The organism is Rhodococcus sp. p52 (assembly GCF_000763325.2).
Lineage (GTDB): Bacteria > Actinomycetota > Actinomycetes > Mycobacteriales > Mycobacteriaceae > Rhodococcus > Rhodococcus pyridinivorans.
Genome location: NZ_CP016819.1, coordinates 2,059,867 through 2,285,020, shown reverse-complemented (window position 1 = coordinate 2,285,020; position 225,154 = coordinate 2,059,867). Strand labels below are relative to the sequence as shown.

General features: G+C 68.3%; 225 protein-coding genes, 5 tRNA genes, 4 pseudogenes and 1 riboswitch (2 of these 235 running past the window's edge). Of the genes and pseudogenes, 110 read left to right on the top strand and 124 right to left on the bottom strand.

All coding sequences use genetic code 11. The features are described 5' to 3' along the window. The 7 genes from IM25_RS10660 to IM25_RS10630 form a co-directional block, all read right to left on the bottom strand. Positions 1-830: the start of a sodium/solute symporter gene (locus IM25_RS10660; RefSeq protein WP_019289890.1), read on the bottom strand. 967 nt of this gene lie to the left of the window's left edge; the window shows 830 of its 1,797 coding nt (coding positions 1-830); its start codon is at positions 828-830; its stop codon lies beyond the left edge, outside the window. A 7-nt stretch (positions 831-837) separates the two neighbouring features. Next, positions 838-1,212: a hypothetical protein gene (locus IM25_RS10655; RefSeq protein ID WP_033096946.1), complete on the bottom strand. Its 375-nt coding sequence runs from the start codon at positions 1,210-1,212 to the stop codon at positions 838-840. Further along, positions 1,209-1,991, bottom strand: a complete 783-nt coding sequence (locus tag IM25_RS10650; protein ID WP_006551612.1) for a LytR/AlgR family response regulator transcription factor — start codon at positions 1,989-1,991, stop codon at positions 1,209-1,211. Before IM25_RS10650 ends, IM25_RS10655 begins: the two co-directional genes overlap by 4 nt. Before the next feature lie 31 nt (positions 1,992-2,022). Then, on the bottom strand, positions 2,023-3,237 hold the full coding sequence (locus IM25_RS10645; RefSeq protein WP_006551613.1) for a sensor histidine kinase: 1,215 nt from the start codon (positions 3,235-3,237) through the stop codon (positions 2,023-2,025). Between the two features lie 74 nt (positions 3,238-3,311). Further along, positions 3,312-4,826 carry a SulP family inorganic anion transporter gene (locus IM25_RS10640; RefSeq protein WP_052039991.1) on the bottom strand — a complete coding sequence of 505 codons (1,515 nt, stop codon included), beginning with the start codon at positions 4,824-4,826 and terminating at the stop codon, positions 3,312-3,314. Positions 4,827-4,900: 74 nt separating this feature from the next. Next, the gene (locus IM25_RS10635; protein ID WP_033096762.1) at positions 4,901-6,547 is read right to left on the bottom strand and encodes a Na+/H+ antiporter; all 1,647 of its coding nucleotides are present in this window, start codon (positions 6,545-6,547) and stop codon (positions 4,901-4,903) included. Positions 6,548-6,644: 97 nt separating this feature from the next. Further along, on the bottom strand, positions 6,645-7,559 hold the full coding sequence (locus IM25_RS10630; protein WP_033096763.1) for an alpha/beta hydrolase: 915 nt from the start codon (positions 7,557-7,559) through the stop codon (positions 6,645-6,647). Positions 7,560-7,873: 314 nt separating this feature from the next. Here IM25_RS10630 and IM25_RS27595 point away from each other — a divergent pair, with 314 nt between their 5' ends. Further along, positions 7,874-9,517, top strand: a complete 1,644-nt coding sequence (locus IM25_RS27595) for a TIGR03885 family FMN-dependent LLM class oxidoreductase (RefSeq protein ID WP_442971915.1) — start codon at positions 7,874-7,876, stop codon at positions 9,515-9,517. Between the two features lie 24 nt (positions 9,518-9,541). Here the strand turns inward: IM25_RS27595 and IM25_RS10620 are convergent, their stop codons facing one another. The 4 genes from IM25_RS10620 to IM25_RS10605 form a co-directional block, all read right to left on the bottom strand. Beyond that, entirely contained in the window at positions 9,542-9,826 is a 285-nt protein-coding gene (locus tag IM25_RS10620; protein ID WP_019289896.1) for an antitoxin, read from the bottom strand. Positions 9,827-9,889: 63 nt separating this feature from the next. Beyond that, the gene (locus IM25_RS10615) at positions 9,890-12,367 is read right to left on the bottom strand and encodes an HAD-IC family P-type ATPase (RefSeq protein WP_024103116.1); all 2,478 of its coding nucleotides are present in this window, start codon (positions 12,365-12,367) and stop codon (positions 9,890-9,892) included. 52 nt (positions 12,368-12,419) lie between these two features. Further along, entirely contained in the window at positions 12,420-13,553 is a 1,134-nt protein-coding gene (locus IM25_RS10610) for an MBL fold metallo-hydrolase (protein WP_033096764.1), read from the bottom strand. Further along, positions 13,550-14,281 carry an enoyl-CoA hydratase gene (locus IM25_RS10605; RefSeq protein ID WP_033096765.1) on the bottom strand — a complete coding sequence of 244 codons (732 nt, stop codon included), beginning with the start codon at positions 14,279-14,281 and terminating at the stop codon, positions 13,550-13,552. Before IM25_RS10605 ends, IM25_RS10610 begins: the two co-directional genes overlap by 4 nt. 150 nt (positions 14,282-14,431) lie before the next feature. On the opposite strand from IM25_RS10605, the gene IM25_RS26795 reads away from it, so the two are divergent. Continuing rightward, complete coding sequence (locus tag IM25_RS26795) at positions 14,432-14,608, top strand: TetR/AcrR family transcriptional regulator (RefSeq protein WP_232333440.1); 177 nt, start codon at positions 14,432-14,434, stop codon at positions 14,606-14,608. A 67-nt stretch (positions 14,609-14,675) separates the two neighbouring features. Further along, positions 14,676-14,981 carry a TetR/AcrR family transcriptional regulator C-terminal ligand-binding domain-containing protein gene (locus IM25_RS26790; protein WP_232333439.1) on the top strand — a complete coding sequence of 102 codons (306 nt, stop codon included), beginning with the start codon at positions 14,676-14,678 and terminating at the stop codon, positions 14,979-14,981. Positions 14,982-15,046: 65 nt separating this feature from the next. Here IM25_RS26790 and IM25_RS10595 read toward each other — a convergent pair whose 3' ends face one another. Genes IM25_RS10595 through IM25_RS10585 form a run of 3 tightly spaced genes read right to left on the bottom strand, consistent with a single transcriptional unit; the run spans position 15,047 to position 16,849 of the window. Then, positions 15,047-15,730, bottom strand: coding sequence for a DUF2332 family protein (locus IM25_RS10595; RefSeq protein ID WP_019289900.1), 684 nt, complete (start codon positions 15,728-15,730; stop codon positions 15,047-15,049). Between the two features lie 6 nt (positions 15,731-15,736). Next, positions 15,737-15,946: a hypothetical protein gene (locus tag IM25_RS10590; protein ID WP_006551624.1), complete on the bottom strand. Its 210-nt coding sequence runs from the start codon at positions 15,944-15,946 to the stop codon at positions 15,737-15,739. A gap of 12 nt (positions 15,947-15,958) precedes the next feature. Next, positions 15,959-16,849, bottom strand: coding sequence for an SPFH domain-containing protein (locus IM25_RS10585; RefSeq protein ID WP_065996025.1), 891 nt, complete (start codon positions 16,847-16,849; stop codon positions 15,959-15,961). Between the two features lie 131 nt (positions 16,850-16,980). On the opposite strand from IM25_RS10585, the gene IM25_RS10580 reads away from it, so the two are divergent. The 10 genes and pseudogenes from IM25_RS10580 (at position 16,981) to IM25_RS10535 (ending at position 26,179) form a co-directional block, all read left to right on the top strand. Next, on the top strand, positions 16,981-18,111 hold the full coding sequence (locus IM25_RS10580) for an NAD(P)-binding domain-containing protein (protein ID WP_006551626.1): 1,131 nt from the start codon (positions 16,981-16,983) through the stop codon (positions 18,109-18,111). Continuing rightward, on the top strand, positions 18,108-19,181 hold the full coding sequence (locus IM25_RS10575; RefSeq protein ID WP_065996024.1) for a S1C family serine protease: 1,074 nt from the start codon (positions 18,108-18,110) through the stop codon (positions 19,179-19,181). The genes IM25_RS10580 and IM25_RS10575 overlap by 4 nt, the downstream gene beginning before the upstream one ends. A 42-nt stretch (positions 19,182-19,223) precedes the next feature. Further along, a pseudogene (locus IM25_RS10570) lies at positions 19,224-19,514 on the top strand (MFS transporter); the annotation flags it as partial. Between the two features lie 68 nt (positions 19,515-19,582). Then, a complete protein-coding gene (locus IM25_RS10565) occupies positions 19,583-21,220 on the top strand; it encodes an ABC-F family ATP-binding cassette domain-containing protein (RefSeq protein WP_019289905.1) in 1,638 nt (545 codons plus the stop codon). Continuing rightward, positions 21,221-21,598 carry an RNA-binding S4 domain-containing protein gene (locus IM25_RS10560; RefSeq protein ID WP_006551630.1) on the top strand — a complete coding sequence of 126 codons (378 nt, stop codon included), beginning with the start codon at positions 21,221-21,223 and terminating at the stop codon, positions 21,596-21,598. It abuts the gene before it with no gap. 69 nt (positions 21,599-21,667) lie between these two features. After that, positions 21,668-21,940 (top strand): helix-turn-helix transcriptional regulator, encoded by a 273-nt coding sequence (locus IM25_RS10555; RefSeq protein WP_033096769.1) that lies wholly within the window; start codon positions 21,668-21,670, stop codon positions 21,938-21,940. A gap of 1 nt (position 21,941) precedes the next feature. Next, positions 21,942-22,478, top strand: a complete 537-nt coding sequence (locus IM25_RS10550; RefSeq protein ID WP_065996023.1) for a hypothetical protein — start codon at positions 21,942-21,944, stop codon at positions 22,476-22,478. Continuing rightward, a complete protein-coding gene (locus tag IM25_RS10545) occupies positions 22,475-23,365 on the top strand; it encodes an ABC transporter ATP-binding protein (RefSeq protein ID WP_065996022.1) in 891 nt (296 codons plus the stop codon). The genes IM25_RS10550 and IM25_RS10545 overlap by 4 nt, the downstream gene beginning before the upstream one ends. After that, positions 23,362-24,555 (top strand): ABC transporter permease, encoded by a 1,194-nt coding sequence (locus IM25_RS10540; RefSeq protein ID WP_033096772.1) that lies wholly within the window; start codon positions 23,362-23,364, stop codon positions 24,553-24,555. Before IM25_RS10545 ends, IM25_RS10540 begins: the two co-directional genes overlap by 4 nt. A 118-nt stretch (positions 24,556-24,673) precedes the next feature. After that, positions 24,674-26,179 carry a carboxyl transferase domain-containing protein gene (locus IM25_RS10535; RefSeq protein WP_033096773.1) on the top strand — a complete coding sequence of 502 codons (1,506 nt, stop codon included), beginning with the start codon at positions 24,674-24,676 and terminating at the stop codon, positions 26,177-26,179. Positions 26,180-26,195: 16 nt separating this feature from the next. Here IM25_RS10535 and IM25_RS10530 read toward each other — a convergent pair whose 3' ends face one another. Beyond that, positions 26,196-26,870, bottom strand: a complete 675-nt coding sequence (locus IM25_RS10530) for a GOLPH3/VPS74 family protein (RefSeq protein WP_033096774.1) — start codon at positions 26,868-26,870, stop codon at positions 26,196-26,198. A gap of 130 nt (positions 26,871-27,000) precedes the next feature. Here IM25_RS10530 and IM25_RS10525 point away from each other — a divergent pair, with 130 nt between their 5' ends. After that, positions 27,001-28,893, top strand: coding sequence for a propionyl-CoA synthetase (locus IM25_RS10525; protein ID WP_065996021.1), 1,893 nt, complete (start codon positions 27,001-27,003; stop codon positions 28,891-28,893). A gap of 85 nt (positions 28,894-28,978) precedes the next feature. Here the strand turns inward: IM25_RS10525 and IM25_RS10520 are convergent, their stop codons facing one another. The 3 genes from IM25_RS10520 to IM25_RS10510 are packed head-to-tail and all read right to left on the bottom strand — an operon-like array spanning position 28,979 to position 30,758. Then, positions 28,979-29,221, bottom strand: coding sequence for a DUF3618 domain-containing protein (locus IM25_RS10520; protein ID WP_019289912.1), 243 nt, complete (start codon positions 29,219-29,221; stop codon positions 28,979-28,981). Next, on the bottom strand, positions 29,218-29,640 hold the full coding sequence (locus IM25_RS10515; RefSeq protein WP_006551639.1) for a phage holin family protein: 423 nt from the start codon (positions 29,638-29,640) through the stop codon (positions 29,218-29,220). Before IM25_RS10515 ends, IM25_RS10520 begins: the two co-directional genes overlap by 4 nt. After that, positions 29,637-30,758, bottom strand: a complete 1,122-nt coding sequence (locus tag IM25_RS10510; protein ID WP_024103103.1) for a YihY/virulence factor BrkB family protein — start codon at positions 30,756-30,758, stop codon at positions 29,637-29,639. The genes IM25_RS10515 and IM25_RS10510 overlap by 4 nt, the downstream gene beginning before the upstream one ends. Positions 30,759-30,856: 98 nt before the next feature. Here IM25_RS10510 and IM25_RS10505 point away from each other — a divergent pair, with 98 nt between their 5' ends. Genes IM25_RS10505 through IM25_RS10490 form a run of 4 tightly spaced genes read left to right on the top strand, consistent with a single transcriptional unit; the run spans position 30,857 to position 33,218 of the window. Next, the gene (locus IM25_RS10505; protein ID WP_006551641.1) at positions 30,857-31,366 is read left to right on the top strand and encodes a flavin reductase family protein; all 510 of its coding nucleotides are present in this window, start codon (positions 30,857-30,859) and stop codon (positions 31,364-31,366) included. Between the two features lie 37 nt (positions 31,367-31,403). Then, positions 31,404-32,180 carry a pyrimidine reductase family protein gene (locus tag IM25_RS10500; RefSeq protein ID WP_198162576.1) on the top strand — a complete coding sequence of 259 codons (777 nt, stop codon included), beginning with the start codon at positions 31,404-31,406 and terminating at the stop codon, positions 32,178-32,180. After that, complete coding sequence (locus IM25_RS10495) at positions 32,170-32,661, top strand: CinA family protein (RefSeq protein ID WP_006551643.1); 492 nt, start codon at positions 32,170-32,172, stop codon at positions 32,659-32,661. Before IM25_RS10500 ends, IM25_RS10495 begins: the two co-directional genes overlap by 11 nt. A gap of 44 nt (positions 32,662-32,705) precedes the next feature. Beyond that, positions 32,706-33,218 carry a hypothetical protein gene (locus tag IM25_RS10490; RefSeq protein ID WP_033096951.1) on the top strand — a complete coding sequence of 171 codons (513 nt, stop codon included), beginning with the start codon at positions 32,706-32,708 and terminating at the stop codon, positions 33,216-33,218. Here IM25_RS10490 and IM25_RS10485 read toward each other — a convergent pair. Next, the gene (locus IM25_RS10485; RefSeq protein ID WP_033096776.1) at positions 33,201-35,000 is read right to left on the bottom strand and encodes an acyl-CoA dehydrogenase; all 1,800 of its coding nucleotides are present in this window, start codon (positions 34,998-35,000) and stop codon (positions 33,201-33,203) included. The genes IM25_RS10490 and IM25_RS10485 overlap by 18 nt on opposite strands. 104 nt (positions 35,001-35,104) lie before the next feature. Here IM25_RS10485 and IM25_RS10480 point away from each other — a divergent pair, with 104 nt between their 5' ends. After that, a complete protein-coding gene (locus tag IM25_RS10480) occupies positions 35,105-35,785 on the top strand; it encodes a TetR/AcrR family transcriptional regulator (protein ID WP_052039992.1) in 681 nt (226 codons plus the stop codon). A 70-nt stretch (positions 35,786-35,855) separates the two neighbouring features. On the opposite strand, the gene IM25_RS26785 is transcribed toward IM25_RS10480, so the two are convergent. The 4 genes and pseudogenes from IM25_RS26785 to bla form a co-directional block, all read right to left on the bottom strand. Next, entirely contained in the window at positions 35,856-36,221 is a 366-nt protein-coding gene (locus IM25_RS26785; RefSeq protein ID WP_039958015.1) for an FKBP-type peptidyl-prolyl cis-trans isomerase, read from the bottom strand. 6 nt (positions 36,222-36,227) lie between these two features. Then, positions 36,228-36,578, bottom strand: a pseudogene (locus IM25_RS26780) (FKBP-type peptidyl-prolyl cis-trans isomerase); the annotation flags it as partial. Between the two features lie 50 nt (positions 36,579-36,628). Then, positions 36,629-37,927, bottom strand: a complete 1,299-nt coding sequence (locus IM25_RS10470) for a citrate synthase (RefSeq protein WP_006551650.1) — start codon at positions 37,925-37,927, stop codon at positions 36,629-36,631. A 271-nt stretch (positions 37,928-38,198) separates the two neighbouring features. Beyond that, positions 38,199-39,176 carry a class A beta-lactamase gene (gene bla / locus IM25_RS10465; RefSeq protein ID WP_232333438.1) on the bottom strand — a complete coding sequence of 326 codons (978 nt, stop codon included), beginning with the start codon at positions 39,174-39,176 and terminating at the stop codon, positions 38,199-38,201. 167 nt (positions 39,177-39,343) lie between these two features. On the opposite strand from bla, the gene IM25_RS10460 reads away from it, so the two are divergent. From IM25_RS10460 to IM25_RS10450, 3 genes are all read left to right on the top strand, one after another. After that, the gene (locus IM25_RS10460; protein WP_006551653.1) at positions 39,344-40,219 is read left to right on the top strand and encodes a LysR family transcriptional regulator; all 876 of its coding nucleotides are present in this window, start codon (positions 39,344-39,346) and stop codon (positions 40,217-40,219) included. Further along, on the top strand, positions 40,216-41,157 hold the full coding sequence (locus tag IM25_RS10455) for a serine hydrolase (RefSeq protein WP_033096777.1): 942 nt from the start codon (positions 40,216-40,218) through the stop codon (positions 41,155-41,157). Before IM25_RS10460 ends, IM25_RS10455 begins: the two co-directional genes overlap by 4 nt. Positions 41,158-41,240: 83 nt before the next feature. Then, on the top strand, positions 41,241-42,335 hold the full coding sequence (locus IM25_RS10450; RefSeq protein WP_033096778.1) for an Rv2629 family ribosome hibernation factor: 1,095 nt from the start codon (positions 41,241-41,243) through the stop codon (positions 42,333-42,335). Between the two features lie 18 nt (positions 42,336-42,353). On the opposite strand, the gene IM25_RS10445 is transcribed toward IM25_RS10450, so the two are convergent. Both IM25_RS10445 and pdxH read right to left on the bottom strand, forming a co-directional pair. Continuing rightward, on the bottom strand, positions 42,354-43,622 hold the full coding sequence (locus tag IM25_RS10445) for an MFS transporter (RefSeq protein ID WP_033096779.1): 1,269 nt from the start codon (positions 43,620-43,622) through the stop codon (positions 42,354-42,356). Next, positions 43,619-44,305, bottom strand: coding sequence for a pyridoxamine 5'-phosphate oxidase (gene pdxH / locus IM25_RS10440; RefSeq protein ID WP_198162575.1), 687 nt, complete (start codon positions 44,303-44,305; stop codon positions 43,619-43,621). The genes IM25_RS10445 and pdxH overlap by 4 nt, the downstream gene beginning before the upstream one ends. Positions 44,306-44,489: 184 nt before the next feature. On the opposite strand from pdxH, the gene IM25_RS10435 reads away from it, so the two are divergent. From IM25_RS10435 to IM25_RS10420, 4 genes are all read left to right on the top strand, one after another. Further along, the gene (locus IM25_RS10435; protein WP_065996019.1) at positions 44,490-45,617 is read left to right on the top strand and encodes a citrate synthase 2; all 1,128 of its coding nucleotides are present in this window, start codon (positions 44,490-44,492) and stop codon (positions 45,615-45,617) included. 104 nt (positions 45,618-45,721) lie between these two features. Continuing rightward, positions 45,722-46,843, top strand: a complete 1,122-nt coding sequence (gene serC / locus IM25_RS10430) for a phosphoserine transaminase (RefSeq protein WP_006551659.1) — start codon at positions 45,722-45,724, stop codon at positions 46,841-46,843. 220 nt (positions 46,844-47,063) lie between these two features. Next, the gene (sepH, locus tag IM25_RS10425) at positions 47,064-47,933 is read left to right on the top strand and encodes a septation protein SepH (protein ID WP_197483268.1); all 870 of its coding nucleotides are present in this window, start codon (positions 47,064-47,066) and stop codon (positions 47,931-47,933) included. 14 nt (positions 47,934-47,947) lie between these two features. Beyond that, a complete protein-coding gene (locus IM25_RS10420) occupies positions 47,948-48,649 on the top strand; it encodes a DUF6928 family protein (RefSeq protein ID WP_006551661.1) in 702 nt (233 codons plus the stop codon). A 33-nt stretch (positions 48,650-48,682) separates the two neighbouring features. Here IM25_RS10420 and IM25_RS10415 read toward each other — a convergent pair whose 3' ends face one another. The 8 genes from IM25_RS10415 to IM25_RS10380 all read right to left on the bottom strand — a co-directional run bounded on the left by IM25_RS10415 (position 48,683) and on the right by IM25_RS10380 (position 55,422). Next, positions 48,683-50,266: an alpha/beta hydrolase gene (locus tag IM25_RS10415; protein WP_033096954.1), complete on the bottom strand. Its 1,584-nt coding sequence runs from the start codon at positions 50,264-50,266 to the stop codon at positions 48,683-48,685. Between the two features lie 127 nt (positions 50,267-50,393). Further along, on the bottom strand, positions 50,394-50,819 hold the full coding sequence (locus IM25_RS10410; RefSeq protein WP_019289924.1) for a DUF7144 family membrane protein: 426 nt from the start codon (positions 50,817-50,819) through the stop codon (positions 50,394-50,396). A 210-nt stretch (positions 50,820-51,029) separates the two neighbouring features. After that, entirely contained in the window at positions 51,030-51,446 is a 417-nt protein-coding gene (locus IM25_RS10405) for an SHOCT domain-containing protein (protein WP_019289925.1), read from the bottom strand. A gap of 313 nt (positions 51,447-51,759) precedes the next feature. Beyond that, a complete protein-coding gene (locus tag IM25_RS10400; protein WP_065996018.1) occupies positions 51,760-52,185 on the bottom strand; it encodes a DUF7144 family membrane protein in 426 nt (141 codons plus the stop codon). A gap of 100 nt (positions 52,186-52,285) precedes the next feature. After that, a complete protein-coding gene (locus IM25_RS10395; RefSeq protein ID WP_019289927.1) occupies positions 52,286-52,558 on the bottom strand; it encodes a DUF2537 domain-containing protein in 273 nt (90 codons plus the stop codon). Then, positions 52,555-53,361 (bottom strand): TrmH family RNA methyltransferase, encoded by an 807-nt coding sequence (locus tag IM25_RS10390; RefSeq protein WP_024103089.1) that lies wholly within the window; start codon positions 53,359-53,361, stop codon positions 52,555-52,557. Before IM25_RS10390 ends, IM25_RS10395 begins: the two co-directional genes overlap by 4 nt. A gap of 115 nt (positions 53,362-53,476) precedes the next feature. Next, on the bottom strand, positions 53,477-53,908 hold the full coding sequence (locus IM25_RS10385; protein WP_006551668.1) for a MarR family winged helix-turn-helix transcriptional regulator: 432 nt from the start codon (positions 53,906-53,908) through the stop codon (positions 53,477-53,479). A gap of 44 nt (positions 53,909-53,952) precedes the next feature. After that, the gene (locus IM25_RS10380) at positions 53,953-55,422 is read right to left on the bottom strand and encodes an NCS2 family permease (RefSeq protein WP_065996017.1); all 1,470 of its coding nucleotides are present in this window, start codon (positions 55,420-55,422) and stop codon (positions 53,953-53,955) included. An 80-nt stretch (positions 55,423-55,502) separates the two neighbouring features. On the opposite strand from IM25_RS10380, the gene IM25_RS10375 reads away from it, so the two are divergent. Beyond that, on the top strand, positions 55,503-55,754 hold the full coding sequence (locus IM25_RS10375; protein ID WP_006551670.1) for a DUF2530 domain-containing protein: 252 nt from the start codon (positions 55,503-55,505) through the stop codon (positions 55,752-55,754). A 39-nt stretch (positions 55,755-55,793) separates the two neighbouring features. On the opposite strand, the gene IM25_RS10370 is transcribed toward IM25_RS10375, so the two are convergent. Genes IM25_RS10370 through IM25_RS10360 form a run of 3 tightly spaced genes read right to left on the bottom strand, consistent with a single transcriptional unit; the run spans position 55,794 to position 60,044 of the window. Then, complete coding sequence (locus IM25_RS10370) at positions 55,794-56,333, bottom strand: phosphatase PAP2 family protein (RefSeq protein ID WP_019289931.1); 540 nt, start codon at positions 56,331-56,333, stop codon at positions 55,794-55,796. Next, positions 56,330-59,140, bottom strand: coding sequence for a sacsin N-terminal ATP-binding-like domain-containing protein (locus IM25_RS10365; protein WP_065996016.1), 2,811 nt, complete (start codon positions 59,138-59,140; stop codon positions 56,330-56,332). The genes IM25_RS10370 and IM25_RS10365 overlap by 4 nt, the downstream gene beginning before the upstream one ends. 1 nt (position 59,141) lies before the next feature. Then, positions 59,142-60,044 carry a DUF3027 domain-containing protein gene (locus IM25_RS10360; RefSeq protein ID WP_033096783.1) on the bottom strand — a complete coding sequence of 301 codons (903 nt, stop codon included), beginning with the start codon at positions 60,042-60,044 and terminating at the stop codon, positions 59,142-59,144. Positions 60,045-60,179: 135 nt separating this feature from the next. On the opposite strand from IM25_RS10360, the gene IM25_RS10355 reads away from it, so the two are divergent. The 3 genes from IM25_RS10355 (at position 60,180) to IM25_RS10345 (ending at position 63,253) form a co-directional block, all read left to right on the top strand. Beyond that, positions 60,180-60,995 carry a glutaminyl-peptide cyclotransferase gene (locus IM25_RS10355; RefSeq protein WP_006551674.1) on the top strand — a complete coding sequence of 272 codons (816 nt, stop codon included), beginning with the start codon at positions 60,180-60,182 and terminating at the stop codon, positions 60,993-60,995. Between the two features lie 91 nt (positions 60,996-61,086). Then, positions 61,087-62,763, top strand: a complete 1,677-nt coding sequence (locus tag IM25_RS10350; protein ID WP_006551675.1) for an MFS transporter — start codon at positions 61,087-61,089, stop codon at positions 62,761-62,763. 1 nt (position 62,764) lies between these two features. Next, the gene (locus tag IM25_RS10345) at positions 62,765-63,253 is read left to right on the top strand and encodes a DUF2771 domain-containing protein (protein WP_033096784.1); all 489 of its coding nucleotides are present in this window, start codon (positions 62,765-62,767) and stop codon (positions 63,251-63,253) included. A 68-nt stretch (positions 63,254-63,321) separates the two neighbouring features. Here IM25_RS10345 and IM25_RS10340 read toward each other — a convergent pair whose 3' ends face one another. Then, positions 63,322-63,729 carry a cold-shock protein gene (locus IM25_RS10340; RefSeq protein ID WP_006551677.1) on the bottom strand — a complete coding sequence of 136 codons (408 nt, stop codon included), beginning with the start codon at positions 63,727-63,729 and terminating at the stop codon, positions 63,322-63,324. Positions 63,730-63,923: 194 nt separating this feature from the next. On the opposite strand from IM25_RS10340, the gene IM25_RS10335 reads away from it, so the two are divergent. The 3 genes from IM25_RS10335 to IM25_RS10325 all read left to right on the top strand — a co-directional run bounded on the left by IM25_RS10335 (position 63,924) and on the right by IM25_RS10325 (position 65,609). Beyond that, positions 63,924-64,166 carry a hypothetical protein gene (locus tag IM25_RS10335; RefSeq protein ID WP_024103084.1) on the top strand — a complete coding sequence of 81 codons (243 nt, stop codon included), beginning with the start codon at positions 63,924-63,926 and terminating at the stop codon, positions 64,164-64,166. After that, the gene (locus IM25_RS10330; RefSeq protein WP_006551679.1) at positions 64,163-64,555 is read left to right on the top strand and encodes a YccF domain-containing protein; all 393 of its coding nucleotides are present in this window, start codon (positions 64,163-64,165) and stop codon (positions 64,553-64,555) included. Before IM25_RS10335 ends, IM25_RS10330 begins: the two co-directional genes overlap by 4 nt. A 321-nt stretch (positions 64,556-64,876) precedes the next feature. Beyond that, positions 64,877-65,017, top strand: a riboswitch (cyclic di-AMP (ydaO/yuaA leader). Positions 65,018-65,027: 10 nt separating this feature from the next. Beyond that, positions 65,028-65,609, top strand: a complete 582-nt coding sequence (locus IM25_RS10325; RefSeq protein WP_006551680.1) for a transglycosylase family protein — start codon at positions 65,028-65,030, stop codon at positions 65,607-65,609. A gap of 159 nt (positions 65,610-65,768) precedes the next feature. Here the strand turns inward: IM25_RS10325 and IM25_RS10320 are convergent, their stop codons facing one another. Then, positions 65,769-65,957 (bottom strand): hypothetical protein, encoded by a 189-nt coding sequence (locus tag IM25_RS10320; protein ID WP_006551681.1) that lies wholly within the window; start codon positions 65,955-65,957, stop codon positions 65,769-65,771. 59 nt (positions 65,958-66,016) lie between these two features. On the opposite strand from IM25_RS10320, the gene IM25_RS10315 reads away from it, so the two are divergent. Continuing rightward, positions 66,017-68,296 carry a helicase-associated domain-containing protein gene (locus IM25_RS10315; RefSeq protein WP_006551682.1) on the top strand — a complete coding sequence of 760 codons (2,280 nt, stop codon included), beginning with the start codon at positions 66,017-66,019 and terminating at the stop codon, positions 68,294-68,296. Between the two features lie 70 nt (positions 68,297-68,366). Here IM25_RS10315 and IM25_RS10310 read toward each other — a convergent pair whose 3' ends face one another. Genes IM25_RS10310 through IM25_RS10295 form a run of 4 tightly spaced genes read right to left on the bottom strand, consistent with a single transcriptional unit; the run spans position 68,367 to position 72,376 of the window. After that, positions 68,367-69,722, bottom strand: coding sequence for an LLM class flavin-dependent oxidoreductase (locus IM25_RS10310; RefSeq protein ID WP_033096785.1), 1,356 nt, complete (start codon positions 69,720-69,722; stop codon positions 68,367-68,369). Positions 69,723-69,750: 28 nt separating this feature from the next. Further along, on the bottom strand, positions 69,751-70,476 hold the full coding sequence (locus IM25_RS10305; protein ID WP_033096955.1) for an ABC transporter ATP-binding protein: 726 nt from the start codon (positions 70,474-70,476) through the stop codon (positions 69,751-69,753). After that, positions 70,452-71,315 carry an ABC transporter permease gene (locus IM25_RS10300; RefSeq protein WP_033096786.1) on the bottom strand — a complete coding sequence of 288 codons (864 nt, stop codon included), beginning with the start codon at positions 71,313-71,315 and terminating at the stop codon, positions 70,452-70,454. The genes IM25_RS10305 and IM25_RS10300 overlap by 25 nt, the downstream gene beginning before the upstream one ends. Next, positions 71,312-72,376: an ABC transporter substrate-binding protein gene (locus IM25_RS10295; RefSeq protein WP_033096787.1), complete on the bottom strand. Its 1,065-nt coding sequence runs from the start codon at positions 72,374-72,376 to the stop codon at positions 71,312-71,314. The genes IM25_RS10300 and IM25_RS10295 overlap by 4 nt, the downstream gene beginning before the upstream one ends. Before the next feature lie 188 nt (positions 72,377-72,564). Between IM25_RS10295 and IM25_RS26055 the strand changes: the two genes are divergently transcribed. From IM25_RS26055 to IM25_RS10290, 4 genes are all read left to right on the top strand, one after another. After that, positions 72,565-73,002 carry a hypothetical protein gene (locus IM25_RS26055; RefSeq protein WP_144376970.1) on the top strand — a complete coding sequence of 146 codons (438 nt, stop codon included), beginning with the start codon at positions 72,565-72,567 and terminating at the stop codon, positions 73,000-73,002. A gap of 15 nt (positions 73,003-73,017) precedes the next feature. After that, entirely contained in the window at positions 73,018-73,185 is a 168-nt protein-coding gene (locus IM25_RS26415) for a hypothetical protein (protein WP_019289942.1), read from the top strand. A gap of 23 nt (positions 73,186-73,208) precedes the next feature. Continuing rightward, complete coding sequence (locus tag IM25_RS26410; RefSeq protein ID WP_019289943.1) at positions 73,209-73,367, top strand: hypothetical protein; 159 nt, start codon at positions 73,209-73,211, stop codon at positions 73,365-73,367. Positions 73,368-73,499: 132 nt separating this feature from the next. Continuing rightward, positions 73,500-75,158: a DNA repair helicase XPB gene (locus IM25_RS10290; RefSeq protein ID WP_006551687.1), complete on the top strand. Its 1,659-nt coding sequence runs from the start codon at positions 73,500-73,502 to the stop codon at positions 75,156-75,158. A gap of 40 nt (positions 75,159-75,198) precedes the next feature. On the opposite strand, the gene IM25_RS10285 is transcribed toward IM25_RS10290, so the two are convergent. From IM25_RS10285 to IM25_RS10275, 3 genes are read right to left on the bottom strand one after another with little or no spacing between them, the layout of a single operon-like run. Next, entirely contained in the window at positions 75,199-75,861 is a 663-nt protein-coding gene (locus tag IM25_RS10285) for a response regulator (protein WP_006551688.1), read from the bottom strand. Beyond that, a complete protein-coding gene (locus IM25_RS10280) occupies positions 75,843-77,513 on the bottom strand; it encodes an ATP-binding protein (RefSeq protein ID WP_006551689.1) in 1,671 nt (556 codons plus the stop codon). The genes IM25_RS10285 and IM25_RS10280 overlap by 19 nt, the downstream gene beginning before the upstream one ends. A 49-nt stretch (positions 77,514-77,562) precedes the next feature. Beyond that, a complete protein-coding gene (locus tag IM25_RS10275; protein WP_024103076.1) occupies positions 77,563-78,933 on the bottom strand; it encodes a CitMHS family transporter in 1,371 nt (456 codons plus the stop codon). A gap of 272 nt (positions 78,934-79,205) precedes the next feature. Between IM25_RS10275 and IM25_RS10270 the strand changes: the two genes are divergently transcribed. Next, on the top strand, positions 79,206-79,874 hold the full coding sequence (locus IM25_RS10270) for a DUF3239 domain-containing protein (protein WP_033096788.1): 669 nt from the start codon (positions 79,206-79,208) through the stop codon (positions 79,872-79,874). A 101-nt stretch (positions 79,875-79,975) separates the two neighbouring features. Here IM25_RS10270 and IM25_RS10265 read toward each other — a convergent pair whose 3' ends face one another. The 7 genes from IM25_RS10265 to IM25_RS10235 form a co-directional block, all read right to left on the bottom strand. Then, positions 79,976-80,962: an LLM class F420-dependent oxidoreductase gene (locus IM25_RS10265; protein ID WP_065996015.1), complete on the bottom strand. Its 987-nt coding sequence runs from the start codon at positions 80,960-80,962 to the stop codon at positions 79,976-79,978. Further along, positions 80,884-82,209, bottom strand: a complete 1,326-nt coding sequence (locus IM25_RS10260) for an MFS transporter (RefSeq protein ID WP_084294991.1) — start codon at positions 82,207-82,209, stop codon at positions 80,884-80,886. Before IM25_RS10260 ends, IM25_RS10265 begins: the two co-directional genes overlap by 79 nt. A gap of 37 nt (positions 82,210-82,246) precedes the next feature. Further along, complete coding sequence (locus IM25_RS10255; protein WP_024103072.1) at positions 82,247-83,110, bottom strand: ABC transporter permease; 864 nt, start codon at positions 83,108-83,110, stop codon at positions 82,247-82,249. Further along, a complete protein-coding gene (locus IM25_RS10250) occupies positions 83,097-83,924 on the bottom strand; it encodes an ABC transporter ATP-binding protein (RefSeq protein WP_024103071.1) in 828 nt (275 codons plus the stop codon). The genes IM25_RS10255 and IM25_RS10250 overlap by 14 nt, the downstream gene beginning before the upstream one ends. Beyond that, complete coding sequence (locus tag IM25_RS10245) at positions 83,921-85,006, bottom strand: ABC transporter substrate-binding protein (RefSeq protein ID WP_065996014.1); 1,086 nt, start codon at positions 85,004-85,006, stop codon at positions 83,921-83,923. Before IM25_RS10245 ends, IM25_RS10250 begins: the two co-directional genes overlap by 4 nt. A 630-nt stretch (positions 85,007-85,636) precedes the next feature. Beyond that, positions 85,637-86,011: a thioredoxin gene (gene trxA, locus IM25_RS10240; protein ID WP_006551696.1), complete on the bottom strand. Its 375-nt coding sequence runs from the start codon at positions 86,009-86,011 to the stop codon at positions 85,637-85,639. Between the two features lie 31 nt (positions 86,012-86,042). Beyond that, positions 86,043-87,422 carry an MBL fold metallo-hydrolase gene (locus IM25_RS10235; RefSeq protein ID WP_006551697.1) on the bottom strand — a complete coding sequence of 460 codons (1,380 nt, stop codon included), beginning with the start codon at positions 87,420-87,422 and terminating at the stop codon, positions 86,043-86,045. A gap of 235 nt (positions 87,423-87,657) precedes the next feature. On the opposite strand from IM25_RS10235, the gene IM25_RS10230 reads away from it, so the two are divergent. From IM25_RS10230 to IM25_RS10210, 5 genes are all read left to right on the top strand, one after another. Next, positions 87,658-88,272, top strand: a complete 615-nt coding sequence (locus tag IM25_RS10230; protein WP_065996013.1) for a rhodanese-like domain-containing protein — start codon at positions 87,658-87,660, stop codon at positions 88,270-88,272. Further along, the gene (locus IM25_RS10225) at positions 88,260-89,138 is read left to right on the top strand and encodes a sulfite exporter TauE/SafE family protein (RefSeq protein ID WP_033096792.1); all 879 of its coding nucleotides are present in this window, start codon (positions 88,260-88,262) and stop codon (positions 89,136-89,138) included. The genes IM25_RS10230 and IM25_RS10225 overlap by 13 nt, the downstream gene beginning before the upstream one ends. 57 nt (positions 89,139-89,195) lie before the next feature. Continuing rightward, positions 89,196-89,510 (top strand): rhodanese-like domain-containing protein, encoded by a 315-nt coding sequence (locus tag IM25_RS10220; protein ID WP_006551700.1) that lies wholly within the window; start codon positions 89,196-89,198, stop codon positions 89,508-89,510. A 127-nt stretch (positions 89,511-89,637) separates the two neighbouring features. Beyond that, positions 89,638-90,015: a BlaI/MecI/CopY family transcriptional regulator gene (locus IM25_RS10215; RefSeq protein WP_081263359.1), complete on the top strand. Its 378-nt coding sequence runs from the start codon at positions 89,638-89,640 to the stop codon at positions 90,013-90,015. Further along, entirely contained in the window at positions 90,012-90,968 is a 957-nt protein-coding gene (locus IM25_RS10210; protein ID WP_033096794.1) for a M56 family metallopeptidase, read from the top strand. The genes IM25_RS10215 and IM25_RS10210 overlap by 4 nt, the downstream gene beginning before the upstream one ends. Here IM25_RS10210 and IM25_RS10205 read toward each other — a convergent pair. Further along, positions 90,958-91,449: a hypothetical protein gene (locus tag IM25_RS10205; RefSeq protein ID WP_232333437.1), complete on the bottom strand. Its 492-nt coding sequence runs from the start codon at positions 91,447-91,449 to the stop codon at positions 90,958-90,960. The two genes, IM25_RS10210 and IM25_RS10205, sit on opposite strands and share 11 nt — an antisense overlap. A 123-nt stretch (positions 91,450-91,572) precedes the next feature. On the opposite strand from IM25_RS10205, the gene IM25_RS10200 reads away from it, so the two are divergent. The 4 genes from IM25_RS10200 (at position 91,573) to IM25_RS10185 (ending at position 93,937) form a co-directional block, all read left to right on the top strand. After that, on the top strand, positions 91,573-92,283 hold the full coding sequence (locus tag IM25_RS10200) for a DsbA family protein (protein WP_033096796.1): 711 nt from the start codon (positions 91,573-91,575) through the stop codon (positions 92,281-92,283). Further along, complete coding sequence (locus IM25_RS10195) at positions 92,280-93,104, top strand: cytochrome c biogenesis CcdA family protein (RefSeq protein ID WP_033096797.1); 825 nt, start codon at positions 92,280-92,282, stop codon at positions 93,102-93,104. Before IM25_RS10200 ends, IM25_RS10195 begins: the two co-directional genes overlap by 4 nt. Before the next feature lie 116 nt (positions 93,105-93,220). Further along, positions 93,221-93,490: a metal-sensitive transcriptional regulator gene (locus IM25_RS10190; protein ID WP_006551708.1), complete on the top strand. Its 270-nt coding sequence runs from the start codon at positions 93,221-93,223 to the stop codon at positions 93,488-93,490. A gap of 33 nt (positions 93,491-93,523) precedes the next feature. Beyond that, the gene (locus IM25_RS10185) at positions 93,524-93,937 is read left to right on the top strand and encodes a DUF302 domain-containing protein (protein ID WP_006551709.1); all 414 of its coding nucleotides are present in this window, start codon (positions 93,524-93,526) and stop codon (positions 93,935-93,937) included. Between the two features lie 197 nt (positions 93,938-94,134). On the opposite strand, the gene IM25_RS10180 is transcribed toward IM25_RS10185, so the two are convergent. Continuing rightward, positions 94,135-94,626, bottom strand: coding sequence for an NUDIX domain-containing protein (locus IM25_RS10180; RefSeq protein ID WP_033096798.1), 492 nt, complete (start codon positions 94,624-94,626; stop codon positions 94,135-94,137). Further along, on the bottom strand, positions 94,626-95,267 hold the full coding sequence (locus IM25_RS10175; RefSeq protein WP_033096799.1) for a GyrI-like domain-containing protein: 642 nt from the start codon (positions 95,265-95,267) through the stop codon (positions 94,626-94,628). Before IM25_RS10175 ends, IM25_RS10180 begins: the two co-directional genes overlap by 1 nt. Before the next feature lie 102 nt (positions 95,268-95,369). On the opposite strand from IM25_RS10175, the gene IM25_RS10170 reads away from it, so the two are divergent. After that, positions 95,370-96,296: a sigma-70 family RNA polymerase sigma factor gene (locus tag IM25_RS10170; RefSeq protein ID WP_033096800.1), complete on the top strand. Its 927-nt coding sequence runs from the start codon at positions 95,370-95,372 to the stop codon at positions 96,294-96,296. A gap of 3 nt (positions 96,297-96,299) precedes the next feature. Here the strand turns inward: IM25_RS10170 and IM25_RS10165 are convergent, their stop codons facing one another. Further along, positions 96,300-96,884, bottom strand: coding sequence for a carboxymuconolactone decarboxylase family protein (locus tag IM25_RS10165; protein WP_006551714.1), 585 nt, complete (start codon positions 96,882-96,884; stop codon positions 96,300-96,302). A gap of 112 nt (positions 96,885-96,996) precedes the next feature. Here IM25_RS10165 and IM25_RS10160 point away from each other — a divergent pair, with 112 nt between their 5' ends. The 3 genes from IM25_RS10160 (at position 96,997) to thpD (ending at position 100,279) form a co-directional block, all read left to right on the top strand. After that, a complete protein-coding gene (locus IM25_RS10160; protein ID WP_033096801.1) occupies positions 96,997-98,190 on the top strand; it encodes a pyridoxal phosphate-dependent aminotransferase in 1,194 nt (397 codons plus the stop codon). After that, positions 98,191-99,195: an AraC family transcriptional regulator gene (locus IM25_RS10155; protein WP_006551717.1), complete on the top strand. Its 1,005-nt coding sequence runs from the start codon at positions 98,191-98,193 to the stop codon at positions 99,193-99,195. A 193-nt stretch (positions 99,196-99,388) separates the two neighbouring features. Next, positions 99,389-100,279 carry an ectoine hydroxylase gene (gene thpD / locus IM25_RS10150; RefSeq protein WP_006551718.1) on the top strand — a complete coding sequence of 297 codons (891 nt, stop codon included), beginning with the start codon at positions 99,389-99,391 and terminating at the stop codon, positions 100,277-100,279. 64 nt (positions 100,280-100,343) lie between these two features. On the opposite strand, the gene IM25_RS10145 is transcribed toward thpD, so the two are convergent. The 3 genes from IM25_RS10145 to IM25_RS27590 all read right to left on the bottom strand — a co-directional run bounded on the left by IM25_RS10145 (position 100,344) and on the right by IM25_RS27590 (position 102,859). Further along, the gene (locus IM25_RS10145) at positions 100,344-101,228 is read right to left on the bottom strand and encodes a glycosyltransferase family 2 protein (RefSeq protein ID WP_033096802.1); all 885 of its coding nucleotides are present in this window, start codon (positions 101,226-101,228) and stop codon (positions 100,344-100,346) included. An 81-nt stretch (positions 101,229-101,309) separates the two neighbouring features. Further along, entirely contained in the window at positions 101,310-102,407 is a 1,098-nt protein-coding gene (locus IM25_RS10140) for a 3-deoxy-7-phosphoheptulonate synthase (RefSeq protein WP_006551720.1), read from the bottom strand. A 233-nt stretch (positions 102,408-102,640) separates the two neighbouring features. Then, complete coding sequence (locus IM25_RS27590) at positions 102,641-102,859, bottom strand: GPR1/FUN34/YaaH family transporter (protein WP_084295080.1); 219 nt, start codon at positions 102,857-102,859, stop codon at positions 102,641-102,643. 99 nt (positions 102,860-102,958) lie between these two features. On the opposite strand from IM25_RS27590, the gene IM25_RS10135 reads away from it, so the two are divergent. Both IM25_RS10135 and IM25_RS10130 read left to right on the top strand, forming a co-directional pair. Beyond that, positions 102,959-103,363, top strand: a complete 405-nt coding sequence (locus IM25_RS10135; protein ID WP_024103059.1) for an SRPBCC family protein — start codon at positions 102,959-102,961, stop codon at positions 103,361-103,363. 23 nt (positions 103,364-103,386) lie between these two features. Further along, positions 103,387-103,848 carry a PPOX class F420-dependent oxidoreductase gene (locus IM25_RS10130; protein WP_006551722.1) on the top strand — a complete coding sequence of 154 codons (462 nt, stop codon included), beginning with the start codon at positions 103,387-103,389 and terminating at the stop codon, positions 103,846-103,848. Here IM25_RS10130 and IM25_RS26775 read toward each other — a convergent pair. Together IM25_RS26775 and IM25_RS10125 are read right to left on the bottom strand one after the other, a co-directional pair. Beyond that, positions 103,790-103,969, bottom strand: coding sequence for an ANTAR domain-containing protein (locus IM25_RS26775; RefSeq protein ID WP_228044897.1), 180 nt, complete (start codon positions 103,967-103,969; stop codon positions 103,790-103,792). The genes IM25_RS10130 and IM25_RS26775 overlap by 59 nt on opposite strands. 148 nt (positions 103,970-104,117) lie before the next feature. Then, the gene (locus IM25_RS10125; RefSeq protein ID WP_198162552.1) at positions 104,118-105,302 is read right to left on the bottom strand and encodes an acyl-CoA dehydrogenase family protein; all 1,185 of its coding nucleotides are present in this window, start codon (positions 105,300-105,302) and stop codon (positions 104,118-104,120) included. Positions 105,303-105,427: 125 nt separating this feature from the next. Between IM25_RS10125 and treS the strand changes: the two genes are divergently transcribed. Then, positions 105,428-107,251 carry a maltose alpha-D-glucosyltransferase gene (gene treS, locus IM25_RS10120; RefSeq protein ID WP_065996012.1) on the top strand — a complete coding sequence of 608 codons (1,824 nt, stop codon included), beginning with the start codon at positions 105,428-105,430 and terminating at the stop codon, positions 107,249-107,251. 56 nt (positions 107,252-107,307) lie between these two features. Further along, a complete protein-coding gene (locus tag IM25_RS10115) occupies positions 107,308-108,642 on the top strand; it encodes a maltokinase N-terminal cap-like domain-containing protein (protein ID WP_228045099.1) in 1,335 nt (444 codons plus the stop codon). Positions 108,643-108,706: 64 nt separating this feature from the next. Here the strand turns inward: IM25_RS10115 and IM25_RS10110 are convergent, their stop codons facing one another. Further along, a complete protein-coding gene (locus tag IM25_RS10110) occupies positions 108,707-111,136 on the bottom strand; it encodes an ATP-dependent Clp protease ATP-binding subunit (RefSeq protein ID WP_065996011.1) in 2,430 nt (809 codons plus the stop codon). Between the two features lie 150 nt (positions 111,137-111,286). On the opposite strand from IM25_RS10110, the gene IM25_RS10105 reads away from it, so the two are divergent. From IM25_RS10105 to IM25_RS10095, 3 genes are read left to right on the top strand one after another with little or no spacing between them, the layout of a single operon-like run. Then, entirely contained in the window at positions 111,287-111,751 is a 465-nt protein-coding gene (locus IM25_RS10105; RefSeq protein ID WP_065996010.1) for a MarR family winged helix-turn-helix transcriptional regulator, read from the top strand. Then, positions 111,748-112,170 carry an organic hydroperoxide resistance protein gene (locus tag IM25_RS10100; protein WP_006551727.1) on the top strand — a complete coding sequence of 141 codons (423 nt, stop codon included), beginning with the start codon at positions 111,748-111,750 and terminating at the stop codon, positions 112,168-112,170. The genes IM25_RS10105 and IM25_RS10100 overlap by 4 nt, the downstream gene beginning before the upstream one ends. A 48-nt stretch (positions 112,171-112,218) precedes the next feature. After that, positions 112,219-114,519 carry a DEAD/DEAH box helicase gene (locus tag IM25_RS10095; RefSeq protein ID WP_033096807.1) on the top strand — a complete coding sequence of 767 codons (2,301 nt, stop codon included), beginning with the start codon at positions 112,219-112,221 and terminating at the stop codon, positions 114,517-114,519. A 29-nt stretch (positions 114,520-114,548) separates the two neighbouring features. Here IM25_RS10095 and IM25_RS10090 read toward each other — a convergent pair whose 3' ends face one another. Beyond that, a complete protein-coding gene (locus IM25_RS10090; RefSeq protein ID WP_024103050.1) occupies positions 114,549-115,436 on the bottom strand; it encodes an oxidoreductase in 888 nt (295 codons plus the stop codon). Between the two features lie 166 nt (positions 115,437-115,602). On the opposite strand from IM25_RS10090, the gene IM25_RS10085 reads away from it, so the two are divergent. The 5 genes and pseudogenes from IM25_RS10085 to IM25_RS10065 all read left to right on the top strand — a co-directional run bounded on the left by IM25_RS10085 (position 115,603) and on the right by IM25_RS10065 (position 120,060). Beyond that, positions 115,603-116,778, top strand: coding sequence for an RNA polymerase sigma factor (locus IM25_RS10085; RefSeq protein WP_065996009.1), 1,176 nt, complete (start codon positions 115,603-115,605; stop codon positions 116,776-116,778). A 105-nt stretch (positions 116,779-116,883) separates the two neighbouring features. Then, positions 116,884-117,462: a GntR family transcriptional regulator gene (locus IM25_RS10080; protein WP_232333436.1), complete on the top strand. Its 579-nt coding sequence runs from the start codon at positions 116,884-116,886 to the stop codon at positions 117,460-117,462. Further along, positions 117,459-118,808, top strand: a pseudogene (locus IM25_RS10075) (NCS1 family nucleobase:cation symporter-1). Before IM25_RS10080 ends, IM25_RS10075 begins: the two are co-directional and overlap by 4 nt. Before the next feature lie 6 nt (positions 118,809-118,814). Further along, positions 118,815-119,486, top strand: coding sequence for an aspartate/glutamate racemase family protein (locus IM25_RS10070; protein WP_033096808.1), 672 nt, complete (start codon positions 118,815-118,817; stop codon positions 119,484-119,486). A gap of 139 nt (positions 119,487-119,625) precedes the next feature. After that, the gene (locus tag IM25_RS10065; protein ID WP_033096958.1) at positions 119,626-120,060 is read left to right on the top strand and encodes a GNAT family N-acetyltransferase; all 435 of its coding nucleotides are present in this window, start codon (positions 119,626-119,628) and stop codon (positions 120,058-120,060) included. Between the two features lie 50 nt (positions 120,061-120,110). On the opposite strand, the gene IM25_RS10060 is transcribed toward IM25_RS10065, so the two are convergent. Together IM25_RS10060 and IM25_RS10055 are read right to left on the bottom strand one after the other, a co-directional pair. Next, the gene (locus tag IM25_RS10060; protein WP_033096809.1) at positions 120,111-120,977 is read right to left on the bottom strand and encodes an oxidoreductase; all 867 of its coding nucleotides are present in this window, start codon (positions 120,975-120,977) and stop codon (positions 120,111-120,113) included. Then, positions 120,967-121,956, bottom strand: coding sequence for an alpha/beta hydrolase (locus IM25_RS10055; protein ID WP_051121583.1), 990 nt, complete (start codon positions 121,954-121,956; stop codon positions 120,967-120,969). The genes IM25_RS10060 and IM25_RS10055 overlap by 11 nt, the downstream gene beginning before the upstream one ends. Before the next feature lie 174 nt (positions 121,957-122,130). Between IM25_RS10055 and IM25_RS10050 the strand changes: the two genes are divergently transcribed. Together IM25_RS10050 and IM25_RS10045 are read left to right on the top strand one after the other, a co-directional pair. Next, positions 122,131-123,051, top strand: coding sequence for a pseudouridine synthase (locus tag IM25_RS10050; RefSeq protein ID WP_024103044.1), 921 nt, complete (start codon positions 122,131-122,133; stop codon positions 123,049-123,051). 28 nt (positions 123,052-123,079) lie between these two features. Further along, positions 123,080-123,586 carry an SRPBCC family protein gene (locus tag IM25_RS10045; RefSeq protein ID WP_006551738.1) on the top strand — a complete coding sequence of 169 codons (507 nt, stop codon included), beginning with the start codon at positions 123,080-123,082 and terminating at the stop codon, positions 123,584-123,586. A gap of 46 nt (positions 123,587-123,632) precedes the next feature. Here IM25_RS10045 and IM25_RS10040 read toward each other — a convergent pair whose 3' ends face one another. Then, positions 123,633-124,178 carry a flavodoxin domain-containing protein gene (locus IM25_RS10040; protein ID WP_033096810.1) on the bottom strand — a complete coding sequence of 182 codons (546 nt, stop codon included), beginning with the start codon at positions 124,176-124,178 and terminating at the stop codon, positions 123,633-123,635. Positions 124,179-124,341: 163 nt separating this feature from the next. Here IM25_RS10040 and IM25_RS10035 point away from each other — a divergent pair, with 163 nt between their 5' ends. Both IM25_RS10035 and IM25_RS10030 read left to right on the top strand, forming a co-directional pair. Beyond that, positions 124,342-125,874, top strand: a complete 1,533-nt coding sequence (locus IM25_RS10035) for a CYTH and CHAD domain-containing protein (protein ID WP_006551740.1) — start codon at positions 124,342-124,344, stop codon at positions 125,872-125,874. Between the two features lie 148 nt (positions 125,875-126,022). Beyond that, positions 126,023-126,916 carry a universal stress protein gene (locus tag IM25_RS10030; RefSeq protein ID WP_006551741.1) on the top strand — a complete coding sequence of 298 codons (894 nt, stop codon included), beginning with the start codon at positions 126,023-126,025 and terminating at the stop codon, positions 126,914-126,916. Between the two features lie 70 nt (positions 126,917-126,986). Here IM25_RS10030 and IM25_RS10025 read toward each other — a convergent pair whose 3' ends face one another. Next, positions 126,987-128,498 carry a bifunctional aminoglycoside phosphotransferase/ATP-binding protein gene (locus IM25_RS10025; RefSeq protein ID WP_033096811.1) on the bottom strand — a complete coding sequence of 504 codons (1,512 nt, stop codon included), beginning with the start codon at positions 128,496-128,498 and terminating at the stop codon, positions 126,987-126,989. A 162-nt stretch (positions 128,499-128,660) separates the two neighbouring features. On the opposite strand from IM25_RS10025, the gene IM25_RS10020 reads away from it, so the two are divergent. From IM25_RS10020 to IM25_RS10000, 6 genes are all read left to right on the top strand, one after another. Next, positions 128,661-131,063 carry a glycerol-3-phosphate 1-O-acyltransferase gene (locus IM25_RS10020; protein ID WP_050993517.1) on the top strand — a complete coding sequence of 801 codons (2,403 nt, stop codon included), beginning with the start codon at positions 128,661-128,663 and terminating at the stop codon, positions 131,061-131,063. Continuing rightward, complete coding sequence (locus IM25_RS10015; protein ID WP_065996008.1) at positions 131,060-132,490, top strand: HAD-IB family hydrolase; 1,431 nt, start codon at positions 131,060-131,062, stop codon at positions 132,488-132,490. Before IM25_RS10020 ends, IM25_RS10015 begins: the two co-directional genes overlap by 4 nt. Continuing rightward, complete coding sequence (locus IM25_RS10010) at positions 132,491-133,609, top strand: lysylphosphatidylglycerol synthase transmembrane domain-containing protein (protein WP_006551745.1); 1,119 nt, start codon at positions 132,491-132,493, stop codon at positions 133,607-133,609. Between the two features lie 84 nt (positions 133,610-133,693). Beyond that, positions 133,694-135,298, top strand: coding sequence for a sodium-dependent transporter (locus IM25_RS10005; RefSeq protein WP_065996007.1), 1,605 nt, complete (start codon positions 133,694-133,696; stop codon positions 135,296-135,298). Next, on the top strand, positions 135,295-135,402 hold the full coding sequence (locus IM25_RS25415; RefSeq protein ID WP_006551747.1) for a methionine/alanine import family NSS transporter small subunit: 108 nt from the start codon (positions 135,295-135,297) through the stop codon (positions 135,400-135,402). The genes IM25_RS10005 and IM25_RS25415 overlap by 4 nt, the downstream gene beginning before the upstream one ends. Positions 135,403-135,571: 169 nt before the next feature. After that, entirely contained in the window at positions 135,572-136,399 is an 828-nt protein-coding gene (locus IM25_RS10000; RefSeq protein WP_033096813.1) for a hypothetical protein, read from the top strand. Positions 136,400-136,446: 47 nt separating this feature from the next. Here the strand turns inward: IM25_RS10000 and IM25_RS09995 are convergent, their stop codons facing one another. Then, positions 136,447-137,130, bottom strand: a complete 684-nt coding sequence (locus IM25_RS09995) for a TetR family transcriptional regulator (RefSeq protein ID WP_006551749.1) — start codon at positions 137,128-137,130, stop codon at positions 136,447-136,449. Between the two features lie 163 nt (positions 137,131-137,293). Here IM25_RS09995 and IM25_RS09990 point away from each other — a divergent pair, with 163 nt between their 5' ends. Further along, entirely contained in the window at positions 137,294-138,139 is an 846-nt protein-coding gene (locus IM25_RS09990) for an LLM class F420-dependent oxidoreductase (protein WP_024103036.1), read from the top strand. 23 nt (positions 138,140-138,162) lie between these two features. Further along, on the top strand, positions 138,163-139,626 hold the full coding sequence (locus tag IM25_RS09985) for an FAD-dependent oxidoreductase (RefSeq protein ID WP_065996006.1): 1,464 nt from the start codon (positions 138,163-138,165) through the stop codon (positions 139,624-139,626). Between the two features lie 49 nt (positions 139,627-139,675). Here the strand turns inward: IM25_RS09985 and IM25_RS09980 are convergent, their stop codons facing one another. The 9 genes from IM25_RS09980 to IM25_RS09940 form a co-directional block, all read right to left on the bottom strand. Continuing rightward, on the bottom strand, positions 139,676-141,253 hold the full coding sequence (locus IM25_RS09980) for a GMC oxidoreductase (RefSeq protein ID WP_065996005.1): 1,578 nt from the start codon (positions 141,251-141,253) through the stop codon (positions 139,676-139,678). Between the two features lie 22 nt (positions 141,254-141,275). Next, positions 141,276-142,535 carry a hypothetical protein gene (locus tag IM25_RS09975; protein WP_006551753.1) on the bottom strand — a complete coding sequence of 420 codons (1,260 nt, stop codon included), beginning with the start codon at positions 142,533-142,535 and terminating at the stop codon, positions 141,276-141,278. Continuing rightward, positions 142,529-143,080, bottom strand: coding sequence for a nuclear transport factor 2 family protein (locus tag IM25_RS09970; RefSeq protein ID WP_006551754.1), 552 nt, complete (start codon positions 143,078-143,080; stop codon positions 142,529-142,531). The genes IM25_RS09975 and IM25_RS09970 overlap by 7 nt, the downstream gene beginning before the upstream one ends. A 15-nt stretch (positions 143,081-143,095) precedes the next feature. Then, entirely contained in the window at positions 143,096-143,290 is a 195-nt protein-coding gene (locus IM25_RS09965) for a ferredoxin (protein ID WP_006551755.1), read from the bottom strand. 7 nt (positions 143,291-143,297) lie between these two features. After that, complete coding sequence (locus IM25_RS09960; RefSeq protein WP_065996004.1) at positions 143,298-144,686, bottom strand: cytochrome P450; 1,389 nt, start codon at positions 144,684-144,686, stop codon at positions 143,298-143,300. Beyond that, the gene (locus tag IM25_RS09955; RefSeq protein ID WP_006551757.1) at positions 144,683-145,468 is read right to left on the bottom strand and encodes an SDR family oxidoreductase; all 786 of its coding nucleotides are present in this window, start codon (positions 145,466-145,468) and stop codon (positions 144,683-144,685) included. The genes IM25_RS09960 and IM25_RS09955 overlap by 4 nt, the downstream gene beginning before the upstream one ends. Continuing rightward, entirely contained in the window at positions 145,461-146,648 is a 1,188-nt protein-coding gene (locus IM25_RS09950; RefSeq protein WP_006551758.1) for a cytochrome P450, read from the bottom strand. Before IM25_RS09950 ends, IM25_RS09955 begins: the two co-directional genes overlap by 8 nt. A 75-nt stretch (positions 146,649-146,723) precedes the next feature. Next, entirely contained in the window at positions 146,724-147,284 is a 561-nt protein-coding gene (locus IM25_RS09945) for a TetR/AcrR family transcriptional regulator (RefSeq protein WP_033096815.1), read from the bottom strand. Positions 147,285-147,360: 76 nt separating this feature from the next. Continuing rightward, on the bottom strand, positions 147,361-148,587 hold the full coding sequence (locus IM25_RS09940; protein ID WP_033096816.1) for a cytochrome P450: 1,227 nt from the start codon (positions 148,585-148,587) through the stop codon (positions 147,361-147,363). An 87-nt stretch (positions 148,588-148,674) separates the two neighbouring features. Between IM25_RS09940 and IM25_RS09935 the strand changes: the two genes are divergently transcribed. The 7 genes and pseudogenes from IM25_RS09935 to IM25_RS09905 all read left to right on the top strand — a co-directional run. Beyond that, positions 148,675-149,271, top strand: coding sequence for a TetR/AcrR family transcriptional regulator (locus IM25_RS09935; RefSeq protein WP_019290002.1), 597 nt, complete (start codon positions 148,675-148,677; stop codon positions 149,269-149,271). 46 nt (positions 149,272-149,317) lie between these two features. Further along, positions 149,318-150,148 carry an oxygenase MpaB family protein gene (locus IM25_RS09930; protein ID WP_033096817.1) on the top strand — a complete coding sequence of 277 codons (831 nt, stop codon included), beginning with the start codon at positions 149,318-149,320 and terminating at the stop codon, positions 150,146-150,148. Between the two features lie 160 nt (positions 150,149-150,308). Further along, on the top strand, positions 150,309-151,778 hold the full coding sequence (locus IM25_RS09925; RefSeq protein ID WP_006551763.1) for an aldehyde dehydrogenase: 1,470 nt from the start codon (positions 150,309-150,311) through the stop codon (positions 151,776-151,778). 26 nt (positions 151,779-151,804) lie between these two features. Beyond that, the gene (locus IM25_RS09920; RefSeq protein WP_065996003.1) at positions 151,805-152,554 is read left to right on the top strand and encodes an SDR family oxidoreductase; all 750 of its coding nucleotides are present in this window, start codon (positions 151,805-151,807) and stop codon (positions 152,552-152,554) included. Then, the gene (locus IM25_RS09915; protein WP_006551765.1) at positions 152,551-153,450 is read left to right on the top strand and encodes an NAD(P)-dependent oxidoreductase; all 900 of its coding nucleotides are present in this window, start codon (positions 152,551-152,553) and stop codon (positions 153,448-153,450) included. The genes IM25_RS09920 and IM25_RS09915 overlap by 4 nt, the downstream gene beginning before the upstream one ends. Beyond that, entirely contained in the window at positions 153,447-153,815 is a 369-nt protein-coding gene (locus IM25_RS09910) for a carboxymuconolactone decarboxylase family protein (protein WP_006551766.1), read from the top strand. The genes IM25_RS09915 and IM25_RS09910 overlap by 4 nt, the downstream gene beginning before the upstream one ends. Next, positions 153,725-154,384: pseudogene (locus IM25_RS09905) on the top strand (LLM class flavin-dependent oxidoreductase); the annotation flags it as partial. The gene IM25_RS09910 and the pseudogene IM25_RS09905, both read left to right, overlap by 91 nt. Before the next feature lie 118 nt (positions 154,385-154,502). Here IM25_RS09905 and IM25_RS25410 read toward each other — a convergent pair. After that, the gene (locus tag IM25_RS25410) at positions 154,503-154,862 is read right to left on the bottom strand and encodes an Rv2640c family ArsR-like transcriptional regulator (protein WP_006551768.1); all 360 of its coding nucleotides are present in this window, start codon (positions 154,860-154,862) and stop codon (positions 154,503-154,505) included. A 97-nt stretch (positions 154,863-154,959) separates the two neighbouring features. On the opposite strand from IM25_RS25410, the gene IM25_RS09895 reads away from it, so the two are divergent. After that, positions 154,960-155,451, top strand: a complete 492-nt coding sequence (locus tag IM25_RS09895) for an ArsI/CadI family heavy metal resistance metalloenzyme (RefSeq protein WP_033096961.1) — start codon at positions 154,960-154,962, stop codon at positions 155,449-155,451. A gap of 52 nt (positions 155,452-155,503) precedes the next feature. Here IM25_RS09895 and IM25_RS09890 read toward each other — a convergent pair whose 3' ends face one another. The 5 genes from IM25_RS09890 to IM25_RS09870 are packed head-to-tail and all read right to left on the bottom strand — an operon-like array spanning position 155,504 to position 158,907. After that, entirely contained in the window at positions 155,504-155,911 is a 408-nt protein-coding gene (locus IM25_RS09890; RefSeq protein ID WP_033096819.1) for an arsenate-mycothiol transferase ArsC, read from the bottom strand. 13 nt (positions 155,912-155,924) lie between these two features. Then, positions 155,925-156,983, bottom strand: coding sequence for an ArsO family NAD(P)H-dependent flavin-containing monooxygenase (locus IM25_RS09885; protein ID WP_019290008.1), 1,059 nt, complete (start codon positions 156,981-156,983; stop codon positions 155,925-155,927). Positions 156,984-156,997: 14 nt separating this feature from the next. After that, a complete protein-coding gene (locus IM25_RS09880) occupies positions 156,998-157,357 on the bottom strand; it encodes an arsenate reductase ArsC (protein ID WP_050993518.1) in 360 nt (119 codons plus the stop codon). 57 nt (positions 157,358-157,414) lie between these two features. Continuing rightward, a complete protein-coding gene (gene arsB / locus IM25_RS09875; RefSeq protein ID WP_019290010.1) occupies positions 157,415-158,512 on the bottom strand; it encodes an ACR3 family arsenite efflux transporter in 1,098 nt (365 codons plus the stop codon). Then, positions 158,509-158,907: an ArsR/SmtB family transcription factor gene (locus IM25_RS09870; RefSeq protein ID WP_033096821.1), complete on the bottom strand. Its 399-nt coding sequence runs from the start codon at positions 158,905-158,907 to the stop codon at positions 158,509-158,511. The genes arsB and IM25_RS09870 overlap by 4 nt, the downstream gene beginning before the upstream one ends. A 792-nt stretch (positions 158,908-159,699) precedes the next feature. On the opposite strand from IM25_RS09870, the gene IM25_RS09860 reads away from it, so the two are divergent. Continuing rightward, complete coding sequence (locus IM25_RS09860; RefSeq protein ID WP_006551777.1) at positions 159,700-159,933, top strand: hypothetical protein; 234 nt, start codon at positions 159,700-159,702, stop codon at positions 159,931-159,933. Continuing rightward, the gene (locus tag IM25_RS09855; protein ID WP_065996002.1) at positions 159,908-160,570 is read left to right on the top strand and encodes a class I SAM-dependent methyltransferase; all 663 of its coding nucleotides are present in this window, start codon (positions 159,908-159,910) and stop codon (positions 160,568-160,570) included. Before IM25_RS09860 ends, IM25_RS09855 begins: the two co-directional genes overlap by 26 nt. Position 160,571: 1 nt before the next feature. Here IM25_RS09855 and IM25_RS09850 read toward each other — a convergent pair whose 3' ends face one another. From IM25_RS09850 to IM25_RS09815, 8 genes are all read right to left on the bottom strand, one after another. After that, the gene (locus tag IM25_RS09850) at positions 160,572-161,663 is read right to left on the bottom strand and encodes a prenyltransferase (protein WP_033096822.1); all 1,092 of its coding nucleotides are present in this window, start codon (positions 161,661-161,663) and stop codon (positions 160,572-160,574) included. Beyond that, positions 161,650-162,381, bottom strand: coding sequence for a class I SAM-dependent methyltransferase (locus IM25_RS09845; RefSeq protein WP_024103028.1), 732 nt, complete (start codon positions 162,379-162,381; stop codon positions 161,650-161,652). Before IM25_RS09845 ends, IM25_RS09850 begins: the two co-directional genes overlap by 14 nt. After that, positions 162,375-163,613, bottom strand: a complete 1,239-nt coding sequence (locus IM25_RS09840; protein ID WP_024103027.1) for a glycosyltransferase family 4 protein — start codon at positions 163,611-163,613, stop codon at positions 162,375-162,377. The genes IM25_RS09845 and IM25_RS09840 overlap by 7 nt, the downstream gene beginning before the upstream one ends. A gap of 224 nt (positions 163,614-163,837) precedes the next feature. Then, positions 163,838-163,911 (bottom strand) — tRNA-Asp (locus IM25_RS09835). 85 nt (positions 163,912-163,996) lie between these two features. Further along, positions 163,997-164,073, bottom strand: a tRNA-Phe gene (locus tag IM25_RS09830). 39 nt (positions 164,074-164,112) lie between these two features. Further along, positions 164,113-164,186, bottom strand: a tRNA-Asp gene (locus tag IM25_RS09825). Between the two features lie 54 nt (positions 164,187-164,240). Then, positions 164,241-164,313 (bottom strand) — tRNA-Glu (locus tag IM25_RS09820). Positions 164,314-164,413: 100 nt separating this feature from the next. Next, on the bottom strand, positions 164,414-165,073 hold the full coding sequence (locus tag IM25_RS09815) for a TetR/AcrR family transcriptional regulator (protein WP_006551782.1): 660 nt from the start codon (positions 165,071-165,073) through the stop codon (positions 164,414-164,416). Between the two features lie 333 nt (positions 165,074-165,406). Between IM25_RS09815 and IM25_RS09810 the strand changes: the two genes are divergently transcribed. Then, positions 165,407-165,479, top strand: a tRNA-Lys gene (locus tag IM25_RS09810). Between the two features lie 84 nt (positions 165,480-165,563). On the opposite strand, the gene IM25_RS09805 is transcribed toward IM25_RS09810, so the two are convergent. Continuing rightward, positions 165,564-166,202 (bottom strand): hypothetical protein, encoded by a 639-nt coding sequence (locus tag IM25_RS09805; RefSeq protein ID WP_024103026.1) that lies wholly within the window; start codon positions 166,200-166,202, stop codon positions 165,564-165,566. A 187-nt stretch (positions 166,203-166,389) separates the two neighbouring features. On the opposite strand from IM25_RS09805, the gene IM25_RS09800 reads away from it, so the two are divergent. From IM25_RS09800 to phoU, 6 genes are all read left to right on the top strand, one after another. Further along, positions 166,390-166,851 (top strand): hypothetical protein, encoded by a 462-nt coding sequence (locus tag IM25_RS09800; protein ID WP_006551784.1) that lies wholly within the window; start codon positions 166,390-166,392, stop codon positions 166,849-166,851. Positions 166,852-166,937: 86 nt separating this feature from the next. Continuing rightward, positions 166,938-167,540, top strand: coding sequence for a DUF937 domain-containing protein (locus IM25_RS09795; RefSeq protein WP_019290016.1), 603 nt, complete (start codon positions 166,938-166,940; stop codon positions 167,538-167,540). A gap of 205 nt (positions 167,541-167,745) precedes the next feature. Next, on the top strand, positions 167,746-168,699 hold the full coding sequence (locus tag IM25_RS09790) for an acyl-ACP desaturase (protein ID WP_065996001.1): 954 nt from the start codon (positions 167,746-167,748) through the stop codon (positions 168,697-168,699). A 168-nt stretch (positions 168,700-168,867) separates the two neighbouring features. Then, positions 168,868-170,010 carry a tRNA dihydrouridine synthase DusB gene (gene dusB, locus IM25_RS09785; protein ID WP_033096823.1) on the top strand — a complete coding sequence of 381 codons (1,143 nt, stop codon included), beginning with the start codon at positions 168,868-168,870 and terminating at the stop codon, positions 170,008-170,010. Positions 170,011-170,849: 839 nt separating this feature from the next. After that, positions 170,850-172,667, top strand: coding sequence for an LCP family protein (locus IM25_RS09780; RefSeq protein WP_065996511.1), 1,818 nt, complete (start codon positions 170,850-170,852; stop codon positions 172,665-172,667). Between the two features lie 85 nt (positions 172,668-172,752). Continuing rightward, on the top strand, positions 172,753-173,475 hold the full coding sequence (gene phoU / locus IM25_RS09775) for a phosphate signaling complex protein PhoU (protein ID WP_019290020.1): 723 nt from the start codon (positions 172,753-172,755) through the stop codon (positions 173,473-173,475). A gap of 88 nt (positions 173,476-173,563) precedes the next feature. Here the strand turns inward: phoU and pstB are convergent, their stop codons facing one another. The 6 genes from pstB to IM25_RS09745 form a co-directional block, all read right to left on the bottom strand. Next, complete coding sequence (gene pstB, locus IM25_RS09770) at positions 173,564-174,340, bottom strand: phosphate ABC transporter ATP-binding protein PstB (RefSeq protein ID WP_006551791.1); 777 nt, start codon at positions 174,338-174,340, stop codon at positions 173,564-173,566. Positions 174,341-174,385: 45 nt separating this feature from the next. Then, positions 174,386-175,309: a phosphate ABC transporter permease PstA gene (gene pstA, locus IM25_RS09765; RefSeq protein ID WP_033096824.1), complete on the bottom strand. Its 924-nt coding sequence runs from the start codon at positions 175,307-175,309 to the stop codon at positions 174,386-174,388. A 3-nt stretch (positions 175,310-175,312) separates the two neighbouring features. Next, positions 175,313-176,368, bottom strand: a complete 1,056-nt coding sequence (gene pstC / locus IM25_RS09760) for a phosphate ABC transporter permease subunit PstC (protein ID WP_033096963.1) — start codon at positions 176,366-176,368, stop codon at positions 175,313-175,315. A 64-nt stretch (positions 176,369-176,432) separates the two neighbouring features. Next, positions 176,433-177,581 (bottom strand): phosphate ABC transporter substrate-binding protein PstS, encoded by a 1,149-nt coding sequence (gene pstS, locus IM25_RS09755; RefSeq protein WP_065996000.1) that lies wholly within the window; start codon positions 177,579-177,581, stop codon positions 176,433-176,435. A gap of 276 nt (positions 177,582-177,857) precedes the next feature. After that, positions 177,858-178,769 carry a mycothiol synthase gene (gene mshD, locus IM25_RS09750; RefSeq protein WP_033096825.1) on the bottom strand — a complete coding sequence of 304 codons (912 nt, stop codon included), beginning with the start codon at positions 178,767-178,769 and terminating at the stop codon, positions 177,858-177,860. Next, the gene (locus IM25_RS09745) at positions 178,766-179,575 is read right to left on the bottom strand and encodes a winged helix-turn-helix transcriptional regulator (protein ID WP_033096826.1); all 810 of its coding nucleotides are present in this window, start codon (positions 179,573-179,575) and stop codon (positions 178,766-178,768) included. The genes mshD and IM25_RS09745 overlap by 4 nt, the downstream gene beginning before the upstream one ends. Positions 179,576-179,740: 165 nt before the next feature. On the opposite strand from IM25_RS09745, the gene IM25_RS09740 reads away from it, so the two are divergent. The 7 genes from IM25_RS09740 (at position 179,741) to IM25_RS09715 (ending at position 183,754) form a co-directional block, all read left to right on the top strand. Further along, positions 179,741-180,523, top strand: a complete 783-nt coding sequence (locus tag IM25_RS09740) for an LmeA family phospholipid-binding protein (RefSeq protein ID WP_084295078.1) — start codon at positions 179,741-179,743, stop codon at positions 180,521-180,523. After that, on the top strand, positions 180,520-180,945 hold the full coding sequence (locus IM25_RS09735; protein ID WP_033096827.1) for a thioredoxin family protein: 426 nt from the start codon (positions 180,520-180,522) through the stop codon (positions 180,943-180,945). The genes IM25_RS09740 and IM25_RS09735 overlap by 4 nt, the downstream gene beginning before the upstream one ends. 45 nt (positions 180,946-180,990) lie before the next feature. Next, entirely contained in the window at positions 180,991-181,074 is an 84-nt protein-coding gene (locus IM25_RS27585; protein ID WP_363887211.1) for a putative leader peptide, read from the top strand. A gap of 118 nt (positions 181,075-181,192) precedes the next feature. Beyond that, positions 181,193-181,657, top strand: a complete 465-nt coding sequence (locus IM25_RS09730) for a DUF4395 domain-containing protein (protein ID WP_006551799.1) — start codon at positions 181,193-181,195, stop codon at positions 181,655-181,657. 105 nt (positions 181,658-181,762) lie between these two features. After that, complete coding sequence (locus IM25_RS09725) at positions 181,763-182,599, top strand: sulfurtransferase (protein ID WP_006551800.1); 837 nt, start codon at positions 181,763-181,765, stop codon at positions 182,597-182,599. Positions 182,600-182,601: 2 nt separating this feature from the next. After that, a complete protein-coding gene (locus IM25_RS09720; RefSeq protein WP_006551801.1) occupies positions 182,602-182,907 on the top strand; it encodes a DUF1416 domain-containing protein in 306 nt (101 codons plus the stop codon). 184 nt (positions 182,908-183,091) lie between these two features. Then, positions 183,092-183,754, top strand: a complete 663-nt coding sequence (locus tag IM25_RS09715) for an FABP family protein (protein WP_006551803.1) — start codon at positions 183,092-183,094, stop codon at positions 183,752-183,754. Positions 183,755-183,829: 75 nt separating this feature from the next. Here IM25_RS09715 and IM25_RS09710 read toward each other — a convergent pair whose 3' ends face one another. The 6 genes from IM25_RS09710 to IM25_RS09685 all read right to left on the bottom strand — a co-directional run bounded on the left by IM25_RS09710 (position 183,830) and on the right by IM25_RS09685 (position 192,961). Continuing rightward, positions 183,830-185,626, bottom strand: a complete 1,797-nt coding sequence (locus tag IM25_RS09710) for a BCCT family transporter (protein WP_442971920.1) — start codon at positions 185,624-185,626, stop codon at positions 183,830-183,832. A 295-nt stretch (positions 185,627-185,921) separates the two neighbouring features. Next, positions 185,922-187,568, bottom strand: a complete 1,647-nt coding sequence (cydC, locus tag IM25_RS09705; protein WP_198162574.1) for a thiol reductant ABC exporter subunit CydC — start codon at positions 187,566-187,568, stop codon at positions 185,922-185,924. Between the two features lie 17 nt (positions 187,569-187,585). Continuing rightward, the gene (cydD, locus tag IM25_RS09700) at positions 187,586-189,313 is read right to left on the bottom strand and encodes a thiol reductant ABC exporter subunit CydD (RefSeq protein WP_033096830.1); all 1,728 of its coding nucleotides are present in this window, start codon (positions 189,311-189,313) and stop codon (positions 187,586-187,588) included. Between the two features lie 2 nt (positions 189,314-189,315). Next, on the bottom strand, positions 189,316-190,353 hold the full coding sequence (gene cydB, locus IM25_RS09695) for a cytochrome d ubiquinol oxidase subunit II (RefSeq protein WP_006551807.1): 1,038 nt from the start codon (positions 190,351-190,353) through the stop codon (positions 189,316-189,318). A gap of 12 nt (positions 190,354-190,365) precedes the next feature. Continuing rightward, on the bottom strand, positions 190,366-191,865 hold the full coding sequence (locus IM25_RS09690) for a cytochrome ubiquinol oxidase subunit I (RefSeq protein WP_006551808.1): 1,500 nt from the start codon (positions 191,863-191,865) through the stop codon (positions 190,366-190,368). 241 nt (positions 191,866-192,106) lie between these two features. After that, positions 192,107-192,961: an aminodeoxychorismate lyase gene (locus IM25_RS09685; RefSeq protein WP_006551809.1), complete on the bottom strand. Its 855-nt coding sequence runs from the start codon at positions 192,959-192,961 to the stop codon at positions 192,107-192,109. 56 nt (positions 192,962-193,017) lie between these two features. On the opposite strand from IM25_RS09685, the gene ygfZ reads away from it, so the two are divergent. The 4 genes from ygfZ (at position 193,018) to IM25_RS09665 (ending at position 196,212) form a co-directional block, all read left to right on the top strand. Further along, positions 193,018-194,148 carry a CAF17-like 4Fe-4S cluster assembly/insertion protein YgfZ gene (gene ygfZ / locus IM25_RS09680; RefSeq protein ID WP_033096831.1) on the top strand — a complete coding sequence of 377 codons (1,131 nt, stop codon included), beginning with the start codon at positions 193,018-193,020 and terminating at the stop codon, positions 194,146-194,148. Continuing rightward, positions 194,145-194,849 (top strand): MOSC domain-containing protein, encoded by a 705-nt coding sequence (locus tag IM25_RS09675; RefSeq protein ID WP_065995998.1) that lies wholly within the window; start codon positions 194,145-194,147, stop codon positions 194,847-194,849. The genes ygfZ and IM25_RS09675 overlap by 4 nt, the downstream gene beginning before the upstream one ends. Beyond that, positions 194,846-195,826 (top strand): asparaginase, encoded by a 981-nt coding sequence (locus IM25_RS09670; protein WP_065995997.1) that lies wholly within the window; start codon positions 194,846-194,848, stop codon positions 195,824-195,826. The genes IM25_RS09675 and IM25_RS09670 overlap by 4 nt, the downstream gene beginning before the upstream one ends. A 194-nt stretch (positions 195,827-196,020) precedes the next feature. After that, positions 196,021-196,212 (top strand): DUF3073 domain-containing protein, encoded by a 192-nt coding sequence (locus IM25_RS09665; RefSeq protein ID WP_006551813.1) that lies wholly within the window; start codon positions 196,021-196,023, stop codon positions 196,210-196,212. Positions 196,213-196,437: 225 nt separating this feature from the next. Here IM25_RS09665 and purM read toward each other — a convergent pair whose 3' ends face one another. The 12 genes from purM to IM25_RS09605 all read right to left on the bottom strand — a co-directional run bounded on the left by purM (position 196,438) and on the right by IM25_RS09605 (position 208,716). Then, complete coding sequence (gene purM, locus IM25_RS09660; RefSeq protein ID WP_006551814.1) at positions 196,438-197,511, bottom strand: phosphoribosylformylglycinamidine cyclo-ligase; 1,074 nt, start codon at positions 197,509-197,511, stop codon at positions 196,438-196,440. A gap of 137 nt (positions 197,512-197,648) precedes the next feature. Then, a complete protein-coding gene (gene purF / locus IM25_RS09655; RefSeq protein WP_006551815.1) occupies positions 197,649-199,232 on the bottom strand; it encodes an amidophosphoribosyltransferase in 1,584 nt (527 codons plus the stop codon). Between the two features lie 98 nt (positions 199,233-199,330). After that, complete coding sequence (locus IM25_RS09650; protein WP_024103011.1) at positions 199,331-199,717, bottom strand: sterol carrier family protein; 387 nt, start codon at positions 199,715-199,717, stop codon at positions 199,331-199,333. 11 nt (positions 199,718-199,728) lie between these two features. Further along, a complete protein-coding gene (locus IM25_RS09645) occupies positions 199,729-200,415 on the bottom strand; it encodes a CPBP family intramembrane glutamic endopeptidase (protein ID WP_081263449.1) in 687 nt (228 codons plus the stop codon). Beyond that, entirely contained in the window at positions 200,412-202,187 is a 1,776-nt protein-coding gene (locus tag IM25_RS09640; RefSeq protein WP_033096834.1) for an alpha/beta hydrolase, read from the bottom strand. Before IM25_RS09640 ends, IM25_RS09645 begins: the two co-directional genes overlap by 4 nt. A 2-nt stretch (positions 202,188-202,189) precedes the next feature. Beyond that, positions 202,190-204,469, bottom strand: coding sequence for a phosphoribosylformylglycinamidine synthase subunit PurL (gene purL / locus IM25_RS09635; RefSeq protein ID WP_024103009.1), 2,280 nt, complete (start codon positions 204,467-204,469; stop codon positions 202,190-202,192). Between the two features lie 67 nt (positions 204,470-204,536). Then, complete coding sequence (locus tag IM25_RS09630; RefSeq protein WP_006551820.1) at positions 204,537-205,127, bottom strand: Uma2 family endonuclease; 591 nt, start codon at positions 205,125-205,127, stop codon at positions 204,537-204,539. An 80-nt stretch (positions 205,128-205,207) separates the two neighbouring features. After that, on the bottom strand, positions 205,208-206,503 hold the full coding sequence (locus tag IM25_RS09625; protein WP_065995996.1) for a M18 family aminopeptidase: 1,296 nt from the start codon (positions 206,501-206,503) through the stop codon (positions 205,208-205,210). Positions 206,504-206,575: 72 nt separating this feature from the next. Then, positions 206,576-206,926 (bottom strand): VOC family protein, encoded by a 351-nt coding sequence (locus IM25_RS09620; protein WP_033096835.1) that lies wholly within the window; start codon positions 206,924-206,926, stop codon positions 206,576-206,578. Between the two features lie 348 nt (positions 206,927-207,274). Next, positions 207,275-207,952 carry a phosphoribosylformylglycinamidine synthase subunit PurQ gene (purQ, locus tag IM25_RS09615; protein ID WP_006551823.1) on the bottom strand — a complete coding sequence of 226 codons (678 nt, stop codon included), beginning with the start codon at positions 207,950-207,952 and terminating at the stop codon, positions 207,275-207,277. Next, entirely contained in the window at positions 207,949-208,194 is a 246-nt protein-coding gene (gene purS, locus IM25_RS09610) for a phosphoribosylformylglycinamidine synthase subunit PurS (RefSeq protein ID WP_006551824.1), read from the bottom strand. Before purS ends, purQ begins: the two co-directional genes overlap by 4 nt. A gap of 126 nt (positions 208,195-208,320) precedes the next feature. Beyond that, positions 208,321-208,716, bottom strand: a complete 396-nt coding sequence (locus IM25_RS09605; protein WP_065995995.1) for an LLM class flavin-dependent oxidoreductase — start codon at positions 208,714-208,716, stop codon at positions 208,321-208,323. A gap of 188 nt (positions 208,717-208,904) precedes the next feature. On the opposite strand from IM25_RS09605, the gene IM25_RS09600 reads away from it, so the two are divergent. Then, complete coding sequence (locus IM25_RS09600) at positions 208,905-209,549, top strand: MBL fold metallo-hydrolase (RefSeq protein ID WP_006551826.1); 645 nt, start codon at positions 208,905-208,907, stop codon at positions 209,547-209,549. A gap of 94 nt (positions 209,550-209,643) precedes the next feature. Here the strand turns inward: IM25_RS09600 and IM25_RS09595 are convergent, their stop codons facing one another. Further along, positions 209,644-211,287, bottom strand: coding sequence for an FAD-binding dehydrogenase (locus IM25_RS09595; protein WP_065995994.1), 1,644 nt, complete (start codon positions 211,285-211,287; stop codon positions 209,644-209,646). Positions 211,288-211,345: 58 nt separating this feature from the next. Continuing rightward, on the bottom strand, positions 211,346-212,050 hold the full coding sequence (locus tag IM25_RS09590) for a DUF2334 domain-containing protein (RefSeq protein ID WP_024103003.1): 705 nt from the start codon (positions 212,048-212,050) through the stop codon (positions 211,346-211,348). A 138-nt stretch (positions 212,051-212,188) separates the two neighbouring features. Here IM25_RS09590 and IM25_RS09585 point away from each other — a divergent pair, with 138 nt between their 5' ends. Next, entirely contained in the window at positions 212,189-214,315 is a 2,127-nt protein-coding gene (locus IM25_RS09585) for an oxidoreductase (protein ID WP_065995993.1), read from the top strand. Positions 214,316-214,397: 82 nt separating this feature from the next. Here IM25_RS09585 and bluB read toward each other — a convergent pair whose 3' ends face one another. The 3 genes from bluB to IM25_RS09570 form a co-directional block, all read right to left on the bottom strand. Continuing rightward, positions 214,398-215,057: a 5,6-dimethylbenzimidazole synthase gene (gene bluB / locus IM25_RS09580; RefSeq protein WP_019290034.1), complete on the bottom strand. Its 660-nt coding sequence runs from the start codon at positions 215,055-215,057 to the stop codon at positions 214,398-214,400. Between the two features lies 1 nt (position 215,058). Next, positions 215,059-215,553: a glutathione peroxidase gene (locus IM25_RS09575; RefSeq protein WP_019290035.1), complete on the bottom strand. Its 495-nt coding sequence runs from the start codon at positions 215,551-215,553 to the stop codon at positions 215,059-215,061. A 228-nt stretch (positions 215,554-215,781) separates the two neighbouring features. Next, positions 215,782-217,146 carry a cation:dicarboxylate symporter family transporter gene (locus IM25_RS09570; protein WP_033096838.1) on the bottom strand — a complete coding sequence of 455 codons (1,365 nt, stop codon included), beginning with the start codon at positions 217,144-217,146 and terminating at the stop codon, positions 215,782-215,784. 262 nt (positions 217,147-217,408) lie between these two features. Between IM25_RS09570 and IM25_RS09565 the strand changes: the two genes are divergently transcribed. Both IM25_RS09565 and IM25_RS09560 read left to right on the top strand, forming a co-directional pair. After that, a complete protein-coding gene (locus tag IM25_RS09565) occupies positions 217,409-218,962 on the top strand; it encodes a sensor histidine kinase (protein WP_006551833.1) in 1,554 nt (517 codons plus the stop codon). After that, on the top strand, positions 218,959-219,651 hold the full coding sequence (locus IM25_RS09560; protein ID WP_006551834.1) for a response regulator: 693 nt from the start codon (positions 218,959-218,961) through the stop codon (positions 219,649-219,651). Before IM25_RS09565 ends, IM25_RS09560 begins: the two co-directional genes overlap by 4 nt. An 83-nt stretch (positions 219,652-219,734) precedes the next feature. Here the strand turns inward: IM25_RS09560 and IM25_RS09555 are convergent, their stop codons facing one another. Together IM25_RS09555 and IM25_RS09550 are read right to left on the bottom strand one after the other, a co-directional pair. Beyond that, on the bottom strand, positions 219,735-221,882 hold the full coding sequence (locus tag IM25_RS09555) for a S9 family peptidase (protein ID WP_033096839.1): 2,148 nt from the start codon (positions 221,880-221,882) through the stop codon (positions 219,735-219,737). 6 nt (positions 221,883-221,888) lie between these two features. Then, on the bottom strand, positions 221,889-222,776 hold the full coding sequence (locus IM25_RS09550; RefSeq protein ID WP_006551836.1) for a phosphoribosylaminoimidazolesuccinocarboxamide synthase: 888 nt from the start codon (positions 222,774-222,776) through the stop codon (positions 221,889-221,891). Positions 222,777-222,884: 108 nt separating this feature from the next. Here IM25_RS09550 and IM25_RS09545 point away from each other — a divergent pair, with 108 nt between their 5' ends. Continuing rightward, on the top strand, positions 222,885-224,318 hold the full coding sequence (locus IM25_RS09545) for an MDR family MFS transporter (protein WP_033096840.1): 1,434 nt from the start codon (positions 222,885-222,887) through the stop codon (positions 224,316-224,318). A gap of 74 nt (positions 224,319-224,392) precedes the next feature. Further along, positions 224,393-224,791 (top strand): hypothetical protein, encoded by a 399-nt coding sequence (locus IM25_RS09540; protein ID WP_033096841.1) that lies wholly within the window; start codon positions 224,393-224,395, stop codon positions 224,789-224,791. Between the two features lie 68 nt (positions 224,792-224,859). On the opposite strand, the gene entS is transcribed toward IM25_RS09540, so the two are convergent. Beyond that, positions 224,860-225,154, bottom strand: the final stretch of a protein-coding gene (entS, locus tag IM25_RS09535) for an enterobactin transporter EntS (protein ID WP_033096967.1). The gene runs 956 nt beyond the window's last position; only the last 295 of its 1,251 coding nucleotides appear in the window; its start codon lies off the right edge, out of view — the gene reads right to left on this strand; the stop codon is at positions 224,860-224,862.

The following is a 225,154-nucleotide window of genomic DNA, read 5'->3' as shown; positions in this document are numbered from 1 at the left end:
GAACCGGCATCGAGGACGAGTTCGGTGCCTGCCCCGAGGACGTGCTCTCCCGGCTCGAGTTCGAAGTCACCTGCGACCGATCGGCCGTCGATCTCCCCGGTCACCACGACCGGCAACGGCTCGGCGACCTGCACGACCACGTCGATCGTCACGTCGACGGTCGTGATCTCCGCGACGGTGGGCGGCACGGGTTCGTCAACGGCCCGGTGGTCGCCGACGAAGTGCAACGTGAGGACCAGTGCGGGCAGGGCGACCGCGGTGAGCTTGAGCCAGTACTGGAAGGCCTGCACGAACGTGATCGAGCGCATCCCACCGCCGACCACGTTGGCCACGACGATCACCCCGACCACGGCGACGCCCACCCAGTCGGGCACTCCCAGAAGGATGTTGAGCGTGAGTCCCGCGCCCTGGAACTGCGGCACCAGGTACAGGATGCAGATGATCGCCACGACCATCATCGACAGCGTGCGCAGCCACTTCTCCCCCAGCCGGAACTCCGCGAAGTCCGGGACGGTGTAGGCACCCGAACGTCGCAGCGGCGCAGCGACGAACAGCAGCAGACCCAGATAGCCGGCCGTGAAACCGACGGGATACCACAGGGCATCGGCACCGAACTTCGCGACGAGCCCGGCCACCCCGAGAAAGGATGCCGCCGAGAGGTATTCACCGGAGATGGCTGCGGCGTTCCAGCGTGGCCCGACGCTGCGGGAGGCGACGAGGAAGTCCGAGGTGGTGCGCGCCATCCGCACGCCGTACACACCGATCGCGACGGTGGCGATCGCCGCGGCGACGAGACCGACGACGGTGACGACGGGAATCGATCCGCTCACGGGGTCGTCAATCGTCGGTGAGGTCGGTGAAATCCTGCTCGTTGCGTTCGGCGAGGCGCAGATACACCCACGCGATACCGAGCAGGATCGGATAACCGACCACACCGAGCAACACCCACGGCAGGCGGATCCCGAGGACCGTCACCACGGCGAGACCGGGAGCGACATGGAACAGCACCGGAATGCTGCCCAGCAGGCACACGGTGAACAGCGCGACCCGCAGGGCGAGCCCGAGCTGTGCCCGGACCAGCCCGCGGACCATCGCGTCGCCCACCTCGGTCTGTTGCTGCACCTCGACCCGGGTGCGGACCATGCGCGCCCCGCGCCGTTCGGCGAGGACAACACGCTGCCGCTGCGGGGGCGATCCGCCGGTGGTGCTCATCGCGACGTCCACGACTGCATCGGACCGCGGATGAGCCGGTCCTTGAGTTCCCGCGTGTGCCGGCGGCTGACCGGCAGTTCGACGGGCGGGGAGTTGCTGTCGCTGCGCAGGCACACGACGAGACCCGAACCCACACTGCGGATACCGGTGACGAGCGGCAGCGCCACGAGAAAGGAGCGGTGCACGCGCAGGAAGCCGGCATCGGCCCAGCGGCTCTCGAGCGTCGATATCGGGATCCGCACCAGGTGCGAACCGGTCGCGGTGTGCAGTCGCGCGTAGTCGCCCTCGGCTTCGACCCAGTGGACCGACGAGCGCGGCACGAGCGTGGTGACACCGCCGAGCTCGACCGGGATCACGTCGTCGCTCTGGCCGGTGTCGGATGCGGCCTGCGCCGCGGGTCGGCTGCGTTCGGCGATCCGCCGGACCGCTTCGGCGAGTCGTTCCTCCCGCAGCGGCTTGAGGACGTAATCGACGGCGCCGAGGTCGAACGCCGAGACCGCGCGATCGTCGTGCGCGGTCACGAACACCACGGCCGGGGACACCGCGAAATTGCGCAGGATGCCTGCGAGTTCCAGCCCGTCGAGTCCGGGCATGTTGATGTCGAGGAAAACCGCGTCGATGCCTCCGTCGCGCAGCACGCGCAGAGCGGTCGTCGCGTCTCCCGCGGTGTGGACGACGCCGATCTCCTCCTGCGCGCGCAGCAGGTAGGCCAGCTCGTCGAGGGCGGGCGGTTCGTCGTCGACCGCCAGCACGGTCAGGTTGTCTGTGATCTCGTTCACGGCGAATCCATCGTGCCATGCCCGGTGTTCCTCACGGCCGGATACCCGCCCTGAACTTCGGCACGCGCATGCTCACCCGGGTGCCGGCCCCCGGCGCGGTCTCGACGACGAGGCCGTAGTCGTTACCGAAGGCCGCACGCAGCCGGTCGTCGACGTTGGCGAGACCCACGTGCGCGGACTCGCGGACACCGCTGCCGTGCTCGCTCTCGGCGATCGCGTCGAGCGTGCCCGATCGCAGCAGGTCCGGGTCCATGCCGATCCCGTCGTCCTCGACGCTGATGACGCAGTCGGTGCCCTCGTCCGCCGCGGTGATGGTGATCGTGCCCGTGCGAGTTTCCTTGCCCGCGATCCCGTGCCGCACGGCGTTCTCGACGAGCGGCTGCAGAGCGAGGAAGGGCAGCGTCACGTTGAGCACCTCGGGCGCGATCTGCAGGCGCACCTCGAGGGCGTTGCCGAAGCGGGCACGTTCGAGCGTCAGGTACCGGTCGATGTTGCGCAGTTCGTCGGCGAGCAGGGTGTACTCACCGGCCGCGCGGAACGAGTAGCGGGTGAAGTCGGCGAAATCCAGCAGCAGTTCGCGGGCCCGGTCCGGGTCGGTCCGGACGAACGACGCCACCGTGTTGAGCGCGTTGTAGATGAAGTGCGGACTGATCTGGGCGCGCAGCGCGCGGACCTCCGCGCGGTCGAGCCGGGCGCGGGAGGCATCGAGTTCGGCCAGCTCGATCTGACTGCACGCGTACCGCGCCACCTCGGTGATCGCGCCGAGCAGCGCCGGGCCGGGTTCGACGGTCGTCACGACGCCGAGCACCCCCGCCACACCCATGTCCTCCACGACGAGCGGCTGGGCGATCAGTGCGCGGGCCGCGAGGTCGCCGTGGTCTCGTCGCAGGTCGTGGTGCCCGACGAGCACGCGACGCTTGTCGGCGACGGCACGGCCCGCGGCGGTGATCATCGCGTCCGTCAGTTCCTCGAACGGGCCGTCCCAGGCGAGCAGGGCGCCGTTCTCGTCCAGCAGCGCCACCGCGCGCGCTTCGGCCAGCAGCATCCGCAGGTGCGGAGCGGCCTCCTTCGCGGACGACGCGTCGAGCCCGGCGCGCAGGGGGCGCGCCGCGAGGGACGCCGTGTGCAGGGTCGCGTGGACCGCGCGTTCGGCGGGTGTGGTGACCACCCGCCGGGTCCACAGCACCACCGAGACCACGACCAGCACCAGGAGCAGTACCACCGCGGCGAGCTCGATCGCGATCATGCGCTCACGTTACGTCGAATCGATCGCCGTCGAGTTGCGCCTCGACAACGGCAGCCTGCTCCCGGGAGGCGCAGTCAGTTCTCCCCACCGAGTCGGCCGGACAACCGGCGGAGGCGTTCTAGGCTCGCGCCGTCCAGTCCGACCATGGTGACCGTCTTGCCTTTGGCCGCGTACTTCTGCTGGATCGCATCGAAGGTCGCGACGGTGGACGCGTCCCAGATGTCGGCGGCGGTGAGGTCGACGACGACGTTCTCCGGGTCGCCGATGTAGTCGAACTGGAAGACGAGATCGTTGCTCGACGCCCAGAACAGTTCCCCCGTGACCCGGTAGGTGCACGTGTCGTCGCTCGTGAGGGTCCTCTCGACCGTGGTCATGTGCGCGACCCGGCGGGCGAACAGCACCATCGCGGTGAGCACTCCGAGCGACACCCCGATCGCGAGGTTGCCGGTGCTCACCGTGGCCACGACGGTGACGACCATGACGACGGTCTCGCTGAGCGGCATCAACCGCAGCGTCCGCGGGTGGACGCTGTGCCAGTCGACCGTCGCGATCGACACCATGATCATCACGGCGACGAGGGCGGCCATCGGAACCAGACCGACGATGTCGCCGAGCGCGACCACGAGGATCAGCAGGAACACGCCGGCCGCCAGGGTGGACAGACGGGTCCGTGCCCCGGAGACCTTGACGTTCATCATGGTTTGGCCGACGACGGCGCAGCCGCCCATGCCACCGAAGAATCCGGTCACGATGTTGGCGACGCCCTGGCCCCAGCCCTCGCGGGTCTTGTCCGACCGGGTGTCGGTGATGTCGTCGACGAGCTTGGCCGTCATCAGCGATTCCATCAGGCCGACGAGGGCCATCGCGAGCGCATACGGCGCGAGGATCCGGAGGGTCTCGAAGGTCAGCGGCACGTCCGGGAAGAAGAGGGTGGGCAGGCTCTCGGGAAGTTCACCCTGGTCCGCGACGTCCGGCACGTTCAGCGAGAAGGCCACGGTCACGGCGGTGAGGAGCACGATCGTGACGAGCGGAGCCGGCACGGCCTCGGTGATCTTCGGGAGGAACACCAGCACCAGCAGACCTGCCGCCACCAGCGGGTAGACCATCCACGGCACGTCCACGAGGTGCGGGATCTGGGCGACGAAGACGAGGATCGCGAGCGAGTTGACGAAGCCGACCATGACGCTGCGCGGCACGAACCGCATGAGCTTGGCGACGCCGAGGAAGCTGAGCAGCACTTGGAAGACGCCGCCGAGGATCACCGTCGCGATGAGATGGTCCACCCCGTACTGCTCGGACACCGGGGCGATCACGAGTGCCACGGCCGCGGTCGCCGCCGAGATCATCGCGGGCCGTCCCCCGACGATCGCGATGGTGATAGCCATGGTCACCGAGGCGAACAGCCCGACCCGGGGGTCGACGCCGGCGATCACGGAGAAGGCGATGGCTTCCGGGATCAGGGCGAGCGCCACGACCAGGCCGGCCAGGAGTTCGGTCTTCAGACGAGCAGGTGACCGGAGAGCGAACCGAACGGAGACGTCGGTGCGGGGATCGTGCGGCACCTGTTCCGGGCCGTGCGGGGTGTTCACTTGCGGAAAGTCTACCGTTGCGCCCGGTTGTCCCACCGTTGTGCACTGTCGTCCCACCGTTGTGCACTGTCGTCCTACCGTTGTGCACTGTCGTCCCAACGACGGCGGCGGATGCGCTCCTCCACCGCCGCTTCGTCGATGTCCAGGCTCTCGAGCACGTCGCGGAGGATCTCGTCGTCGAGTTCACCCCGATCGCGAGCGTCGATGAGGGCCTGGCGTCGCGCCTGCAGGGATGCCCACCGGATGTCGTCGAACAACGCCGCCAGTCGTGTTCCGGCGTCCTCCGCGGTGTCCTCGACGGTCTCCGCCTCCTGCCGGGATCGGAGTGACTTGCGTGCCTTGGCCAGAAGTCTGTCGTAGATCTCCGGGTCCACGCCGTCAGGTGGATGCGCGGCGAGTTCGGTGAGAACCCGGTCGCTCGACTCGGCCGAGATCCTGCGGGCCACGGTCATCTGTTCCTCGGTCCGCAGCCGCTCGTAGGGGTCGGTGACGTCGAGTCTGCGGATGAGCCACGGCATCGTCGCGCCCTGGATGAGGAGTGTGCCGATGGCGACGACCAGCGCGGAGATCTGGATCATCTCGCGGCCGGGGAAGGCAGCACCCGATGCGATCACCACGGGCACCCCACCGGCTGCGGCGAGGGTGACGACCCCACGCATGCCCGCCCACGACACCACGACATGTTCCCGGAAGTTCAGTTGGTCGCGGCCGAGGCGTTCGGATCCGGCGCGCCGCACGAGCGCGCGTCGCCCCCAGTGCAGCAGACCCCATGCGGGTCGCACGATCATGACGACGAGCAGGATCACCACCGCACCGAGCAACGCGAGGCGCAGGTCGGCACCGCTGTCGCGGACCTCGTCGAGGACGAACCGCAGTTGCAGGCCCATGTAGGCGAAGACGAAAGTCTCGAGCACCACGTCGACGCTCTTCCACACCGCGCGTTCCTGCAGTCGCGTGCTCACCGAGACCTCGGTGGCACGGTGCCCGATGAACAGTCCGGCGGCGACGACGGCGAGCACTCCCGAGGCGTGGATCTCCTCGGCGGCGAGATAGGCCGCGAACGGCAGCACCAGCCCGAGCACGGTCTCGAGAGGCGAGTCGTACATCCGGGCGCGGATCAGGTGGACGGCGTACGCGAGCACCAGGCCGACGGCGATCCCGCCCGCGACCTCGTAGAGGAAGAACAGGAACGGGGAGTCGGCGAGGATGTGTGTGCCGGTGACGGCCGAGATCGCCACGGTGAACAGGGTCAGGGCGGTGGCGTCGTTGACCAGACCTTCCCCGGTCAGCACCGCGATGACCCGTTTCGGCAGTCCGAGTCGCTGTCCCACGGCGACGGCACTGACCGCGTCGGTCGGTGCGACGACCGCGCCGAGAGCGAGTGCCGCACCGAAGGTCAGCGTCGCCATCATCGCGGACGCCGTCCACGCCACGACGAACGCCGTGACGAGCACGGTGTAGATGCCGAGCCGCAGGATCGACGGCAGGTACTGCCGGAAGGTGGGAACCGAGAACCGCAGGGCCGACGAATACAGCAGCGGCGGCAGGACGACCCCGAGGATGATGTCCGGGTCCAGTTCGAGCCGCGGCAGACCCGGTGCGAACGACACCAGTGCTCCGACGGTGACGAGCACGAGCGGGGCCTGCAGGTCGCGTCGCGACGCGACGGCCGTCACCGCGATCCCGGCGATGACGACCAGCAGGATCCACGCGCCGTTCATCGCGACGGCACCGTGCCAGGTGTCCGGTTCACGGTGTGATGGTGACACAGCCGGCGGCCGGCCGAAGCGAACCCGCAGTCGGGTGCCGGATCCGTGATCACCCTTGTGCGGCCACCCCGGTGATGACGGCACGCGTCGTGGCGATCAGCCGGGTGAGTCCGGGCTCCTCGATCGGCCAGTGCCCGCAGTTCTCGAGCAGGACGGCCTGCGTCGGCGCGGAGATGCGGTCGAGGAACCGCAGGCTGGGCTCCGGTGGGGTCCAGCGGTCGGCGGCCGGGTGCACGAGCGTGACCGGGGCTGCGGTGAAGTCCTCGGGCGCGGCATGCGGGTAGGTGAACCAGTCGGCCAGAAATCCCAGCGGGATCCGGACTCCTCCCCCGAGCGGGTCCGACTCGCACATGCGCGTGAGGTCGGGGTCGTTGCTCATCCGGTTCATCCGCACGAGCCATCTGATCGGCAGTCGGAGATCACCTGCCACCCGGGCCACGGGCGGCAGAAGCGACGGTGCCACCTTTCCGGCGAAGCCCCATCGGGCTGCGGCTACCCGCCCCTGGGGGTCGCCGGGGTCGAGGAGGCAGGTCGCGACCACCGCGGCCACCTGTCCGGTGCGGGCCGCGACCTCGTAGGCCATCATCCCGCCCATACTCGCGCCGAAGAGGACCAGCGGCCGGGGATCGTCGGCGCGTTCGGCGGCAACGAGGTCGCAGAGCAGGTCGATCCAATCGCAGTAGCGGACCTGCGAGGGATGGGGTTCGACGGTGCGGCCGTAGACGGGCATGTCCGGGAAGAGGATGTCCACGTCGTCGTCCGCAGCCAGGCAAGCGAACGACCAGAGCGCCTCGGAATGGCCGCCCGCGCCGTGGATTCCCATCACGCGCACCGGAGCATCGGGACGGCGGTCGCGGGCGATGTGGACGCGGCGACCACGCCACTCCCACCACGTAGACTCCGGTTCCCGCCGAGCCGATCGGTAATTCTCGGGCAGGAACTCGGCATAGGCCGCTGCGGTCATCGTCCGATCCCTTCGTCGTCGCACGACGGGTGATGTCTGCACCACGTATACGGCGCACGATAGCTGCACGCCCTTACCTGCACAATGTCGAGAAGATGTGAAAAATTCGCTGTGGCACAACGAATCCCGGATACACGGCGGCCACGTCTTCTTCTTCGGCCGCCCTGCCGGATGCCGTTCGCCCCGCCCCTCCTGCTTCCACGACGCGCCCGCACACCCGATCTCGCAGCGAGACCGGCAGGTCGTTTGCCCCGACGCGGCCGGGGGATGCAACCGATCGACCGCCGTGTACCCGGCCCCAGCGAGGAGTGCGTGTGATCCCAGCCCGCGACGACGACGGCTATGCGGACCTGCGCACCTATGCCGCGCTGGGTGACGGTGACACCGTCGCCGTCGTCGCCGAGGACGGTTCGGTGGACTGGTATCCGGTTCCGCTCCTCGATTCGCACCCGGTCTTCGCACGACTGCTCGATGCACCGGCGGGCGGTTCCGTCGAGTTGCAGCCTGTCGCCGAGTTCACCGTAGAACGCGCATACGTGACGGGCACGAACGTGCTGAGCACCGTCTTCACCACCGCGCAGGGCCGGGTCCGCGTGACCGATTCGATCGACACGGGTGTCGCCGGGCGGTTGCCCTGGGGTGAGCTCGCCCGCCGCTCGATCGGCGGCGGCTTCGTCCGTTCCGGAAATCCCGGACGGCGAGAAGAACTGGGACTACCGTTTCGCCTGGGTGCGCGACGCCGCCTACACCCTGCACGCGTTGATCCGTCTCGGCGATCGCGAGGAGGTGCACGCCGCGATGAGCTGGTTGCTCCGCGTGGTGCGCGATCAGGGCGCCGACGCGAAGGTGTTCGCCCGGGCCTGTACTCGGAGATGATTGCCGAGGACGGCACCTTCCTCGGCAATCTCCCCCAGGGACTGAGCCATCTCGCACTCATGACGGCTGCACTGACCCTCATCGAAGAAGTACTGATCGCCGATCGACCGGAGGAGCGGACAGGTATGACGCTGATAGGTTTTCACGCCTCGCACGAACAGGCGTCCCCATCCCGCCTGCTCGAGGACGTCCGGCTCGCAGAAGCGGCCGGTTTCGGGGCGGCCATGTGCTCGGACCACATCGAACCGTGGTCGCACCGCCAGGGACACTCGGGGTTCGCGTGGTCGTGGCTCGGAACGGCCCTGGCCACCACGGACCTACGTTTCGGTGTCGTCACCGCGACCGGCTTCCGCTACCACCCGGTCGTCACCGCCCAGGCCACCGCCACTCTGGCATCGATGTTCCCGCAGCGCTTCTGGTTCGCACTCGGCAGCGGCGAGCACTGCAACGAACGCATGTCCGGAGTCGCCTGGCCATCCAAGGAGGAACGGCAGCAACTCCTCGGTGAGAACCTCGACATCGTGCGACGCCTGCACGCAGGCGAAGTCGTCGACCACGACGGCGCGGTGAAGGTCGACCGCGGACGGGTCTGGGACCGGCCGGAGACTCCTCCCGACATTCTGCTTCCCGCACTGACTCCCGAGACGGCCGGTCGTTTCGCCGACCGGGTCGACGGTCTCGTCACCGTGAACGCCCCGCTCGAGGACCTGCGGCGGATCCTCGGCGCCTACCGCGACGGGGGCGGACGCGGACGGACCGTGCTGCAGGTCCATCTGAGTTGGGCGCCCACGCGGGAACGCGCTCGGGAGATCGCGCGGGAACAGTGGGCGACGAACGCCCTACCGCCGGAACTCATGGCAGAACTCGCCACGCCCGAGGAATTCGAGGCCCACGCCGCCGAACTCGACGACGGCGCTCTCGAGGGCGCGGTGATCGTGTCCGACGATCCCGCCGAACACGTCGACCGCTTGTGCGAATTCGCCGAACTCGGTTTCGACGAGATCTATCTGCACCATGTGGGGCCGGATCAGCGCCCGTTCATCGACACCTTCGGCGACGCCGTACTGCCATCCCTGCCGTGAACGGGGCTGCCGCCCCTGCCTCGATCAGGGCTGACGCGGACCCGGTTGCGCTTCGGGTCCGGGACCACCCTCCGGACCGGGCTCCCCGCCGGGTCCGGGCTGCGCGCCCGGTTCGGGATTGTCGGTGGTACCCAGATGCTGACGGGCGGCGTCCTGCGCCTTGTCGACGTGCTGGGTGTACTTCCCGCCGGTACGTCCGTCCACCTGGTCTCCGACCTTCTCGATGAACTGATCGGCCTTGTCGGGGTTCTTCGAGGCGTAGTCCTTGCCCTTGTTCACAAGGCCCTTCACCGAATCCATGAAACCCATCGTTCGGTCCTTCCCTCGTCGGATCGCTGTGAGGTTCGGGCGCACCGATCCGTGCGCTGCGGGTCAGTGTACGCCCGGGAGCAGATCGCCGGAGGCGGCGAACAGGCGGCGATGCTCCCCGTGGAGACGTCCCGACACCCACCACAGGGCCTCGACGAGGACGACTCCGATCAGCCCACACGTCACCGCGATCGTCGAGTACGCGACGTTCGACGGATCGAGCGCGAAGAACTCCCGGGTGAACGGCACGGAGAACAGGATCACGTAACCGAGCACCGAACCGGCGAGCAGCACGATCTTCCACCACTGGTACGGGCGGGCGACCACGGCGAGCACCCACAGCGCGATGATCAGCAGGGTGATCAGGGCCGAGGTGCCGGCCTGGATCTTCTGCTGCTCGGTCTGCTCCGGGCCGCCGTAGACGAGCACGTAACAGACGAAGGTCGCCACACCGACGACCACGCCCGAGGGGATCGCCAGTCGCATCACGCGGGAGACGAAGCCCGAGCGTGCCCGCTCGTTGTTCGGTGCCAGCGACAGCAGGAAGGCGGGGATGCCGATGGTGAACCACGCCGCGATCGTCACGTGCCGGGGCAGGAACGGATAGGGCAACGGCTCGAAGTCGAACACCTGCGACAGCACACCCGACACGCCCACCAGGAAGGCGAGCAGCACCGAGTACACCGTCTTGGTGAGGAACAGGTTGGAGACGCGTTCGATGTTGCCGATGACCCGGCGACCCTCGGCCACCACGTAGGGCAGCGTCGCGAACTTGTTGTCGAGAAGGACGATCTGTGCGACCGCGCGGGTCGCGGGACTGCCCGACCCCATCGCGACTCCGATGTCGGCGTCCTTGAGGGCGAGCACGTCGTTGACGCCGTCGCCGGTCATCGCGACGGTGTGACCGCGCGACTGCAGCGCGCCGACCATCGAGCGCTTCTGATCGGGACGGACCCGGCCGAAGGTCGTCGAGCCTTCGACGACGTCGGCGAGTTCGTTCTCGCCCTCCGGCAGGGAACGCGCGTCGATGGGAGACGCGCTACCCGGCAGGCCGAGCGACGAGGCGACCGCACCGACGGCGATCGCGTTGTCGCCGGAGATGACCTTGACGTCGACCTGCTGGCCGGCGAAGTACTCGAGGGTCGGCTTCGCGTCCGGGCGCACCCGCTGTTCGAGGACGACGAGCGCGACGGGCGTGACCGTGCCGGGGGCGAGTTCGTCGTCGACCGGGCGGTCGCTGCATGCGAGGAGCAGCACCCGCAGCCCGCTCGAGCCGAGTTCCTCGGCGCGTCGCGCCGCCTCGGTGCCGGGGTCGAGCAGCACGTCGGGTGCGCCGAGCAGCCAGTTGCCGTGGGTGCCGTACGACTGGCCGCTCCACTTCTTCGCCGACGAGAACGGCGCGACCGCCGTCGGCTCGCCCCAGCCGGGGGCGGTGGGGAACGCCTCGGCGATCGCGAGGACGCTGGCGTTCGGACGCGGGTCGTCGGCCGCGAGCGCGGCCAGGGCGGCGCGGGCCTCGTCGAGGCCGCTGCCGTCGAGGGACTCGAGATCGGACAGGCGCATGCCGTTCTCGGTGAGCGTGCCGGTCTTGTCGGCACACACCACGTCGACGCGCGCGAGGCCTTCGATCGCCGGCAGCTCCTGCACGAGGCACTGACGACGTCCGAGGCGGACGACTCCGACCGCGAACGCGATGGACGTCATGAGCACGAGACCCTCGGGCACCATCGGCACGAGGGCGGCGACCATGCCGCTCAGCGCGGGGCCGAGCGACTCGCCGCTGGAGAAGAGCTGGTTGTAGATGATGAGCAGACCTGCGGGGATCATCAGGTAGGTGATGAAACGCAGGATCTTGTTGATGCCCGCGTTCAGCTCCGACTTCACGAGCGTGAACTTGCTCGCCTCTTCCGCGAGTCGCGCCGCGTAGGCGTCGCGGCCGACCTTCGTCGCACGGTAGGAGCCGGAGCCGGAGGCGACGAAGCTGCCCGACATCACCGTCGAGCCGGGCACCTTGTGCACGGCATCCGACTCACCCGTCAGCAGCGACTCGTCGAGTTCGAGACCCTGGGCCTCGACCACCTCGCCGTCGACGACCAGCTGGTCGCCGGGGCCGAGCTCGATGATGTCGTCGAGCACCACCTCGCGCGGAGCGATCGGTGCGGCGATGCCGTCCCGGCGCACGACGGGTTTCGTCTGGCTGACGATGGCCAGCTTGTCGAGGGTGCGCTTGGCACGCACCTCCTGGATGATGCCGATGCCGCTGTTCGCGATGATCAGCAGACCGAACATGCCGTCGATGATCGAGCCGGTGGCCAGCACGATCAGCAGCAGCACCCCGAGGATCGCGTTGATCCGGGTGAACACGTTGGCCCGGACGATGTCCTTGACCGATCGGGACGCGCGGTCGGGGACATCGTTGGTGAGGCCACGTGCCACACGCTCGGCGACCTGCTCGGTGGACAGCCCCGTGGCTGCATGGTCGGATGCGAGGACCGGTGCCTCGCCCGTTCCCACCACCGTCGTGGGCTCTTCTACTGCCATGACGAACCAGATTAGGGCACGAAAGCGAACAACCAGTGCCGTGGCAGGGGGATCAGCTCGACGTGAGCCACCACGGATCGACCGCGACGGACTTCGACGCATCGGACTTCGACACGTCGATCCGCTGACCCGGCATCGGCACCGCCGTGATCACCTCCGACTCCCGCGCGGCGGGCAGCAGCCGGGTGATGGGCTCCGACCAGGCGTGGAAGGCGAGGTCGAAGGTTCCCCAGTGCACGGGGACCAACAGACTGTCGTGACGGTCGACGCCACCGAGGTCGAGATGCGTGCGCACCGCCTCCTCGGGGTTCATGTGCACGTCAGGCCATCGCTTGTCGTAGGCGCCCACGGGCAGCAATGTCAGGTCGAACGGGCCGTAGGCCTCGCCGACGTCGGCGAACCGCGGGGTGTACCCGCTGTCGCCGCCGAAGAACACCCGGCGCGTCGGCCCGGTGAACACCCACGACGACCACAACGTGATGTTGCGCTGCAGGCCGCGCCCGGAGAAGTGCCGGGCCTCGGTGCACGTGATGCGCAGGCCGTCCACCTCGACGTGTTCGTCCCAGTCGAGTTCGACGATGCGTTCCTCGGCGATCCGCCAGCGGCGCAGGTGCGCGCCCACCCCGAGCGGCACGACGAACCGGACGGTCGGCTGCAGCACGGCGAGGCTCTCGACCGTGAATCGGTCGAGATGGTCGTAGTGGTCGTGCGAGATCACCACCGTGTCGAGGCGCGGCAGGGTCTGCAGTTCGACCGGCGCCGGATGCAGACGTGCCGGGCCGACAGTCGGTGAGGGTGACACGCGCTCGCTCCACACCGGGTCGCACAGCACCCGGTAGCCGTCGACCTCGACGAGGGCGGTCGAGTGCCCGAACCACGTCACGGCGAGTTCCGCCGCGTCGACCGGCGCGAGATAGGTCGACAACGGCACCTCGGTGCGAGGTCTCCCCCGCGACCCGCGGGTGAGCAGGTCTTTCGCGAAACCGCCCGCCGCCTCGGCGCCGAGCACGGACGCAGGGTCGGTGTTGTGGAAACGACCGTCGCGGTAGCGGGGCGACGCGGCGGCGTAGGGACGGATGTCGGAGACCGAGGCGCCGATGGAACCGGGCAGGCCGTTCACGGCGCGCGCGACCCACAGCGTGCCTGCTCCGGCGAGCGCTGCCGAGACGGCGGACCGGATGTTCATCGTCCGCGGAAGGTCGGGTCGCGGCGCTCGGCACGAGCGAGCCTGGCCTCCTGGGCGTCCTCGCTGAGCCACGCCGCGGCGAGTGCGGCGGTCTGCTCGGGCGTGGCCTCGTCGCGGGTGCCGTCGTCGTTGAGGAACAACTTCATCGCGTTCAGCGACAGCGGCGCGAGCTTCGCAATCTCGTGCGCCCATGCCTGCGCGTCGGCGAGGTCGCCGATGCGATTGGCGAGTCCACGCGCGAGGGCTTCCTCGGCGTGGACGGGTTCGGCGGCGAGGAAGACTGCGCGTGCCGGCCCGCCGCCGATGAGCGAGGCGAGTCGCCGGACCGTCCATCGATCCACCGAGATACCCAGGCGCGCAGCAGGAACCGAGAATCGTGCAGTGGGCGCCACGACCCTCAGATCCGCCGCGAGCGTCAGTTGGGTGCCGGCACCGATGGCCGGGCCGTTGACGGCCGCGATCACCGGGATCGGAGCCTCGACGATGGTGCGCAGCATCTCGGCGAGGCTGTCGGTGAACCCTTCGGCGTAGACGTCGCCGGAGAGATCGGCCCCGGCGCAGAAGCTCGTGCCCCGCCCGGTGATCACCACGACACGCGCGTCGTCCGCCACGGCCTTGTCCACCGCTTCGCGGATCTCCACGCACAGCTGCGTGTTGAGCGCGTTACGACGCTCTTCGCGTTGCAGTTCCACGGTCACGACGTCGCCGTCGCGGCTGATCCCGATCATGTGTCGACCCATCCCTTCGTCACCGAACACCCCGCATCATTCCACCCTCCCCGCGAGTGTGGGCGAGGCGCCGGATCGACCAACGACCACGGCGCGAAGATGCTCGCCAGAGCGGCCGACCCGACACCCGAAAGAAGAGGCCGAAGGCCGATGGACGCCGCGACGACACCCTCACCCGAACAGCGGATCGCCGACACGGTGCTCCTGCTGCTGCGCACGAAGGGGCCGAAGGCCGTCACGATCGAAGCGGTCGCGAACGTCGCCGGCATGGCCCGGACGACGATCTACCGCCGGTACCGGGATCGCAGCGAGATGCTGAGGCGGTGATGGAACCCCTCACCCGATCGGCACCCCGGAACCGGAGGCCACGGCCGAAGAGCTCCTGCGGTGGGTGGTGGAGCAGTCCCGTCTCTCCGTCGACGAGGGCATCGGGCTCGGTGGGCTCGCGGCGCTCGTCACCGAACAGGAACCGTGGTTCACCGAGCTGATGCGATCTCTGTTGATGCGCCACCGGCAGGTGCTCGCCGAGGCCATCCGACGCCACTGCGACGACGGAACCGTCTGCGCCGATCTCGATGTGGAGACCTTCCTGGACTGCGTGGTCGGAGCCTACTTCGCCGAGCAGGCGCGTCGCGGCGAGGTGGACGAGGACTGGCCCGCTCGCATCACGCGAACCCTGCTACCGACCTTCGCCGCCTGATCCGATTTCGGTAGATCCGACCCCGCCGAGCGGGGGGTGGAACCACCGAAACAGTGGAATCGAGATCAGTGGAACCAGTCGAGAATTCGGCCTCGCGACCAGCAGCGCGCCACCGCGTCCACCCGATGCTCGGCGCCCTCGTACAACGCGATGCCGACGATGCTGTGGCCGGAGGCCGGACGATCACCGAGCGTCGGGACCGACGGCGCGACACCTACACCCTCGGCCGACACCCACGCGACCGTTCGTCCCGTGGCCGCGTCACGAAGGCGGTCGACGAACGACGGGCGCCGCGGGATCGGCAGACGTGACAGAGCCCTGGTAGTCGTCACGACGACCAGGGCATCCTCGGGTACCGCCGCGATCGCCTCGGACAGCAGTTCCACGACGTCGCCGTAGAACCGGACGGGTGGGTCCTCGGCGAGCAGGGCGTCCTCGACGTCGGGGCGGTGCCGTGTCACGGCGACGCGCCTGACCACCGGAGGCATCGTCCGGTCGGGAACCGCCCCGCCGTGGACGATCGAACAACTCTCCTGCACAGGAGAATCCGGGTCGCCCAGGAACACCCCGTCGCTGTAGGTGATGCCCACGCGGTCGACGCACAGGTTCAGCGCAGCGGGGCGTCCCACGTCGATCAGACCGATCGCGGTCGCGCCTACGCGGTGGGCCGCCTCGGCGAGCGCGGGATAGAGCACCGCGTAGCGACCCGTCTCGTCGGTAGTGCCTCCCCGTCGTGCCGTGCCGGCCATGTCTGCTCACTCCTCGTCGTGGGCATCGGCACGCGGACGGCCCGGTCCGCGTATGCGCCCCACCTCGCGCGGCATCCGGCCGGCCTCGGTGAGGGCCCGCCGGAGCAGGAACTCGATCTGGGCGTTGGTGCTGCGCAACTCGTCGGCAGCCCACCGCGCGAGCGCGTCGTGGACTGCCGGGTCGAGGCGCAGCAGCACCTTCTTACGTTCGACCATGCCGCATGATCCCTACTGGTACAGCGATCCCGTGTTGAGGACGGGCTGAGCACTCTGGTCTCCACACAACACGACGAGGAGATTCGAGACCATCGCGGCCTTGCGTTCCTCGTCGAGTTCGACCGTGTGTTCGGCCTCGAGGCGGGCCAGGGCGGTGCCGACCATCGAGACGGCACCTTTGACGATCTGTTCGCGGGCGGCGATGACAGCGCCGGCCTGCTGACGTCGCAGCATCGCCTGGGCGATCTCGGGTGCGTAGGCGAGCTGGTTGATGCGGGTCTCGATGACGCGGATACCGGCGGACTGCACGCGGTCGTGGACCTCGGCCGAGAGCTTGGTGGTGATCTCGTCGGCATTCTGACGCAGCGACATCATTTCCGGCGCAGCGTCGTATGGGTACGAACCGGCGATGTGGCGGACCGCGGCCTCGGTTTGCACGGCGACGAACTCCTCGAAGTCGTCGACGTCGAAGACGGCGCGCGCGGTGTCCTCGACCTGCCACACGATGACCGCCGAGATCTCGATGGGGTTGCCGTCGGCGTCGTTGACCTTGGCTCTGCCCGTCTCGTGGTTGCGGATGCGGGTGGAGATCTTGCGGCGGGGGTTGAGCGGGTTCATCCAGCGCAGACCGGGTTCGCGCAGGGTGCCGGTGTACGAGCTGCCGAGGAGTTGGAGGACACGGGCCTCGTTCGGTTCGACGAGGACGAGTCCGGCGAGCGGCACGAGGGCGAGCACCACGATGACGGCGCCGGCGACGATCAGCGGAACGGTGACATCCACTGCTCCCCAGCCGATCAGACCGGCGCCGACGGCGATTGCGACCAGAGCGGCGATCAGTACCGACCAGCCGTTGGACGAGGCACCCGGCCGCTCGACGGTCACGGGCGACTGCACGACATCCATGTTCCTACCTCCCAGGATCAAAGCGATATTAAAGTGATATCACATTTCTACGGCTGCGGACAGCGTTCCCTCCGCGCACCGGCCGCGATCGCGGCATGATGAAGGACAACGATCCGAGAGGGAGGCTCGCGATGCTCGCCGACGAGGCACTCGATGCGGCCGAGGTACAGACCGCCGATGCGGCGCCGGTCGACATCGTCGTGATCGGCGCCGGGCAGGCCGGCCTGTCGACCGCCTACTTCCTCACCCGCTTCGGAGTCGCACCCGAAACAGGATTCGTCGTCCTCGACCGCTCGTTCGGCCCCGGCGGGGCATGGCAGGACCGCTGGCCATCACTGACACTGAGCACCGTCAACGGCGTCCACGACCTGCCCGGCCTCGCGTTCGCGGACGTCGTCGACACCTCCGCGGGCGAGGTTCCGGCAGCCTCTGCGGTACCGCAGTACTACGCCGCCTACGAGAAGGAGTTCGACCTTCCCGTCCACCGCCCCACCACCGTGCGGGTCGTGTGCGACCGCGGCGAGCGACTGCGCGTCGAGACCGAATCGGCCGTCTACGCGGCACGCGGCATCATCAACGCGACCGGCACCTGGGAGCGCCCCTTCGTCCCCTGGTATCCCGGCGCCGCGCGGTTCACCGGACGGCAGCTGCACACCAAGGACTACCGAACGGCCGAGGAGTTCACCGGGCAGCACGTGCTCGTCGTCGGTGGCGGCATCTCCGCGGTCCAGCTCCTCGACGAGATCTCCCGCGTCACCGAGACCACCTGGGTGACGCGACGCGAACCTGCTTGGAGCGAGGAACCTTTCACGGCCGAGCGCGGTCACGCCGCCGTCGCTCTCGTGGAGGATCGGGTACGACGCGGACTGCCACCCGGATCGGTCGTCTCCGTCACCGCGCTCCCGCTCACCCCGGCGCTTCGGGCCGCGCGCGAACGCGGCGCGCTGGAGCGGTCCCCGATGTTCTCCGAGATCACCGAGACCGGCGTCCGCTGGAGCGACGGCCGGACACTCGACGTCGATGTCATCCTGTGGTGCACCGGATTCCGGAGTTCCCTCGACCATCTCGCACCGCTGTCGTTGCGCAACGCCGGTGGCGGCATCACGATGGACGGCCGGCTCGCGACCCGCGTCGCGAAGGATCCGCGCATCCATCTCGTCGGCTACGGCCCGTCGGCGTCCACGATCGGAGCGAACCGCGCCGGTCGCGCCGCGGCCCGGGAACTGGTCGACCATCTCACCGGCGAGGTGCCGCAGCAGTGAGCGGGCGGGGCGGATCGGTGCTGCTGGTCGCGCTCGCGACCACCGCCAGTCTCGTCGCATCGGCACCGGCCCTGGTCGACGTCGCACTCCCTCCCCCACCGCCGGCGCCGGTCGCTCCTTCCCCGACACCGCTGACCGCCGACGAACTCACCGCGCGCACCCTGCCGGTCGTCGTGACGATCGACGCGAGCGCGGGATGGACGGGCATGACGGGCACCGGGATCGTGATCACCCCGGACGGCACGGTCGTCACGAACCATCATGTGGTGAGCGGAGCCACCGATATCAGCGCGGTGAGCGGCGCGGACGGTCTGATCTACGACGCGGAGGTCCTCGGCTACGACCGCGAGCGCGATCTCGCCGTCCTGCGGCTCGGCACCGCGAGCGATCTCCCGGCCGCCGCGATCGCCGAGGCCCTGCCGCCGGTGGGCAGCCGGGTCACGGCCTTCGGCAATTCCCAGGGCGGTGGGGTCGTCGTGGCGACCCCCGGCACCATCGTCGAGTTCGACCGCAATGTGGTGGTGCGCGACGCCACGGACGGTTCACGTCACCGCCTCACCGGGATGATCCGCACCGATGCCCCGATCCGGCCGGGTGATTCCGGCGGGCCGCTCGTCGACGAGTACGGAACGGTCGTGGGGATCAACACCGCGGGTGCGGTGCAGCGGAACATCGACACCTCGCCCGATACGACCCCCGAGGCGTACGCCGTGCCCATCACCGAGGCGATCACCGTCGTCGAGCAGGTGCGGACGGGAGTGAGCGAAGGGTCGGTGCACGTGGGCCCGACGCCCCGGCTGGGCGCGAGCGTCACCACCGCCCGCAAGGACGGGCAGGATCTCGGGGCCGAGGTGCTGTGGGTGTCCTACGACAGTCCCGCCTATCACGCCGGTCTCGACGCCGGCGACGTCGTGGTGTCGTTCGACGGGGAGCGCGTCTCGTCGACCGGAGAACTCGAGGAACGTCTGCTCCGTCACCGTCCCGGCGACGTCGTGTCGATCGAGTGGACCACCGAGAACGACGAAAGACGCTCCGCAGACATCGTTCTCGAAGTCGGACCCGCACGCTGACGGCGACGCTCACGGAAAAATCGGTTGATCGGTCACCCGGGGGTGTGGGGAACGCTGCTGCAACGGCGGGTGCCCGCGCACTTGCTCGGTCGGGTCTCGAGTCTCGACTTCTTCGTCTCGATCGTGTTCATGCCGCTGTCCATGGCCGTGGCCGGGCCGCTGGCCCTCACGGTCGGGCTCGCGCCGACCTTCGCGATCGCCGGGTTGGTGCCGGCCGTCGCCGCGGTGATCGTGATCGTCGCGGCCCGGACGCGGCGCGACGAGATCGACAATCCACTCGACGCCGTCCCGGTGGGCGACGTTGGGATCGTGCCCGCGGAGTGCGGCGGCTGAGGGGCCGCTCGTGGCCGGTACCGACCCGCGCCGGACCTCGGATTCGTCGCACCCGGGATACTCGGAGCGTGAGCGCAACACTTCGTATCAACGGCCTGTCGGCCTCCCGCGGGGAACGTGTCCTGTTCGACGGACTCGATCTCACCGTCGCACCCGGCGATGTGATCGGCCTCGTGGGGGCCAACGGCGCCGGGAAATCGACGCTGCTCACGACCCTCGCAGGGATCGGTGACGCCGATGTCACCGGCTCGGTGGTCCTCAGCCCGCCCGACGCCACCATCGGCTATCTCGCCCAGGAACCCGAACGGGTGCCGGGCGAGACGATCCTCGGTTTCCTCGCACGTCGCACGGGTGTCGCGGCGGCAGAACACGTCATGAACGCCGCTGCCGAGCGACTCGGCGACTCCGACGAGGACGAGTACACCCCGGCGCTCGAACGGTGGCTGGCGCTCGGCGGGGCCGACCTCGCCGAGCGCGCCGAGAAGGTGATCGACGACCTCGGCCTGGAAGCGGGCCTCGACGCTCCGATGACGGCGCTCTCCGGTGGCCAGGCCGCCCGCGCCGGGCTGGCGGCACTGCTGCTGTCGCGCTACGACGTGCTCCTGCTCGACGAACCGACGAACGACCTGGATCTGGCCGGCCTCGAACGACTCGAACGCTTCGTGGACGAGACACGCACGGCATTGGTGGTCGTCAGCCACGACCGCGAATTCCTCGCGCGCACGGTGACGGGCATCGTCGAACTCGATCCCGTGCAGCAGCAGATCTCGGTCTACGAGGGCGGGTACGAGGCGTATCTCGTCGAGCGCGAGGTGGCGCGCCGACACGCGCGCGAACAGTACGAGGAGTTCGCCGACACCAAGTCGCAGCTCGAGGAACGCGCCCGGATGCAACGCAACTGGCTCGAACACGGCGTCCGCAACGCGCGCCGCAAGTCCAAGGACAACGACAAGATCGGACGCAAGCACCGCGCGGAGGCCACCGAGAAGCAGGCGGCGAAGGCGCGTCAGACGCAGCGGCGCATCGAGCGGCTCGACGTCGTCGAGGAGCCGCGCAAGGAATGGGAACTGCGCATGTGCATCGCCGCCGCCCCACGCAGCGGCACGGTGGTCGCGACCCTCGGCGAGGCCGTCGTCCAGCGGGGCGACTTCGTCCTCGGGCCGATCACCACGCAGGTCGAGTGGGGCGAACGCATCGTCGTCACCGGCCCGAACGGCGCGGGAAAGTCTACGCTGCTCCGGTTGCTGCTCGGCACGATCGAACCGGATACCGGTCGCGCGTCGCTGGGGTCGGGTGTTCTCGTCGGCGAGATCGATCAGGCCCGCAGCCTGTTCGAGGGGGACGAACCGCTGGTCGAGGCGTTCGGGCGCAACGTGCCCGACTGGCCGGACGCCGACGTGCGGACCCTGCTGGCGAAGTTCGCCCTCAAAGGACACCACGTCCTGCGGACGGCGTCGTCGCTGTCGCCGGGCGAACGCACCCGCGCGGGACTCGCACTGCTGCAGGCACGCGGCGTCAATCTGCTGGTGCTCGACGAACCCACCAACCACCTGGATCTGCCGGCGATCGAGCAACTCGAGCAGGCCGTCGACAGTTTCGAGGGAACCCTACTGCTGATCACGCACGATCGCCGCATGCTGGAGACCACACGGACGACACGTCGATGGATGCTCGACGACGGGAAGCTGAGCGAGGAGTTGATGTAGATGGGTGGAAGCGTGCGCGTGGACAGCTGGACGTGGTCGGTCCGGCTGTTCAAGACCCGGTCCGCCGCGGCGAGCGCGTGCCGCGCCGGGCACGTCCGCGTCGACGGTGTGACGGCCAAGCCGTCGACGCCGGTGACGATCGGAGCCGAGGTCCGCGTACGCGCGCACGGAACGGAGAAGATCGTCGAGGTCACCCAGCTCGTGAACAAGCGCGTGGGTGCACCGATCGCCGCGACCGCCTACATCGATCACAGTCCCCCGCCTCCACCGAAGGAGATCCTCGCGGCGCTCCCCCGCCGCGACCGCGGGGCGGGCCGTCCGACGAAGAAGGAACGCCGCGAACTCGACCGTCTCCGCGGTTTCGCCGACGACGACTGACAACACTACGACATATCGATCCATCCTCTCCCATTGACAAAGCGTTGGGTTTTCACAACACTTTGTTCCATGAGTCCGGTGCGTCGTGGGGAAGCTCTCCCCATCTACAACCGCATCCGCGTCCTGCGCGCGGAGCGTGGCATGAGCCGCGCACAACTGGCCGCGCTCATCGATGTGAACCCGCAGACCGTCGGAGCACTCGAACGCGGCGACCACTATCCGAGCCTCGATCTCGCCTTCCGCATCTGCGATGTCTTCGGACTACCGGTCGAAGCCGTCTTCTCCCGTACCGAGTTCACGCCGTTGTCGACCGAGCTGTACAAGCCCCGGAAGGAGGCCTGAGATGACCACAGAATCCCTGCTCGATCGCTACGAGGAGTACCGCACCCGCAGGTTCCTGAAGAACGAGGAGATCACCGGGGGGTGGATGCCGAACTGGCGTCCCCGCCGTCGCCGCCGCATCCTCGCCGTCGCCGTCATGGCGCTGATCGCGCTGATGTTCGTCGCGTCGATCGCGTCGTACTTCACGATGGCGGCGGCGATCGCCTGGCTGCCGGTGACGCTGGTGTTCCTGCCCACCTGGACGTGTCTGCAGATCGTGTCGGGAAGGCAGTCCGATGCACCCCGTCGCGCCCTCGATGAACGCGAGATCGCCGAGCGCAACAGCGCCCGCTCGATCGGCCTGTCCGTGGCGCAGGGCCTGCTGATGATCCCGATCTTCGCGTTGCTGTGGAGCCCGGCGATCGACTCGATCGACCATCGGGCACTCGCCTATTCCGCAGGCGGATTCGCTCTCGCCTCGATCCTGTTCAGCGGTTGCCTGCCCGCCGTTCTGCTCGCCTGGACCCGCCCCGACGACGATCCGGAGGACCTGCTGTGACACTGACGATCGACAATCTCTCGAAGCGCTACGGCGACACGGTCGCCCTCGACGGCGTGAGTTTCGAAGTCCGCCCCGGCGAATTGTTCGGTTTCGTCGGCAGCAACGGCGCCGGCAAGACCACCACCATGCGGATCACCCTCGGCGTCCTGGCCGCCGACTCCGGCGAGGTCCGCATCGACGGGAAGCCGGTCGACCTCGAGATGCGCCGCAACATCGGGTACATGCCCGAGGAACGCGTCCTGTATCCGAAGATGAAGGTCGGCAAGCAACTGTCCTATCTCGCTCGGCTGCACGGCCTTTCGAAGTCGGAGGCGTCGGAGGCGGTGCAACGGTGGACCGAACGGCTCGGCATCGCCGAACGTCTCGGCGACACCGTCGACGCCCTGTCGCTCGGCAACCAGCAGCGCGTGCAGCTCGCCGCGGCTCTCGTGCACGACCCGAAGGTCCTCGTCCTCGACGAGCCGTTCTCCGGCCTCGACCCGGTAGCCGTCGACGTCATGAGCGACGTCCTGCTCGAGAAGGCGAAAGATGGCGTGCCGGTGGTGTTCTCGAGCCACCAGCTCGACCTCGTCCAGCGCCTGTGCGACCGCGTGGGCATCATCGGCGCAGGTCGGATGCGCGCCGTGGGCACCGTCGACGACCTGCGGTCCAAGGGCGACGCGCTCCTCGTCGTCCACGCGCCGCAGGCACCCCGAGGCTGGGCACACGGTCTGCCGGGCGTCACGCACGCCGAGTACGAGGACGAGCGCACCGTGCTCACCATCACCCCCGGCGCCGACGACCAGCTGATCCTCAAGGCGGCCCTGGCCACCGGCCCGGTCCACGAGTTCTCGCTCCGACGCCCATCCCTGACCGAGCTGTTCCGAGAGGTGGTTTCCGCATGAGCGCCCCGTTGAGCAACGCCCGCGCGGTCGGTCTCGTCGCGTCGCGCGAGTTCGTCACGCAGGTTCAGAAGAAGAGCTTCCTGATCAGCAACGCGATCATCCTCGTCGCGATCGTCGTCGGTATCGTCGCCACCTCGATCCTGTCCGGCGGCGACGACGACCGGCCCACCGTCGGAGTCGTGGGGGCGCCCGCGCTGCAGACGACGATCGAGTCGCTCGGCGAGACCGTCGGCACTCCGCTCGAGGTCTCCGACGTTCCCGACGCCGCCACCGCCCGCGAGCAGGTGTCCTCCGGCGATCTCGACGTCGCGCTCGTCCCCGGCGACGGCGCATCCGTCACAGCGATCACCGAATCGGAACTCGACACCGACGTCCGCGCGGTCGTCGAGGCCGCTGTCGTGCAGCAGGCCCAGGTCGCCGCGCTGACCGACCGCGGCGTCGATCCCGCCGCGGTCGCGGCCGACGTCTCCGCGGCGACCGTGACCGTCGACGCCATCGACCCGCCGGACCCCGAACAGGGACAACGCATCATCCTCTCGATCATCGCGGTGATCCTGCTGTACATGCAGATCCTGATGTTCGGCATGTACGTCGCGATGGGTGTCGTCGAGGAGAAGTCCTCGCGTGTCGTCGAACTGCTGCTGTCCACGCTGCGTCCCCTGCAACTGCTGTGGGGCAAAATCCTCGGCATCGGCGCGGTCGGGCTCCTGCAACTCACCGCCTACGGCGCGGTCGGTGTCGGCACGGCGCTCGCCACCGACACCCTCACGATCACCGGCACCGCCCTCGGCGTGCTCGCCGGCACCCTCGGCTGGTTCGTCCTCGGCTTCGCGTTCTTCGCCGTCCTCTACGCGGCGGCGGGGTCGATGGTGTCGCGGCAGGAGGACGTCAATTCCACCTCGGGTCCGCTGGTGATGCTGATTCTCGCGATGTTCTTCGCGGCGTTCTCGTCGGTCGACGACCCCGAGGCCGGATGGAGCACCACGCTGAGCTGGATCCCGCCGTTCTCCGCGATCCTCATGCCGCTGCGCATCGCGGCGGGCGTGGCCACGCCGGTGCAGATCGTCGGCACCATCGTGCTGATGGTCGCCGCGATCGCGATGCTCAGTGTGATCGCCGCGCGCATCTACCAGCGGTCGATCCTGCGCATCGGCCGGACGGTCACGTGGAAGGAAGCGCTCGGCCGATAGCCGATCCCACAACGAGGGGGAGGATATATGCGGTGTGTCGCAAGAACACGCACATGTCCTCCCCCTCGTTCGCGCCGGTATAGGTTGACCGCGACGGACGAGGACAGGTGGAGGCGACGTGGCCGGTAGCAGGATCTCGGCGCAGGAGTTCATCGACAAGGTGCTCGACCCGGGAAGCTTCGTCTCCTGGGACGTTCCGCCGATCGATGTCGGGGCCGGCGAGAAGTACCTCGCCGATCTGGACAGGGCCGCCGAGAAGTCCGGGGTCGACGAATCCGTGCTCACCGGTTCGGGCACCGTCCACGGCCGCCGGGTCGCTCTGATCGTGTGCGAATTCTCTTTCCTCGCAGGCTCGATCGGTGTCGCCGCCGCCGAACGCATCGTCACCGCCGTCGAACGCGCGACCGCCGAGGGACTGCCCCTGCTCGCGTCGCCCACCTCGGGTGGCACCCGCATGCAGGAGGGCACCCTCGCCTTCGTGCAGATGGTGAAGATCGCCGCCGCCGTCGCTGCGCACAAGGCCGCACATCTCGGTTATCTCGTGTACCTGCGCAATCCGACGACGGGCGGGGTGTTCGCGTCGTGGGGGTCGCTCGGGCACGTCACTGCCGCCGAACCGGGCGCGCTCGTCGGGTTCCTCGGTCCGCGCGTCTACAAGGCGCTCTACCAGGAGAACTTCCCCGAGGACGTCCAGACCGCGGAGAACCTGTACCGCAAGGGCGTGATCGACGGGGTCGTGCCCCTCGGCGGTGTGCGTCAGGTCGTGCACCGGCTGCTGCGCGTACTCGTCGAGGGCAACCGGCCCGAGGTGACGTCGAGTCCGGCGATCACCACCGTCGACGACGTGCCCGACATCCCGGCCTGGCATTCGGTAATGCTCAGCCGACGGCCCGAACGGCCCGGTATCCGGCAGTTGCTGCGTCACGCCGCCTCCGCGCAGGTCCCCCTGTCCGGGACCGGTGAGGGCGAATCCGATCGCACCGTCCTGCTCTCCCTCGCCCGGTTCCGCGGCGTGTCGTGTGTGATGTTCGGCCAGGACCGTGCGGGACAGTCACCCGAACGCACGATGGGGCCGGGAGCACTGCGCGAGGCCCGCCGCGCGATGCGTCTCGCCGACGAACTGCGCCTGCCGCTCGTGCTCGTCATCGACACCCTCGGCGCGTCGCTGTCGAAGGAGGCAGAGGAACGCGGGCTCGCACCCGAGATCGCCCGCTGCCTGGCCGATCTCGTCACTCTGCCCACCCCGACGGTGTCGGTGCTGCTCGGTCAGGGAACCGGAGGCGGCGCGCTCGCCCTGCTGCCCGCCGACCGCGTGTTGTGCGCGCAGCACGGCTGGCTCGCCCCGCTCCCGCCCGAAGGCGCGAGTGCGATCGTGCACCGCGACACCACCCACGCACCGGCCATGGCGCAGGATCAGGGGATCCGCTCCCGCGACCTGCTGCGCAACGGTGTCGTCGACGCGATCGTCCCCGAGCACCCCGATGCCACCGAGGAACCCGTCTCGTTCGTCAAGCGGGTCGGTGCTGCGGTCGCCCGCGAACTCGCGATCCTCACCGACGAGCCCGCGGAGGACCGCTACCGGCGACGGATCGAGCGGTACCGCAAGCTCGGCGTGCACTCCTGACCCGGCGCGATCCGGATCAGCTCGAACCCGCCACCGCCCCGCCGGCCGCGACGGCGGCCATCATGGCCGCGTTGACGGATGCGACGGCGTCGCGCACCGCCTCGGCCGCCCACTCGCCCTGCGCGATCTCCTTCGCTCGTTTCTTCACTGCCCGCTTGTCGGCGTCCGGGAACACCTTCGGCGCCGCATCCGCCGCCGACAGCAGCGCGATCAGCGCCGTGGTGCGCGGCTCCGGGGTCAGGCCGTCGATCAACGCCGCGCGGATCAGGTCGCGGACGCGCTGCTCGTGGGTGGAATCGATCGCGGGCCACTTCTTCGTCGGGAACACGCCGAGGATCCTCCCGCGCTCCTCCGAGACCCAGCCCTGCTCGACGACCCGCGCGAGAAGCTTCTCCTGCAGGTCCTTCTGCAGTTTCTCGATGGCCGACGTCGGCTTCAGCGGCCTGCCCGAGCCGAGACGCTCGACTGCCTCGGCAAGGATCGGATCGGCGGGTCGTGCCTCGGTGCGTATCGCGATCCGCCCCTTCTTCACCTGCTCCCCCTCGGTGTCGACCGCCACCACGTCGTCGAGGGCGAGTTCGAGGAGCACCGCACCCGCGAGAACGCGGGGCAGTTTCACTCCGTCGACGAGAGGCTTTCCCGATTCGTCGTCCAGAAGCAGGAGCAGCAGGTCTTCCGCGATCGAGGTCATGCGGCTCAGGGTAGGCACTTCGTCCGTTCGTCGCCTGGTCGTGTCCGTCCGACGCAGACCTGCAGCCACCCCCTTGCAGGTCACATAGAGTGGTTCGGGCCACAACCGCCGTCGAGGAAGGACACGAACGATGGGCTCGTACGAGGAGGCGTTCCGTCGGAGCACCGAGGATCCGGAGGGATTCTGGCTCGAGGCCGCCCGCGCGGTCGAGTGGGAGAGCGCGCCGACGCGAGCTCTCGACGACTCGGCGGCACCGTCGTACAAGTGGTTCCCGGACGGCACCCTGAACACCAGCGTCAACGCACTCGACCGGCACGTGGACGCCGGCAACGGCGACCGCCCGGCCCTGATCTGGGATTCGGCGATGGTTCCGGCCAAGCGCACCTACACCTACGCCGAACTGCTCGACGAGGTCGCGAAGTTCGCCGGTGTGCTGCGCGACCAGGGTGTCGCCGCCGGCGACCGCGTCATCGTCTACATGCCGATGATCCCCGAGGCCGCCATCGCGATGCTCGCCTGCGCCCGCATCGGGGCAGTGCACTCGGTGGTGTTCGGCGGGTTCGCCGCGAAGGAACTCGCGACCCGCATCGACGACGCCACGCCGGTCGTGCTCGTCACCGCCTCCGGTGGTCTCGACCCCGGCCGCACCGTCGAGTACCTGCCGATCGTCGAGCAGGCGATCGGCCTGTCGCCGACCCCGCCGCACACCGTGATCGTGAAGAACCGCGAGCAGATCCCCGGATCGGCGGCCGACTACCAGACGTCCTCGGCGGCGTGGTTCGACTGGGACGAGCTGTGCGCCGACGCGTCCCCTGCGGAGCCCGTGACGGTCGCGGCGACCGACCCGCTCTACATCCTCTACACCTCCGGCACCACCGGGAAGCCCAAGGGCGTGGTCCGCGACAACGGTGGGCACGCCGTGGCCCTGACGTGGTCGATGCGCAACATCTACGACATCGATCCGGGCGACGTGTGGTGGACCGCGTCCGATGTGGGCTGGGTGGTCGGCCACTCCTACATCGTCTACGGCCCGCTGCTGGTCGGAGCAACGACGGTGATGTACGAGGGCAAGCCCGTCGGCACCCCCGATGCGGGTGCGTTCTGGCGGATCATCGCCGAGAACGGCGTCAAGGCACTGTTCACCGCTCCCACGGCGATTCGCGCTGTGCGCAAGGCGGATCCGAACGCCGAGGAACTGAGGAAGTACCCCATCGACTCGCTGCAGACGCTCTTCGCCGCCGGTGAGCGCCTCGACCCCGACACCTACCACTGGGCGACGAAGGTGCTCGACCGCCCGGTGGTCGACCACTGGTGGCAGACCGAGACGGGCTGGGCGATCGCGGCGAATCTGCGCGGGCTCGAGGCGATGCCGCTCAAGGCCGGCTCCCCCACTGTCCCCGTGCCGGGCTACCGGGTCGAGATCGTCGACGGAGAGGGCAAGCCCGTCGATCCGAACACCGAGGGCAACATCGTCATCCGCCTGCCGTTGCCGCCGGGCACACTGGCCGGCCTGTGGCAGGACGACGACCGGTACCGCCGGTCGTACCTCGACACCTTCCCTGGTTACTACCTCACCGGCGACTCGGGCTATGTCGACGAGGACGGCTACGTCTTCGTCCTCGGCCGGTCCGACGACGTGATCAACGTTGCCGGGCACCGGCTCTCGACCGGCAGCATGGAGGCCGTGGTGGCCTCGCATCCCGCTGTCGCCGAATGCGCCGTGGTGGGCATCCGCGACGAATTGAAGGGCCAGCGCCCCTCGGGTTACGTGGTGCTCAAGGCCGGTGTGGAGATCGAGCCCGAGACCCTGCGTCAGGAACTCGTCACGATGGTCCGCGACCAGATCGGTGCGGTCGCGACCTTCCGCGACGTGACCGTGGTCCAGGCCCTGCCGAAGACGCGCTCCGGCAAGATCCTCCGCAAGACCATGCGGCAGATTGCCGACCACGAGGAGTACACCGTGCCGTCGACGATCGAGGACCCGGCCGTGCTCGACGCGCTGAAGGAACAGCTCGGCGGCTGACGGCACGCCCCGCTGAGCCTGCACACAGCAGCGGACGGATACTCGGTGCAGAACACGAGTATCCGTCCGCTCGAGTACGCCTACGTCACTTCTTCCGTCTGCGCCTCACGACCATCAGCACGAGCACGGCCGCGATGACCCCGCCGGCCACCGCGATCAGATCGGGCCGGTTGCGGACTTCCTGGGCCCGTTCGGCCGCGGACTGCTTGACCCGGGTGGGCACGTCGAGTCTGTCGGTGAGTTCGCCGACGGTCGCGGCGAGTTCGGCCCGTTGACGTTCGATGTCGGCCACCTCGTCCGGACGACCACCGTTGTCGGATGCGGTCACTTCGTTGCTCCCTTCGCGGCGTCGATGTCGGCGCGGACACTGGCGACCGTGCGTTCCGGCACGGGCGGTGCGGCGTTCTTCGCCTTCGAGGCACCGACCGCGGCGAGGATGCCACCGACCGCGAGCACCACGAGCGCGACGATGAGGGCCGCGAGCCACGGTTCGACGGCGGTGGCGAGGCCGAGCACGGCCGTCGCGATCAGGGTCGCCAGACCGAGGAACAACAGGATCGCTCCCGCACCCGAGATCCCCACGCCCACACCGATGCGGGTGCCTTTGGACTTGACTTCCTCGAGCGCGTGCGAGACCTCGGTCCGCACCAGGGTCGAGACCTGTTCGGTGAGCCGCTCGGTGAGTTCGACAGTGGACAGGTTCTTCGGTTGTTCGGCTACGGGGCGCGCATTGCCGGGTGTCGTCATCGCGGATTCCTTTCCGTCGTGGGCCCGGTAGGGCCCACGGGGTCGGCCGCCTCTCCGGAGGAGCCGTCGGCGCTGTGGGCTTCGCGCAGCTTCCGCCCGTGCTCGACGAGTTCCTCCAGCTTGGCGGCGTTCTTCTCGCTCGCGCGCGAATCACGTTCGGGCAGTTGCAATGTCTTCTCGGCAGGCATACCGGCCTGCAGCTGGCGGCCACGTTCCATCTCGGCGTCGAACTCGGCACCGAACAACAAGGCCAGATTGGTGATCCACAACCACAACAGGAAGATCACCGCACCGGCGAGTGAGCCGTAGGTCTTGTTGTAGCTGCCGAAATTCGAGACGTAGAAGGCGAATGCCACCGAAGCCACGATCCACACGACGATCGCGATGAGCGATCCGAGGCTGACCCAGCGGAACTTCGGCTGGGACACGTTGGGCGTCGCGTAGTACAGCACCGCGACGATCATGACCACCAGCGCAAGCATCACGGGCCACTTGACGATGTTCCACACCGTCACGGCGGTGTCGCCGAGGCCGATGACGTCGCCGATCGTGCGTGCGACCGGGCCGCTGATCACGAGCATCAGGGCGGTCGTCCCGGCGGCCACCAGGGCCACAGCGGTGATCAGCAGCATCAGCGGACGCAGCTTCCAGACGGGCCGGCCCTCTTCGATCTCGTAGATCCGGTTCATGGCGCGGCCGAAGGCGCCGACATATCCCGAGGCCGACCACAGCGCGCCGAGAATACCGACGATCAGGGCGAATCCGGCTGTCGGTGCGGACACGAGCTGTTCGATCGGTCCTCGCAGGGTGTCGACGGCGGAGGACGGGCCGAGGTCCTCGACCATGCCGAGCACGGTGTCGACCGTCGTCTGTCCCTGGCCGAACACGCCGAGCAACGAGACCACGACGAGCAGCGCAGGGAACAGCGACAGGACGGCGTAGTACGTCAGTGCGGCTGCGAGATCGGTGCACTGGTCCCGACTGAACTCCCGAATCGTCCTGCGCAGCACATATTTCCACGACGGCGTGGACAGATCGGTCGGTGAGTCGGGTTTGCGCGGGTCATCGGGGGCGAGGGTGGCACCCGACGATCCATCACCTCTGTGCTCGGCGTCCATACTGCGGCGGGGACCCCACCTCGCACACCGACCAAACTCACAGCCGCACCGCGGCCGAACCACCGCCGCATCGGTGTGACGGCCGTACGATTCCGCTCATGGCCGGCACCCCACTCGAAGGATCCGCCGACGGTTTCGCGGGCATCGCCTCGCAGCTCGACTACCCGATGTTCATCGTCACCGCATTCGACGGCGAGGAACGCAGCGGTTGCCTGATCGGTTTCGCGACCCAGTCCGCGATCGATCCGGCCCGCTTCCTGGTGGCGCTGTCGAACAAGAACCGGACCTACCGGGTGGCGTCGAAGGCGAAGCACCTCGCCGTGCACGTCCTGACCCCGGCAGACCGCGAACTGGCAGCGCTGTTCGGCGAGCACACCGGCGACGACATCGACAAGTTCGACCGCTGCTCGTGGCACGAGGGACCCCACGCATTACCCGTGCTGGACGGCCCGCGCGCGTGGTTCGTCGGCCGGATCCTCGAGACCTTCACGACCGGCGACCACGGCGGTTTCCTCCTCGAACCCGAACGCGGTGAGCTCCGTGGCGACCTGGACCGCCTCATGACCTTCAAGTCCGTGGGTGATCTCGACGCCGGGCACGGCGCGTGACGTGCATCCGGCGGGCGGGAGTGGTCTGATCGGCGTCATGCGACGACTCGACGGCACCGATGCGACGCAGCACGTGGACGACACGGCGCTGCGCGCTCTCTACGCCTATCCCGACGACCTGTCCCGGCCGTGGATGCGGATCAATTTCGTGTCCTCCCTCGACGGAGCCGTGGCGGTCGAGGGACGATCGGGCGCCCTCGGCTCGCCCGCCGACAAGAAGGGCTTCGGGCTGCTGCGCGAACTCGCCGATGTGATCCTCGTGGGCGCAGGCACCGTGCGGGCCGAGAACTACGGCGGCGCGAGGACCAGCGAGGCCCTGCGCGTGCGCCGCGAGGAGGCCGGACTCGCTCCGATACCGCCGGTCGCGGTGGTGACCGCCTCGTGCGACCTGCCGCCCGACCTGCGTCTGTTCACCGACACGACGATCCCGCCCGTGGTCTTCACGACCGCACGGGCCCCCGAGACCGCCCGGCGCGCGGTGGAGGCCGCCGGAGGCGACGTCCGCGTCATCGCCGACGCAGTGATCGACGGCCCCTCCCTGCTCGCGGCGATCGGCGAGGCGGGATGGCTCCGGGTGCTGTGCGAGGGCGGACCGAATCTGTTCGGCCGCATGATCGAGGACGGCGTCGTCGACGAGCTGTGCCTGACCTGGGCTCCGGTCCTGGCCGCCGGCAGCGCCGCGCGTATCGCGCATTCGCCGACGGCCGCTCTGACACCCCTGCAACGTGCGCACCTGGTGTGCGACGACGACGGCACCCTGCTCACCCGCTGGGTGCGACCCGATGCTCTGGAAGGAGATACGCATGGCCGATGACGACGTGGTGGAGGGGACGGACACCTCCGACGAGTTGATCGAGCAGCTGGCACAGCTCGCCTCCGACAAGGAGCTGACGCTCGGCTGCGCGGAGTCGCTCACCGCGGGCACGCTCGCAGCCCGCCTGGGTGCCGCGAAGGGCAGCTCCGACTGGTTCCGCGGCGGCATCGTCGCGTACTCGCGCGAGGTCAAGTACGGCCTGCTCGAGGTTCCGGAGGGCCCCGTCGTGTCCGAGAGCGCGGCCCGCACGATGGCGGAGAGCACCTCCCGCCTCCTGGGCGCGGACATCGTCGTCGCCGTGAGCGGAGCCGGTGGGCCCGACCCGCAGGACGGCCGCCCGCCGGGCACGGTGTGCTTCGCGACGACCGGTCCGGACGGCACCCGCAGCGAGGAGCAGCGCTTCGACGGTGATCCCCAGGACGTGCTCGCGAGGACGGTGCGTCACGCCCTGTCGTTGCTCGTCGAGCGCGCATCCGCCTGAAAATCGGATGCGATCTTCCACCCGCGGGGCCTAACGTGACGAACATGCGCGTCGTCTTCACGAAGGGTCCCGGGATCGGGTACGAGATCGCGGTGCACCGCGACATCGGTCCGGAGCTCGCTCCGCGCAACGGCCCGGGCGGTCACCCCTATCTCCCCCACGACCTCGTGCACCTGCTGGTCGAGAACGAGGCGGGGATCGAACTCGGGGTCTTCGGGCAGTTGGCCGCGGGCGACAACGGCATGTTCTGGCCCGTCGACAATGCGGAGCGGACCAGAGCGGGTCGGCGTCGGCGCTCGAAGAAGCATGCGATGCCGCCGCGCGCGGAGGCCGACATGATCAGGTCGGAGACACCGGCGCGCATCGCCGTTCCCGTCTGGGAGGCGCGACGCGGCCTGGCGTCGGGCCTTCCGGCATATGTGTCCGCGCACGATATCACCCCGGTGGTCGACCGGATCGTCGACACCTTCGACGACTACGCCGACCGGTGGCATGCGCTACCGGTCGGCGGGTCGGTGACGGTCATCTGGAAGGTGTCGTTACAGAACCGACGGTGACACGTCGAGGGTCGTGCGGTCGAGGCTTGCGAGCAGATCGAACTGCGGACCGGTCTTGGGCAGTTCGAAACGGAAGAAATACCGTGCGGCGGCGCGCTTCCCGTCGAAGAAGTCGCCCTCGCGGTCGCCCACCGCGAGAAGCTGCTCGAGCCACATCCACGCCACCACCACGTGCCCGACGGCTTCGAGGTAGACCGACGAGTTGGCCAGGGCCACAGCGGGATCGCCGGTGGACCACAGCGTCGCGGTCGTCTCCGCGACGCGCGCCACGGCCGCGCCCAACTGCTGGGCGTAGGCGGCGGCGTCGCCCCCGGCCTGCGTCGCCCGCGCGATCGTCTCGCCCACCGCTTCGCCGAGCAGCGCGAGAGCGGCACCGCCCTGCATGATCACCTTGCGGCCGAGTAGGTCGAGGCCCTGGATGCCGTGCGTGCCTTCGTGAATGGGGTTGAGTCGGTTGTCGCGGTAGAACTGCTCGACGTCGAACTCGCGGGTGTAGCCGTAGCCGCCGAGCACCTGGATCGCGAGGCTGTTGGCTTCGAGGCACCACTGCGACGGCCAGGACTTCGCGATGGGCGTGAGCAGGTCCAGCAGCAGACCGGCGCGGGTGCGCTCGTCGTCGCTCTCGGCGGTGCGCTGCACGTCGACGAGCTTCGAGCAGTACAACCCCAGCGCGAGAGCGCCTTCGACATAGGACTTCTGCGCCAACAACATTCGTCGCACATCGGCGTGTTCGACGAGCGGCACCTGCGGCGAGGCCGGATCCTTGGCGCCGAGCGGCCGGCCCTGCGTGCGGGTACGGGCGTAGTCGAGCGACTGCAGGTACCCGGCGTAGCCGAGGGAGGTGGCGAGGAAGCCGACGCCGATCCGGGCCTCGTTCATCATGTGGAACATGTACGACAGGCCCTCGTGCGGCTCACCGAGCAGGTAGCCGACCGCACCGGCCTCGCCGCCGGGGGTGTGGACGCCCTCGCCGAAGTTGAGCAGAGTGTTGGTGGTACCGCGGTTGCCCATCTTGTGGTTGAGGCCGACGAGCGCGACGTCGTTGCGTTCGCCGAGCGTGCCGTCGGCCTCGACGAGGAATTTCGGGACGATGAACAGCGAGATGCCCTTCACCCCGTCCGGCCCGCCGGGGATCTTGGCGAGGACGAGGTGGACGATGTTCTCGGTGAGTTCGTGGTCGCCGCCGGAGATCCACATCTTGGTGCCGGTCAGCCGGTAGGTGCCGTCGGCGACGGGCACGGCCCTGGTGGTGATGTCGGCGAGCGACGAACCGGCCTGCGGTTCGGACAGGCACATGGTGCCGAAGAAGCGGCCCTCGAGCATCGGCGGCACGAACATCTCGATCTGCTCGTCGCTGCCGTGGGTGACCAGCAGGTTCGCGTTGGCTGCGGTGAGGAAGGGATACGCCGAGGTGCCGGCGTTCGCGGCCTGGAACCACGCCATCGAGGCACGTTGCACGGCGACCGGCAGTTGCATGCCGCCGTGCTCCTCGTCGAACCCGCCGGCGAGTAGTCCCGCCTTGCAGAACAGGTCGAGCGCGTCCTTGACCTCGGGGATGATCTCGACGCGACCGTCCTCGCCGATGCGAGGCTCCTGAGCGTCGCCCTTCTTGTTGTGGGTAGCGAAGTGCTTGGTGGCGATGTCGGCGCTCAGGTCGAGTACGGCGTCGAAGGTCTCCCGTGAATGCTCGGCGAAGCGGTCGCGAGCGGTGAGGGACTCGATGTCGAGCCAGTCGTACAGGAGGAAGTCCAGGTCGCGGCGGGACAGGACTGGAGAAGGCATCGAGGATCCTTTCGGGCGACTCGGATATCGGCCGTAGCAGGAGCGAACTCAGCAGAACGAACTCAGCAGAACGAACTAAGCGCTCACTCAGTAGACCAACGACGGTGCATGATGTCAACGACGCCTTCTCCGCGACCCGCAGGACGGACCCCGTGACCGACACACCCGAGCAGACCCCCGAGGCCTCTCTTGTCGCAGCGCTCCCGAGCGGTGGATCCGAGGTCGCGCGCCGGCTGGTCGCCTCCGCGGTGGAGTCCTTCGCACGCCGCGGCTACCACGCGACCACCACCCGAGACATCTCCGTCGGCGCAGGATTGAGCCCCGCAGCGCTCTATGTGCACTTCCCGTCCAAGGAGGCCGTGCTCTTCGAGGCCGGCCGCAACGGGCACCTCCACGTCCTCGAGGAGGTCGAGAGCGCCGCCACGAGTTCCACCGACCCGATCGAGCGGATCCGCGCCATCGTCGACCGTTTCGTGCGGATCCACGCCGTGCACCACACCACCTGCCGGGTCGCGCAGTACGAACTGCATGCGCTCTCGGAGGAGCACTACCGCGAGATCGCGGAGATCCGCAGGCGCACCGACGCGGTGGTCCGTGAGGTCATCTCCTCGGGGGTCGACATCGGCGCGTTCCGGGTCGGCGACGTGCCCACCGCAGCACTGGCGATCCTGTCGCTGGGGATCGACGTCGCCCGCTGGTACCGGCCCGGCCGCGTGGACGTCGACGATCTGGCCCGCAACTACGTCGGCCTCGCATTGTCGATGCTCGGGGCGCCCCGTAACTGAACGAAGACGAGGCCCGCAACCCCGGTGGTCTCACCGGTGTTGCGGGCCTCGGATGTCGTTGCGGGTCCGGCTATCCGACGCCGAGCAGATCGATTACGAAGACCAGCGTCTTGCCTCCGAGCGGATGCCCGGAACCGGCCGGTCCGTACGCGAGCTGCGGGGGCACCGTGAGCTTGCGGCGTCCACCGACGCGCATGCCCGGAATGCCTTCCTGCCAGCCCGGGATCAGTCGTCCGAGCGGGAAGCGGACGGAGTCGCCGCGAGCGAACGACGAGTCGAACACATCGTTGGTGTCGTACTCCACGCCGTGGTAGTGCACGTCGACCACGCCGCCGGGCTGCGCTTCGTCGCCGTCACCGATGGTGATGTCCTCGATGACGAGATCGGCGGGCGCCGGGCCGGTCGCCGGCTCGACCGTCGGAACCTCCGGCGGCACCTGCACGGCGAGCAGGTCGATGATGAACACGAGCGTCTTGCCCGACAGGCGGTGGCCCGACCCGGCGGGACCGTAGGCGAGCTCCGGCGGGATGGTCAGCTGGCGACGGCCGCCGACCTTCATACCCGGGATGCCCTCCTGCCAGCCGGCGATCAGACCGGACAGCGGGAAGGTGATGGACTCACCACGGCTCCACGACGAGTCGAACTCTTCACCGGTATCGAACTCGACCCCGACGTAGTGGACTTCGACCTTCGATCCGGGCTCCGCTTCGGCACCTTCGCCGACCACCAGGTCCTTGATGACCAACTGGGTGGGGGCGGGACCCTCCTGGAACTCGATTTCAGGCTTTGTCATGCGTGTCTCCTCGTCGGGATTCGGTCGATCTTTCCGGTCGCTCCGAGGGTTCAGCGCTCCTCGAGGGACGTGTACGGGCGCTCGGTGTAACCGGTGTAGATCTGACGCGGACGGCCGATCTTCAGGGTCGGGTCCGAGTGCATCTCACGCCAGTGCGCGATCCAGCCGGGCAGGCGACCCAGGGCGAACAGCACGGTGAACATGCGGTCCGGGAAGCCCATCGCACGGTAGATCAGGCCCGTGTAGAAGTCGACGTTCGGGTACAGCTTGCGCTCGATGAAGTAGTCGTCCGTGAGGGCGGCCTCTTCGAGCTTCATGGCGATCTCGAGCAGTTCGTCGCCCGCACCGAGCTTCTTGAGGATGCGGTCGGCGGTCTTCTTGACGATCGCGGCCCGCGGGTCGTAGTTGCGGTAGACGCGGTGCCCGAAGCCCATGAGCTTCACGCCGTCTTCCTTGTTCTTGACCTTGCGGACGAAGTCCTTGACGTCGCCGTCGGACTTGTGGATGCCGTCGAGCATCTCGAGCACGGCCTGGTTGGCGCCGCCGTGCAGCGGGCCCCACAGTGCGTTGATGCCGCCCGAGATGGACGTGAAGAGATTCGCGTCCGAGGAACCGACGAGGCGCACCGTCGACGTCGAGCAGTTCTGCTCGTGATCGGCGTGCAGGATGAGCAGCATGTCGAGCGCCTGAGCGATCTCGGGATCGATCTCGTAGGGCTCGGCCGGGAAGCCGAAGGTCATGCGCAGGAAGTTCTCGACCAGCGACAGCGAGTTGTCGGGGTAGAGGAAGGGCTGACCGACCGACTTCTTGTAGGCGTAGGCCGCGATGGTCGGCAGCTTGGCGAGCAGACGGATCGTCGACAGCTCGACCTGCTCGGAGTCGTCCGGATCGAGGGAGTCGGGGTAGTACGCCGACAGGGCGTTGACCGCGCTCGACACGACGGGCATCGGGTGCGCGTTGCGCGGGAAGCCGTCGAAGAACCGCTTGAGATCCTCGTGCAGGAGGGTGTGGCGGCGGATCTTGTCGGTGAAGACCTCGAGCTGCTCCGCAGTCGGCAGCTCACCGTAGATCAGCAGGTAGCTGACCTCGATGAACGTCGACTTCTCGGCGAGCTGCTCGATCGGGTATCCGCGGTACCGCAGAATGCCCTTCTCGCCGTCGATGTACGTGATCGCCGACTTCGTGGAGGCGGTGTTGACGAAACCCGGGTCGAGGGTGGTGTACCCGGTCGCCGCGAGGAGCTTGCCCAGCTCGATACCGTCATTGCCTTCCGTCGCCTTGGCGATCGACATCGTGTGTTCGCCACCGGGGTAGCTGAGGGTGGGGTTGGTGTCATTCTCAGCGGGCACGAAGGATCCCTCTCAAGCTCAGACCTACGAGAAACTTCCGGACATTCACGTAGAACCTAGCCGTAGCGCGGGGTATGCGCTGCGGCAGGGTCCGCCGAAAGTCCCCGATCGGTATGTCGTCCATGTGGGTTCCGAACGCTCGCCCGCCCCCTCCGCGACTGCGCCGCAAGGCCGGCACACGCCGATAACCTGCGGCAATACTACCCGGGTCTCACCAAGGTCGTTACGCGGGGATCTGCGCGTATCCGGCGCCCCACGCCGGACACTGTACTCACGGCACAGCGAAGAGTGCGTCGACCAGCACGGCGGTGGTCTCCGCGACGGGCGCGCCCTCGAGGGGTGCGTCGGGGTCGCCGGTGGTCGAGTCCGACAGGATCGCCAGCAGCAGCGGTTGCCCGTCCGGCGACCACACCACCCCGGCGTCGTTCACCGTCCCGTGATTGCCCCCGCCCGTCTTGTCCGCCGACGTCCATCCCGGCGGCAATCCCCCGCGGATCCGGGTGTCCGAGGTGGTGGTGGCGCGCATCCAGCCGAGCAGTGTCCGCTGTTGCGGCGCGGGCAACCCCGCGCCGAGGAGCACCTCCCGGAAGCCGCGAGCGAGTCCGGCAGCGGTGGTGGTGTCGCGCTCGTCGCCCCGTGCCGCCTCGTTGAGTTCGGGTTCCCAGCGGTCGAGCCGGGTGGTCTCGTCCCTGACGGAACGGGCGAAGGCGGTGACGGCCCCGGGTCCGCCGATCCGTTGGAGCATCAGGTTTCCGGCAGTGTTGTCGCTGCGGGTGAGCGCGGCCTCGCACAGCCGGTCGATCGGCAGTACGCGCCCCTGATGTTCCGAGGTCACCGGCGAATTGACGACGATGTCCTCCGGGTCGATCGGGAGGGTCTCGTCGAGACGGAGGGATCCTTCCGCCTCGAGTCGCAGGATCGCGGCGGCGGCGTAAACCTTGAACGGAGAACAGATCGCGAACCGTTCGTCGGCCCGATAGGTGTGGACGCGCCCGGTCACCGGCGACTGCGCGACCACACCGAGCCGCACGGCGTAGCGGTCCTTGATCTCCCGGAGACGCTCGTCGACACCGGCGGCGAGCAGATGTGTGCCGGGTACCGAATCGGCCGTCGTCGACGGCCCCCTGGCGATCGGACCGTCCGGCGACCCGCAGGCCGCCGCCGCGGCGACGGAGGACAGGGCGAGGGCGAAATGGAGAAAACCCCTGCGCGACAATCCTTTCCGGAGCAGTGAATCGGTGGAAGCCATGCCGACAGGACACCACCGACGGGAGTCGCCCCGCCAATACCCACCCGCCGTCCGCACGAGTCGGAAGAACTATCGCCGCTGTTGGAGGCGGGGACGACGGACGGGATCCGGCCGCGCGACACGCCGGGTCGGTGAATCGTCCGCCCGTGCTGATTGAATCCCCTGCCATGGACCTGATCCGCCACCTCCGGTTCTTCGTCACCGTCGCGGAGGAAGGACACTTCGGCCGGGCCGCGGCGGTGCTCGACATGACGCAACCTCCTCTGTCACAAGGACTTCGGAAACTCGAGCAGCATCTCGGTTCCGAACTCGTGCATCGCACCAGGCAGGGAGCGGTCCTCACGCCCGCCGGAGCGGAACTGCTCCCCCGCGCTCGTCTCCTCGTCGACGACGCCGATCGTTTCCTCGCCGAGGCCGGGCGCGTCGCCCGCGCCCGGGGTCTTCTGCACTGGGGTGCCACCCGCGTACTACCCGATCGCCTGGTCACCCTGTGCGTCACCGTTCTGAGCAGACGCGGTGAGGCGACGGTGGCGACGCGTTCCGCGAGCACGGTCGAACTCGTCGACGCCGTCCGCTCGGGCATGTGCGATCTCGCCGTCGTCGAGCATCCGGCTCTGACCGAAGGACTCGAGGCCGGCCCGGTGGTCAAACTCCGGCGATGGCTGGTCGTGCCGGCCGACCACCGCAGCGCCCGCTCCGACCGACCCCGTCTGCCGATGCTCTCCGACCTGACGTTCGCCGCGCCGCCGCGGACGGGGAACCCGGCGGCCTTCGACGCGGCGCAGGATCTGCTGCGCGAACGCGGACTCGATGTCGAGACCACCCCGGCGGCGGACGACCGCGCGGTGCTCGCCGCCGTGGCCGCCGGTACCCACTTCGGGATGTCGACCTCACCGCCCGGCTCGGTGCCCGGCGTGGCCTGGCTGGACTGGGCTCCGTCCGCGCTGGCCCTGCGGGTGCGCATCGTGCGACGTGCCGACGCCGACGTCGGTGCGCACGTCGACGCCCTCGACCGCGTGCTGTTCAAGGAACGCGTCCGGTGAAAGGCGGGGAACGGCGAGACACGGCGGTCGACCGGATCCGCGCGGTGTTCGCGGATGCCGGGTGCACGGGATGGCTGCACGCCCGCCGGTGTTCGGATCCACGTGCAGCGACGCTGTCGGTGCGCGGGGACGAACGCGTGGTCCTCGCGTCGGTGTACAAGCTTCCGCTGTTCCTCGCGTTCTGCGCGGAGGTGGACGCCGGCCGACTCGACGCATCCGGGCAGCTGCGGATCGTGCCGTCGGACTGCACCCCCGGCCCGACCGGGATCGCGAGCTTCCGGGATCCGGTGACGATGAGCCGACGCGACGTGGCCGCATCGATGATGACGGTGTCCGACAACGCGGCGGCCGATGTGCTGCTCGGCGAGATCGGCACGACCACCGTCGAGAAACTCCTCGCGCGCCTCGGACTCACGCGGACCCGGATCATCGGTGGCACGGCGGACGTCTATCAGCGCCTCGTCGAGGAGACGGACACCCGCACCACCGTCGAGGCGTTCCGGGCGCTCACCGACATCGACGCGGCCTGGACGGTCTCGGCGTACGACCCGGCCTACACGAGCGCGACCATCCCGGAGGAGATGACCCGGCTGCTCGAGGCCGTGTGGTCGGGCTCGGTGCTCTCGCCCGAGAGCACCGCCTTCGCGCAGCAGGTGATGCGCGCCCAGGTCTGGCCGCACCGCATCGCGTCGGGCTTCCCGCATCGCGGGGTCGCGATCGCCGGCAAGACCGGCACGATCGGCATCATCCGCAACGAGGTGGCGGTCGTCGAGTTCCCCGGCGAGTATCCGATCGCCGTCGCGGTGTTCACCCGCGCCGCCCGCGCGGATCCCGTACTGCCGGTCGTCGATGCAGCGATCGGTGAGGCCGCGCGCATCGCCGTCACCGAACTACGGGCGCCGCTCGCCGATCCCCGAGCGTTCCCGCCCGAGATGTGATGCTCCGTCGCCGTCGTCGTTTGCCCGCGCACCGGGTCGGGCACCCGAAACAGGAACAGTGAATCGACGACGAAGGAGCAACAGTGAAGGCCGATCGATTCCAGGAACTCGCTTCCGCTGCCGGTCCGTTCGCCTCGGTGTACTTCGAGGACACGCACACGACCGAGGATGCTGCGAAGGTCGCCGAACTCACCTGGCGCGCGATCTCCGAGAAGCTCGAGGAACTGGGGGTGTCCGAGGAGGTGCGCGCTCACGTCGAACACGCGGTGACCGAGGGGCCCACACCGGTCGGGACGAGCGGCCGCGCGGTGGTGGCGAACGCAGACCGCGTATGGGTCGACGAGCGGTTGGTCCGCCCTCCGCTGCAGACCGAGGTGCGATGGTCGGACGGTCCCTACCTGATTCCGCTCGTCGAACACGGCAGCCGAGGACGTCCGCATCTCGTGGTCAGGGTCGACCACGTGGGCGCAGATCTGACGGTTCACGACCGCAACGGCGCCGTCGTGCACGAGGAGACGGTCGAAGGAGACGACCACCCCGTGCACAAGGCCTCCGGGGCACAGACTCCCGGTTACGGCGATCCGGAACCTCCGGTGGAGGAGCAGCGCCGGCGGAACATCGCGAAAGTGGCGGAGCGTGTCACCGAACTCGCCGACGAGTACGGCACGGACCCGGTCTTCCTGATCGGTGAGGTCCGCTCCCGGAACGACCTGGCCGATGCTCTCGTTTCCCGCACGGCGGACGTGGCGGTGCAGGTGGAGACCGGTTCTCGCGCGGAGGGGTCCGATCCTGCGCAGACCCGGGCCGCCCTCGACGAAGGGCTCGCCCAGCAGCGGCTCGCCGAGATGGACGAGGCCGCCGAACGGTTCCGCGCCGGGGCCGGCACGGGGCTGGCCGTCGAGGGTCTGGCCGAGGTCACCGCGGCCCTGCGCGAACGTCGGGTCGAGTCGTTGATCATCGGCGATCTCGGGGACGCGACCGTACTGGTCGGGGACGATCCGTCCGTCGTCGCCCAGGACTCCGACGCGCTCTCGGCGATGGGATCGGAGAACGAACGGGTGTGCCGGGCGGACGAAGCCCTGCCGGTCGCAGCGGCGGTGACGGGAGCCGACCGCCTGGTGCGGATCGACGAGCGTCTGAGCCCCGCCGACGGGATCGCAGGGCTCCTGCGATACTGATCCGCGCTACCCGCACCCTCAATCGAGGGTGCGGGTGACCCGGTACCGGACGAAGGTCGGGAAGGCGACGACGCACACGAGCGTGCCGACGATGACGAGGACGCCGCCACCGGCAGCCGCGACGGCCGTGCCTGCAGCCGCTGCGGCGGCGCCGTGGAGCACGTCGCCGATGCGCGGTCCGCCCGCGACGACGACGATGAACACGCCCTGCAAGCGGCCACGCATCTCGTCGGTGGCGACGGTCTGCAGCATCGTCGAGCGGAAGGCCGCGGACACCATGTCGACCGCCCCGCCGAACGCCAGGAAGAACAGGGCGACCCACAGCAGCAGACCGCTGCCGTCGGGCTCGGCCCACCACACCGCGACACCGAAGCCGACCATCGCCACGCCCCACAGGACGATGCACACGATCACGGCGAGACCCTGGCGCTGCACCCGCGGCAGCCATCCGGAGAAGACGCCGCCGATCACCGCGCCGACCGACATGGCCGCGAACAGCAGACCGAGGGCGAAGCCGCCCTGCGCCGGATCGCCGAACGACTCGTGGGCGATCTGCGGGAACAGGGCGCGCGGCATCCCGAACACCATGGCGACGATGTCGACGACGAACGACGCCAGCAGGATCTTCTGGCCCGACAGGTACCGGAAACCGTCGAAGACCGCGCGCAATCCGGCCTTGGTGACCTCACCGAGCGGCGGGATCGCCGGGAGTCGGACCACCGCCCACAGCGTGGCGAGCAGGAAGATCGCGTCCAGCAGGTAGAGGGTGGACAGACCCACGACGGGAATGAGAGCGCCGGCGAACAACGGACCGGCGATCGCCCCGAACTGCACGACCGTCATGTTCAGCGAGGTGGCCGCCGCGATCTGCCCGACCGGCAGCAACCGCGGGATCACCGCCGCCCGGGTGGGTTGGTTGACGGCGAAGAACGCCTGCTGCATCGAGAAGAGACAGAGCAGTACCCACACGTTGTTCAGACCGATCGCGGCCTGCGCCCACAACAACAGCGACGTGACACCGAGACCGGTGGAGGTGACGATGAGCAGTTTCCGGCGGTCCATCGCATCGGCGAGCGCTCCACCCCACAGGCCGAACACCACGAGCGGCACGAGCCCGAACACGCCGGTCAACCCCACATAAGCGGAGTTCCGGGTGATCTCGTAGATCTGCTGGGGTACGGCGACGACCGCCATCTGCGCACCGATGACGGTGACGATCCCGGCCCACCACAGCCGGGCGTAGTCCTTGTTGCGCAGCGGTGTGGTGTCGGCGAGCAGGCGCCTCACGGTTGCAGACGCTCGGCGATCCAGCGACCGTCCACCAGGCGGGTCCGGATCCGGTTGTGCAACCGGTTGGGCCGGCCCTGCCAGAACTCGACGGACTCGGGCACGATGCGGAATCCACCCCAGAACGGCGGCACCGGGATGTCGTCGTCGACCTCGTAGCGCGCGGCGGCCTCGACGAGGGCGTGCTCGAGATCGGCGCGTTCGGCCACGGGACGCGACTGCTGCGACGCCCATGCGCCCAGGCGGGATCCGCGCGGCCGCGTCTGCCAGTACGCGAGGGTCTCCTCGTCTGGCACGCGCACGACCGGTCCGCGGACGGTCACCTGCCGGTAGACCGGTAGCCAGAGGAAGGTCGCCGACGCGTAGGGGTGCCCGGCCAGATGGCGGCCCTTGTCGGACTCGAAGTTGGTGAAGAAGGTCAGGCCGTCGGCGTCGATCTTCTTGCACAGCACGGTGCGGGTCGCCGGGTGGCCGCGCTCGTCGACGGTCGCGAGCACCATCGCGTTCGGCTCGGGCACCGCGGTGGCGACCGCGTTCGCAAACCACGTACGCACCAGCGGAAGCCAGCCCTCGGCGACATCGCCGGGGGTGAGATCGCGGTCGGCCGAGGACCCGTCGGTCGGCCCGGACGGGCTGTAGTCGACACGCATACGCGCGAGGTCGTCACCCTCGGGGCGCGGCAACGGGAAATCGGACGGCACGAACGACGACGGTACTCCCGGCATCCGGGCAGCGACGCTCGGACCACGGGCGCTACAGTTTTCCCGACGACCCGAGTGGGGCGCCGATCACACCTGACGGTGACCTCATTCCACCGGCAGCGCGGCTCGGACCGGGCCGTGCTCGAACGAGGAGAGCCCAACCGTCATGGCAGCGCGCGCGTCAGTTCCCGAGGATTTCGTCGCAGGACTCGAAGGCGTGGTCGCCTTCACGAGCGACATCGCCGAGCCCGACAAGGACGGTGGCGCACTGCGCTATCGCGGCGTCGACATCGAAGAGCTCGTCGAGAAGGGAGTGACCTTCGGCGACGTGTGGGCCCTGCTCGTCGACGGCGAGTTCGGTCGCGGCCTGTACCCGGCCGAGCCGTCCCCCCTGCCGATCCACACCGGCGACGTGCGTGTCGACGTCCAGGCCGGTCTGGCGATGCTCGCACCCATCTGGGGCTTCCGTCCGCTGCTCGACATCGACGACGCCACGGCCCGCGACAATCTCGCCCGCGCCGCGGTGATGGCCCTGTCCTATGTGGCGCAGCCCGCCCGCGGCATCTACCAGCCCGCCGTGCCGCAGCAGCGCATCGACGAGGCGAGCACCGTCACCGAGCGCTTCATGGTGCGGTGGAAGGGCGACCCGGATCCCAAGCACGTCGAGGCGATCGACGCCTACTGGGTCTCGGCGGCCGAGCACGGCATGAACGCCTCGACGTTCACTGCCCGGGTCATCGCCTCGACCGGCGCGGACGCGGCCGCCTCGCTTTCCGGCGCGGTCGGCGCGATGTCCGGCCCGCTGCACGGCGGTGCGCCGGCCCGCGTGCTGCCGATGATCGAGGAGACCGAACGCACCGGCGATCCGCGCGGTCTGGTCAAGGGCATCCTCGACCGCAAGGAGAAGCTCATGGGCTTCGGTCACCGCGTCTACCGCGCCGAGGACCCCCGCGCCCGGGTGCTGCGCAGCACCGCGAAGCGGCTCGACGCTCCGCGCTTCGAGGCGGCGGCCGCGCTCGAGCAGGCCGCCCTCACCGAGCTGCGCGAGCGTCGTCCCGACCGGGCGATCGAGACCAACGTCGAGTTCTGGGCTGCGGTGATCCTCGATTTCGCCGAGGTCCCCGCGGCGATGATGCCCGCGATGTTCACCTGCGGACGGACCGCCGGCTGGTGCGCCCACATCCTCGAGCAGAAGCGTCTGGGCAAGCTCGTGCGTCCCGCGGCGATCTACACCGGCCCCGATCCACGCCCTGCCTCCGAGGTCACGGGCTGGGATTCGATCACGCATCGCTGATGCCTCTTCCTCGGCCGGGCCGACCAGCGCCCGGCGGAGGCTCCGAGGGGGCGGTCTAGACTGCCTGTGCACCATGTCCCTCGACTCTTAGGACACGCATTCCGATGGCAGACGCGTCACCGATCATTCCCGCCGACCTCAAGCCCGCAGACGGCCGCTTCGGCTGCGGCCCGTCCAAGGTTCGTCCCGAGCAGCTGCAGTCGCTGGTCGATGTCGGCGCTTCGGTGTTCGGCACCAGCCACCGGCAGAAGCCGGTCAAGGACGTCGTCGCCCGTGTCCGCTCGGGTCTGCGCGACCTGTTCTCCCTGCCCGAGGGCTACGAGGTCGTCCTCGGCAACGGCGGCACCACCGCCTTCTGGGACGCTGCGGCCTTCGGTCTGATCCGGGAGCGCTCGCAGCACTTCACCTACGGCGAGTTCTCGTCGAAGTTCGCGACGGTCGCGAAGAAGAACCCGTTCATCGGCGATCCGATCGTCGTGGGTTCGGAGCCGGGCTCGGCTCCGGAGATCGTCGCCGACGCATCGGCCGACCTCATCGGCTGGGCGCACAACGAGACCTCCACGGGTGTCGCGGTTCCGGTACAGCGTCCCGCCGGTTCCGACAACACCCTGATCGCGATCGACGCGACCTCGGGTGCCGGCGGCCTGCCGGTGAACATCTCCGACACCGACGTGTACTACTTCGCCCCGCAGAAGTGCTTCGCCGCCGACGGTGGCCTGTGGATCGCGCTGATGAGCCCGGCCGCGCTCGAGCGTGTCGCCGAGATCAAGGAATCGGGTCGCTTCACCCCCGAGTTCCTGTCGCTGCCGATCGCCGTCGACAACAGCAGCAAGGACCAGACCTACAACACCCCGGCACTGGCCACCCTGCTGATGTTCGCGAACCAGATCGAGTGGCTCAACGGCAACGGCGGTCTCGACTGGGCCGTGGCGCGCACGAAGGATTCGTCCTCGCGCCTGTACGAGTGGGCCGAGGCCTCCGAGTACGCGACGCCGTTCGTCGCCGATCCGTCGCTGCGTTCGCAGGTCGTCGGCACCGTCGACTTCGCCGACTCCGTCGACGCGGCGAAAGTCGCGAAGATCCTGCGGGCCAACGGCATCGTCGACACCGAGCCGTACCGCAAGCTCGGCCGCAACCAGCTGCGCATCGGTATGTTCCCGGCCATCGATCCCGAGGACGTCACGCAGCTGACCAAGTGCATCGACTGGGTCGTCTCCCAGCTCTGAGTACGCCGCACAGCGGGGCCGGGTCCGATGTCGGATCCGGCCCCGTTGTTGTCATAGTCTCGACCTCGCATCGAGACATTTCGGCGAACCCTGGACGATAACGCGCCGCGTCGGATTTCTTGCGATGTCGCTCGGCGTGGCGCGGCGTGTCCGGCCACGAAAAATATCCAGGTCGGTTACAGTCGGGCGGGTCAATCGCGATCGGCGCGAGGAGGTCAAGGTGCGAGAGCTTCGAGTGGTCGGTCTCGAGCCCGATGCTAAGCATGTGGTGCTCGCCGATCCCACGACGGGGGACAAGTTCCGCATTCCCGTCGACGACACCCTGCGCGCGGCCGCTCGCGGAGATCTGGCCCGTCTCGGCCAGATCCAGATCGAGACGACCAGCCAGCTCCGCCCTCGCGAGATCCAGGCCCGCATCCGCGGCGGCGCCTCGGTCGAACAGGTGGCCGACGAGGCCGGCGTCCCGGTCGCCAAGGTCGAACGGTTCGCCTATCCCGTCCTGCTCGAGCGGTCCCGGGCCGCCGACATGGCCAAGAAAGGCCATCCCGTCCGCCCCGACGGTCCCGCCGTCGAGACCCTCCACGAGATCGTCACGCAGGCCTTCCGTGCTCGCGGGCACAGCCTCGACGAAGCCGAGTGGGACGCCTGGCGCGACGACGAGGGCTTCTGGGTCGCGCAGTTGCGGTGGCACGCCGGTCGTTCCACGAACCGCGCGCATTGGCGCTACCAGCCCGACGCTCACGGCGGCACGATCACCGCGCTCGACGACATTGCCGCCGATCTCGTCGATCCCGATTGCGGCCGTCCCCTGCGCTACCTGACCCCGGTCTACTCGGCGCGCGACGTCGACGATTCCACTGAGGTGGAGAACGCCGACCATCACGCCCCGATCGCGCTGGAGGCTCCCGCTTCCGACGAACCGGCTCCGGAGCCGGTCGCCGACGAGGAGACCACCGTCGCCGTCACGGTGCCCGACGACGCCGATGCATCGCGCGCGTCGCAGGCTCCCGCGAAGGACAAGCGCGGCAAGCCCGCGCTCCCCTCGTGGGACGACGTGCTGCTCGGTGTGCGCAGTAACGGACGCGTCTGAGGAAGTCGTCGACGATGTCGGCGACAGTGTCGACGCTCTGGTACGTCGACGCACCCGATCCCGTAGCGGTGCTGCGCGAGTTCTCTCCGGACCGCGATGCGGCGCGAGCACTTCTGTCGCGTCTGTTCCCGGAGTTCCAGGTCGATCCCGGCGCGCGGGTACCGCTCGCCGACGCCGGGGGCACCGGCGAGGACGATGGCGCCGAACAGTTCCGGGTCGGTAGCTATCCCGGTGTGACGGTGGTGTCGAGCCCCCGATTCGCACTACGCCACCCCTCGGAGCTGCCCACGATGTGGTTGCGCACGCCCGCCGCCGAACGCACGTGCCTGCTGGCATCCGATCCGGCCGGTGCGTGGGGATCGTTCGCCGTGTGGGAGTGCGGCCGGCTGCGCCGCGGCTTCGGAGCGAACACCGTCGAGTTCTTCGAGGACCAGGGAATCCCGTTCGTATGGGAGCGGCCGTTCTGGGCGGGCGAGCATCCGCTCCGCTGGCCGCCGAACGTACCCCCTCCCCCGGAGTCCCTGCCCTTCCACCCTCGCAAGCTCGTCGAGGAGGCCCACGGGGCGTGGCTCGGGTTCCGCTATGTCGGGCGCCGCGACGACGAACTCGACCCGCGGAACATCGACACCTGGAGTTTCACGCTGCGCACCCCGGTCCCGCAGATCTCCGTCCCCGCACCGAAGACCTCCTGGTGGCGGCGACTCGCGGCGCACTGACGTGCCGTCGAGCGACGCTCCCGGTCGGACTCGTCACTCCTCTGCTCCGACAATGAATTTCACCTCGTCGATGTCGTCGGGTGTGATCTCCGGGGATTGCAGGACGAGAGCCCAGGCGTCGACGTACTCGGTGCTGTACTTGTGGCCGTGCCCGGCCGGGACACCCGTGGAGAAGGGCAGATCGGCCGTGACCTGCCAGAAGGTCACGAACGGGATCCACACCATGTCCTCGAGCACGTCGCGGCCGGGGGCTTCGCCGATCCAGTCCGGCTCACTCGTGATCAGGTGCGGACTCCACCAGACGATCGGGTCCGACGGGTGCATCAGATACAGCACCCGACTCCCCTCCCACGGCTCGTCCGTCGGCGGGATCTCCGCCTGTGGGTCGTTCGTGAACCGCACCGTGCGGCCGTCCCGGAAGACCGGTTCGATCTCGGGGCTGCCGGCCTCCCGGCGATCGCTGAACTCCCGGAAGAGGACGTTGAAGTTCGGAGGTCCGGCGAAGACCGTGCCCGACGTGCGATTGCGCAGGTCGTACTCGCCGCTGAAGGCGGTCTCCCCGCCGAACGAACCGAGGCTCTCCCCAGCCACGAGCAGTCGGGGGCGGGCGTCCTGGGGAAGCTTCGACCAGACGTCGTAGACCGCGTCGAACAGGTCGCGTCCGGATTCCCGCGCCTTCGACTGATCGACGAGATAGGAGATCCACGAGGGCAGATAGGAGTACTGGATCGCGACCGTCGCGACGTCGCCGCCGGTGAGGTACTCGACGGAGTCCACCAGGGCCGGGTCCACCCAGCCGCTCCCCGTCGTCGTCACGACGACCAGGTTGCTCCGCTCGAATCCTCCTGCCCGGGTGAGGTCCTCGACAGCGAGGGACGCGCGATCCTCGGTGTCGTCCGCCGATGCCAGGCCGGCGTAGATCCGGATCGGTTCGAGGGCAGGACCTTCGGTGAACTCACCGAGTTGTTCGGTGGTCGGCCCCTGCCCGACGAAGATCCGCCCCTGCCACCCGAGAGAATCCCACGGAACGACCGAATCCGGTCCACCGGAGCGGAGTGCGGTCGTCGGTTGCTGCACACCTTCCTCGGTTCTCGTGTCCCGCGCCGAGAACGCCGCATTGGCGGCGTCGATGAAGCCGGCGAGGAGCACTCCGGAGACGATCGCGTACACGAGTCCCGCGACGAGAACCCACCCCACGACGTTCGCGGCCCGCTGCCCGATCCACCGGTCGAGTGTCCGTGCCGCCCAGTGGTACAGGGCGCGGATACCACGTCCGATCGCCAGCAGCACAGCGAACATCACGACCGCGACGAGCGGGGAGAGAACCGCAAGTGCCAGGTTGTACTCGGAAACCCCCATCAGAGTACGGATCTCGTGCTGCCAGTACTGGCCGAGCCCGAAGAAGACCGCGAAGAGGACCGCCCCGCAGGCGCCGAAGATCCACCACGACGCAGCCTTGGGAGACCGAGGAGGCCGGTCGGCGAAGGCGCGCCACACGAACGCGAGGAGCACGCCGAGGCCGTATCCGATCGCGGCAGCGATCCCGCAGATCATCCCCTGCAGGATCCCGCCGCGCGGAAGCAACGACGGGGTGAACGACAGGCACGCGAAAAGCACTGCACCCCAACACCCGGGAAGTGTGAGGTGCAGTGCCCACCGCCGTGCCCGCGATCGGGGAACTTCGGTCGCGACGTTCGCGCCCGGATCACCCCGGACGTTGCGGCCGTTTTCTTGCACGGTCGCGTCAGTAGTAGTCGGAGCGTGGCTGCCAGGTCGAGATCGCCCAGATCACGACCGCGTCCAACGCGATGATCAGGATCGACCACCACGGGTAGTACGGCAACCACAGGAAGTTCGCGATGATCGACAACGCGGCGATGATGATGGCCGTGACGCGAGCCCACGTGGCACCGCTCATCAACGCGAGACCGGCGACCAGCATCACGACACCGAGGACGATGTGAATCCATCCCCACGTGGTGAAGTCGAACTTGAACGTGTATTCCACGCCCCGCACGAACACTTCGTCCTCGGCCACCGCAGCGATGCCCTGGAAGATCTGGACGATGCCGACAGTTGCCAGGATGATCGCTGCTCCGATCGAGGTGCCTGCGGCGATGCCCTGTTTGACACTGACCCCGCCCCGGTCGGGGCGTACATCCTGTGACATGACAATCCTCTCGTGTACGAAGGAGACATCGACCGTGCGCCGATCCTCGCGAGGAACGGTCACGGTCCGATTCTCAGGAACAAGGGTGCCTGCGGGTTATGCTGCCACCCTTACACTTTCGACCGCCGGCTCCTCGACGCGACGAGGCGTCGAACGCACGAGCCGACCACGGGAGGACTCCGTCCGCAGCGCCCTCCCCGCGACGACGATTCACGCGATGGGCACGCCGTCACGTCCGGTCGTGGCGTTGCCGAGCGCCTGCGCCTTGAGGTGTTCGTACTCCGCGGGCGTGATCGCACCGGAGTCGAGCAGGGCCTTGGCATCGGCGATCTGTTGAGCCGGGGATTTCCCGACCGCCACGGTCCGGATGTATTCGTCGGTGGCCTGCTTCGCCTCGGCCTGGGCCTGTTGTGCCCGCAGAGCCATTCCCCGACCGCGAACGATCAGGTAGACCAGCGCTGTCAGGTACGGAAGGAGCACCAGACCGATGACCCACATCGCTTTGACCCAACCGGACACGGAGTGATCCCGGAAGAGGTCGACGATGATTTGGAACAGGACGATCAGGTATGCCACGAAGGCGAATACGACGACGGTGTACCACACGTAGTCCCAGAATGAATCCATAGCCGAACCTCCTCGGCCGAACCGATGGCGGGACGATGCCCCCATGAAACCACCGGAGAATGAAGACCTCGAATCCTGCTTCCCCCTGCGGTGTGCCGCTACGGCACTGCCACTACTCGCGGCCCCCCGGTCCACTCATCGATACCGGCGTCGAATCGTGACGACTGTCCGATTCGGGCTTCGGCAGGTCCATCTTCAGTCATGACGACCTCCGTCCCTCTGATCGGGGAGGGCCGGATATACCATACGCCCGTCCATGGGTGGAGGACATCGGTTTGCGCAATCGGCGCGATTCGGCACCGGCTCGAGTCGGTCAGGAGTACACCGCGCGGGGGGTCCAGGTCGCGATCGCCCAGATGACCACTACATCGAGGGCGATGATCGCAAGCGCCCACCCCGGGTAGTAGGGAAGCCACATGAAATTCACCAGGATCGACAGCGCGGCGATGACCATTGCGGAGACGCGCGCCCATGTCGCCCCGGAAATCAACGCGATGCCCACGATCACCATCACGACACCGACAACGATGTGGACCCACCCCCACGTGGTGAGATCGAACGTGAACAGATACTCCTGGCCGGCGACGAAGACTTCGTCCTCGGCGACCGCAGCAATCCCCTGCAACAGTTGCAGAGCACCGATCAAGGTCATGATGATTGCGGCACCGACCGACGTTCCCGCGGCGAGACCCTGCTTGACCGACATTTCCTCCCGCTCGGCATGCACATTGCGTGACATGATGCTCCTTCCGGATGACCCGACATCTCGAGTGTGCGCTTCGTCGGAATTCTCCAATGGAGGTTCAGGTTTTCCGCCGGCAATCGCACCCAGAACTCGTTCAGGACACGAGCAGCGCGAGCCAGCCGAACGGCACACCGGCCAGGAACCCGGCGGCGAGCCAGCGCAGTACCTGCACCCGGAGCCACGACCACACGGTCGGCGCGACTCCCGCGACCGTCACGACATTGACGACGACGGCGAGGGCCGGATGGATCCGGCCGAGCACCTGCCCGCAGGCGACGACGGTGATGACGGTGGCGACGAAGGATAAAGCCGTCAGCGTGAGCCCCGTCGCCCAGGGAGTGGGCGCGGGACCGCGAGCCTGGCTCATCGCGGAAGCCGCACCCGCTCGTAGAACGCCATCGCAGCCGCGGTGGCCACGTTCAGCGAATCCGTGCCGACAGCCATGGGAATCCGGGCACGCACGTCGGTCGCCCGCATCGCATGTTCGGTCAGGCCCGGCCCCTCGGCGCCGAGCAGGAGCGCGACTTTTTCCCCCGTCATCGCTTCGGCGAGCGGGATCGCCCGTGGGTCCGGGGTCAGGGAGATCAGTTGGAATCCTCTGCTGCGCAACAGATCCAGGTCGTACGGCCACCGGTCGACGTGCGCGAAGGGGACCCGGAGGACGTGCCCCATCGACACGCGCACCGCACGCCGGTACAGAGCGTCGGCGCATCCTTTCCCGAAGAGCACACCGTCGACGCCGAGTCCGGCGGCGTTGCGGAACATCGAGCCGACGTTCTCGTGGTCGTTGACCCCTTCGAGCACCGCGACCGTGGTCGCCTTGTCGAGGACGTCGTCGAGCGAGAGCGGTTCGGGCCGGTGCGCGACGGCGAGCACCCCGCGGTTGAGGTGGAAGCCGACGACCTCCGCCATGGTCGCCGCATCGGTGCGGTAGAACGGCACGTCGACGTCACGCAGGTCGTCGGCGAGTTCGTCCAGCCGCCGACTCACCCCGAGCAGGCTCGTCGCAGCGAACCGGGAGTCGAGCATGCGCTGGACCACCAGCACACCCTCTGCGATCACCAGACCCTTGCCACCGGGAAGGTCGGGCCGACGGTCCGCGGAGTTGAGATCGCGGAAGTCGTCCACCCGGGGGTCGGAAGGATCGTCGATGTCGATGACGTGAACCACCGGGTCATTCTCCCAGCGGCCCTGCACCCTCCCACACCGGGTCGGTCGTCACGACCGCGGTGCGGTCAGTCGTCATCGACCGCGGTGCGGTCAGTCGTCATCGACCGCGGTGCGGTCAGTCGTCTTCAGCGACGAGCGCCGTGAGGATTCCGACGGCGTCGCGCAATGTGGCGAGCGAGTCGGGATCGAGTTTGTCGAGCCGTTCGGTCAGCCACACTTCGCGTGCCTGCGCCTCGTCGGCGAGCAATTCCCTCCCGGCTTCGGACAGCGTCACGATGATCTGTCGTCCGTCCGTCGGGTGCGGCGTCCGCTCGACGAGACCGAGTTCGTGCAGAGACGCGATGACCCTGGTCATCGAGGGTGGTTGGACGCGTTCGCGCGCTGCCAGTGCCCCCGGGGTCATCGCACCTTCCTGCGCGAGGGTGGCCATTGCCGAGATCTGGGTCAGAGAAACTCGGGAATCGGTGCGTCTCCCCCGCAGATGACGCGTCAGACGCACAACGGCGAGTGAGAGGTCACCGGCGAGTGCGCGTGTATCCGAGATCATGGCGTGCAGAATACGTCACATCGCCCGAAACACGCGTCGGCTGCCTAGGTGAGCAGTTCCGTGAGCGGATCGACCGAGAAGTACAGGGCGAACAGCACTGCGACGATCCACATCAGCGGATGGATGGTGCGGATTTTGCCGCTCGCGGCGTGCAGGATCACCCAGGTGATGAAGCCGACGCCGATGCCGTTGGCGATCGAGTAGGTGAACGGCATGACCATGATGGTCAGGAAGGCCGGCAGCGCCACAGCGAACACCGAGAAGTCGATGTCGCGGACCTGGCCGATCATCAGGGCACCGACCACGACGAGAGCCGGAGCGGCCGCTTCGATCGGGACCACCTCGTACAGCGGGGTCAGGAACATCGCGAGCAGGAACATCACACCGGTGACCACGTTGGCCAGGCCCGTGCGGGCTCCTTCCGCGATACCCGAGGCCGATTCGACGAACACCGTGTTCGACGAGGCGGAAGCGCCACCACCGACGATGGCGCCGGTGCCCTCGACGACGAGGGCCTTGCCGATGCCGGGCAGGGTGCCGTTCTTGTCGGCCAGGCCGGCTTCCTTGCCGAGGCCGGTCATGGTGCCCATGGCGTCGAAGAAGTTCGCGAGGACGAGCGTGAACACGAGCAGGGTCGCGGCGATCACGCCGATGCGGGTGAACGCGCCGAACAGGTCGACGTTGCCGACGAGGCTCAGGTTCGGGATGCCGAAGAAGGAGTCGGGGGCGTCGGGGGTGCTGAGATTCCAGCCCTTGGGGTTGGTGCCCAGCGACGGGCCGACGTCGGCGATGGCCTCGATGATCATCGACAGGATCGTCGTGGCGACGATGCCGATCAGCAGTCCGCCGCGCACCTTGCGTGCGACGAGCACACCCATGAGCAGCACACCGACGACGAAGACGAAGGTCGGCCACGACGCGATGGAGCCGTCGATGCCCAGGCCGACAGGGACGGTGGTGCCGGCGGCGTCGGGGATGCGGCGGGCGAAGCCGGCGTCGACGAGGCCGATCATGGCGATGAAGGCGCCGATACCGGCAGCGATGGCGGCCTTGAGTTCTGCCGGGATCGCGTTGAAGACCGCGGTGCGGAAACCGGTCAGGGCCAGCACGACGATGATGATGCCGTCGATGACCACCAGGCCCATCGCTTCGGGCCAGGTGACCTGCGGCGCGATGGTCACCGCCAGCAGGCTGTTGATGCCGAGGCCGGCGGCGATGGCGAACGGATAGTTGGCGACCACACCGAAGACGATGCTCATGAAGCCGGCGACCAGCGCGGTGACGGCGGCGACCTGGTTGATGGGCAGGATGTTGCCCATCACGTCGATCTTCGCGCTCGCGTCCTCGGCGGAGAAGCTACCGAGGATCAGCGGGTTGAGGACCACGATGTACGACATCGCGAAGAACGTGACGATGCCGCCACGCACCTCTCGGGACACGGTGGAACCGCGTTCGGTGATCTTGAAATAGGTGTCCAGGAAGGACGTTCGCTTGGAGTCGGTGCCTACGGCCATGTCCACAAATCCGCTCGTCGAGTACGGGGCGTCGCAACGGGAACCGATTATTGCAGCGCGAAGGAACTAATCTGCAAACCGTGGAACCCGCCCAGCTCGTCGCAGCCCGCATCCGACGCCTCGCCGACCCTCGCCCCGCGCTTGCCGTGGGAACCGGTCTGTGGGTGGTGGCGACCGTCGTCGTGGCGGTGGTGGGCGGCGAACTCCGGGACGATGTGCTTCCGGTCTGCGTGGCGGGAATCGTGGTGGGGCTGCTGGGAACTGCGCTCTTCCTGTTGCAGCGTCGCGCCGCCCGACGCGGTGACCGGGGTGCCCAGGCGGGGCTGGACTGACCCTCACCCACGGCCGTCCGCGACAAGCCCACAGCGGTGTCAGCGACGGATCCGCACCCGAGTGATCAACCACACCCACAGCAGGGCCCATGTGATCCCGAAGATCCAGCCTGCGACGACATCGGTGAACCAGTGCGCCGCGAGGTAGACGCGAGAGAGCCCGATCACGAGGGTGTAACCGGCGAGCGCGATCGTCGCGGCGGTCCGGCGGCGATCGCCGCGCGGCCACGTGCGCACGACGACCGCGACGAGCACCGTGGCCAGAACTGCGCTGGTCATCGCGTGTCCGGACGGGAACGACTCGGTGCGCAGGGCCAGGAGCCGTTCGGGTTCCGGTGGCCGGACACGGCCGAACAGATTTTTGAGCAACACCATCAACGGCCAGCCCGTGAGGACCGCTCCGGCGACGAGGACGGCGTCGGACAGACGATCGGCCCGCACCAGCAGCAGCGTCGTCGCCGCGGCGATCAGGCTCGTCGCGACTCCCCCGCCCGTGTGGGTGAGTGCGGTCACCGCGGTGGTCAGCCACGGCTCGCGGAGCGACACCATCCAGTCGAGCACCGCGGCATCGAGCGTCACGGTTCGGTTCTCACGTCCGGAGCCGTGAGCGCGGTGAGTGCCGCGGCCAGGCCGATCGGTGTGCTGTGGACGGTGCCGGCCGCGTCGACCCACCACGGGACCTCGACCTCACCGGTCAGGGCTCCGGAGCAGCGGAGGACGAGTCGGTCGTGCAGCGCAAGTACGCCGCGCGGAAGCGGCACCCCGGCGACGATTCCGGCCAGGACCGCGGCCGGTTCGCGCTCCCACGTCGAACTCCTCCCCTGCTCGACGGGTTCGGCGTCGACCACCGCGGACGCCACGGCGATGTCGAGCACGTCCGCGAGCGCGTGGGCGGTTCCCCTGCCGCCGGTGACGAGGCGGTCGTGCGGGATCGCGGCCGCGAACCACGGACGGTCGGGTACGAGAGCGTCGGCTGCGTCGACGACGACACCCGACAGGCTGCGCACCCCGTCGGGCAGAGTGACCGACTCGGGATCGAGACCACCCGACGAGAACGCCGCGGCGAGCGCGTCGTGCGCGGCGACGATCGCGGCCGGCCCCGGCGACCTGCTGTCGTCCGGGAGCCGGTCGAGCAGTGTCTGTGCCAGTTCGATGTCGTCGATCCGCGTTCCGGCGAGGGCGCTGCGGAAGGCCGATGCGTCGGGGTGGGTACAGGGATCGAGCAGACCTTCGAAGAGGGTGTCGTCGGCGAACCGGTAGTGGCCCAGAGGCCGGCCGTCGAGCGACGCGCGGGTGCGCAGATACCACGCCGTATATCCGGCGGGGTCGGCGATCGCTTCGGCCGTCGCGGGCTCGGCGGCCAGCAGGGTCAACGCCCGCGACCAGCGGCGATCGTCGACGAGATCGAGGTCGCGCACCGCGACGAGCACCTCGGGATCGTCGTCGAGCCGCTCCCACCACAGGTGTTCGTCGGGCAGATCGTGGTCGGGGCCGGTCGGCAGTTCCGCACGCAGGACCGTGAATCCCCAGCCCACACCGATCGCCCGCAGGGCGTCGGCCCCGTACCGGTCGACGACGGACGGGTCGACGGTGCCGAAGGGCGCGTCCTCGACGAGTACTTCTGCGAGCGGTGCACCGGGAAGCAGGAGTTCGTCGGCGGGGACGAGGTCGCCGTGGGTGTCGGGCAGCAGCAGTGCCCCGAGTTCGCGGGGCACGGCCGCGGGCGACACGAGCGGCACCAGTCGCAGCACGACGTCGGCGAGCTCACCGGCCGGGAGGTCGCCCTCCGGGTGGAGGTCGTCGGGATCGGTGTCCTCGACGGCCGCGACGAGCGCCGGGTCGGCGAGCAGGTCCTCGACCGTCACGGTGCCGGCTCCGAGCCGGGCGAGCAGCGGATGCGCGGCCTCGGGATGGACGAGACGCACCCAGGGCATGGACACCGGGCCGATATCCTGCAGTTGCGTTGCGAGAACGGCCGTACGCGGGCCGGTCACGGTCCGTCCGTCCGACAGCGGAACCGGCAGCGATGCGAGTTCCTCGGCCGCGACCGCGTCGACGACGAGCGGAGTGAGCGCCTCGTACAGGCGGTTCCACCACTTCGGATCGCGTTCGTGCCCGGAGAGCAGTTCGGCCAGTCGCGCGAGCCCGAGCCGGTGCACGCCGACGGCGGACAGCGCGGACGCATGTCGCGGCCCGCACAACTCGGGGATCACGAGCCCCGGGACCACCTCGCCGAGGACGTCGGCGAGGTCGTCGGTGAGACCGGGAAGTGCGACGGCCCGGTCGGGCACCAGATCGGCGCTGCGGTCGGCGGCGGGAAGCCACGCGCCGGCAGCCAACTCGTCGAGGATCGCCTCGCGGATGCGTTCGTCGACCTCGCTGCGCGCGAAACCCGGCAGGGGCACGAGGTCGAGTCGCTGCTCGGCGGGCAGAGCCGCGACGAACCGCGCGTATCCGCGGGCGACGTTCTCGACGTGGGCTCCGGGAAGCACGCGCCTCCGGTCGGGTTGCATCTCGACGTCGGCGACGACGATCGCGGGAAGTGACAGCTCCTCGTCGGAGCGGGTGGGGGCACGCAGGACATCGCTGCGGACCGGGTCGACCCGCCCGTCGACGACGGGCACCAGCCATCGCGCCGACGCTCCGGTGAACTCCCACCAGGTGCGATCGCCGATCCGCACCTCCGACAGGCCGCTGTCGAGTTCGCGCCGGTGACGGGTGAATTCGTCGTCGGCGACGAGGACGGTGTGCAAGCCCGGGAGTTCGAGCAGAATGTCGTGGGCCTCGGATCGGAAGGCGTCGAGCAGTGCGACCGGGTCCACCCCGGGGCGCAGGGTCAGCACGACCTCGGTGTCGCTGCCGGTCGCCGGCGGGGCCTCCGTCGGCCACACGAGGCGCAGCGCCGGGACACCCGACTCCGGCTCGGGCAGGTTCCGCTCGGCCAGCACCGCGCGGGTGCGCTCGGCCGAGAAGTGGAGCGAACCGGTGCGCGAACGCACCTCGATGTCGTCGGAGACCGACAGCACCGCCGTGAAGCCGACACCGAACCGCCCCACGGTGGATCCGGCGCCGGTCTTGTTCGACGAGCGCAGTGCGGTCAGCGCGTGGACACCGCCCTCGTGGAGCGGCTCACCGATGTTCGCGACGTGGAGACGGCCGTCGGCGAACCAGACACGCAGCTCACCCGGTACATCGGCACGCGCGGCGGCGTCGGCGGCGTTCTGGGCGAGCTCGGTCAACACGCGGTCGCGGTAACCCGCGCGGACATGATCGGCCTCGGTCGCCGCGTCCTCGCGCAGACGGGTGGGCGACGACGACCAGGCCGCGAGGATCCCTTCGCGTAACGCCGCGGTCCCGAACGGATCCGCGGGGTCCGGCCGGGTCACGTCAGTCGGTCTGTTCCGACTCGGACGGGGACGGCTCGGGGGCAGACGACTCGGGGGCGAGCTCGTCCGTGGAATCGGTCGGCGTGGACTCGGTGCTCACGACCTCGGTACTCACGACCTCGGTGCTCACGACCTCGGTGGTCGCGGACTCCGCAGGCGCCGAGCCGGCCGGTCCGACCTCGACGACCTCCACTGCCGAATCGTCGAACGCCTCGTAGATCGGCGAACCGGCGCCGGTGGGCAGGGTCGTGTCGGAATGCGCGCCGCATCCGTACTCGGCGTGCACGACGTGACCGTCGGCGGCGAACTCGTTGCCGCAGACGCCGAAGGCCGCACGCAGCGATCCGGCGAGCGGAAGATAGAAACCACACAGGCGGCACGAGGACGGAGCGGCCTTCGCCATCTCCGAGTCGGGACCGTATTCGCTGTCGAACCAGCGCTGCGCTGCCTCGAGGCGACCTTCCAGACTCATGACCTGCTTGCGGCCCAGCCCGATCTCGAGGGCGGTCTCATCGACCTCGGGGTCGCCGGACAGCATGTAGCCGGGAACCAGGCGCACGTCGTCGGGAGCGGGAGCCAGCAGGTCGCCGGGACCCAGATCGCCGGGACGGATCCGCTCGCTCCACGGCACCCACGCGGGGGCGACGAGCGCGTCGGGACCGGGCAGGAGCACGAGTTCGCTCACAGTCACCCGATCCGAATCCGGGGCGGCGGCCACGACGACGGCCCACTGCCAACCGCGGTAACCCGGCAGCTCCGAGGCGAAACGATGGGTGGCCGAGCACTCGTCCTCGCGCGTCACGCCCAGATAGGCGCCGACTCCACCGTCTCCGAGTTCGTCGAGTGCGGCCCGAGCGAGGTCGACGGCGTCGGCGAGCACGGAACGCACCGCCGGATCGACCACGGGGTTCGTTCCTCGGGAAGTGGAAGCAGAGGCAACACTCACGACCCCCATTCTGCCTGACCTGTCTGCTCCGGCGCCTGCGGGTCGCGGAAGGTCGTACAGGCACCGCTCACACGCGAGGTGCAGGATGGGCGCGTGCCCCGTCTTCTCCTCTCGGCCGCGGTCGCGACGGTCGTCTGCGTCACCACCGCCGGATGCGGCGACGATCTCGTCGCCGAACCCGGTCCACCCGCCACCGAACTCGGTGTGGAAGTCGTCGCCACGCACCCCCACGATCCGGAGGCGTTCACCCAGGGCCTCGAGATCGACGAGGGCGAACTGCTCGAAGGCACCGGCCGGGCCGGGCGCTCGTGGGTGTCGGCCCGAGAGGTCGACCTCGACGGCGGGACCGTCACCCTCGCCGAGACCGAGCGCACCCGCGAACCCGTCCTCGACGACCTCTTCGGTGAGGGCATCACCGTGGTCGGCGACGAGGTGTGGCAGCTGACCTGGAAGGACGGCACGGCCGTCCTCCGCGATCGCGACACCCTGCTCGAGAAGCGCCGGGTCGACTACGACGGCGAGGGCTGGGGGCTGTGCGCGCAACCCGGCCGTCTGGTGATGAGCGACGGCTCGGCCGAGCTGATCTTCCGCGACCCCGTCACCTTCGACGAACTCGGGCGCGTCACCGTGCACCGGGACGGACGTGCCGTGTCGAAGCTCAACGAACTCGAGTGCGCCGAGGACGGCAGGGTCTGGGCGAACGTGTGGCAGACGGACGAGATCGTGCTGATCGATCCGGCCTCGGGCCGTGTGGAGGCCCGGGTCGACGCGGCTCCGCTGCGTGATCGGCTGCCCGCGGGAGCCGATGTGGACGTCCTCAACGGCATCGCACGGATCCCCGGGACCGATCGGTTCCTGGTGACGGGCAAGTACTGGCCGACGCTGTTCGAAGTGCGTTTCGTGGAGTGATCCGGGTGGCATACCGATCGCGGCACGCGTCACTCGGGCCACGTGCCGCCCTTGTGTTACAGCCGCTATCGCGTGGGGAAGAATCGAAGACGTGACCGAACCGGACGAGCGACCCGCCCCCGAGGGAGCGGACGGCCGTGTCCCGGGTTCGCAGCATCCGGGGTACAGCAACTATCCGCCTCCGCGCCGCGTCTCGGGCCGTCGCACTCCCCTGCCGCCCCTGCATCCCGTCGACCATCCGCGCCGACCGCCGGGTGCGTCGGCGGCCGGTCGGGCGGAGTCCTCGTCCGAGACCGACTCACCGCGCGCTCCGCGCATGCCGCGGAAACTGACGGTGACGCGGGTCGCGGCCCTGCGCAGCCGCGAACTCACCTCGAAGGGCATCGCGACCTTCCGCCGAGCGGCCACGGCCGACGGCGCCGACAAGTCGGGCCTGACGGCGCTCACCTACGCGACGATGGCGAACTTCGCCTCCGACGCGGCCATCGCCGTCGCGCTCGCGAACACCCTGTTCTTCTCGGCGGCCACCGGTGAGGACAGGACGAAGGTCGCGTTGTATCTGCTCATCACGATCGCGCCGTTCGCGATCATCGCCCCGCTCATCGGGCCGCTGCTCGACAGGTTGCAGCACGGTCGTCGCGTCGCGCTGGCGACGTCCTTCGCGCTGCGCACGGTGCTCGCGGTAGTGCTGGTGTTCAACTTCGACAGCTGGCTGTTGTATCCGGCGGCGCTCGGCATGATGGTGCTGAGCAAATCGTTCGCGGTGCTCAAATCCGCGGTGACACCCAGAGTCCTGCCACCGGAGATCGATCTGGTGCGGGTGAACTCCCGGTTGACGGTCTTCGGCCTGGTCGGCGGCACGATCGGTGCCGGCGCGATCGCGGCGGCCGCGGCATGGGCATTCGGTTCGTCGGGCGCACTGTGGCTGTGCGCCGGGATTACCGCATTCGGCGCCTATCTGAGCATGCGTATCCCCGCCTGGGTCGAGGTCACCGAGGGCGAGGTGCCGGCGACGCTGTCGTACCACCGCTCCGACGCGCGCACCGAGGTGCTGAACGCCGACACCGTGACCGAGGTGATCGTCACCAAGTCCGGGAAACGGAAGCAGCCGCTGGGACGGGCGGTGGTGACCGGACTGTGGGGCAACGGCACGATCCGCATCCTCACCGGCTTCCTGACCTTGTTCATGGCGTTCGTCGCGAAGAACACCACCGGACAGGATCCGCTCATGCAGGCCGCGATGCTCGGTGGTGTCGGTGCCGCCGCCGCGGTCGGCAACTTCGCGGGCAACGCGACCGGAGCGCGACTCGCGCTCGGACGGCCCGCTCTCATCGTCGTGCGGTGCACCGCCGCGGTCGTCGTCGTGTCCGCCGTCGTCGCTGCGACCGGCAACGTCCTGGCCGCCGCGCTGGCGGCGCTCGTGGCGGCGTGCGCCAGCGCGCTGGCCAAGGTCTCGCTCGACGCATCGCTCCAGCAGGACCTTCCCGAGGAGTCCATCGCGTCCGGATTCGGCAGGTCCGAGACGGTTCTCCAGCTCAGCTGGGTGTTCGGCGGAGCGATGGGTGTGCTGTTGCCGACCGAACTGTGGCTCGGGTTCGCTGTGGTCTCCGTCGTGCTGGTTCTCGGATTCGCGCAGACGGTGCTGACATACCGTGGGGGGACATTGCTGCCGGGATTCGGCGGCCGTCGACCCGAACGCGTCTCCACCGAGACGGCTGCCGGGCGGAGGCGCGCCGGTGGATCCCCCACCGAAGATTGGAACAGTTGAGTTGCAGGCCCGGACGAAGAAGATTCTCGCGCTGCTGCTGGTGGCCCTGGTGGTCGTGGTAGCGGGAGTCGCCGCCACGGTGTGGAAACTGGTCGATTCGGCCGAGCCCACGCTCCCCACCATCACCGCGTACGCACGGGGAAAGACCGTGACGGTCGATCCCGCGCAGCACTGCAATCTCTATCTCGAGGACTGCGTGGAGAACCCGATCGGTCAGCTCGACGTGCCGGCCGGCTACCCGCTGCAGCTGTCGCTTCCGAACGAGATCGCCGATGCTCCGTGGCGCATCCTCACCGTCTACGGCGACACGCAGACCGGGCAGACCTACATCGACGGCGCGATGTTCGAGGCCGGTGCACGCCGCACCCTCACCGTGGAGAGCTCCCCGGAGCTGCAGTTGCTCGGAGTGGAGATCCAGCTGCCGTCGGCCGTCGTCGACGAGGCCGGTGAACCGATCGCGCACGCCGTGTGGGCCGTCAAGACGTTCTGAGTCCCGACCCCGCATACGACGACGGGCCGTCCTCGCACACGGCGAGGACGGCCCGTCGTGGTTCGTCCCTAGTGATCGAGCTCGCGCGCGATCGCCCGCATGACCTCGGAGATGCGCTGCCCGGTCTTGCGGTCGGGGTAACGCCCGCGCCGCAGATCGGGCTGGACCGCTGCTTCGAGCAACTTGATCATGTCCTCGACCATGCCGTGCAGTTCGTCCGGCGCGCGGCGTTTCTGCTGGGCGGGAGCCTCGCGGCGACCCTGCCGCAACGTGGGCTGCTCGAGGAGCTCGACCTTCAGCGCCTGCGGACCCCGACGGCCCACCGCCATACCGAACTCGACGCGCTGACCGGGCTTGAGCGCTTCCACTCCCTCCGGCAGTGCCGAGGCGCGGACGTAGACGTCCTCACCCTCGTCCTGGGACAGGAAGCCGAAGCCCTTCTCGACGTCGTACCACTTCACCTTGCCGGTCGGCACCGCGCTCACCTGCTCCTCGAAAGCTGTGCCCCACAGCGGGGCAACCCGTTTACCATGCAAAACAACGCGCCCCGGCTCGGTCGAGCGGGACGCGTAGACACCTGTCAGTGTACCCGCAGAGGTGGGTCCGCCCCCGAATCGTCTTCCCGCTCCCGGACGTCACCGTCCGTCCTTGCGGCGACTACCGTGGTCACGTGGGTACTTCATCTTCGGATTCGTCTGCCGCCCCGCGTAACGGCCTCCTGAAGGCCGCGATCGCCTGCTTCGTCGTCGGTGTGGTGGCGGTCGTCGCCATCTTCCTCATTCCGGCGGTCACCGACGGCACGCCCGGACTCGCGCTGTATCTGTTGACCCTCGCATGGCCGTTGGGTTTCGCCCTCGCCATCGCCTTCGCGCTGCGCTCGGGCCGGCGCGCTCGGAACGGAGACCGGACATGAGGATCCTGCTCAACATCATCTGGTTGATCTTCGGCGGGCTGTGGCTCGCGCTCGGCTACTTCGCGGCAGGTCTGATCTGCTGCATCCTCATCATCACCATCCCGTTCGGCATCGCGTCGTTCCGGATCGGTATCTACGCGCTCTGGCCGTTCGGCAAGACGACGGTCGACAAGCCGACGGCCGGCACCATGTCGCTGATCGGCAACGTCATCTGGATCCTGGTGGCCGGTATCTGGCTGGCCCTCGGCCACATCGCCACCGCGCTCGCCATGGCCGTCACGATCATCGGCATCCCGCTCGCCGTCGCCAACCTGAAGATGATCCCGATCTCCCTGATGCCCCTGGGGAAGGAGATCGTTCATGTGGATGCCCGCCCGAGTTACATGTGATCTTTCTCACATAACGAGCCGATAACGAGCAGGACTCGAAACGAAATTTCGGGTACCCGGACCCCACTACCTGGGACTTCATTCCCCGGTACGCGCCACACACGTCTGTCGCCACACGAATCGGCGCGTTATCAATTGGTGACACTTCGCCCTCGGAACCGTTACCGTCATGTCCGGTCGAACCGCCTGGCTCGACCGGTCCGGAACCGCCGCGCCAAATTCCTGTCCCGTGGTTCCGGAAGTCCCGACGAACGATCCACAGGGGACAGGAAACGGGGGACCCACCGGTCTCCCAGGAACCGATCGGCCCACAGCCGGACGGTGTCCAGGAGGCCCGGGCCGACGCAAGTGCGACGGTCCTCGGGGTGAAGCCGAAGGCGCTCCCAACGGAGCGACACGGCCGGGCGACCTCTTCAGCCCGAACCCGACAGCTGACCTCGTAGGTGCGTACGGAGAGGAACACGGAACCGACATGAGCGGACGCCATCGCAAGCCCACCAATACCGGTCGTACCGTCGCGAAGTTCGCGCTGACGGGCGCAGTCCTCGGCGTCACGGGTGTCGCGTTCAGCGGCACGGCCGCTGCCGCCCCCGACTCCGACTGGGACCGCCTCGCACAGTGCGAGTCCGGCGGCAACTGGGGAATCAACACCGGCAACGGCTACCACGGTGGCCTGCAGTTCTCGCCGAGCACCTGGAACGCCTACGGCGGCCAGGAATACGCCGCCTCGGCCAGCCAGGCCAGCCGCGAGCAGCAGATCGCCGTCGCCGAGCGTGTCCTCGCCGGCCAGGGCTGGGGCGCATGGCCCTCCTGCTCGTCGAGCCTCGGCCTGTCGAGCGCGCCCACGCAGCGCTCCGTCGACGCAGCGCCCGCCGAGACCCCTGCGCCGGCCATCCAGAACGCTGTCCCGCAGCTTCCGGAGACCCCCGCTGTCCCCGCCGAGGTCCAGGGCATCCTGGCCGGCTTCGAGCAGGGCGTCACCGCACTCCAGGACGCCGGTGTCGAGCTCGACCCGAACATCCTGGACGCCGTTCGCGCGGTGCTCCCGCAGTAACACCCCGAACATCCCGGAAGGGCCTCGCACCGTTCACGGTGCGAGGCCCTTCCGCATATGCGGACGACCTTCGTTCATCCCTCACACACGACGACGCCCGGCCCCCACGAAGGGACCGGGCGCCGTACGGAAGAGTCTGTTCGGTGATCCGCGATCGGATCAGCGGTTGATCACCGTCTTCGGATGCGTGTAGGGCAGGTCCTCGACCGGCAACGGGAACACGGTGTCCTCACCGTACGGGGAGAGCGGACCGGAACGCGTGGACGACAGTTCGGTGACAGCGTGCTCACCGTCGGCCAGCTCGGGCCATCCGTGGTCGACGTAATGCTTTTTCGAAGAGGTAGCCATGCGCTCATTTTGGCAGGTGAGTTCGGGGCCTGCTACCGCAGGTCTCTAATCTGGAGGGGATGTCCCCGACCACGCCCGCTCCCGACACCGCCTCGGACTCCCTCGCCCGCTGGCTGGCAGGTCGACGCGACACGGATCTGGCCGCCACGCTGCGCGCCCGTCCGGATCTCGTAGTGCCGCCACCGGCGAGCATGAACGTGCTCGCGAGCCGGGCTCAGCAACGCGCCTCGGTGTTCCGTGCGGCCGACGAACTCGACACCGCCGCCTTCGGGATCATCGAGGTGCTGGCCCGTCTCGGAGCGGTGGACACCCCCGTCTCCCGCGCCGCCGTGCTCGACGAGGTCTCCGGCCGCATCAGCGCGAGGAATCTCGACCGGATCCTGTCCACCCTGCGCTCGCTGCTGCTCGTGTGGGGGTCCACCGACGAACTGCGTCTCGTCGCCGCCGCCGTGGACGCCGTTCCGTGGCGCGTCGGACGCACCGGCGACGTCACCGGACCGTCCCGGCAGGAGCTCGACGACCTCCTCGCGGCTCTTCCGCCCGAGCAGCGCAGCATCCTCGACACCCTGTCGCGTACGTCCCCGATCGGTCGGACCCGCGACGCCGCACCGGACACCCCCGCCGACCGGCCCGTGCAGAAACTGCTCGCCGCCGGACTGCTCTTCCGCATCGACGACGAGACCGTCGAACTCCCCCACCGGGTGGGCCAGGCACTGCGCGACGACGCTCCCTTCGATCCGGCGGCGCTCGCTCCCCCGCGCGCACCGAAACCCACCCGATCGACCGCCGACGTCAATGCGACCGCCGGCGGCGCCGCCCTCGAACTGCTGCGGCACTGCGAAGACGTTCTCGACACCCTCGGTGCGCAAGCCGCCCCCGTCCTCAAGGCCGGTGGGCTCGGTGTCCGCGAACTGCATCGCATCGGGAAGGCGGTCGGACTCGACGACGACGAGACGGCGCTCGTCGTCGAGGTCCTCGCGGGTGCCGGTCTGATCGCGCGGGGCCTCCCCGATCCGCCGACACCGGGGGACGACGATCACTGGGCACCGACCACCGCCACCGACGCGTGGCTCGCGTCCTCCCCCGCCTACCGCTGGGCCGTGCTCGCCGGTGCCTGGCTCGATCTGCCGCGCCGGCCCTGGCTGATCGGCCGGCGCGACCAGAACGACAAGCCGGTCGCCGCGCTGTCCGACGAGGTGAAGTCCCCTACTGCCGCCCGCGACCGACGGTTGCTGCTCGACGCCCTCTCCGACGTGCCGGCGGCGGGCACGGACGTCGCCGACCTGCGTACCGCTGCGGCGTGGCGTCGTCCTCGCTGGGCGAGTCGCTTCGACACGACGAGCGTCGTGGAGACCGTGCGCGAGGCGACGACACTCGGTCTCGTCGCGCACGGCATGCTCGCGTCGCCGGGCAAGGCGCTGCTGCACGGCGGCGACGCCGAGGCCGAGATGGCAGCGGTGCTCCCCGAACCCGTCGACTACGTGCTCGTCCAGGCCGACCTCACGGTCGTCGCCCCCGGACCGCTCGTCCCCGAACTCGGCGAGCGGATCGCGCTCGTCGCCGACGTCGAATCGGCCGGTGCCGCGACCGTCTACCGGATCGGCGAGAGCAGTATCCGGCGCGCGCTCGACGCCGGGCTCGGCGCGAGCGACCTGCACGGCCTGTTCGCGACGCATTCGCGCACCCCGGTGCCGCAGTCGCTCACCTACCTGATCGACGACGTCGCGCGTCGCCACGGACGCCTGCGGGCCGGTGTGGCGACGTCCTTCGTCCGCGCCGACGATCCGGCTCTGCTCACCGAGGTACTGTCCGCCCCGGTCGCCGCCACGCTCGCCCTGCGCGCGGTCGCCCCGACCGTCGCGATCTCGCAGGCGCCTCTTGCCGAGGTGCTCACCGAGCTGCGCGCCGCTGGTTTCGCTCCCGCCGGGGAGGACGCATCGGGAGCGATCGTGGATCTACGGCCCCGGGGTGCCCGCGTCGCGATGCCGCGTGCCCGGGCCCGCTATGCCGGGCCCACCGCGCCGAGCGACGAGCAGCTCGACACCCTCGTGCGCACGCTGCGCGCCGGCGACCGTGCGGAGTCCGCGACACCGACGGCCTCGGCACGTGGTGACGGCAGCCGGTCCGGCGGTGCGGCGACGCTCGCGCTGCTGCAACTGGCCGTGCACGGCAAGCGCAGCGTCACCCTCGGCTACGTCGACGCTCAGGGTGTGGCGACGCGCCGCATCGTCGACCCGGTGTCGGTGGGCGGCGGGCAGGTGCAGGCCTTCGACCCGGCGACCGGCTCGGTGCGCAGCTTCGTCCTGCACCGCGTCACGTCGGTGGCGCTGGTCGACTGACGACGGACCCGGGTGCGGTTGATCGAGCATCGCCTGGAACCGCCCACCACCGGCCCGTGGGCGGAGAGGCTCAGCGCTGCGTCGCGAACCCCACGAACGCCCCGCCGACGGTGAACTGGTTCTCCGGCCGTGGGAGCCCGTAGTGCCCACGCAGGGTGGATTCGGTGTACTCGGTGCGGAACAGACCGCGCTCCTGCAGGATCGGCACCACACCGTCGACGAACTTCTCGAGCCCCGACGGCAGCACGGCGGGCATGATGTTGAAGCCGTCGGCCGCGGCGCTGTGGAACCAGTGCTCGATCGTGTCGGCCACCTGCTCGGCCGTGCCCGCGAAGGTTCGATGGCCGCGACCGCCGCCGAGTCGTTCGATGAGCTGCCGCACCGTGAGGTTCTCCCGTCGCGCGAGCTGCACGATGAGCGTGTACCGGCTCTTGGCTCCCTCGATCTCGTCCTCGGACGGCAGGTTCTCCGGCAGCGGCTCGTCGAGCGGAAGCTGCTCCGGCCGCAGCCCGAACCGTTCGGCGAGCTGGCGGCGGGCGTACTCGGGCGAGATCAGCCGGGCCAGTTCGGCGTCGAGTTCGCGTGCCTCCTTCTCCGTATCGCCGATGACGGGCACGATGCCCTGGAGGATCAGCACCTGCCGCGGGTCGCGGCCGACCTTGCCCACGCGATCCTTCACGTCGTCGTAGAACGCCTTGCCCTCCTCGAAGGTGGGCTGGGCGGTGAAGATCGCCTCGGCGTACAGGGCGGCGAAGTCCTTGCCGTTCTCCGACGAGCCCGCCTGCACGAGCAGCGGGTAGCCCTGCGGCGACCGCGGCACGTTGAGCGGCCCGGCCACCGAGAAGAACTCTCCCTCGTGGTCGAAGGTGTGGACCTTCGCGGAGTCGGCGTGGATCGCCGCCTCCTTGTCGGCGACGATCGCGTCGTCCTCCCAGCTGTCCCACAGCTTGGTCGACACCTCGACGAACTCGGCGGCCCGCGCGTAGCGGCTCTTGTGCGCCGGCACGCCGTCGAGACCGAAATTGCGGGCGGCGTCGTCCCCGGCGGTGGTGACGATGTTCCAGCCGGCACGTCCCCCGCTGACGAAGTCCAGCGAGGCGAATCGCCGCGCGAGGTTGTAGGGCTCGTTGTAGGTCGTCGACGCGGTCCCGATGAGACCGATCCGCTCGGTGGCCGTTGCGATCGCGGTGAGGATGATCGTGGGTTCGAGCTTGCCGCTCGGACGCCGCTCGGGATTCGCGAACAGTACGGGGCTGTCGGCGAGGAACACCGAGTCGAACCTGCCACGCTCGGCGGTGCGGGCGAGCGAGATGTAGTGCTGGATGTCGAGATTCGCGTTCGGGTCGCTCTCCGGCAGACGCCAGGCCGCTTCGTGGTGGCCGATGGGCATGAGGAAGGCGTTGAGGCGCAATCGACGATCGGTCATGTCTTCTCCTGTCGTGAAAGGTCTTTCGTCACGGTTGTGTGATGACACCGAGGGCGGTGAGGAGGTCTTCACGGATGTCCCGGAAACCGGGATCCGTGATGGAACGGGGTTTGTTGAGATCCACGTGGCGGTCGACGGCGATGCGTCCTTCGTCCAGCACGACGATCCGGTCGGCGAGCACGATCGCCTCGTCGACGTCGTGGGTCACGAGCAGCACGGTGGGACGGTGCGCGCGGACGAGGTCGTCGAGCAGTCCGTGCATCCTGATGCGGGTCAGGGCGTCGAGCGCGCCGAACGGCTCGTCGGCGAGCAGCAACTGCGGCTCCCGTACCAGGGCTCGGGCCAGCGCGACACGCTGTTGCTCCCCGCCCGAGAGTTCGAGCGGCCAGGCGTCCTCGCGCCCGGCCAGGCCGACCTCGGCCAGCATCTCGGATCCGCTGCTCCTGCCCTGCCTGTCGAGACCGAGCGTGACGTTGTCGAGCACGCGCAGCCAGGGCAGCAGACGGGAGTCCTGGAAGGCGACGGAGACCTTCTCCGGTACCGCGAGTGCGCCGCCGCGGATCTCCACGTCGTAGTCGAGGCCGGCGAGCGCACGCAGCAGGGTGGACTTCCCGGATCCGCTCCTGCCGAGCAGGGCGACGAACTGCCCTTCGGGGATCTCGAGGTCGAGTCCGTCGAGGACGTTCCGGTCGCCGAAGCCGCGGATCAGGCCGCGGATGCGTACGGCGCTCATCCGCCCAGCGTCTTCCGCCAGGCGAGCGCCCGACGCTCGACCAACCGGAGACCGGCGTCGGATGCCAGACCGAAGATGCCGTAGACGAGCAATCCGACGAGGATGACGTCCGGCTGACCGTAGTTCTGGGCGTTGAACATCATCTTGCCCAGGCCGCTCACGGCGTTGATGCTCTCGACCACGATCAGGGTGAGCCACGCACCGGTCACCGCCAGGCGCAGACCGAGGAAGAATCCGGGCAGCGCTCCTCGCAGCACCACCTTCCACACGAACTGTGCGCGAGTGAGAGCGAGGACCTCGGCGAGTTCGACGTAGCGCTGTTCGAGGGCCGTGAGAGCGTTGTGCGTCTGGATGTAGATGGTCACGACCGTCCCGAGTGCGATCACCGTGATCTTGAAGGTCTCGCCGATGCCGAGCCACAGGATCAGCAGCGGGATGAGACCCAGCGTCGGGATCGCACGCTTGAACTGCACGGGGCCGTCGATCAGTGCTTCACCGGTGCTCGTCAGGCCGGATGCGAGCGCGAGCGCGGTGCCGATGACACATCCGATCACGAAGCCCAGCACGGCACGGCTCAACGATGCCAGGATGTGTTGTTGCAGAGTTCCTTCCGCGACGAGTTCGACCGCGCTGGTCACCACTGTCCAGGGAGCGGAGAGCTTGCGGTCGTCGATCCATCCGGCACCCGACCCGATCGCCCATACGACGAGCAGCAGAACCACGCCGGTCATGCGCGAGAACGGGACGGCCTTGCGGAGACCGAGCCGCCGGAGCGGCCTGATCCCCTCCGTCGGTGGCTGATCGGTGGGGTCCGGTGGGCGGGCGCCGACCTCCACCGGCCGTGTCAGTGTGCCGGTCACGAGTCCGACCCCTTCCGGTACTCCTGCGGAACCGACTCCGCGGCAATAGTTTCGAATCTGCGATCGAAGATCTGCTCGACGTCGAACTCGTCGAACCATCCGGCCTCGTCGAGCAGTTCCGAGGTCTCCTGCGTCCATTCGATCGCGGAGTCCCAGTCGATGGGATATGCCGGTTTCTGGCCGACGGTTTCGACGATCCGCCTGCCGTCCTCGTACGACACCCCCTCGCTCTCGACGTAGTACTTCCGGATCCACTCGTCCCGGTTCTCCCACGCCCAGACGTCACCCTGTGCCCACAACGGGATGAATTCCTTGATCGCCGCGACCTTCGCAGGATCCTCGAGCACGGACACCGGAGCCCACAGAACACTCAACGCGTCGACCTCGGGCGTGAACACCCCTCGCGCGCCCTCGGTTTCGTACTGGTTCAGGTACTTCGTGAGGGTAGGTTCCGCCAGCGGTGCGACGTCGACCTGTTTCGCCTGGAGCGCCGTGAGGAACTGCGTGCTCGGTAGTTCGACGAATTCCACCTCGTCGAGACCGATTCCGGCCGACTTCAGCGTCCGGAGCACGACGACACCCTGGGCCTGCCCCGGCGACAACGCGATCTTCCTGCCGCGCAGGTCGTCCAACGAATCGATGTCTGTACCGGGTGCCGTCGCGAGCGAGTACTGCGGCGAATCCTTCTCGCGTACGGCGACGATCCTGGCGTCGAGCCCGGTGGCACGGGCCTGGATGGGAGGAATCGCCGCATTGACCGCGAGGTCGACGGCGTCGCCGCGGAACGCCTGGATGACGTCGGGACCGGCCGAGACGTCGGGCCAGTCCGACACCGTGAACGGCAACTCGTCGATACGACCGGTCGCTTCGAGCTGGATACGGGTGGGCTTGACGGCAATGCTCAACGACGTCCCCGGTGGAATCTCCTCGGGGATTTCGGCGTCGGCGGCCAATCCCCCGGTCGAACCGCCGGCGCACCCGGTGAGCACGACGCTCAGTGCGGCCGCGACGACGATCGGAGCGCGCAATCTTCGAGAGCGCACGAGTGAGGACACGATCATGAGAACTCCTTGCGAAGATGAGGGGCGCGACATCGCGCGAATACGCCGACGTGCGCCACCGGAAGACGAGCGGGAACCCGAGCGCGGGCCCGACCGCGAGGACAGCAGTCCCGGAAACCGCAGTCCCGAAATCAGCGGTCACGGTACGGAGAACAGCGACCGTGCGGACAGCCACGGAACCGCGATCGGTGGACGACACGACACGCACGGTGTTCGCGACGCGAGGCACTGCGGCCTGCGATCACGGTCCGGCCCATCGCTCTCCCCCGTCCGCCCGGGCTGTGGACGTCCTCTGTCTGCACAGCATCGCCGGTGACGGTATCGGCCGCGCGGAACTTCCCGACAGGGATCAGCGCACGGTGAAATCAACTCCGGACACCGGAGTACGGAACATTTCAGCGCCGTGTTCGGATGGCGCACAGAATAATTCGAGCGACTGGCTTTTTCCGGGAAATGACGTATGGTGTGGTCTTGTCGAGTGGTTGTTCATCGAAGATGGAGTGACAATGGCCGACAAGGGCAAGAATTCGAAGAAGCCAGCGAAGTCCCTGAAGGAACGTCGTCAGGAGAAGCGGCAGAAGGCCGCCGAAGCCGGCGAGTTCATTCGTAAGCGGAAGCGGAGCTGAATCCGGTTGCAGGCCATGGATCTCGAAATCGCAGCGCTCGAAGCGCTGTACGACAAGATAAGTGGATTGTCCGGTCGGGAAACGGGCACCGACGCACAGCGGCACGGATATCGCGCCGCCTTGGCGCGTGCACGGGTGTTCGTTCTCGACGAGCGTGCCGGCGCGATGAAACAGCCGGCCTGAGAAAAGAGAAAATCGGTACTGGAATGAAGCGGACGCTGCATGCCCTGGACAAGATCCAGGAACGACTCGAATCGGAACTGGATTCGAGACCTCCCACCTCCGAGAAAGACGCCGGCTACCGGTCCGGTATCTCCGAGGCGCTGGTGTGCGTGATGGAGGTGCGGCAGTCGCTCGCACGGTGAGTACGCCGTGAAACCGGTCGGCCGTGCGTTCCCGCCACGGGGGAACGCACGGCCGTACACCGTCGTGGTGGCGCGGTACGGCCCGAACCTGGAGAATGGGAAAGTTCTACTTTCCATCCACAGGAGGCACTCGTGGCCGACGGACCGCTCATCGTCCAGTCCGACAAGACCGTGCTCCTCGAGGTCGATCACGACCGGGCGAACGAGGCGCGGCAGGCGATCGCACCGTTCGCCGAGCTCGAACGCGCCCCCGAGCACATCCACACCTACCGGGTGACGCCGCTGGCATTGTGGAACGCCCGTGCCGCCGGTCACGACGCCGAGCAGGTCGTCGACGCGCTGGTCTCGCATTCCCGGTTCGCCGTCCCGCAGGCGCTGCTCGTCGACATCGTCGACACCATGAGCCGCTACGGGCGCCTCCAGCTGGTCAAGAACCCCGCCCACGGCCTGACCCTGGTCAGCCTCGACCGGGCGGTGCTCGCCGAGGTCCTGAGAAACAAGAAGATCGCCCCGATGCTCGGTGCGCGCATCGACGACGACACCGTGATCGTGCATCCGAGCGAGCGCGGACGCGTCAAGCAGATGCTGCTGAAGATCGGCTGGCCGGCCGAGGACCTAGCGGGGTACGTCGACGGCGAGGCCCATTCGATCTCGCTGGACTTCGAGACGAACCCCTGGCACCTGCGCGACTACCAGGAACTGGCCGCCGACTCGTTCTGGTCGGGCGGCTCGGGTGTCGTGGTGCTGCCGTGCGGTGCCGGTAAGACGATGGTCGGCGCGGCCGCGATGGCGAAGGCCGGCGCGACGACGCTCATCCTCGTGACGAACACGGTCGCCGGGCGCCAGTGGAAGCGCGAGCTGATCGCCCGCACCTCCCTCACCGAGGACGAGATCGGCGAGTACTCGGGCGAGAAGAAGGAGATCCGCCCGGTCACCATCGCCACCTACCAGGTGATCACCCGCAAGTCGAAGGGTGAATACCGCAATCTCGAGTTGTTCGACTCCCGCGACTGGGGGCTGATGATCTACGACGAGGTGCACCTGCTGCCGGCGCCGGTCTTCCGTATGACCGCAGACCTGCAGTCCCGCCGCCGCCTCGGTCTCACCGCGACCCTCGTGCGCGAGGACGGACGCGAAGGCGACGTCTTCTCGCTCATCGGCCCGAAGCGGTTCGACGCGCCGTGGAAGGACATCGAAGCCCAGGGCTGGATCGCCCCCGCCGACTGCGTGGAGGTCCGCGTGACCCTCACCGACGCCGAGCGCATGGCGTACGCGGTCGCCGAGCCCGAGGAACGGTACAAGCTGTGCTCGACCGCGCGCACCAAGATCCCGGTCGTGAAGTCGATCCTCGAGCAGCACCAGGACGCCCCGACACTGATCATCGGTGCCTACATCGATCAGCTCGACGAGCTCGGTGAAGCGCTCGACGCCCCGGTCATCAAGGGTTCGACGAAGACGAAGGAACGCGAGGCGCTGTTCGACCGGTTCCGGTCGGGCGAGCTGAAGGTGCTCGTCGTGTCGAAGGTCGCGAACTTCTCCATCGACCTGCCGGAGGCCTCGGTCGCGATCCAGGTGTCGGGCACCTTCGGTTCGCGTCAGGAGGAGGCCCAGCGTCTCGGGCGGCTGCTGCGTCCGAAGCACGACGGCGGGCAGGCCCACTTCTACTCCGTGGTCTCGCGCGACACCCTCGACGCCGAATACGCCGCGCATCGCCAGCGGTTCCTCGCCGAGCAGGGTTACGCGTACCGGATCACCGACGCCGACGACCTGCTCGGACCGCAGATCGGCTGACGCGGAGCGTCCCTGCGCGACGCGTCACAGGGACTTCGTGTCACTGCGGCCGGTATTCCTGTTCGGGGCGGCCGGTGGTGCCGTAGCGCAACTGCATCCGCAGGCGTTTCTTCGCGACGAGCGCCGCGAGATAGCGCTGTGCGGTCGCGCGCGACACCCCGATCGTCACGGCCACCTCCCCAGCCGACATCGGTTCCGGTGATTCCCGGAGCGCCTGCATCACGAGCTCTTCGGTCATCGAACGCGAGGGTGCCGGGCGGGCGGCCGGCAACACCGGCCGCAGTGCGGCCAGCGCCGTGTCGATCTCGGTCTGGGTGAGCTCCTCCCCCGCGACGACCCTGCGGTACTGCGCGTAGGCCGCCAGCCGCCGGGCCAGTTCGGTGCTTGCGAACGGCTTGACCAGATACACCAGCGCACCGGCGGTGAGTGCCGCGCGCACCGTCGTGCCCTCGCCGGCGGCACCGAGCACGAAACTGTCGCATTCGAGGCTCCGGATCAGGTCGATCCCGGAGCCGTCCGGTAGGTACACGTCCACGAGGGCGAGATCGACGGGACCGGCCCGAACGGCGTCCCGGGCCGCCGCGATGCTCCCGGCGACCGCGCAGACCTCGAATCCCGCCACACCCGAGACCACGGAGGCGTGGAGTTCGGCGACCCGGAAGTCGTCGTCGACGACGAGGACCTTCAGATCCGTTCCGCCCATCCCGTGTCCCTTTCGTCGAGCATCCCGGGCAGCGTCGCCAGGAAGACCGCACCCCCGGTCGGATTCTCCGGCGTGCGCTGCCCGCCACGGTCCGCCAGCACGACGTCGCCGCCGTGCAGCCGCGCGATGCGCCGTGCCAGCGCCAGCCCCATTCCCCGGCCACCGGGCACCGTCGGATCGCTGCGGGTCGTTGCGCCCTCGGCGAAGACGTCGGGCAGCGCGGGATCGACGCCGTCGCCGGTGTCCGCGACACTCACGTGCAGGTCGGCACCGTCCTCCATCAGTTCCACCTCGACCTCGGCCGGAGCGCGCCCGCTCGTGCGTGCCGCCTCGATCGCGTTGTCGAGCAGGTTGCCGAGCACCGTCGTGACGTCGACGGGTGCCCGCACGGTGGCGTGCGCCCACGTGTTCTCGCCGAGCACGAGCGTGACTCCCTGCTCGCGCGCATGCGCGGCCTTCGCGACGAGGAAGGCGTGCAGGTACGGGTCGGTGATCGCGTCGATGCCCTCGAGCTGTTCACCGAGCGGACCCGAACCGAGGATCTGTTCGATGTACTCGAGCGCCTGCTCCGCATGCCCCCGGCGGAGCAGTCCGTCGAGCAGGTGGAGCCGGTTCGCGAACTCGTGCCGTTGGGCCCGCAGTGCCGTACTCATCGCCTTGACCGCGTCGAGTTCGCGCGTGAGCGCCTCGATGTCGGTCCGGTCCCGCACCGACATCACCGTGCCGAGATCCCGGCCGTCGCGCACCACACGCCGCGAAACGGCGACGACGACCCGGTCGCCGGTGGTCGCCGCAACCGGGATGCCCTCCGCGGAGCGCAGCACGTCGAGCAACCGCGGGGTCATTCCGAGGGTGTCGACACTGCGACCGATTCCGTCGTCGAGATCGAGCAGACGACGCGCCTCGGCGTTGACGACGGTGACGTTGCCGCGCGCGTCGGTGCCGACAACCCCGTCGGAGATCCCGTGCAGCACGACCTCCTGTTCGCGGACCAGCTCGGTGAGCTGCTCGGGTTCGAGTCCCAGAGTGAGCCGCTTCCAGCGGTTGGCGAGCAGCAACGATCCGACAGCACCGCACACGAGTGCTGCGAGCGCGATCAGGACGGCATCGGCGAGGTCGCTGCGCAGGTCGGCGCGCACCCGGTCGGTGGCGATGCCGACGCTCACCTCCCCGACCACCCTGCCCGAGACGGGATCGCTCACCGGCACCTTGGCCCGGACCGAATCGCCGAGCGTGCCCGACTCGCTGGTCACGACCTCCCGTCCGGCGAGTGCCTCGGTGGGGTCGGTGCTCACCCTCCGGCCGAGCTGCTCCGGATCGGGATGCGCGAGCCGGAGTCCCTGGTCGTCGGTGACCACGACGAACAACGCTCCGGTGGCGGTGCGGACGGCCTCGGCGGCCTCCTGCACCGCACCGGATGCGAGTTCCGGGTTGTCCGGAGAAACCACCCCGTCGTCGGCGGCCGAATAGCGTGCGACCTCGTCCCGCACGGTCGGGTCCGCGGACACCGACCGTGCGATCGCGAGCGCCCGCTGACCGTGCTCGTCGGTGACTCGGTCCTCGGTGGTGGTGGCGAACACCGTGAATCCGATGCCGAGTGCCACCGCCACCACCGCGGACTGGAGCAGAAGTACCTGGGTGCGAAGTTTCACGGCGTCGCTCCCGTTCGTCCCATCCGTCCAGTGTGGCCCGGGGCCGATCTCATCCGAACGGAATCTGCCCGAGTACCACCCCGACGACGAGCATCACGACCGACACCACTCCGGCGCGCCACAGCACCTTGCGGTGATGGTCGGCCAGTGGCACCCCGGCGAGGGTCACCAGCAGCAGAATCGCCGGGACCAGCGGGCTCTGCATGTGGACGGGCTGTCCGGTGATCGATGCGCGCGCCATCTCGACCGGTTCGATGCCGTACTGCGCTGCCGTCTCCGCCAGCACCGGGAGCACCCCGAAGTAGAAGGCGTCGTTGGTCATGAAGAAGGTCATCGGGATGCTGAGCAGGCCGGTGATGACGGCGAGGAACGGGCCGAGTGCGTCGGGGACGACGCCGGTGAGCCACAACGCCATCGATTCGACCATGCCGGTGCCTTGGAACACGCCGGTCAGGACGGCGGCGGCGAACACCATCGCGACGACCGACACGATGCTCGACGAATGGCGTGCGATCGCGGCGGACTGATCGACGACGCGAGGGAAATTCACGGCCAGCGCGATACCGGCGGCGATCATGAACAGCACGGGGATCGGCAGGATGTCGAGGCCGAGGACGACGAGCAGCGCCACCGTGAGGATCGCGTTGAAGGGCAGCAGACGCGGACGCAGGGTCGGACGGTCGGGGTCGAGTCCGGCAGCCAACCGACCGACCTCCCCGTCGGTCGTATCGGTGCCCTTTCCGACCGTCGTACCCACTCCGGACGGACCAGCGCCGAGCGGCATCAGGTCGGGCTTCCACGTGAGCTTTCCGAGACGGCGACGTTCGACGAAGCCCAGGTGAGCAGCGAAGCCCAGCACGACCACGAGTCCGACGACGAGCGACGGGATCATCGGGACGAACACGTCGGACGGGGACAACCCGAGCGCGCTGGCTGCACGGACCGTCGGCCCGCCCCACGGGATGATGTTCATCGTGGCGTTCGCCAGGCCCGCGACGACGGTGAGGACGACCGGGCTGACCTTCAGTTTCAGGTAGAGCGGCAACAGTGCGGAGGTGGTGATGATGAACGTCGTGGACCCGTCCCCGTCGAGGGAGACGACCATCGCCAGCACAGCGGTTCCGATCACCAGTCGTGCCGGGTCGTCGCGCACGAGCCGCAGGATGAGCCGCACGAGGGGGTCGAACAGGCCGACGTCGATCATGATGCCGAAGAAGATGATCGCGAAGAACAGCAGCGCCGCTGTGGGGGCGAGACTTTCGACGCCGTCGACGATCATGTCGCCGATGTCGGTGCCGGCTCCGGCGATCAGGCCGAACGCGACCGGGATCAGGATCAGGCCGACGACCGGGGTGGCCCGTTTCGACATGATCAGGTACATGAACGTGGCGACCATCAGGAAGCCGAGGACGACGAGCATGGCGGTGCCCACTTTCTGACGTGATCGGGGCCGGTCCGGGCACACGTCGACCACGGGTCGCGGGCGCGACCGGAGGTCTGGTGTGGGGGTCCGGCTCGAAGCCGTGAGGGTTGTGTGATCTCTGCTACAGCAGAGTGTGTGGCCACGTCCCTCACCGAGTCACCGTTGCGCGCGAAAGCGCCGTTGTGCGCATTCTGCTCGAGCCCGTCGTGGTCGGGCTCGCCGCCGGAGGCCGACAGTGGTCGGCCCAAGGGCTCCAATAAGCTGGCGGCGTGCGCCGCTTCGACTTCCCTGTGGACCTGCCCCATGCCAAGGCCGTGAACCAGACCCTCGCGGATGTCCGTCGTCTGCGGTGGTCGGCGATATTCGTCGGCCTGGTGTGCGTCGCGGGTGCGGCGGGTCTGTTCCTGCTCGGCGAAGCCTGGGCGTACATCGTCGCCGCCGTGCTGGCGGTCGCGGCCGCGACGTCGGTGTGGGTGGCGCTGTGGGCGCCGCGCAAGGTGGGGACCATCGAACAGCTCTACCGCGACAGCCCTCTCGTCCCGGCCGTCGTCGCCGCCGAGCGTGCCCGCGGGCTGACGCTGCTCGCGCTCGTCGACATCGCCAAGCCCGAGACGTCCGGCCGGCACTTCGCCCTGGTCACCCGCAACGTGGAGGCGGTGCCGGGTCACCGGATCGCGATCGGTGAGCGCGTGCCGTGTGCCGCGGTCCTTTCCGACCGCACGACCCGCAACGACTCGGGGGTGTGGCAGATGGTCGGCCCCATGCCGATCGCCTGGGGTACCCGTGATCAGAAGGTCATCGCCGACGCGGTCGCGCAGATCCCCGAAGTGGAGTGGCGCGTGCTGAAGGACAAGCTGAAGATGGTGGACCAGGTCGACGCCACCGACGAGCGTCGCCTCGAACTGGCGAGCAAGGAACTGCCGCCCGAACTGCGGTGACGGGGGCGTGCCGCGGGACGTTGTGGGTCGCCGGATTGTCGGCCGACGACCCACACGGCCCGTGAACGGCTGGCCCCTCCAGCGCTCAGGGGCAGTGGGCATCACGCGAGGTGCGGGAGCACTTCCTTCTCGAGCAGTTCCAGCCCCGAGGTGTCGTAGGCGGCCTCGGGAACGTAGAAGATCGCGTACTCGAGCCCCTGCTTCATCAGCGCGGTGAGGTTCTCGACGATCTGCTCGGGGGTGCCGACGGCGGGCATCCCCCGGAAAGCGTCGAGCGCCCCGTCGGCCTTCTCCGCTCCGACGATCGGTTCGAGACGGGCCCGCAGTGCCTCGAGCCGGTCCTGCACCTCGGCTTCGGTGCGGCCGATCGCCACGTTGTAGTTGGCCGATCGCACGATGGCGTCGAAGTCGGTGCCGACCTCGGCGCAGTGCTCACGCAGGATCTCCGACTTGCGCGCGAACCCTTCGGGTGTGCCGTCGAAGTTGGTGTACTGCGCGTACTTCGCGGCGATCTTCAAGGTCACCTTCTCGCCGCCGCCGGCGATCCACAGCGGAATACCGCCCTCCTGCAGCGGAAGCGGGCGGACGATGGCTCCATCGACGGTGTAATGCCTACCTGAGAACGTCGCGGAACCCGTGGTCCACGCCTGTCGGAAGATCTGCACGCCCTCGTCGAGTCGGCGCAGCCGCTCACCCGGCGACGGGAATCCGTAACCGTATGCGCGCCATTCGTGTTCGTACCATCCGCCACCGATCCCCATCTCGATGCGCCCGCCGGAGATGATGTCGGCGGTGGCCGCGACCTTCGCGAGATAGGCGGGGGTGCGATAGGCCATGGCGGGACACATCTGGCCGATGCGCACACGCTCGGTGACGGCGGCGAAAGCCGACACGAGGCTCCATGCCTCGTGGGTGGCCTCGTCGGTGGGCGCAGGGACGGTGTGGAAGTGGTCGTACACCCAGATCGATTCCCACGGTCCGCGATCGGCGCGGAGCGCGAGATCGCGCATCACCTGCCACTGGTCGGAGGGGTCGATGCCGACGAGGTCCAGTCGCCAACCTTGGGGGACGAACAATCCGAAACGCATACGTGTCCTAGGGTCGAAGTGACGTTGTGCAGTGCCGGTTCGGCCGGCGCCACCTGTTCCAGTGTGCGCCGCGGCCATGGCGAGTATCGCGGAACGAAGCGGAACATGCAGGCCGCTCCGAGCAGAGCCAGACCGCCCACGGTCAGGGCACCGGCGGCCAGGGACAGGGTGGCGACGGCGCCGACGGCGAACGGACCGACGAACATGCCGGTGTCGTGGGTGAGCCGCCAGGCCGCCAGGAACTCTGCCCGGGTCGCAGGTGGTGCCGTGTCGGCACCGAGCGTCATGATCACCCCGTTGCCCAGACCGTTGCCGATGCCGAGCACCACCGCGACCGCCGCGAGAGACGCCAGGTCGTCGGCGACCGGCAGGATCAGGAAGGCCACCCCGATCACGAGCAGCGACGGCACCGCGACGGCCCGTCGCCCGTACCGGTCCATCAGTTGCCCGGCCGGATACGAACAGAGCAGGTCGACGGCACCGCCGATCCCGAAGACGATCGAGACGGTGGCCGCGTCGAGTCCGATATGACTCGCCCACAGCGGCAGCACCGCTTCGCGCGATGCCCTGGCCGCACCCATCAGCAGCGACCCGACGCCGAGTGTGCCGAGCAGTCGGCGGTGCCGTCGCAGGATCGTGCCGAGCGAGGTGTGCGTGCGCTCGCCGGTTCCGGCGTCCGTTCGTCGCCCGGTGTCCGGCGCCCGCGCCATGAGGACGCCCGACAGCACCACACCCACGGCCTGTACCGCGAGGCCGCCCCGAACTCCCACAAGGTGGATGACACCGGCGCCGAGGAACGGACCGAGGAAGAAACCGAGTCGCCACATCGTGGCGAAGGCCGCCATGGCCCGTGCTCGTCGCTCGATCGGCACGGCCTCGGCGAGATAGCTCTGTCGCGCCAGACCCCACACCGCGTTGGCGAACCCGGTGAGCACCGCGCCCGCGGCGAGAACCGCCGGTGTCCAGGCCGTGAGGGAGACCAGGACACCGACGGTTCCCAGGGCGGTACCTGCGAGGATCGCGCGACGCTCCCCCAACCGCGCGACGATGCTTCCCGCCGGCAGGTCGCCGATCACGGCGCCGAGCGCGACGAGTGCGACGACCACCCCCGCCACGGGCACCGACGCGCCGAGTTCGCGCGCGAGCAGTGCCACGACGGGGGCACCGGCCCCCTGGCCGATCCCGAAGATCGCCGACGGCACGAAGACCGTGGTGATCAGCGATTTCGGGTCGAATCCCTCCGTCATGCGGCCACGACTCGGGGCTCGGACGGTTCGGCGGGGGTCACTGGTCGGCGCGCCACCGCGACAGGCGGCGTTCGATCGCGACGAGGACGCCGTTGAAGACGAGCCCGACGAGCGAGATCGCGATGATGCCCGCGTACATGTCGGGGATCCGGAAGTTCAGCTGCGACGCGGTGATCAGGTAGCCGAGACCGGCCTTCGCGCCGACCATCTCGGCGGCGATGAGCACCAGGATCGACGATGCCGCCGCCATCCGGACACCGGTGAAGATCGTCGGCACGGCCGCGGGCAGCACGACCTTCTGGAACAGGCGGTGCGCCGGAAGACCCAGCGATCGCGCGGACTTCACCAGCAGCGGATCCACCGTGCGCACACCGGAGATGGTGTTGAGGAGGATCGGGAAGGTGCACGCATAGATCACCAGCGCGACCTTCGAGGTCTCCCCGATACCCAGGATCAGGATGAACACCGGGAGCAGCGCGAGGGCGGCCGTGTTGCGGAAGACCTCCAGGATCGGGTTCAGCAGATCCGCGACCGGCTTGTACCAACCGATCGCCACCCCGAGCGGCACCGCGATCGCGACGGCGACGAAGAACCCTACGAGCGCGCGGGACAGGCTCGCCGCCAGATGGTCGGCGAGCTGACCGTTGCCGATCAGGTCGAGGAACGCTCCGACCACGGTGGTGAACGGCGGCAGGAACACCTCGTCGACGAGCCCGACCCGGGGAGCGATCTCCCACAGCGCCAGGAAGGCGACGATGGCGACGGCCGGCTTGACGAAACGCCACACCAGGGCACCGGTACGCCGCCCGACGCTGCGCACCGGGGATCCGGCCGGCGTGACTGCGGGTGTGATGCGGTCGTCGAGCTCGGGCTTCGTCAGAACGGCACTAGTGCTGGACATGCTGGGCCTCTTCCGTTGCTGTGGCGAGTTCGAGGTCGTGCGCGCGGGCCACCTCCGAGTGCAGCAGCGACCAGATGTCGTGCCGCAGCGCCCGGAATGCTTCGCTCGAGCGGACGTCGTCGACGTTCCGGTCGATGTCGACGTCGACGACGGTCTTGATCCGACCCGGTCGGGACGTGAGGATCGCGACGCGCTGTCCCAGATAGACGGCTTCGTCGATGCCGTGGGTGATGAACAGGATCGTCTTGCCGGTCTCGCGCCGGATGCGGAGCAGTTCGTCCTGCAAGGATTCGCGGGTCTGGGCGTCGAGTGCCGCGAACGGTTCGTCCATGAGCAACACTTCGGGATCGAAGGCGAGGCTGCGTGCGATGGCGACGCGCTGCTTCATGCCTCCCGACAACTCGTGCGGGTAGCGGTCGCCGAATCCGTGCAGGCCTACGAGATCGAGGTAGTGCCCGGCGAGATCGCGACGCTCCCGCTTGGGCAGACCCTTCGCCTCCAGACCGAATTCGATGTTGCTACGGGCCGTGCGCCACGGGAGCAGTGCGTACTGCTGGAAGACGATTCCACGATCCAGGCCGGGGCCAGAGATGGGCCGGCCGTCGAGCAGGATCTGCCCCGAGGTCGGTGTGGTGAGACCACCGAGAAGGTCGAGCAGGGTGGACTTTCCGCAACCGCTCGGTCCGACCAGGACGAGGAACTCCCCGTCGGCGAGGTCGAGACTGATGTCGTCGAGCGCGGTGAAGGTGTCGTTCGTGCCGCGCACCGGGAACTTCTTGGTGACGTGGTCGATCCGGAGTTTGGGCTCGCTCACTTCGCCTCCTCGAGGGGTTCGCCGTTCGGGCCGCTGGTGGGCTCGTAGGTGCCGTTGGCGTAGGGGTTGAATTCGTTCGTGTAGACGTCGTCGAGTTCGATCTGCCCTTCGTCGAGCTCGCCGTTGCGCGTGAGCCAGTCGATCCACGTCCGGATTTCCTGGTCGGTGATCACCCCACCGGGGCCGGCGACGCCGGGGCTGCGCCAGTACGCGACGAGGCTCGTCGACTCGTTGCGTCCGCGACCGTCGATGATCTCCTCGAACTTCGCAATCACCTCGTCGCGCGGGGTCACCTGGGTCCAGCGGATGGCACGGGCCGTGCCCTGCACCAGGTCGGCGACGACATCGCGGTTCCGCTCGATGAAGCCGTTGCGGAACACGAGTGTCCCGTAGGAGAACGACCCGAAGAGGGACTCGTCGGTGAACAGCGGCCGGATGCCGCCCCGTTCCACCGCGGTCTCGCGGAACACGCTGCCGAGCGTCCCGACGTCGATCTGTCCTTCGCGCAGAGCCTGCTCGGTGTTGACGGGCGGGACCACGATGAGCTCTACCTGCGCGATCTCCTCGGGGGTCAGGCCCTGCTGAGGGAGCCACTCCCGCACCAGGAATTCGTGGTGGGCACCGAGGGTGTTCATCCCGACCTTCTTGCCGATCAGATCGCGCGCGGTGCGGATCGGGCTGTCCTCGAGGACGAAGTAGCCGTTGAAGGTCTGCTCGTCGGACCCGTAGTAGGGGAGCACGGAGGTCAGCGGTGAGTTGCCGGCCTGCGCCTTGATCACGGCACCGTTGAACGCGCCGCCGAAGTCGACCTGGTTCGTCGCGGTGTTCTGGAGCGACTGGGGGCCGTTGCCGTTGTCGCCGATCCATTCGAGCCCGACGTTCTCGAAGTATCCGAGCGCTTCGGCGAGTTCAGGGAACCCGACCTGTCCGGCCGAGCCCTCGTAGCGGAGAACGGTCTTGCCGTCGGCAGTGGTGGTGGCCTCGGAACCCGAGCAGGCCGTGGCGACGGAGGCGAGGGTGAGGAAGGCTGCAGTCGCAGCGACGACGCGCAGCAGATTTCTGCGCAGGGCGGATGCGGGCATCAGGATTCGAGTCCTCGTGTCGGCCCGAGGGGACGGGCGCGGTGATGGGTACCCGGCCCTTCCGGGTACAGGAACTACGCACCGGTGGTGCGACGATGGCATGACTGTCGCTCAGCGACAACACAACCGACACTCGGACACGGTTCGTCCCCCTTCGATGTTCTGCGACGGTGACAGCATCCCCGCCCGGCAGAGGTGGTCACAACGATTGTGCGCAGAGTGATCCGAAGTGGGTGAATCCTCGTCCACACACGACGAAGGCCGGCACATCGACTGTGCCGGCCTTCGCCGTGGTGGACACGATCCGCGCGGGCGCTTCACCGCCTCGGATCGTGTCCGTCTTCCGCCCCCTACCGATCGGCCGGGAGCGGTGGGTGGGTTTCGTACACCGTCTCCCTGTTGCGGCCGAGGTCAGCGACGGAAGAGCGACCGTATGCTCCGACGCTCGGCGCGGGCCGGGACGGTGTCCTGACCGCAGGTGCAGCGATCGGCGACGGGGACGGAACGCAGGACGGCGTCGACATGCTGTCCGCATCCACCCCATCCGGTCTTTCCGCAGTTCGGACAGGCGACGGGGTAACACATGAGAGTCCTCCTCGATGAGAATTCGCTACGGACCCGGCGACGGGGTCAGGAGCGCGAGGCTGCACGTCGTTCGGCAGCCCGGTTGTGGATCTCGGTCATGTCGAGGGCCTCGATCCGGGTGATCAGGTCCTCGAGAGCCGGTGCCGGCAACGCCCCGGGCTGCGAGTAGACGAGCACACCCTCCCGGAAGGCCATGATCGTCGGAATCGAGCGGATGTTCGCCGTGGCAGCGAGTTGCTGTTCGGCTTCGGTGTCGACCTTGGCATGCACGATCTCGGGGTGCGCCTGCGACGACTTCTCGAAGACCGGCCCGAAGGCACGGCACGGGCCGCACCACGATGCCCAGAAGTCGACGAGCACGATGTCGTTGCCGAGAACGGTGGATTCGAAGTCCGCCATCGTGAGGTTCTTCGTCGTCATGAGTTCTGCTTCCTTCTCGGGGTCGGCACGATCAGGCGGGGACGTGGGATTCGGCCCATGCGTTGTAGCCTCCGAGCAGATCCGTGACGTTCTCGAAGCCCTGGGCCCGCAACAGTGAGGCCGCGACGCTCGAACGCCATCCTCCTGCACAGTGCACGACGATCGGCTTGCCGGACGGGACCTGGTCCAAGCGGGTACGCAACTGGGCCAGCGGGATCGGCATCGCACCCGGAATGGTTCCGAACTCGCGCTCACCGGGATTGCGGATGTCGACGAGGGTGACCGCGTCGGCGGCGAGCAACCGGTCGAGTTCGTCGACCGATGTCCTGGATGCGGTCTCGACCAGATCGGCCAGTTCCGCCGGGAACACCCCGTCCCGATCGACGTTCAGATAGCCTGCAGCGCCGTCCGATCCGATTCGGGCCAGACGCACCGCGGCGTCCTGCTCCTCGCCGGGATAGGTGATCAGTACGATCTTCTCGCCCACCTCGGCGACCATGCCGCCGGTCTCGGCGAAACGCCCGTCGAATCCGACGTTGATCGAACCGCGCAGATGCCCGGCGGCGAAGTCGTCGACGCTGCGCGCATCGAGGACACGCGTGCCGGCGGCGAGTTCCGCCTTCATCCGCTCGGGGCTCAGCTCGGGAATCGTGTGATCCTGCGCCAGAAGCGGGTGCATCCGCTTGTTCATCGCGGCGTCGACCGAGAAGTACGACGGTGCGGCCGGCTGACCTTCGGTGACCAGGGCGACGAAGTCGTCCTCGCTCATCGGTTGCACGGACGGGTTGGTGGCGCGCTGTTCGCCGATGGTCGAGGTGAGTTCGGTCGACAGGTTCTTCCCGCAGGACGAACCGGCACCGTGAGCAGGCATGACGACGACTTCGTCGGGCAATGTCAGCAGCTTCTCGTGCACGGTGCGGTACATCGCGCGAGCCAGATCGGCACTCGAGCCGTCGCCGAGGTTGACCAGATCGGGACGTCCGACGTCGCCGATGAACAGCGAGTCCCCGGTGAGCACTGCGGCCGGGACGGCGCCGGAATGCTCGCGCACCAGCACCGAGATCGACTCCCAGGTGTGGCCCGGGGTGGACAGGATCTCGAGTTCGACCTCCCCCAGCGACAACTTCTCGCCGTCACGCAGACGGCGGATCGGGTAGTCGGTCTCCGCCGCTTCACCGAATCCGATCCACGCACCCGTGGCGTCGACCAGCTCGAGATGACCGGAGACGAAGTCCGCGTGGAAGTGGGTGTTGATCACACCCTCGATGGTCAGGCCGTACTTCTCTGCGTCGGAAAGATATTCGGTGATGTCGCGGCGGGGATCGACCACGACCGCCCTGCCCGTGTTCTCGTCACCGATGAGATAGGACGCATGGGAGAGGCACTCGATGTAGTACTGCTCGAGAATCATGGATTCCTCCGTTGCTGGATCCGGATGGCGTTCCGGTGATATGGACATCGTGGCATATACCCCCTAGGGTATGTCAAGTACCCCCTGGGGTATCAGTTCGCTCCCGGAGCCCGGCCCTGCCCGGACGATCACATTTCTTGCATATACCCCCAGGGGTATGTATACGATGGTCCTGCAATACCCCCGGGGGCACCTCCTCGAACCCCTACCGATCCTCACGCTCGAAAGGCCACTCATGACCGAGTCCCCTACCGCCACCGTCGATCCGAATTCGCTGCACGAGTCGATCGATTCGGGCAGGCCCGTACGGATCGTCGACGTCCGGACTCCCGGCGAATTCGAGTCCGTGCACATTCCCGGCGCCTACAACGTCCCCCTCGACCTGCTGCGTGAGCATCGCGACGAGTTCTGCGCCCATCTCGACGAGAACGTCGTACTGGTGTGCCGCTCCGGTCAGCGTGCCGGCCAGGCCGAACAGGCCCTGCGTGAAGCAGGGTTGCCGAACCTCCACATCCTCGAGGGCGGCATGCTCGGCTGGGAATCGGCCGGCCTGCCCGTCAACCGCGGCGCAGATCGCTGGGATCTCGAACGCCAGGTCCGGCTCGTCGCCGGCTCGCTCGTCCTGGGCTCGGTTCTCGGAAGCATCGCCGTGCCGAAACTCAAGTGGCTCGCTGCCGGCATCGGCGGCGGGGTGACCTTCGCCGCACTGTCGGACACCTGCGCGATGGGCATGCTGCTGTCCAAGCTGCCCTACAACCGCGGGGCACAGCGGGATCTCCAGAACGTCGTCACCCAGTTGACCGGAGGTCCGTCCTGCCCGGCCGAAAGGAAACTGGCATGGTCGCGCTGACCGTAGCCCTGGCGGTCCTGGTCGGCGTCACCCTCGGACTGCTCGGTGGCGGGGGCTCGATTCTCACCGTCCCCCTACTCGCTTACGTCGCAGGGATGGACGCAAAGGAGGCGATCGCCACCTCGCTGCTGGTCGTGGGTGTCACCAGCGCGGTCGGCGCGATCTCCCACGCTCGCGCCGGCCGCGTGCAGTGGCGTACCGGCATCCTGTTCGGCCTGGCCGGCATGGTCGGCGCCTACGGCGGTGGTCTGCTCTCGCGCTTCATTCCGGGCACCGTACTGCTGCTCGGCTTCGCCGTGATGATGATCGCCACAGCGATCGCCATGCTCCGCGGCCGCAAGAACAAGGCCGCGGCCGGTGAGGGCGACGCTGCGATGCCCGTCGGCAAGATCCTGCTCGACGGTGTCGTGGTCGGCCTGGTCACCGGTCTCGTCGGTGCCGGCGGCGGCTTCCTCGTCGTGCCGGCCCTGGCATTGCTCGGCGGCCTGCCCATGCCGATCGCGGTCGGCACGTCGCTGATCGTGATCGCCATGAAGTCCTTCGCCGGACTCGGAGGCTATCTGTCCACCGTGCAGATCGACTGGCGTCTCGCGGCGATGGTCACCGGTGCCGCCGTCGTGGGCAGCCTCATCGGCGGCCGCCTGACCTCGCTGGTCGATCCGGACACCCTGCGCAAGAGCTTCGGCTGGTTCGTGCTGATCATGTCCTCCGTCATCCTCGCGCAGGAGATCCACCCCGGCGTCGGCATTGCCACGGCGGCACTCACTATGGTCGCCGCCGGCGCCACCTATGTCTGCAACCGCAGCGAGCACTGCCCACTGCAACGCCTCGGAGGACGCTCTCGCACAGCCGCGGCGGCGGTCTGAACGCACGACGCGGAAGCGCTCACCCGTTCTCGACAGACCCGAACCGAGGAGTTCACCATGCAGGAAGTCGACACTGTCGCTCTGATCACGGCGTGGGAGTCCGGAGCTCCGGTGCTCGATGTCCGCGAGGACTACGAGTACCTCCGGGGCCACGTCCCCGGCGCTCGGTCGATCCCCCTCCCCGAACTGTCCGCCCGCGTAGGGGAGGTACCGCCGGGAGGGACCGTCTATGTGATCTGCGCGTCCGGAAACCGGAGCAAGCGTGGAGCCGAGATCCTCGAATCCGCGGGACGGTCCGCAGTGTCCGTCGCCGGCGGGACGAGGGCGTGGGTCTCCGCGGGTCGGGAAGTGCGGCGCGGACCCACCCCCTGAGCGCCGCGCCGAACTTCTTCACCAGCGGCCTGCATGCCGCCTTCGATGACGGCATGCAGGCCGTAGAGTGGAACTTCGCCGGGCCGGGCCCGGACGATGGTGAAACGAAAGCGGTGACACGGACGTGATGGGCCTCGGCGAGCTGGAATCGGCGATCATGGACGTGCTGTGGCAGAGCGACGAACCCCTTCGTGTACGCGATGTGCTGGCACGCCTCGAGCCCGACCGGTCGCCGGCCTACACGACCGTGATGACGGTCCTGGACAACCTGCACAACAAGGGCATGGTCACCCGCAGCCGAATCGGCCGTGGTTACAGCTACCGCGCAACCCGTAGCCGCGAGGAAACCGCGGCAGAACTGCTGCGGCACGTGCTCCGGACGTCCGGCGACGCCGAACAGGTCATGCTGCACTTCGCCAGTTCTGCGACGGAGGACGAATCCCGGATCCTGCGCCGCGCCGCCCGGCGGACCACGGCCCGCAACCGCAGGAATCTGCCCTCGTGATCGTTGCAGCAGCACTGTTCGTGGCAGCGCTCGTCCTCGGTTTCACAGCGCCGCGATGGCTTTCGCATCTGGCCTCCCCGGGCCGCGATCCGCGCGGTGCGCTCACCGCGTGGGTGTCGACCGAGGTCCTGTTCGTCGCGGCACTGGCCGGCGGTCCCCTGGCGGTAGCCACGCGACCCGGCTCGCAGATCGATCATCTGCCGGTACCGGCGTCGTGTGTGCGTACGGCGCGGGACGAAGGATTGCTGCCGTGGCTGCCCTATCTGGAGACAGCGCTGTGGGTGGTCGCGGGCGCGGTTCTCGTGCGGATCGCCGTGGTGGTGTCCCGTTCGTACCGCAGGCACCGCCGCGAAACCGTTGCCCACCTCAACCTGGTCCGCATCCTCGGAAGGATCCGGAGACACGCCGGGGGTGAAGTCATCTGGTTGCAGGACACCGCCTGCGCGGCATACAGCATCGGCGGCCGTAACGGCACTGTCGTGGCCGGCGAGGGACTGAAAGCGCTGGACCCACCGACGCGTCGGGCGGTACTCGATCACGAGTACGCACACATCCGCGGTCGCCACCATGTGCTGGTGGCGATCAGCGGGGCCCTGAGGACGGCGTTGCCGTTCGTGCCGCTGTGCCGCCAGGGAGCGCCGTGGATACGTGTGCTCGTCGAGCTGGCAGCAGATCGCCGGGCCGCGCAGTCCTGCGGACACGATGCGGTCCGCGATGCTCTGATCCGGTGCGCAACGACGCTCGATCCGGCGGCACGAGAAGAAGCATCCGACGGGTATCTCGACGCGAGGCTCCGGTGGTTGAGTCCGGTTCGCCGGTCCGGCCGTTCGCACGGCGTACTCGCTCGTCCTTTCGCCACTCGTCCTTTCGCAGTGGCCTTGTCCGCTCTTCCCGCATTCCTCACGGGAGTCTCCGTCGTCGGAATCGTGACCGCGTCCTGCCTCACCGTGTGATCGGCGATTCACAGGAGTCGTCGCAGGGACGTCGCCGCCACCGGTAGAGAACGGCGCCGGCGAGCAGGGCCAGCGAAAGGACGGCGAGGATCGGCTGTAGCGGGGCCCACCATCCGAGTGCTCCGGACGCGCCGATCGTGACGAGCACCACTTTGTTGCAGACCGGGCAGCCCACGGCGAACACGGTCAGCATCACTCCGGCCGCGGGTGTCGCCGTCCGCGGACTGCCGGAGTGGGAGTTCTGTAGACCGAACCACAGCGCGGTCAGCACCACGGTCGCGCCGAGCACCGGGTATTCCCACCAGCGCACCGGGATCTCCCGGCCGAACCACGGATTCGCGAGGATGTCCGTCGGTACGCCGACGACCAGAAGAGTGATCACCCCCGCGGCCACCGCTCGGAACAGGGCTCTGATCCGATACGAATTCTTCTGAGCGATTGCGGGATTGCGAGTCTCGAGAGCTGCGGGAGGGGTGGTCACATCGGGATCCTTGTCGACGGAGAGCGGCACAACTACTAACCAGCTTAGTAGCTCGAGCTACTATCCTGCTTAGTAGTTCGGGGCGGTCGATCCACTCCGGCGCGACCGACCGTGGAGGCACGCATGACCCCGACGAAACACACCGTCCGCACCCGGCGGGACCTGTGGCTGCTCGGCGCGCTCGGCGTCGTCGTCGCGGTTCTGCTCGCGTTTCTCGTCGTCGGCCGCACCGGCGCCGAAGATGCGGCCGACCCTGTGACGGCTCCGCAGATGGGACCGGTCGGAGATATGTCCCGGCGCATCGACGGTGACCCGTTGGCGATCGGTGCGGTGGATGCTCCCGTGGTGTTGATCGAGTACTCCGACTACCGCTGCCCGTTCTGCGCCAAGTTCAGCCGAGACGTCGAGCCGGCTCTGATCGACAAGTACGTCGACGAGGGCATTCTGCGCATGGAATGGCGCGATCTTCCGATCTTCGGCGACCAATCGATGGCCGCTGCCCGTGCCGGACGCGCCGCTGCCGCACAGGGGAAGTTCTGGGAATTCAACGCGACCGTCTACGCAGCTTCCCCCGATCGCGGCCATCCCGACCTGACGCCGGAATCTCTGCGCAGCTTCGCAGCTGCGGCCGGAGTGCCCGACCTGGATCGATTCGACCGGGAGGCCGCGGACCCGTCCGTCGACCAGTCCATCTACGCCGACATGCTCGAGGCGAACACCATCGGCGTATCGAGTACGCCGTCGTTCGTGATCAACGGCACCCCGATCCTGGGCGCACAGCCGCTCGGAGTCTTCGATCAGGCCATCGAGGCAGCAGCCGGGGCGGCGGAGTGACCGAGATCGGCCTGCTCGGCGCTCTGCTCGGCGGCGTGCTCTCCCTGCTCAGCCCGTGCTCGGCGCTGCTGCTGCCCTCGTTCTTCGCGTATGCCTTCGACGGTGCGGGGCGCCTGGCGGCACGCACCGCACTCTTCTACGCCGGATTGACCTCGGTACTCGCGCCCCTGGGAGCCGGACTGGGATTGATCGGTGCGCTCCTGACCCAGCACCGCTCCGTGATCACCCTGGTCAGCGGCATCATTCTCATCGGTCTCGGCATCATGACCGTTGCCGGCGGAGGCTTCGCATCGAAGTCGGCGCAGCAAGCCGCGAACTCGCTGACCGGCTCCGGCGCCCTGTCGGTGTTCGCGCTCGGAGCCGTGTACGGATTCGCAGGATTCTGCTCCGGACCCCTGCTCGGGAGCGTGCTGACCATCGCGGTCGCCGGGGGGCACCCGCTGCACGGGGCCGTGCTGATGGCCGTCTACGCCCTCGGTATGGCGCTGCCGCTGTTCGCACTGGCCCTCGCGTGGGAACGATTCGAGCTGCGAAAGCGCACCTGGCTACGAGGACGTCCCATCACCCTCGGCCCCCTGCGAACCCATACCACGTCTTTGATCTCGGGGCTGCTGTTCATCGGCATCGGCGCGCTCTTCCTCGTCACCGACGGCACCGCGAATCTCACCGGGCCGATGGGTGTCGACGAGCAGTTCGATCTGCAAGTAGCACTCGGCCGGTGGACACAGGAGGTGCCCGTCGTCCCGATTCTTCTGATCGTCACGCTCGTCGCGTTCTTCGTCGTCATGCTCCGCGTGGTGCGTCAACGGCAAAGACGCTGATACGCGCCACCGCGATCGTCGGGTCGCTCGCCGGGTGCCGTCGGTCGCACGACTCACACGCCGATTTGATACCCCCGGGGGTACACTGGTCTGCAGAACTAGGAAAGGACGCCTCCATGGTCGGCGACGAAGACAGCATCGCATTGGTACTCAACCGACTGCGCCGCGCACAGGGTCAGCTCGGCGGAGTGATCGCCATGATCGAACAGGGCCGGGACTGCAAGGACGTCGTCACTCAGCTTGCAGCCGTGTCGCGCGCGCTGGACCGCGCCGGTTTCAAGATCGTGGCGAGCGGGCTGAAGGAATGCATGAACGGCAATGCCGAGGACGGCAAGGAACCGATGACCGAGGTCGAACTCGAGAAGCTCTTCCTCGCCCTGGCCTGACCCCTCCCCCTTCCGAGAGAAAGCAGGACACCCATGACACTCGCACTCTCGACCACCCTGCACACCTCGTTCCCCGACGCGGTCGAACGCACCCGTAAGGCGCTGTCCGAGCAGGGATTCGGCGTGCTCACCGAGATCGACATGAAGGCCACCCTGAAGGCGAAGCTCGGCGAGGACATGGAGGACTACGTGATCCTCGGGGCATGCAATCCGCCACTGGCACACCGCGCAGTGACGGTCGACAGGCAGATCGGGCTCCTGCTCCCCTGCAACGTCGTGGTCCGCACCGATCCGAACAACCCGGAAACGGTCGTGGTCGACGCGATGAACCCGCAGATGATGGTGCAGGTCGCCGATCAACCGGGACTCGCGGAGGTCGCCGACGACGCCACCACCGCCCTGCAGGCCGCAATCGATTCGCTGAAGGCTGACGTACCGAAGAACTGAAGGCGACAGAAACCACGAAGGCCGGCACAGAGCTGTGCCGGCCTTCGCCGGCCGTCTCGAGTTCCGCCGGGTCGGACCAGGACGGAAGTTGCCGGGCGTGTTCCATGAAGTCGCGCAGGTCGTTCTGAAGTCCTCAGGGCGACGGCCGAGAGTTCTTCCGCCCGGCAGTTCCTCGTTCCCATTGCGCTGCCGGATGTTCAGTCGACGCGGTAGTACCGCCCGGCGTCGTCCAATCGTGCACGCAACGCGTCGATTGCCGGCCGTTGCCCCTTGTGCAGCTTCGTCTCGGCGTCCGCCGCGACGATCCAGCGCGCCTCGTCGACCTCCGGGATGGTGATCCGCTTGCCGGATCGCGGGGGCCATTCGACCTCGCACGTGTTGCTCTCGACGAACCTCAGCTCCTCCGCCGTCTCCCCCGCGTAGATGCTGACGATCTTGCCGGACGACTGCCGGTAGCGACCCAGCAACGACAGCGGCACATCCGGGGGCTCGATCCCACATTCCTCGGTGAACTCGCGCAGGGCGACCTCGCGAGGATCCTCCTCCGGCCCGTACTCCCCCTTCGGCACCGACCAGGCCGCTTCGTCCTTCCCCTTCCAGAACGGGCCGCCGGGGTGGACGAGCCACACGCTGAGCAGACCGGTGTCGTCGACGCGGTAGAACATCAGACCTGCGCTGGTGACGGCCATCATTGCTCCTGTATGCCTGCGACAGGTTGACGCAGAATGGTTTTCAGCTTCTCGGGGGCCGTGCGGCGAGGGTCGGACAGATAGATCTCGTGGTGGTCGCCGGCGAACGTCACCCCTCGTTCGGGCATCACCTGCGTGTGCAGGCACTGCAGGACGGGGCCTTCGTCGTCGTACGGCCCGACGTGCAGGATCTGCAGCGCCCTGCCCTCCACCAGCCGGAACGGCCGCACACGCGGCAGGGACGGGAGCGGATTCTTCTTCGCCCGGGCCTTGTCGCCCGCCATCTCGATCGCGTCGTTCATCATGTCGTCGGTGATCCAGGGCGGCTGCGCGATGAGCATGCGCCACGACCAGGAGTCCTTGTCCCGCGTGAGGAAGGTGGTCATGTCCTCACTCCACCACAGGCCTTCGAGAGGTCCGACGACGAAATCCCGCCCGAGTTCCTTCTTGGAGGTGAACTTCAGGGTGTACGCCACCGAGTAGAGGGCCTCGACGGCATCGGCGTACTCCTCGGAACCGTTCGGATCACCCTTGCCGTCCACGGCGAGGTAGTCGAAGTCGGGAGCGTGCACCTCGGCGAAATCCTCGGCCGAGCACGAGTACAGCTCGCGGTGCTCACGCTTGATGTCGTATTTGTCCACGGCGCCCCTTCCGTTCGAGGACGAGAATAGGCGCCCGACAGCATCCGTACGCGCGATCGACACCCCTTCGCCCCGCAGCCGATCGCGTCTAGCATCGTCCCCATGCTCGACGAGAGCACCCAGAAGACATTCGAGGAGAACCGCACCCACCTGCTGTCGGTGGCGTACCGCCTCACCGGCAGCATCGCCGACGCCGAGGACGCCGTGCAGGACGCATGGCTGCGACTCGTGGGCGCGGATGTCTCCGAGGTGCGCGACCTGCGTGCCTGGCTGACGACAGTCGTAGGACGGTTGTGCCTCGACAGACTGCGCTCGGCCGCGGTGCGCCGCGAGACCTACGTGGGCCAGTGGCTGCCCGAACCCGTCGTGGCGCCCCTCGGCTCCCTCGCTCCCCCGGACCCGCTCGACGAGATCGTGCGCGACGAGGACAACCGCCTGGCCGCGCTCGCCGTCCTCGACAGCCTGACACCGGCACAGCGCGTGGCGTTCGTGCTCCACGACGCGTTCGACATCTCGTTCGACGACATCGCCCGCATCCTCGGCGTCGCCACCCCGACCGCCCGCCAGCTGGCCTCCCGCGCCCGCCGTACGGTCTCGGCCGTTCCACCGCCGAGTTCACCGGCCGAACACGAGGAGGCCGTCGGGCGGCTCGTCGCGGCCTTCGCGGGCGCCGACCTCGACGCCGTCGTCGCCGCGCTCCATCCCGACGCCCGCATGATCGGCGACGCCGGCGGCACGACCCGTACGGCGCTGAACGTCGTGGTCGGAGCCGAGAAGGTCGCGCGGTTCATCCTCGGACTGCTGCGGCTCTACGGAGCCGAGGCGTTGACGGCCTTCGAACCGGTCCTCGTCAACGGCGAGATGGGTCTGTTGAACCGCGGTCGCCCGGCCGAGGACGGTCGGCCGGGCTTCCCTCCGCGCGTGACGGCGTGGACCGTGCGGGACGGACGGATCTGGGCGGCCTACGACATCGCGAACCCCGAGAAGCTCGGACGCGGAGTGCTCCTGCCCGACAGCATCTTCGACTAGGCGTCATGCGTTCCCGGCTTCGTCGGCCCAGGGTACCCGGCAGGCGTCCGTGCTGAATCCCTGATCGTGGATGCCCAGCGCCGAGTTCATGCGCGCACGCATGTTCTCGAGCGCGATCTGATAGGTGAGTTCGACGACGCCCGCCGGCCCGAAACGACGCTCGAGGTCGGCGACCTGTTCGTCGGTGACCTCCTTCGCCACGTCGCCGGTCATCGCATCGGCATAGGCGATCGCGGCTTTCTCGTCGTCGCTGTAGAGATCGGAGGTCTCGTACTCGGCGATGTGGGCGAGTCGTTCGGTGTCGAGTCCGTCCAGTCGCTGCAGCATCGTCCCGAAGTCGATGCACCACGAGCATCCGACGGTCCACGCCACGCGGTAGACGGCGATCTCCCGGACCGCGGCGGGCAGGACGGTGGAGGCGCGTTGGGCGAGCATCTCGTGGACTCCGCTCGTACGCATCAACCGCGGATGGTGCGCGGCCACCGCGAAGGGTTCGGGGACCGAACCGAACCTGCGGCGGGCGAGCGCATACATCGCACGGGTCATCGGACCGGTGCGGTCGGGAGCGACGGCTTCGAGTCGTGCCATGACGGTGTCCTTCCGGTGCGACCGACGGATACTCCGCCGGTTCGAGGTGGCCTACATCATGGAGACGAGGCAGACCTCACGGATGTGACACCGCGGGCGCTACGCTGCAGGAATGGCTGATTCGACGACTTCGGGACGAGTTCGTACGGTCTCCCGGTTACGACCGTTCGCCTCGACGATCTTCGCCGAGATGACCGAACTCGCTGTCCGGCACGGCGCGATCAACCTCGGGCAGGGATTTCCCGACGTCGACGGCCCGCCCGCAATGCTCGAGATCGCCCGCCGCGCCATCACCGAGGGGGTCAACCAGTACCCGCCCGGGTCCGGCATGCCGGTCCTGCGCGAGGCGATCGCCGCCGACCGTGCCGCACGGTACGGCCTGCACCACGACCCCGAATCCGAGGTGCTCGTCACCGTCGGTGCCACCGAGGCGATCAGCGCCGCCATCCTCGGGCTCGTCGAACCCGGAGAGGAGGTGCTCCTCACGGAGCCGTACTACGACTCGTATGCGGCCTCGGTGGCGCTCGCCGGCGCGACGCGACGGACCGTGCCGCTGACCCGTTCCGGGAACGGTTTCGTGCTCGACGTCGACGCCCTGCGCGCCGCCGTCACCGACCGGACACGGATGCTGGTCGTCAACAGCCCGCACAATCCCACCGGCACCGTCTACGACCGTGAAGCGCTGACCGCCCTGGCCGAGCTCGCCTGCGAACGCGAACTGCTGGTGCTGTCCGACGAGGTGTACGAGCATCTGGTCTTCGACGGCCGCACGCACATCCCGCTCGCATCGTTGCCCGGCATGGCCGAACGGACGATCACGGTCTCGAGTGCCGCCAAGACCTTCAACGTCACCGGATGGAAGATCGGGTGGGCGATGGGCCCGCGCGAGCTGATCGACGGGGTGCGCGCCGCGAAACAGTTCATGACGTTCGTCGGTGGGGCGCCCTTCCAACCGGCGGTCGCACATGCGTTGACGCACGAACAGGAATGGATCGCGTCGATGCGCGCCGACCTCGAGCGCAAGCGAACGTTCCTGTCCCACGCACTCTCCGAGGCCGGCCTGAAAGTGTTCGGCTCCACCGGAACGTATTTCGTGTGCGCCGATCTGACACCCCTCGGCCGGACCGACGCGGTGGCCTTCTGCCGGGAACTTCCGGGCCGCGTCGGAGTGGCCGCGGTACCGGTGAGCGTCTTCGTGGACGACACCGCGTCATGGAACCATCTGGTGCGCTTCGCGTTCTGCAAACGGGACGAGGTGCTCACCGAAGCGGTGGCACGTCTGAACGGATTGCAGGAGGCGCGCTAGATGTTGCGACCGACCATCCCGTCGGACTTCGTGTCGCGAGCGGTACAGGTGGGAGCCGAGGAGGGCATCGATCTGCAACCGGCCCTCGAGGCAGCACGCATCAGCCGCGCGGTGCTCACCCATCCCCATGCCCGGCTCACGCCCGCCCAGGTCAGTCGTTTCACGCAGGTGGTCTGGCAGATCACCGACGACGAACTCTTCGGCATCGCAGCGGCTCCCGTGCCCCGCGGCACCTTCCGGGTTATGTGCCTGACCCTCATCCACCGACCCGATCTCGACCACGCTCTGCAACGGATGATCGAGGTGAACCATGTCATCCGGTCCCTGCCGCAGTTGAGCCTGACCCCGGGTGCGTCCACCACCTTCCTGGACGTGGAACTGCCGGAGGTCGTGGACGACAAGACCCGCGTGGTGGTGGATTTCCTTCTCATGCTGCTGCACCGCTTCGCCGCGTGGCTGGTGGGTGGGCGTGTCCCCCTCGGGTCGGTGTTCCTGCCGTACACCGAACCCGATCCCGTCCTGGCCCGCAGTTACGACGCGATCTTCGGCGTGCCGGTGACCTTCGGTGCGGGACGGGCCGCGCTCGAGATCGACAATGCTGCACTGAAGTCGCCACTCGTGCAGACCGAGGAATCACTCGAGGAGTACCTGCGGGATTCTCCGAATCTCATTCTCTCCGAACGTGAATACGAGTCGACGGTGTCGTCCCAGGTGCGGCGGATCTTCGAATCGGGCATCGACGGACGGACGGCGACCGCCGAGGACATCGCCGGCAGGCTCGCGGTGAGCCCTCCCCATCTGCGACGCCTGCTCCGCCAGGAGGGCACGTCGCTGGGGCAGTTGCGCGAGGAGGTCCTCCGCGACCTCGCGATCGCGGGCCTGAGACGCGGTGAAGCGGTCGACGATCTGTCGTCCCGGCTCGGTTTCTCCGAGCCGAGCGCCTTCCGCCGTGCGTTCAAGAGGTGGACCGGAAACACCCCTCGCGCATACCGAGAGCACCGCTGACGCGCATCGGCTGCCGACCGTCGCGACGCCGCCGGATACCCGGCCGGTTCCGGAACGAAACTCGATTCGACCAGGAGTTATGGGCGAGGAGTCGGTACGCGGACATGTCGGGGCCCGGCTTGCATTCCTGCATTTTCAGTGGGAACGTCGGAAGTGAACCGTCATCGACTTTCGAGAGGGTGATCTACGAGCTATGCGCACGACCGTTCGCGACGACTATCCGACCCGCGGTCGCACCGCCTGCGAGTCCGTCGAGAGGAAGGATCCCGTCGTCTGGGGTTCGGCTGCCGGCGGGCCGCTCGACGCCGAGGCCGTGATCGAGTACGACCGCCGCGGGTTCCACACCGCCGAAGGACTTCTCGCCGCCCACGACGTCGGGAACCTTCTGGAGGAGACCTCACGACTCGGCCGGGAACTCGGCGACGACGACCGTGTGGTCCGCGAAAAGGGCAGCGGCGACGTCCGCTCGGTCTTCGACGTGCACCGGCTCAGCGATCTTGTGGACTCGATCGTCCGCAGGCCCGAAATCGCCGGAATCGCACGGCAACTGCTGGGATCCGAGGTGTACGTCCACCAGTCGCGGCTCAACGTCAAGCCCGGCTTCCGCGGTGGACCGTTCTACTGGCATTCGGACTTCGAGACGTGGCACGCAGAGGACGGCATGCCCAAGCCGCGTGCTCTGAGCATCTCGATCGCCCTCACCGAGAATTACGGCTACAACGGCGGTCTGATGATCATGCCGGGTTCGCACAAGACGTATGTTTCGTGTGCCGGTGAGACGCCCGACGACTACTACCGGGAGTCGCTGGTCACCCACGTTCCGCCGACAGGTTCGCCCGACGAGGACACCCTCACCCGTTTGGCCGCCGAGCACGGTATCGCGACCTTCACCGGCCCGGCGGGGTCGGCGACGGTCTTCGATTCGAACTGCATGCACGGTTCCAACGGGAACATCACTCCGTTCCCGCGCTCGAATCTGTTCGTCGTGTTCAACAGCGTCGAGAACACGCTCGTCGAGCCGTTCGCCGCCTCGAGGCCGCGTCCTCCCTATCTCGGCAGCCGCGATTTCACGCCGCTGAGGTGACCTGAGGTGAGAAGATCCCACGATGATGGCCGGGACGGTCCTGCGGCGTCCCGGCCACCCGTCGTCAGGGGGACGGCGTGCGGCCCTTCGTGTCGATCGGCATCGCACGTCCGCCGGAGCCGAAGATCGCTCGCCGGAGGGTGAATCTGCCCAGGTCGGGGTCGTAGGGCCGGTATGCCGCATACACGAGAACGTGGAGACGTGACTGTAGACGGATGAGCCTGAGGATCTCCGGCGTCAGGCGGCCGTGCAGTTCGAAGGTGTCGATTCCCGACTGGATATAGGCCGCGTACTCACGGGGCGGGGTGTAGGCCCGACGCGGCGACAGGTCGGCGTACAGATCGGTCAGCTGGGCGATCTCGATGTCCACCTCACGCAGACACAGTGCCAGATCCAGATCCTCGTGGATTCTCGGGTCCGTACTGACGACGTCCCGGACACGCTCCCACGCCGAGCGTCGCAGTGCCATGTTCGCGCCGTGCAGATTGTCGATCCGCCGTTCCCCGCCGAATGTTCCTTGCGCGACCCGTTTGTCGATGTACCACTGTTTGAGCCTGCGGTAGGGGGAATCGTAGGAGTTGCTGAGTCCGCTGATCGCTCCCACCTCGACGGTGTCGTCGCGGGCGAAAAAACTGCGGACGGTGTGCGCCCAATCGGGACGAACCCGCGTGTCCGCATCGATCCGTCCGATGAGATCTCCTGTGGCCGCGTCGTATCCGGCATTGCGCGCGAATGCGACACCCGGTCTTGGCTCGACGATCCGTCGCACGAGGGGCTCGCCGGCGGCGATGGCTTCGATGATCTGCGCAGTGCGATCGGTCGAATTGTTGTCAACGACCAGGATTTCGTGGATCTCCGACTTCTGGGCGAGCAGCGCCGCAAGGCATTTCGCGATGTAACGCTCCTCGTTGTGGGCCGGCACGACGATCGACAACCTGTTCGTAGTCATGGAAACGACGCTACCGAACCGACGAGGGCCGGCGGTTCGTCATCGCTGACGACTCCGCCGACCCTTCGCGCCGCAGACGGTTCAGCCGCGACGGGTGCGCACGGCCTGCGCGAGGCGGTCGAGCTGCGCGGCGGTGGTGTCCCAGTCGATGCACGCGTCGGTGATCGACTTGCCGTAGTCGAGCTTGTCGGCCTCGCCGAGGGTCAGGTCCTGACGTCCCGCCTCGATGAAGCTCTCGAGCATCAGTCCGACTATGCCCTTCTCGCCGGCCTCGATGCGCTCGGCGACATCGGTGACGACGTCGACCTGCTTGTTGTGGTCCTTGCGGCTGTTGCCGTGGCTTGCGTCGATGACGACACGCTCGGGCAGACCGGCCTTGCGCAGGCGGGCCATCGTGTCGGCCACGGTCTCGGCGTCGTAGTTCGGCCCCGCGCTGCCACCGCGCAGGATGACGTGGCAGTCCGGGTTGCCTACGGTCTCGATCAGCGCGGCCTGACCGTCGAGGTCGGTGCCGGGGAAGACGTGGCTGGCCGCTGCGGCACGGGTGCCGTCGACCGCGACCTGCACGTCACCTTCGGTGGAGTTCTTGATGCCGACGGGCATGGACAGCGCGCTGCACAGCTGGCGGTGAACCTGACTCGCGGCGGTGCGGGCGCCGATGGCTCCGTAGGTGACCAGGTCGGCGTAGTACTGCGGAAGGATCGGGTCGAGGAACTCGCAGCCGACGGGCAGGCCGAGACCGGAGACGTCGAGCAGCAGCTTACGGCCGATGCGCAGACCGGTGTTGATATCGAAGGTGCCGTCGAGGTGCGGGTCGTTGAGCAGGCCCTTCCACCCGAGCGTGGTGCGCGGCTTCTCGAAGTACACACGCATCACGACGTGCAGGTCGTCGCGCAGCTCCTCGGCCTTGGCGGCCAGACGGCGCGCGTAGTCCATCGCGGCGGCGGGGTCGTGCACGGAGCAGGGGCCGACCACGACGACGAGACGGTCGTCGGTGCCGTTCAGGATGTCGACGGTGCCGGCGCGGCCCGAACGGACGGTCGCTGCGACGACGGCGTCGGGTGCGTACTCGGCACGGATCTCGGAGGGTGCGACGAGAGGGCTGACCTTGACGGTGCGCTGTTCGTCGAGATTCGACGTGGAGATTCCGGTGGTCGCGGTTCCGGTGCTGGGGCTCATCGATGATTCCTGTTCTCGGTGGTTCGGATTCCGACCCGAGAGAACCTGAGATTCCGACGAGCCGGTCTGGATCCGGCTCGTAGGTGAAGAAGTCAGCGCGCGGTCACGCCGACCGACCCACCCCGGGCCGGCCTGCTAAACCAGAAATATGCACGCTGCATAGCCCCGGACTGTACCAGGACGGCCGATGCGCCTGTCAAATCGCCCCCGCACGGGAACGAAGAGGTGCCCCGTCAGCGTGGGCCCGTGGGCAGGACGACACGCCCGAAGGTCGTGCTCAGCACCCCGGCAGCGGAGGTGTACCAGGCGCCGGCGGCAGCGGCGAGCCCGAAATAACCCCCGACCCTCGTCGGACCGGTCTGCTCCAGTAGTGCTCCGAGGGCGAGGAAGACGAAGACGAAGACGAAGACGGCGAGGAGTACCGAGAAGGTGACGAAGAGGGCCGCGCCGATCCGGGTACCGGCTGAACGCCGTCGCTCCGAAGACGTTGCGCTTCAGGAACTCCCACATTCCGGCGGCGATCGACCTCCCGAACTTCTAATGTGGCGAGCATGAGCACGCACGTCGTCCGCAGCCGCCATGTCGCTCGGGTCGTCCGATGCCCACCGCGCCGGGTCTACGAGTTCGCCGCGGATCCCGACAACCTGCCGAAGTGGGCGGCCGGTCTGGCACAAAGCGAGGTGCGGCGGATCGGCGACGCCCTCGTCGCGGACTCCCCGATGGGCGAGGTCACCGTGCGGTTCGTCGGCGCCAACGATTACGGGGTGCTCGACCACGAGGTGACACTGCCGTCGGGTACGACGGTGCACAACCCGATGCGGGTACTCCCCCATCCGGACGGTGCCGAAGTCGTCCTCACCGTCCGGCAGATCGAACTGACCGACGACGAGTTCGACCGCGACACGCGCATGGTGGAAGAGGACCTCGCGCGACTCGCGGCGCTCCTCGAGTCGTGACCCTTCGGAACAGGAGAACGTGAATGGCCCGCAAGATCGCCACCAACACCGCAGTCGGCCTGCAGGAACTGCTGGACTTCGTCCGGCCCCGGCACCGAATGATCCTCATGACGCAACGCGACGACGGCACACCGCAGGCATCCCCCGTCACCGGCGGCGTCGACGACCGCGGACGCATCGTGATCGCGACCTATCCCCGGCGCGCCAAGACCCGCAACGCCCGCAGCCGGCCCGAGGTCGGTGTCGTCGTGCTGTCCGACGACTGGAACGACGCGTGGGTGCAGGTCGACGGAACCGCGGAGGTGATCGATGCCCACGACGACGTCGAACCGCTCGTCGAGTACTTCCGCAACATCGCCGGGGAACATTCGGACTGGGACGAGTACCGGCAGGCCATGCGCGATCAGCGCAAGTCGCTGATCCGGATCACCCCGACCCGCTGGAGCCCGGTGGCCACGGGAGGCTTCCCACCCGAACTGGCATAGATACCTCACCGCCCGCGTCGACCACGTGCCCCGCGATCCGTCGCAGGGGCACGTTGCGTTCCTCGGACAACTTCCGGAGCAGGACGAACGCATCGTCGGCACCCACCGCGAAGCGTTCCATGAGATCACCCTTCGGACCGCGCGCCGCTCGACCGCTCCCTGTTGCCGACCTCCCCCGATGCCACGCCACATACTTGCATCGACCTCCCGGCGTGCCGAAGAACCCTAGCGCGAAGAGCAGGTCGCATTGGTCACGAGCGGCCGGCGGTCTACCGCCACGGCACGCGTTCCGGGTCGCGCAGCATCCGCCGTGCCGTGGACATCCGGTGCACCTCGTCGGGGCCGTCGTAGATACGGGCGTAGCGCGCCCGCCGGTACATCCCCTCGAGCGGCGTGTCGGCGGTGAGACCGAGCGCCCCGTACACCTGGATCGCACGGTCGACGACATCGTGCAGCATCTGCGCGCCGCGGAACTTGATGAGCCCGATCCGGACCCGGGCGTCCTCCCCCGCATCCATCACCCGCGCGGCGTCCAGCGTCATCAGACGGGCGGCCTGGATGTCGGCGGCGGATTCGGCGATGTAGCGCTGGATCTCACCCTTCTCGGCGAGCAGCGATCCGTGGGCGAAGCGGGAGTTGGCGCGCGCACACATGAGTTCGAAGGCCCGTTGGGCCTGGCCGAGCCACCGCATGCAGTGGAAGATCCGTCCCGGCCCGAGCCGGTCCTGCGCGACGACGAAGCCGTTGCCGCGTTCACCGAGCACGTTCTCCTCGGGAACGCGCGCACCGTCGTACCGCACCTCGTAGTGATCGCTCGGGTCGTGCCCCATCGTGGGGATCGCCCGCACGATCTCGAGTCCGGGGGTGTCGATGGGCACGATGATCGCGCTGATGCTGCGGTGCAGCGGAGTCGACTCGGGTTCGGTCCGGGCGAAGACCGTGCAGTAGCCGGCCTGCGCGGCGCCGGTGGTGAACCACTTGTGCCCGTCGATCACCCATTCGCCGTTCTCGAGCCAGGCGGTGGTCTGCACGAGCACGGGGTCGGATCCCGCCACCTCCGGCTCGGTCATGCCGACAGAGGGCAGGATGTCGCCAGAGACGAGCCCTGGGATCCAGCGCTCGCGTTGTTCGGCGGTGCCGTGCCGCTGGATCATCAGGGCGTCCTGCATGGACACCGATCCCACCGCGAGCTGACCGTACTCGGAGCGGCCGATGATCTCGTTGAGGTAGACGAAGTCGAGGAAGGGAACCCCGCCCCCTCCCATCTCCTCGGGATGCCCCAGAGCCCACAGCCCGAGTTCCTTCGCCCTGGCCTTCAGCCCGACGAGCGCCTCGGCGGCCTTGTCGTCGTGACGGCTCAGGACGGGTTCGAGAGGAATCACCTCGTCGTCGATGAACGAACGCATGCGGGTGCACAGCTCGGCCACCCGCCCTTCGGGCCGGTTCGCAGTCATGCCCGCCAATCTATCGGCGCACACGTGCACTCACATAGCGTTCCGTCCTGTCCGGGTGTGGAAATCCGTCCGCCGGGGCATTCTGTGGCGAGTCCATCCTGCGACGCGACGAGCACGGAGGTGCCATGCCGGATCCGTCCGACCGAGTACCCGAATACGAACACACCGAAGACGGTCATCTCGTCGAGAGCCGGGCGGAGGACTTCGCCCATGCGCGCAGCCTGCCCGTCGACCCGGACTGGTTCAAGACCGCGGTGTTCTACGAGGTTCTCGCCCGCGCTTTCAACGACTCGAACAACGACGGCACCGGCGACCTGCGGGGGCTGACCGAGAAACTCGACTACATCGCGTGGCTCGGCGCCGACTGCATCTGGCTGCCGCCCTTCTACGATTCACCGCTCCGCGACGGCGGCTACGACATCCGCGACTTCCGGGCGGTGCTACCGGAATTCGGCACGGTCGAGGACTTCGTCACCTTCCTCGACGAGGCGCACAAACGCGGTATCCGCGTCATCACCGACCTCGTCATGAACCACACGTCCGACACGCACGCGTGGTTCCAGGAATCCCGGAGCGACCCCGACGGGCCGTACGGCGACTTCTACGTGTGGTCGGATGTCGACGACCGATACCAGGAGGCCCGCATCATCTTCGTCGACACCGAGACGTCCAACTGGACGTGGGATCCGGTGCGCAAGCAGTACTACTGGCACCGGTTCTTCTCGCACCAGCCCGACCTGAACTACGACAACCCCGAAGTACAGGACGCGATGCTCGACGTCCTGCGGTTCTGGCTCGATCTCGGCATCGACGGGTTCCGCCTCGACGCGGTCCCCTATCTGTTCGAGCGTGAGGGGACCAACTGCGAGAACCTCCCCGAGACGCACGCCTTCCTCAAGAAGTGCCGTGCGGTGATGGATGCCGAATATCCCGGCCGGGTGATGCTGGCGGAGGCGAACCAGTGGCCCACCGACGTCGTCGAGTACTTCGGCGAACCCGAGATCGGCGACGAGTGCCACATGGCTTTCCACTTCCCGCTGATGCCGCGCATCTTCATGGCGGTGCGGCGACAGAACCGTTTCCCGATCTCGGAGATCCTCGCCCAGCCCCCGCCGATCCCGAAGACCGCCCAGTGGGGCATCTTCCTCCGCAACCACGACGAGCTGACCCTCGAGATGGTGACGGACGAGGAACGCGACTACATGTACGCCGAGTACGTCACCGACCCGCGGATGCGCGCGAACATCGGCATCCGCCGTCGTCTGGCGCCGTTGCTGGAGAACGACCGCAACCAGCTCGAGCTCTTCACCGCTCTGTTGCTGAGCCTGCCGGGTTCCCCCGTCCTGTACTACGGCGACGAGATCGGCATGGGCGACAACATCTGGCTCGGCGACCGCGACGCGGTGCGGACCCCGATGCAGTGGACCCCCGACCGCAACGCGGGCTTCTCCCGCGCCGATCCGGGCCGGTTGTACCTGCCGGTGATCATGGATCCCACCTACGGGTACCAGGCGGTGAACGTCGAATCGCAGATGAACTCGACGAACTCGCTGTTGCACTGGACGCGGCGGATGATCCAGGTCCGCAAGCAGCATCCGGCCTTCGGTGAGGCCTCGTTCACCGAACTCGGCAGCGCGAATCCCGCGATCCTGTCCTATCTGCGCGAGATGTCGCCCGGCCCGGAACGCAACTACAGCGACGTCATCCTGTGCGTGAACAACCTGTCGCGCTATCCGCAGGCGGTCGTCCTCGATCTGTCGCGCTTCGCCGGGTGGATCCCGGTGGAGCTGACCGGGTCCGTCCCGTTCCCGACGATCACGGAGGAGGGTTACATGATCACCCTGCCCGGTCACGGATTCTTCTGGTTCGCCCTGCAACCCGATCCGTCCAAGGAGGGACCGGGCGAACACCCGGTGAGCAGCGAAGCGGAAGCGGCGGTGCAGCCGTGACGACCAACAACGAGCTCTACCCGGACGAACGGCTCGTCGAGGATCTGCGCGAATGGATGCCGCACCAGCGATGGTTCGCGGCCAAGGGCCACACCATCACCGGGATCGGTGTCGTCCTGCGTCATCCGCTCGTGGAGGAGTCCGGTTTCGGGGCCGACCATCTGATCGTGAAGGTCTCGTTCGACTCGACCGCGGACCAGATCTATCAAGTGCCCCTCGGTTTCCGTTCCCATCTCCCCGAGGAACTGCAGTCGTGGAGCGTGGTCGGCCCCGACGACTCCCACGACCACGGCCTGCACGTCTACGACGGCCTCCGCGATCAGGAGATCCTCGACCGGTATTCGCGCAATCTGGCGAGCGGCACCCCCGCCGGCCCGGTGGATCTCCACACCGTGCCGGGTGCGGTCATCGAACCGGGCCTGCGTGGGCGTGCGCTGAGCGCGGAGCAGTCCAACACCTCCGTGGTCCTCGGAGAGAAGTTGCTGCTCAAGATGTTTCGTCGGCTCACGCTCGGCATCAATCCGGACGTCGAACTGCCGCTCGCGCTCGGCGAGGACGGATGTCGGTCGATCGCCCCGATCCGGGCATGGATCGAAGCGGAGGTCGACGGGGTCCGCACCACGCTGGCGATGGTGCAGGACTTCGCGGCGAACTCGGCCGACGGCTGGTCGATGGCACTCGGCAGTGTCCGGGACCTGCTCCTGGAAGGAGACCTGCGCGCCGACGAGGTGGGCACCGACTTCGCCGGGGAATCCCATCGCATCGGTGCGGCCGTCGCGGATGTGCACGCCCATCTCGGCTCCGCGCTCGGCACCGACGAGCGCGCCGCCGCCGAACTGGCCGAGGGCATGATCCGCCGGCTCGAGGGTGCGGCGGCCGAGGTCCCCGAGCTCGCCGAACTCACCGACGCGGTCCGGGCCCGGTTCGATGAGGTTGCGGCGCTGGGTCAGGTTCCGGTGCACCGCATCCACGGCGACCTGCATCTCGGGCAGGTGCTGCGTACCCCCGAGCGCTGGTTGCTCATCGACTTCGAGGGCGAACCCGCGAAGTCGCTCGAGGAGCGCCGCAAGCCCGACAGTCCGTTCCGGGACGTGGCGGGGATGCTGCGGTCGTTCGACTACGCCGCGCATCATTCGATCCGTGAATCCGAACAAGGCACGGCGGTGGAGTCGCAGCGGGAGTTCCGGGCCCGGGAGTGGGCCGAACGCAACTGTGCCGCCTTCTGCGACGGCTACGCAGCTGCCTCGGGCACGGATCCACGGGGCTCCGACGTCCTGCTGCGTGGTTACGAGCTCGACAAGGCGGTCTACGAGGTGGTCTACGAGGCTCGGCACCGTCCCTCGTGGCTTCATCTGCCGCTCGAGGCGATCCGTCGTCTCACCGCCCGCTGACCACCCCCCGAACGCGGGAAGGGGAGAGATGCCGTGGCATCTCTCCCCTTCCTCGTCGTGCGGGTCAGCTCACCTGGAGCAGCAGTTCGTCTTCCACGACGTCCGCCGTGACCCGGTTGCCCTCGGCGAGCGCGTCGTCGAGCAGCATGTCGGCGATGCGGTCGTCGACCACCCGGGAGATCGAGCGGCGCAACGGACGGGCACCGAACTCGGGCTGGTGACCGTTGCGGGCGATCCACGCCACCGCGTCGGCGGTGAACTCGAGGTCGATCCCCCTGCTCTGCAGCCGCTTCCGGCTGTCGTCGAGCAGCAGCTCGGTGATCCGGTGCAGCTGGTCGTCGTCGAGCTTGCGGAACATCACGATCTCGTCGATGCGGTTGAGGAACTCCGGCCGCATCGATTCGCGCAGCCGTCCCATGACCCGGTCACGCAGCGGCTTCTCGGCCGCCTCGGCGTCACCGGTGGTGAAGCCGAGCGCGCCTCCGCGGCTCGAGATGATGTCCGAACCGAGGTTGCTGGTCATGATGACGACGGTATTGGTGAAGTCCACCGTGCGTCCCTCACCGTCGGTGAGGCGACCGTCGTCGAGGACCTGCAGCAGTGTGTTGAACACGTCCGGGTGCGCCTTCTCGATCTCGTCGAGCAGCACCACCGAGTAGGGGTGGCGACGCACCTGTTCGGTGAGCTGTCCGGCCTCGCCGTAACCGACGTAACCGGGAGGGGCGCCGACGAGACGGCTCACGGTGTGGCGTTCGCCGAACTCGCTCATATCGATGCGCAGCATGGTGCGCTCGTCACCGAAGAGCACCTCGGCGAGCGCCTTCGCGAGCTCGGTCTTGCCGACGCCGGTGGGACCGAGGAACAGGAAGCTGCCCACCGGACGACGCGGGTCGCTCATGCCGGAGCGGCTGCGCCGCACGGCACGTGCCACGGCGTGGACGGCTTCGTCCTGTCCGACGACGCGCTTGTGCAGCTCGTCCTCGAGAGTGCGCAGCCTCTCCTTCTCGGCGCGGGTCATCCGCGATGCGGGGACTCCGGTGGCCCGCGAGACGATCTCGGCGATCAGCTCCGGGTCGACGGTCGGAGTTCCCTCTCCGTTGCCCTCGCTGTCGCCACCGTCGATCCGAGCCTGGACGCGAAGGATCTCGTCGCGGATGCGCGAGGCATCCTCGTACTGTTCGGCCTCGACGGCGCGATCCTTCTCCGCTTCGAGTTCGTCCAGCCTCGAACGCAGTTCGGTCACGTCGGTGCGCGGCACCCGCAGGCGCAGTCGTGCACCGGCCTGGTCGACGAGGTCGATCGCCTTGTCCGGCAGGTGCCGGTCGGGCAGGTACCGCATCGACAGGTCGACGGCCGCTTCGAGCGCTTCGTCGGTGTACCGGACCTTGTGGAACTCGGCGTACCGATCGGCGAGACCCTTCAGGATCGCGACGGCGTCGTCGCGTGCTGGCTCGTCGACCGTGACGGGCTGGAAACGGCGTTCGAGCGCCGGATCCTTCTCGATGTGCTTGCGGTACTCGTCGAGGGTGGTCGCACCGACGACATGCAGTTCACCGCGGGCGAGCTTCGGCTTGAGGATGTTCGCCGCGTCCATCGCGCCCTCGTTGCCGGCGCCTGCGCCGACGACGGTGTGGATCTCGTCGATGAAGACGATGAGCTTGCCCTGCTGGGCGGTGATCTCGTCGAGCGCTGTGGTGAGACGTTCCTCGAAGTCGCCCCGGTATCGGGTTCCGGCGACCATCGCCGTCAGGTCGAGCTGGACGATCCGCTTGTCCTGCAGGATGTCCGGGACGTCCCCGTCGACGATGCGCTGGGCGAGTCCTTCGACGATGGCGGTCTTGCCGACGCCGGCCTCACCGACGAGCACCGGGTTGTTCTTGGTGCGTCGCGCGAGGATCTCGATCGTCTGCTCGATCTCGTCGGTACGGCCGATGACGGGGTCGATGCCGCCGCCGCGCGCCCGCTCGGTGAGGTCGACGCCGAATTTGTCGAGCGTCGGCGTCGGGGTCTCCTCCGCGGCGGGAGCTGCGGGGGTGGGCTGCAGTGCGGTCTGCAACGCCTGCGGGGTCACGCCCAGGGACGCCAGCAGGCGTCCGGGAGCGCGGGTCTGGTCGGCCGCGAGCGTGAAGAACAGGTGCTCGGGGTCGATGTAGGTGGAGCCGAGCGCACGCGAGAGCTGGTGCGCTTCGAGGAGTGCGGTCTTCACGGCACCGGTCAGTGCGGGTGCGGAGACGGCCTCACCGGGGCGGCTCTGCGGCAGCCGCTGGTCGACGGCGGCAGCGACGTCGGCGGGGGCGGCTCCGGCGCGCGTCATGACCGTGCGGGACGGATCCTGCTCCGCCATCGCGCGGAGGAGGTGCAGCACGTCGAGTTCCGCGTCACCACGGTCGGTGGCGTAGCGCGCTGCGTGGGCGAGGAGGTCCTGGGTACCGCGGCTCATGAAACGAGTGATGTCGATTCGGCCGGGGTCACCAGGCCCGAAGAATGCCGGCATTCCGAAGCCTTTCTGTCGAACTTGAGCCATTCTCACTCAACTAACGTGCCCAGAGCGCTCTCAATTCCCACATGGAAGTGATCCGGAACACGTATCGAGTTGTGGCCATTAATGTTGTGTACAACAAAACGGGGCGCTACATTCATTCCCGTGCCGTCTCCACTCGAACTCGACCAGCAGGTGTGCTTCGCGCTCTACCGCGCCTCCCGCACCATCACGGCCGCATATCGGCCACATCTCGATCGGCTGGGCATCACCTACCCGCAGTACCTGGTGCTCCTGGCGCTGTGGGAACGCGATGCGCGAGGCGTGCAGGATCTGTGCGACTCGCTCGATCTCGACACAGGCACACTCTCCCCCCTGCTCAAACGGCTCCAGGCCGCCGGATACGTCGAACGACGCCGGCAGCAGACCGACGAACGTCGTGTCGTCGTCCACCTCACCGAAGCGGGAGATGCACTCCGGACAGAGGCCACGGACATCCCCGGCTGCGTGACGCGGGACAGCCGGTTCGACGTCGACGAACTGGTCGCGCTGCGCGAGACGCTCCACCGCCTGACCGCCGCGTTGCAGGAAGCACCCGGCGCACTCTCGAAGAAAGGCAGGACATCGTGAACATCATCTACACCGCCGAAGCACTCGCCACCGGAGCAGGCCGCGACGGCCACGCCCGCACCAGCGACGGCAAGCTCGACCTCGACCTGTCCATCCCCACCGAGATGGGCGGCAGCGGCAAGGGCACCAACCCCGAACAACTCTTCGCCGCCGGGTACGCCGCGTGCTTCCACTCGGCACTGCAGATGATCGCCCGACAGGAGAAGGCGGACGTCAGCGACTCCGCGGTCGGCGCCCGCGTCGGCATCGGCCCGACCGACGGCGGCGGATTCGGTCTCGCCGTCACCCTCGAGGTGACTCTTCCGAACCTCCCCCGCGAGCAGGCGCTCGAGCTCACCGAGAAGGCCCATCAGGTGTGCCCGTACTCCAACGCGACCCGCGGCAACATCGACGTCACCCTCGAGGTGACGGAGGACTGAGTCACCCTGCGCTGCGCACATGTCCGCGCCGACCCGTAGCGTGGACACGTGCGCACGCAGGACCGGTCGCAGCTCGCGCTGTTCGCGACCGAACTCGATTTCCCCCTCGACGACTTCCAGGTCGAGGCCTGCCGAGCCCTCGAGGACGACCGCGACGTCCTGGTGTGCGCCCCCACCGGGGCGGGCAAGACCGTCGTCGGTGAATTCGCCGCCCGTCTCGCGCTCGCAGCGGGCGGACGCTGCTTCTACACCACCCCCATCAAGGCGCTGAGCAACCAGAAGTACTTCGACCTGTCGCGTCGCTTCGGCGACGACCGCGTCGGTCTGCTCACCGGCGACATCTCGCTGGACCCGCACGCGCCCGTGGTCGTCATGACCACCGAAGTGCTGCGCAGCATGCTGCACGGCGGCTCCCCGCTCCTGCACGGACTCACCCACGTCGTCATGGACGAGGTGCACTATCTCGCCGACCGCGAGCGCGGTGCGGTGTGGGAGGAAGCGATCCTCTCCCTTCCCGGTGACGTGCGGCTGACCAGCCTGTCGGCCACGGTGAGCAACGCCGAGGAGTTCGGCGGCTGGCTGCGCGGCGTCCGTGGCGACCTCGCGGTCGTCGTCGAGGAGACCCGGCCCGTCCCGCTCACCCAGCACATGCTCGCCGGCGGGCGGCTGTTCGACCTGTTGTCCCCGTCCGGCACCGTCGACGAGACCCTCGAGCGGTACATCGCCCACCGCCAGCTCGTCGAGGCCGCGCCCGGCCCCGCGACCGGCCGTGGACGACGACGGCGACGTGCGCGCGGAGCACCCGGACCGGCCGGTGCCGACCTGCCCGAGGTCGTCGCCCGGCTCGAGGCCGAACAACTGTTGCCGGCCATCTGGTTCCGGTTCAGCCGCAACGGGTGCGACGGCGCCGTCGCCGAATGCCTCGAATCGTCGGTTCGGCTCACCGAGGCGGCCGACGTCGCCGAGATCCGCGCGGTCGCCGACCGGCACACCGCAGCGCTGCCGCCCGCAGATCTCGACGCCGTCGGTCACGCCGAGTGGCTCGAAGGACTCGAACGCGGGTTCGCCGCGCACCACGCCGGTCTGATCCCGGCCTTCCGTCACACCGTCGAGGAGTTGTTCGCCCGCGGTCTCGTGCGGGTCGTGTTCGCCACTGAGACCCTCGCCGTGGGGGTGAACATGCCGGCGCGCACCGTCGTCCTCGAACGCCTCGTCAAACCCACCGCCGACGGACCGGTGCGCCTCTCCCCCGGCGAGTACACCCAGCTCACCGGTCGCGCCGGTCGGCGCGGCATCGATGTCGAAGGCCACGCCGTCGTGCTGTGGAGTCCCGAGGCCGCCCCCGCGACCGTCGCCGGCCTCGCCGGCGCACGCTCGTACCCGCTCCACAGTTCGCTGCGCGTCGGCTACAACACCGCGGTCAACCTGGTCGCCGGTCGCGGCATCCCCGGCTCCCGCGAGTTCCTGCGACGCTCGTTCGCCCAGTTCCAGGCCGAACGATCCGTCGCGGCGCTCACCGACGCCGTCCGCGCGAACACGACGGCGCTGCGTGATCTCGACACCGAACTCGGGGACGCCGAGGGCTTCACCGAGTACCGGCACCTGTGCGACCGGCTCGCCGAGGCACGACGCTCCGGTTCGGCCGAGCTGGTGACGTCGCTGGCACGGGCGGTGCGGTCGCATCCTGCACATCGACGCGGCGATAGGGAGCGCCTCCTCGCCCTCTCTGCGCGACGCGCCGCGGTGCACGGCGACACCGAACGGATGCGGTCGCAGATCGACACGGTCACCGGACGCCTCGTCGAGACCTTCGATCGCACACTGGATCTGCTCGAGGAGCGGGGTTATCTGCTCCGCGACCCGATGGGCGGGTCGGCCTACGTCACCGACGACGGTCGTCGTCTGGGCCGGATCTACTGCGCGAACGACCTTCTCGTCGCCGAATGCGTGCGGACGGGCGCGTGGTCGGGGCTGACACCGGCCGAGCTCGCCGCCGTCGCCTCGAGCGCTCTGGGCGAGACCCGGCGCCGCACCGTCGGAGTCCCCGGACGCACCACCCCGGCGATCGACGAGGCGCTGCGCGCCACCTCACGGCTGTGGAGCGAACTCGCCGGACGCGAAGAGCGTCTCGGCCTGGAAGTGGGGCCGGATCCGGATCCCATCGCCGTCGCCGCGATCCACCGCTGGGCACGCGGGGACGGACTCGCCGCCGCCCTGCGCACCGCATCGGATGCGGGGCTCTCGGCAGGCGATCTGGTCCGGCGTTATCTGCGCACCCTCGACCTCGTGGATCAGACCGGACTGTGCCGACGCGACGATCTGCCGCCGGTCTCGTTCACCCTGACCTGAGAACTGCAGGATCTACGGTATCGAAAGATCTAGGGCATCGAGTACTCGACGGAGCACACCCGCTCCGACAGTTCCCACAACCTCCGCGCCAGGATCTCGTCGCGTGACCGCGAGGTGGACTGCACCCGCTTCGGCCGGCCGCGCATCTCGAAGAAGGAATCCGGCCCGTAGTAGCCACCCGGCTCCGCATTCGGTGAGGTCGCCGCGTAGAGCGTCGGGAGCGCACCCTGCTGCGGGGACTGCCCGATGATCGGGGTGACGAGTTCGACGATTTTCCCGTGCCAGGACTCGCTGCGGTACTGCAGATTCGTCGACGAATAACCCGGATGCGCGGCAAGCGAACTCACGCTCGATCCGGCTGCGGTCAGGCGTCGCTGCAGTTCGTACGCGAACAACAGGTTCGCGAGCTTCGACTGCCCGTAGGCGAGCCACCGCTCGTAGCGGCGACGTTCCCAATCGATGTCGTCGAGATCGATGCTGCCGATGCGGTGCATCGTGCTGCTGACCGTCACCACCCGGTCGGTGATGCGGTCGAGCAGCAACCCGGTGAGCGCGAAGTGGCCGAAGTGATTGGTACCGATCTGCATCTCGAACCCGTCGGCCGTCCGCCGCAGCGGTACCGCCATGACGCCGGCGTTGTTGACCAGGACGTCGATACGCTCGTGCTCGGCACGAACCTCGTCGGCGAACGCACGGATCGACGAGAGATCCGCCAGGTCCAGACGGCGCACGGTGGCGCGGTCGCCGAGATCGGCCGCGACCGACTCACCCTTGGCGACATCGCGGCACGCGAGCACCACCTCGGCACCGGCGTGCGCCAGCGCCCGGGCGGTCTCTGCACCGAGTCCGCTGTTGGCCCCCGTCACGATCATCGTGCGTCCCGACAGATCCGGAATATCGTTCGTGGTCCACCCCATGCCCGCCACCCTACGGACGCGCGCCGCGTGGCGACACTCCCGTTTCCGGCGTCGACGGTCCCGATGGATCGCATCCTCACCGTGGGGCGCACCTGCTCGTAGACTTCCCCGGAACTCACGACCGCAGGCGCGCGCGGGGCGCATGCACGACAGGGAGGTTCCATCGATGGGGCACCACCCCGGACGTCCGGACCGCGAACTCGCCGCAGCGTTGCGGAACGGGGAGCCGGACGCCACGGCAGCGGTCTTCGACCGTTTCGCCCCCGGCCTGTACGCGTACGCGTGCGGCTTCGTCGCCGTGTCATCGGCCTCGGACGTGGTGTACGACGCGGTCTGGACGGCGACCGCGCGGATCCGGTCGCTGCGCGACGAGAGTCTCCTGCGGGCCTGGCTCTACGCCGTGGTCCGTGCCGAATGCATCCGCGTGCTCGAGCGCACCGGCTCCGCCCTCGAATATCTCCCCGCGGCCGCCCCCGCCTATCAGGCCGCTTCCGACGTGCTCGACGTCCGTGAGGCGGTCCACCTGCTCGACGGCACCGCGCGCGAGGTCGTCGATCTGATGGTCCGGCATCACTTCTCGTTCCACGAGATCGAGGCGTTGCTCGGTTCCGCCGGCGAGGGACATGTCCTCGCCCATGCGCAGGACTTCGTCGACCGTGCGGTGCCCCGCGTGCCGAATGCGCTCGGAACGTTCTCGCTTCTCCCCTTCACCCCTCTGCCCGCGCACCTGCGTGGACGGCTGCTCACGGTGCAGCCCTCGGAGGCGGAACTGCTCGATCTCGGGCGCCGGCTCGAACCGCTGGACCGGGAGGGCTTCCCCCGTCGCGATCGTCGGGCGAAGCGCACCGTTCCCGTCATCGCGGCGTCGGTGGCGGTGTTCGCGGTGCTGGGCGTCGGTGCGTTGTTCGTGTTCCCGCAGGCCGAGCCCGTCGAGCGGCAGGGCCTGCGTCCTGCGGCCGAGCCGACGCTCGACATCGGGTCGCCGGTGGCGACGAGCACGACCGCAGCGACAACCGAGACCACGCCCACCGAGCCCGCGGAGACGACGACGGGGGAACCCGAGTTCGAGGCACCGTTGGTGACCCCCACCTCGGCAGCGACCGCCGAGCCCGCTGCGGAATCCACCGCCGCTTCCGCCACCACGGCGACATCGACCGTCGGTGGCTTCACCAGGCGCGGCGGGCCGGGTCGCGGGGCCGAGCCGGACGAGGACCGCCCGCGCCGGGACACCGAGGAGAGCGACACGCCGAACACCGGGACGCCTCGCCCCACCACGGGGACGCCCACCTCACCGCGGCCGATGCCGACGCTGCCGACCTTCCCTCCGCGCGGCGGGGTATGAGGTGGGCATCCCCGTCACACGGCGGAGACGAGGACGTAACACGACGGGACTACCTTCGCGGAGTCGAGCACTCGCATTCCGGGGACGAAGGAGGAGGACCCGGTCGTGGCACCACGCCGTAGATCCGCGTTGCTGGACGAGCTCCGCGTCGACGTACCGGGCCGCCCGCAGGACGTGATCCTCGAAGAGTTGCGCCGCGCCTTACTCTCCGGAGCCGCACCCCCGGGCACACCGATCCCCGTCGGGGAGGTCACGGAGCTGTTCGGGGTGAGTCGCATCCCGGTCCGGGAAGCACTCGAGACCCTCATCGGCGAAGGTCTCGTGACCCACCGGCATAACCATGGATACATCGTCGCCCAGCTGACGATCGCGGAGCTGCGCGAGATGTATTCAGTCCGTGAGACTCTCGAATCGGCGTCGCTCACGGCGGCCGTGCGCCACGCCACCGAGGAGGACGACCGGCGCGTCGAAGAGTCGCACCGTCTTCTCGAATGCGCTGTGCAGGAAGGCGACTCGCGTGGCTATCACCGCGAGAGCCGGGTACCTCTCCGGCAATATCGCTCCATTACGGTCTGCACATCGGAATTCACCACCGCCGTTGATGTTCCGTCGATCGATTCGACTCCGCCCACCGGGCTCGCACCGGGACACGGGCGGCTCCCCCTCGCACAGGAGCAGGCATGACCGAAGTGCTGACACCGAGCGCCGGCAACGTCCCCGCCGCAGCCCCGCCGCCCGCGACCGGATACGACCCGCGGTTGACCAACGACGACCTCGCCCCGCTGAAGAACCAGCGGTGGGGTTCGTACAACATCTTCGCGTTCTGGATGTCCGACGTCGACAGCGTGGGCGGGTACGTCACCGCCGGAAGCCTGTTCGCTCTCGGTCTGGCCAGCTGGCAGGTCCTCGTGGCCCTGCTCGTGGGCATCACGATCGTCTACTTCTTCTGCAATCTCGTCGCCAAGGTGTCGGCCCCCGAGACCGCCGGAACGCACTAGCCCAGCCAGGTCACGGGTGCGCCCTCTCCGGTGATCTGCCGCAGCGTCTTCGGCGTCCTCGGTGCGAACATCCCCGCGATCATCCGCGGTCTGATCGCGGTGGCGTGGTACGGGATCCAGACCTTCCTCGCCTCGGCGGCACTCGACGTGGTGCTGATCAAGCTGTTCCCTTCGCTCGCACCCTATGCGGTGGTCGAGGACTACGGGTTCGCCGGCCTGTCCGCACTCGGATGGGCGAGCTTCCTGACGCTCTGGGTGCTGCAGGCCTGCGTGTTCTGGCGCGGCATGGAGTCGATCCGGCGGTTCATCGACTTCTGCGGGCCGGCCGCCTACGTCGTGATGCTCCTGCTGTGCGGTTATCTGATCTCCCAGGCCGGTTGGAGCGCAATCGATCTGACCCTCGGTGAGGTCACGCACACCGGATGGGCGTCGGTGCCGGTCATGCTCGGCGCGATCGTCTTGGTGGTCTCGTACTTCTCCGGCCCGATGCTCAACTTCGGCGACTTCTCCCGGTACGGGATGTCCTACGCCGCCGTCAAGAAGGGCAACTTCCTCGGTCTGCCGGTGAACTTCCTGGTCTTCTCGCTGCTCGTGGTGATCACCGCGTCGCTCACGCTGCCCGTCTACGGCGAACTGATCACCCCGTGGAATCTGTACGACAACCCCGAGGTCATCCACTACACCCTGGAAACCCTGGGCGCGTTCATCGGTCCGCTGTTCGGCATCCTCATCGCCGACTACTACCTCGTGCGCAAGCAGAAGGTGATCGTCGACGACCTGTTCACGATGTCGGAGAAGGGCGCGTACTTCTACCGCAAGGGCTACAACCCGGCCGCGGTGATCGCGACCGTCGTCGGCGCCGTGGTAGCGATGATCCCTGTGCTGTTCAACGATGCGCCCGGCATGGGAACCGCCGCCCAGTACAGCTGGTTCATCGGCTGCGGTCTCGGTTTCGTCGTCTACCACCTGCTCGCGACCCGCACCCGCCTCGCAGTCCGTCTCCCCGACCGGGTCGCACAGGAAGCAGTCTGATCCTCCATGTTCATCAAGGTCGTCAACCCGAACACCACGTGGTCGATGACCGCCACGATGGGCCCACCCTCGATCGAGAGCCACTACGACGAGGCGCTCGCCGTGCCGGGCATCCTCACCGAGATCGAGAAGGGCGAACGCGACAGCGTCGACGGCTATGTCATCGCGTGCTTCGGCGATCCCGGACTGGACGCGGCGCGCGAGCTCGCCGGTGGGCCCGTCGTCGGCATCGCCGAGGCCGCCATGCGCGCCGCCGCGGTCCTGGGGCGCGGCTTCTCCGTCGTCACGACGCTGGCTCGCACGACCGGACGCGCGTGGGACCTCGCGCACCGCTACGGTATGCGCGACGCGTGCCGGGGCGTGCACGCGTGCGACCTGCCGGTGCTGGCCCTCGACAGCGATCCCGACGCACGCAGGATCGTCACCGAGGCGTGCCTCGACGCCCTGAGCGAGGACGGTTCCGACACCATTGTGCTCGGCTGCGCCGGGATGGCCGACCTGTGCGCCCACATCTCCGCGGAGATCGGGGTGCCGGTGGTCGATGGTGTCGCGGCCGCGACGCTGACCGTGCCGTCGCTGTTCACGATGGGCCTGGCGACCGGCAAGCGAGGAGAGTTCGCGACGCCCCCGCCGAAGCGCTATGCGGGACTGCTCGACGGGTTCACGACGGGCGGGTGAAGCCCCGCCCCACCGTCACAGCCGGGTGAAGCCCCGCCCCACCGTCACAGCCGGGTGAAGCCCCGCCCCACCGTCACAGCCGGGTGAAGCCCCGCCCCACCGTCACAGCCGGGTGAAGCCCCCCCCCTACGATCGGGACGTGCTGTCCATCCACCATGCCCCGTTGAGGAAGACCGACCCCGAGAGTCTGTATCGGATCGTCGCTCTGCGGACCGATGTGTTCGTCCTCGAGCAGGGCATCACCAGCGAACCTGAACTCGACGGCCGCGATCTCGACCCGACCACCGAACTGTTCTGGACGCGGGAGGGTGACGAGGTCCTCGCGACGCTGCGCGTGCTCCACGACGACGGGGACGTCGCCCACATCGGCCGTGTCGCCACCGCCCGGCACGCACGCGGGCGCGGCCTCGCCGCGGAGCTGATCGAGGCGGCGCTCGGGACCTGCCCGGGGGTGGTCGACATCTCGGCGCAGGCGTACCTGGAGCACTGGTACGCGCGATTCGGGTTCGTGCGCACCGGAGCGAACTACCTCGAGGCGGGGATCGACCACGTGCCGATGCGCCGCATCCCGTGACCGCGGGGCGCCCGTCGGGCGGCGGTCACGGGGTGCGGGTGACGACGCTATCAGCCGATCTCGAAGTGCACTCCGGTGAGCTTCTCCGACAATTCCCACAGCCGCGTCGCGGTCTCGCGGTCGCGGGCCCGACGCCCCACGGTGGCGACACCGGGCGCTCCGTAGAGCAGGAGACGCGGACCGATGTAGCCGCCCGCGATGCCCGGATCGGAAGCGGCGAGCACGACCGATTCGGCTCCCTGATCCGGGGTGCGCTGCAGGATCGTCTTGCCGAAACCGAACAACCGGTCGAACCACGTCCCCGTGTGGCTGCCCACCTCGGTGGCCGCGTAGCCCGGATGGGCCGCGACGGCGCGCAGCGGTGAGCGGGCGGCGGCGAGGCGTCGTTCGAGCTCGAGCGCGAACAACAGGTTCGCGAGCTTCGACTGTGCGTACCCCGCGGCGCGGTTGTACGGGCGGCGCTCCCAGTTGAGGTCGTCGAGATCGATCCGGCCTATCAGGTGGGCGGCGCTCGACACCGTGACGATGCGGCCGGTGATACGCGGCAACAGCAGTCCGGTCAGGGCGAAGTGTCCGAGATGGTTCGTTCCGATCTGCATCTCGAACCCGTCGGCGGTGCGACCCAGCGGTACCGCCATGACCCCGGCGTTGTTGACCAGGACATCGATCCGGCGATCGGCGAAGGCGTCTGCGAAGGCACGGATCGCCGAGAGGTCGGCGAGATCGAGCGACATCATCTCGGCCCGGGGGCCGATCTCGTCGGCGATGCGCTTGCCCCGGTCGACGTTGCGACCGGCGAGGACGACGGTGGTGCCGGCAGCCCCGAGGGCGCGAGCCGTCGCTTCGCCCACACCGCTGGTGGCCCCCGTCACGACGACGGTGCGGCCGACCAGCGATGTGGTGGCGTCAGGCGCCAATCGAGGACTTGAGCATCGGGAGCATCGCCCACAGCTCGTCCTGCCAGTAACCCCACGAATGGGTACCGACGATCGGGAACGAGAAGTGTGCGGTATCGATACCCAGGGTCAGCAGGCGCACCTGGAAGGCGCGGTTCTGCGTGCGGGCGAGCGCTTCGAGACCCATGGCGTTGGTCGTGTTGAAGCTGCCCACGAGCGAGTTCGGCCGGTCGTACTGGCCGGGCAGACCGCTCGCCGCGGAGACCCACATCGGCAGTCCGCGCATCTGCGGCGCCGCGACGAACGGGTCGTGACGCAGCCACGCCGAGTCCCAGGGCGGTCCCCACATCGCGTCGGCGTTGTATCCGCCGGCGTCGAGCATGGCGAGACGGATGGCCTCGCGCATACCGGGGGCCGAGAGGTTGAGGTAACCCGAGAGGGAGCCGGCGAACTTGAACTGGTCGCGGTGGTAGGCGGCCAGGATCAGCGCCGCGTTACCGCCCATCGACAGGCCGACCACCGCGTTGTTGTTGCGGTCGATGCCGTAGACGTTCGCGAGATGGTCGGGGAGGTTCTGGGTGAGGAAGGACTCCCACTTGTAGGTGTAGGGCTGGCCGTTGAAATTGCTCGGCGCGTACCAGTCGGCGTAGAAGCTCGACTGTCCGCCCACCGGCATGATCACGTTGACGCCGTGATCGGCGAGCCACGCCGCGTTTGTCTCGTGTTCCCAGCCGCTCACATCGTCGGTGGCGCGCAGACCGTCGAGCAGATAGACGGCCTTGTTGCTGCCGTTGTTCGCCCGCCAGATGCGTACCTTGATCGCCCCGACCCCACCCGGGGCGGCGACCATGTCCTCGTGGAAGCGATCATACGGATCGGCCGCAGCCGTGCCGGCGCCGAGCCCACTGAACGCGAGCGCCAACGGAAGGACCAGTGCCGCCACCAGCAGCCGCACGAGAGCGCGTCCCCCCCGCCGACGTGTTCCGGTTTTCGCCGACATCGTCACAACATGCTCCCCTTGCACTCCAGTAACATTCTTCACTTCCGTCCCAGGGTATCGACGGTGCAGAAACCTTAAGCAGGCTTGCACACAATCGTTATCGTGGAAAGTCCGGCAGCGTTATCGTCGGGCCTTCGGCGCTCGCATTCCGGGCGCACCGCTAACCTCCGACCCGTGCCCGAAGCTCCCCTCCCCGTTCGCGACGGCCTGAACCCCACCCGCCTGCGACTGCCGGAAAATCCCAGCTGGGAGACCATAGCGGAGTTCCTGCTCACACGCTTCCCGAACGATGCGGCGCGCATCGCGGAGAAGATCGAATCCGGCGAAGTGGTCGTACAGGACGGCACAGCGGTCACATTTTCGACCCCGTACGTCCCACGCGAATTCGTGTATCTCTACCGTGATCCGCCCGCCGAACCGCGCGTCCCCTTCGAGATCGACGTCCTCCACCGTGACGAGAACCTACTCGTCGTGGACAAGCCGCACTTCCTGGCGACCACCCCGCGCGGTTCCTGGGTGACGGAGACCGCCGTGGTCCGGTTGCGCAAGGATCTGGACCTGCCCGAACTGTCCCCCGTTCATCGGCTCGATCGGCTCACGGCGGGCGTCCTGGTGTTCACCGTCCGGCGCGAGGCGCGACGCGCGTACCAGATGCTGTTCGACCGGCGTCTCGTCGAGAAGGAGTACGAGGCGATCGCCCCGGCCGCGCCGCGCCTCGACTTCCCTCGCGAGGTCCGCAGCCGCATCGTCAAGGAGCGCGGCGTGCTGCAGGCCCGCGAGGTCGACGGTCCCGTCAACGCCGTGACCTCGATCGAATTGGTGGACACGGCCGACGACCGTGCGCGTTACCGTCTGCGTCCCGAGACCGGCCGGACGCATCAACTCCGGGTACACATGAACTCGCTCGGAATCCCCATTCTCGGCGACAACCTCTATCCGGAGGTGTACGAGCTGGAGCCACAGGATTATTCGAATCCGCTGCAGCTTCTGGCCAGATCCTTGTCGTTCCACGATCCGATCACAGGTCGGCCGACCCGCTTCGTAAGCCGACGAAACCTGGCAGCATGGAGTAACAGCACACCAGGACCCCGCTGACCGGCGAGTTCTCGTCTTGGAGGTTTCCATGGAAATCGGCAGCATCTCGCGTACCTATGACGGGCGGGTGGCCCTGCGGTTCGAACGCTCGTTCCCCCACCCGCCGGAGAAGGTGTGGCGGGTCCTGACCGATCCGCAACATCTCCGCGCCTGGTTCCCTGCCGACGTCGAGTTCGCGCTCACACCCGGCGCCACACTCGAATTCCGCTCGACGCAGGAACAGACCCGCCGTTTCGGCCTGCCCGAAGGGCACACCAGCATGGGCAGTGTCCTCACGGTGCGGCCCGCACGGATCCTGGAATACCTCTGGGACACCGACGTTCTGCACTGGGAACTCACTCCGGACGGCTCCGGCGGGTGCTGGCTCACCCTCACCCACACCACCGACGACGAGGAGGACGCCCTCGCACACGGCGCCGCCTGGCACGCCGGGTTCGAGGTGGTCGAGGCCCAATTGGAGGAACGCCCGGTCGACTGGTCGATCTGGGACCGCGCAGCCGAACTGAGCACGCACTACCAGGGCAGCTCGGGCTGATCGCCCGGCTCGGGACTCGGGCCGATCACCCGGGTGGAATATCCGCCTAGCGGCGCGCCCCACGTCGCGCGGGAGCCGAACCGATGCCGTCGAGGTCGCGCTCCCGCGCGGTCGTGCGCCCCACGATGCGCGCACCCCAAGCACCGATCGCGTCCCAGTCCCGGAAGTCACCGGAAGGGGCGCCGACCATCCTGACGACCATCCGTTCGCCGGTGCCGAGCACCGCCGGATCCAGCTTCCCCGGGAAGGTGCGATGTTCGACGGCCTCGATGCGTTCGGCGACGGCGCACGCGTCGTAGCACGTGTTCACCGACCTCCCGCCCGAGGCGACGGGACCCGACGAGAACAGGTAGACGTCGCGTTCGCGCAGTTCGGCCGCGTGCCGGTCGGAGAACTCCCGCGCGCTGCGCAGCCAGCGACTGCGGTAGACGGCGCTGCCGAGCACCACGACGTCGTACGCGTCGACCTCGTCGACGTCCTCGGGCGCGTTCACGTCGACCTGCGCGCCGTGGTGGCGCATCGACGCGGCCAGCGCAGTCGCGATCTCCGCGGTCGAACCGTGCCGACTGGCCACCGAAACAAGAACCTTCATCACTACCTCCGGACCCGCGTCGAACCATGATCACCCCGAAACCGGGCCTTGACCAGGGCCGAAGTGCTCTATGCCCGGTATCGGCAGATCACAGTCGGACGAATCCCCTCATATCGGACCGCGTGGCAAGGTGGAGGCAACACGCACCGAGAGGAGCAGATGGATGCCCAGCACATCGTCGGCGACCGTCGCGGAGGAGGCGGAACGCAAGTACTCCGCCACCGGCGACCGGCCGCTTCCGGACCTGACGGGACTGCCGTCCGTCGATGCGATCGACGTCGACCGGTTCGAATTGTCGGCCCAGTACTACGACACCGCCGACCTGTGCCTGCTGCGCTCGAAGATCACGCTCCGCAGGCGCGAGGGCGGCGACGACGCGGGATGGCATCTCAAACTGCCCTCCGGTGTCGACACCCGCACCGAACTGCACTTCCCCCTCGGCGACGACTCGGCCGAGGACGTTCCCGCAGACCTCGGATCCCTGTTGCGCGGCATCCGCCGTGGCGCCCCGTTGAGCCTGGCCGCTCTGCTCGTGACCCGACGACATCGGCACCGGCTCCGGTCGTCCGACGGCGGCTTCGTCGCGGAGGTGGTGGTCGACGACGTCGACGCCGTGCGCAGCGCCGACGGATCCGAGATCCGCTGGAAGGAGATCGAGGTCGAGTGGAATTCCACCCTCGGCGACAAGACGATCGGCCGATTCCTCACAGCACTCGAGGAACGCTTCGCGGCCGTCGGGATCACCCGTTCGGAGAGCCCGTCGAAGCTCCACCGCGTGCTCGGCGACCTGCTCCCCGCCCGCCCGCCGATCGCGAAGGGCCTGATCCCGGTACGCGACTATCTCTCGAGCGAACTGCACACCCTGGGTTTGTCCGACATCGCCGTCCGCCGCGACGCACGCGACGCGGTGCACAGCATGCGCAAGGCCGCGCGGCGTCTGCGCAGCGCACTGCAGACCTATTCCGACGAGATCGTCGTGGATCCCGATCTCGTCGACGAACTCCGTTGGCTCGGAAGACGTCTCAGCCCGTCACGTGATCTCGAGGTCCAATGGGAACGGCTCACGGATCGCGTGGCCGACATCCCGGTCGAATCGCACCGGGAAGCGACGAGAGCCCGTATCGACGAGTACTTCTCGGCACGGTCGGAGGCCGCCCGCCTCGAAGCAGTCGACACACTGGACTCGGACCGGTACGTCGGGCTGCTCACCCGCCTCGACGCGGCGATCACCGACATAGCGCCCGCCACAGAAGCGGCGGGGGCACGGCCGAAAGTGGCACGGAAGGAACTGTTGCGCGCGGTCGCAGCGCTGTCGAAAAAGGTCTCGCGCCGCGTCGACAGGGTCGGCGACGCCGAGAACCCGGCGGAGCGCGACGCGCTGATGCACCGGGCACGCAAGGGCGCCAAACGGATGCGGTATGCCATCGAGGTGATCGCGCCGCTGCATCCGAAGCGTTCCGGGCGGATCCTCGACCGATTCGACGACTTCCAGGATCTGCTCGGTGAATTCCAGGACTCCGTCGTGGCGCGGGAACACCTCCTGGACATGCTCTCCGAGCAGGGCCACACCGCCGAGACCAGTTTCGGGCTCGGGATCCTGTTCCGGATCGAGACCGAGATCGGCGACGCGCAGGCCGCACATCTGGACAGCGGATGGCGGAAGGCATACCGCGCCGCTCGCCGATTGTGGACCTGATCGAGGCCGGAAGGCTCTGGTCGGGGCCTCCCCGATCGGGGATCATGAAGATCGTCGACACCGGGTCACGGCCGCGTCGTGGCGGTAACGTGGCCTCGGGCCGACCTGCGCGCGGGAAGCCGCGCGTCGCAACGAGAAGGAGACATCCATGAGCACACCGAGCACCCGCAAGGCAGTCGTCGCAGGCGTCGACGGCTCCGAAACGGCTGTAGCGGCAGCGCGGTGGGCCGGTGCCGTCGCGTCGCGCATCGGAGCACCCCTCCACCTCGTGCACTCGATGCCCCCGGAGGGCATCTTCTACAGCGAGGCCGCAGTGCTCGTGCAGTCGCAGATGATCCAGCAGCTCGAGGAGGACGGCAAGAAGCTCCTCGCCGACGCCGCCGAGCGAGTCCGCGCAGATCACCCCGAGCTCGAGATCAGCAGCTTCATCGGTCCCGGTCCCGCAGCCAAGTCGCTGCTCGAGGCCGCCGAGGACGCACGCCTGGTCGTCATGGGCGCCACCGGCGCGGGTGCGCTGGAGAACTTCCTCCTCGGCTCCACCGTTCTGCGCGTCGCGAACCATGCGCCCTGCCCGGCGGTCGTGTGGCGCGGCAACACCGATTCTCCGCTGCCCGATTCCCGGCCGATCGTCGTCGGTGTGGACGGTAGCGAATTGTCCTCTGCCGCAGTCACTCACGCGTTCCATCTCGCGTCGGCCCTCGGGGTTCCGCTGCGGGCAGTGCACTCCTGGCTCGGTGACGCCGCACTCGGTGTCGGCGCCACGGCTGCGCTGGTCGATTGGGATGCCGTGGAGACCTCGGAGACCGCGGTTCTCGCCGAGACGCTGGCCGGCTGGAGTGATCGCCACCCCGAGGTCACCGTCGAGCGTGTGATCGACCGGGGCCCGGCCTCGAAGGTCCTGCTCGCGCACCTCGACGACGCCCAACTCGTCGCAGTCGGAAGCCACGGACGTGGCCAGTTCCGCGCCGCCCTGCTCGGATCCACGAGCCAGAACCTGCTGCACAAGGCTCCGTGCTCGGTGCTCATCGCCCGCAAGGTCTAGAACCGATCGTTCCGGTCCGACGGGGATCGCTTCGACGAAGCGATCCCCGTTCACTGTTCTCGGGGCGCGATCACCAGGGCGCTGGACCGAGCATGCTCTCCAGTCGCGCCGCGTCGACGGTCTCGACACCCGTATCGATCGCCGCTGCCTCCGGCCACGGATCCCGCCGGCGGAGTTGCTGTTCGAGCACGGCAGGGGTCGCATCGGAGGCATCGTCGCCGCGCTCGGCTCGGGATGCCATCCGTTGCAACAGGATTCCCTTGTCTGCACGGCACTCGATCTCGATCACATCCACGGAAGCACCGTCCGCGACCTTGCGGGCCGCGTCGCGCTGCCCGGACGACAACCAGGTCGCGTCCAGCACGACGGATCGTCCCCGGGCCAGAGCGGTCTCGGCACGGCGCAGCAGTTCGCGGTAGGTCGCCTCCGAATGCGTCGGTGCGTACAGACCGGCATCCGTACCGTCGCCGGTGCGGTCGGTGGGTTGCAGACCCGCCAACTCCTTGCGGACGATGTCGCTGCGCACTACGTCCGCTCCGAGATACGCACCGACCGTGCGCGACAGTGTCGTCTTGCCGGTCGCGGAGACACCACCGACGAGCACCATGCGCACGCGTCCCCGGTCGAGATGTCCCTCGAGCAACTCGACGAGACCGGTCGCCGTTTCCCGCGCCGCTGCATCACCCTGCTCGTAGCGTAGGGCGGTCACCTTCGCGCGCACCAACGCTCGATAGGCGATGTAGTGGTGCACGAGAGAGGAGGGCGGGTGATCGCCCGAGACCTCACCATATTGCTCGAGCAACCGCCGTGCTGCGGGTTCGGCACCGAGACGTTCGAGATCCATTGCGAGGAAGGCGAGATCGAGTACTGCGTCGCCGTAGCGCAACTCGTCGTCGAACTCGAGGCAGTCGATGATGCGCGGACCGTCGTCGAGACAGAAGATGTCGTCGGCGAGCAGGTCGCCGTGTCCGTCCACGGCCCGGCCCGCCGCGATGCGTTCGTCGAACAGCACCGCCCGGCCGGCGAGGTAACGGTGCACGGACTCCCGGATCCGCGTCAACGCCCCGGCACGATCCGCCCCTACCTCCAGCCGGCCGAGATGGTCGAGACTGAGATCCCACAGCTCGGCGACGAAATCCGCGGAGGCACACCGGTCGATCTCGGGACCGTGCGGCGAGGAGGCGTGCAGTGCGGCGACCTGCTGTGCCACCTCGTCGATCACCACCGACACGTCCTCACCTCGGCGGACCGCGGCGGCCAGGCGCCGGTCGTCGGGCAGCCGCACCATTTCGACGAGGTGCTCGCACAACTGTCCGTCCGGGCCGTGGACGTCCGCGACGCCCAGATAGACGTCCGGTGCGAGACGCCGGTTGAGCTCCACCTCCCGGTGGCAGATCCGTTCACGGGCCTCACGCGTGCGGTTGTCGAGGAAGCCCAGGTCGAGCGGCTTCTTCAGTTTGTGCACGCGCTCGCCGACGAAGAAGACCACCGACGAATGCGTCTCCCTCACCCCCGCGTAGCCGACACCCTCCGGTCCGGCACCTGTGGTCACTGCGCCCTCCCTGTCGTCGGTGGCTCCCACCGAGTCCTCTCGTCCACCATATTGTCGTTCAGACACTCCCCCGGTGCATCTGCACAGCGCCCACCGGTGCATCCGCACAGTGTGTGTTCTCCTCCGGATCGCCCGAACGAACCGGCCGCGACAGGTAGCTTTCACACCGAGGTGACTTCTGGACGGGGTGAGATGAGAAACGATCAACCGAGCCGGGTACGAGGAGACGACACCGTGCGGGCGGACGACGGACCCACGGTGGCGGTCCTCGCGTACACGACGGCTCTCGAACGAACGATGATCGAGGATTGGCTGCGCTCGGACGAGCTTCCCGCCGAGTACCGCACGCCGACCCGCCCCGAGTCGCTCGACCTCGACTCACGGGTGCTCACCGAGGAGCTCGTGACCCGCACCGACGATCCGCTGATCCTGCCCTTGCGGATCGTGTGGCTCCCGGCGGAGCGCGACGGTGCGCGGCGTATCCGGTTCGCCGACGTCCTCGCCCTCACGAACCCACGCAATCCGAATCTGCTGCTGCAGAAATGGCTCGTGCGCAAGGGTGCCGACCGCTACCGGATCGTCGTCGCGAAACCGGCCCGCCTGTCCGAACTGCGGGACGCGCTCAGGGCGGAGGGCGGTGACGGTGACGACGGGGCACTCGCGCGGTACGTGACCCGTCGCGCCGTCGTCGCGCTCGAACGCGCGGAGCGAGCGGTGATCGGCGACCGCTACAAGGTCCCGCGGCTCGTCGCCGCCCAGATCATGGACTCGCCGATCTTCCGGCGCCGTCTCGACGAGATCGCCGCCGAGCACGGCCTCTCGCGCGCCGAGGTCGAGTCGCGGGCGCGCAGTTCCCTCGACGAACTCGTGGCCGTGCAGTCACGATTGGTCACCGACCTGTTCACGCAGGCGATGCGGCCGTTGCACGCGTCGGCATGGACCGTGCACGCCGACGAGGCCGGTCTGCGCGCACTGCGCGAGTCCAACCGCCGGTACGCCCTGGTCTTCCTCCCCTCGCACCGGTCCTACGCCGATGCCTTCGTGCTGGGCGACATCCTGGCGGCGAACGATTTTCCCGGCAACCACATCATGGGCGGGGCCAACCTCACCTTCTGGCCGATCGGTCCCGTCGCCCGCCGCACCGGCACGGTGTTCATCCGGCGCAGCTTCGCAGACGACGACGTCTACAAGGCCGCGCTCGAGGAGTACTTCGCGTTCCTGCTGAGCAAGCGGTTCAACCTCGAGTGGTACTTCGAGGGCGGCCGGACCCGCACCGGCAAGCTCCGGGCCCCGCGCTACGGATTGCTCAGCTACGTCGCCAACGCGATCCGCGGCGGACGCGTCGAGGACGCGATGCTGGTGCCGGTCTCGATCACCTACGAGGGACTCGCCGAGGTCGCGGCGGTCGCCGCCGAACAGACCGGCGCGACGAAGAAAACCGAAGGCCTGGGGTGGCTGGTGCGCTACGCCCGCAATCAGCGCAAGCGGGCCGGGAACGTGTACGTGCGGTTCGGCGATCCCGTGTCGATGCGCGAACTGCTGGTCGCCGGTGGGGATCCGGACCTGACCGCACCGGCGCCGGCAGCCGACCCGTCCGCGGCGCCGACGGATTCCGAGGAGATACGGGTGCTGCGCCGCAAGGCGCTGCAGAAGGTCGCCTTCGAAGTCGCGGTCGGCATCAACTGCAACACTCCGGTGACGGTGAACTGCCTGGTCACCCTGGCCCTGCTCGGTGTGCGCGACCGCTCGCTGACGCTCGAGGAGGTGCGGGCCGTGATCGCACCTGTCCGCCGTTATCTCGATCGCCGCGGTGTCCCGCAGGGCGGGCTCCACATCCTCGACGTCGAAGGTGGGCTCGAGGACGTGCTCTCGTCGCTCACCCACGCGGGGGTGGTCACCACCTACGCCGGCGGGGAGGAACCGGTCTACTCGATCCAGCCGGGTCAGCATCTCGTCGCGGCGTTCTACCGCAACAGCGGCGTGCACTGGTTCGTCAACCGGTCGATCATGGAGCTGGCCATCCTCTACGCGCACGCCAATCTCGGTGACGATCCTGTCCGGGTGGCGTGGGAGGAGGCGAAGAACCTGCGCGACCTGCTGAAGTTCGAGTTCTTCTTCCCCGACCGAGACACCTACGAGACCCAGATGCGCGACGAGCTCGCCTTGCTCGTCCCGTCCTGGGGCGACACGCTGCCGACGAAGGACGAAGCGCTGACCGGTCTCGTCGAGACCGGCTTCTTCATGTCGCACCGCACGCTGCGGTCGTTCTTCGACGCGCAGCTCGTCGTCGCCGAGCGCCTCGCCGTCCGGGATCCGGAGCTCGAGGTCGACCGCGCCGCCTTCCTGTCCGAGTGTGTGGCGGTGGGCCGGCAGATGCTGCTGCAGCGCCGCCTGTACGGGCCGGAATCGGTGTCGTCGGAGTTGTTCGCGTCCGCGCTCGACCTGGCGCGCAATCGAGGATTGCTCGACCACGACGAGGACCCCGAGACCGTCCGCGAGCGCAGGAAGGCATTCGCAGCGGAGCTGTCCGAGTTGGCCCAGCGGGTCGCGCTGGCCGAGTCGCTCGACGTGTCGAACAGAAAGGTGGAACGGTGAACCTCGAGCAGGCCCTCGAACGGGTGCGTACGGGTCCGCAGGGACCCGAGGTGGCGGCCTTCTTCGATTTCGACGGCACCATCGTGCACGGCTTCTCCGGTGTCCACTTCTTCCGCGACCGGGTGCTCGCCGGGAAGGTCTCCGCATCCGAACTGGCCGCGACGATGATCAACGGGATCCGCGGGACGGAGACCGAGGAGGACTTCGAACGCTTCGTCGCGATCGCCTTCAAGGCGTGGCGCGGTCACACCGAGGACGAGCTCTACGAGATCGGCCGCCGGCTGTTCATGACGACGATCGCCGGACACCTCTATCCGGAGGCGTGGCAACTCATCGGCGCGCACCAGAACGCGGGCCACACGGTGGTGATCGCCTCGTCGGCGTCCCGCTACCAGATCCAGGCCGCCGGGGACGCGCTGGGCGTCGAGCACATCCTGTTCACCCCACTCGAGGTCGAGAACGGTGTGCTCACCGGACGGGTCGACGGGAAATCGTTGTGGCGCAGCGGCAAAGCGGAGGCGGCACGCAATTTCGTCGAGACACACGGCATCGACGCCGAGGCCAGCTACACCTATTCCAACGGTGGTGAGGACGTGGAGTTCCTGGCCGTCGCCGGCAACCCCACGGCCACGAACCCCGATCGCACTCTCACCCGATTCGCCATCGAACGCGACTGGCCGATCATGCGGTTCCGGCCGCGCGGTACGCCGGGCGCCCGCGAACTCGTCCGCACCGCCGCCGCCTACGGCGGGATGTTCGGCTCGGTGTGGACGGGTCTCGGTCTCGGTCTGATCAACCGCAGCCGCAAGACCGCGCTGGACTCGATCATCAGCATCGGCACCGAGGTCTCCCTGGCCCTCGCCGGAGTGAACGTACGCATCGTCGGGGAAGCGAATGCGTGGGCCGCCCGGCCGGCGGTGTTCATCTTCAACCACCAGAGTCAGCTCGACCCGGTGGTGCTGGCCAAGGTCCTGAGGCAGGACTTCACGGGCGTGACGAAGAAGGAGATGGCCAACGACCCGTTGTTCGGGCCGCTTCTGCGGTTCGTCGGCGCCACCTTTGTCGACCGCACGAACACCGAGCGGGCGGTTGCGGCGCTCGGACCCGTCGTCGACACCCTCCGCGAGGGGACGTCGATCGTCATCGCCCCCGAGGGCACACGCTCGCTGACCCCGGCGATCGGCAGGGTCAAGAAGGGCGCCTTCCACATCGCGATGCAGGCCGGTGTCCCGATCGTGCCGGTCGTGATCCGCAACGCCGGCGAGATCCTGTGGAAGCACTCGACCCTGCTGCGGTCGGGCACCGTCGATGTGGCGGTGCTCGAACCGATCGACGTGAGCGGCTGGTCGCGGGAGGACCTCGGTGAGCACATCGCCGAAGTCGAGGACCTCTACCGCCGCACGCTGTCGAGCTGGCCCACCGACTAGATGACGAACGAGACCGTGACACCCGAGGAGCCGGACGACGGAGCCGACGAGAGCCCGCACGGTGAGAGCGGGCCGCTCACCCCGAAGCGACGCCGGTATCTCAAGTGGATCGTCGGTGCTCTGCTCGTCGTGGTGCTCACCGTCGAAATCGTGCTCGTGTGGCCGGAACTGTCCGACAGCGTCCGCGGCCTCGGGCATCTTCACTGGGGCTGGGTCGCGGCAGCGGTGTTCGCCTCGATGGCGGAGATGTCGACCTTCGCACGGGTGCAGCGGGCGCTACTGTCCGCGGCGGGTGTGAAGGTCTCGCAATGGCAATCGCTTTCGGTGGCCCTCGCGGCGAACTCCATGAGCGTGACCCTGCCGGGCGGACCGGTGGTCGGGACGACCTTCACCTACCGACAGATGCGGCGCTGGGGCGCACCCCCGGTGGTGGCGACCTGGCAGCTGGTCATGGCCGGGCTCCTCCAGGCCGCCGGACTCGCACTGCTCGGCATCGTCGGCGCTCTGCTCGTCGGCGCCAGCAACAACCCGTTCTCGCTGATCTTCTCGCTCGGCGGTCTGCTGCTGCTGGTCGTGCTCATCCAGTACGCGGCCGGCAATCCTGGTTCGTTCGAATCGATCGGCCTGATCGCCCTGCGGAGCCTGAACCGGTTGCGGAAGAAGCCGGAGCAGGCGGGGGCGCGAGCGTGGCGGAAGATCGTCGGCCAGCTGAGCGCGGTGCAACTCGATCGTCCTCATGCGGCCCGCGCGTTCGGCTGGTCGCTGAGCAACTGGGTATGCGACGGTGCGTGCCTGGCGTTCGCCGCATACGCGGTCGGTGGCGCGCCGAGCCTGGCCGGTATCGCGGTCGCCTACGCGGCCGGAACCGCCACCAGCCGTGCCATCCCGCTGCTCCCCGCCGGTCTGGGTGTCATGGACGCCGTGCTCGTGCCGGCGCTCACCGCATCCGGCATGACCGGCGCGCAGGCCCTGTCGGCGGTGGTCGTCTACCGGTTGATCAGTTTCGTGCTCGTCGCCGCGGTCGGCTGGATCGTCTTCGCATTCCGCTACCGGAACGTCGGCGAGGAGGGGGACGAGGACGAAACTCCCCCGGACCTGCGGCTCTGGGACGACGACTGAAGGCGCCGACCCGAAAAGATCGCCCGCGCGCCGGTCGGGGCGCTAGCGTTGTCCTCCATCCGGATGAATGGAGGGACGAGGTTCGTGGCACAGCACGAGGTCACACGTAAACGGGAAGTCTGGTCGGGCCGGTCGGTGTTCATCATGGCCGCAATCGGCTCGGCGGTCGGACTCGGCAACATCTGGCGCTTCCCGTACATCGCTTACGAGAACGGTGGTGGCGCATTCCTGATCCCGTATCTGGTCGCGCTGCTGACCGCGGGTACCCCCCTTCTCCTGGTCGACTACGCGATCGGGCACAAGTTCCGCGGATCGCCGCCGCTGGCCTTCCGCAGACTGCGCCGCGGCGCCGAGTTCATCGGCTGGTGGCAGGGGCTGGTGTGCTTCGTCATCGGCGTGTACTACGCGGTGATCGTGGCCTGGGCCGCGCGGTACACCTTCTTCTCGATCACCGAGGCCTGGGGCGACGACCCCGAAGGCTTCTTCATGAGTTCGTTCCTGAACCAGGACACCGATGCGACCTTCGGCCTGAGCTTCGTGCCGGGCGTCGCGTGGACGCTGCTGCTGGTCTGGATCGCGACGCTCGCGGTACTCGCTCTCGGCGTCCAGCGCGGTATCGGCAACGCCAATCGGTTCTTCGTGCCGTTGCTGGTCCTGCTGTTCGGTGCGCTCGTCGTCCGGTCGCTGACCCTCGACGGCGCGACCGCCGGTCTCGATGCGTTCTTCACCCCGAACTGGTCGGCGCTGACCGACACCGGGGTGTGGATCGCGGCGTACGCGCAGATCTTCTTCTCGCTGTCCGTCGCCTTCGGCATCATGGTGACCTACGCGTCGTACCTGAAGCGCAAGACGAACCTCACCGGTTCGGGTCTCGTGGTCGGGTTCTCGAACTCGAGCTTCGAGGTGCTCGCCGGCATCGGCGTCTTCTCCGCTCTCGGCTTCATGGCCCAGGCGCAGGGTGTCGAGGTCGGTGAGGTGGTCGCGGGCGGTATCGGCCTCGCCTTCATCGCTTTCCCCACGATCGTCTCGGAGATGCCCGGCGGCCCGCTCTTCGGTGTGCTGTTCTTCGGTTCGCTGGTCTTCGCCGGGTTCACGTCGATGATCAGCATCATCCAGGTGACCGTCTCGGCCTTCCAGGACAAGACGGGCCTCGGCCGGGTGCCGGCGGTACTCGCCATCGGTGGTGTGTCGGCAATCGTGTCGCTGCTGCTCTTCCCCACCACCACCGGCCTGAACACTCTCGACGTGGTGGACCGCTTCGCGAACCAGTTCGGCATCGTGGGTGTCGCCTTCGTGGCGCTCGTGGTGGTCGCGTGGATCTATCGTCGTCTGCCCGAACTCCGCGACCACCTCAACTCGGTGTCGTCGTTCAAGGTCGGCACGGGCTGGATGGTGTTCACGGGCATCATCACCCCGCTCGTCCTCGGCTACATGCTGTTCAGCGAGATCCGCGACCGTGTCCGCGACGGCTACGGCGGTCTTCCCGACAGCCTGGTCACGGCCTTCGGCTGGAGCGTGCAGGCCGGCGTGATCATCCTCGCCGTCCTCCTGACGTTCATCCCCTGGCGCAGGGGAATCGACGAGGAATACGAGCTGGACGAGAACCGTCCGCCCGCATCCGCCCAGGCGCCTGCTTCGTCCGGTGCTCCCTTCCCCGGACCCGACTCGTCCACAGGAGGTACCCGATGAGCACAGCGGCCGTCGCCATGATGATTCTCGCCCTCGTCACGCTGTGGGGCGGTCTCCTGCTGAGCATCCTGCATCTGCGTAAGCATCCGGACGATCCGGACTGATCATCCGCACCACCGACTCACATGGGTGTCGGTTCGGTAACACCACGGGGCGGCGCTCTGGCCGGAGCGCCGCCCTTGTGGTCTCCTGGAGCGGTCGTACTCTAAACCTCTAGTTTAGAGTTAGGTAGAGCCCGTCCGGGTGTCACGACCCACAGGAGGAGAACCCCATATGAGCCGCAGACACCGCAATCGGATGCGTCGCATCTCGGCCGCCGCAGCCCTGACCGTCGCCGCAGGTCTGGCGCTTCCCACCATCGCCGGCGCCGAACCCGCACCCACGGACCCGCCAGCACCGGCGGAAGCGCCCGCCATGAGCCCGCTCGTGAGCTCGCTCGAGGCTCTCCGCGCGCTGCCCGGCGTCGATCCCACGACTCTCGCTGCCGCCGAAGCGATCGCGAACGCACGCGGAAGCGCTGTCGACGCGGCCGAAGCGACACCGCTCGGCGCCTACGAGGACGGCATGGAGTTCCTGCGTCGCCTCGGCGTCGAACCGTTCCTCTACCCCACCGGCGCACCGTTCTGCACGGCCGACGGCGACCTGCCGCTGGGCACCGTGCCCGCCGTTGCGGGTGCTCTGCCCGGGCCATGGCCGAACCGCAGCCTGTCGCCGCTGCCGGGCACCCTGAACGTCGTCTCGCCCGGTGAGACGCTCTTCGCGTTCGTCCCCGTCGGCCTCGAGGAGGACGCCGACACCTCGGGCATCCAGCTCGCGTGGTTCAACGTCAACACCTTCCAGGGTGGCTTCGTCCCGATGGGCACGCCGGAGGAGACCGCGGCGGGAGCCATTCCGGCCGGCCTTCCCGTCCAGGCCCGCGGCATCGTCGAGCAGGCCATCACGACCTTCATCGCCGACACCCTGCCGCTGGGTGGCGTGCGGGTCGCGCCGGTCGAGACGGGGTCGGGCACCGTGCTCTCGGCCGTCTTCGGCAACGTGCGCAACGGCGACACGCAGTGCTTCTTCCTGCCCACGATCGGCATCGTGGACGTGCCGGCCTGATCGAACCAGAGCTCCCGAGCGGAGCCCAGAACTGCAGCGGGTGGGCGTCAGCTCGCCCGCTGCAGTCGGTTCAGCCGGTCGAACACGAGCGTGACGGCGGTGTCCATGTGCGCGAGCACATCGTCGACCGACTGCCGGCCCGCCACCCAGGCGACCAGCGCCGACATCCACACGTCGGCGATGATCCGCACGGCGTTGAGCACCTCTTCGGTGACGATGTCGATGCCTGCCGCCTGCGCGAACAGTCGGGTGAGCACCTCACCGAGACGGTCGAGTTCGGGCGCCGAGGACGCGTCGGCGAACATCGCCGCCCGGATGAGCGCGTCGTAGCGCAGCGGGTTCTCGGACAGACGCGGCATCACTCCGCGCAGGACGCCCATCAGGCGCTCGGCGGCACTGTCGCCAGGGATCTCCACGGTGGTCACGGCTTCGGCGGCGGTCTCGAATTCGAGTACGAGCGCCACGACGAGCAGGTGGTTCTTCGAGGGGAAGTAGCGGTAGACCGTGCCGAGAGCGACACCGGATCGGTCTGCGACCGCCCGCATCTGCACGGCGTCGTATCCCCCCTCGGAGGCGAGCTCCTCGGCGGAGGCGATGATCCGCATGTACCGCGCCCGCTGTGCCGGTCGCAGGCCCGCACCGGGCGACCGGGTGGACCCGAGGGCCGGCCGCGAGGTCTGCGTCGACGCCGACTCCTCGCCCGCGGTCTCCGTCGTCGACTGCTCCGTCATCACGCCACCTTCCGTTCATGCCCGTTTCGAGGATAGTTCAGCGTGGGACGACTGCCTTTTCGTACGGCCGACCGGCCGCAACCGGACAGGTGTCCGGAAATCTCTTCCCTCCGGATGTAGAACGCGTTACATTTTCTCCGTCACCGTCTGGAGAGGGGCTGTTGTGCGCCACGGAATCACCCTGTTCACGAGCGACCGGGGAATCCGGCCCGAAGTCGCTGCCTCGACCGCGGAGAGTCGCGGTTTCGACAGTTTCTACGTGCCCGAACACACCCACATCCCGATCCGCCGCGAATCCGCGCATCCGGGAACGGGCAACGAGACCCTTCCCGACGACCGTTACATGCGCACCCTCGATCCGTGGGTGGCGCTGGGGCTCGCAGCCGCGGTGACGTCGACGATCAAACTGGGCACCTCCGTCGCACTGCCCCTCGAGCACGACCCCATCACGCTCGCCAAGACCATCGCGAGCCTCGATCACCTCTCCGGCGGCCGGGTGAACTTCGGTGTCGGATTCGGTTGGAACGCAGAAGAACTCGCCGACCACGGCGTACCGCCGAAGAAGAAGCGCACCGCCATGCGCCAGTACCTTGAAGCGATGCAGGCGCTGTGGACCGAGGAAGAAGCCTCCTACGAGGGAGACTTCGTCGCATTCGGGCCGAGCTGGGCGTGGCCGAAACCCGTGCAGCAACCACGGCCCCCGATCTTCCTCGGCGCCGGTTCCACCGACCGCAACTTCGACTGGATCGTCCGCCACGCCGACGGCTGGATCACCACCCCCACGGAGAACAACGTCGTCGACAACGTCGCCCGTCTCCACAAGGCCTGGGCCGACGCCGGTCGTGCCGGAACTCCCGAGATCCTCGCTCTGGCAGGCCGTCACGACGCCGAACAACTGAAGATCTGGGAGGACGCCGGGGTCACCGAGGTGATCTTCGGTCTGCCCGACCGCGCCCAGGACGACGTCGTCGCATACATCGGCCGACTCGCCTCGAAACTCGACCACTGATCACCGACCCCGAACGGACCCCGATGAGCACCGATCTCCACCCCCTTCCCGCCGGCAGCATCTCCACCTGGGACCACGAAGCCGACGTCGTCGTCGCCGGTTACGGCATCGCCGGTGTCTCGGCGTCCATCGAGGCCGCCCGCGCGGGTGCCGACGTGCTCGTGCTCGAGCGGACCGGCGGTTGGGGCGGTGCGGCCTCACTGTCGGGCGGCATCGTCTACCTCGGCGGCGGCACCCCGCTGCAGAAGGCCCTCGGATTCGACGACACGCCCGAGAACATGAAGGCGTTCATGCTCGCCGCGCTCGGGCCGGGCGCCGACGAAGCGAAGATCATCGAGTACTGCGAGGGCAGCGTCGAACACTACGAGTGGCTCGTGGACAACGGCGTGGGGTTCAAGGAGAGCTTCTGGGGCGAACCCGGGTGGGAGATCCCCGGTGACGACGGCCTGATGTACTCCGGCGGCGAGAACTCCGCGCCCTTCAACGAGATCGCGACGCCCGCCCCGCGCGGCCACGTCCCGCAGATGACCGACAAGCGGACCGGCGAGAAGGGTGGCGGGTACATGCTCATGCAGCCGCTCTCCCAGGTCGCCGAAAGCCTGGGTGTGCGTGCCGAATACGACGTGCGGGTGCAGCGGTTGATCGTCGACGGCGACGGACGCGTCGTTGGCCTGACGGCCAAGCAGTACGGCAAGGACGTCCACATCCGGGCCCGCAGCGGCGTCGTCCTCGCGACCGGCAGTTTCGCGTACAACCAGGAGATGGTCGAGTCGTACGCGCCGCAGCTCAGCGGTCGCCCGGGTGCGGCGATCGAGGAGCACGACGGCCGTGCGATCCGCATGGCGCAGGCGCTCGGCGCCGATCTCGCGCACATGGACGCCACCGAGGTCGCCTTCTTCGGCGACCCGCAGTTGATGGCCCGCGGCATCCTCGTCAACGGCCGCGGTCAGCGGTACGTCCCCGAGGACACCTATCCGGGCCGTATCGGTCAGCTCACGCTGCTGAAGAACGACAACCAGGCCTATCTGATCATCGACGAACAGGCGTACGAGGAGGGTTGTGCGGCAACGAGTTCGACGCCCTTCTTCCGGTTCCGTCCGAAGTGGGTCGCGGAGACCGTCGCCGAACTCGAATCCGACATGGAACTGCCTGCCGGGACGTTGCAGGCGACCGTCGAGGTCTACAACAGGCACGCGGAGAACGGCAGCGATCCGGTGCTGGGCAAGAAGAGCGAGTGGGTCAAGCCCATCGGCAGCCCGATCGCCGCGCTCGATCTCCGTAACTGCACAGCAGGTTTCACGCTCGGCGGTCTGCGCACGTCGGTGAACTCGGAAGTGCTGCACGTGTCCGGCGATCCGATCCCCGGCCTGTTCGCCGCCGGTCGCTGCACGTCGGGCGTGTGCGCGTGGGGTTATGCGAGCGGCACGTCGCTGGGAGACGGAAGCTTCTTCGGTCGCCGCGCCGGTCTGTCGGCCGCGAAGGGCTGAGACCGAACGGGTGGTTCCGGCGGCCGAGCCACCGGAACCACCCGTCAGGTCAGAACACGCGATCCAGGTCGCGTGAGACGATCCGATCGGCGCCGTACTCGGCGAGTGCCGCGATCGTCATCGACGGATTGCACGCCCCGGTCGATCCCGAGATCTTCGCGCCGTCCACCACATACAGGCCGGGCTGGCCGTGCACGCGACCGGCGTCGTCGCACACCGCCCCGAACGGCGCACCCCCGAGCGGATGGAAGGTGTTGATGTCGACGGCGTTGACGTCGATGACGATCGAGGCCGGTCCCGCGATCCGCCGGATGCGGGCCTCGATCGCGCGGGTGAGTTCCCGGTCGTAGGCCTGATCCCAGTTCAGGACCGCATCGTCGCGGCCGGCGTCGTAGTGCCAGACTCCTCGGCCATCGACGATCCCCAGACCGATCATCGTGGTCGTTCCCACATCGTCGGGGAACGGCACCGGGCCGGTGACGATCATCAACGGTCCGGCGGGATCGGTGTAGTCGCGCATACCCACACAGGCGGGGCCGCCCTGATGGTCGCCGGGGCTGACGAGCGGACTCGTCACGGCGAACACTCGGTCGCCGTTGTTGCCCCATCCCGTTCCGACGCCGTCGGGAAGATCGGGGACGAACCCCTTCGCCTTCGCCTTCACGAGGAGACGGGTCGTGCCGGCCGATCCGGCACCGAGGAACAGCGACTGTGCGAGGATCCGCTTGCGTTCGAGAACCTTCCCATCCGTGTGGATCCGGTCGACGTGCACGATCCAGGTGCCGTCCGGAGCGCGCTCGATGTCGCCGACCCGATGCAGCGGCTCGACCGTGACGTGCCCCGTGCGTTCAGCTTCGGCGAGATAGGTGACGTCGACCGAGAACTTACCGCCGTTGTTGACTCCGTAGATGACGTCGCCCGTCGTGTAGGACGGTTTCAGTTCCCCGGTCAGCTCCCGTCGCGCGAAGTCCCAGTCGATGCACATCGGCACCCTGAACGTGTCGTAGCCCTCCGAGCCTGCACGGTCCAGGAACTGTCGTGAGGACCGGTACCGATCGTGGTCGAGCAGATCGTCCGGGATGGTCGCGACCTGCAGCATCCGCGCCACCCGCCGGTAGTGGTCGGAGGCCAGCAGGTCGTAGTCGATACGCGAGGACACCGAATCGGAGAATCGCTGCCCGTCGGGCTGCACGGTCATGCCGTGATAGGCCAGCGAACTCCCGCCGACCCCCGCGCCGCACATGACGTCCATGCCGTTCCCCGGAACCCGTTCGATGAGCCCGGTGAACGGTTCGGTCGGGATCGGCGGAGTACCGGTCATCACCGGGGCGGACGACAACCACGACATCCGCCGGTCCGGTTGCAGCATGTGAGGGAACGTCTCGGCATTCGGTCCCGTGGGCCAGCGGATGCCCCGTTCGAGGACCAGGGTCTGCACACCGGCCCGGCCGAGATGCAACGCGGTGATCGCACCGCCGAATCCGCTGCCCACGACGACCGCCCGATGGCGCTCCTCGGTGACCTCGGCGCGTGCGCGTGGGATCGGGGACAACGACAACGCGGCAACGGCCGCACCGCCGACGACGGTTCCCCGCAGGAAGGTACGGCGGGGCAGCGCAATATTCACGAAGGGCTCTCCTGGAGCGTGGTCAGACAACCGTGAGCGGGAGTGGGATTCCCCGATCTTCGAAGACGAAGGACGAACCCGTGCTGAAGCGCGTGATGGCGACCTCGTCGCACTCGTTCGCCGGGGATTCGGCACGGAACACCTCGACGACGAGAGCCTCTTCGGTCGCGGAGACCAGGCGGGTGGTGAAGTGCGGGTCCACACCGCGCACCAGAGCGTCGAGCGGACCGAGGTGTTCGGGGTCGATCAAAGTGGGCCAGGACCCGTCGTCGAAGGCGCCACCTCGCCGGTTGATCCGGAGACCCAGCGCGTCGTCGTCGAAACAGATCACCCGATCGACATACCGGTCCGGTGCCAGCATCGGGTGTACGTCGAGCACCGCGGACAGGCCGGCGAACGAGCGCGGCAATCCCAGCGCGGTACGGATGCGCTCGGACGTGATGCCGGCGATACCCGTGAGCTGCTTGCGGGTCAGCTCGATCGCGGACTGCTCGTCGGTTCGCTTGCGCACACTCATGAGGAAGCCCAGAGCGAGCAGGTGATGCTGCAGGCACACCTCCTCGGCGATGCGTACCAGGGCCGACTTCGAGAACTCGTCGAACCGGAGGTCTGCGAGGAGGGGACCCGAATAGTCGTGTCTCCCTTCGCCGTCGCGGTCGATCGGGCTCAGCTCGAGTGCCACGGCCGCGGACCGGCCGAGCGCTTCGGTGTGAGGTGCGACAGCCGGTGGTTCGTACGAGGGGTCGATGGTGACCGTCCACGCGCAGTGCGGGTGCCGATCGGCCGGCGCGCGGGGCGGCCGATGGATCGGCCGGACCCGGGCGTGCGGATTGGTGGCGAGCGCGGTGGCGTCGAAGGTCGGGTCCTCGATGTCGTGGCACATCGCGGTCACGTAGGCGTCGCCGAGGGGCTCGACGTCCATCAGCGCCCCGCAATGGTCGAGCGAGAACTCGCCGTGGTCGCGGTCGTCGACGCGATAGCGGAAGTCCATGAACTGCGGGGGCGCCCCGATATCGAGTTGCATGCCCTTGAAGATGGTGACGACGTCGTCGCCCTCGAACTTCAGGGCACGCTGCATGCGGCGCGTGTACCACGGCGACGACGCCTGCCATTCCTCGATGGCCACCTCCGCCATGCCCTCCCGACCGAACGCCGAGATCAGATGCGCCATCCCCGAACGGTCGATGAGCTGACCGCACAGCAACAGTTCGGGGACGAGCGCGGCGAGGTCGGTGCGGGAGAGCGCGGCGAACGATCCGCCGGTGTCCACGCCGGTCACCACAACGGAACCGGCGACTCGCCGACCCGGTACCAGCCGGGAAGACGCTTCTTCCCCGTCGATCGCTCGATCCGCTTCTGCATGCCGTCGGACAGCGCATCCGCCGTGATCATCTCGAGGAACAGGTGCGAGACGTTGCCGAAGTCGAAGAAGTCGCGCTGCCACGACCACTGGAAGTTGCCGCCGTACCGGAACCAGCTCCCGCCGATGCCGTGCACGGAGTAGTGCTCGCCGTTCTCGCGGGTCGCGTCGGCGATCTGCTTCCAGAACCCGATCACGTCGCCGGAGCGTTCGTCGACGACGAACTGCTGGTAGGGATACTGCCAGCCTTCGAGCCCGTCCATCTCCTGGCCCAATGCGAGGTCGCGGATCTCCTCGCGGCCCACGGCCATGAACTCGTCCTTCGGACCGTAGTTCCAGCCGTAGGTGGCGTCCTCGGTGTACAGGTCGGCCAAAGGCTTCCAGTCGCCTTCGGCCTCGGCGCGTTTGTTGGCGTCGACCCAGCGGGTGATCATCTCGTCGAGCTCGGCACGATCGAATGTGGCCATCCTGTCTCCTGGTCCTCAGTCTTCGACGATGCGAAGGGCTTGGGTGGGGCAGTACTTCACAGCTGCTCGTACGTCGGCGTGCATCTCCTCCGGCACGGGGTCGAGGAGGATCTCCACCTCACCCCGTTTGGCGACCGTGAAGGCGTCCGGGGCTTCCATCGAGCACATCGCGTGTCCTTGACACAGATCGAGATCTGCTTCGATCCTCATCCGAACCTCACTCCTGCGTTGCCGTGCCGGTGCCGGCCGCCGCGCGGGTGCGACGCCGGTACCGCACAGCACACGGCTGTTCGAGCTGGACCACCATCTTCGAGTGATCGTTGCGGTAGGTCTCGGGCGGCTGGGACAGTTCGAACTCGAAGTCGCGCAGCAGAACCGAGAATATCGCCTTCAGCTGCATGAGCGCGAACGCCGCTCCCACACAGCGGTGCCGGCCCGCCCCGAACGGGATCCAGGTCCACCGGTTGACGATGTCCTCCTGGTTGGGGTCGATGTAGCGGCCGGGATCGAAGGCGTCGGGATCCGGGAAGTCCTCCGGGATCCGGTTGGAGATCGCCGGTGTCGCACCCACGAGATCGCCCTCCGAGATCCGGTATCCGGCGACCTCGAAGTCGTCGCGCGCGACCCGAAGAAGCAGGATCAGCGGCGGGGGCAGGCGCAGCGTCTCCTTGAGCACCGCCTCGAGTACCGGGATCTGCCGCAGTGCATGGAAGCTCACGCTCTCGCCGTCGGAGTACAGGACGTCGAGTTCTGCCGTGACCTGCTGCATGCACTCGGGGTTGCGCAGCAGTTCGATGAGCGCCCAGGCCGCCGTGCCGGAGGTGGTGTGGTGGCCGGCGAACATCATCGAGATGAAGATGCCGGTGATCTCGTCGGCACTGAACCGCTCCTTGCCGTCCTCGTCCTTGATCGAGACGAGGACGTCGAGCATGTCGCGGTCCTCCTTGCCCTGCGGCGGGGTCGCGATGCGTCCGTCCATGATCTCCTGCACGAGCTCCACAAGCCCGCGGCGGGCCTCGTCGCGTCGCCGGAAACTCTCGATCGGCGCGTAGGGATCGACGAAGGCCAGTGCGTCGGTGCCCTTCTCGAGGTCGTGGTAGAGGTGGGCGAACCGTCCGTCGAGCTGGTCGCGGAACTTCTTGCCGATCAGGCAGGCCGACGACGTGTAGATGGTCAGCTCGGCGAAGAATTCGAGCAGGTCGATCTCGCCTTCGTCGCCCCACCGGGCGACCATGTCCTGCACTTCGCGGTCGATGGTCGCCGCGTGACCGCGCATCTGTTCGCCGCGCAGCGCCGAATTGTGCAGCATCTCCTTGCGGCGTTCGGGGCTGGCGTCGAAGACGACACCCTCACCGAAGACCGGCTTCATGAACGGATAGGCGGCCTGCTGATCGAGATCCTCGTCCGCGGCACGGAAGAAGAACTCGTTGGCCTCCGCACCGGAGAGGAGTACGACCTTCTTGTCGGCGAGCTGGAAGACCCCGACGTCGCCGCACTCCTCGCGCACCCGGCGCATGAGCGCAATGGGATCGGTGCGCAGTTCCTCGAGGTGGCCGTGTTCGTGTTCGCCGCCGGACACACGCCGGGGCTCGACGAGTGTGGTCATGGATTGTCCTTCCGCAGGGGTGCTTCGGGTTGAACCTCGATGAGCACGATGTGGGCGCCGCGGGGGGCCGAGACGACCGAGAGCGCGGCTGCGGCGATGTCGGATGCGCGAAGGAAGTAGGGGTGTCGGGCGAAACCCCATGTGCCCCAGTCTTCGAGCATCGGTTCGAGCACCTCCGCCGGCGCGGTCATGCCGGCACCGGTCTGCGTCGGTCCGGGGCGCACGACCGACGCGCGGACACCCGTACCCTCGAGTTCCATCCGCATCTCGCGGACGAGCGCTTCGAGGCCGGTCTTGGCGGCGTTGTAGGCACCCATCCAGGGCCGGGGAAGCACGGCACAGTCGGATCCGATCACGACGAAGTCGCCGCGCTTGCGTTCGATCATGCCGGGGAGCACGCGATGGGCCAGGCGTTGGGTGCCCATCAGGTGCACGTTGACCTGGAAGGCGAACCGGTCGGGGTCCATCTCGTGGGGCAGCGCGAAATCCATGTCGCCCGCTCCCGAGACGACGATCTCCGCGGCGCCGAGAGCCTCTTCCGCTGCGGTGACGAACTCGTCGACGGATTCGGTGGACGACACGTCGAGGAAGTGGGCGAAGGCCTCGCCGCCCTCACCGCGGATCTTCTCCGCGATCGCCGCGCACTCCTCCACGCGGCGCGCCCCGAGCGCGACGGGGTGCCCGGCCTCGGCGAGCGCGTAGGCGGTGGCGGTACCGATTCCGGAGGAGGCTCCGGCGACCAGCGCGGGACGGCGTTCGGGATGGGGTTCGAATCTAGGCATGTCGTTCGGTGACCTCTACAGGAAGGGCCGCGAAGCCTCGGACGTTGGTGGAATGGACACGTTCGCAGCGGTCCTCGTCGATCTCGTAGTCGGCGACGCGCCGGGCGAACTGTTCGAGCGCGATGTTCGCCTCGAGGCGGGCCAGATGTGCACCGAGGCAGAAATGCACTCCCCCACCGAAACTGGCGATCTTCTGGGAGCTGTCGCGTCCGATGCGGAAGTCGTCGGCGGTGTCGAATACGTCGGAATCGCGGTTGGCGGATCCGATGAGCAGCAGCACCTTGTCGCCGGACCGGATGGTGGCGTCGTGCAGTTCGATATCGGCGACGGCGGTGCGGGCGACGATCTGGCTCGAGGTGTCGTAGCGGAGGGTCTCCTCCACCCACTGCGGTGCGCGAGCCGGATCGCGGAGGACCTGCGCCACCTCGGATTTGTTGTGCGCGCCCCAGTAGAGGGCGTTACCGAGGAGTTTCGTGGTGGTCTCGTTGCCCGCGACCACCATGAGGAACATGAACCCGATGATCTCGTCGTCGGTGAGCCGGTCGCCGTCGATCTCGGCTGCCAGCAACGCCGACGTGAGGTCGGAGGTCTCCTTCTTCCGGCGTTCGGCGAGCATGTCGGCGTAGTAGCCGACGAGGTGCAGCGATGCCTCCATCGCGGCGACCGGCACGTCGAGCACGCCCTCCTCGCGGTGGACGACGAGGTCGGCGAGACGGCGGATCTCGCTGCGGTCGGATTCGGGCACGCCCATGAGTTCGGAGATCACGTCCATGGGCAGCTTGCCTGCGAACTCCGAGATCCAGTCGAATTCCCCTGCTTCTGCAGCGGGTTCGAGATAGCGCAGGGTCAGTTCGAGGATGCGTTCCTCGAGGTCGGCGACGCGCCGCGGAGTGAATCCCTTGGAGACGAGCCGGCGCATGCGCATGTGGCGCGGGTCGTCCATCGCGAGGAAGGACATCACCTTGTGGGCGTTGGGCCCGTAGGCGGACGGATCGAGCGAGACACCGTTCGCACTCGAGAGTCGCGTGTTGTCGCGGAAGGCCGCGACGACGTCGGCGTGACGGGACAGGGCCCAGAACTCGAGGTCGGGGTTGTGGTAGACCGGCGCCTCTTCACGGAGGCGGCGGTAGGTGGGATACGGATCTTCGTGGAAGGCGTAGTCGTACGGGTTGAAGATCACGGGGCCGAGCGTCGGTGGATCGGGCGAAGCGGGCCCTGCGTGCGACGCGGAGCCCGGGGATGCCTGGATCATGGCTCACTCCAATAGAAGTCGGGCGGATGTCTCCAGCCTGTCGGCGAGTTTCTCGTAGGTGCCGTAGCCCATGCCGGCCCGGACCAGCGCGCCGGCGTAGAGCAGTTCGAGTGCTTCGAGTTCGTCGGGATCGGAGTCGGCGCCGAGCGCTGCCGAGATCCGGTGACGGATGTCGAGTCCGATGCGCGCACGCAGGTGTTCGACATCGGGGTCGTGACCGAGCAGTGCATTGGTGACGGCGGCGGCGAGTTCGGGTTCGTCGGCCAGCAACAGCGCGATTCCCCGCAGCACCGCGACCACCCGATCGGCACGGCTCGTGCTCTCGGCGTCGGCCGTGGGAGCGTTGGCCAAGCGACGCCAGAACACCTCGGCGACGAGGTGTTCCTTCGACGAGAAGTAGGTGTAGGCGGTGGCCGGGGCGACACCGGCGCGGGCGGCGACCATACGCACCGTCAACCCCGTGAATCCCTCCTCGCGGAGCACCTCGACCGCGGCCTGCGTGAGCCTCGCAACCGTGTCGGCCTGCTTCTCGGTCAGGCGGCGACGGGTCGATTCGAGATTCACGTTTCTGGACACGTGTCTGGACATTACTACGGTTGGAGGGGGTCGGCAATGCCCGCAGCGCGTTCATTCGGCGAATTCAGCGCTCTCGGGGGTGGATACGGACGGGCATGGACTTGATGCCGTTGATGAAATTCGATCGCAACCGCCGCGGTTCACCCGCCGGCTCGACCCGGTCGATCCGGGCGGCGAGGGTCTCGAACATGATCCGCAGTTCGAGTCGCGCCAGATGTGCCCCGAGGCAGAAGTGCACACCCGTCCCACCGAAGGCGACGTGCGGATTGTGCTCGCGCCCGATGTCGAAGACGTGCGCGTCGTCGAAGACCTCCTCGTCGCGGTTCGCGCTCGGGTAGTAGACGATCACCTTGTCGCCCCGTTCGACCTGCTGGTCGCCGATCGCGGCCGGACAGGTGGGCGTGCGGCGGAAGCCGACCACGGGCGTGACCCAGCGCAGGACCTCCTCCACGGCGCTGTCGATCAGACCGGGATCGTCCTGCAGCCGGCGCCATTGTTCGGGATGATCGACGAAGGCCTGCATCCCGCCCGAGATCGCGTTGCGCGTCGTCTCGTTGCCCGCGATGACGAGCAGGACGAAGAACATGTCGAACTCCATCTCGGAGAGCGTGTCGCCGTTCTCGTCGGGACACCCCAGCTTCGAGACGATGTCGTCGCGCGGTTCGATGCGTCGTTGCGCGGCAATCTCGTTGGCGTACAGGAAGATCTCGGCGGCGGCGAGCTCGCCGTCCTCCTGGGTGGTGCCGTATTCGGGGTCGTCCCAGCCGATCATGCGGTTCGACCAGTCGTAGAGCTTGCTGACGTCCTCGGCCGGTGCGCCGAGCAGCGCTGCGATCACCTCCAGCGGCAGTGGAGCCGAGATCGCCGGGACGAAGTCGATCACCGTGCCGTCGCGTGCGGCCTCGATCGCGGCGTCGACGGTGCGTTCGCACGTCCGCCGGATACGCTCCTCGAGCGTCTTCACCATGCGCGGGGTGAAGCCACGGCTCACGAGTTGCCGAAGGCGGGTGTGCTCCGGCGGATCGAGGTTGAGCAGCATGGACGCCTGTTTCAGGCGTGTCTCCTCGTCGAAATCGTCGATCTGGGTGGTCCCGAGGGCCGAGGAGAAAGTCGTGCTGTCGCGGGAGACCGCGATGACGTCGGCGTGCCGGGTGACGGCCCAGAAGCCTGCGCCGCCCTCCTCGGGTTGGCGGTGGACCGGACAGGTGCGCCGGAGTTCGGAGAAGTAGCCGTGCGGGACCCCCTGGGCGAAGACGTCGGGGTTCTTGAGATCTGTGGGTGAAGTCGTCATGAAGCCGCTCTCGTGGGATTGTACGAATGGTATTCGTTTACAAACTACTCACCTTCGTTTGGAATGGAAGCCCCTTAGACTGCTTTCATGGCAGACGACAACTCCCGACCCGTGCGTCGGCGGACACTGACCCGCGACAAGGTCGTCGCAGCCGCGCTCGGGATCGTCGACGAGCTGGGATGGGAACAGCTCACGATGAGCACCCTCTCGTCGCGCTTGGGAATCGTCACGGCCTCGCTGTACAACCACGTCCGCAATCTCGACGATGTGCGGGCGACCGTGCAGATCCGCGCGATGAGCGATCTCGGAGCGCATCTGCGGGAGGTCGCGATGGGCCGCAGCGGCGTCGACGGGTTGCGCGCGCTGATCGACGCCCACCACATCTGGGCCGTCGAACATCCCCGCCGCTACGAAGCATTGACCACTGCACCGGTCGATCGCGACGGTCTGCTCGCCGCCGCACTGGACGCCAACGTCGCTCTGCGAACGATGCTCGCATCCTGCGGCGTTCCGGAGGAGGAGACGCTCGAGGCCGCGGTCGGCATGTTCGCCGCCCTGCACGGTTTCGCGGTTCTCCAGAGCAGCGGCTTCCTGGGCGACGAGCTCGATCTCGACCGCATCTACGAAGCGGTCGTGCGCGGAGTTCTGGCCGGCGCCTCCCTCGACCCCACGAAGACACGCTAGAGTGGCACGCATCAACTGAACACGTCCGTCTTCAGATGGAGGGGTCATGCGGACGATCGACACTCTCGGCGATCTCGTCTCACCGCTCGGTGGCACGATCAACGCCGCCAACGTCATCATGCAGCTCGCCCATCCCGGCGTCGGCCAGGGCGTCGTCGACAGCACGGTCGATACCGGCCGCGCCGATCTCCATCCGGTCAAGCGGGCCCGCACGACCGGCACCTATCTGGCGGTCGTGGTGTTCGGTAACGACGCCGACCGCGATTTCGTCCGCGAGTCGGTGCGGAAGATCCACGCGCGGGTCACGTCGCCACCCGGCGCGGAGGTCCGCTACAGCGCCATCTCCCCCGCCCTGCAGTTGTGGGTCGCGGTCTGCCTGCTCGAGTACTTCATCGACCAGCACGAATTCCTGTGCGGCCCGCTCACCGAGGAGCAGTACGCCCGCATCCTTCGCGACGGCGCAACCCTCGCGACGACACTGAACGTCCGACCGGAGTCGTGGCCCACGACCCGCGAGGAGTACGAGGAACTGTGGAAGGCCGGCGTCACCGACATCTCCATGAACGAGCAGGTGCGCGAGTACCTCACCGAACTCTGCAATCTCGCGTTCCTCGAGGTGCGTCTCGGACGACTGGGCCGCGGGATCCACCGGGTGCTCGGCAGGTCGTTCGAACTGATCACGCGCGGTGCGCTGCCGCCGGAGTTCCGCGACCTCATGCACTACCCGTGGACCGCCGACGACCAGCGGCGTTTCGACCGCTATCTCGTGGCGGTCCGGCGCCTGCACCGCGTCACGCCGTGGGTGTGGCCGTTGCTGTGGAAGGCATATCTGCTCGATCTGCGCACGCGGCGACACCTCGGACTGCGCGTGTTCTGACCGGAGACCACCGGACCCTCGTCGAGACCGGTGTTGTGTGCGAGATTCGTCGAATTCCTCGCACACGACACCGGTTTCGTCCGTTTCGGACGAACCGTTGCATTCGATCGCGTCGCCGAACTATAGTCCAGACACCTGTCCAGAACCGAGGGAACGTCTGATGACACTTCGCCCTACCGACAGCTCCACCCTTCTGATCGACGGCAAGCTCGTACCCGGCAGCGGAGGCACCTTCGCGATCACCGATCCGAGCACCGAAGAACTGCTCGGCCACGCGGCCGAGGGCACCGCCACCGACATGGACGCCGCGATCGCGGCCGCGCGTCGCGCCTTCGACGACACCGACTGGTCACGCGACCACGCCTTCCGGGCCCGCTGCCTCCGTCAGTTGCGCGACGCTCTGCGCGAGCACATCGAGGAACTGCGGGAGATCACCATCGCCGAGGTCGGCGCTCCCCGATTCCTCACGAGCGCCGCGCATCTCGAAGGCCCCATCGACGATCTGCTCTACTTCGCCGACCTCGCCGAAAGTTACGCGTGGACGCAGGATCTCGGCAACGCCTCCCCCATGGGTATCCCCACCCACCGCTATCTGCTCAAGGAAGCGGTCGGGGTCGTCGGCGCGATCACGCCGTGGAACTTCCCGCACCAGATCAACTTCGCCAAGCTCGGGCCCGCTCTCGCCGCCGGGAACACCGTGGTGCTCAAGCCCGCCCCAGACACCCCGTGGTGTGCGGCCCTGGTCGGGCGGATCGCGGCCGAGGAGACCGACATCCCGCCGGGAGTGCTGAACATCGTCACCTCGAGCGACCACAGGCTCGGCGCACAGCTGAGCGAGGATCCGCGCGTCGACCTGATCTCGTTCACCGGTTCCACCGCGACCGGCCGGGCCGTGATGCGCGCGGCCTCAGAGAACCTCAAGAAGGTCTTCCTCGAACTCGGCGGCAAGTCGGCGTTCATCGTCCTCGACGACGCCGACCTGCGCGGCGCCTGCTCGATGGCGGCCTTCACCGTGTGCACGCATGCCGGCCAGGGCTGCGCGATCACCACGCGTCTGCTCGTTCCCCGCGAACGGTACGACGAAGCGGTGGCCCTGACCGCGAAGTCCATGAGCGGCATCCGGCCCGGCGACCCGCGCGATCCCGGCACGGTGTGCGGGCCGCTCATCTCCGAGAAGCAGCGACAGCGGGTGGAGGGCTTCATCCGCCTCGCCGTCGAGGAAGGCGGCACGATCGTCACCGGCGGCGGACGTCCCGCCGAACACGAGCGGGGATTCTTCGTCGAACCCACCCTCATCGCCGGCCTCGACAACTCCGCGCGTACAGCGCGGGAGGAGATCTTCGGCCCGGTGCTCGTGATCATCCCTCACGACGGCGACGACGACGCGATCCGCATCGCCAACGACTCCCCCTACGGCCTCTCGGGTTCGGTGTACGGCACCGATCCGGACCGCATCGCGCGGATCGTCGCAGGTGTACGGACCGGCACGCTCGGCGTCAACGGCGGCATCTGGTACGCCGCCGACGCCCCGTTCGGGGGCTACAAGCAGTCCGGGATCGGCCGCGAGATGGGTGTGGCCGGTTTCGAGGAATACCTGGAGACCAAGCTCGTCGCCGAACCCGCGAGCTGACCCGAACTTCCGAAAGGACTTTTCCGATGGCACGTTTCACCGGTCGCACCGCGATCGTCACCGGCGCCGCCCAGGGGATCGGCGAGGCGTACGCGCGTGCGCTCGCCGCCGAGGGCGCGAACGTGGTGGTCGCCGATATCGATGCCGAACTCGGCGAGCAGGTTGCCAAACAGATCGTCGCCGACGGCGGCATCGCGAGCTTCACGTCGGTCGATGTCTCCGACCCCGCCTCCGCCGAGGCACTCGCCGTGTCGACCGTCGAGACCTACGGCGGCATCGACCACGTGGTCAACAATGCCGCCATCTACGGCGGCATGAAACTCGATCTGCTGCTGACGGTTCCGTGGGACTACTACAAGAAGTTCATGAGCGTGAACCTCGACGGCGCCCTCAACGTCACCCGCGCAGTGTGGCCGCACATGACCAAGAACGGCGGGGCGATCGTCAACCAGTCGTCGACGGCGGCCTGGCTGTACTCGGGTTTCTACGGGCTCGCGAAGGTCGGGATCAACGGTCTCACCCAGCAACTCGCCGTCGAGCTCGGCGGGGCGAACATCCGCATCAACGCGATCGCCCCCGGCCCCATCGACACCGAGGCGACCCGCACCACCACCCCCGCGAACATGGTCGCCGACATGGTGAAGCAGTTGCCGCTCAAGCGCATGGGCACTCCCGACGATCTCGTCGGCATGTGCCTGTTCCTGCTCTCCGACGAGGCCGCCTGGGTCACAGGGCAGATCTTCAACGTCGACGGCGGGCAGGTGATCCGCTCGTGACCGGCTCCACGATCGGCCGGGTCGGTTACATCGGGCTGGGCAACATGGGGGCACCGATGGCCGAGCGGCTGTTCACCCGACCCGGAGGCCTCACCGTGCTCGACGTGGTGCCCGAGGCGATGAGCCCGTTCACCGACAAGGGTGCCGCCGCGGCGTCGAACCCGGCGGAGCTGGCCGCCGACTGCGACCTCGTGTGCGTGACGGTCCTCGACGACGCCCAGGTCCGCGACGTCGTCACCGGTCCGGACGGACTTCTCGCGACGGCCCGGCCCGGCACGGTCGTCGCGGTGCACTCGACGATCTCCGACACCACCGCCGTCGAACTCGCCGCGAAGTGCGCCGAGAAGGGAGTCGACTTCGTCGATGCACCGGTCAGCGGCGGCGCCGGCGGTGCGAAGAACGGCACTCTCGCAGTGATGGTCGGCGCGACCGACGACGGCTTCGCCAAGATCGAAGAACCGTTCGGCACCTTCGCGTCGCTGGTCGTGCACGCCGGTCCCGTCGGCGCGGGAACCCGGATGAAGCTCGCCCGCAACCTGCTCCACTTCATCGCGTTCACCGCGGCGACGGAGGCACAGCGACTCGCCGAGGCCGCGGGCATCGACCTCACCGAGCTCGGCAGGGTCGTCCGGCACACCGACGCGATCACCGGCGGCGCCGGTTCGATCATGTGGCGCGACACCACATCTCCCCTCGCAGAGGACGACTCCTGGTTCCCGATCGTCTCGCGCGTGCGCGCCCTGGGTGAGAAGGATCTCGCGCTGGCACTGGACCTCGGCGATCGCCTCGGAATCGCCCTGCCGCTCGGAGCCCGGGCGCTGTCCGACCTCGGCCCCGGCCTCGGAGTCGGCACGGGCGAGATCGCACGGACCCGTTCCCGGAAGGAGCACGCATGACCGACGAGACCCGCCGCCGCGGCCTGGAGATGATGTCCAAGGTCTACGGCTGGGAAATGCAGGACGGTCCCGGTGAGCACTTCGCCGTCACCGCCGACCACCTGTTCGCGAACATCTGGACCCGGCCCGGGCTGACCATTCGTGATAGGCGACTGCTGCTGCTCGGGGCACTCACCGCACAGGGGGCCCCCGACATCGCCGAAATCCAGATCGAAGCGGCGCTGAAGAACGAGGAGCTCGACGAGCAGCAGCTCCGCGAGATCGCCCTGTTCCTGTGCCACTACGTGGGCTGGCCGCTGGGCTCGAAGCTCGACAACGCAGTGGGCAGCGTGCTGCAGCGACGGAAGGCGGCGGCCCGCTCGTGAGCATCCCCGGCGGATCCGTACCGGAGCCGGACTGTCCGGAACTCGGATTCTACGGCCTCGCCGGGCACGCCGACGACCCGAAGGCGCTGCTCGACGAGATCGTCGTCGCCGAACGCATCGGTCTCGGCTCGGCCTTCCTGTCGGAACGGTTCGACACCAAGGACGCAGCAGCGCTGGCCGGTGCGGCCGCCGCGACGAGCCGCACGCTCGGGATCGGCACCGCGGCGACCAATCCGCACACCCGCCATCCCCTCGTCACAGCGACGATGGCGACCACACTGCACCGGTTGAGCCGCGGCCGCTACGCCCTCGGGCTCGGCCGCGGCTTCGACGTGCTGTTCGCTCTCATGGGTCTGCCTCGCGTGACGTCGGCGCGGCTCGAGGACACCGTCGATCTGCTCCGGACGCTGTGGCGCGGTGACGCGGTCGTCGACCGGCACGGCCCAGCCGGCGACTTCCCGTATCTGCGACGCACCGCCGAGGACGTCGACCGCATCCCGATCCTCATGGTCGCGCTCGGCGAGCGCACGCTCGACCTGGCGGGACGCGTGGCCGACGCCGTCGTCCTGCACACAGTCTTCACCGGACCAGCGACCCAACCAAGGCCGCTGCGCGCCCAACCCCCGATTTTCTGCTCGATGTACGTCCTTCCGGGCCATATGGCAGGTAATCGACACCACGTCGGGATCAGCGACAACAGTTCGGGTCCAGCACCATCCGCAGGGCTTCGAGAGACTCGGCGCGAGGGCGGTAGAAGACGTTCATCCCGCGGCGTTCGGATACGACCATGCCGGCCTTGCGCAGTTGCCCGAGGTGGTGACTGACGGTGGATTCGGTCAGGTCGACGCCGGTGGCGAGATCGCAGGTGCACACTTCGCCGTCGTCGGCGGTGAGCAGGATCGACATGAGCTTGATGCGGACCGGGTCCGCCAGCGCCTTCAGCCGCAGGGCGAGTTCGAGAGCTGCGTTGTCGCTCATCGGCGCGGCCGAAACCGGTTCGCAGCAGATCGGGGCGCTGACGTCGATCACAGGCAGAGCTTTCGGCATGGTTCGAGCTTATCCACTTACTTGACATATGTCGAAAAGGTGGCGCATCCTGTACCCGTCCAGAGTTTCGACATATGTCACACAAGTGGAGGATGTCATGTCCCGCGCACAACTCGCCCTCAACGTCGACGACCTGCAAGAAGCGGTCGCCTTCTACTCGAAGCTGTTCGGCACCGAACCGGCCAAGGTCAAGCCGGGCTACGCGAACTTCGCGATCGCCGAGCCGCCGCTCAAGCTCGTGCTGCTGGAGAACCCCGGCAAGGGCGGCACCATCAACCACCTGGGCGTGGAGGTGGAATCGAGCGAGAAGGTCCATGCCGAGATTGCCCGCCTGACCGGCGAAGGGCTGTTCACCGATGAGGAGATCGGCACCACCTGCTGCTTCGCTACCCAGGACAAGGTGTGGGTCACCGGGCCGGCCGGGGAGAAGTGGGAGGTCTACACCGTCCTCGCCGATTCGGAGACCTTCGGCTCGAGCCCACAGCACCTCGACGATTCGGCCGCCACCGAGGGCGGCGTGTGCTGCGGCACCGCCGCCGCCCCGACCGAGGACAAGCAGGAGGCGCCAGCCGCACCGTCCTGCTGCTGAACAACACCCCTCGATGTCGGCCACCGGATTCGGATGGCCGACATCGGTGTCTTCAGCGACGGAGCCGGTCGGCAAGGTCGGTGACACGAGCGGCGATGTCGTCGCGGACCAACCGCATCCGTTCGATGCCGTCGATGCCGCGCTCGGACGGCTCGTCGGTGTCCCAGTTCTCGAACCGTGTCCCGGCCACCGGATCGAGACGGGCTTCGCGGCCGAGGGTGACCACGAGATCGACGTCCCGAACCAGCTGGGGGTCGACCAGTGTCGGAGTCTCGCCCGCGATGTCGACACCGACTTCGAGGAGCACTTCGGCCGCCAGGGCATTGATACTGGTGCCGGGCTTCGTACCGGCGGAGTGCACCGCGACGGTGTCGCCGGCGGCGGCCCGCATCAGGCCGGCGGCCATCTGGGATTTTCCGCCGTTCTTCACACAGACGAACAGCACCGAGGGTGTGCTCACGGTCGAGGTCCTTTCACGCAGGTCGGGTGTCGAGGTCGAGGTCGAGGTCGGCGACAGCGGCCTTGGCGGTGCGGCCGACGCCGAGGAGGGTGGCCGAACCGGGTCCGGTCCAGTCGCCGTAGCCGAGCAGGTGCAGGCGCGGTTCCTTGAGTGCGCGGGTGCCGGCGACCGGCACCGTGCCGGTGTGATCGCGCAGCCGCAACGGGCGCAGGTGTGCGAGGGCGGGCCGAAATCCCGTCGCCCACACCACGACATCAGCCCGCTGGTGACGCTCACCCCAGGCGATGCCGTCGACGGTGAGCCGATCGAACATCGGCAGCGCGGTCAAGACGCCGCGCTCACGGGCGGCAAGCACCTCCGGGACCATCACGATGTCCCCCAGGGCGGCGATGCCGCCGGGATCAGTCCGTCCGGCAGCCAGGGCCACTGCACGGCGGGAGGCGAGCTCGAACAAGGCCCGGCCGTCGACGCCATCCGGCAGGAACCGCGGGGGCCGGTTGGTGACCCAGATGGTTCTCGCGGTGGTGGAGATCTCGGCGACGAGTTGAGCCGCGGAGTTGCCCCCCCCGACCACTACGACGTCCGAGCCGGTGAACTCGGCCGCGCTACGGTAGTCGACGGTGTGCAACTGCCGCCCGGTGAACACATTTATGCCCGGATAGCTCGGCAGAAACGGTCGCTGCCAGGTACCGGTGGCGCTGATCACCCGCCGCGCCCGCCACTGCCCGCGGTCGGTGTCGACCAGCAGATCAGGGCCGTCGCGGCGTACCGCCTGCACCCGCACCGGCCGCTCGATCGGCAGGCCGTAGCGGGTTTCGTAGGCGGTGAGATAGTCGACGACATGCCGTGCCGGCGGGAATCCGTCCGGCCAGCGGGGCATCGGCCACCCGGGCAGGGATGCGAATTCCGCCGGGGAGAACAGATGCAGCGAGGACCACATGTGCGGCCACGCCCCACCTGGCCGTTCCTGGTCGTCGAGGATCACGAAGCGGTGCCCGGCCCGGCGCAGGTAGTAGCCGGCAGCCAGCCCCGCCTGCCCACCGCCGATCACCACGACATCGACGTTCGTCATCGGAGAGCCTCGGGTCAGCGCGGGGTGGGCGGGGCGGTCAGCTCGGCGATGAGGGCTTCGACCTTGGCGCGGATCTCATCGCGGATCGGACGCACCGCCTCGAGGCCCTGCCCGGCCGGGTCGTCGAGCACCCAGTCGCGGTAGGACGTGCCGGGAAAGACCGGGCAGGTGTCCCCGCAGCCCATCGTGATGACCACATCCGATGCCTGCACCGCCGCGGTGGTGAGGATCTTCGGGTTCTCGGTAGAGATGTCGATGCCTACCTCGGCCATCGCCGCGACCGCGGCCGGGTTCACCTGTTCGGCCGGGGCGCTGCCGGCCGAACGCACCTCGATCCGGTCCCCGGCCAGAGCGGTGAGGAACCCGGCGGCCATCTGCGAGCGGCCGGCGTTGTGGACACAGACGAACAACACACTCGGTGTGCTCACGGATCAGACCTTTCGTGGCGCCGGCACCTGCGCCGACTCATGACGGGTGAAGCGCTTCCGTAGGGCGAGGGAGACGTAGACCAGGGCGACCAGGACGGGAACCTCGATGAGCGGTCCGACCACCCCGGCCAGGGCCTGCCCGGAGGTCACGCCGAAGGTGCCGATCGCCACGGCGATGGCGAGCTCGAAGTTGTTACCCGCCGCGGTGAACGCGAGGGTGGTGGTGCGTTCGTAGCCGAGGCCGATCGCGGCGCCGAACAGGTATCCGCCGACCCACATGATCGCGAAGTACGCCAGCAGCGGCAGCGCGATCCTCACCACGTCCAGCGGGCGGGAGGTGATCTGCTCGCCCTGCAAGGCGAACAGGATCACGATGGTGAACAGCAACCCGTACAGGGCCCACGGTCCGATCTTCGGCAGGAAGGTGTCCTCGTACCAGGTGCGGCCCTTGGCCTTCTCGCCGAAGTGTCGGGTGAGGAACCCTGCGACCAGGGGAATGCCGAGGAAGATCAGCACCGATTTGGCGATCTGCCATGGCGATACGTCCAGGGCGGCCTGTTCGAGGCCGAGCCAGCCGGGGAGCACCGACAGGTAGAACCAGCCGAGCACGGCGAACATGATCACCTGGAACACCGAGTTGATCGCCACCAGCACCGCCGCGGCTTCCCGGTCGCCGCAGGCGAGGTCGTTCCAGATGATGACCATGGCGATGCACCGGGCGAGACCGACGATGATCAGGCCGGTGCGGTACTCGGGCAGATCCGGCAGCATCAGCCAGGCGAGTGCGAACATCAGTGCGGGTCCGAGGATCCAGTTGAGGATCAGCGACGAGACCAGCAGTTTGCGGTCGCCGGTGACGGTGTCGAGGCGGTCGTAGCGCACCTTCGCCAGCACCGGGTACATCATGATCAGCAGACCGAGGGCGATCGGCAGGGAGATGCCGTCGATCTCGATGAAACTCAACGCTTCACCCAGTCCGGGGATCAGGCGGCCGAGCAACAGACCCACCACGATGGCGGCGCCGATCCACACGGCCAGATACCGGTCGAGGGTTGACATCTTCCCGACGACAGCCGGGTGTTCGGTGTTCGTCGCGGTCATCGGGCCGACTCCACGGCATCGCTGGCCGGGGCACAGCCCGAACCCGGCAACACCCCTACCTCGGCGGAGAGCACGGCCGACAACTGCGCCAGGGCTGACGGGATCACCCGGTAGTACACCCAGGTGCCACGGCGTTCGCAGTCGAGCAGGCCGGCCTCGCGCAGCACCTTGAGGTGATGCGAGATGGTCGGCTGGGACAGGTCGAAGGCCGGGCTGATGTCGCAGACACAGCTTTCGCCGCCCTCATGGCTGGCGATCAGGCTGAGCAGCCGTAGGCGTACCGGGTCTCCGATCGCCTTGAACATCCGGGCCAGGTCTGCGGCCCAGTCCTCCGTCAGAGGTTCCCGTACCAGTGGTGCGCAGCAGAGGTCACCACTATCAGTTTGAATCGACACCCATCAATATTGACACTGATCGAATCAGCCGGCAAATCGTCTTGCCACATCCGGTCAGGGCAGAACCTCCTCCCACAGAACCTGACGGTTCACATTCCTAGGATCACCGCCCATGACAACCAGTACCCAGTTCACGCCTTCTCGTGAACGGCTCCTCGAGCTCATCGACGAACTGTGGAACGGATGGAATCGGTTCTTGAACCGAGACCCCAATCGTTGTGCCGACCGCGGGATACCGAACATCCACTGACCACAGCCGTGGTCATGGCCTATGAAACAGCGATCACCGCGCATTGGCTCGCCGAGGTGGGAGATTCGCGGTGATCTCCGTCAGTCCCCCGTACAACGAGTCCGGTGGCGGCGGCACGGCGTGTCCCGTCGTAGCCCGGTCGACAGATCGCATCTGGTCGGTCCTCGCGACCGTCGACGAGTCGACGCCCGAGGATCTTTCGTTCGCGGAAGCTGACCGGACGGCTCGCGACCTACCTGCAGGGCTGTGGTGACGTGCTCGTGCGTGCGAACAGCTGGGATCCTCAGGTACTGCACCGTTTCAGGGACGACGCGCAGGTCCGTGCTCATTCCGGACCGATCGACGCGGCGCCCACCGAAACGGCGCCAAGCCCACCGAGCTCGCCCCGGTCGCCGCCGCGTGGCGGACGACCCGCGACCCCGAGCGTTTCGCACCTCTACCCGCAAACCCCGGCCGGAGCGCACGATGACCGATCTGTAGTTGTCGGTGGACGACCTGACTCCCGAACGACTCTCGGCCGTGCTCAGTGGCACGGTACGCACGTGCAGGTCGAGCGGATCGGAACGGGCCGGATCGCCACGAGGACCGAGCGCGGCGACCGCACGTTCGCGGTGATGGTCGAGCGGTCGTGCGCCGCGATCCGCGATCTCGACAGTCTCACCGTCGTGTCCGAGAGCATCGGACGCCGCGACCGGTCGGTAGGGTGCTCGGGATACACCGCATCACGCGAGAAGAACGGAGATCCATCCGATGTCCCGCACCACCCTGCCCCGTGAGGCGATCGAACTCGCTGAGGCGACACCGGGTTTCATGCCCCAGGACGAGGGAACCGCACTGCACGAGGCTGCGGTGCAGTATCTCGGTGACGGCGTCGGCGTCGAGATCGGCACCTACTGCGGCCGCTCGACCGTGTATCTCGGCGCTGCGGCCAAGGCGACCGGCGGCACCATCGTCACCGTCGACCACCACCACGGTTCGGAGGAGCATCAGCCCGGCTGGGATTACCACGATCCGTCGCTGGTCGACCCGCACACCGGCCGCCTCGACACGGTCGGCGCACTGCGGCACACTCTCGCCGACGGCGACCTCGAATCGCACGTCGTCGCGGTGGTCGGCAATTCTCCTGTGGTGGCGTCGTTCTGGCGCCCCCCCGCCTCGTTCGTGTTCATCGACGGCGGACACAGCAGCGAGGCGGCCCGGGCGGACTACGACGGCTGGGCGAGATGGGTGCGCATCGGCGGCGCCCTGATCATCCACGACGTCTTCCCCGACCCGAAGGACGGCGGCCGGCCTCCGTACGAGATCTACTGTCTCGCACTGGAGAGCGGGGAGTTCGTCGAGAAGTCGGTGACGTCCTCGCTGCGGGTTCTCCAACGCACCGCCGGCACGGTCGGATCACGGCCCGGCAGCTGAACTACCGGACGAGCACCGGGCAACGCTCGGTGCAGCGGTCGGCGCCCACCTGGTCGGCGGGTGCCGCCGCATCCCGGAAGATCGCGTTTCCTCCCGTCGTGCGCGAGAGCGCGTCGGCGGCGAGGATCACCGCTGCGCTGGTCCAGGAACTGACCTCCACCGGCCAGCGCTTGCCGTCGGCGTAGACCAGACCGGTCCAGTACGAACCGTCCGGGTCGCGCAGATGCTGCATGGCCGCGAACAATTCGCGGGCACGCCCGGCGTGGCCGAGTGCGTCGAGCGCCAGGACCAGTTCGCACGTCTCGGCTCCGGTGACCCACGGACGATGGTCGACGCACCGGATCCCGAGACCGTCGACGACGAAATCCGACCAGCGTTCGCGGATCCGTTCGTGCGCATCGGTGCCGCGCACCGCTCCCCCGAGGATCGGGTAGTACCAGTCCATCGAGTACTCGGGCTTGGGCGTGAACGCCTCGGGATGCCGACGCAGAGCGTGGCCGAGACGGATCAGCGCGACCTCCCATTCGGGTTGCGCCTCACCGATCAGATCGGCGATCCGCAGACCGCACCACAGGCTCTGGTGGATACTCGAACAGCCTGTGAGCAGCGCTTCGTCGAACATCCCGCCGTCGCCTCGCGCCCAGGAGATCTGGCCGCCCGGCAACTGCATGTCGACCACGAGGTCGAGCGCTGCCCGCACCGTCGGCCACATGTGCTCGACGAACCCGCGATCACCCGTCACGAGATGGTGGTGCCATACGCCAACGGCGATGTAGGCCGTGAAATTGCTGTCGGTGTCGTGGTTCTCGACGATGTCGCCCCGGAACTGGAAGGGCCACGACCCGTCGGCGCGCTGCGTCCGCCGCGACCACTCGAAGGCGGCGTCCGCCTCTTCGCGTAAACCGATGACGGTCAACGCCATCGCGGATTCGATGTGATCCCACGGGTCGATGTGCCCACCGGGGAACCACGGGACGGCGCCCGAGGGCTCCTGCATCCGCGCGATGGCCCGGCCCGTCGCCAGGCTCTGTTCCGGCGACAGCACACCCGGCACCGACGGCACCGTCACGCGCGCGGATTCACCGCGCCGCACCGGCGTTTCCCGGCTTCTCGAGGTAGAACACGACACTCTTCCCGATGACGGGATCGAGGATCTTCTCGGCCGTGCGAGTGATCCACGGGGCCTTCATAAGATCCCAGACCAGCAGCCGGTGGTACGCCTTCGTCAGCGGATTGTCGTCGTTGTCGACGCCGACGGCGCACTTGAGCCACCAGTACGGTGCGTGCAGTGCGTGGGCGTGGTCGGTGCCCGAGACCGTCAGACCGGCTGAGGCGAGTTTCGCGGCGAGTTCGTCGGCCTTGTAGATGCGGATGTGCCCGCCCTCCACCTCGTGGTAGGCGTCCGACAGGGCCCAGCAGATCTTTTCCGGCAGCCAGCGCGGCACGGTCACGGCCGCGACACCACCGGGTTTGAGGACCCGGACGAGTTCGGCGATGGCCCGCTCGTCCTCCGGCACGTGCTCGAGCACCTCGGAGATGAGCACGAGATCGAAGGTCGCGTCGTCGTACGGCAGCGCGAGCGCGTCGCCGACCTCGGCCCGGGCCAGCGCACCCTCGGGGACCTCGCCTTCGAGTTCCATCGCGACGAACATGTCGGCGACGGCCTTCATGTCGTCGGCGTTCTGGTCGAAGGCGACGACATCCGCGCCGCGGCGGTACAGCTCGAAGGAGTGGCGCCCCGCGCCGGCCCCGATGTCGAGAGCGCGTATCCCCGGTACGACGCCCAGGCGGTCGAAGTCGACGGTCAGCATCCGTTCTTCCCCTCTCGATGCGCGGCGATCGCCTTGTCATAGATCGCGGCGGTCTGCGCGGCCACGGCCGCCCAGCTGTAGCGTTCGAGCACACGCTCGCGGCCCTTCGTGCCGAGACGCCGACGCTCGGCCGGGTCGTCGAACAGGCCCGCGAGCCCTGCTGCAAGCTGTTCGGCGTCGCCCGGAGGCACCAGCCGACCGGCGTCCCCGACGACCTCGGGGATGGCCCCGGCGCGGCTCGCGACGAGCGGTGTTCCGCACGACATCGCCTCGATGGCCGGCAGCGAGAATCCCTCGTACAGCGACGGCACCGCCGCGATCTCGGCGGAGGCGAGCAGGTCGGCGAGTTCGGTGTCGTCGATCCCGGAGACGGTGCGCACGACGTCGCCGATCGCGAGTTCGTCGATGAGCTTCTCGGTGGCGCCGCCCGGGGCGAGTTTCGAGACGAGGACCAGTTCGATCTCGCGTTCGGTGCGCAGCTTCGCGACCGCCTCGAGCAGGGTGGGAACACCCTTGAGCGGGGCGTCGGCGCTCGCGACGCAGACGATCCGACCGGGAACTCGCTCGTCCTTCCGCGGCGCGAACACCTCCGTGTTCACGCCGAGTGGGATCGTGTGGATGCGTTCGGATTCGATCCCGAAGGCGGTGCGGATGTCGTCGGCCGAGTTCTCCGACACCGTGAGCAGCGTGGGAATCTGCTGGGCCACCTTCTCCTGCATGCGCAGGAATCCGTACCAGCGCCGGAGCGTGACCTTACGGCTGAGGGTGGTCGCGGAGGCGAGATCGAGTTCGCGGTCGCGGGTGATCGGATGGTGGATCGTCGCGACGAGAGGAAGGTCCTCGGCGATGCGCAGCAAGCCGGACGCGAGCGACTGGTTGTCGTGCACGACGTCGAAGTCGCCGAGGCGGTCGCGCAGCAGTCGTGCGGCGCGCAGACCGAAGGTGCGTGGTTCGGGGAAACCGGCGGTCCACATGGTGGCGACCTCGAGGACGTCGATCCAGTCGCGGTACTCACCCAGCTTCGGGGTGCGGAACGGATCGTCGTCGCGGTAGAGATCGAGACTGGGCACCTTCGTGAGCGTCACGCCGGGGTCGAGCTCGGGGTACGGCTGCCCGGAGAACACCTCGACGGTGTGCCCCTGGGCGACGAGTTCGCGACTGAGATGGCGGACGTAGACCCCCTGACCCCCACAATGCGGCTTGCTCCGGTACGACAACAGAGCTACGCGCACATTCCACCTCGGGGTTCGCTCGGAGGGCCAGGTCACTCGGACAGATGTCCACTAGTTGTGTAGGGCACACACTAGAACATGTTTTGTGTCCTCACGATAGCGAGCCGGACCGCACCCGGTGCGGATCGGCGATACGAGTGGGACCACGACGCAGACACCGGACCGCGAACAGGTGACGACGACGAAGCCCCGGTATCGATGTGATGCCGGGGCTTCGCCTGGAGCGACCCTGACGGGACTCGAACCCGCGACCTCCGCCGTGACAGGGCGGCGCGCTAACCAACTGCGCCACAGGGCCATGAGGAACCGGAGTTCCCACAGCTCGACCCACCGCAACCGGTGGGTCGAAGATATGAAATTGATGGTTGTTCGCCGGACAACCGTGGTGGCCAGGGCCGGGATCGAACCGGCGACCTTCCGCTTTTCAGGCGGACGCTCGTACCAACTGAGCTACCTGGCCGGACGGCACCCGAACCGAATGCCGATCGAAACTCTGGAGCGACCCTGACGGGACTCGAACCCGCGACCTCCGCCGTGACAGGGCGGCGCGCTAACCAACTGCGCCACAGGGCCATATATATTCACTTCTCACACCAAGATACTGCACACTTCGACGAGGTCGAAGCGTACCCCCTACGGGATTCGAACCCGCGCTACCGCCTTGAAAGGGCGGCGTCCTAGGCCGCTAGACGAAGGGGGCCCGATCGGATTTCTCCGAACCGCACCCTCAACGGGTTTGGCGTTCCGTTGGGAGCTTGGACAGCTTATGCCACGGCATTCGCGAATCACAAATCAGCAGGTCAAGTGGCTGATTCGTCGTTGTTGGGCCTGCTCGGCCAGCCCTTCTCCCGCCACTGCGCGAGCCACTGCTCCGATGCCATCGCCTCGAGCGGCACCTCCACGCAGGCCTCGAAACGGGCGCGGACGTCGGTCTCCGGCGACGTGAGGTCGGCGAGATAGCGTTGACCGGCGAGTGACGACGCGATGGCCTCGACGAAACGCTGGAGGTCGACATCGGGCCGGAACAGGCCCTTCTCCTGCGCTTCGCGCGCCAGCTGGTAGCCGGCCCGCCCCCACAGGACGCTGCCGCGCAGCCTGACCTCCTCCGCGAACTCGGGTTCGGTGACCAGACGGAACTCCGCGGCGATGACCACGTCGTCGTGCAGAGCCGCACCGAGATCACCGACGAGACCGTGCAGCCGCTCGAAGGGGTCGAGATCGGGGACGTCCATCCACCTGCCGACGATGGCACGGTAGTGCTCGAGTCCTTCGTCGAGCACCGCCCGGGCCAGATCCTCCTTGGACGCGAAGTGAAAGTACATCGCACCCTTGGTGGCGTTCGACTGCTCGAGGATGGCGTTGATCGATGCTGCGGCGAACCCTCGCCGCGCGAATTCGGTGGCTGCCGATCGGACGATCGCAGCCCGCGTACGACGCGCACGCTCCTGTTGACGAGGCATGGGGAAATTCGGCCTTCCACGTTCCTGTGTTCCCCCACGAGACAACTCTAGTCTGCCCCCTCACAACCCCGCTTCCAGGCCGTGTTCCACCGGGTGAAATGTGAAACTCCACCCCCGACACCCGGGTTTCCACAGAACACACCGAGTGGTACGCTTTGTCCGGCTCGGGTGCGGAGCAGGGGGTGGGCACCCGAGCCTCTTTCCATTCGTCACGGGTGGCGTCCGCACCGCCGGATGTCCGATATCATCGATCGCGCAGCGTGGCTCACCCTGTGATGTGGTCACCGGACCATGCGGTCTGATCACTGCGGTGTGGTTACACTGTGCGCCCATGCCCCTATAGCTCAGTTGGTAGAGCTACGGACTTTTAATCCGCAGGTCGTAGGTTCGAGCCCTACTGGGGGCACCGGCAACGCCGGCGTCGTACACGACGCCGGCGTTCGTCGTTCCGGAACGTCCCACGGTCCTTCGTCGGAGTCCGGGTCCTTCGTCAGAGACGGTGGGAGCCGGGCGGGACGTCGTCGGTGTTCCGGCCGAGTTCCTTCTCCGCCTCACGGCGCGCCTCGAGGCGCTCCTGCTCGATCCGGCGCTGCTCGAGATCCGTGCGGGCCTGCTTCAGATCACGTCCGCGCTTGCGGTAGCGGGTGAGCGCGACGACGAAGATCACCGCGAACAGAGCTCCGACGATCGCGCCGATCAGCGTGGCGCCGCGGAAGCCGGGCGCGTCCACGTCGAGGATCCGCTCCCCCGCGTGCGCACCGTTCCCCGTACCCAGCACGACCGCCAGGGTCATGAGGTTCGGCAGGGCGACCACCAGCGCGAGCACGCCGAAGGTGATCTGCAGCCCGCGGCTGTACCGCCAGTTGCGGACCTGCCAGATCCACGCGAGCAGCGCGATGGGGATCGCCGTGCACAGGATGCCGAAGAGCAGACCCCACAGCACTCCGCGCGCGAAGCCGCCCTCGGCGAGGTTTGCGATCCGCTGCGCCCACCAGCGAGGAACGAACGCCGCCAGGGTGTAGTAGGCGATGACGAGCACGATCAGCGCCACGACCACGGCGATGGTCTTCTTCGCCCACGGCGGCAAGCCTTTCCGCGAACCGGTCTCGTCGACATTCATGTCCGTCATTTCGAACCTTCCTGGCCGATCGGTCCATGTGCACCTGCCGTGCGCATCTCACCCTACGGACCACCGCATTCGGAGCAGTGCATTCGGGCAGGTCTCTTCGCACTGCGAATTTCACCCGGTGCGGTTGCCCGTCTTTGTATACGGTGAGCCGCAGGGGTAATCGAATGTTCATCGTCCGGGGAGGAACATGCGCAGTTTCGTGGACCTGGGCCTGTTCCTGGCCGCCGTCGCTCTGGGAATCGGGTCGGTGTTGCCGGTGGTCGGTGGAATACGACCCACCGAGATTCCCCTGTCGGCGCTGCGCGACGGTTTCCCCGAGGGCGATCTCGCCGGTGTCGCGGTCCCGGGTCTACCGCTGTACGAGTCCCTCGCGGTACCGCTGGTCGTGGCCGCGATCCTGCTCCTCGCTGCCGCACTGTTCGACTCGGTGGCCGTCGGCTGGGCCGGGACGCTGATCGGTGTCGCGACGGCCGCGGTGTTCTGGACGCGTCTGTTCCAGACCCACGGCGAGTACGTCGAACTCAACCGCAGTACGACCCTGACCAATCAGAACGGGACAGTGCTCCTGCTCAGCGGCACGCTCGTCGCACTGCTGTGTTGCCTGATCGCGTTGCGCCGTTCGCCGACGAGCGCCGCCTCGCTCGACTGACGCCTCCCGCTGCAACGGGCTTCGTCCCGATACCCTCTCGGCACCGGGTGGCCACTTCGGGGCACCCACGAGCCAAGGCAGGAACGATGGCAAGTCTCGACGATCTGATGTCCCGCATTCCCGTCGACCAGGTGGCGCAGCGACTCGGTGTCGACAACGCGACGGCGGAGACGGCCGTCCGCGCCGCACTCCCCACCCTCGTCGGTGGTCTCGACGCCAACGCCCAGAATCCGACCGGGGCGGCCTCGCTGCTCTCCGCGCTGGGCAAGCACTCCGAGTCGAACCTGGCCGAAGGTCAGGTCGACGTCGACGGGATCGACACCGAGGACGGCGACAGGATCGTCTCCAATGTCTTCGGCGACAAGAAGGATCAGGTGATCTCGACCCTCGGTTCCGTGAACGGCGCCGGTGGGAACGATCTGATCGCCAAGGTCCTGCCGATCATCGCCCCCATCGTGCTGTCCTATCTCGCCAAGCAGATCGGTGGCGGTGCGGGAACGAACACCGCGAGCGCTCCGCAGGGCGGAGGTCTCGCCGATCTCCTCGGGGGTCTGCTGAAGAACGCCGGTGGTGGATCGGTCGGCTCCGGCGGTGGGATCGGCGACGTCCTCGGCAGCGTGCTCGGCGGCAGTTCGGGTGGTGGACTCGGCGGTCTCCTCGGGGGACTTCTCGGTGGAGGCAAGCGCTGAACCCCTCCGGAACCGCACGTTCCGCTCGTCCGTGTGATACGGCACGAGCGGGACGGTACTGTCCTCGAGCTGCTCGGACCTGTACCGTGATCCGGGCGAATGTGGGGGGCCACCGGTGCACCGCGTGCCGCGGCGACGAACGGCCGGGCTCCCCTCCTCCGTAGGCCGGCGGAATACACGGACACGATGTGAGGGGTAGAAGAGTATGACGCGAGTCCTGACTCAACTGGAGCTGCTGCGAGAGCTGGAGCCTGTGGCCGAGGCGAACCTCAACCGGCATCTCTCGATGGCGAAGGACTGGCACCCCCACGACTACGTGCCGTGGGACGAGGGCCGGAACTTCGCCGCGATGGGCGGTGTCGACTGGGAACCCGAGCAGTCGAAGCTCGACGAGGTCGCCAAGGCTGCCATGATCACCAACCTCCTCACCGAGGACAACCTGCCCTCCTACCACCGGGAGATCGCCGAGAGCTTCTCGCGCGACGGCGCCTGGGGCACCTGGGTCGGCCGGTGGACCGCGGAGGAGAACCGCCACGGCATCGTCATGCGCGACTACCTGGTCGTCACGCGCGGTGTCGATCCCGTCGCACTCGAGAACGCCCGCATGGAGCACATGACGAACGGCTTCGCGTCCCCCAACTCGACTGGCATGCTCCACTCCGTCGCCTACGTGACCTTCCAGGAGCTCGCGACCCGCGTGTCGCACCGCAACACCGGTCGTGCCTGCGACGACTCGATCGCCGACAAGATGCTCCAGCGCATCGCCGCCGACGAGAACCTGCACATGATCTTCTACCGGAACATCTGCGACGCGGCGATCGACATCGCTCCGGCCCAGACGCTCGCCGCGATCGTCGAGGTGCTCGAGAACTTCCAGATGCCGGGTGCCGGCATGCCGAACTTCCGTCGCAACGGTGTGTTGATGGCCAAGCACGGCATCTACGACCTGCGTCAGCACCTCGACGACGTCGTGATGCCGGTGCTGCGCAAGTGGAGGATCTTCGAGCGAGGTCTCGGCAGCGAGGCGCAGCAGGATCTCGACAAGCTCGGCAACTTCCTCGACGAACTGGAACGTCAGGCGGGGCGGGTCGAGGAGATGCGCGATCGCTCCCTCGCCCGCGAGGCTGCCAAGCGCGAGAAGGTGGGCGCGCACGCCTGAGTCCGGATGCACACAGCCGCCCGAGTCCGGATGCACACAGCCGCCCGAGTCCGGCGGAGGTTATCCTGTAGCCCGGTGCCGTTTTCGGTGCCGGGCACAGTCGTTTCCGCGGCCCATCACTGACGGGCACGCTATTTCTTTGTCACACAACGTTTTCCAGAGGTACCCATGTCTTCCCTCCGTATCGGCCCGCTCGAACTGAACAGCCCGGTCGTGCTGGCGCCGATGGCGGGAGTGACGAATGTCGCATTCCGCACGCTGTGCCGCGAACTCGAACTCGAACGGGCCGGCAGCACGTCGGGCCTGTACGTCTGCGAGATGGTCACCGCCCGCGCCCTCGTCGAGCGGCACCCGGTCACCATGCACATGACGACCTTCGGCCCCACCGAGACGCCGCGGTCGCTGCAGCTCTACACCGTCGATCCCGGCACGACCTACGCGGCGGCGAAGATGATCGTCGACGAGAACCTCGCCGACCACATCGACATGAACTTCGGATGCCCGGTCCCGAAGGTGACCCGCAAGGGCGGAGGGTCGGCCCTCCCTTACAAGCGCCGGTTGTTCGGGCAGATCGTCGCGGCCGCCGTCCGCGCGACCGAGGGCACCGACATCCCGGTCACGGTCAAGTTCCGCATCGGGATCGACGACGAGCACCACACACATCTCGACGCCGGTCGCATCGCGGCCGCCGAGGGTGCCGCGGCCGTTGCCCTCCACGCCCGGACCGCTGCGCAGCGGTACTCCGGAGCGGCCGACTGGGACGAAATCGCGCGGCTGAAGGAGCACGTCACCGACGTGCCCGTGCTCGGCAACGGCGACATCTTCGACGCCTCCGACGCCGAGAAGATGATGGCGCAGACCGGTTGCGACGGCGTCGTCGTCGGTCGCGGTTGCCTCGGACGTCCGTGGTTGTTCGCCGAACTGAGCGCCGCGCTCGGCGGTCGCCCGATCCCCACCCCGCCGAATCTCGGTGAGGTGACGCAGATCATGCGGCGACACGCCGAACTGCTCGCCGATCACCACGGCGAGGATCGCGGTCTGCGCGACATGCGCAAGCACATCGCCTGGTATCTGCGTGGTTTCCCTGCGGGTTCGGAGATCCGCAACGACCTCGCCCGCGTGTCGACGCTCGCCGAACTCGACGACCTGCTGGGCAAACTCGACCACGACGTACCCTTCCCCGCCGATGCCGAAGGCCCGCGGGGACGTCAGGGCTCCCCGAGCAGCGTCGCTCTGCCCGACGGCTGGCTCGACGATCCCGAGGACACCTGCGTGCCCGAGGGCGCCGACATGATGCACTCGGGCGGGTAACCCGTCCCGGCATGTAGTCCCGGACGATAGACGGATCGACCGGTGGATGTCGTGCGACACAGCTGCGTCACCGTCACATGAAACAGACGATCAGTATCATTGCGGAGTCCTCGCGACGGTCGCCGGTGAGCGATCACGTGGACGACGACGGATCCGAGGCGGTGCGACCGCGGAAAGAGCAGGTATCGGTGGACGAGGAGCACGAGACAGGATCCCCGGATCCTCGCGCTCCCTGGGAACGGCCGATCGCCGACAGCAGCTACCGCGAATCCCGCTCGTCCCGCCGCAGCCGCTCGGGTGGGGTGCACCGCTCCGACGACACCGATCCCGATTCGCGTCGCCACGAGAGTGCACGCAACCGCCGGGCCGCGGACTCGGACGATCCGGAGCAGCTCACGGTCGCCGAACTGCTCGACAAGATGGGACGACGATCCGATCCGTCCCCCCGGTCGGATCCGCCCCCGGCCGATCCGCCGCACACGTCCACCTCGTCGTTGCCCCCGGCCCGTCCCCGCGACCCGGAATCCGCCCGGCACGTCGCGACCGAGGACGATGCCGGTCGAGCGGAACTCCCGCGCAGGACGCCGCCTCCGGCTGCGCCGCCGACTCCGTCGGGACCTCCCAGCCCTCCGGTGCCGCCGGCTTCTTCGGGACCGCCGACCACGGTCGCCCCCCCGGTGCAGCCCGGTGCTCCTCGGGTGCCCCCGGGACCGTCCCGGCCCCGGCCGCCGGAGAAGCCCGTCCCGTCGCACATCCAGGCTCCCGATCGGATGGCGCGCCACCCGTCCGTTCCGCCCCCGGTACCGACTCCCCCGGCCTCGGCGCAGCCCCCTCGAGCAGTGCCTCCCGCGGACTCGCGCCCGGTGCCTCGCGCGGACTCGCGCCCGGTGCCTCCCGCGGACTCGCGCCCGGTGCCTCCCGCCGGGTCGCCGCAGACCGTCAGACCGCCGCAGACGCCTCCTCGACAGCAACCGCCGATCGCGGACGAACAGCCGACCGTCAAGATCGATGCGGTGTCCCCCGAGGGCGCTGCGACGCCCGCCGAGGACGAGAACGACGACCGGACGACGGACGAGAAGGCGCACGGCTCCGCTCGGCCCCGCACGGTGGGCAACGCGACTCTCGGCCGGCTCGCGCAGAGCAAACAGCGCAAGCGGAAGCGTCTGAGGTTCGCGGCGAAAGCGGCGGTGGCGTTCGTCTCGGTCCTCGCGCTCCTCTGTAACGGTGCGGTGTGGGGATACGTCCGGTCCACGGAGGCCGGCTTCTCCCAGATCGCCGCGCTGGACACCGAGTCGGAGGACATCGTCGACCCGGTCGGTCAGACCGGCGACGAGACCTATCTGATCATCGGCACCGACACCCGCGCCGGTGCGAGCGGTGAGATCGGCGCCGGGACGGCCGACGACGCCGAGGGCGCTCGTGCCGACACCGTCATCCTCGTCAACACCCCCGCCGATCGCAGCCGCGTGGTCGCGGTGTCGTTCCCCCGCGATCTGGACGTCGATCGACCGGTCTGTCGCGGATGGGACAGTACGACCGGCGAATACGATTCCGAGCTCTATCCGGCCGCCGAAGGCGACAAGCTCAACGCGACCTACGCCCTCGGCGGACCGAAGTGCCTGGTCAAGGTGATCCAGAAGATGTCCGGATTGAGGATCGGCCATTTCGTGGGCATCGACTTCGCCGGCTTCGAATCGATGGTCGACGAGATCGGCGGCGTCGAGGTGTGCACCTCCATACCGTTGTACGACAACGAACTCGGTCCCCTGATCGAGACTCCCGGCACCCACACGCTCGACGGCAAGCGGGCACTCGACTACGTCCGCGCCCGCAAGATCGACCAGGAGGGCAACAGCGACTACGGCCGGATCAGCCGGCAGCAGAAGTTCCTGTCGTCGCTGCTGCGCTCGACGTTGTCGAACAAGGTGCTGTTCGATCCCGTGAAGCTCAACGGCTTCATCAGCGCCTTCACCCGCGCGACCTTCGTCGAGAACGTCAACGCCGAGTCGCTCGTCAAACTCGGGCGTTCGATGCAGAACGTCGAGGCGGGTGCGGTGTCCTTCCTGACCATCCCCACGGCCGGTACCAACGACTGGGGCAACGAGATCCCGCGCACGGACGACATCAAGGCGATCTTCACCGCGATCATCGACGATCTCCCTCTGCCGGGTGAGAAGCGGGGGGAGGACCCGACGGAGGTCGCGTCCGCTCCCCCGGCCGAACCGCTGCCCGCGCAGCTCGCTGTCGATCCGTCGACGGTGTCGGTGCAGGTCTCGAACGCGTCGGGTCTGTCCGGGCTGGCGGCCGGCACCGCCGAGGAGGTCGCCGCCTACGGCTTTCCGGTCTACTCGATCGGCAACTATGCCTCCGGGACGAGCAAGCAGACCGTGATCCGCTTCAGCGAAGGACAGGAGACCGACGCTGCGACGGTGGCCTCGGCCTTCCCCGGTGCGGTGCTGCAGGAGGCTCCGCCCTCGGCCCAGCTGGGCAGCATCGTGGAGATCGTCCTGGGTACCAGCTTCGACGGCACCGTCGTCGCTCCCACCCCCGCGGGCACGCCGCTCGCCCCGATGCAGATCCGGACCCGGTCGGAGTCGTCGGTCGAGCTCCCCGCCGATCTCGCGATCACCAACGCCGCCGACGATCTGTGCACGTAGACACCACTGTTCGGCCGTCGACGTTCACCTCTGGTTCATCCGATGCTCGCCGTTCGGACCGCTCGAGGTCGTAGGCTGTGCCACTATGCGCGTCGTCTACAACGAACAGATGGGCGAACTCGGCGATCTCCTCGGGGAGATGGCCGGGCTCGCCGGGACCGCGATGGAGCGGTCCACCAGAGCTCTTCTCGAAGCCGATCTCGCTCTCGCCGAGCAGGTGATCGACGAGCACGAGAAGATCACCGAACTCGTCACGATCTGCGAGGAGAAGGCGTTCCAGCTGCTCGCCCTGCAGGGTCCGGTCGCCGGCGATCTGCGTGCCGTCGTCAGCGGCATCCAGATCGTGGCCGACATCGACCGCATGGGTGCGCTCGCACTGCACATCGCGAAGGCGCCCCGCCGACGTCATCCCAAGCACGTGCTCCCCGACGAGGTGAAGGGCTACTTCGCCGAGATGGGACGGATCGCGGTCGCCCTCGGTGCCGCCACACGGGAGATTCTCGAGACCCGTGATCCCGCCCGGGCCGCCCGCCTCCACCACGAGGACGAGGCGATGGACGATCTGCACCGACACCTTTTCACCGTGCTCATGGACCGCGAATGGGCGCACGGCGTCGCAGCCGCCGTCGACGTCGCCCTGCTCGGCCGCTTCTACGAGCGGTTCGCCGATCACGCCGTCGAGGTGGGCCGCCGCGTCATCTTCCTCGTGACCGGCAAGCTCCCCACCGAGGAGGAGATCCGTCAGCTCGTGGAGAAGGTGGACAGTCTCACCGTCTACCCGGAGCACCACCGAGCGCAGAACCCCTGAGCCCACGACTGTCGAGTGCAGTAAGCACACGAACGACGAGACCCCGACCGGACGGATCCGGTCGGGGTCTCGTGTAGGTAGTGGCGGCTCAGCCGAAGCGGCCGGAGATGTAGTCCTCGGTGGCCTTCTTGCTCGGGTTCGAGAAGATCTTCTCGGTGTCGTCGATCTCCACCAGACCACCCGGGCGGCCGGTCGCCTCGAGGTTGAAGAAGGCCGTCTGGTCGCTCACGCGCGCGGCCTGCTGCATGTTGTGCGTGACGATGACGATGGTGAAGTCCTTCTTCAGCTCACCGATCAGGTCCTCGATGGCCAGCGTCGAGATGGGGTCGAGGGCCGAGCACGGCTCGTCCATGAGCAGCACATCGGGCTGGACCGCGATGGCGCGGGCGATGCACAGACGCTGCTGCTGACCACCGGACAGGCCACCGCCCGGCTTGTCGAGACGGTCCTTGACCTCGTTCCACAGGTTGGCGCCGCGCAGCGACTTCTCGGCGATCTCGTCGAGGGTCTTCCGGTCGCGCACACCCTGCAGCTTGAGGCCGGCGACGACGTTGTCGCGGATCGACATCGTGGGGAACGGGTTGGGACGCTGGAAGACCATGCCGATCGTCTTGCGCACACCGACCGGGTCGACGTTCTGATCGTAGATGTCCTCGCCGTCGAGGAGGATGGATCCCTCGACACGGGCGCCGGGCGTCACCTCGTGCATGCGGTTGATCGACCGGAGCACGGTGGACTTGCCGCAACCGGACGGGCCGATGAAGGCGGTGACGTTCCGCGGCGGCACGGACAGCGTCACGTCGGCCACGGCGTGGAACTTGCCGTAGTAGATGTTGACGTCCTTGAGATCCAGACGCTTAGCCATTACCGGCTCCCTACTGGTGTATCGATGTGAGAAGAGGTCTGTGGGTTACTTCTTGCCGACCTGCGAGTACCGGCTGATCAACTTGGCCGCGATGTTGAGGACCGCGATGACCAGGATCAGGGTGAGCGCGGCGCCCCAGATGCGCTGCGAACCGGCGTCGGTCGGGTTGTTCATCTCGGCGACCATGACGCCCGGGAGGGTGCCTTGCTCACCGCCGAACAGGTCGAGATTGATGAAGGGCGCGTAGCCGACGAGGATCAGCAGCGGCGCCGTCTCGCCCATGACGCGGGCCAGGGCGAGCATGATGCCGGTGATGATGCCGGCGAGCGAGGTGGGCAGCACGATGCGCGCGATGGTCTTCCACTTGGGGACACCGAGGGCGTAGGACGCTTCGCGCAGGTCCTGCGGGACGATGCGCAGCATCTCCTCGGTGCTGCGCACGACCACCGGCACCATGAGCAGAACGAGCGCGAGCGACACCGCGAAGCCCGACTTGGGCATCCCGAAGGTCGACACCCACAGTGCGTAGATGAACAGTGCCGCGACGATCGATGGGACACCGCTGAGGATGTCGACCATGAACGTCGTGATCCGGCCGAGCCGCGACCGGCCGGCGTACTCGACGAGGTAGATCGCAACGAAGACGCCGAGCGGGATGGAGATGATCGCGCAGACGAGTCCCTGCAGGAGGGTGCCGACGAGGGCGTGGTAGATGCCGCCGCCCATCGACGAGGACGTCAGTCCGCTCAGCGAGTGCGTGAACCAGGTCGGCGAGGTCAGGGCCGGCAGGCCCTTGGCGACTACGGTGAACAGCACCCAGGCCAGGGGAATCAGCGCGACGACGACCGACAGCGTGACGAGCACGGTGGCTGCGGTGTCCTTGATGCGGCGACGCCCGCTGACCCGCTGGAAGGCCGGGGGCTTGACCGGCGAGGAGAGCACGGTGTTCGACGTGGTGGTGGTCGACATGGATCAGTCCTTCTTTCCTGCGACGATCATGCGCGCGGCGGCGTTGACCACGAAGGTGAGCACGAAGAGCACGAGACCGGCGGCGATGTAGGCGCCCGCCTGGATGTCGTTGTTGAATTCGGCGTATCCCAGCGCAATCTTGGACGCGATGGTCGCGCCGCCGTCGAACAGCGACCAGGAGAACGCCTGCGAGGTGGTGCGCAGGATGAGGTACAGCGCCATCGTCTCGCCGAGCGCGCGGCCGAGACCGAGCATCGAACCGCTGATGTAGCCGGACTTGCCGAACGGGATGACGGTGGTCCGCACGACCTCCCAGCGGGTCGCGCCGAGTGCGAGCGCGCCCTCGATGTGGGCCGTCGGGGTCTGCACGAACACCTCGCGGCTCACCGCGGCGATGGTCGGCAGGATCATTACGGCGAGGACGATGCCGGCGGTGAAGATCGTTCCGCCGCCCACGATGGACCCGCTGCCGGTGGCGAAGAGCGGGAACCAGGCGAGGGTGGTATTGAGCCATTCCGCGACGGGGCGCAGGAACGGGGCGAGGACGAGCATGCCCCACAGGCCGTAGACGATCGACGGGACCGCGGCGAGCAGGTCGATGACATACGCCAGCGGTTTCCGGAGCCGGTCGGGGCAGTACGAGGTGAGGAAGATCGCGATGCCCAGCGCGACCGGCATGGCGAGGAACAGCGCGAAGAAGGAGACGAGCACCGTCACCTGGAACAGGTCGAGGACACCGAAGGCCATGTCGGTGATGTCCTGCGTGATCCAGTCACGGCTGGTGAGGAAGTTGACCTGGTTGCGCTGCAGCGCCGGGACGGCACGCCAGACGAGGAAGACTGCGATCGCGCCGATGATCACGGAGATCAGGACGGCGGAGCCGGAGGCGAGCGAGCCGAAGATTCTGTCTCCCGGCCGCACGACTGTCTTGCGTGCCCTGTCCGGGGATGGGGGTGGGGTGCTGATCGTGTCCTCCGTGATGCCGGTTGCACCGCCCGTTCCTGAGCGGGTCGGTTCGTCGGTCGCGGTAGAGACCGACGTGTTGTGCGCGTCACTCATGTGCGCTCGCAATCCTTCTCAGCGTATTCCTCAGGAACGGGCGGGTCGATGATCCCTCGGTTACTCACCGGACCGAGGGATCGGCGGGGCATCCGGCGGCGATGGCGTCGATCGACTCGGTGAGGCGGGTCTTGAAGGCGTCGGGCAGCGGGACGTAGCCCTGCTCGGACAGGCCTTCCTGGCCCTCGTTGGCGGCGGAGATCAGGAACGACTTGACGGCCGCGGCGGTGTCGGCGTCGTAGCCGGCCGAGCACACGATCTCGTAGGTGGCCAGCACCAGCGGGTAGGCACCCTCTTCGGAGCTGCCGAAGATCGACGACAGGTCGAGCGTGAGATCCCCCTCGGAGGCCGGGACGAACTCGGCGCCCTCGATGGCCTTGCCGGCGGTCTCCTCGGTCAGTTCGACGGGTCCGGAGCCGTTGTCGATCTGCGCGATGCTCAAACCGTTCTGGTCGGCGAAGGACTTCTCGACGTAGGTGATGGAGTTCGGCGAGCCGGAGACGGCCTGCGCGACACCCGCAGAACCCTTCGCGCCCTCACCGACACCGCCGGTGAAGTCCGAACCGGCACCGGAGGTCCATGCGCCGTTCGACGCGGTCTCGAGGTACTGCTGGAAGTTGTCGGTGGTACCCGACGAGTCCGAGCGCACGATCGGGGTGATGTTCGCGTCGGGCAGCTCAGCGCCCTCGTTGAGAGCGGCGATGGCCGGATCGTTCCACGTGGTGATCGAGCCGTTGAAGATCTTCGCGGCCGTCTCGGCGTTCAGCACGAGCTCGTCGACACCCTCGACGTTGTAGGCCAGTGCGACCGGGCCGAAGACCAGCGGCAGGTTCCATGCGGGATTGCCGGCGCAACGCTCGGCGGCCTGTGCCGCCTGCTCGTCCTTGATGGCCGAGTCCGAGCCGGCGAAATCGATCTGGTTCGCGATGAACTGCGTGCGGCCGTCACCGGAACCGGTGGGGTTGTACGCGACGTTGACGTTCGTGCCCTTCTCGGAGCACACCGCGATGTAGGTGGAGACGAACTGGTCCATCGCGTTCTTCTGGGCCGACGAGCCGGCACCCGAGAGGTTGGACTTGCCGTCGCAGGCTGCAGCGGACGCGGACGCATCGACGTCGACCGACCCGGCATTGTTGTCGGTACCGCACGCGGCGAGCGTGAGGGCTCCAGCGGCCACAACACCGAGCAGGGCGCCATTGCGCTTGAGGTTCACCTGTTCTCCTCCGGAAGTAACTTCACACGACCGCGGCGCCGAGCGGCGGCGGCATCGAGGCGCGGGCGACGCCGGCGCCGGGTCTGCGGCACTCGACCCGCTAGTGAAGTTAGGAGGAGACGGTGGACACTCGGACTACCGAAGGTTAACGCCGGATGAACACGCCGGATACACCTGGCGATGGTGTTACGACCATCACTCGAATCCTGACCGCGATCGGCGTGTCGGGTGGCAGAGTCCACCCTTCACGCCGTTCGTCCACCCGATCGGAGAGGGTCACGCCCGGGCGTAGGCGACGTCCACGTGGAACCGCTCGAAGCCGAGTTTGCCGTAGGTGTTCAACGCCGCGGTGTTGTCGCCCTCGACGTAGAGCAGGACACCGGGCAGACCCCGATCGCGCAGATAGTGCAGACCCGCGAGGGTGAGCAGGCGACCGAGCCCTCTGCCCTGCGCGGACGAGTCGATACCCACGACGTAGACCTCTCCGAGCTGCGGGTCGGACGCCGTGGCCGGGTGCACCTTGGTCCAGTGGAATCCGAGCAGCTTGTCGGGCTCGGCGGGATCGAACGCGAGGAACAGGCCTTCGGGATCGAACCACGACTCGCGTCGGCGTTCCTCCACGTCGGCGGCCGTCCAACGCCCCTGCTCGGGATGCCACTCGAAGGCCGCCGCGTTGACGCGGAGCAGTTCGGCGTCGTCCTGCGGGCCGCCGTAGGTGCGCAGCAGCACCGAGTCGGGCACCTCGAGGGCGGGAAGATCGTCCTGCTCGAGGGATCGACGCAACTGCAGGAGTTCGCGGACACCGGTCAGACCGAGACGGCGCGCCACCGCCTGCGCGGCGGGCAGGTCGCCGTGTGCCCACACGCGGGTGCCGTCGCCGCCCTCGGTGAGTGCACGCTCGACGAGTTCGCGGCCGAGTCCGTGCCCGCGCTGCGGCGGGTCGACGACCACCTCTGCCATCGCCGGATGACCGTCCTGGGCAGGCACGACGTTCGCGTAGCCCGCGACCTCACCGTCCTCTCCGAACGCGACGAGATGCCGGGCCGCGCCCTCCCGTCCGAGGGAGTGCACCGCCTGTTCGGAGATCGGCGCGGTGCCGTCGGTCTGCGTCGCCCGCGACACCACGGCGCGTACGGCTTCGGCGTGGTCGGTGGACGGGTGGTCGACGAATTCCGTATCGGTGCTCACGGAACGAATTGTGCCCCGGACTCCCCTGCGCCCGAGTCACCCGCGCCGGATTCCTCCGCACGGGGGTCGTCGAGAAGCGTGTCGTCCACATCGTCGTCGTCGACATCGGGAGTGGCATTGCCACCCTTGCCCACGCGGTTGGAGGGACGCACCGCCTTGTAGCCGACGTTGCGGACCGTTCCGATCAGCGCTTCGTGCTCGGGGCCGAGTTTCGCTCGCAGACGTCGGACGTGGACGTCGACGGTGCGGGTACCACCGAAGAAGTCGTAACCCCAGACCTCCTGCAGCAGCTGGGCGCGGGTGAACACCCGACCCGCGTGCTGGGCGAGGTACTTGAGGAGTTCGAACTCCTTGTAGGTGAGGTCGAGGGGACGTCCGCGCAGGCGGGCGGTGTAGGTGCCCTCGTCGATCGTGAGTTCCCCGAGAGTGATCTTGCCGGTGTTCTCCGGTCCCACCGCGACACCCGAGCGGCCCATGAGCAGGCGCAGGCGCGCGTCGAGCTCGGCCGGTCCGGTGCTGGACAGCAGGATGTCGTCGAGTCCCCATTCGGGGTTGACGGCCACGAGTCCGCCTTCGGTGAGCACGGCGACGACGGGCAATGCCGACCCGGTGCTGCCGAGCAGTCGGCACAGTCCTCGCGCGGCCGCGAGATCGGAGCGGGCATCGACGATGGCGACATCCGCCGACCCCGCCTCGAGCAGCGACGAAACTTCTGTAGGAGCCGGCCTGACCGAATGCGGGAGCAGCGCCAAGGACGGCAGGACCGCATCCGGATTCGGGTCGGAGGTCAGAAGGAGCAGCTCCACCGGGCCTCCAGTTCTTCGCGCGACCAGCGCGGATAGGTGTCGTAAACGTCGTGCAACAGACTAACGCCCCGATTGTTACCGCTATGTAAGCACGAGAATTCCGTGGACGGCCTCGGAACGGACGGGCGCGGCCCGACCGACGGCGCGTCCGACACAATGGTGGGCGTGCGCAAACTGATCTTCGGTCTCGTAGTCCTGCTCGGACTCGCAGTCCTCGCCGACTTCGGCGCGGCGGCGTGGTCGGAATACCGCGTCTCGCGTGCGCTGCGGGAGGGTGGCGTTCTCGAATCCGATCCGGCGGTGACCATCCACGGCTTCCCCTTCCTCATCCAGGCCCGCGACGGTCACTACGAGAACGTCGAGATCGTGGCCGACAACGTCCACACCGATCTGCTCGGGGACATCACGGTCGAGGCCAATCTGATCGGTGCGCACGCCGAGGCCGGTGAGCTGCTCGACGGGTCGATCCGGTCGGTGCCCGTCGACCTGCTGTACGGCCGCGTCATGCTCGACGCCACCGAGCTCGGACAGCTCTACGGCATCCCCGACCTGCAGGTTTCCGCTCCCCCGGCGAGCAAGTCCGACGGGACGGGCGGATCCGGCGGGTCCGGTCCGACGACCGCCGGCGGGGTCGTCCTCACGGGGACGGTGCCGGTCGGACCGGTGGAGGCGACGGTGAGTGTCCAGGCCGATCTGGTGCTCGACGGCGACCGCGTCCACATCGTCGCGTCGGATCTCTACTTCGCCCCCGAGGGACGCGCCGACTTCTCGGTTCCCGACGTCCTGAAGCCGGCGGTGCTCGGACTGTTCACGACGACGATCGAGCCGCAGAATCTGCCGTTCGGCGTGCGGCCCACCTTCGTCGAGGCGCGGGGCTCCCGGATCGTCATCGAGGGCGAGGCCCGCGACGTCGTCATCGATCTGCAGGAAGTGCAGACGCCCGCATGATCGCAGTAATCGTCCTCGTGGTCGTGATAGTCGCCACACTGGCGGTGGGAACGGCCCTGCGCACCCGTTCCGGCAAGCTCCGCACCACCGGCGCCGGCGCCTCGGCGGGCACCCACGAACTCCATCCCGCGCTGGCCACAGCGGGTGTCGGTGACGGCGTACCGGTGATCCTGCATTTCTCCGCGCCGTGGTGCGGACCGTGCGCGGCCGTGCGACGGGTCGTCGTGCAGGTTCTCGACCGCGATCCCGGTCGGGCACGCGAGGTCGAGCTGGATCTCGACGAAAATCCGGTCCTGGCACGGAAACTCGGGGTGCTGTCGCTGCCCACTACCTTCGTCTTCGACGGCGAGGGGCGCGAACGGTTCCGCGCGTCCGGCGTTCCGTCCGTCGACGACCTGCGCACAGCCCTGTCGTCGTTGTGATCCCGGGGGTCCACCCCCGAGGGGACGTGCGTTAAACTCCCTCGCGTGCAGAACCGCCACGAGCTGATGCTCACCCGACGCCGCGCAGTCGATCTGTGCCGCCTCGGTGGCTGTTGTTGTCCCTGCTGAACGCATCGACGAGCTGGCCCCGATCCTTGCGGCACCGATGCCGCCGAACCGATGCGTCGCCCCGCGGTCGTATGAATACCCTCCGCCCAGCGAATCAGAATCCAGCAGGAGATTCCCCATGCCCGTATCCACTCCCCGCACGTCCGGTAGGCAGGTCGACGTCCGTGGCCCGCGTTTCGCGGCGTGGATCACCACCGGCGTCCTCGTCCTCGCCCTGGTCGTCGCCACCTTCTCTCCCGTCGCAGCGGCCGTGATCCTGGCCCTGCAGACGATCGTGTTCGCTCTCGGAGCGGCACTCGGCCCGCGACGCAGCCCGTACGGTGCGCTGTTCGCGAGGCTCGTCGCTCCCCGCCTCGGTGCTCCGATCGAGACCGAGCCGGTGGAGCCGCTGCGGTTCGCGCAGCTCGTCGGATTCGTCTTCGCCCTCGTCGGAACGGTCGCGTTCTTCGCCGGCGCCATCGTCGTGGGCTCGGTGGCCGCAGGCTTCGCGCTGTTCGCGGCGCTGCTCAACGCCGCCTTCGGCGTGTGTCTCGGCTGCCGGATCCACCCGCTGGTCGCTCGAATGCGTCGCGTGCCCGCCTGACCGGCGGTCACCGAACTCGACATCCCACACCTCACCCTGGCACGGACCCTCGCACGGGTTCCGGTCACGGAAACCTCCCGGATTCTCTCACCGAAAGGAACACCCATGGCTCGCTCCGACGTCCTGGTCTCCGCCGACTGGGCAGAGCAGAACCTCACTGCGCCGAAGACCGTCTTCGTCGAGGTCGACGAGGACACCTCCGCCTACGACGGCGGCCACGTCGAAGGTGCCGTCAAGCTCGACTGGCGCAAGGACCTGCAGGACGCCGTCCGTCGCGACTTCCTGAACCGTGAGCAGTTCTCCGAGCTCCTCTCACGCAAGGGCATCGCCAACGACGACACGGTCGTGCTCTACGGCGGCAACAACAACTGGTTCGCCGCCTACGCCTACTGGTACTTCAAGCTCTACGGCCACCAGGACGTCAAGCTCATCGACGGCGGCCGCAAGAAGTGGGAGCTCGACGGCCGTCCGCTGTCGAAGGACGAGGTCACCCGCCCGGCCACCGAGTACAAGGCCGCCGAGCCCGACTACTCCATCCGCGCCTTCCGCGACGAGGTCATCGACTCGATCGGCACCAAGAACATCGTCGACGTGCGTTCGCCCGACGAGTTCTCCGGCAAGATCCTCGCCCCGGCGCACCTGCCGCAGGAGCAGGCGCAGCAGCGCGGCCACGTCCCCGGCGCCATCAACATCCCGTGGAGCACCACCGCCAACGAGGACGGCACCTTCAAGTCCGACGAGGACCTCGAGAAGCTGTACGCCGAGAAGGGCTTCGACGACAGCAAGGAGACCATCGCCTACTGCCGTATCGGTGAGCGCTCGAGCCACACCTGGTTCGTGCTCCAGGAGATCCTCGGCAAGAAGAACGTCAAGAACTACGACGGCAGCTGGGTCGAGTACGGCTCGCTCGTCGGTGCACCCATCGAACTGGAGGTCAACTGATCATGTGCGGCGCCCCTGTCCAAACCCAGACCCTGCCCGCCGGCGTGGACACCGAGAAGGAGACGGTCATCACCGGCCGTGTCCTGAACGCCGACGGCGAGCCCGTGGGCGGTGCGTTCGTGCGCCTGCTCGACGGCACCGACGAGTTCACCGCCGAGGTCGTCGCCTCGGCGACCGGCGACTTCCGTTTTTTCGCCGCCCCCGGCGACTGGAAGATCCGCGCCCTGTCGAGCTCCGGCAACGGCACCTCCACCGTGAGCCCCACCGCTCCCGGCGTGCACAACGTGGACGTCACGGTCGCCAAGTAATCCGGCCGGAACACCCCGCCGAAGGGCTCTGCTCCACCAGGAGCGGAGCCCTTCGTCGTACCGGAAAAGGGGTTGTCTAGAATGACCGCGTGGTCATCTTCTTCGAAATCCTGCTGGTCGCCGCGGCGCTCCTCATCACGTGGTTCGCGCTGTACACCATCTACCGCGTGGTCTCCGACGGATCGTGACGAACGACGGATCGGACGCCCAGCGGCGTAGCGGCGACGAGGCGATCGCCCGGGCCGCCGAGCGCGCTCGCGCCACCGCCGAGCTGAACCTTCCCGTCCTGGCCGGGCTGCCGGGCGCCGAGGACACCGCGAACCTGCGGCTCGGCCCCGACCTGAGCCCTGCCCTGCTCGCCGTCCTTCCCTTGGTCGGTGTGTGGCGCGGCGAGGGTGAGGCCAACGATCCCGAGACCGGCGACTATCCGTTCGGTCAGCAGATCACCGTCGCGCACAACGGCGGCGCGTATCTGGTGTGGGAGTCGCGCACGTGGCGTCTCGACGACTCGGGTGAATACGTGGGCGAGGATCGGCGCGAGAGCGGCTTCTGGCGCGTGTCCGGAACGGGCGCCCCCGACAGCGACGATCCCGAGACGCTCGAACTGCTGCTGACGCACAGCTCCGGCGTCGTCGAGCTGTACTACGGCACCGCACTCACCCAGTCCTCGTGGGAGCTCGCGACCGACGTCGTGATCCGCACCAAGTCCGGTGAGGTCGTCGGTGGCGCCAAGCGCCTCTACGGCATCGTCGACGGCGGCGACCTCGCCTACGTCGAGGAGCGCGTCACCGCCGACGGCGAACTGAAGCCCCGGATGTCCGCCCGCCTGTCACGCCACATCGGCTGACCAGGCCTCTTTCTTCCGAGACTCGAACGGTCCGGGTCTGTTCCCCTGTGAGGGAACAGACCCGGACCGTTTTTCTCAGTTCTCCTCGACGACCGACGTGCCGGTGGCACTCTTCTTGTCGGCATGTTCACCGTCGCCTCGTACACGGAGCGCATCGGGTTCGCCGGCATGGACCCGGTGGATTCCGGCGTCCTCGGCATCCTCGGCTGCGTTCTCGCCGTCCTCGCACTCGTCCGGGATGGCCCGCGTGTGGATGACGACCTCGGGTGCGGGTAGTTCCTGAGCAGCCTCGAGTTCCTCGGCCGACCGCACCTCGGGCCACTGACGGGTGATCGGCTCCGGCCGCTCGCCCAGGTCCTCGCGGATACCGCGCACCAGGCTGTACATCATGATGAAGCCCATCACGAAGAACGGCAGACCCACCACGGTGATGACCTGTTGCAGGGCGTCGAGCCCGTCCTTACCGGTCGCGACGAGCATGGTCGCTGCGACCAGGCCCATGAGCACCGCCCAGAACAAGCGCTGATGGAGGGGCGCCTTCCCCTCGTGACCGGCCGCCATCATGTCGAGCACCATCGCGGTCGAGTCCACCGAGGTGACGAAGAAGATCACCACCAGGATGATCGCGATGCCGGACACCAGGCCGGTGAGGGGGAAGTTGCCGAGGAATTCGAACAACGCACCCGGGATGTCCCCGTCGCCCACGACCCGCTCGACGAGACCACCGTTGCCCTCGAGTTCGATGTGGAACGAGCCCATCCCGAAGATGCTGAACCAGATCACCGAGAACAGCACGGGCAGACCGAGGACACCGCCGACGAACTCGCGGATGGTGCGGCCTCGCGAGATGCGCGCGATGAAGATGCCGACGAAGGGCGACCACGTGATGGTCCACGCCCAGTAGAAGACCGTCCAGGTGTTCTGCCAGCCGGAGTCGGCGAAGGTGTCGTTCCAGAACGCCAGGCGCGGCAGGGCCTCGGCGTAGATACCGGCCGATTCGATCATGCCCTTGAGCAGGAACAGGCTCGGTCCGGTGACGAGCACGAAGACCAGCAACATCACGGCCATGCCGATGTTGATGTTCGACAGGCGCTTGATGCCCTTGTCGAGACCGAGAGCGACCGAGATGCCGGCCATCACCGTCACGATCGCGATGAGGGCGATCTGGACGATCCCGGATTCCTGGATGTCGAACAGCTGCGCGAGACCGGCGTTGATCTGCAGGGTGCCCAGGCCGACCGAGGTCGCGACACCGAAGATGGTGCCGATGATCGCGACGACGTCGATGGTCTTGCCGATCGGGCCGTAGATGCGACCTCCGAGCAGGGGCGCGAAGATCGAGCTGACGCGCGGCGGCAGGTGCCGCTTGTAGATGAAGTAACCGAAGCCCAGGCCGGGCAGGGCGAAGATCGTCCAGGTGTGCAGTCCGAAGTGGTAGAGCGCGAAGCCCATGGCCTCTTCCGCGGCCTCCACGGACTGCGGCTCGACATCTTGCATGGGCGGGTTCGCGAAGTGGGAGATCGGCTCGGCGACGCCCCAGAACATGAGGATCGTGCCGATACCGGCGGCGAACAACATGGCGAACCACGCCAGGGTCGAGTGCTCGGGCCGTTCGTCGTCGCCGCCGAGCCGGACCCGGCCGTAATGGGTGAAGGCGATTCCGACGAGGAAGAGCAGGAAGGTCGTGACGCCCAGGATGTAGAACCATCCGAGGTTCGTCATGATCCAGTTGGACGCGGTACTGAAGATGGAATCGACGCCGTCGGTGAACGCGATCGTCACGACGACGAAGAGCAGCGCGATGAGCGCAGAAGAGAAGAAAACCCCCGGTGACGTGCGCAATCTTAACGAATCGTGAGCTTTTTGAAGTATCGGCACCAAACCGGTGTACCCAGAACGGACGAACTTGTACACCCGAAACGCCGATTTTGCACGAATGCGAACAGCCCCCGAGCCGCACCGCCGCACGGATCGCTCCGTGGACCGGCGGTCCCGATCGGACGGACCGGGAGCTCGGGGGCCGGGTGACTACCTGGGATTCGCCAGCCGCGCGCGGTCGGTGAATTCCGTCGTCTCGAGCAGCTAGCGGGTAGCCACCTCACGCGTCCGAATATCAATCACTTCCAGACCACCTCCTTCCTCGTGTACCAGCGAAACTACGCTTCGTTCACGAGGCGGGCAACGCATTTTTCTCGACGCGAACGACCAGGTCGGCGGCGGTATCCGCGGGCAGACGGTGGGTGACCACCACGACGGTGCGCTCGGGGCCGACCAAGCATGCGTCGCGGTCCAGGAGGAGTCGCTGCATCAGGTCGGCGCTCTCGTCGTCGAGATGTTCCGTGGGTTCGTCGAGCAGCAGGATCCGTGCGGGCGACAGCAGAGCCCGGGCCAGCAGGAGGCGACGGCGCTGCCCACCGGAGACCGTGCGGGCTCCGGCCCCCAGGACGGTGTGGACTCCCTGCGGGAGTCCGTCCACCCACTCCCCCAGCCCCACGGCGCCGAGGGCGGCCAGTGCCTCGTCCTCGTCCACGTCGCCCCGCGCGACACGCAGGTTCTCGAGGATCGACGTGTCGAACAGGTGGGCGTCCTCCGCGAAGAAGCCGATCTTGCGGCGCAGGGCCGCGGGATCGATGTCCGCGAGGTCGACACCGTCGAGCGTCACTGCGCCTCCGCGTGGGGCGAGCAGACCCGCGAGCGTCATGAGCACGGTGGTCTTGCCGCTGCCGCTGCCGCCCACGATCGCGACGCGACAGCCCGGCCTCAGGTCGAGGTCGACCGGTTCCGTGGACGGTCCGCCGGGCCATCCGCCCCGCAGACCCACCGCACGGAGTCGGCCGGGTCCGTCGGCCGGCTCGGTGCCGTGCGGAACCGTCCTGTCGGCGCGGTCGAGCATCTCCGTGATGCGACCGGCCGCCAGGCGTGCGCGGTTGAGGGTCTGCGCGGCTGCCGGGAGGACGGCGGTGGCCTCGAACGCCGACAGCGGCAGCAGGACGAGAATGCCGAGTGTCGTCGGGCTCATGGCCGCCGGACCGGAGCCGAAGACGGCGATACCGACAAGGAGGGCACCGAGCACACTCACGCCGACCGCCAGGGGCGCGGCCGCGTCGGCGAACGCTGCGGGGACCGCCGAGCGGTCGGTGGCCCGGACGGAGGCGATGTTCGCGGCGCGGGCCCGCCGGGCGAGCGGGTCGAGCCGTCCCGCGACCCGCAGTTCCGCCGCGTGGTCCAGCACCGTGACCGCGTCCTCGGTGAACCGGGTCCGTGCGGCGTTCGCATCGGCGTCCGCACGGGCCGCGGCGCGGGCGGACAGCCACGGTGCGAACAGTCCGGCAACGAGCAGCGCCGCGGCGAGGACCGCGCCGGCAGCGGGAGCGATGACGGTGAGGGTCACGACCGCCGCGAGGGAGAGCACGGCCGCGACGGCGATGGGCACGAGTGCGCGCACCACGACGTCGCCGAGAGCGTCGACGTCGGCACCGGTGCGCGGGAGCAGGTCGCCGCGTCCCACGCCCAGGGCGGCGGCCGGGTCGCCGTCCGCGAGTCGCCGGTAGAGATTCGCGCGGGCCGAGGTGGTGCCGCGCAGCGCGGTCTCGTGCGTTGCGAGTCGTTCGAAGTAGCGGAACAACCCGCGGGAGATTCCCAGCGCCCGCACCGCGACGACCGCGACGGTCAGGTCCAGGACGGGCGGCATCTCCCATGCCCGCACGATCAGCCACGCCGAGAGACCGGCGAGCAGCAGGGCACTGCCGAGGGTCGCGACACCGGCGAGGACGGCGAGCAGCACTCGGCGCGGCTCGAGCTCGAGCAGGGCCATCGCCCGGCGCAGATCCTTCACCGGGACACCTCCGTCGGTGCTGCGTGGACGGTGACGACCTCGTCCGCGATGGCGAGCAGGGTGGGGCGATGCGCCACGACCACCACGGTGCGGCCGGCCGCGGCGAGCCCGCGCAGCGTGGACAGGACGGTGACCTCGGTGTCCTCGTCGAGGTGGGCCGTGGGTTCGTCGAGCAGCAGGACCGGGCGCGGGGAGGCGAGGGTGCGGGTGAGCGCCAGTCGCTGACGTTGGCCGAGCGACAGGCCCGTGCCGCCGGCCCCCACGACGGTCCGCCAGCCGTCCGGGAGTTCGGCGAGCACGCTGTCGAAGCCGGTGGCGGCGCAGACGTCGTCGAGTTCGGTGGCCTCCGGGTCGACACCGGTGAGTCGCAGATTGTCGGCGAGCGTGCCGGGCAGCAGCACCGGCCGCTGCGGAAGCCACGCCATCTGCGACCACCAGTTCTCGTCGCCCGCGACGGGACGTCCGTCGACGGTGACGGTCCCCTCGCTCGGCTCGGCGAGCCCGAGCAGCGCCAGCAGGGCGGTGGACTTGCCGGCCCCGTTGGCGCCGGTGAACGCGGTGATCCGGCCGGGACGGCAGATCGCGTCGAGCCGGTGCGGGGCGCAACCGTCGCGGCCGGGCACGGAGACGCCGTCGAAGACGATCTCGCAGTTCGCGACCCGGTCGGTGCCGATCGTGTCCGTGGAGGTGCGACGCGAGGAGGCGCGGCGAGAGGAGGCGGCGTCCGGCACCGAGTCGAGCACGGCGAATGCCTTGTCGGCCGCCGCCATCCCGTCCTCGGCGGCGTGGAACTTGCTGCCGACGGTGCGCAGCGGGAGGTAGGCCTCCGGCGCGAGGATCAACGCGATGATGCCGGCTTCGAGGGGCATGGATCCGTAGACGAGGCGCATACCGATGCTCACGGCGACGAGGGCGACGGACAGCGTCGCGAGGAATTCGAGGACCGTGCCGGACAGGAAGGCCACGCGCAGGGCCGACATCGTAGTCGCGCGATGCTCGTCGCCGAGTTCGCGCACGCGATCGGCGGGCCCCTTCTCACGACCGAGGGCGCGCAGTGTGGGAAGACCCGCGAGGAGGTCGAGCAGTTGTGACGACAGTGTCGTCATCGCGCGCAGGGTGCGGTCGGCCTTGCCTTTGGTGAGCAGGCCGATGAGGATCATGAAGATCGGGATGAGCGGCAGCGTGATCACGACGATGACCGCCGAGGTGAGGTCGTGCAGGGCGATCACGACGATCGTCACCGGGGTGAGGATCACGGCCAGCAGCAGCGCCGGCAGATAGCCGGTGAGATATTCCTTCAGCCCGTCGAGTCCGCGGGTGAGAACCACCGCGATCTCGTCGCGTCGCGGGTCGAGTTCGCGCGGGGGCAGATTCGCCGCGGAATCGAGGACCTCGTGTTCGAGTTCGGCGACCACGCGGGTCGCGGACCGGTGCGCGTACCGCGACTGCAGCCACGTCACCGCGACCCGCACGACGATCGCCACCGCGAGGATCGCCAGTTCGGTCGTCCAGTCGCCGACGGACCGGGCGTCGGTGGTGATGACGCCCGCGAGGACCCGTCCGATCATGAGTGCGGTGACGACGACCATCACGACATCGACCACCGAGGTGACCACGGTCAGGACGAGATATCCGCGGGCTGCGGCCGAGTAGCGCCACAACCGCGGGTCCACCGGCCCCCGCCGACGCGCGGGCGCGTCGGCGGGGGCTGCGGACTGCGTCATGCTCACTTCGAGCCGATCTTCAGACCGATCGAGTGCGGGATGTGGTCGGTCGACAGACGCTGACGGAACACCCAGTACGTCCAGCCCTGGTAGGCGAGGACGACCGGGGTCATGAACGCTGCGGCCCACGTCATGACCTTCAGTGTGTACGGGCTCGACGACGCGTTCTCGATCGTCAGCGACCAGGACGGGTCGAGGGTCGACGGCATGACGTTCGGGAACAGCGACGCGAACAGCAACACCGAGGTCGCGGCGATCGCGACGGTGGTGAACACGAACGCCCAGCCCTCACGCGCGACGATGGTCAGCGCGACCACCGCGAGCAGGGAGATCGCCGCCACGGCGACGAGCGCGATCGTCCAGCCCTTGCCGTAGGCGAGTTGGGTCCACACCACGAACGCACCGGCCACGAGGACGGCGGGCACGGCCAGCTTCCGCGACATCGCCACGGCATCCGTCCGGACCTGTCCCTCGGTCTTGAGCGCGATGAACACCGCGCCGTGCAGCGCGAAGACCAGCGCCGTCGTCGCACCGCCGAGCAGGGCGTACGGGTTCAGCAGGTCGAAGAATCCGCCGACGTACTGCTTGTCGGCGTCGATCGCCACGCCGCGCACGATGTTCGCGAACGCCACACCCCACAGCACGGCGGGCACCCACGAGCCGAAGATGATCCCCCAGTCGCAGCGGCGACGCCAGGTCGGATCGTCGACCTTGCCGCGCCACTCGATGGCGCACACCCTCACGATCAGGGCGAGCAGGATCAGCAGCAGCGGGAGATAGAAGCCCGAGAAGAGGGTCGCGTACCACTCGGGGAACGCCGCGAACAGCGCACCACCCGCGGTGATGAGCCAGACCTCGTTGCCGTCCCAGACCGGACCGATCGTGTTGAGCAGCACCCGGCGCCGGGTGTCCGCCTCGACGGTCCTACCGCGGCCGAGCACCGGGAAGTGCATGCCCACACCGAAGTCGAACCCCTCGAGGACGAAGTAGCCGGTGAACAATACTGCGATGAGAATGAACCAGATTTCCTGAAGTCCCATGTCCGCCCACTCCTAGTACGCGAAGGACAGCTGTTTCGGCTGCGTGTCGTCGGTGTCGTCGTCGGAGCCCGGCGGTTGCGCGTCGTGCTCCTGCGGGCCTTCCATCGCGTACTTGCGGATGAGCCAGAACCACACCACGCCGAGCGCTGCGTAGACGAGGGTGAAGGCGATCAGCGAGGTGAGCACCGTTCCTGCCGCATGATCGGAGACACCCTGGTCGACGGTGAGCCGGATCATGTCCACGCCCGTGGGATTCGGATGCACCACCCAGGGCTGCCGGCCCATCTCGGTGAAGATCCAGCCCGCACTGTTGGCGAGGAAGGGCGTGGGGATCGCGACGAGCGACAGCGTCGAGAACCACCTCTGGTCGGGCACCCGGCCGCCGCGGGTGACCCACAGCCCAGCCAGGGCCAGGGCCGCGGAACCGGCGGCGAGGCCGATCATCGCGCGGAACGACCAGTAGGTGACGAACAGGTTGGGCTTGTAGTTGCCGGGGCCGAATTGCTGTTCGTACTGCGCCTGCAGGTCCTCGACGCCCTGGAGGGTCACGCCGCTGAACTCGCCCTGCGCGAGGAAGGACAGCACGTAGGGCACGTCGAGGACGTGGATCACGCCGTCGCAGTCGTTGTGCGTGCCGATCGTGAGGATCGAGAAGTTGGGGTCGGTCTCGGTGTGGCACAGCGACTCGGCCGAGGCCATCTTCATCGGTTGCTGCTCGAACATGAGCTTGGCCTGGACGTCACCGGTGACGAACAACCCGATGCCCGAGATGATCATGACCATCAGGCCGAGGCGGGTCGCGGGGCGGAACAGTCCGCGGGCGTCGTTCTCGAGGCGCTGGGCCTCCTCGGGTTCCGAGGTGCGGATCTCGGCGGCGCGTCGCATGTTGCGGACCATCCACCAGCCACCGATGCCGGCGACGAAGGTTGCGGCGGTGAGGAATCCGCCGGCGACCGCGTGGGGGAAGGCTGCGAGCGCGGTGTTGTTGGTGAGCAGTTCCCAGATGCTCGTCAGCTCGGCGCGGCCGGTCTCGGGGTTGTAGGTGGCCCCGACGGGATGCTGCATGAACGAGTTCGCCGCGATGATGAAGAAGGCGGAGGCGTTCACGCCGATCGCGACGAGCCAGATGGTCGCGAGGTGCACGAGTTTCGGCAGGCGCGTCCAGCCGAAGATCCACAGGCCGAGGAAGGTCGACTCCATGAAGAAGGCGACGAGACCTTCGAGGGCGAGGGGTGCGCCGAAGACGTCGCCGACGAAGCGGGAGTACTCGCTCCAGTTCATGCCGAACTGGAATTCCTGCACGATGCCGGTCGCGACACCGAGCGCGAAGTTGATCAGGAACATCTTCCCGAAGAACTTCGTGAGGCGGTACCAGTGATCCTTGCCGGTGACCACCCACATCGTCTGCATGATCGCGACGAGCGGCGCGAGGCCGATCGTCAACGGCACGAGGATGAAGTGATACACCGTCGTGATCCCGAACTGCCACCGGGACAGATCCAAGACGTCCATTGCCACTCCGAGTGAGGCCCGGTCGATACGGAGATCCAGAGCGGGGCCGACGCTGCGGTTCTCGTTCGCGAAGACACGCCGGTAGTACTGCCCCGGCCTTGCTACTACCGAATGTAGTAGCGATTGCGCGAAGTGGGACAGGTTCGTGTCGCCCGACACATCGGACTCACGTCACATCGGATACGGATCCCCCGCGGGGGCACCCCCGCCGCCACTCAGGAAGCTGCATCGACCGATTCGCTCACGAAGCGGCGTCGACCGCCTCGTCGACGAGGCCTTCGATCTCGCCCTCCTGGACCCGCGGGACCAGCGCGTGCCCGTTGAGGGTGTGCACCCGCACCGCGAGCGCCACGCTGGAGATCAGCCAGAGACCGTCGGCGACGACGAGATCCGCCGGGCGCAGCGGCTCGTACCGGACCGTGAAGTCCCGCTCCCCCGCCAGGTCGAACAGTGCCTGCTGCGTGGTGCCGGGGAGGATCCCCTGCTCCGGCGGCGGAGTGAGCAATGTCCGGCCACGCGCGACGAGCACCGTCGACCGCGGACCCTCGAGCACGTAGCCCTCGGCACTGACGAAGATCACGTCGTCGGCGCCGACCGACTCGGCGTGACGCAGTGCCGCCATGTTCGTCGCGTACGACAGCGTCTTGGCACCGAGGAGCTGCCACGGCGCCTTCTGCGCCAGATCGGTCGAAAAACCCCGTTCGAGGGTCACCACGGACACGCCGTCGCGCCGTGCGATGCCGACACGCTCGGCCACCGGCGTCACGAGCAGGAAGGCCGTCGGCGTGTCGGCGCCCTCACGACCACGCGTGTAGACCAGGCGCAGCACGCCCTCCTGCTCGGCGCCCCACTGTTCGAGTGCCACGTCGACGGCGAGCCGCCAGTCGTCGCGATCGGGTTCGGGCAACTGTGCGGCGGCCGCGGACGCCGCGAGCCGGGCGAGATGCAGTTCGAGCGCACGCGCCCGGCCGCCTCGCACGAGCAACGTCTCGAACACCCCGTCGCCACGAAGAACACCGAAATCGTCGGCGTGCAGAAGGGGTGCGTCCGCATCCCTCACCTCGCCGTCCAGCGTCACCAGCACCCGCTCAGCCATGGCGCTCAGCCTAGCCACTGGCAGACCTGTCGGCCGGTTCCCCATAGACTGGTGTCGTGACCGAGTCTCCGATCGTGTCCGAAAGCGCCCTTCTCGCACTTCCCGGCGCAGTCGCCTCGCCTTCCGGCGGGCCCGATGCCGGACTTCCCTGGCATTACGGCGACCCGCTCGGCGAGCAACGTGCCGCCGCCACGTCCGCCGCCGTGGTCGACCGTTCCACCCGCTTCGTCCTCGCTGTTCCGGGCGACGAACGCCTGAGCTGGCTGCACACCATTTCCAGCCAGCACATCGCGTCGCTCCCGAACGGCACCTCCGCCGAGAACCTGAGCCTCGACGCGAACGGCCGCGTCGAACACCACTTCGTGCAGACCGACCTCGACGGCGTGACGTGGATCGACACCGAAGCCGACCGCGGACCCGACCTGCTGGCCTTCCTGAAGAAGATGGTGTTCTGGGCGAAGGCAGAACCCCGCGACGGCAACGAACTCGCGGTCCTGAGCCTCCTCGGGCCGGAAGCCGGCAGCCCCGCCGTGCTCGCCGTGCTCGGGATCGACGCGCTGCCGGCCGAACCCTATGCCGCCGTCGCCCTGCCCGCCGGTGGCTTCGTCCGCCGCATGCCGTGGCCCACCGAGCACTCCTTCGACCTCCTGGTGCCACGCGAGTCGCTCACCGCGATCTTCACCGCCCTGCGGGACGCCGGCGCGCGTCCGGCCGGCAGCTGGGCGTTCGAGGCCCTGCGCGTCGAAGCGGTCCGTCCCCGGATCGGTGTCGACACCGACGAGCGCACCATCCCCCACGAGGCCCGCTGGGTCGGCGGACCCGAGCAGTACGGCGCCGTCCACCTCGACAAGGGCTGCTACCGCGGTCAGGAGACCGTCGCGCGGGTCCACAACCTCGGCAAGCCCCCGCGACATCTCGTCCTTCTCCATCTCGACGGCTCGGCCGACGGACGACCCGAGACGGGCGACGACATCACCGCCGGAGGTCGCGCGGTCGGACGCATCGGCACAATCGTCGACCATCACGAACTCGGGCCGATCGCGCTCGCGCTCGTCAAGCGCACCATCACGCCCGACACGGCCCTCGTCGCAGGACCGTGCGCGGCGTCCATCGACCCCGACTCCATCCCTCCCGACGACGGCATCCAGGCAGGAAGGGCGGCGGTCGACCGATTGCGCGGCCGGTGACCGCCGAGACGGCCGGCACGCGGCCGGCGACCTCGGGGACCGTCGCAGCGGTCTGCGTCGTGCACACGCTGCACGAGACCGGACTGCGGCGTAATCCCGTCACCGCGATCGACAAGCGTCCCGTCGACGGGCCGGTGCACGTCGGCGAGCTCGGCTTGACCGGCGACCGCCAGTGCGACACCGCCAACCACGGCGGCGTCCACAAGGCCGTCTACGCCTTCTCGCAGGACGAGTCGCGCCGCTGGGGCACCGAACTCGACCGGGAACTGCCCATCGGCTGGGTCGGCGAGAATCTGCACGTCGCCGGGTTCTCCCCCACCGACGCCGTCATCGGCGAGCGGTGGCGCGTCGGCGACGGCGGTCTGCTCCTCGAGGTGACCGGCCCCCGTCCCCCTTGCCGCACCTTCGCGATCCGTTCGGAGGAAGTCGACTGGGCCACCCGGTTCGTCGCTCGCGGCGATTGCGGCGCGTACCTGAAGGTGATCTCCGAGGGACCGGTGGCCGCGGGCGACCGCATCGTCGTCGAACACGTCCCCTCCCACGCGGCCACGGTGCGCGATCTGTTCACCGGACAGGGCCACGAGCGGGTCGCCGCGATGCTCGAGCAGCAGGCCGACATCGCTCCCAGCGTCGCCGACAAGGCCCGCCGCCTCGCCGGACGACCACAGGAGGGGCGGGCACGGAAGGGAGAGAGTCGTTGAGCGTCGAACTGGTCGAGGTGGTGCGCTCGGGCTTCCGGGAGTGCATCCACCGCGGCTCGCTGATCGTTCTGGACCCGGACGGCGAGGTCCTCGTCTCGCTGGGCGAGGTGCACACGCCGATCTATCCGCGGTCGTCGAACAAGCCGATGCAGGCGGTCGCGCTGCTGCGCGCCGGCTTCGTCCCCCGCGACTCCGCCGAACTCGCGATCGCCACGGCGTCGCACGAAGGTGAGGCCGACCACGTGGAGGCCGTCGAGCGGATCCTGTCCGGTGCCGGTTTCACCGAGAAGGACCTGCGCTGCCCGACGGATCTGCCCGGCAACGAACTCACCCGCGCCGAGGTGCTCGCCGCCGGACGCACGCCGCGGTCGATCTACATGAACTGCTCGGGCAAGCACGCGGCGATGCTCGCGGCGTGCGCGGCGAACGGCTGGGACACCGACGGCTACACCGACGCCGGCCACCCGCTGCAGCAGCTGGTGACCGAGACGATCCTCGAACTGACCGGCGACATCGAGGACACCGATCTCGGAATCGACGGCTGTGGTCTGCCGATCGTGCCCGTCCCCCTGTTCAATCTCGCCCGCGCCTACTCGCGGCTCGCGACGGCGGAGGGCGGCACGCCCGAGCGCGCCGTCGCCGACGCGGTGCGCGAACATCCGTTCCTGATCTCCGGCACCGGCAAGGACGATCTGAAGCTCATGCGCGCGGTGGGCGGTCTGCTGTGCAAGGCGGGCGCCGACGGGATCCACGCCGGCGCGCTGCCGGACGGCACATCCTTCGCCTTCAAGATCGACGACGGGCACGAGCGGGCACGCCTCCCGCTCACCGCGGCCCTGCTCCACCGCCTCGGAGCGGGTGCCGCCACGAACGCCGCGACCTTCGATTCCGAACGGCTGGCGGTGCTCTCGTCGGCACCGGTCTTCGGTGGTGGCGTGCGCGTCGGCACCGTCCGGGCCGTCCCGGGGGTGTTCTGAAGGGCATCTCTATCACATTTCAACAGCATTCATGCAGGTCGGGTCGTTATGAGGCGTAACGGACACCGGCCCAGCCGGGTGTGTGGAGGCGCAACCGAAGTTTCCACGCTAAAGTGGGCGTCAGGAAAATACTCAACACACCGGGGCCGCCACTTTTCCCCAGGCCGCCCCGTCAAAGCGCGAGGGGGTTGGCCATGGGCCGCGGCCGGGCTAAGGCAAAGCAGACCAAGGTTGCACGGCAACTCAAGTACAGCTCGCCGTCCACCGACTTCGAGAGCCTCCAGCGAGAGCTGTCTGGCGGAGCAACCAACTCGCAGCGGGACGAAGTCTTCGCCGAGCAACGTTCCGGTTGGGACGACGACTACGACGACGACTGGCGTCGCTGACCTGATATCACTCTCTGACGGAGGGGGAGGCCGACTTTCGGCTCCCCCTCCGTCGGTGGTGTGGTCGGCGTTCGACGCGAGGCCGGACGGCGCTCGTCCCCGTCCGCAGCCTTCGAGCCTGTGACTTCCGAGTTCACAACACGGCAGTAGCCGAAAGGCCGGTTCCCCCATTCATCCTGGGGGAACCGGCCTTTCGTCGTGTTCGCGTCGGGCGACGCGCGCCCGTCAGAAGCGCGGGTGGTCTCCGAGCAGCACCGCGCGCTCGTCGGCGCCGTCCTGCGCCTTGCGGACCGTGCCGAGCGTCCAGCAGTCGATGTGCCGGGCGGTGAGCACCGCCAGAGCCCGGTCGACGTCCTCGGGGGCCACGATGGCCACCATGCCGACGCCCATGTTGAAGGTCTTCTCCATCTCGACCCGCTCGACCCGTCCGCGCTGCGCGATGAGGCCGAAGACCGGAGCCGGGCTCCAGGTGGTGCGGTCGAGCTCTGCGACGAGCCCCTTGGGCATCACGCGCGCGAGGTTCGCGGCGAGACCACCACCGGTGACGTGGCAGAAGGTACGCACCTCGGTCTCGGCGGCGAGCGCGAGGCAGTCCTTGGCGTAGATACGGGTGGGCTCGAGCAGCTCCTCGCCGAGGGTGCGACCGAACTCGTCGACGTGCGCCGTCAGGCTCATCTTGCCGATGTCGAGCAGCACCTTGCGGGCGAGCGAGTAGCCGTTCGAGTGCAGACCCGAGGCGCCCATCGCGATGACGACGTCGCCGGGGCGCACGCGGTCGGGTCCGAGCAGCTTCTGGGCCTCGACGACACCCACGCCGGTCGCGGACAGGTCGTAGTCGTCGGCCGCCATGACGCCCGGGTGCTCGGCGGTCTCGCCACCGAGCAGCGCGCAGCCGGCCTGGACGCAGCCCTCGGCGATGCCGGCGACGATCTCCGCGACCCGCTCGGGCACCACGCGGCCGACGGCGATGTAGTCCTGCAGGAAGAGCGGCTCGGCGCCGCAGACCACAAGGTCGTCGACGACCATGGCGACGAGGTCGAGACCGACCGTGTCGTGCTTGTCGAGTGCCTGCGCCACCGCGAGCTTGGTGCCGACACCGTCGGTGGACGCCGCGAGCAGCGGCTCCTTGTATCCGTCCTTGAGCGCGAACAGACCGGCGAAACCACCCAGGCCGCCCATGACCTCCGGGCGGGTGGCCCTCTTCGCGTGCGGGGCGAACAGTTCGACGGCTCGGTCACCGGCCTCGATGTCCACGCCCGCCGCGGCGTAGGAAGCTCCGGGGGTTGCGTCCTCGGTCATGAGTTGTCGGCTCCAGCCTCGAGTTGTGTCTTGTCGTGAAATATCTGGCTACATGCGGGCAGGCACACCTGCGTCCGGGCATGCGAAACGCTCGCCGAACCGTGCCGACCGCGGCACTTACGGTACCCGACCAGCTTCTACGGCCGACTGAGAACGTCCGCGTTGTCGTTGTCCAACACGGTCGGGGTGGCCGAATCGGTGTCGACGACGCCGGCGAGGACGTCCTTGCCCGCCTGATGTTCGCTGGGGAGGGCGATCGGGTAGTGGCCGTCGAAACATGCAGCGCACAAACGGGATGCGGGCTGCTCGGTGGCGCCGATCATGCCGTCGATCGAGATGTAGCCGAGCGAGTCGGCACCGATCGACCTGCGCACCATCTCGACCATCTCGTCGTAGTCGTGCCCCTCCTCGACGGTGTCGCGGGTACCTGCACCGTTGGCGATCAGCTCGGCCGGCGACGCGAAGTCGATGCCGTAGAAGCAGGGCCACTTGACCGGCGGCGAGGCGATGCGCACGTGGATCTCGAGAGCACCGGCCTCGCGCAGCATGCGGATCAGGGCGCGCTGGGTGTTGCCACGCACGATCGAGTCGTCGACGACGACGAGGCGCTTACCGCGGATCACCTCGCGCAGCGGGTTGAGCTTGAGCCGGATACCGAGCTGGCGGATGGTCTGGCTGGGCTGGATGAAGGTGCGGCCGACGTAGGCGTTCTTCATCAGGCCCTGGCCGTACGGGATCCCCGAGCCCTGCGCGTAACCGACGGCGGCCGGGGTGCCCGACTCGGGTACCGGGATGACCAGATCGCCGTCGATCGGGTGTTCCTTCGCGAGCCGGCGGCCGATCTCCACGCGGGTCGCGTGGACGGAGCGACCGGCGATGGTCGAGTCGGGGCGCGCGAGGTAGACGTACTCGAAGACGCAGCCCTTGGGTTCGGGGTTCGCGAAGCGCGACGAGCGCACACCGTCCGCGTCGATCGCGAGCAGTTCGCCGGGCTCGATGTCGCGAACGAAGGAGGCACCGACGATGTCGAGGGCGGCGGTCTCGCTGGCGACGACCCAGCCGCGGTCGAGGCGTCCGAGGCACAGCGGGCGGATACCCCAGGGGTCGCGGGCCGCGTAGAGGGTGTGCTCGTCCATGAAGGTCAGGCAGAACGCGCCGCGCAGCTGCGGGAGCAGCTTCATCGCGGCCTCTTCGATCGTGCTGTCCTTCGCGCCGTGAGCGAGCAACGCACCGACGGTGTCGGAGTCGGAGTTCGCCGCACCGGGCCGTGTGGGATCGAGCACGCCGAGACGACGTCCGCGTTCGGCGAGTTCGGCGGTGTTGACGAGGTTGCCGTTGTGGCCGAGCGCGACGCCCGAGCCGGCGGCGGTGGTGCGGAAGATCGGCTGCGCGTTCTCCCAGGTCGTCGACCCGGTTGTGGAATAACGGCAGTGGCCGATGGCGATGTGGCCGGTCATCGCGGCGAGCGTCTGCTCGTCGAAGACCTGGCTGACGAGACCGAGATCCTTGAACACGAGCACCTGCGAACCGTCGGCCACGGCGATGCCCGCAGCTTCCTGCCCTCGGTGCTGCAGCGCATAGAGACCGTAGTAAGTGAGCTTCGACACGTCCTCGCCGGGAGCCCACACTCCGAACACTCCGCACTCTTCGCGGGGTTCGTTCTCGGGTTCGGTGGAGGCGAGAAGATTACGTGTGTGGACCGACAGATCGGCACTGGTCACGGACGTGCTCCCTGAGGCTGGACAAGCGGGGCTCCCCCCATTCTACGGGCAGCGCGGGGTGCTTCTTCCCGGACGCCCGGCGTGAACCCCGGCAAACGTCAGAGTCGGGCGATCGGGAGCAGCCGTCCGATCTCCGCTGCGCGCCCACCCGACGCCTCCACCGCACCCGAGTCCACGGCCCCGGCGAAATCGATGCTGCCGACCACCAGACGCAGCCACGTCCGCGGATCGGTCTCGACGACGTTCGGTGGTGTCCCCCGCGTGTGACGCGGGCCTTCGATGCACTGGACGGCCACGAAAGGCGGCACCCTAACCTCCACACTCGACCCAGGGGCTATCTGCTCGAGGCTGCGGGCACTGAGCCGCACAGCGGCGGCGAGATCGGAGCGCGGCGGTTTCTCGTCGCTCTCCCCCCTCATCCACGGACCCACCCGTTCGAGAGCTGCGCGCAGTTCGGCGGGGTCGACGGGTCTCCGGGGTGCCATGGCAGCACACCCTAGCGACGCGCGTCGCGCTCGGAAGTACGCAGCCTCGTCGCGATGCCCACGGCGACGGCCCCGCCGGCGTTGATCGCCAGGTGCAGGAGCATCGGCGCGACGACGCTGCCGGTCCGTCGTCGCAGTTCGTCGAACACCACCCCGCTCAGGGCGGTGAGCGCGACGGTTCCGGGCACCGAGTCCCCGGCGTGCCGGGCGGGGGCGACGTGCCAGAGCCCGAAGGCTACCGAGGTCAGCACCCGGTGCCACCTCCGTGACTCGCGGCGGGTCAGGGCGTACAGAACCGATCGGAACAGCAGCTCCTCGGCCAGGACCGTCCCGAAGGGGATGTGCACGAAGACCCACTCGGTGTGGTCGGCGCGTCGCGCTCCGGCGGCCATCCGCCGTCGTACGGGTGGGACGGCGAGCATCACCGTGTAGGCCGCGACGGGCAGGACCACCGACGCGGTCCCCCACCGCAGGCCCTTCCCTGCCCCGCGCCAGCCGAGCTCGGTTGCGGAGACCCCGGCCGCGCGGGTCGCCGCGGCGAGCGCGACACCGAATCCGGCGTTCGCTGCGGCCCGGCCGCGCGGACCGAGATCCATCGCCGGGAGGACGAGGTTGTTCCACGCGACCAGCGCGGCGGCACATCCCGCAGCGGTGCAGCTCATGGCGGTACCGGTCACTGCAGCGACTCGCGATGTCATTTCTCGGGCCCGTCGTCCTCCGCGAACGCCTCGAGGGCGATGCGCACCCGCTCGGTGTCGTTCTCGGTCCAGCCCTCGGGCTGGGTGATCTCGATCCATCCCTCGAGCACCGCCGACCCGTAGTTGTGGCCGTGTCCGTCGGGGACGCCGGCAGCGTTGGTGAGGTCTGCGGAGACCTGCCAGAAGGTGACGAAGGGGAACCACCGCATCTGCGGCAGCCGGTCGCGTCCGGGCGGCTCCGACAGCCAGTCGGGGCGGGAGAACAACAGGTCCGGCGACCACCAGACGACGGGATCCGAGGCGTGCTGGATGTAGAGCACGCGCGGCGACAGCCACGGTGTGTCGGGCTCGTGGATCGCCTCCCGGCTGTCTGCGAAGCGCACGACGAGACCGTCCGCGTACACCGGTTGCACCTCGGTCGTGCCGGGATCGCGGCGCTCGACGAGCTGCCGCCACAGACGGTTGGAGTTGGGCGGGCCCACCCACAACACCCCGTCCATCTGGGCACGGATCTCGGCAAGGCTGTCGAAGGCACCCTCCCCCGACTGCGTGCCGAGGCTCTCGCCGTAGAGGAACAGATCGGGGCGGTCGTCCTCGGGCAGCTGCGACCAGCGTTCGTGTACCCGCTCGATCAGCATCTTGCCTGCGGCCGCAGCCTTCTCACGGTCGGCGAGGAAGGAGATCCAGCTCGGGAGGTAGGAGTACTGCCAGGCCACCATCGCCAGGTCGCCGTTGTGCACGAGCTCCATCGCGCGGGCCGCGGTGGGATTGACCCAGCCGGTGCCGGTGGTGGGGATCAGGACGAGCGTCGAGCGGTCGAAGGCACCGGTCCGCTCGAGTTCCGCGAGGACGAGGTCGATGCGTTCTTCCGGGGTGGGTGCGGTGTCGAGACCGACGTACACGCGGATCGGTTCCGGTGCGGGACTGCCGTTGACGGCGGTCAGTTCCTCGGCGTCGAGTCCTCGCGAGACGAAGTTGCGACCCTCGAATCCGAGCGTCTCCCAGGCCGCGAGGGACTCGGGACTGCCGGACTTTGCGGGGTCGACCGGTTGGATCGCCCCGGGACGAGTGGTGTCGTCCTCCAGGCCGAACGCCTGATTGACGATCGCGTAGGAGCCTCGGACGAGCACGCCGTCGATGAGCATGAAGGTCGCCAGCACGACGACGAGAACGCCGAGCGTGCGGGCGAGACCGAGCGGCATCCGGGTGCGGCGCATGAGCAGCATCGACACCCAGCGGACGATGTCGCGCAACCCGCGCCACAGAGCGATGAGGGCGGCAGCGACCGCGACGCTCAGCACGATGGTGCGCAGATATCCCGAGGTCGTGGTGCCCTCGACACCCATCAGGGCGGCGAGCTGGCGTTGCTCGCCGGCGGAGAGCACGAGCGCGACGAGCGACGCGAGAACGGCCGCGACCGGAACCGCGACCTTGATGGCACGCAGCACAGGCAGCGGCGGCGGCCACCATCGCCACGCGGGGAGCAGGAAGCGGGCCACGGGCCAGCCGACGACGCATCCGACGCCGTACCCGATCGCGGCGTTGATGCCGCCGATCAGGCCCTGGAAGAGCCAGTCGCGCGGAAGCAGCGACGGCGTCAGCGACCAGCAGAAGAACAGCGCGGCGAAGGCGACGCCCGTGAAGTCCAGGCCGAGCCACCCCCACACCCGCGCGGTGAGGGGGTGGCGCTCACCGAAGTCGGTGACCGCGGCGATGATCCGGCCCTGCCGGGCCTCGAACGCCGCCAGTCGATCGACCTGGGTGGCCGGCACGGTTACCCGAACAGGGCAGGCAGGGTCCCTTCCCACACCTCGCGCAGCTCGGTCATGGGGATCGAGAACAGGCCCTGGATCTCGACGGAGTCGGATCCCTCGTCGACGACGCCGATGCGCACCCACGGCATGTTGCGTGCGGTGCACATGCCCGTGAAGCGCGATTCCTCGGTGCGCGGCACGGCCACGAGCACGCGGCCGGCAGATTCGGAGAACAACGTCACGAACGGATCGGCGCCCTCGGGGAGCAGCACGCGGCAGCCGGTCTCGCCCGCGAGTGCGGCCTCGACGACGGCCTGCGCGAGACCACCCTCGGACAGGTCGTGTGCGGCGGAGATCAGGCCGTCGCGCGAACCGGCGGTGAGGATCTCCGACAGCAGCCGCTCACGGTCGAGATCGACCTTCGGCGGGACACCACCGAGGTGGTCGTGTTCGACCTGCGCCCAGATGGAGCCGTCGAACTCGTCGCGGGTCTCGCCGAGCAGGATCAGCGTCTCGCCCGGCTCGAGGCCGACGCCGGTGGGGATGCGACGGTGCACATCGTCGATCACACCGAGCACCGCGACGACCGGGGTCGGCAGGATCGCGGTGGCGCCGGTCTGGTTGTAGAAGCTGACGTTGCCACCGGTGACGGGGATGCCGAGCTTCGCGCAGCCGTCCGCGAGGCCGCGCACGGCCTGCTGGAACTGCCACATCACGCCGGGGTCCTCGGGCGAACCGAAGTTCAGGCAGTTCGAGACGGCCTTCGGCGTCGAACCGGTGACGGCGACGTTGCGGTAGGCCTCGGCGAGGGCGAGCTGGGCGCCCGTGTACGGATCGAGCTGCGTGTAGCGGCCCGAAGCGTCGGTCGCGAGCGCGATGCCGCGGCCGGTCTCCTCGTCGATACGGACCACACCGGCGTCGGCGTTCTCGGCGAGCACCGTGTTGCCGCGCACGTAGCGGTCGTACTGCTCGGTGATCCACTTGCGGCTGCACAGCGCCGGCGACGCGAGCATCTTCAGCAGCGTCTCGCGCAGCTCGTCGGCGGTCTCCGGACGCTTCAGGCCGGCGGTGGTGTTCGCGATCAGCTCGTCCTGCGAGGCCGGGCGCTCGACGGGGCGCTCGTAGACCGGGCCCTCGTGCGCGACCGTGCGCGGCGGCACGTCGACGACGGTCTCGCCGTGCCAGTCGATGACGAGGCGGTCGCCGTCGGTGACCTCACCGATGACGGTGGCCAGGACGTCCCACTTCTTGCAGACGTCCATGAAGGCGTCGACGTTGTCGGGCGTGACGACCGCGCACATGCGTTCCTGCGACTCCGAGGACAGCACCTCGGCCGGGGTCATGCCCTTCGCGCGCGTCGGGACACGCTCGAGGTTGATGTGCATGCCACCGTCGCCGGCGGCGGCGAGCTCGGAGGTCGCGCAGGACAGACCGGCACCGCCGAGGTCCTGGATGCCGACGACGAGCTTCTCGCGGTAGAGGTCGAGGCAGCACTCGATGAGCACCTTCTCGGTGAAGGGGTCGCCCACCTGCACGCTCGGGAGCTTCTTGGGACGGCCGCCGGCGCTGTCGTCGAAGGTCTCGGAGGCGAGGACGGATACGCCGCCGATGCCGTCGAGGCCGGTGCGGGCACCGAACAGGATGACCTTGTTGCCCGTGCCGGAAGCGTGGGCGAGGTGCAGGTCCTCCACGCGCATCGCACCCGCGCACAGCGCGTTCACGAGCGGGTTGCCCTGGTAGGAGGCGTCGAAGACGGTCTCGCCACCGACGTTGGGCAGGCCCAGGGAGTTGCCGTAGCCGCCGACACCGCGCACGACACCGTCGACGACGCGACGGGTGTCGGGGTGATCGGCGGCGCCGAAGCGGAGCTGGTCCATCACGGCGATCGGGCGGGCGCCCATGGCCATGATGTCGCGGACGATGCCGCCCACGCCGGTCGCGGCGCCCTGGTACGGCTCGATGTAGGACGGGTGGTTGTGCGACTCGACCTTGAAGGTGACGGCCCAGCCGTCGCCGATGTCGACGACGCCGGCGTTCTCACCGATGCCCGCGAGCATCGACTCACGCATCTCGTCGGTGGTGGTCTCGCCGAAATAGCGCAGGTGCACCTTCGACGACTTGTACGAGCAGTGCTCGGACCACATCACCGAGTACATGGCGAGTTCGGCGTCGGTGGGGCGACGGCCCAGGATCTCCTTGATCCGGGTGTACTCGTCTTCCTTCAGACCCAGCTCCCGATAGGGCTGAGCGGCGTCGGGGGTTTCGGCGGCGTGGGAGACGGTATCCACGTGCGGTGACACTGGGCGTCGGGTCCCTTCACTCTGGGATCGAAAACGGCAGGCCGGGCGGGAACTGCCGCGGATCAGTCTATCGTTGTGCAGGCGCGACGGGGTTCACCGGTGCGGGCACGAACCCCGACGGTGTGACGGCCACCTCGGTGCCCAGCGCATCGAGGGTGACGGTGCCCGAGTGCTCCCCGTCGAATCGGTACCACCCGTCGACGAGCGTGAAGGTCGCGATCACCGGCGGTCCGCCGAGATCGACGATCCAGTACTGCGGGACGCCGGCCTCCGCGTATTCGGAGAACTTCGTGACGCGGTCGGTGCGGGCCGTGCCGTCGACGGTGACCTCCACGACCAGCTTCACCTCGGAGATCGGCGCCCGATCGGGATCGGCGTCGACGAGGGAGCGTCCCACGACGATCACGTCGGGGCACCGCACCGTCAGCGGCTTCTCCGCGACCAGCACCTCGACGCCTCCGAGCGCGCACCATTCGTCGGGCAGCTTCTCGTCGAGGAGCAACGCCAGGGTCACCGCGGCATGATCGTGCGCCGCCCCCGGCGCGGGCGCGGCGAGGAGCACGCCCTCGCACACCTCCACATGGTGCCCGTCGGATTCGGGCAGGGCCGCCCACTCGTCGAGGGACAGCAGATGATCGGGGTAGGACGGGACGTCCACTGCATTCCCCCGTTCTCTCCGACCGGACACGACCGTCTTCAGTGTGTCACCGGCGGGTGCTTCGGGGCGGGCGAACGCGGTCACGATGCCGGGGTCAGGAAAGCGGTCAGGGCCTGCGCATAGCTCGCCACGTCGTCCGCGCCCATGAACTCGCGCGCCGAGTGCATGGCGAGCTGCGGGGCGCCGACGTCGACGGTCGTGATGCCGGTCCTCGACGCGGTGATCGGGCCGATCGTCGAGCCGCACGGCAGGTCGGCGCGGTGCACGTACCGCTGCAGCGGGACCCCCGCCTGCTCGCAGGCCAGCACGAAGGCTCCGGCGCCGGTCGCGTCGCTCGCGTAGCGCAGGTTCTGGTTCACCTTCAGGACCGGTCCGCCGTTGACCGCGATGCGGTGGGCGGGTTCGTGCCGCTCGGGGTAGTTGGGGTGCGTGGCGTGCGCCATGTCGCCGGACGCGACGATCGAGCCGGCGCGGGCGCGGAGGAACTCCTCCCGGCCGCCACCCCGGAGCAGGACGATCCGTTCGAGGACGGTGTCGAGCAGTTCCGAGAAGGCGCCGCGGTCGGACATGCTGCCGACCTCCTCATGGTCGAACAGGGCGAGGAGCGGCATCGGGCCACCGTGCGCTGCGACGTGTTCCGCGGCGGCGAGAAGGGCGTGCAGTCCGGCGTAGCAGGTGCCCTGGTTGTCGAGACGCGGTGCGCTGACCAGGTCGCGGCCCGGCCCGACGACCGCGCTCGGTGCGAGGTCGTGGGTCATCAGTTCCCAGCCGAGCACCGCGCCCGGGTCGATTCCGTGCTGCTCGGCGACCCACGCGATGAACGAGCGCGGTTCGGTGCCGACTCCCCAGACGCCGTTGACGTGGCGCTGCGGATCGAGCTGGACGCCCTTGCGGTCCTCGGACAGGTGGATGGCGAGCTGCGGGACACGCAGGACCGGCGCGTCGACTCGGACGAGGACGTCCTCGGTCGTCTCCGCCGCGCGCACGGTGAAGCGGCCGGAGATGCCGAGGTCGCGGTCGAGCCACGAGTTGAGCCACGCACCGCCGTACGGTTCGAGTCCCACCACCCGCCAGCCCGCCGATGTGAGGTCGGGATGCTGTTTGACGCGCAGGTTGGGGCTGTCGGTGTGCCCGCCGACGATGCGGAAGGGTGCGGCCGGATCGTCGGCGACACCCTCGGTGCTCCATGCGATCAGCGACCCGCCGCGTATCAGGAAGAAACGTCCCGGTTCGGAGGGCCAGGCCTGCTGCTCGTGCAGTTCGACGAAGCCCGCCTCGGTCAGCGCCGCGGCGACGGTGGCGCAGACGTGGAACGGCGACGGCGACAGGTCGACGAAATTACAGAGACCCCGAGCATCGGCACGCGTGGAAGACATGCCTGCATCTTCGCATCACGGACAGCGGGAGCGCCGACCGAAAGCGCCGGCCCGCTCTCCTCGTACCGAGTGTCAGTGCCCCTCGGCGACGCAGAACAGGTTGCCCTCGGGGTCGGCGAGCGTCACCCAGCGGAAGTCGTCGCCCATGTCCTCGCGGTGGACCTCCTTCGCGCCGGCCTGCACGAAGCGCTCGACCTCGGCGTCGAGGTCGGGGGCGGCGAGGTCGAGGTGCACGCGGTTCTTCCCGGGTGTCGGATCGGACACCTTCTGGAAGCCCAGCCTGATGCCCTGTGGCAGGGCGACGATGAAGAACCAGCCGTCGTTCTCCTGCTCGATGCGGCCGCCCGTACGCCCGGCCCACCATCTCGCGATCGGAGCCGGATCGGTCGTGTCGAAGGTGATCATCGCAATGGTCGCTGTCATGGCGCGACGGTACCGCCGGGGACCGACACGCAACGCCCGTCGACGGACAGGCCCGATTTGGGTAGTCCTACTCAGGACAGGACGATTCGGCTCCGGCAGACTGATCCGCGATGTCGCGCATGGGGGATGACGACGACATCGCGCCCGGGACTTGATCGGGGGGTCGAGCTCCGGGTTGTAGGGACGAGGGATTCCGCAGCCGATCGGGACGGTGGCGGGGTCCCTCGTTCCGTCTCTCCTGTTCCGGAACTTCGGTTCGAAGGATTCCTCGAGCCCGCCGGAACGAGCGACGCCCCCACGACCCGGGAGGGTCGATGGGGGCTTCGCCGGAAAATTCCGGTCAGGCGGTCACGCGTTGACGACCGCGTCCAGCACGCTGTAGAACATGCCGAGTCCGTCATCGCTGGGGCCGGTGAGCGCCTCGGTGGCGTGCTCGGGGTGCGGCATGAGACCGACGACCCGGCCGTTCGCCGACGAGATGCCGGCGATGCCGCGCTGCGAACCGTTCGGGTTGTCGCCCGCGAAGCGGAACACCACGCGACCTTCACCCTCGAGCTCGTCGAGCACCTTCTCCGATGCCTGGTAGCGGCCCTCACCCGACTTGAGCGGGATGAGGATCTCGGCGCCGGCCTCGTAGCGCGAGGTCCACGCGGTGGTGTTCGACTCGACCTTCAGCCACTCGTCGCGGCAGACGAAGTGCAGACCGGCGTTGCGGGTGAGCGCGCCGGGCAGCAGACCCGCCTCGCACAGCACCTGGAAGCCGTTGCAGATGCCGAGGACGGGCATGCCCTTCTGCGCGGCCTCGACGACCTTGCCCATCACCGGTGCGAACCGTGCGATGGCACCGCAGCGCAGGTAGTCGCCGTAGGAGAAGCCGCCGGGCACGATCACCGCGTCGACCCCCTTGAGATCGGCGTCCCCGTGCCACAGGCTCACGGCCTCACCACCGGCGAGCTTCACCGCGCGGGAGGCGTCGACGTCGTCGAGCGTGCCCGGGAAGGTGATGACTCCGATGCGTGCGCTCATGCGTCACCGTCGATCCGCCGGATGGCCCAGTCCTCGATCACCGTGTTGGCGAGCAACGACTCGGCGATCTTCTCGAGCTCCTCGTCGCCGACGCTGCCGTCGACTTCGAGCTCGAAACGCTTACCCTGACGGACGTCGGTCACGCCCGCGAAGCCCAGCCGCGACAGCGCCCCGGTGATGGCCTGACCCTGGGGGTCGAGAATCTCGGCTTTGGGCATGACTTCGACGACGACACGCGCCACGTGCTGCTCCTCGGTAGTAGTGCTGGCGCCCGGGGACGGACACCGGACATCCAGCAGTTTACCGGCCGTGGCCACCGGGAAGGGCATCGGCCGAGGTCCCGCTCGTGCGAGACCCGTCACCCCCGTTCAACGCCGCTCGGCAACAACGAGTTCGCGCACGCGGGGCGCGACCTCACCGGCGAAACGTTCGAGGTCGGACCGCGACCCGTCCGCGGTCTCCGCGAAGGTGCCGGAGATGTTGTAGAGCCGGCGGATCGCGGCGGGGTCACGCCCGGCACGGGGCGCGCCCTCGTCGACGCGAGCGCTCATCTCCCCCAGCTTCTCGGGCCCGGCGGCGAACGAACTCGGCAGCCATCCGCCGGCGAAGCGGCCGGTGACGTCGAGCATCCGCTTGCCGTAGGCGCCGAGCCAGATGCCGAGAGCGTGCGCGGGGAACGGGCCCCGCTTCGCGCCGGTCAGCCGGTAGTACGTGCCGTCGATCCCGGCCGCGCCCTTCTCGTCCGACCACAGAGCACGGATCACCTCGATCGCCTCGATCAGTGCGTCGACCGCTTCGCCGGGGCTGCGATGCGGTCCAGGCGCTCTCCGACACCACGGCGAGGTCGACGACGCCCACCGGATCGGCAGCGGACGGCGTGAGGAAGATGCCGAAGCGGAGTTCCTGTCCGTGAGTCGGTCATCGGGCTCCTCCCGACGGCATACTCGACGACATGCAACTGACCCATTTCGGCCATTCCTGCATCCTCGTCGAACACCTCGGCGCGAAGCTCCTTTTCGACCCCGGAAATTTCTCCCACGGGTTCGAGGGCATCACCGGACTCGACGCGATCCTCGTGACCCACCAGCATCCCGACCACGCCGATACCACCCGGCTGCCCGCGCTCCTCGAGGCCAACCCCGGAGCGCAGTTGTTCTCCGACCCGCAGTCGGCGAACCTGCTCGACGGCGACTGGACCGCGGTGCGTCCCGGCGACTCCTTCTCGGTGGGTTCGCTGACCGTACGCGGCACCGGCGGACGGCACGCGGTGATCCACCCCGACATGCCCGTCATCGACAACACGGCCTTCCTCGTGGGCGACGACGAGAATCCGTCGCGGCTGCTGCACCCCGGCGACTCGCTGTACATCCCGCACGAGCGCGTCGACGTGCTGGCCCTGCCGTCGACCGCGCCGTGGCTCAAGATCTGGGAGGCGATCGACTACCTGCGCGCGGTGAATCCGCGGGTCGCCGTGCCGATCCACCAGGGCATCGTCAACGACAACGGTCGCGGCATCTTCTACGGCCGGTACAGCGAGATGGCGCCGGAGGGCACCGAATTCCGCGTGCTGCCGCACGAAGACGGCGTCGAGGTCTGACGCTGCGGAGCGCGAAACGGTCGTCGGCGCGGGATGTTTCGCGCTCCTACGACCGTTTTGCGCTCTGCTGTCCCAGTCGACGCCAACGGGAGGTTCAGCGGGCGGCGGCGCGACCCGCCGCCCGGCCCGAGAAGATGCATCCGCCGAGGAAGGTGCCCTCGAGCGACCGGTAGCCGTGGACGCCGCCACCACCGAAGCCGGCGACCTCACCGGCGGCGAAGAGGCCGTCGAAGACCGACCCGTCCGACCGCAGGACGCGCGACGACAGGTCGGTCTCGAGCCCGCCGAGCGTCTTGCGGGTGAGCAGGTGCAACTTGACCGCGATGAGCGGTCCGGCCTTGGGGTCGAGGATCCGGTGCGGCGCCGCGATGCGGACGACGCGGTCGGGTACGTAGGCCCGCGCCGAGCGCACCGCCGCGACCTGCAGGTCTTTGGTGTACTTGTTGTCCATCTCGCGGTCCCGGGCCTCGACCACCGAACGCACCTGCTCGTAGTCGAGCGGCGCCTCGGGGGTGAGTTCGTTCATGCCCGCCACGAGATCGGCGAGCGTGTCGCGGACGACGAAGTCGACACCGCGCTCCTTGAAGGCCTCGACCGGTCCGGGGGCACCCGACCTGACCCGCTGCAGCAGCAGGCGGAGGCTGCGCCCGGTGAGGTCGGGATTCTGCTCGGAGCCGGAGAGCCCGAACTCCTTCTCGATGATCTTCTGGTCGAGCACGAACCAGGTGTGGTCGTAACCCGTGCTCACGATGTACTCGAGGGTGCCGAGCGTGTCGAAGCCGGGGAACAACGGCACCGGCAACCGCTTGCCGGTGGCGTCGAGCCACAGCGACGACGGGCCGGGCAGGATGCGGATGCCGTGATCGGGCCACACCGGGTCGTAGTTGGTGATGCCCTCGGTGTAGTGCCACATGCGGTCGCGGTTGACGATGTTCCCGCCGGCCTTCTCGGTGATCTCGAGCATCCGGCCGTCGACGTGCGCGGGCACACCGCTGAGCATATGCTTCGGCGGCTCCCCCATCCGCTTCGGCCAGTTCTTCTTCACGAGGTCGTAGTTGCCGCCGATCCCGCCGGAGGTGACGATCACGGCTCCGGCGGAGAACTCGAAGTCCCCGACGACGGTGCGGGAGGACGCCACGCCGCGCGCCGCGTCGGTGGGCTCGAGGATCGCTCCGCGCACACCGGTGGCGGCGCCGTCGGTGACGACGAGTTCGTCGACCCGGTGGCGGTGCTTCAGCGTGACGAGACCGCGTTCGACGCCTTCGCAGAGCTTGCGCTCGAAGATCTCGACGAGGCCCGGACCGGTACCCCAGGTGATGTGGAATCGCGGGACCGAGTTGCCGTGCCCTGCAGCGTCGTATCCGCCGCGTTCGGCCCAGTTGACCATCGGGAAGATCTTCAGCCCGCGCTGCTCGAGCCAGGCGTGCTTCCCCCCCGCGGCGAACTCGACGTAGGCCTGGGCCCAGCGCCGCGGCCAGCGGTCCTCGATCTCGCGGTCGAAGCCGGCGGTCCCCATCCAGTCCTGCAAGGCGAGTTCGTAGGAATCCTTGATCCCGAGTCGTCGCTGTTCGGGACTGTCGACGAAGAACAACCCACCGAACGACCAGAAGGCCTGCCCACCAATGTTGTTCGAGTTCTCCTGATCGACCAGCAGAACCTTGCGACCGGCGTCGATCAGTTCACCGACCGCCACGAGCCCCGCGAGTCCCGCCCCCACCACGATCACGTCAGCATCCATGGCCGCCAACATTACCGAGCGGATGCGGCGACCGGGAGCACCGGCGGGCCAGGCGGGATCACGCCACGCGGCTGTTCGACGGACGCGGCCGCCAGGCGTGGACGGTCGGTTCGGCACCGTGGTGCAGCGCGAGGTCGACGGCGTCGAGGATCGCCTGCCGGGGTCCGGACTCGGCGAGCCGGGGAGCGGCGATCGCCAGACGCAGCAGCTCCCCGCGCCGCGCCGTCCGCGACGCGCCCATCACCATCGCGCGGCAGCGCCACACGTCCGACCCCGCACCGTCACCGAGCGCGTACAGCCGCGTCTTCGTCACGGTGCCCGCCACCAGATCGTGGATCCCCGCGTTGTCCGCCATCATCCGGAAACCGACCTGCGGAAGTGCTGTCACTGCGCCCGGCGACGCGCGCCATCGCGGTGGTGCGAACAGCCGGGTGCGCAGTCCGGTCTCCTCGAGCACACGGTCGGCGGCGAGCAGGCGCAACCGTGCTTCGTGCTCGGGCAGCGTCGCGAACTCGGCGCGACGTCGCTTCGTCGCCGCCTGGTCGTAACCGTGCAGCACGATCGCGTCGCCGCCCTCGCGTCGCTCGAGCAGCCACTCCTGCGTCGCCGGATCCCGCACGAGGCGGTAGTGGTCTTTCAGGCGGGGTGCGACGAACAGCGACAACGGCACTCCACGCGCGTCCGTCTCACGGGCGAAGGCGTCCACGAGGTCGCGCGTGACGTCCCGGATCCCCGACACCGACACGATCATCCGTCCGCTCATGCCCCCGAGCCTGCTGCACTCGGGTGAACGGCGTCCTGCCCGACCGGGAAGTCCGGATGAAGACTCGGGCCGGCGATCCGCATCCCGTTCATCGGGACAGTGTCGACGGCCACACGGAGCCGGGCATACCGTCCGGGCGTGGCAGTCCCGAACCAGACCTATACGCACCTTCTCTCCCCCGGCACCATCGGGCCGATCACCCTGGACAACCGCGTGGTGATGCCCGCCATGGACATGAACCTCTGCGAGGACGGGGAGATCGAGCAGGGCGACATCGATCATTTCGTCGCCCGCGCGGCCGGAGGCACCGGGCTGATCGTCACCGGATGCTGCGCGGTCGCCTATCCGGCGGGATGCACCAGCACGAAGGAACCCGGCCTGTCCGAGGACCGGTTCATCCCCGGCCTCCGCGCACTGACCGACGCCGTCCACGAGGCCGGCAGCAAACTGTGCGTGCAGATGGTGCACCACGGCAAGGTCGCCCGTATCGACACCCTGCAGGGCCGGCCGCAGCTCGTGCCGAGCATCCCGAAGCCGCCGAGCGACATGAGCGCCATGGCCGACTGCACGCCCGCGGAACTGCAGCGCATGGCATCGATCCAGGGTGGCGCGCAGGCCACCTACAACGAGGCCTCCGAGAGCGACATCGAATGGTTGATCCGGATGTTCGCCGAGGCCGCGGGCCGGGTCGCCGCCGCCGGAGCGGACGCCGTCGAGATCCACGCCGCCCACAACTACGTGCTCGGCGCCTTCCTCAGCCGCTACACGAACCAGCGCACCGACGGATACGGCGGGTCGCTGGAGAACCGGGCCCGGCTGACCTGCGAGGTGATCCGCGCGGTCAAGGCCGAGGTCGGCGACCGCCTCGCCGTCATCGTGCGGCTGGCAGGGCAGGAATACGGTGAGACGGACGGCCTGACCGTCGAGGAATCCGCTGCTGCCGCAGTGCTGTTCGAGCAGGCCGGTGCCGATGCACTCCACGTCACTGGCACCGCGCTGAACGCGTTCGCGAATTTCACCGACGGCCCGTTGCCGGACAAGGTCGGCTACTACACCCACAACGCGGCGGTCATCAAGCGTGCGGTGTCGATCCCCGTCATCACCGTCGGCCGCATGCTGCCGGAGGTCGGCGAGCGAATGATCGCCGAGGGCGTCACCGACTTCGTCGCGATGGGACGTCAGTTGCTGGCCGATCCCGCGCTCGTCGCCAAGCTCAAGCAGGGACGCAGCGAACAGATCCGCCCGTGCATCAACTGCTATGTGTGCGTGCAGGAGAACTTCTGGGATGCCACGCCCATCTGTGCGGTCAATCCGGCGCTGGGCAACGAGACACTCGTGCCGTTCGTCCGCACTGCGGCGCCGAAGCACGTCGTCGTGGTGGGTGCCGGGCCGGGCGGCCTCGAGACTGCGCGGGTCGCCACCGAGCGCGGGCACCGCGTCACCGTCCTGGACAAGACCGACCGGCTGGGCGGGACCCTGTGGTTCTCGACCCTCACCCCCCCCGACAACGAGCGGCTGCTGAAATGGCTGACGGCCGAGGTCCCCCGCCTCGGCATCGACGTGCGGCTCGGCGCCGAGGCCACCTCCGCATCGATCCGCGCCCTGAAGCCGGACGTGGTGGTCGTCGCGACGGGCGCCGTGCGGGAACGTCCCACCGTGCCGGGCGGGGACCTGCCGCACGTGCACACCGGCGACAGCATGCGTGCGCTCATGACGGGTGCGGGCGACGTCTCCGATCAGTCCCCGGTGCTGCGGGTGATGGGCCGGGTGGGCAGGCTCGCCGGTATCACCACGAGCCCTCGGAGGATCCGTGATCTGAGCCGGCGGTTCCTGCGTTTCCTGCCGATGGCGAAGGACGTCGTCGTGATCGGCGGGTCGCTCGTCGGGCTCGAACTCGCGGAGTTCATGGCCGAGCGGGGAAGCCGGGTGACGCTGCTCGCCGAGGGGAAGCAGCTCGGGGTGCCGATGGCGATGCCGCGCCGGTGGACCGCCGTCAAGCACGCGCGCGAGGTCGGCCTCGAGGTGCATCGTGGTGCGACGGTTCAGCGCATCACCCCGAAGACGGTGGAGTTCACCGTGGGTGGCGAGACGAAATCGGTACGCGCCCGCATGGTCGTGGTCGCGTCCGGTGTGTCGGCGGCAGCACCGCTCGCCGACGAACTGGCCGGCTCGGACATCGATGTCCGCGTCGTCGGGGACGCGGGTCGGGTCGACTACATCGAGGGCGCCATCCACAGTGCCTGGAAGGTCGCGACCGAACTCTGAAAACAGGCAGGTGACGACCGATCTGTGAAACAGCGGGTGGCGGCCGGCTCGCGCACTCACGAACCGGTCGCCACCCGTCGGATCAGGCTTCCCGGTCACCCGGCGCCGCGAACCTGTCGCGGTGCACGGCCTCCTCGAGCTGGCGCCCCTTGCGCCAGCCGAACCGTTCGAGGTCGGGTATCTCCTGGAGCCGCGTGACCGGCCCGACACACAGCCACGCGATGGGACGCACGGGTGCGCTCACTCCGACGAAGTCGGCGAGGAAGTCCTCCTCGTAGAACGACACCCATCCCACGCCGAGACCCTCGGCGGTCGCGGCGAGCCACAGGTTCTGGATCGCCAGCACGGCCGAGAACAGGCCGGATTCGTCGATGGTGTGACGGCCGAGGATGTGCTTGCCGCCGCGTTCGGGGTCGTAGGTGACGACGACGCCGGTCCCCGATTCGACGATGCCTTCGATCTTGATGGGGTCGAAGGTGCTCTTCCGGTCCTCGGGGAGCGAGTCGGCGAACGCCTGCCGGCAACCGGCGACGTGCTCGGCGAACTCCTTCAGCCGCTGTTCGTCCTGTACGACGACGAAGTCCCAGGGCTGGGTGTTGCCGACACTGGGTGCGTGATGGGCGGCCCGCAGGATGCGCATCAGCGTGTCCTCGTCGAGCCGTTCCCCGCTGAATTCTGCACGGACGTCGCGACGCATGCGGATGATGTCGTACAGCGCGTCCCGCGCTTCTGTGCCGAACATGTCAGGCCGGCAGGATCTCTTCGAGGGCGTCGAGGATCTCGGGCGCATCCGGTTCCGTGCGGGGACGGAAGCGCGCGGCGACCGTGCCGTCGGGAGCGATGAGGAACTTCTCGAAGTTCCACTGGATGTCGCCGGCCTCGCCGGAGGCATCCGGGTGCTTGGTGAGCTCGGCGTAGAGCGGATGCCGGTTCTCGCCGTTGACCTCGATCTTCTCGAGCAGCGGGAAGGTCACGCCGTAGGTGGCGGAGCAGAACTCCTGGATCTCCTCCGGCGTTCCGGGCTCCTGACCCATGAACTGATTGCACGGCACGCCCACGACGAACAGTCCGCGGTCGCGGTATTCCTGCGCGAGCTTCTCGAGTGCCGTGTACTGCGGGGTCAGGCCGCACTTGGACGCGACGTTCACGACGAGTACCGCGTGGCCCTCGTACGAGCCGAGATTCGTGGGTTCACCCGAGAGGGTGTTGATCGGGATGTCCTGGAGAGGCGTGGTCATGCATCCAAACTATCGTGTGCCCGATCACTCCCCCGAACATCGGCGTGCTACATCTTCTCCCCCGGCAGCGCGGCGGCCTGTCTCACCCACTTCCGGACCTTCTCCTCGTCGAGGTCCTCGAGCCGGCGGATGTCGTGATAACGCCGCCGGCGCGTAGTCGCTACAGAAATAGCTGTCCGCTACGGAAAATTTCCGTAGCGGCCAGCCATTGTCATAGCGGATGCCGGATCAGACGGACACCTTCTCCAGCTTCGCCGGTTCGCGCTCGGGAGCGGGCTCGTGATCGTCGACCATCATGCTTTCGTCGAACGGCAGCCGTCCGCTGAGCACCTCGTCGACGCGGTCACGGTCCACCGACTTGGTCCACGTGCCGATGAGCAGGGTCGCGATGGCGTTGCCGGAGAAGTTGGTGACGGCACGCGCCTCGGACATGAACCGGTCGACACCGACGATCAGGCCGACACCGTCGAGCAGGTCGGGGCGGTGGCTCTGCAGACCGCCGGCCAGCGTCGCCAGACCGGCACCGGTGACCCCGGCCGCACCCTTCGAGGCGACGATCATGAACAGCAGGAGCGAGATCTGCTCACCCATGTTCAGGGGACTGCCCATCGCGTCGGACACGAACAGGGCGGCCATCGTCAGGTAGATCGCGGTGCCGTCCAGGTTGAACGAGTAACCGGTGGGCACGACCACGCCGACGGTGGTGCGCTGGACACCGAGGTGCTCCATCTTGGCGATCAGACGCGGCAGCGCGGACTCCGACGACGACGTCGCGAAGATGAGGAGGTACTCGCGGGCGAGGTACTTCACGAGCTTGAACACCGAGACACCGGAGACCGCTCGCAGCAACGATCCGAGAACACCGAAGACGAACACGACGCACGTGAGGTAGAAGGCGATCATCAGAACACCGAGCTGCAGGACCGCGCTCAGACCGGTCTGGCCGACGACGTTGGCGATGGCACCGAAGGCACCGATCGGGGCGAGCCACAGGATCATCGTCAGGATGCGGAAGACCAGCTTCTGCAGGTGGCCGATGCCCCGCAGGATCGGTTCACCCGACTTGCCGATGCCCTGGATGGCGAAGCCGACGAGCAGCGCCACGAACAGGGTCTGCAGGACGCTGCCCTCGGTCAGTGCGGACAACAGGGAGGTGGGGATGATCGACGCGATGAAGTCGACGGTGCCGCCGGCGGCATGCGCCTTCTCGGCGAGTTCGGCACCCGAGCCGGCGTTGGCCGGATCGAGGGTGAGCCCCGAGCCCGGGTCGAGCAGGTTGCCCACACCCAGGCCGATTGCGAGGGCCACGGTCGACATGCCCACGAAGTAGATCAGCGCGAGTCCACCGATCCGGCCGACGCTCGCCGCTGCCCGGACCGACCCGATGCCGAGCACGATGGTGCAGAAGATCACCGGGCTGATCATCATCTTGATCAGGTCGACGAACATGGTGCCGAGGACACCGAGCGACTTGCCCGTCTCGGGGGCCAGCCATCCGACGGCGATACCGGCGACGACGGCGATGATGACGCCGATGTACAGCCAGTGGGTACGGTCGCGGCGTTTCTCGCCCCGCACGGTTGTGGTGCTCATGGAGTGCCCTTCGATCATGCGCGGGCTCGTCGCGCGATGTTCACGGATAACGGGATGCGGTGACGCACCGGCGAGGACTCGGGAATCGACCGTGGTTCGGTCGGGTACTACGGGACCCTGGTAGGGGCCGCTCCGCGCCCGGGTGGTGACCGGCATCACGTCCACATAAGGACATGGTGGTGGCCGGGTCGCCGCGGGAGAAGTTTGTGTACATAGTGTTCACGGGAGGTGAGCGGTGAACCGTCGCCAGGCGAGACCGCCGATGAGCGTGGCGGGCCAGCTGCTCATCCTCCAGCTGGTGGTGTTCACGGTGATAGCGATCGTGGCGGGTGCGCTCATCGTCGTCGACGAACGCCGCGACGCCGACGAGGCCACGCGCCGCACCGTGACGGATATCGCAGTGACAGCCGCGCTCTTCCCGGAGGTCGCGGACGGGTTGCTCTCCCCCGATCCGACCGCAGCGCTCCAGCCCCGCGCCGAGCAGATCCGCGAGGCGACAGGGGTGGACTTCGTCGTCGTCGTGGACCCCGAGGGCATCCGCGTGACACATCCGGTGCCGGAGCAGATCGGGTTGCCGTACACGGGCCACACCGATGAGGCCCGTTCGGGCACGCCGTTCACCGAGACGTACACGGGCAGCCTCGGATCGTCGATCCGCACCATCGCGCCGGTCTACGACGACGGCACGCTCGTCGGATTCGTGTCGGTCGGGGTGACACGGGAGAGGATCGCCGAGAACTTCGTGCGGAGCCTTCCGGGCATCGTCGGCCTGGTGGCGGCCGGGCTCGTGGTCACCGCGGCGGGCGGATACCTGATCGCGCGGCGCCTGCGCCGTCAGACCCTCGGGCTCGATCCCGACCAGCTGCGGCGCATGTACGAACACCACGACGCCGTCCTGCACTCGATCGGCGAAGGGCTGCTGGTGTTCGGTGGAGCACCCGGCGCCTCACCGCAGGTCGACGTCGTCAACGACGAGGCACGCCGCCTGCTCGGCCTTCCCCCGACCGGGCCGGTCCCCTTCGACGCCCTGCCCGAGACACTGCGCGAACTCGCAACCACCGGCGAGGCACGCGACGAGGTGCACCTGACGCGCGACCGCACCCTCGTCGTCAACAGCGACGCGGTGAACTGGAACGAGCGCCGCATCGGCACCGTCGTCACCCTCCGCGACCACACCGAGTTGCGCGGTGTCCTCGGTGAACTCGACTCGGTCCGCGGATTCGCCGAGTCGCTGCGGGCGCAGGCCCACGAGTCGGCGAACCGTCTGCACACCATCGTCACGATGGTCGAACTCGGCCGGACGGAGGACGCGGTCGCGTTCGCGACGCAGGAACTGGCGGTCTCCCAGCACCTGATCGACAGGTTGACAAGTGCCATCCACGAGCCGGCGCTGTCGGCGTTGCTGCTCGGCAAGATCGACGAGGCGGCCGAGCGAGGTGTGGAACTGACCGTCACCGACGACACGGAACTGGGCCCGGTTCCGTCCATCCCGGCGCGCGATATCGTCACCCTCGTCGGGAATCTCATCGACAACGCCATCGACGCCTCCCATGCGTCGGACGACCCATGGGTGGAGGTGACTGTGCGTCGGGACGATTCGTCGATGATCGTCGAGGTCGCCGACAGCGGGCCGGGGATGTCGCCGGAGGTGCTGGCCCAGGCCATGCAGCGCGGCTACTCAACCAAGTCCGAGCAGCGCGGCCTCGGACTCGCACTCGTCGCCCAGGTCGTGGCGCGTCACGGGGGAACTCTGCGCACCGAACCGTCGCTGGGTTCGATGATCGTCGCCGTGATCCCCTTGGAGAGCCGGTCGTGATCCGGGTGCTCGTCGTCGAGGACGAACCGCTCATCGCCGAGGCCCACCGCGAATACGTCGGGAGGGTGGACGGGTTCGAGGTGGTAGGTGTCGCGCACACGGGTAGCGACGCCGTGCGGGCGGTCGCGTCGGCTGCGCGGGTGGGCACACCGGTGGATCTGGTGCTGCTCGACATCGGGCTCCCCGACACGAGCGGCCTCGAAGTGGCTGCACGCCTGAGCGCCGGTCGTCCGAGTCCCGACATCATCGCCGTCACGTCGAACCGCGATCTGGAGGTCGTGCGGACGGCGGTCGCGCGGGGTGTGGTGCTGTATCTGCTCAAGCCGTTCACCTTCGCGGCACTGCAGGACAAGCTCGAACAGTACGTGGCCTACCGCTCGGCGTTGCGCGACGCCGAGACCGCGGCGGGCCAGCACGATATCGATCGCGCCATGTCGGCTCTGCGCACGAGCAGTTCCCGTCCGTCCACACCCAAGGGCATCTCCCCCGACACGCTGTCGAAGATCACCGATTTCCTTCATCACGCCGACGGGCCGCGAACCGCTGCGGAAGTCGGATCGGCCGTGGGGGTCTCACGCGTGACCGCGTGGCGTTACCTCGAACGGCTCGCCGACGACGGAGCCGCGACCCGCATCACCGAGTACGGCCGCGCCGGCCGGCCCCAGGTCCGGTACGAACTGCGCAGGTGAGCGGTCTGCTATCGGCTACACAGTTCGTCATTCGCGTCGGCAATTGCTGCGGCGAATAGCGAGAACGCGAGCGGATACCGAGCTCAGCCCGCAGCGGTCTCCGCGCGGCAGGCGCCCGACGTCTCGAGCACCCACGCGAACTCGAACGCGACCTCGCGCCACTTCTCGTACCGGCCCGACACACCGCCGTGTCCCGCGCTCATCTCCGTCTTGAGCAGCAACGGCGCATCGCCGGTCTTCGTCGCGCGCAGCTTGGCGACCCACTTGGCGGGTTCGACGTAGAGCACGCGCGTGTCGTTGATGCTGGTGATCGCGAGGATCGCCGGGTAATCCTTGGCCTCGACGTTCTCGTAGGGGCTGTACGAGCGCATGTACTCGTACACCTCTGGGTTCTCGAGCGGGTTGCCCCACTCGTCCCATTCGATCACCGTGAGCGGCAAGGACGGATCGAGGATCGACGTGAGCGGGTCGACGAACGGGACGTTCGCGAGGATGCCCGCGAACAGCTCGGGTGCGATGTTCGCGACCGCACCCATGAGCAGGCCACCGGCACTGCCGCCGTCGGCGACCAGCTTCTCCGGGCTCGTGACGCCGGCGTCGATCAGGTGCCGCGCGCACGCCACGAAGTCGGTGAAGGTGTTCTTCTTCGTCAGCGACTTGCCGTTCTCGTACCAGTGCCGGCCCATCTCGCCGCCGCCGCGCACGTGCGCGACCGCGAAGACCATGCCCCGGTCGAGCAGCGACAGGCGTGCGACGGAGAAGGCCGGGTCGATGCTCGCTTCGTACGAGCCGTAGCCGTACAGCAGCGTGGGCGCGTTCTCGGGGGTGCCCTTGCGCGCGACGATCGACAGCGGGATCTTCGTGCCGTCCTCGGCGGTCGCCCACTCGCGGCGCTGCTCGTAGAGCGTCGGGTCGAACTCGCCGAGCACCGGCTGCGACTTGAGCAGCTTCAGCTCACCGGTGCTCACGGTGTAGTCGTAGACCCGGCTCGGGGTGATGAACGACGTGTAGCCCAGACGCAGTGTGGGCTGGGTCCATTCGGGGTTCGCGCCCGGTCCGACGGCGAAGAGTTCCTCGTCGAACTCTAGTTCGGTGAGCTTGCCGTAACCCTCGTCGGTCAACGGCCACACCGCGAGTCGGGTGAGGGCTTCGCGGCGGTAGCCGAGCACCAGGTGTCCCTCGAACGCGTCGACGTCCTCGAGGCGCACGTCGTGCCGGTGCTCGATCAGGGTGCGCAGCGCGGACGGGTCGTCGACGGGAGCCTCGGCGAGGACGAAGTTATCGGCCTTCTTCCCCGTCTCGGGGTCGACGTCGTTGTGCAGGATCAGGAAGCGGTCCTCACCGGCGATCACGGCGTGCTCGGCACCGTACTCGACACCTTCGCGGCGCGGCAGGATCACACGGAATTCGCCTGTGGGGTTCTCGGATTCGAGCACCCATCCCTCGGTGGTGATCTTCGAGCCGACCCAGATCATGAGGTACTTCTCGCTGCGGGTCGAACCGATCGACACCCAGTACCGCTCGTCGGGTTCGTGGAAGACCTTCACGTCCTCGTCGACGGAGGTGCCGAGCTTGTGCCGCCAGACGGTGTCGGGCCGCCACGACTCGTCGACCGTCTGGTAGAAGACGTGGCTGTGGTCGAGCGCCCACGTCGCTCCCGGTGCGGTGCCGGGGATCTCGTCCGCCCGCATCTCACCGGTGGTGAGGTCCTTGATGCGCAGGGTGTAGCGCTCGTCGCCCACGACGTCGGTCGAGTACGCGAGCAGCGTGCCGTCGTGGCTGATCGAGAACGCCCCGAGCGAGAAGAACTCGTGCCCTTCCGACTCGACGTTGCCGTCGAGGAGCACCTGCTCGCCGGGGAGTTCCACACCAGGCGTGACGTCGGGCGGTGTCCAGTCGTCGGCGTCGGCGATCGGGCACCGGCACTGGATCGCGTACTGCTTGCCCTCGACGGTGCGGGCGTAGTACCACCAGTCACCCATCCGGGTGGGGACCGACATGTCGGTCTCCTGGGTGCGCGACCTGATCTCCTCGAAGATCGCCTCACGCAGCGGAGCGAGATGTTCCGTCTGCGCCTCGGTGTACGAGTTCTCCGCTTCCAGGTACGCGACGACCTCGGGGTCGTTCTTGTCGCGCAGCCATTCGTAGTCGTCGACGAAGGTGTGCCCGTGATGGGTGCGCTCGAGCGGCACCTTCTTCGCGACCGGCGGAGTGATCTTCGAGGAGGTCATATGCGGTCAGCCGATCCAATCGTCGAAGGACAGTCCCGAAATACGTTCGTACGCCTCGATGTAGCGAGCTCGCGTCTTGTCGACGACGTGCTGCGGCAGCGGCGGGGGCGGGGTGTCGGAGGCGCGGTCCCAGCCCGATTCGGGTCCGGTGAGCCAGTTCCGGACGATCTGCTTGTCGAAGCTGGGCTGAACCTTGCCCTCCTCGTACTCGTTCGCGTCCCAGTAGCGGGACGAATCCGGGGTGAGGACCTCGTCGGCGAGCACCAGATTGCCGGCCTTGTCGAGACCGAACTCCAACTTGGTGTCGGCGAGCAGGATGCCGCGGTCGGACGCGTACATGGCGGCGCGGTCGTAGATATCGAGCGTGTCCTGGCGCAGCTTCATCGCCAGGTTCAGACCGACCTTCTCGACGACGTCGTCGAAGGAGATGTTCTCGTCGTGGTCGCCGAGCGCAGCCTTGCTGGCCGGGGTGAAGATCGGTTCGGGCAGTCTGCTGGCCTCGACGAGCCCCTGGGGCAGGGTGACACCGCAGACGGAGCCCGTGGCTTGGTAGTCGAGCAGGCCGGAGCCGGTGAGGAAGCCTCGGGCGACGCACTCGACGGGCACCATCTCGAGGCGCTTGACCACGAGTGCGCGGCCGAGGACCTCCTCGGGGATACGCTCGTCGTCGGGTTCTCCCGCGAGGTGGTTGTTGGTGGCGTCGAGCAGCTTGAAGAAGAACACGCTCATCGCAGTGAGGACCCGTCCCTTGTCGGGGATCGGGGTCTCGAGCACGTGATCGTAGGCCGAGATCCGGTCACTGGCGACGAGGAGCAGGTGCTCGTCGTCGATCACGTACAGATCACGCACCTTGCCGCCGGCGAGGTGTTGGTAGGACTCGAGTGAAGGACGCACGCTGACACCCTAGTGCTCATCGAGTGGGCGTACCGCACCCCGTGGCGGATATCCCACTCGTTCACCGCCGGGTGGAACAACGAACGTATGAGTGGGAACAGGAGTGGCATGGCCGCATCGTCGCGAGTGGACGTCGGGTTCGGGTCCGAGCGGGGCCCGATCCTCATCGCTCTGATGCTCGCCACCTCCCTCGTGGCGCTCGAGAGCACCATCCTGGCGACCGCGATCCCGACGATCGTCGCGGACCTGGGCGGCTTCACGCAGTTCCCGTGGTTGTTCTCCGCCTATCTGCTCACGCAGGCGGTGCTCGTCCCGGTCTACGGCAAACTCTCCGACGTCTTCGGCCGCACTCCGCTGTTGTTGTTCGGGATCGGGGTGTTCGCGGCGGGGTCGGTGCTGTGCGCGGTGGCGTGGAGCATGCCGGCGCTGATCGCGTTCCGCGCGGTGCAGGGACTCGGCGCCGGTGCGGTGCTGCCGATGGCACAGACGATCGCCGGGGACATCTACACGGTCGCCGAGCGCGCCAAGGCGCAGGGCTATCTCGCCAGTGTGTGGGGCATGTCGGCGGTGATCGGCCCGGCCGTGGGCGGTGTCTTCGCAGACTTCCTGTCGTGGCGGTGGATCTTCTGGATCAACCTGCCGTTGTGTGCCCTCGCGGCGTGGGTGCTCGTCCGCAACTTCCGCGAGGACACGCCGTCGGGACCGCGACCGCGCGTGGACTGGGCCGGCGCGGCGACACTCGCGGTAGGCGCCGCCCTGCTGATCCTCGGCCTGCTCGAGGGCGGGCAGTCATGGGCGTGGACGTCGGCGACCGGGATCGGCATCTTCGCCGCCGGTGCAGCCCTGATCGCGGTGTTCGTGTGGATCGAGTCCCGCGCCGCCGAGCCGATTCTGCCGATCCGGCTGTTCACGCGACGTGTGCTGGTCACCACCAGCGCGGTGTCGTGCCTGGTGGGCGCGGTCGTGCTGGGTCTGACCTCGTACGTTCCGTCGTTCGTGCAGGGTTCGCTGGGGACCACGGCGCTCGTCGCGGGCTTCACGCTGGCGACGATGACGATCGGCTGGCCGATCGCGGCGGCGCAGTCGGGCCGGCTCTATCTGCGGATCGGTTTTCGCAACACCGGTCTGGTGGGTGCGGTGCCGCTGTTGTGCGGCGCGGCGCTGTTGACGCAGGTCGGGGTGGATTCGGCTCCCGGGGAAGTGGCGCTCTGCTGCGTGCTCGTGGGACTCGGGATGGGGTTGATCGCCAGTCCCGCGCTGATCGCGGCGCAGTCCAGCGTCGACTGGTCCGAGCGGGGCGTCGTCACGGGCGCGAACGCCTTCGCACGTGCGATCGGCAGCGCGGTGGGCGTGGCGGTGTTCGGTGCGCTGGCCAATGCAGCCCTCGGGGGCGCAGCGGCGGACGAGACCGTCACCGGAACTCCCGGTGCGGCGCAGTTGGCGGACTCGGTGGCGCCGGTGTTCGTCGCCGTTCTGGTCTGCGCCGTCCTGCTGGTGTCGTGCGTGTGCCTGATCCCGAACCGTCCGGCGGCGGCCGGGTAGGCGACACGCCGCGTGCCTATACCGTTACCTACGAGCTGTTTCGTATTCGCTCGAGATCGGGCACCATCTCTGCGGTGAGAACGACAAGCGGCGGCAAGGACACCATCGACGACGTGACGTACTTCCCCGTCGGAGCTGCGGAGCATGCTCTGCAGCGACTGGCACACGCTACGGCGATGCAGGACACGACGGATTACGAGTCGCTGCGCTCTGCCATGGACGCGGAGTACTTCTGGCGCGGTGTCGCCGAGACCTTCCGGATCGCCGACGAGGCGTTCCGGATCGTGTCGTCCGCGACACGCGACCGGCAGGACATCTGCGCGCACGTCATGGCACGCGCTGCCGACTGGGTGGGCACCATCGAACTCGCCACCGAGGGATCCCGGTTGTACGGCGCGCTCGTCGCTTACACCCAGGGCGTCAGCGAAGGGTATTCGGCCGTGGAGTCCTGGGCGCGCGACGGACGGGTATGACGCGAAAGCGCTGATCGACGCGAAGGCGGGGCCGGGGATCCCCCCGGCCCCGCTCGTCGACCCGCAGGTCAGCCCACAGCTTCGAGATCGCCCGTGTCCTCGAACCGCCGCAGCGTCGGGGTCGTAACGAACATGATCGCGATGATCACCACACCGGCCACGCCGTAGATGGTCAGGGCCATCGAGATCGGCACCAGCGAGGCCACGACGCCCGCCGCGACCGCGCCGACGGAGGTACCGGCCGTCACCTGCGCGCCCCACACGGCCGCGATCCGTCCGCGGTACTCGTCGGAGGTGTTGCGCTGGACGGTCGCGTACCGCACGACGTCCGCGAGCGAGTCGCCGAAACCGTGCGCGGCCAGA

What these genes read in the sequence shown, in the direction of transcription:
- IM25_RS09650 (WP_024103011.1), bottom strand. Translation starts at nt 199,717, where the DNA reads ATGGCACCCCGGAGACCCGTCGACCCCGCCGAACTGCGCGCAGCTCTC.
- IM25_RS10190 (WP_006551708.1), top strand. Translation starts at nt 93,221, where the DNA reads ATGGTCGGCGACGAAGACAGCATCGCATTGGTACTCAACCGACTGCGC.
- IM25_RS10185 (WP_006551709.1), top strand. Translation starts at nt 93,524, where the DNA reads ATGACACTCGCACTCTCGACCACCCTGCACACCTCGTTCCCCGACGCG.
- IM25_RS09880 (WP_050993518.1), bottom strand. Translation starts at nt 157,357, where the DNA reads ATGGCCGCCGGGTTCCTCACCGCTCTGGCCGGGGACCGGATCGAGGTG.
- IM25_RS10180 (WP_033096798.1), bottom strand. Translation starts at nt 94,626, where the DNA reads ATGGCCGTCACCAGCGCAGGTCTGATGTTCTACCGCGTCGACGACACC.
- IM25_RS10085 (WP_065996009.1), top strand. Translation starts at nt 115,603, where the DNA reads ATGGGGCACCACCCCGGACGTCCGGACCGCGAACTCGCCGCAGCGTTG.
- IM25_RS09805 (WP_024103026.1), bottom strand. Translation starts at nt 166,202, where the DNA reads ATGACGGACATGAATGTCGACGAGACCGGTTCGCGGAAAGGCTTGCCG.
- trxA (WP_006551696.1), bottom strand. Translation starts at nt 86,011, where the DNA reads ATGACGACGAAGAACCTCACGATGGCGGACTTCGAATCCACCGTTCTC.
- IM25_RS09910 (WP_006551766.1), top strand. Translation starts at nt 153,447, where the DNA reads ATGACCGACGAGACCCGCCGCCGCGGCCTGGAGATGATGTCCAAGGTC.
- cydB (WP_006551807.1), bottom strand. Translation starts at nt 190,353, where the DNA reads ATGGGACTTCAGGAAATCTGGTTCATTCTCATCGCAGTATTGTTCACC.
- IM25_RS09965 (WP_006551755.1), bottom strand. Translation starts at nt 143,290, where the DNA reads ATGAGGATCGAAGCAGATCTCGATCTGTGTCAAGGACACGCGATGTGC.
- IM25_RS10525 (WP_065996021.1), top strand. Translation starts at nt 27,001, where the DNA reads ATGGGCTCGTACGAGGAGGCGTTCCGTCGGAGCACCGAGGATCCGGAG.
- serC (WP_006551659.1), top strand. Translation starts at nt 45,722, where the DNA reads ATGGCAGACGCGTCACCGATCATTCCCGCCGACCTCAAGCCCGCAGAC.
- IM25_RS09720 (WP_006551801.1), top strand. Translation starts at nt 182,602, where the DNA reads ATGTGCGGCGCCCCTGTCCAAACCCAGACCCTGCCCGCCGGCGTGGAC.
- IM25_RS10555 (WP_033096769.1), top strand. Translation starts at nt 21,668, where the DNA reads ATGAGTCCGGTGCGTCGTGGGGAAGCTCTCCCCATCTACAACCGCATC.
- IM25_RS10405 (WP_019289925.1), bottom strand. Translation starts at nt 51,446, where the DNA reads ATGGATTCATTCTGGGACTACGTGTGGTACACCGTCGTCGTATTCGCC.
- IM25_RS10245 (WP_065996014.1), bottom strand. Translation starts at nt 85,006, where the DNA reads ATGCCCGCATCCGCCCTGCGCAGAAATCTGCTGCGCGTCGTCGCTGCG.
- IM25_RS25415 (WP_006551747.1), top strand. Translation starts at nt 135,295, where the DNA reads ATGAGCACAGCGGCCGTCGCCATGATGATTCTCGCCCTCGTCACGCTG.
- IM25_RS10635 (WP_033096762.1), bottom strand. Translation starts at nt 6,547, where the DNA reads ATGAACGGCGCGTGGATCCTGCTGGTCGTCATCGCCGGGATCGCGGTG.
- IM25_RS09960 (WP_065996004.1), bottom strand. Translation starts at nt 144,686, where the DNA reads ATGACCACACTCGTCGAGCCCCGGCGTGTGTCCGGCGGCGAACACGAA.
- IM25_RS10530 (WP_033096774.1), bottom strand. Translation starts at nt 26,870, where the DNA reads ATGACCTCGATCGCGGAAGACCTGCTGCTCCTGCTTCTGGACGACGAA.
- cydD (WP_033096830.1), bottom strand. Translation starts at nt 189,313, where the DNA reads ATGACGCAGTCCGCAGCCCCCGCCGACGCGCCCGCGCGTCGGCGGGGG.
- bluB (WP_019290034.1), bottom strand. Translation starts at nt 215,057, where the DNA reads ATGTTCGGCACAGAAGCGCGGGACGCGCTGTACGACATCATCCGCATG.
- IM25_RS09595 (WP_065995994.1), bottom strand. Translation starts at nt 211,287, where the DNA reads ATGGATGCTGACGTGATCGTGGTGGGGGCGGGACTCGCGGGGCTCGTG.
- IM25_RS10220 (WP_006551700.1), top strand. Translation starts at nt 89,196, where the DNA reads ATGCAGGAAGTCGACACTGTCGCTCTGATCACGGCGTGGGAGTCCGGA.
- purQ (WP_006551823.1), bottom strand. Translation starts at nt 207,952, where the DNA reads ATGAGCGCACGCATCGGAGTCATCACCTTCCCGGGCACGCTCGACGAC.
- IM25_RS09685 (WP_006551809.1), bottom strand. Translation starts at nt 192,961, where the DNA reads ATGGCTGAGCGGGTGCTGGTGACGCTGGACGGCGAGGTGAGGGATGCG.
- IM25_RS10550 (WP_065996023.1), top strand. Translation starts at nt 21,942, where the DNA reads ATGACCACAGAATCCCTGCTCGATCGCTACGAGGAGTACCGCACCCGC.
- IM25_RS10040 (WP_033096810.1), bottom strand. Translation starts at nt 124,178, where the DNA reads ATGAAGGTTCTTGTTTCGGTGGCCAGTCGGCACGGTTCGACCGCGGAG.
- IM25_RS10160 (WP_033096801.1), top strand. Translation starts at nt 96,997, where the DNA reads ATGGCTGATTCGACGACTTCGGGACGAGTTCGTACGGTCTCCCGGTTA.
- IM25_RS09790 (WP_065996001.1), top strand. Translation starts at nt 167,746, where the DNA reads ATGACGCGAGTCCTGACTCAACTGGAGCTGCTGCGAGAGCTGGAGCCT.
- IM25_RS09570 (WP_033096838.1), bottom strand. Translation starts at nt 217,146, where the DNA reads ATGAGCACCACAACCGTGCGGGGCGAGAAACGCCGCGACCGTACCCAC.
- IM25_RS10285 (WP_006551688.1), bottom strand. Translation starts at nt 75,861, where the DNA reads ATGGGCGGAACGGATCTGAAGGTCCTCGTCGTCGACGACGACTTCCGG.
- IM25_RS09985 (WP_065996006.1), top strand. Translation starts at nt 138,163, where the DNA reads ATGAGCACCGATCTCCACCCCCTTCCCGCCGGCAGCATCTCCACCTGG.
- IM25_RS10645 (WP_006551613.1), bottom strand. Translation starts at nt 3,237, where the DNA reads ATGATCGCGATCGAGCTCGCCGCGGTGGTACTGCTCCTGGTGCTGGTC.
- IM25_RS10490 (WP_033096951.1), top strand. Translation starts at nt 32,706, where the DNA reads ATGCGCGTCGTCTTCACGAAGGGTCCCGGGATCGGGTACGAGATCGCG.
- IM25_RS10235 (WP_006551697.1), bottom strand. Translation starts at nt 87,422, where the DNA reads ATGATTCTCGAGCAGTACTACATCGAGTGCCTCTCCCATGCGTCCTAT.
- IM25_RS10155 (WP_006551717.1), top strand. Translation starts at nt 98,191, where the DNA reads ATGTTGCGACCGACCATCCCGTCGGACTTCGTGTCGCGAGCGGTACAG.
- IM25_RS10165 (WP_006551714.1), bottom strand. Translation starts at nt 96,884, where the DNA reads ATGGCACGACTCGAAGCCGTCGCTCCCGACCGCACCGGTCCGATGACC.
- IM25_RS10035 (WP_006551740.1), top strand. Translation starts at nt 124,342, where the DNA reads ATGCCCAGCACATCGTCGGCGACCGTCGCGGAGGAGGCGGAACGCAAG.
- IM25_RS10130 (WP_006551722.1), top strand. Translation starts at nt 103,387, where the DNA reads ATGGCCCGCAAGATCGCCACCAACACCGCAGTCGGCCTGCAGGAACTG.
- IM25_RS10265 (WP_065996015.1), bottom strand. Translation starts at nt 80,962, where the DNA reads ATGCGTTTCGGATTGTTCGTCCCCCAAGGTTGGCGACTGGACCTCGTC.
- IM25_RS10410 (WP_019289924.1), bottom strand. Translation starts at nt 50,819, where the DNA reads ATGTCACAGGATGTACGCCCCGACCGGGGCGGGGTCAGTGTCAAACAG.
- IM25_RS09855 (WP_065996002.1), top strand. Translation starts at nt 159,908, where the DNA reads ATGTCCCGCACCACCCTGCCCCGTGAGGCGATCGAACTCGCTGAGGCG.
- IM25_RS09885 (WP_019290008.1), bottom strand. Translation starts at nt 156,983, where the DNA reads ATGACGAACGTCGATGTCGTGGTGATCGGCGGTGGGCAGGCGGGGCTG.
- IM25_RS10435 (WP_065996019.1), top strand. Translation starts at nt 44,490, where the DNA reads ATGGCAGCGCGCGCGTCAGTTCCCGAGGATTTCGTCGCAGGACTCGAA.
- IM25_RS10590 (WP_006551624.1), bottom strand. Translation starts at nt 15,946, where the DNA reads ATGGTCGAACGTAAGAAGGTGCTGCTGCGCCTCGACCCGGCAGTCCAC.
- IM25_RS09555 (WP_033096839.1), bottom strand. Translation starts at nt 221,882, where the DNA reads ATGACCTCCTCGAAGATCACTCCGCCGGTCGCGAAGAAGGTGCCGCTC.
- IM25_RS09800 (WP_006551784.1), top strand. Translation starts at nt 166,390, where the DNA reads ATGCGCAGTTTCGTGGACCTGGGCCTGTTCCTGGCCGCCGTCGCTCTG.
- IM25_RS10515 (WP_006551639.1), bottom strand. Translation starts at nt 29,640, where the DNA reads ATGACGACACCCGGCAATGCGCGCCCCGTAGCCGAACAACCGAAGAAC.
- IM25_RS10395 (WP_019289927.1), bottom strand. Translation starts at nt 52,558, where the DNA reads ATGAGCCAGGCTCGCGGTCCCGCGCCCACTCCCTGGGCGACGGGGCTC.
- IM25_RS09930 (WP_033096817.1), top strand. Translation starts at nt 149,318, where the DNA reads ATGCGGACGATCGACACTCTCGGCGATCTCGTCTCACCGCTCGGTGGC.
- IM25_RS10115 (WP_228045099.1), top strand. Translation starts at nt 107,308, where the DNA reads ATGCCGCACCAGCGATGGTTCGCGGCCAAGGGCCACACCATCACCGGG.
- IM25_RS10260 (WP_084294991.1), bottom strand. Translation starts at nt 82,209, where the DNA reads ATGACGGAGGGATTCGACCCGAAATCGCTGATCACCACGGTCTTCGTG.
- IM25_RS10125 (WP_198162552.1), bottom strand. Translation starts at nt 105,302, where the DNA reads ATGACTGCGAACCGGCCCGAAGGGCGGGTGGCCGAGCTGTGCACCCGC.
- bla (WP_232333438.1), bottom strand. Translation starts at nt 39,176, where the DNA reads ATGGCTTCCACCGATTCACTGCTCCGGAAAGGATTGTCGCGCAGGGGT.
- IM25_RS26775 (WP_228044897.1), bottom strand. Translation starts at nt 103,969, where the DNA reads ATGGAACGCTTCGCGGTGGGTGCCGACGATGCGTTCGTCCTGCTCCGG.
- IM25_RS10655 (WP_033096946.1), bottom strand. Translation starts at nt 1,212, where the DNA reads ATGAGCACCACCGGCGGATCGCCCCCGCAGCGGCAGCGTGTTGTCCTC.
- IM25_RS09935 (WP_019290002.1), top strand. Translation starts at nt 148,675, where the DNA reads ATGGCAGACGACAACTCCCGACCCGTGCGTCGGCGGACACTGACCCGC.
- IM25_RS09940 (WP_033096816.1), bottom strand. Translation starts at nt 148,587, where the DNA reads ATGACGACTTCACCCACAGATCTCAAGAACCCCGACGTCTTCGCCCAG.
- purM (WP_006551814.1), bottom strand. Translation starts at nt 197,511, where the DNA reads ATGACCGAGGACGCAACCCCCGGAGCTTCCTACGCCGCGGCGGGCGTG.
- IM25_RS09735 (WP_033096827.1), top strand. Translation starts at nt 180,520, where the DNA reads ATGATCGCAGTAATCGTCCTCGTGGTCGTGATAGTCGCCACACTGGCG.
- IM25_RS10585 (WP_065996025.1), bottom strand. Translation starts at nt 16,849, where the DNA reads ATGGATGTCGTGCAGTCGCCCGTGACCGTCGAGCGGCCGGGTGCCTCG.
- dusB (WP_033096823.1), top strand. Translation starts at nt 168,868, where the DNA reads ATGTCTTCCCTCCGTATCGGCCCGCTCGAACTGAACAGCCCGGTCGTG.
- phoU (WP_019290020.1), top strand. Translation starts at nt 172,753, where the DNA reads ATGCGCGTCGTCTACAACGAACAGATGGGCGAACTCGGCGATCTCCTC.
- arsB (WP_019290010.1), bottom strand. Translation starts at nt 158,512, where the DNA reads ATGACCGCGACGAACACCGAACACCCGGCTGTCGTCGGGAAGATGTCA.
- IM25_RS26415 (WP_019289942.1), top strand. Translation starts at nt 73,018, where the DNA reads ATGGATCTCGAAATCGCAGCGCTCGAAGCGCTGTACGACAAGATAAGT.
- IM25_RS10330 (WP_006551679.1), top strand. Translation starts at nt 64,163, where the DNA reads ATGAGGATCCTGCTCAACATCATCTGGTTGATCTTCGGCGGGCTGTGG.
- IM25_RS10325 (WP_006551680.1), top strand. Translation starts at nt 65,028, where the DNA reads ATGAGCGGACGCCATCGCAAGCCCACCAATACCGGTCGTACCGTCGCG.
- pstB (WP_006551791.1), bottom strand. Translation starts at nt 174,340, where the DNA reads ATGGCTAAGCGTCTGGATCTCAAGGACGTCAACATCTACTACGGCAAG.
- IM25_RS10275 (WP_024103076.1), bottom strand. Translation starts at nt 78,933, where the DNA reads ATGCTCGTCGTCCTCGGCTTCCTGATGGTCGCCACGTTCATGTACCTG.
- IM25_RS10215 (WP_081263359.1), top strand. Translation starts at nt 89,638, where the DNA reads ATGGGCCTCGGCGAGCTGGAATCGGCGATCATGGACGTGCTGTGGCAG.
- IM25_RS10615 (WP_024103116.1), bottom strand. Translation starts at nt 12,367, where the DNA reads ATGGCAGTAGAAGAGCCCACGACGGTGGTGGGAACGGGCGAGGCACCG.
- IM25_RS10385 (WP_006551668.1), bottom strand. Translation starts at nt 53,908, where the DNA reads ATGATCTCGGATACACGCGCACTCGCCGGTGACCTCTCACTCGCCGTT.
- IM25_RS10170 (WP_033096800.1), top strand. Translation starts at nt 95,370, where the DNA reads ATGCTCGACGAGAGCACCCAGAAGACATTCGAGGAGAACCGCACCCAC.
- cydC (WP_198162574.1), bottom strand. Translation starts at nt 187,568, where the DNA reads ATGGCCCTGCTCGAGCTCGAGCCGCGCCGAGTGCTGCTCGCCGTCCTC.
- IM25_RS10055 (WP_051121583.1), bottom strand. Translation starts at nt 121,956, where the DNA reads ATGTCGGCGAAAACCGGAACACGTCGGCGGGGGGGACGCGCTCTCGTG.
- IM25_RS10580 (WP_006551626.1), top strand. Translation starts at nt 16,981, where the DNA reads ATGCTCGCCGACGAGGCACTCGATGCGGCCGAGGTACAGACCGCCGAT.
- IM25_RS10045 (WP_006551738.1), top strand. Translation starts at nt 123,080, where the DNA reads ATGGAAATCGGCAGCATCTCGCGTACCTATGACGGGCGGGTGGCCCTG.
- IM25_RS26795 (WP_232333440.1), top strand. Translation starts at nt 14,432, where the DNA reads ATGGACGCCGCGACGACACCCTCACCCGAACAGCGGATCGCCGACACG.
- IM25_RS10010 (WP_006551745.1), top strand. Translation starts at nt 132,491, where the DNA reads ATGACGAACGAGACCGTGACACCCGAGGAGCCGGACGACGGAGCCGAC.
- IM25_RS10630 (WP_033096763.1), bottom strand. Translation starts at nt 7,559, where the DNA reads ATGACCGCAGCGGCCTATGCCGAGTTCCTGCCCGAGAATTACCGATCG.
- IM25_RS10485 (WP_033096776.1), bottom strand. Translation starts at nt 35,000, where the DNA reads ATGCCTTCTCCAGTCCTGTCCCGCCGCGACCTGGACTTCCTCCTGTAC.
- IM25_RS10090 (WP_024103050.1), bottom strand. Translation starts at nt 115,436, where the DNA reads ATGGGGTGGACCACGAACGATATTCCGGATCTGTCGGGACGCACGATG.
- IM25_RS09730 (WP_006551799.1), top strand. Translation starts at nt 181,193, where the DNA reads ATGCCCGTATCCACTCCCCGCACGTCCGGTAGGCAGGTCGACGTCCGT.
- IM25_RS10000 (WP_033096813.1), top strand. Translation starts at nt 135,572, where the DNA reads ATGAGCCGCAGACACCGCAATCGGATGCGTCGCATCTCGGCCGCCGCA.
- IM25_RS10310 (WP_033096785.1), bottom strand. Translation starts at nt 69,722, where the DNA reads ATGACCGATCGTCGATTGCGCCTCAACGCCTTCCTCATGCCCATCGGC.
- IM25_RS26410 (WP_019289943.1), top strand. Translation starts at nt 73,209, where the DNA reads ATGAAGCGGACGCTGCATGCCCTGGACAAGATCCAGGAACGACTCGAA.
- IM25_RS10200 (WP_033096796.1), top strand. Translation starts at nt 91,573, where the DNA reads ATGACCCCGACGAAACACACCGTCCGCACCCGGCGGGACCTGTGGCTG.
- IM25_RS09600 (WP_006551826.1), top strand. Translation starts at nt 208,905, where the DNA reads ATGCAACTGACCCATTTCGGCCATTCCTGCATCCTCGTCGAACACCTC.
- IM25_RS09625 (WP_065995996.1), bottom strand. Translation starts at nt 206,503, where the DNA reads ATGTCTTCCACGCGTGCCGATGCTCGGGGTCTCTGTAATTTCGTCGAC.
- IM25_RS09665 (WP_006551813.1), top strand. Translation starts at nt 196,021, where the DNA reads ATGGGCCGCGGCCGGGCTAAGGCAAAGCAGACCAAGGTTGCACGGCAA.
- IM25_RS10400 (WP_065996018.1), bottom strand. Translation starts at nt 52,185, where the DNA reads ATGTCACGCAATGTGCATGCCGAGCGGGAGGAAATGTCGGTCAAGCAG.
- IM25_RS10460 (WP_006551653.1), top strand. Translation starts at nt 39,344, where the DNA reads ATGGACCTGATCCGCCACCTCCGGTTCTTCGTCACCGTCGCGGAGGAA.
- IM25_RS10380 (WP_065996017.1), bottom strand. Translation starts at nt 55,422, where the DNA reads ATGGCCGTAGGCACCGACTCCAAGCGAACGTCCTTCCTGGACACCTAT.
- IM25_RS10505 (WP_006551641.1), top strand. Translation starts at nt 30,857, where the DNA reads ATGGCCGGCACCCCACTCGAAGGATCCGCCGACGGTTTCGCGGGCATC.
- IM25_RS09995 (WP_006551749.1), bottom strand. Translation starts at nt 137,130, where the DNA reads ATGACGGAGCAGTCGACGACGGAGACCGCGGGCGAGGAGTCGGCGTCG.
- IM25_RS10510 (WP_024103103.1), bottom strand. Translation starts at nt 30,758, where the DNA reads ATGGACGCCGAGCACAGAGGTGATGGATCGTCGGGTGCCACCCTCGCC.
- IM25_RS10315 (WP_006551682.1), top strand. Translation starts at nt 66,017, where the DNA reads ATGTCCCCGACCACGCCCGCTCCCGACACCGCCTCGGACTCCCTCGCC.
- IM25_RS10495 (WP_006551643.1), top strand. Translation starts at nt 32,170, where the DNA reads ATGGCCGATGACGACGTGGTGGAGGGGACGGACACCTCCGACGAGTTG.
- pstA (WP_033096824.1), bottom strand. Translation starts at nt 175,309, where the DNA reads ATGTCGACCACCACCACGTCGAACACCGTGCTCTCCTCGCCGGTCAAG.
- IM25_RS10620 (WP_019289896.1), bottom strand. Translation starts at nt 9,826, where the DNA reads ATGGGTTTCATGGATTCGGTGAAGGGCCTTGTGAACAAGGGCAAGGAC.
- IM25_RS10295 (WP_033096787.1), bottom strand. Translation starts at nt 72,376, where the DNA reads ATGATCGTGTCCTCACTCGTGCGCTCTCGAAGATTGCGCGCTCCGATC.
- IM25_RS09845 (WP_024103028.1), bottom strand. Translation starts at nt 162,381, where the DNA reads ATGCTGACCGTCGACTTCGACCGCCTGGGCGTCGTACCGGGGATACGC.
- IM25_RS09955 (WP_006551757.1), bottom strand. Translation starts at nt 145,468, where the DNA reads ATGCCTAGATTCGAACCCCATCCCGAACGCCGTCCCGCGCTGGTCGCC.
- IM25_RS09795 (WP_019290016.1), top strand. Translation starts at nt 166,938, where the DNA reads ATGGCAAGTCTCGACGATCTGATGTCCCGCATTCCCGTCGACCAGGTG.
- IM25_RS09725 (WP_006551800.1), top strand. Translation starts at nt 181,763, where the DNA reads ATGGCTCGCTCCGACGTCCTGGTCTCCGCCGACTGGGCAGAGCAGAAC.
- IM25_RS10140 (WP_006551720.1), bottom strand. Translation starts at nt 102,407, where the DNA reads ATGAGCCCCAGCACCGGAACCGCGACCACCGGAATCTCCACGTCGAAT.
- treS (WP_065996012.1), top strand. Translation starts at nt 105,428, where the DNA reads ATGCCGGATCCGTCCGACCGAGTACCCGAATACGAACACACCGAAGAC.
- IM25_RS10110 (WP_065996011.1), bottom strand. Translation starts at nt 111,136, where the DNA reads ATGCCGGCATTCTTCGGGCCTGGTGACCCCGGCCGAATCGACATCACT.
- IM25_RS25410 (WP_006551768.1), bottom strand. Translation starts at nt 154,862, where the DNA reads ATGCCGAAAGCTCTGCCTGTGATCGACGTCAGCGCCCCGATCTGCTGC.
- IM25_RS10135 (WP_024103059.1), top strand. Translation starts at nt 102,959, where the DNA reads ATGAGCACGCACGTCGTCCGCAGCCGCCATGTCGCTCGGGTCGTCCGA.
- IM25_RS10230 (WP_065996013.1), top strand. Translation starts at nt 87,658, where the DNA reads ATGACCGAGTCCCCTACCGCCACCGTCGATCCGAATTCGCTGCACGAG.
- IM25_RS09925 (WP_006551763.1), top strand. Translation starts at nt 150,309, where the DNA reads ATGACACTTCGCCCTACCGACAGCTCCACCCTTCTGATCGACGGCAAG.
- IM25_RS10595 (WP_019289900.1), bottom strand. Translation starts at nt 15,730, where the DNA reads ATGGCCGGCACGGCACGACGGGGAGGCACTACCGACGAGACGGGTCGC.
- IM25_RS10560 (WP_006551630.1), top strand. Translation starts at nt 21,221, where the DNA reads ATGGGTGGAAGCGTGCGCGTGGACAGCTGGACGTGGTCGGTCCGGCTG.
- IM25_RS09815 (WP_006551782.1), bottom strand. Translation starts at nt 165,073, where the DNA reads ATGCCTCGTCAACAGGAGCGTGCGCGTCGTACGCGGGCTGCGATCGTC.
- IM25_RS10420 (WP_006551661.1), top strand. Translation starts at nt 47,948, where the DNA reads ATGTCGGCGACAGTGTCGACGCTCTGGTACGTCGACGCACCCGATCCC.
- IM25_RS10255 (WP_024103072.1), bottom strand. Translation starts at nt 83,110, where the DNA reads ATGTCCAGCACTAGTGCCGTTCTGACGAAGCCCGAGCTCGACGACCGC.
- IM25_RS09590 (WP_024103003.1), bottom strand. Translation starts at nt 212,050, where the DNA reads ATGAGCGGACGGATGATCGTGTCGGTGTCGGGGATCCGGGACGTCACG.
- IM25_RS09620 (WP_033096835.1), bottom strand. Translation starts at nt 206,926, where the DNA reads ATGACAGCGACCATTGCGATGATCACCTTCGACACGACCGATCCGGCT.
- IM25_RS09575 (WP_019290035.1), bottom strand. Translation starts at nt 215,553, where the DNA reads ATGACCACGCCTCTCCAGGACATCCCGATCAACACCCTCTCGGGTGAA.
- IM25_RS09970 (WP_006551754.1), bottom strand. Translation starts at nt 143,080, where the DNA reads ATGGCCACATTCGATCGTGCCGAGCTCGACGAGATGATCACCCGCTGG.
- IM25_RS10500 (WP_198162576.1), top strand. Translation starts at nt 31,404, where the DNA reads ATGCGACGACTCGACGGCACCGATGCGACGCAGCACGTGGACGACACG.
- IM25_RS09565 (WP_006551833.1), top strand. Translation starts at nt 217,409, where the DNA reads ATGAGCGTGGCGGGCCAGCTGCTCATCCTCCAGCTGGTGGTGTTCACG.
- pstC (WP_033096963.1), bottom strand. Translation starts at nt 176,368, where the DNA reads ATGAGTGACGCGCACAACACGTCGGTCTCTACCGCGACCGACGAACCG.
- IM25_RS10610 (WP_033096764.1), bottom strand. Translation starts at nt 13,553, where the DNA reads ATGAACATCCGGTCCGCCGTCTCGGCAGCGCTCGCCGGAGCAGGCACG.
- IM25_RS09920 (WP_065996003.1), top strand. Translation starts at nt 151,805, where the DNA reads ATGGCACGTTTCACCGGTCGCACCGCGATCGTCACCGGCGCCGCCCAG.
- IM25_RS09895 (WP_033096961.1), top strand. Translation starts at nt 154,960, where the DNA reads ATGTCCCGCGCACAACTCGCCCTCAACGTCGACGACCTGCAAGAAGCG.
- IM25_RS10070 (WP_033096808.1), top strand. Translation starts at nt 118,815, where the DNA reads ATGTTCATCAAGGTCGTCAACCCGAACACCACGTGGTCGATGACCGCC.
- IM25_RS09690 (WP_006551808.1), bottom strand. Translation starts at nt 191,865, where the DNA reads ATGGACGTCTTGGATCTGTCCCGGTGGCAGTTCGGGATCACGACGGTG.
- IM25_RS10605 (WP_033096765.1), bottom strand. Translation starts at nt 14,281, where the DNA reads ATGATCGGGATCAGCCGCGACGGCGACGTCGTGACCGTGGAACTGCAA.
- IM25_RS10030 (WP_006551741.1), top strand. Translation starts at nt 126,023, where the DNA reads ATGAGCACACCGAGCACCCGCAAGGCAGTCGTCGCAGGCGTCGACGGC.
- IM25_RS10225 (WP_033096792.1), top strand. Translation starts at nt 88,260, where the DNA reads ATGGTCGCGCTGACCGTAGCCCTGGCGGTCCTGGTCGGCGTCACCCTC.
- IM25_RS10145 (WP_033096802.1), bottom strand. Translation starts at nt 101,228, where the DNA reads ATGACTACGAACAGGTTGTCGATCGTCGTGCCGGCCCACAACGAGGAG.
- IM25_RS09545 (WP_033096840.1), top strand. Translation starts at nt 222,885, where the DNA reads ATGGCCGCATCGTCGCGAGTGGACGTCGGGTTCGGGTCCGAGCGGGGC.
- thpD (WP_006551718.1), top strand. Translation starts at nt 99,389, where the DNA reads ATGCGCACGACCGTTCGCGACGACTATCCGACCCGCGGTCGCACCGCC.
- IM25_RS09645 (WP_081263449.1), bottom strand. Translation starts at nt 200,415, where the DNA reads ATGACATCGCGAGTCGCTGCAGTGACCGGTACCGCCATGAGCTGCACC.
- IM25_RS10540 (WP_033096772.1), top strand. Translation starts at nt 23,362, where the DNA reads ATGAGCGCCCCGTTGAGCAACGCCCGCGCGGTCGGTCTCGTCGCGTCG.
- IM25_RS10020 (WP_050993517.1), top strand. Translation starts at nt 128,661, where the DNA reads ATGAGAAACGATCAACCGAGCCGGGTACGAGGAGACGACACCGTGCGG.
- IM25_RS10320 (WP_006551681.1), bottom strand. Translation starts at nt 65,957, where the DNA reads ATGGCTACCTCTTCGAAAAAGCATTACGTCGACCACGGATGGCCCGAG.